This window comes from Variovorax sp. GW821-FHT09D07 (assembly GCF_059416345.1).
In genome coordinates this window covers 117,389-323,269 of record NZ_JBWKOY010000007.1, presented here as the reverse complement: position 1 = coordinate 323,269, position 205,881 = coordinate 117,389, and the positions used below count along the sequence as shown (strand labels likewise).

General features: G+C 69.1%; 193 protein-coding genes (1 of these 193 running past the window's edge). 106 read left to right on the top strand and 87 right to left on the bottom strand.

Annotated elements, in window-relative coordinates; all coding sequences use genetic code 11:
- Positions 1 to 109 precede the first annotated feature (109 nt).
- The 4 genes from glgX to AC07OX_RS24285 all read left to right on the top strand — a co-directional run bounded on the left by glgX (position 110) and on the right by AC07OX_RS24285 (position 7,628).
- Entirely contained in the window at positions 110 to 2,188 is a 2,079-nt protein-coding gene (glgX, locus tag AC07OX_RS24300) for a glycogen debranching protein GlgX (protein ID WP_495262140.1), read from the top strand.
- Positions 2,189 to 2,279: 91 nt separating this feature from the next.
- Complete coding sequence (gene glgC / locus AC07OX_RS24295) at positions 2,280 to 3,617, top strand: glucose-1-phosphate adenylyltransferase (RefSeq protein WP_390347118.1); 1,338 nt, start codon at positions 2,280 to 2,282, stop codon at positions 3,615 to 3,617.
- 14 nt (positions 3,618 to 3,631) lie between these two features.
- Positions 3,632 to 5,101: a glycogen synthase GlgA gene (gene glgA / locus AC07OX_RS24290; RefSeq protein WP_495262139.1), complete on the top strand. Its 1,470-nt coding sequence runs from the start codon at positions 3,632 to 3,634 to the stop codon at positions 5,099 to 5,101.
- A gap of 43 nt (positions 5,102 to 5,144) precedes the next feature.
- Positions 5,145 to 7,628, top strand: coding sequence for a glycogen/starch/alpha-glucan phosphorylase (locus tag AC07OX_RS24285; protein ID WP_495262138.1), 2,484 nt, complete (start codon positions 5,145 to 5,147; stop codon positions 7,626 to 7,628).
- A gap of 24 nt (positions 7,629 to 7,652) precedes the next feature.
- Here the strand turns inward: AC07OX_RS24285 and AC07OX_RS24280 are convergent, their stop codons facing one another.
- The 4 genes from AC07OX_RS24280 to AC07OX_RS24265 all read right to left on the bottom strand — a co-directional run bounded on the left by AC07OX_RS24280 (position 7,653) and on the right by AC07OX_RS24265 (position 10,398).
- On the bottom strand, positions 7,653 to 8,123 hold the full coding sequence (locus AC07OX_RS24280; RefSeq protein ID WP_062481048.1) for an ExbD/TolR family protein: 471 nt from the start codon (positions 8,121 to 8,123) through the stop codon (positions 7,653 to 7,655).
- A 15-nt stretch (positions 8,124 to 8,138) separates the two neighbouring features.
- Entirely contained in the window at positions 8,139 to 8,834 is a 696-nt protein-coding gene (locus AC07OX_RS24275) for a MotA/TolQ/ExbB proton channel family protein (RefSeq protein ID WP_354345458.1), read from the bottom strand.
- Between the two features lie 27 nt (positions 8,835 to 8,861).
- Complete coding sequence (gene dapB, locus AC07OX_RS24270) at positions 8,862 to 9,662, bottom strand: 4-hydroxy-tetrahydrodipicolinate reductase (protein WP_095747406.1); 801 nt, start codon at positions 9,660 to 9,662, stop codon at positions 8,862 to 8,864.
- A gap of 175 nt (positions 9,663 to 9,837) precedes the next feature.
- A complete protein-coding gene (locus AC07OX_RS24265) occupies positions 9,838 to 10,398 on the bottom strand; it encodes an outer membrane protein assembly factor BamE (protein WP_062481043.1) in 561 nt (186 codons plus the stop codon).
- 85 nt (positions 10,399 to 10,483) lie between these two features.
- Here AC07OX_RS24265 and fur point away from each other — a divergent pair, with 85 nt between their 5' ends.
- Entirely contained in the window at positions 10,484 to 10,903 is a 420-nt protein-coding gene (gene fur, locus AC07OX_RS24260; protein WP_062481042.1) for a ferric iron uptake transcriptional regulator, read from the top strand.
- A 59-nt stretch (positions 10,904 to 10,962) separates the two neighbouring features.
- Here the strand turns inward: fur and hprK are convergent, their stop codons facing one another.
- From hprK to AC07OX_RS24240, 4 genes are all read right to left on the bottom strand, one after another.
- Positions 10,963 to 11,922, bottom strand: coding sequence for an HPr(Ser) kinase/phosphatase (hprK, locus tag AC07OX_RS24255; protein ID WP_062481041.1), 960 nt, complete (start codon positions 11,920 to 11,922; stop codon positions 10,963 to 10,965).
- A 101-nt stretch (positions 11,923 to 12,023) separates the two neighbouring features.
- Positions 12,024 to 12,491 (bottom strand): PTS sugar transporter subunit IIA, encoded by a 468-nt coding sequence (locus AC07OX_RS24250; RefSeq protein WP_042581318.1) that lies wholly within the window; start codon positions 12,489 to 12,491, stop codon positions 12,024 to 12,026.
- A gap of 192 nt (positions 12,492 to 12,683) precedes the next feature.
- The gene (gene hpf, locus AC07OX_RS24245) at positions 12,684 to 13,013 is read right to left on the bottom strand and encodes a ribosome hibernation-promoting factor, HPF/YfiA family (protein WP_013538898.1); all 330 of its coding nucleotides are present in this window, start codon (positions 13,011 to 13,013) and stop codon (positions 12,684 to 12,686) included.
- A gap of 320 nt (positions 13,014 to 13,333) precedes the next feature.
- On the bottom strand, positions 13,334 to 15,451 hold the full coding sequence (locus tag AC07OX_RS24240) for an ATP-dependent helicase (RefSeq protein WP_495262137.1): 2,118 nt from the start codon (positions 15,449 to 15,451) through the stop codon (positions 13,334 to 13,336).
- 225 nt (positions 15,452 to 15,676) lie between these two features.
- On the opposite strand from AC07OX_RS24240, the gene corA reads away from it, so the two are divergent.
- Together corA and AC07OX_RS24230 are read left to right on the top strand one after the other, a co-directional pair.
- Positions 15,677 to 16,663, top strand: a complete 987-nt coding sequence (gene corA, locus AC07OX_RS24235; protein ID WP_056584267.1) for a magnesium/cobalt transporter CorA — start codon at positions 15,677 to 15,679, stop codon at positions 16,661 to 16,663.
- Positions 16,664 to 16,719: 56 nt separating this feature from the next.
- Positions 16,720 to 17,472, top strand: a complete 753-nt coding sequence (locus AC07OX_RS24230; protein ID WP_062481040.1) for a YoaK family protein — start codon at positions 16,720 to 16,722, stop codon at positions 17,470 to 17,472.
- Between the two features lie 9 nt (positions 17,473 to 17,481).
- On the opposite strand, the gene AC07OX_RS24225 is transcribed toward AC07OX_RS24230, so the two are convergent.
- The 11 genes from AC07OX_RS24225 to AC07OX_RS24175 all read right to left on the bottom strand — a co-directional run bounded on the left by AC07OX_RS24225 (position 17,482) and on the right by AC07OX_RS24175 (position 29,124).
- Positions 17,482 to 18,255: a 5'-methylthioadenosine/adenosylhomocysteine nucleosidase gene (locus AC07OX_RS24225; RefSeq protein WP_495262136.1), complete on the bottom strand. Its 774-nt coding sequence runs from the start codon at positions 18,253 to 18,255 to the stop codon at positions 17,482 to 17,484.
- Positions 18,256 to 18,258: 3 nt separating this feature from the next.
- The gene (locus AC07OX_RS24220) at positions 18,259 to 19,890 is read right to left on the bottom strand and encodes an ABC transporter substrate-binding protein (protein WP_070063394.1); all 1,632 of its coding nucleotides are present in this window, start codon (positions 19,888 to 19,890) and stop codon (positions 18,259 to 18,261) included.
- A 47-nt stretch (positions 19,891 to 19,937) separates the two neighbouring features.
- Positions 19,938 to 20,960: a peptide ABC transporter ATP-binding protein gene (locus tag AC07OX_RS24215; protein WP_495262135.1), complete on the bottom strand. Its 1,023-nt coding sequence runs from the start codon at positions 20,958 to 20,960 to the stop codon at positions 19,938 to 19,940.
- Positions 20,957 to 21,982: an ABC transporter ATP-binding protein gene (locus AC07OX_RS24210; protein WP_495262134.1), complete on the bottom strand. Its 1,026-nt coding sequence runs from the start codon at positions 21,980 to 21,982 to the stop codon at positions 20,957 to 20,959. Before AC07OX_RS24210 ends, AC07OX_RS24215 begins: the two co-directional genes overlap by 4 nt.
- Positions 21,983 to 21,999: 17 nt before the next feature.
- A complete protein-coding gene (locus tag AC07OX_RS24205) occupies positions 22,000 to 22,908 on the bottom strand; it encodes an ABC transporter permease subunit (protein ID WP_095949747.1) in 909 nt (302 codons plus the stop codon).
- 4 nt (positions 22,909 to 22,912) lie between these two features.
- On the bottom strand, positions 22,913 to 23,917 hold the full coding sequence (locus tag AC07OX_RS24200; protein ID WP_095743299.1) for an ABC transporter permease subunit: 1,005 nt from the start codon (positions 23,915 to 23,917) through the stop codon (positions 22,913 to 22,915).
- A gap of 54 nt (positions 23,918 to 23,971) precedes the next feature.
- A complete protein-coding gene (locus AC07OX_RS24195) occupies positions 23,972 to 25,651 on the bottom strand; it encodes a long-chain-fatty-acid--CoA ligase (protein WP_070063399.1) in 1,680 nt (559 codons plus the stop codon).
- Positions 25,652 to 25,751: 100 nt separating this feature from the next.
- Entirely contained in the window at positions 25,752 to 27,251 is a 1,500-nt protein-coding gene (locus AC07OX_RS24190) for an NAD(P)(+) transhydrogenase (Re/Si-specific) subunit beta (RefSeq protein ID WP_095949748.1), read from the bottom strand.
- The gene (locus AC07OX_RS24185) at positions 27,248 to 27,577 is read right to left on the bottom strand and encodes an NAD(P) transhydrogenase subunit alpha part 2 (RefSeq protein WP_062481510.1); all 330 of its coding nucleotides are present in this window, start codon (positions 27,575 to 27,577) and stop codon (positions 27,248 to 27,250) included. The genes AC07OX_RS24190 and AC07OX_RS24185 overlap by 4 nt, the downstream gene beginning before the upstream one ends.
- Positions 27,578 to 27,614: 37 nt before the next feature.
- On the bottom strand, positions 27,615 to 27,977 hold the full coding sequence (gene panD, locus AC07OX_RS24180; RefSeq protein ID WP_062481508.1) for an aspartate 1-decarboxylase: 363 nt from the start codon (positions 27,975 to 27,977) through the stop codon (positions 27,615 to 27,617).
- A 16-nt stretch (positions 27,978 to 27,993) separates the two neighbouring features.
- Positions 27,994 to 29,124 (bottom strand): Re/Si-specific NAD(P)(+) transhydrogenase subunit alpha, encoded by a 1,131-nt coding sequence (locus AC07OX_RS24175; protein WP_495262133.1) that lies wholly within the window; start codon positions 29,122 to 29,124, stop codon positions 27,994 to 27,996.
- A gap of 402 nt (positions 29,125 to 29,526) precedes the next feature.
- On the opposite strand from AC07OX_RS24175, the gene AC07OX_RS24170 reads away from it, so the two are divergent.
- From AC07OX_RS24170 to AC07OX_RS24160, 3 genes are all read left to right on the top strand, one after another.
- Positions 29,527 to 30,249 (top strand): response regulator transcription factor, encoded by a 723-nt coding sequence (locus tag AC07OX_RS24170; protein ID WP_495262132.1) that lies wholly within the window; start codon positions 29,527 to 29,529, stop codon positions 30,247 to 30,249.
- A gap of 83 nt (positions 30,250 to 30,332) precedes the next feature.
- Positions 30,333 to 30,761: a DUF4019 domain-containing protein gene (locus AC07OX_RS24165; protein ID WP_095949750.1), complete on the top strand. Its 429-nt coding sequence runs from the start codon at positions 30,333 to 30,335 to the stop codon at positions 30,759 to 30,761.
- Positions 30,762 to 30,789: 28 nt separating this feature from the next.
- On the top strand, positions 30,790 to 31,263 hold the full coding sequence (locus AC07OX_RS24160; protein WP_095743294.1) for an NUDIX hydrolase: 474 nt from the start codon (positions 30,790 to 30,792) through the stop codon (positions 31,261 to 31,263).
- A 7-nt stretch (positions 31,264 to 31,270) separates the two neighbouring features.
- On the opposite strand, the gene mnmA is transcribed toward AC07OX_RS24160, so the two are convergent.
- Positions 31,271 to 32,371, bottom strand: coding sequence for a tRNA 2-thiouridine(34) synthase MnmA (gene mnmA, locus AC07OX_RS24155; RefSeq protein ID WP_492744374.1), 1,101 nt, complete (start codon positions 32,369 to 32,371; stop codon positions 31,271 to 31,273).
- Positions 32,372 to 32,515: 144 nt separating this feature from the next.
- Between mnmA and AC07OX_RS24150 the strand changes: the two genes are divergently transcribed.
- Positions 32,516 to 34,234 (top strand): long-chain-fatty-acid--CoA ligase, encoded by a 1,719-nt coding sequence (locus AC07OX_RS24150; RefSeq protein WP_495262131.1) that lies wholly within the window; start codon positions 32,516 to 32,518, stop codon positions 34,232 to 34,234.
- Positions 34,235 to 34,237: 3 nt separating this feature from the next.
- On the opposite strand, the gene AC07OX_RS24145 is transcribed toward AC07OX_RS24150, so the two are convergent.
- The 16 genes from AC07OX_RS24145 to ssb all read right to left on the bottom strand — a co-directional run bounded on the left by AC07OX_RS24145 (position 34,238) and on the right by ssb (position 50,106).
- On the bottom strand, positions 34,238 to 35,230 hold the full coding sequence (locus AC07OX_RS24145) for an LLM class flavin-dependent oxidoreductase (RefSeq protein ID WP_159273577.1): 993 nt from the start codon (positions 35,228 to 35,230) through the stop codon (positions 34,238 to 34,240).
- A 44-nt stretch (positions 35,231 to 35,274) separates the two neighbouring features.
- Complete coding sequence (locus AC07OX_RS24140) at positions 35,275 to 36,939, bottom strand: FxLYD domain-containing protein (protein ID WP_495262130.1); 1,665 nt, start codon at positions 36,937 to 36,939, stop codon at positions 35,275 to 35,277.
- Positions 36,940 to 36,957: 18 nt separating this feature from the next.
- The gene (locus AC07OX_RS24135; protein ID WP_495262129.1) at positions 36,958 to 37,563 is read right to left on the bottom strand and encodes a hypothetical protein; all 606 of its coding nucleotides are present in this window, start codon (positions 37,561 to 37,563) and stop codon (positions 36,958 to 36,960) included.
- 16 nt (positions 37,564 to 37,579) lie between these two features.
- Complete coding sequence (locus AC07OX_RS24130; RefSeq protein WP_495262128.1) at positions 37,580 to 39,376, bottom strand: VanW family protein; 1,797 nt, start codon at positions 39,374 to 39,376, stop codon at positions 37,580 to 37,582.
- The gene (locus AC07OX_RS24125) at positions 39,373 to 39,978 is read right to left on the bottom strand and encodes a DUF6891 domain-containing protein (protein WP_062480476.1); all 606 of its coding nucleotides are present in this window, start codon (positions 39,976 to 39,978) and stop codon (positions 39,373 to 39,375) included. The genes AC07OX_RS24130 and AC07OX_RS24125 overlap by 4 nt, the downstream gene beginning before the upstream one ends.
- Before the next feature lie 301 nt (positions 39,979 to 40,279).
- Positions 40,280 to 40,660, bottom strand: coding sequence for a hypothetical protein (locus tag AC07OX_RS24120; RefSeq protein WP_062480474.1), 381 nt, complete (start codon positions 40,658 to 40,660; stop codon positions 40,280 to 40,282).
- A gap of 247 nt (positions 40,661 to 40,907) precedes the next feature.
- Positions 40,908 to 42,392: a MocR-like pyridoxine biosynthesis transcription factor PdxR gene (gene pdxR, locus AC07OX_RS24115; RefSeq protein WP_070063410.1), complete on the bottom strand. Its 1,485-nt coding sequence runs from the start codon at positions 42,390 to 42,392 to the stop codon at positions 40,908 to 40,910.
- 71 nt (positions 42,393 to 42,463) lie between these two features.
- Positions 42,464 to 43,264, bottom strand: a complete 801-nt coding sequence (locus tag AC07OX_RS24110; RefSeq protein WP_206167823.1) for an inositol monophosphatase family protein — start codon at positions 43,262 to 43,264, stop codon at positions 42,464 to 42,466.
- A gap of 13 nt (positions 43,265 to 43,277) precedes the next feature.
- Positions 43,278 to 43,997, bottom strand: a complete 720-nt coding sequence (locus AC07OX_RS24105; RefSeq protein WP_062480468.1) for an ABC transporter permease — start codon at positions 43,995 to 43,997, stop codon at positions 43,278 to 43,280.
- 2 nt (positions 43,998 to 43,999) lie between these two features.
- On the bottom strand, positions 44,000 to 44,692 hold the full coding sequence (locus AC07OX_RS24100; RefSeq protein WP_062480466.1) for an ABC transporter permease: 693 nt from the start codon (positions 44,690 to 44,692) through the stop codon (positions 44,000 to 44,002).
- 44 nt (positions 44,693 to 44,736) lie between these two features.
- Positions 44,737 to 45,525 carry a transporter substrate-binding domain-containing protein gene (locus AC07OX_RS24095; protein ID WP_495262127.1) on the bottom strand — a complete coding sequence of 263 codons (789 nt, stop codon included), beginning with the start codon at positions 45,523 to 45,525 and terminating at the stop codon, positions 44,737 to 44,739.
- A gap of 33 nt (positions 45,526 to 45,558) precedes the next feature.
- Positions 45,559 to 46,347: an ABC transporter ATP-binding protein gene (locus AC07OX_RS24090; RefSeq protein ID WP_070063414.1), complete on the bottom strand. Its 789-nt coding sequence runs from the start codon at positions 46,345 to 46,347 to the stop codon at positions 45,559 to 45,561.
- Positions 46,348 to 46,380: 33 nt separating this feature from the next.
- Complete coding sequence (locus AC07OX_RS24085; RefSeq protein WP_495262126.1) at positions 46,381 to 47,160, bottom strand: SDR family oxidoreductase; 780 nt, start codon at positions 47,158 to 47,160, stop codon at positions 46,381 to 46,383.
- A 14-nt stretch (positions 47,161 to 47,174) separates the two neighbouring features.
- Complete coding sequence (locus tag AC07OX_RS24080) at positions 47,175 to 47,945, bottom strand: 2-keto-4-pentenoate hydratase (RefSeq protein WP_495262125.1); 771 nt, start codon at positions 47,943 to 47,945, stop codon at positions 47,175 to 47,177.
- A 7-nt stretch (positions 47,946 to 47,952) separates the two neighbouring features.
- Positions 47,953 to 49,152, bottom strand: coding sequence for a pyridoxal phosphate-dependent aminotransferase (locus AC07OX_RS24075; protein WP_495262124.1), 1,200 nt, complete (start codon positions 49,150 to 49,152; stop codon positions 47,953 to 47,955).
- A 396-nt stretch (positions 49,153 to 49,548) separates the two neighbouring features.
- On the bottom strand, positions 49,549 to 50,106 hold the full coding sequence (ssb, locus tag AC07OX_RS24070) for a single-stranded DNA-binding protein (RefSeq protein ID WP_062480453.1): 558 nt from the start codon (positions 50,104 to 50,106) through the stop codon (positions 49,549 to 49,551).
- A gap of 184 nt (positions 50,107 to 50,290) precedes the next feature.
- Between ssb and uvrA the strand changes: the two genes are divergently transcribed.
- Positions 50,291 to 53,374, top strand: a complete 3,084-nt coding sequence (gene uvrA / locus AC07OX_RS24065) for an excinuclease ABC subunit UvrA (RefSeq protein WP_495262123.1) — start codon at positions 50,291 to 50,293, stop codon at positions 53,372 to 53,374.
- Between the two features lie 46 nt (positions 53,375 to 53,420).
- Positions 53,421 to 54,311, top strand: coding sequence for a DMT family transporter (locus AC07OX_RS24060; RefSeq protein WP_492731580.1), 891 nt, complete (start codon positions 53,421 to 53,423; stop codon positions 54,309 to 54,311).
- Between the two features lie 2 nt (positions 54,312 to 54,313).
- Here AC07OX_RS24060 and AC07OX_RS24055 read toward each other — a convergent pair whose 3' ends face one another.
- From AC07OX_RS24055 to AC07OX_RS24045, 3 genes are read right to left on the bottom strand one after another with little or no spacing between them, the layout of a single operon-like run.
- Entirely contained in the window at positions 54,314 to 55,081 is a 768-nt protein-coding gene (locus AC07OX_RS24055) for a GntR family transcriptional regulator (protein ID WP_172438465.1), read from the bottom strand.
- Position 55,082: 1 nt separating this feature from the next.
- On the bottom strand, positions 55,083 to 56,852 hold the full coding sequence (locus AC07OX_RS24050; RefSeq protein ID WP_495262122.1) for a glycerol-3-phosphate dehydrogenase/oxidase: 1,770 nt from the start codon (positions 56,850 to 56,852) through the stop codon (positions 55,083 to 55,085).
- Positions 56,849 to 58,336, bottom strand: coding sequence for an FGGY family carbohydrate kinase (locus tag AC07OX_RS24045; protein WP_495262121.1), 1,488 nt, complete (start codon positions 58,334 to 58,336; stop codon positions 56,849 to 56,851). The genes AC07OX_RS24050 and AC07OX_RS24045 overlap by 4 nt, the downstream gene beginning before the upstream one ends.
- Before the next feature lie 180 nt (positions 58,337 to 58,516).
- On the opposite strand from AC07OX_RS24045, the gene AC07OX_RS24040 reads away from it, so the two are divergent.
- The 12 genes from AC07OX_RS24040 (at position 58,517) to AC07OX_RS23985 (ending at position 74,106) form a co-directional block, all read left to right on the top strand.
- Positions 58,517 to 59,563, top strand: coding sequence for a substrate-binding domain-containing protein (locus tag AC07OX_RS24040; RefSeq protein WP_056584185.1), 1,047 nt, complete (start codon positions 58,517 to 58,519; stop codon positions 59,561 to 59,563).
- Positions 59,560 to 61,092: a sugar ABC transporter ATP-binding protein gene (locus AC07OX_RS24035; protein WP_495262120.1), complete on the top strand. Its 1,533-nt coding sequence runs from the start codon at positions 59,560 to 59,562 to the stop codon at positions 61,090 to 61,092. Before AC07OX_RS24040 ends, AC07OX_RS24035 begins: the two co-directional genes overlap by 4 nt.
- Positions 61,089 to 62,129: an ABC transporter permease gene (locus AC07OX_RS24030; protein WP_070063424.1), complete on the top strand. Its 1,041-nt coding sequence runs from the start codon at positions 61,089 to 61,091 to the stop codon at positions 62,127 to 62,129. The genes AC07OX_RS24035 and AC07OX_RS24030 overlap by 4 nt, the downstream gene beginning before the upstream one ends.
- The gene (locus AC07OX_RS24025; protein ID WP_495262119.1) at positions 62,126 to 63,124 is read left to right on the top strand and encodes an aldo/keto reductase; all 999 of its coding nucleotides are present in this window, start codon (positions 62,126 to 62,128) and stop codon (positions 63,122 to 63,124) included. Before AC07OX_RS24030 ends, AC07OX_RS24025 begins: the two co-directional genes overlap by 4 nt.
- 50 nt (positions 63,125 to 63,174) lie before the next feature.
- Complete coding sequence (locus AC07OX_RS24020) at positions 63,175 to 64,026, top strand: class I fructose-bisphosphate aldolase (RefSeq protein ID WP_070063426.1); 852 nt, start codon at positions 63,175 to 63,177, stop codon at positions 64,024 to 64,026.
- A 211-nt stretch (positions 64,027 to 64,237) separates the two neighbouring features.
- Positions 64,238 to 68,959, top strand: coding sequence for an Ig-like domain-containing protein (locus AC07OX_RS24015; RefSeq protein WP_495262118.1), 4,722 nt, complete (start codon positions 64,238 to 64,240; stop codon positions 68,957 to 68,959).
- A gap of 147 nt (positions 68,960 to 69,106) precedes the next feature.
- Positions 69,107 to 69,346, top strand: a complete 240-nt coding sequence (gene atpE / locus AC07OX_RS24010; protein ID WP_062476044.1) for a F0F1 ATP synthase subunit C — start codon at positions 69,107 to 69,109, stop codon at positions 69,344 to 69,346.
- Positions 69,347 to 69,503: 157 nt separating this feature from the next.
- Positions 69,504 to 70,709: an ABC transporter substrate-binding protein gene (locus tag AC07OX_RS24005; protein ID WP_495262117.1), complete on the top strand. Its 1,206-nt coding sequence runs from the start codon at positions 69,504 to 69,506 to the stop codon at positions 70,707 to 70,709.
- Positions 70,710 to 70,725: 16 nt separating this feature from the next.
- Complete coding sequence (locus AC07OX_RS24000; protein ID WP_062476050.1) at positions 70,726 to 71,646, top strand: branched-chain amino acid ABC transporter permease; 921 nt, start codon at positions 70,726 to 70,728, stop codon at positions 71,644 to 71,646.
- Positions 71,643 to 72,629 carry a branched-chain amino acid ABC transporter permease gene (locus AC07OX_RS23995; RefSeq protein WP_495262116.1) on the top strand — a complete coding sequence of 329 codons (987 nt, stop codon included), beginning with the start codon at positions 71,643 to 71,645 and terminating at the stop codon, positions 72,627 to 72,629. The genes AC07OX_RS24000 and AC07OX_RS23995 overlap by 4 nt, the downstream gene beginning before the upstream one ends.
- Positions 72,626 to 73,381, top strand: coding sequence for an ABC transporter ATP-binding protein (locus tag AC07OX_RS23990; RefSeq protein ID WP_159273561.1), 756 nt, complete (start codon positions 72,626 to 72,628; stop codon positions 73,379 to 73,381). The genes AC07OX_RS23995 and AC07OX_RS23990 overlap by 4 nt, the downstream gene beginning before the upstream one ends.
- On the top strand, positions 73,378 to 74,106 hold the full coding sequence (locus AC07OX_RS23985) for an ABC transporter ATP-binding protein (RefSeq protein ID WP_070063431.1): 729 nt from the start codon (positions 73,378 to 73,380) through the stop codon (positions 74,104 to 74,106). The genes AC07OX_RS23990 and AC07OX_RS23985 overlap by 4 nt, the downstream gene beginning before the upstream one ends.
- Before the next feature lie 19 nt (positions 74,107 to 74,125).
- Here the strand turns inward: AC07OX_RS23985 and AC07OX_RS23980 are convergent, their stop codons facing one another.
- The 12 genes from AC07OX_RS23980 to gtdA form a co-directional block, all read right to left on the bottom strand.
- Positions 74,126 to 74,734 (bottom strand): methyltransferase, encoded by a 609-nt coding sequence (locus AC07OX_RS23980; RefSeq protein ID WP_495262115.1) that lies wholly within the window; start codon positions 74,732 to 74,734, stop codon positions 74,126 to 74,128.
- A 17-nt stretch (positions 74,735 to 74,751) separates the two neighbouring features.
- Positions 74,752 to 75,456, bottom strand: coding sequence for an SDR family oxidoreductase (locus tag AC07OX_RS23975; protein ID WP_495262114.1), 705 nt, complete (start codon positions 75,454 to 75,456; stop codon positions 74,752 to 74,754).
- Between the two features lie 33 nt (positions 75,457 to 75,489).
- Positions 75,490 to 76,128, bottom strand: coding sequence for an SMI1/KNR4 family protein (locus tag AC07OX_RS23970; protein ID WP_492733457.1), 639 nt, complete (start codon positions 76,126 to 76,128; stop codon positions 75,490 to 75,492).
- A gap of 3 nt (positions 76,129 to 76,131) precedes the next feature.
- On the bottom strand, positions 76,132 to 76,740 hold the full coding sequence (locus AC07OX_RS23965) for a glutathione S-transferase (RefSeq protein WP_307589813.1): 609 nt from the start codon (positions 76,738 to 76,740) through the stop codon (positions 76,132 to 76,134).
- Positions 76,741 to 76,787: 47 nt separating this feature from the next.
- The gene (locus tag AC07OX_RS23960) at positions 76,788 to 77,702 is read right to left on the bottom strand and encodes an acyl-CoA thioesterase (protein WP_062476073.1); all 915 of its coding nucleotides are present in this window, start codon (positions 77,700 to 77,702) and stop codon (positions 76,788 to 76,790) included.
- A 95-nt stretch (positions 77,703 to 77,797) separates the two neighbouring features.
- Complete coding sequence (locus tag AC07OX_RS23955) at positions 77,798 to 78,493, bottom strand: hypothetical protein (protein WP_255221127.1); 696 nt, start codon at positions 78,491 to 78,493, stop codon at positions 77,798 to 77,800.
- Positions 78,494 to 78,708: 215 nt separating this feature from the next.
- Positions 78,709 to 80,070 (bottom strand): FAD-dependent oxidoreductase, encoded by a 1,362-nt coding sequence (locus tag AC07OX_RS23950; protein WP_062476078.1) that lies wholly within the window; start codon positions 80,068 to 80,070, stop codon positions 78,709 to 78,711.
- The gene (locus tag AC07OX_RS23945) at positions 80,070 to 81,047 is read right to left on the bottom strand and encodes a Bug family tripartite tricarboxylate transporter substrate binding protein (protein ID WP_495262113.1); all 978 of its coding nucleotides are present in this window, start codon (positions 81,045 to 81,047) and stop codon (positions 80,070 to 80,072) included. Before AC07OX_RS23945 ends, AC07OX_RS23950 begins: the two co-directional genes overlap by 1 nt.
- 85 nt (positions 81,048 to 81,132) lie before the next feature.
- Entirely contained in the window at positions 81,133 to 82,113 is a 981-nt protein-coding gene (locus AC07OX_RS23940) for a Bug family tripartite tricarboxylate transporter substrate binding protein (RefSeq protein WP_495262112.1), read from the bottom strand.
- A 55-nt stretch (positions 82,114 to 82,168) separates the two neighbouring features.
- Entirely contained in the window at positions 82,169 to 83,383 is a 1,215-nt protein-coding gene (locus tag AC07OX_RS23935; protein ID WP_495262111.1) for a 3-hydroxybenzoate 6-monooxygenase, read from the bottom strand.
- A 16-nt stretch (positions 83,384 to 83,399) separates the two neighbouring features.
- Complete coding sequence (locus AC07OX_RS23930; RefSeq protein WP_495262110.1) at positions 83,400 to 84,104, bottom strand: fumarylacetoacetate hydrolase family protein; 705 nt, start codon at positions 84,102 to 84,104, stop codon at positions 83,400 to 83,402.
- 69 nt (positions 84,105 to 84,173) lie between these two features.
- On the bottom strand, positions 84,174 to 85,256 hold the full coding sequence (gtdA, locus tag AC07OX_RS23925) for a gentisate 1,2-dioxygenase (protein WP_495262109.1): 1,083 nt from the start codon (positions 85,254 to 85,256) through the stop codon (positions 84,174 to 84,176).
- 131 nt (positions 85,257 to 85,387) lie between these two features.
- Here gtdA and AC07OX_RS23920 point away from each other — a divergent pair, with 131 nt between their 5' ends.
- The 6 genes from AC07OX_RS23920 to AC07OX_RS23895 all read left to right on the top strand — a co-directional run bounded on the left by AC07OX_RS23920 (position 85,388) and on the right by AC07OX_RS23895 (position 89,413).
- Positions 85,388 to 86,284: a LysR family transcriptional regulator gene (locus AC07OX_RS23920; protein WP_062476092.1), complete on the top strand. Its 897-nt coding sequence runs from the start codon at positions 85,388 to 85,390 to the stop codon at positions 86,282 to 86,284.
- A gap of 85 nt (positions 86,285 to 86,369) precedes the next feature.
- Complete coding sequence (locus tag AC07OX_RS23915; RefSeq protein ID WP_062476095.1) at positions 86,370 to 86,819, top strand: acyl-CoA thioesterase; 450 nt, start codon at positions 86,370 to 86,372, stop codon at positions 86,817 to 86,819.
- Positions 86,820 to 86,907: 88 nt separating this feature from the next.
- Positions 86,908 to 87,384 carry a phasin family protein gene (locus AC07OX_RS23910; protein ID WP_159273549.1) on the top strand — a complete coding sequence of 159 codons (477 nt, stop codon included), beginning with the start codon at positions 86,908 to 86,910 and terminating at the stop codon, positions 87,382 to 87,384.
- 126 nt (positions 87,385 to 87,510) lie between these two features.
- Positions 87,511 to 88,218 carry a TetR/AcrR family transcriptional regulator gene (locus tag AC07OX_RS23905; RefSeq protein WP_495262108.1) on the top strand — a complete coding sequence of 236 codons (708 nt, stop codon included), beginning with the start codon at positions 87,511 to 87,513 and terminating at the stop codon, positions 88,216 to 88,218.
- Positions 88,219 to 88,225: 7 nt separating this feature from the next.
- Positions 88,226 to 89,074: a hypothetical protein gene (locus AC07OX_RS23900; RefSeq protein WP_495262107.1), complete on the top strand. Its 849-nt coding sequence runs from the start codon at positions 88,226 to 88,228 to the stop codon at positions 89,072 to 89,074.
- Between the two features lie 81 nt (positions 89,075 to 89,155).
- Positions 89,156 to 89,413: an acyl-CoA-binding protein gene (locus AC07OX_RS23895; RefSeq protein WP_495262106.1), complete on the top strand. Its 258-nt coding sequence runs from the start codon at positions 89,156 to 89,158 to the stop codon at positions 89,411 to 89,413.
- A 4-nt stretch (positions 89,414 to 89,417) separates the two neighbouring features.
- Here the strand turns inward: AC07OX_RS23895 and AC07OX_RS23890 are convergent, their stop codons facing one another.
- Entirely contained in the window at positions 89,418 to 90,656 is a 1,239-nt protein-coding gene (locus tag AC07OX_RS23890) for a CaiB/BaiF CoA transferase family protein (protein ID WP_495262105.1), read from the bottom strand.
- 307 nt (positions 90,657 to 90,963) lie between these two features.
- On the opposite strand from AC07OX_RS23890, the gene AC07OX_RS23885 reads away from it, so the two are divergent.
- The 7 genes from AC07OX_RS23885 to AC07OX_RS23855 all read left to right on the top strand — a co-directional run bounded on the left by AC07OX_RS23885 (position 90,964) and on the right by AC07OX_RS23855 (position 99,180).
- Positions 90,964 to 91,857 (top strand): helix-turn-helix domain-containing protein, encoded by an 894-nt coding sequence (locus AC07OX_RS23885; RefSeq protein ID WP_487848807.1) that lies wholly within the window; start codon positions 90,964 to 90,966, stop codon positions 91,855 to 91,857.
- Positions 91,858 to 91,978: 121 nt separating this feature from the next.
- Positions 91,979 to 92,899 (top strand): ABC transporter substrate-binding protein, encoded by a 921-nt coding sequence (locus AC07OX_RS23880; protein ID WP_062476114.1) that lies wholly within the window; start codon positions 91,979 to 91,981, stop codon positions 92,897 to 92,899.
- 48 nt (positions 92,900 to 92,947) lie between these two features.
- Positions 92,948 to 94,465: a sugar ABC transporter ATP-binding protein gene (locus AC07OX_RS23875; RefSeq protein WP_070063445.1), complete on the top strand. Its 1,518-nt coding sequence runs from the start codon at positions 92,948 to 92,950 to the stop codon at positions 94,463 to 94,465.
- Complete coding sequence (locus tag AC07OX_RS23870; RefSeq protein WP_495262104.1) at positions 94,462 to 95,442, top strand: ABC transporter permease; 981 nt, start codon at positions 94,462 to 94,464, stop codon at positions 95,440 to 95,442. Before AC07OX_RS23875 ends, AC07OX_RS23870 begins: the two co-directional genes overlap by 4 nt.
- A 43-nt stretch (positions 95,443 to 95,485) precedes the next feature.
- Positions 95,486 to 96,622 carry an alcohol dehydrogenase catalytic domain-containing protein gene (locus AC07OX_RS23865; protein ID WP_495262103.1) on the top strand — a complete coding sequence of 379 codons (1,137 nt, stop codon included), beginning with the start codon at positions 95,486 to 95,488 and terminating at the stop codon, positions 96,620 to 96,622.
- Positions 96,619 to 98,145 carry an FGGY-family carbohydrate kinase gene (locus AC07OX_RS23860; RefSeq protein ID WP_495262102.1) on the top strand — a complete coding sequence of 509 codons (1,527 nt, stop codon included), beginning with the start codon at positions 96,619 to 96,621 and terminating at the stop codon, positions 98,143 to 98,145. Before AC07OX_RS23865 ends, AC07OX_RS23860 begins: the two co-directional genes overlap by 4 nt.
- Positions 98,146 to 98,442: 297 nt before the next feature.
- On the top strand, positions 98,443 to 99,180 hold the full coding sequence (locus tag AC07OX_RS23855) for an SDR family oxidoreductase (RefSeq protein WP_495262101.1): 738 nt from the start codon (positions 98,443 to 98,445) through the stop codon (positions 99,178 to 99,180).
- Between the two features lie 18 nt (positions 99,181 to 99,198).
- Here AC07OX_RS23855 and AC07OX_RS23850 read toward each other — a convergent pair whose 3' ends face one another.
- The 3 genes from AC07OX_RS23850 to AC07OX_RS23840 are packed head-to-tail and all read right to left on the bottom strand — an operon-like array spanning position 99,199 to position 102,705.
- A complete protein-coding gene (locus tag AC07OX_RS23850) occupies positions 99,199 to 99,513 on the bottom strand; it encodes a polyhydroxyalkanoic acid system family protein (RefSeq protein WP_062476134.1) in 315 nt (104 codons plus the stop codon).
- Positions 99,506 to 100,645 (bottom strand): aminopeptidase, encoded by a 1,140-nt coding sequence (locus AC07OX_RS23845; RefSeq protein WP_495262100.1) that lies wholly within the window; start codon positions 100,643 to 100,645, stop codon positions 99,506 to 99,508. The genes AC07OX_RS23850 and AC07OX_RS23845 overlap by 8 nt, the downstream gene beginning before the upstream one ends.
- Entirely contained in the window at positions 100,645 to 102,705 is a 2,061-nt protein-coding gene (locus AC07OX_RS23840) for a molybdopterin-containing oxidoreductase family protein (RefSeq protein ID WP_495262099.1), read from the bottom strand. The genes AC07OX_RS23845 and AC07OX_RS23840 overlap by 1 nt, the downstream gene beginning before the upstream one ends.
- Before the next feature lie 58 nt (positions 102,706 to 102,763).
- Here AC07OX_RS23840 and AC07OX_RS23835 point away from each other — a divergent pair, with 58 nt between their 5' ends.
- Positions 102,764 to 103,897, top strand: coding sequence for an ABC transporter substrate-binding protein (locus tag AC07OX_RS23835; protein ID WP_495262142.1), 1,134 nt, complete (start codon positions 102,764 to 102,766; stop codon positions 103,895 to 103,897).
- 134 nt (positions 103,898 to 104,031) lie between these two features.
- Here the strand turns inward: AC07OX_RS23835 and AC07OX_RS23830 are convergent, their stop codons facing one another.
- From AC07OX_RS23830 to AC07OX_RS23820, 3 genes are read right to left on the bottom strand one after another with little or no spacing between them, the layout of a single operon-like run.
- Complete coding sequence (locus tag AC07OX_RS23830; RefSeq protein ID WP_495262098.1) at positions 104,032 to 105,126, bottom strand: M14 family metallopeptidase; 1,095 nt, start codon at positions 105,124 to 105,126, stop codon at positions 104,032 to 104,034.
- Positions 105,123 to 106,325, bottom strand: a complete 1,203-nt coding sequence (locus tag AC07OX_RS23825; RefSeq protein WP_495262097.1) for a M20 aminoacylase family protein — start codon at positions 106,323 to 106,325, stop codon at positions 105,123 to 105,125. The genes AC07OX_RS23830 and AC07OX_RS23825 overlap by 4 nt, the downstream gene beginning before the upstream one ends.
- Before the next feature lie 55 nt (positions 106,326 to 106,380).
- A complete protein-coding gene (locus AC07OX_RS23820; protein WP_492700242.1) occupies positions 106,381 to 107,574 on the bottom strand; it encodes a glycerophosphodiester phosphodiesterase in 1,194 nt (397 codons plus the stop codon).
- Between the two features lie 110 nt (positions 107,575 to 107,684).
- On the opposite strand from AC07OX_RS23820, the gene argE reads away from it, so the two are divergent.
- The 10 genes from argE (at position 107,685) to AC07OX_RS23770 (ending at position 120,576) form a co-directional block, all read left to right on the top strand.
- Positions 107,685 to 108,851, top strand: a complete 1,167-nt coding sequence (gene argE / locus AC07OX_RS23815; protein WP_095950723.1) for an acetylornithine deacetylase — start codon at positions 107,685 to 107,687, stop codon at positions 108,849 to 108,851.
- On the top strand, positions 108,844 to 110,103 hold the full coding sequence (locus AC07OX_RS23810; protein WP_495262096.1) for a DUF445 domain-containing protein: 1,260 nt from the start codon (positions 108,844 to 108,846) through the stop codon (positions 110,101 to 110,103). Before argE ends, AC07OX_RS23810 begins: the two co-directional genes overlap by 8 nt.
- 138 nt (positions 110,104 to 110,241) lie before the next feature.
- Entirely contained in the window at positions 110,242 to 111,909 is a 1,668-nt protein-coding gene (locus tag AC07OX_RS23805; RefSeq protein ID WP_495262095.1) for a Vgb family protein, read from the top strand.
- Positions 111,910 to 112,027: 118 nt separating this feature from the next.
- The gene (locus AC07OX_RS23800) at positions 112,028 to 112,804 is read left to right on the top strand and encodes an MHYT domain-containing protein (RefSeq protein ID WP_062472795.1); all 777 of its coding nucleotides are present in this window, start codon (positions 112,028 to 112,030) and stop codon (positions 112,802 to 112,804) included.
- A gap of 73 nt (positions 112,805 to 112,877) precedes the next feature.
- Positions 112,878 to 114,488 carry an acyl-CoA carboxylase subunit beta gene (locus AC07OX_RS23795; protein ID WP_495262094.1) on the top strand — a complete coding sequence of 537 codons (1,611 nt, stop codon included), beginning with the start codon at positions 112,878 to 112,880 and terminating at the stop codon, positions 114,486 to 114,488.
- Positions 114,485 to 116,434, top strand: a complete 1,950-nt coding sequence (locus tag AC07OX_RS23790; RefSeq protein ID WP_495262093.1) for an acetyl/propionyl/methylcrotonyl-CoA carboxylase subunit alpha — start codon at positions 114,485 to 114,487, stop codon at positions 116,432 to 116,434. Before AC07OX_RS23795 ends, AC07OX_RS23790 begins: the two co-directional genes overlap by 4 nt.
- Positions 116,435 to 116,465: 31 nt before the next feature.
- Positions 116,466 to 117,362, top strand: a complete 897-nt coding sequence (locus tag AC07OX_RS23785; protein WP_495262092.1) for an SDR family NAD(P)-dependent oxidoreductase — start codon at positions 116,466 to 116,468, stop codon at positions 117,360 to 117,362.
- Positions 117,363 to 117,386: 24 nt separating this feature from the next.
- On the top strand, positions 117,387 to 118,547 hold the full coding sequence (locus AC07OX_RS23780) for an acyl-CoA dehydrogenase family protein (protein WP_095950728.1): 1,161 nt from the start codon (positions 117,387 to 117,389) through the stop codon (positions 118,545 to 118,547).
- 5 nt (positions 118,548 to 118,552) lie between these two features.
- Complete coding sequence (locus tag AC07OX_RS23775) at positions 118,553 to 119,719, top strand: acyl-CoA dehydrogenase family protein (RefSeq protein ID WP_495262091.1); 1,167 nt, start codon at positions 118,553 to 118,555, stop codon at positions 119,717 to 119,719.
- A 95-nt stretch (positions 119,720 to 119,814) separates the two neighbouring features.
- Positions 119,815 to 120,576, top strand: a complete 762-nt coding sequence (locus tag AC07OX_RS23770) for a slipin family protein (RefSeq protein ID WP_495262090.1) — start codon at positions 119,815 to 119,817, stop codon at positions 120,574 to 120,576.
- Positions 120,577 to 120,653: 77 nt separating this feature from the next.
- Here AC07OX_RS23770 and AC07OX_RS23765 read toward each other — a convergent pair whose 3' ends face one another.
- The gene (locus AC07OX_RS23765) at positions 120,654 to 121,931 is read right to left on the bottom strand and encodes a DEAD/DEAH box helicase (protein ID WP_495262089.1); all 1,278 of its coding nucleotides are present in this window, start codon (positions 121,929 to 121,931) and stop codon (positions 120,654 to 120,656) included.
- 48 nt (positions 121,932 to 121,979) lie between these two features.
- Between AC07OX_RS23765 and AC07OX_RS23760 the strand changes: the two genes are divergently transcribed.
- The 5 genes from AC07OX_RS23760 (at position 121,980) to AC07OX_RS23740 (ending at position 125,507) form a co-directional block, all read left to right on the top strand.
- Positions 121,980 to 122,360, top strand: a complete 381-nt coding sequence (locus AC07OX_RS23760) for a translation initiation factor Sui1 (protein ID WP_062472780.1) — start codon at positions 121,980 to 121,982, stop codon at positions 122,358 to 122,360.
- A 7-nt stretch (positions 122,361 to 122,367) separates the two neighbouring features.
- A complete protein-coding gene (locus tag AC07OX_RS23755; protein WP_056584018.1) occupies positions 122,368 to 122,604 on the top strand; it encodes a DUF3820 family protein in 237 nt (78 codons plus the stop codon).
- A gap of 182 nt (positions 122,605 to 122,786) precedes the next feature.
- A complete protein-coding gene (gene rbp / locus AC07OX_RS23750) occupies positions 122,787 to 123,194 on the top strand; it encodes an RNA-binding regulator (protein WP_095950733.1) in 408 nt (135 codons plus the stop codon).
- A gap of 299 nt (positions 123,195 to 123,493) precedes the next feature.
- Complete coding sequence (locus AC07OX_RS23745; RefSeq protein WP_062472776.1) at positions 123,494 to 123,982, top strand: tripartite tricarboxylate transporter TctB family protein; 489 nt, start codon at positions 123,494 to 123,496, stop codon at positions 123,980 to 123,982.
- Between the two features lie 13 nt (positions 123,983 to 123,995).
- Positions 123,996 to 125,507 carry a tripartite tricarboxylate transporter permease gene (locus tag AC07OX_RS23740; protein ID WP_062472774.1) on the top strand — a complete coding sequence of 504 codons (1,512 nt, stop codon included), beginning with the start codon at positions 123,996 to 123,998 and terminating at the stop codon, positions 125,505 to 125,507.
- 48 nt (positions 125,508 to 125,555) lie between these two features.
- Here AC07OX_RS23740 and AC07OX_RS23735 read toward each other — a convergent pair whose 3' ends face one another.
- Positions 125,556 to 126,314 (bottom strand): sulfite exporter TauE/SafE family protein, encoded by a 759-nt coding sequence (locus AC07OX_RS23735; protein WP_487848825.1) that lies wholly within the window; start codon positions 126,312 to 126,314, stop codon positions 125,556 to 125,558.
- 419 nt (positions 126,315 to 126,733) lie between these two features.
- Here AC07OX_RS23735 and AC07OX_RS23730 point away from each other — a divergent pair, with 419 nt between their 5' ends.
- A complete protein-coding gene (locus AC07OX_RS23730; RefSeq protein ID WP_447740302.1) occupies positions 126,734 to 127,972 on the top strand; it encodes an ammonium transporter in 1,239 nt (412 codons plus the stop codon).
- Positions 127,973 to 127,990: 18 nt separating this feature from the next.
- Positions 127,991 to 128,293 carry a hypothetical protein gene (locus AC07OX_RS23725; protein WP_082818034.1) on the top strand — a complete coding sequence of 101 codons (303 nt, stop codon included), beginning with the start codon at positions 127,991 to 127,993 and terminating at the stop codon, positions 128,291 to 128,293.
- Between the two features lie 7 nt (positions 128,294 to 128,300).
- On the opposite strand, the gene AC07OX_RS23720 is transcribed toward AC07OX_RS23725, so the two are convergent.
- The 4 genes from AC07OX_RS23720 to amaB all read right to left on the bottom strand — a co-directional run bounded on the left by AC07OX_RS23720 (position 128,301) and on the right by amaB (position 133,762).
- Positions 128,301 to 129,974 (bottom strand): thiamine pyrophosphate-binding protein, encoded by a 1,674-nt coding sequence (locus tag AC07OX_RS23720; RefSeq protein WP_495262088.1) that lies wholly within the window; start codon positions 129,972 to 129,974, stop codon positions 128,301 to 128,303.
- 29 nt (positions 129,975 to 130,003) lie between these two features.
- Complete coding sequence (locus AC07OX_RS23715) at positions 130,004 to 131,221, bottom strand: pyridoxal phosphate-dependent aminotransferase (RefSeq protein ID WP_495262087.1); 1,218 nt, start codon at positions 131,219 to 131,221, stop codon at positions 130,004 to 130,006.
- Entirely contained in the window at positions 131,218 to 132,126 is a 909-nt protein-coding gene (locus AC07OX_RS23710) for an amino acid ABC transporter substrate-binding protein (protein ID WP_095743237.1), read from the bottom strand. The genes AC07OX_RS23715 and AC07OX_RS23710 overlap by 4 nt, the downstream gene beginning before the upstream one ends.
- Before the next feature lie 97 nt (positions 132,127 to 132,223).
- Positions 132,224 to 133,762 (bottom strand): L-piperidine-6-carboxylate dehydrogenase, encoded by a 1,539-nt coding sequence (gene amaB, locus AC07OX_RS23705; RefSeq protein ID WP_495262086.1) that lies wholly within the window; start codon positions 133,760 to 133,762, stop codon positions 132,224 to 132,226.
- Between the two features lie 181 nt (positions 133,763 to 133,943).
- On the opposite strand from amaB, the gene AC07OX_RS23700 reads away from it, so the two are divergent.
- Complete coding sequence (locus AC07OX_RS23700) at positions 133,944 to 134,219, top strand: GIY-YIG nuclease family protein (protein ID WP_062472759.1); 276 nt, start codon at positions 133,944 to 133,946, stop codon at positions 134,217 to 134,219.
- Between the two features lie 208 nt (positions 134,220 to 134,427).
- Here AC07OX_RS23700 and AC07OX_RS23695 read toward each other — a convergent pair whose 3' ends face one another.
- Both AC07OX_RS23695 and AC07OX_RS23690 read right to left on the bottom strand, forming a co-directional pair.
- Positions 134,428 to 136,062: a GMC family oxidoreductase gene (locus AC07OX_RS23695; protein WP_495262085.1), complete on the bottom strand. Its 1,635-nt coding sequence runs from the start codon at positions 136,060 to 136,062 to the stop codon at positions 134,428 to 134,430.
- Between the two features lie 71 nt (positions 136,063 to 136,133).
- Entirely contained in the window at positions 136,134 to 137,651 is a 1,518-nt protein-coding gene (locus AC07OX_RS23690; protein WP_070063472.1) for a CoA-acylating methylmalonate-semialdehyde dehydrogenase, read from the bottom strand.
- A gap of 86 nt (positions 137,652 to 137,737) precedes the next feature.
- Here AC07OX_RS23690 and AC07OX_RS23685 point away from each other — a divergent pair, with 86 nt between their 5' ends.
- The 7 genes from AC07OX_RS23685 to AC07OX_RS23655 all read left to right on the top strand — a co-directional run bounded on the left by AC07OX_RS23685 (position 137,738) and on the right by AC07OX_RS23655 (position 143,279).
- On the top strand, positions 137,738 to 138,655 hold the full coding sequence (locus tag AC07OX_RS23685; RefSeq protein WP_095949774.1) for a LysR family transcriptional regulator: 918 nt from the start codon (positions 137,738 to 137,740) through the stop codon (positions 138,653 to 138,655).
- Positions 138,656 to 138,788: 133 nt separating this feature from the next.
- Positions 138,789 to 139,961: an MlaE family ABC transporter permease gene (locus AC07OX_RS23680; protein WP_070063474.1), complete on the top strand. Its 1,173-nt coding sequence runs from the start codon at positions 138,789 to 138,791 to the stop codon at positions 139,959 to 139,961.
- Entirely contained in the window at positions 139,958 to 140,812 is an 855-nt protein-coding gene (locus AC07OX_RS23675) for an ABC transporter ATP-binding protein (RefSeq protein ID WP_495262084.1), read from the top strand. Before AC07OX_RS23680 ends, AC07OX_RS23675 begins: the two co-directional genes overlap by 4 nt.
- 8 nt (positions 140,813 to 140,820) lie before the next feature.
- Complete coding sequence (locus AC07OX_RS23670) at positions 140,821 to 141,777, top strand: MlaD family protein (protein WP_139703980.1); 957 nt, start codon at positions 140,821 to 140,823, stop codon at positions 141,775 to 141,777.
- 23 nt (positions 141,778 to 141,800) lie between these two features.
- On the top strand, positions 141,801 to 142,490 hold the full coding sequence (locus AC07OX_RS23665; protein WP_235926907.1) for an ABC-type transport auxiliary lipoprotein family protein: 690 nt from the start codon (positions 141,801 to 141,803) through the stop codon (positions 142,488 to 142,490).
- Positions 142,491 to 142,546: 56 nt separating this feature from the next.
- Entirely contained in the window at positions 142,547 to 142,768 is a 222-nt protein-coding gene (locus AC07OX_RS23660; RefSeq protein ID WP_062472741.1) for a hypothetical protein, read from the top strand.
- Positions 142,769 to 142,784: 16 nt separating this feature from the next.
- Positions 142,785 to 143,279 (top strand): GFA family protein, encoded by a 495-nt coding sequence (locus AC07OX_RS23655; protein ID WP_354345319.1) that lies wholly within the window; start codon positions 142,785 to 142,787, stop codon positions 143,277 to 143,279.
- A gap of 4 nt (positions 143,280 to 143,283) precedes the next feature.
- Here AC07OX_RS23655 and AC07OX_RS23650 read toward each other — a convergent pair whose 3' ends face one another.
- Positions 143,284 to 144,063, bottom strand: coding sequence for an SIR2 family NAD-dependent protein deacylase (locus AC07OX_RS23650; RefSeq protein ID WP_495262083.1), 780 nt, complete (start codon positions 144,061 to 144,063; stop codon positions 143,284 to 143,286).
- Positions 144,060 to 144,923: an IclR family transcriptional regulator gene (locus AC07OX_RS23645; protein ID WP_062472735.1), complete on the bottom strand. Its 864-nt coding sequence runs from the start codon at positions 144,921 to 144,923 to the stop codon at positions 144,060 to 144,062. The genes AC07OX_RS23650 and AC07OX_RS23645 overlap by 4 nt, the downstream gene beginning before the upstream one ends.
- A 149-nt stretch (positions 144,924 to 145,072) precedes the next feature.
- Between AC07OX_RS23645 and AC07OX_RS23640 the strand changes: the two genes are divergently transcribed.
- The 6 genes from AC07OX_RS23640 (at position 145,073) to fahA (ending at position 151,553) form a co-directional block, all read left to right on the top strand.
- Entirely contained in the window at positions 145,073 to 146,032 is a 960-nt protein-coding gene (locus AC07OX_RS23640; protein ID WP_062472733.1) for an MBL fold metallo-hydrolase, read from the top strand.
- A gap of 64 nt (positions 146,033 to 146,096) precedes the next feature.
- Positions 146,097 to 147,734 carry an FAD-dependent oxidoreductase gene (locus AC07OX_RS23635; protein WP_495262082.1) on the top strand — a complete coding sequence of 546 codons (1,638 nt, stop codon included), beginning with the start codon at positions 146,097 to 146,099 and terminating at the stop codon, positions 147,732 to 147,734.
- 5 nt (positions 147,735 to 147,739) lie between these two features.
- The gene (locus tag AC07OX_RS23630; RefSeq protein WP_062472729.1) at positions 147,740 to 147,934 is read left to right on the top strand and encodes a DUF2783 domain-containing protein; all 195 of its coding nucleotides are present in this window, start codon (positions 147,740 to 147,742) and stop codon (positions 147,932 to 147,934) included.
- A 45-nt stretch (positions 147,935 to 147,979) separates the two neighbouring features.
- Complete coding sequence (gene hmgA, locus AC07OX_RS23625; RefSeq protein WP_495262081.1) at positions 147,980 to 149,290, top strand: homogentisate 1,2-dioxygenase; 1,311 nt, start codon at positions 147,980 to 147,982, stop codon at positions 149,288 to 149,290.
- Entirely contained in the window at positions 149,287 to 150,261 is a 975-nt protein-coding gene (locus AC07OX_RS23620; protein WP_495262080.1) for a Bug family tripartite tricarboxylate transporter substrate binding protein, read from the top strand. The genes hmgA and AC07OX_RS23620 overlap by 4 nt, the downstream gene beginning before the upstream one ends.
- 26 nt (positions 150,262 to 150,287) lie before the next feature.
- On the top strand, positions 150,288 to 151,553 hold the full coding sequence (gene fahA, locus AC07OX_RS23615) for a fumarylacetoacetase (protein WP_495262079.1): 1,266 nt from the start codon (positions 150,288 to 150,290) through the stop codon (positions 151,551 to 151,553).
- A 39-nt stretch (positions 151,554 to 151,592) separates the two neighbouring features.
- On the opposite strand, the gene mrdA is transcribed toward fahA, so the two are convergent.
- The 4 genes from mrdA to AC07OX_RS23595 all read right to left on the bottom strand — a co-directional run bounded on the left by mrdA (position 151,593) and on the right by AC07OX_RS23595 (position 156,348).
- Complete coding sequence (mrdA, locus tag AC07OX_RS23610; protein ID WP_062472723.1) at positions 151,593 to 153,590, bottom strand: penicillin-binding protein 2; 1,998 nt, start codon at positions 153,588 to 153,590, stop codon at positions 151,593 to 151,595.
- 147 nt (positions 153,591 to 153,737) lie between these two features.
- Complete coding sequence (gene mreD / locus AC07OX_RS23605; protein ID WP_062472721.1) at positions 153,738 to 154,259, bottom strand: rod shape-determining protein MreD; 522 nt, start codon at positions 154,257 to 154,259, stop codon at positions 153,738 to 153,740.
- Positions 154,256 to 155,218 carry a rod shape-determining protein MreC gene (mreC, locus tag AC07OX_RS23600; RefSeq protein WP_062472719.1) on the bottom strand — a complete coding sequence of 321 codons (963 nt, stop codon included), beginning with the start codon at positions 155,216 to 155,218 and terminating at the stop codon, positions 154,256 to 154,258. The genes mreD and mreC overlap by 4 nt, the downstream gene beginning before the upstream one ends.
- An 86-nt stretch (positions 155,219 to 155,304) precedes the next feature.
- Positions 155,305 to 156,348, bottom strand: a complete 1,044-nt coding sequence (locus tag AC07OX_RS23595) for a rod shape-determining protein (protein WP_056583929.1) — start codon at positions 156,346 to 156,348, stop codon at positions 155,305 to 155,307.
- 216 nt (positions 156,349 to 156,564) lie between these two features.
- Between AC07OX_RS23595 and gatC the strand changes: the two genes are divergently transcribed.
- From gatC to gatB, 3 genes are read left to right on the top strand one after another with little or no spacing between them, the layout of a single operon-like run.
- On the top strand, positions 156,565 to 156,864 hold the full coding sequence (gatC, locus tag AC07OX_RS23590; RefSeq protein WP_056583926.1) for an Asp-tRNA(Asn)/Glu-tRNA(Gln) amidotransferase subunit GatC: 300 nt from the start codon (positions 156,565 to 156,567) through the stop codon (positions 156,862 to 156,864).
- Entirely contained in the window at positions 156,864 to 158,354 is a 1,491-nt protein-coding gene (gene gatA, locus AC07OX_RS23585) for an Asp-tRNA(Asn)/Glu-tRNA(Gln) amidotransferase subunit GatA (RefSeq protein WP_495262078.1), read from the top strand. The genes gatC and gatA overlap by 1 nt, the downstream gene beginning before the upstream one ends.
- Position 158,355: 1 nt before the next feature.
- Complete coding sequence (gene gatB / locus AC07OX_RS23580) at positions 158,356 to 159,885, top strand: Asp-tRNA(Asn)/Glu-tRNA(Gln) amidotransferase subunit GatB (protein ID WP_495262077.1); 1,530 nt, start codon at positions 158,356 to 158,358, stop codon at positions 159,883 to 159,885.
- A 46-nt stretch (positions 159,886 to 159,931) separates the two neighbouring features.
- Here the strand turns inward: gatB and AC07OX_RS23575 are convergent, their stop codons facing one another.
- Both AC07OX_RS23575 and pyrE read right to left on the bottom strand, forming a co-directional pair.
- Positions 159,932 to 160,624, bottom strand: coding sequence for a DUF4124 domain-containing protein (locus AC07OX_RS23575; RefSeq protein WP_495262076.1), 693 nt, complete (start codon positions 160,622 to 160,624; stop codon positions 159,932 to 159,934).
- A gap of 12 nt (positions 160,625 to 160,636) precedes the next feature.
- Positions 160,637 to 161,317, bottom strand: coding sequence for an orotate phosphoribosyltransferase (gene pyrE / locus AC07OX_RS23570; protein WP_056583914.1), 681 nt, complete (start codon positions 161,315 to 161,317; stop codon positions 160,637 to 160,639).
- Positions 161,318 to 161,329: 12 nt separating this feature from the next.
- Between pyrE and AC07OX_RS23565 the strand changes: the two genes are divergently transcribed.
- From AC07OX_RS23565 to AC07OX_RS23550, 4 genes are read left to right on the top strand one after another with little or no spacing between them, the layout of a single operon-like run.
- Positions 161,330 to 162,133: an exodeoxyribonuclease III gene (locus AC07OX_RS23565; RefSeq protein ID WP_062472711.1), complete on the top strand. Its 804-nt coding sequence runs from the start codon at positions 161,330 to 161,332 to the stop codon at positions 162,131 to 162,133.
- 15 nt (positions 162,134 to 162,148) lie between these two features.
- Positions 162,149 to 163,519 (top strand): hypothetical protein, encoded by a 1,371-nt coding sequence (locus tag AC07OX_RS23560; protein ID WP_495262075.1) that lies wholly within the window; start codon positions 162,149 to 162,151, stop codon positions 163,517 to 163,519.
- The gene (locus AC07OX_RS23555) at positions 163,516 to 164,325 is read left to right on the top strand and encodes a DUF1266 domain-containing protein (protein WP_495262074.1); all 810 of its coding nucleotides are present in this window, start codon (positions 163,516 to 163,518) and stop codon (positions 164,323 to 164,325) included. Before AC07OX_RS23560 ends, AC07OX_RS23555 begins: the two co-directional genes overlap by 4 nt.
- Positions 164,326 to 164,341: 16 nt before the next feature.
- Positions 164,342 to 166,345 (top strand): DUF4034 domain-containing protein, encoded by a 2,004-nt coding sequence (locus tag AC07OX_RS23550; protein WP_495262073.1) that lies wholly within the window; start codon positions 164,342 to 164,344, stop codon positions 166,343 to 166,345.
- 3 nt (positions 166,346 to 166,348) lie between these two features.
- Here AC07OX_RS23550 and AC07OX_RS23545 read toward each other — a convergent pair whose 3' ends face one another.
- A complete protein-coding gene (locus AC07OX_RS23545; RefSeq protein WP_495262072.1) occupies positions 166,349 to 167,248 on the bottom strand; it encodes a LysR family transcriptional regulator in 900 nt (299 codons plus the stop codon).
- A gap of 72 nt (positions 167,249 to 167,320) precedes the next feature.
- Here AC07OX_RS23545 and AC07OX_RS23540 point away from each other — a divergent pair, with 72 nt between their 5' ends.
- Both AC07OX_RS23540 and AC07OX_RS23535 read left to right on the top strand, forming a co-directional pair.
- On the top strand, positions 167,321 to 168,571 hold the full coding sequence (locus AC07OX_RS23540) for a flavin-dependent oxidoreductase (RefSeq protein WP_495262071.1): 1,251 nt from the start codon (positions 167,321 to 167,323) through the stop codon (positions 168,569 to 168,571).
- A 41-nt stretch (positions 168,572 to 168,612) separates the two neighbouring features.
- A complete protein-coding gene (locus AC07OX_RS23535; RefSeq protein ID WP_495262070.1) occupies positions 168,613 to 169,575 on the top strand; it encodes a tripartite tricarboxylate transporter substrate binding protein in 963 nt (320 codons plus the stop codon).
- A gap of 17 nt (positions 169,576 to 169,592) precedes the next feature.
- On the opposite strand, the gene AC07OX_RS23530 is transcribed toward AC07OX_RS23535, so the two are convergent.
- Positions 169,593 to 170,447 carry a M48 family metallopeptidase gene (locus AC07OX_RS23530; RefSeq protein WP_369645052.1) on the bottom strand — a complete coding sequence of 285 codons (855 nt, stop codon included), beginning with the start codon at positions 170,445 to 170,447 and terminating at the stop codon, positions 169,593 to 169,595.
- A 61-nt stretch (positions 170,448 to 170,508) separates the two neighbouring features.
- On the opposite strand from AC07OX_RS23530, the gene AC07OX_RS23525 reads away from it, so the two are divergent.
- The 6 genes from AC07OX_RS23525 (at position 170,509) to AC07OX_RS23500 (ending at position 177,506) form a co-directional block, all read left to right on the top strand.
- A complete protein-coding gene (locus tag AC07OX_RS23525) occupies positions 170,509 to 171,903 on the top strand; it encodes an AmpG family muropeptide MFS transporter (protein WP_070063493.1) in 1,395 nt (464 codons plus the stop codon).
- Positions 171,904 to 172,058: 155 nt separating this feature from the next.
- Complete coding sequence (locus AC07OX_RS23520; RefSeq protein WP_495262069.1) at positions 172,059 to 173,261, top strand: beta-ketoacyl-[acyl-carrier-protein] synthase family protein; 1,203 nt, start codon at positions 172,059 to 172,061, stop codon at positions 173,259 to 173,261.
- A complete protein-coding gene (locus AC07OX_RS23515; protein ID WP_495262068.1) occupies positions 173,258 to 174,070 on the top strand; it encodes a beta-ketoacyl synthase chain length factor in 813 nt (270 codons plus the stop codon). Before AC07OX_RS23520 ends, AC07OX_RS23515 begins: the two co-directional genes overlap by 4 nt.
- A 193-nt stretch (positions 174,071 to 174,263) precedes the next feature.
- Positions 174,264 to 174,986, top strand: a complete 723-nt coding sequence (locus tag AC07OX_RS23510) for a response regulator (protein WP_062476797.1) — start codon at positions 174,264 to 174,266, stop codon at positions 174,984 to 174,986.
- A gap of 16 nt (positions 174,987 to 175,002) precedes the next feature.
- Entirely contained in the window at positions 175,003 to 176,211 is a 1,209-nt protein-coding gene (locus tag AC07OX_RS23505; RefSeq protein WP_062476799.1) for an ATP-binding protein, read from the top strand.
- Positions 176,212 to 176,276: 65 nt separating this feature from the next.
- The gene (locus AC07OX_RS23500; RefSeq protein WP_495262067.1) at positions 176,277 to 177,506 is read left to right on the top strand and encodes an O-antigen ligase family protein; all 1,230 of its coding nucleotides are present in this window, start codon (positions 176,277 to 176,279) and stop codon (positions 177,504 to 177,506) included.
- Positions 177,507 to 177,557: 51 nt separating this feature from the next.
- On the opposite strand, the gene AC07OX_RS23495 is transcribed toward AC07OX_RS23500, so the two are convergent.
- Positions 177,558 to 177,767, bottom strand: a complete 210-nt coding sequence (locus AC07OX_RS23495; RefSeq protein ID WP_007836801.1) for a zinc-finger domain-containing protein — start codon at positions 177,765 to 177,767, stop codon at positions 177,558 to 177,560.
- A gap of 8 nt (positions 177,768 to 177,775) precedes the next feature.
- The gene (locus AC07OX_RS23490) at positions 177,776 to 178,729 is read right to left on the bottom strand and encodes a branched-chain amino acid transaminase (protein WP_095949799.1); all 954 of its coding nucleotides are present in this window, start codon (positions 178,727 to 178,729) and stop codon (positions 177,776 to 177,778) included.
- Positions 178,730 to 178,867: 138 nt separating this feature from the next.
- On the opposite strand from AC07OX_RS23490, the gene AC07OX_RS23485 reads away from it, so the two are divergent.
- Positions 178,868 to 179,860: a recombination-associated protein RdgC gene (locus tag AC07OX_RS23485; protein ID WP_495262066.1), complete on the top strand. Its 993-nt coding sequence runs from the start codon at positions 178,868 to 178,870 to the stop codon at positions 179,858 to 179,860.
- Between the two features lie 33 nt (positions 179,861 to 179,893).
- Here the strand turns inward: AC07OX_RS23485 and AC07OX_RS23480 are convergent, their stop codons facing one another.
- Together AC07OX_RS23480 and AC07OX_RS23475 are read right to left on the bottom strand one after the other, a co-directional pair.
- On the bottom strand, positions 179,894 to 180,322 hold the full coding sequence (locus AC07OX_RS23480; protein ID WP_095743211.1) for a glycerate kinase: 429 nt from the start codon (positions 180,320 to 180,322) through the stop codon (positions 179,894 to 179,896).
- Entirely contained in the window at positions 180,310 to 180,699 is a 390-nt protein-coding gene (locus AC07OX_RS23475) for a VOC family protein (RefSeq protein WP_167394955.1), read from the bottom strand. The genes AC07OX_RS23480 and AC07OX_RS23475 overlap by 13 nt, the downstream gene beginning before the upstream one ends.
- Positions 180,700 to 180,871: 172 nt before the next feature.
- Between AC07OX_RS23475 and AC07OX_RS23470 the strand changes: the two genes are divergently transcribed.
- Positions 180,872 to 181,327 carry a hypothetical protein gene (locus AC07OX_RS23470; RefSeq protein ID WP_062476817.1) on the top strand — a complete coding sequence of 152 codons (456 nt, stop codon included), beginning with the start codon at positions 180,872 to 180,874 and terminating at the stop codon, positions 181,325 to 181,327.
- A 101-nt stretch (positions 181,328 to 181,428) separates the two neighbouring features.
- On the opposite strand, the gene AC07OX_RS23465 is transcribed toward AC07OX_RS23470, so the two are convergent.
- The 3 genes from AC07OX_RS23465 to AC07OX_RS23455 are packed head-to-tail and all read right to left on the bottom strand — an operon-like array spanning position 181,429 to position 185,308.
- A complete protein-coding gene (locus tag AC07OX_RS23465; protein ID WP_354345277.1) occupies positions 181,429 to 182,946 on the bottom strand; it encodes a BCCT family transporter in 1,518 nt (505 codons plus the stop codon).
- 47 nt (positions 182,947 to 182,993) lie between these two features.
- Positions 182,994 to 184,385, bottom strand: coding sequence for a DNA repair protein RadA (radA, locus tag AC07OX_RS23460; RefSeq protein WP_495262065.1), 1,392 nt, complete (start codon positions 184,383 to 184,385; stop codon positions 182,994 to 182,996).
- Between the two features lie 23 nt (positions 184,386 to 184,408).
- Complete coding sequence (locus AC07OX_RS23455) at positions 184,409 to 185,308, bottom strand: LysR family transcriptional regulator (RefSeq protein WP_235944202.1); 900 nt, start codon at positions 185,306 to 185,308, stop codon at positions 184,409 to 184,411.
- Positions 185,309 to 185,409: 101 nt separating this feature from the next.
- On the opposite strand from AC07OX_RS23455, the gene AC07OX_RS23450 reads away from it, so the two are divergent.
- The 18 genes from AC07OX_RS23450 to AC07OX_RS23365 all read left to right on the top strand — a co-directional run bounded on the left by AC07OX_RS23450 (position 185,410) and on the right by AC07OX_RS23365 (position 201,883).
- The gene (locus AC07OX_RS23450) at positions 185,410 to 187,110 is read left to right on the top strand and encodes an FAD-dependent oxidoreductase (protein WP_495262064.1); all 1,701 of its coding nucleotides are present in this window, start codon (positions 185,410 to 185,412) and stop codon (positions 187,108 to 187,110) included.
- Positions 187,107 to 188,111 (top strand): tripartite tricarboxylate transporter substrate binding protein, encoded by a 1,005-nt coding sequence (locus AC07OX_RS23445; protein ID WP_495262063.1) that lies wholly within the window; start codon positions 187,107 to 187,109, stop codon positions 188,109 to 188,111. The genes AC07OX_RS23450 and AC07OX_RS23445 overlap by 4 nt, the downstream gene beginning before the upstream one ends.
- An 87-nt stretch (positions 188,112 to 188,198) precedes the next feature.
- A complete protein-coding gene (gene hpaR, locus AC07OX_RS23440) occupies positions 188,199 to 188,636 on the top strand; it encodes a homoprotocatechuate degradation operon regulator HpaR (protein WP_056583837.1) in 438 nt (145 codons plus the stop codon).
- Positions 188,633 to 189,268, top strand: coding sequence for a fumarylacetoacetate hydrolase family protein (locus tag AC07OX_RS23435; protein ID WP_159273493.1), 636 nt, complete (start codon positions 188,633 to 188,635; stop codon positions 189,266 to 189,268). The genes hpaR and AC07OX_RS23435 overlap by 4 nt, the downstream gene beginning before the upstream one ends.
- Positions 189,265 to 190,035, top strand: coding sequence for a fumarylacetoacetate hydrolase family protein (locus AC07OX_RS23430; protein WP_495262062.1), 771 nt, complete (start codon positions 189,265 to 189,267; stop codon positions 190,033 to 190,035). The genes AC07OX_RS23435 and AC07OX_RS23430 overlap by 4 nt, the downstream gene beginning before the upstream one ends.
- Before the next feature lie 46 nt (positions 190,036 to 190,081).
- Positions 190,082 to 191,083, top strand: a complete 1,002-nt coding sequence (locus AC07OX_RS23425; protein WP_070063509.1) for a Bug family tripartite tricarboxylate transporter substrate binding protein — start codon at positions 190,082 to 190,084, stop codon at positions 191,081 to 191,083.
- Positions 191,084 to 191,120: 37 nt separating this feature from the next.
- Positions 191,121 to 192,587: a 5-carboxymethyl-2-hydroxymuconate semialdehyde dehydrogenase gene (hpaE, locus tag AC07OX_RS23420; protein ID WP_495262061.1), complete on the top strand. Its 1,467-nt coding sequence runs from the start codon at positions 191,121 to 191,123 to the stop codon at positions 192,585 to 192,587.
- The gene (locus tag AC07OX_RS23415) at positions 192,584 to 193,558 is read left to right on the top strand and encodes a Bug family tripartite tricarboxylate transporter substrate binding protein (RefSeq protein ID WP_495262060.1); all 975 of its coding nucleotides are present in this window, start codon (positions 192,584 to 192,586) and stop codon (positions 193,556 to 193,558) included. The genes hpaE and AC07OX_RS23415 overlap by 4 nt, the downstream gene beginning before the upstream one ends.
- Positions 193,559 to 193,560: 2 nt before the next feature.
- Positions 193,561 to 193,896 (top strand): aromatic ring-opening dioxygenase subunit LigA, encoded by a 336-nt coding sequence (locus AC07OX_RS23410; RefSeq protein WP_159273489.1) that lies wholly within the window; start codon positions 193,561 to 193,563, stop codon positions 193,894 to 193,896.
- Positions 193,893 to 194,720, top strand: coding sequence for a DODA-type extradiol aromatic ring-opening family dioxygenase (locus tag AC07OX_RS23405; RefSeq protein ID WP_062476853.1), 828 nt, complete (start codon positions 193,893 to 193,895; stop codon positions 194,718 to 194,720). Before AC07OX_RS23410 ends, AC07OX_RS23405 begins: the two co-directional genes overlap by 4 nt.
- A gap of 13 nt (positions 194,721 to 194,733) precedes the next feature.
- On the top strand, positions 194,734 to 195,141 hold the full coding sequence (locus AC07OX_RS23400; RefSeq protein WP_495262059.1) for a 5-carboxymethyl-2-hydroxymuconate Delta-isomerase: 408 nt from the start codon (positions 194,734 to 194,736) through the stop codon (positions 195,139 to 195,141).
- A gap of 17 nt (positions 195,142 to 195,158) precedes the next feature.
- Positions 195,159 to 195,962 carry a 2-oxo-hept-4-ene-1,7-dioate hydratase gene (gene hpaH, locus AC07OX_RS23395; protein WP_062476860.1) on the top strand — a complete coding sequence of 268 codons (804 nt, stop codon included), beginning with the start codon at positions 195,159 to 195,161 and terminating at the stop codon, positions 195,960 to 195,962.
- An 11-nt stretch (positions 195,963 to 195,973) separates the two neighbouring features.
- Complete coding sequence (gene hpaI, locus AC07OX_RS23390; RefSeq protein WP_492682411.1) at positions 195,974 to 196,795, top strand: 4-hydroxy-2-oxoheptanedioate aldolase; 822 nt, start codon at positions 195,974 to 195,976, stop codon at positions 196,793 to 196,795.
- 21 nt (positions 196,796 to 196,816) lie between these two features.
- On the top strand, positions 196,817 to 197,284 hold the full coding sequence (locus tag AC07OX_RS23385) for a nuclear transport factor 2 family protein (RefSeq protein ID WP_159273486.1): 468 nt from the start codon (positions 196,817 to 196,819) through the stop codon (positions 197,282 to 197,284).
- Between the two features lie 37 nt (positions 197,285 to 197,321).
- On the top strand, positions 197,322 to 199,055 hold the full coding sequence (gene ilvD, locus AC07OX_RS23380; RefSeq protein WP_495262058.1) for a dihydroxy-acid dehydratase: 1,734 nt from the start codon (positions 197,322 to 197,324) through the stop codon (positions 199,053 to 199,055).
- Positions 199,056 to 199,092: 37 nt separating this feature from the next.
- Positions 199,093 to 200,085, top strand: a complete 993-nt coding sequence (locus AC07OX_RS23375) for a Bug family tripartite tricarboxylate transporter substrate binding protein (protein WP_390347331.1) — start codon at positions 199,093 to 199,095, stop codon at positions 200,083 to 200,085.
- Between the two features lie 18 nt (positions 200,086 to 200,103).
- On the top strand, positions 200,104 to 200,892 hold the full coding sequence (locus tag AC07OX_RS23370; RefSeq protein ID WP_307696513.1) for a class II aldolase/adducin family protein: 789 nt from the start codon (positions 200,104 to 200,106) through the stop codon (positions 200,890 to 200,892).
- 13 nt (positions 200,893 to 200,905) lie between these two features.
- On the top strand, positions 200,906 to 201,883 hold the full coding sequence (locus AC07OX_RS23365; protein WP_495262057.1) for a 2-dehydropantoate 2-reductase: 978 nt from the start codon (positions 200,906 to 200,908) through the stop codon (positions 201,881 to 201,883).
- A gap of 15 nt (positions 201,884 to 201,898) precedes the next feature.
- Here AC07OX_RS23365 and AC07OX_RS23360 read toward each other — a convergent pair whose 3' ends face one another.
- The 3 genes from AC07OX_RS23360 to AC07OX_RS23350 form a co-directional block, all read right to left on the bottom strand.
- Positions 201,899 to 202,693 carry a hypothetical protein gene (locus tag AC07OX_RS23360; protein ID WP_495262056.1) on the bottom strand — a complete coding sequence of 265 codons (795 nt, stop codon included), beginning with the start codon at positions 202,691 to 202,693 and terminating at the stop codon, positions 201,899 to 201,901.
- A gap of 328 nt (positions 202,694 to 203,021) precedes the next feature.
- On the bottom strand, positions 203,022 to 203,735 hold the full coding sequence (locus tag AC07OX_RS23355; protein ID WP_095949820.1) for a YebC/PmpR family DNA-binding transcriptional regulator: 714 nt from the start codon (positions 203,733 to 203,735) through the stop codon (positions 203,022 to 203,024).
- A 96-nt stretch (positions 203,736 to 203,831) separates the two neighbouring features.
- Positions 203,832 to 204,788 (bottom strand): DMT family transporter, encoded by a 957-nt coding sequence (locus AC07OX_RS23350; RefSeq protein ID WP_495262055.1) that lies wholly within the window; start codon positions 204,786 to 204,788, stop codon positions 203,832 to 203,834.
- 141 nt (positions 204,789 to 204,929) lie between these two features.
- On the opposite strand from AC07OX_RS23350, the gene AC07OX_RS23345 reads away from it, so the two are divergent.
- Positions 204,930 to 205,811 carry a LysR family transcriptional regulator gene (locus AC07OX_RS23345; protein ID WP_495262141.1) on the top strand — a complete coding sequence of 294 codons (882 nt, stop codon included), beginning with the start codon at positions 204,930 to 204,932 and terminating at the stop codon, positions 205,809 to 205,811.
- On the opposite strand, the gene AC07OX_RS23340 is transcribed toward AC07OX_RS23345, so the two are convergent.
- On the bottom strand, positions 205,789 to 205,881 hold the end of the coding sequence (locus tag AC07OX_RS23340; protein ID WP_495262054.1) for a hypothetical protein. It continues 642 nt past the right edge of the window; the window shows 93 of its 735 coding nt (coding positions 643-735); its start codon lies beyond the right edge, outside the window — the gene reads right to left on this strand; its stop codon occupies positions 205,789 to 205,791. The genes AC07OX_RS23345 and AC07OX_RS23340 overlap by 23 nt on opposite strands.

The following is a 205,881-nucleotide window of genomic DNA, read 5'->3' as shown; positions in this document are numbered from 1 at the left end:
AGTGGGGTCGCCTTTCTTTGCTTACTTTCTTTGGCGAAGCAAAGAAAGTGAGTCGCCCGCCGGGGCGAGTCCCGGCCTCGGAAAACAACCCCACGGGGAGGCCCACAACATGCTGAGCCCAGGCCACCCCCACCCCCTAGGCGCAACACTCACGCAGCAAGGCGTCAACTTCGCCCTCACAGCGCCATCAGCCAGCAAAGTAGAACTCTGCCTCTTCGACAGCACAGGCAAGAGCGAACAACAGCGCCTTCCACTCCCAGAATGCACCGACGGCATCTGGCACGGCCTGCTTCCCAACGCAAGAGCCGGCCTGATCTACGGCTACCGAGTCCACGGCCCGTGGGCACCCCATGAGGGGAAGCGCTTCAACCCCGCCAAGCTCCTCCTCGACCCTTACGCCCGAGAAATCCTCGGCCACTACAACGGCAGCGACCTCTTCCTGGGCCACGCCCCCACAGACCCGACCCAACGCGACCACAGAGACAACGCCCCCATCGCCCTCAAGGCCCGCGTCACAGCCCCCAGCAACGCACCCAAAACAGCCGGCCAGGCCCGCATCCCCCCCACAGACCGCGTCCTGTACGAACTCCACATCCGCAGCCTCACCCACCAGCACCCAGGCGTTCCCGAACCGCTAAGAGGCACCTACGCAGGCCTCGCAGAACCCGCCGTCCTCGACCACCTGCAACGCCTGGGCATCACCACCCTCAGCCTCATGCCCGTGCAGCACCGCGCCGACGAACAGCGCCTGCTCGCCAAGGGCCTGACCAACCACTGGGGCTACAACACCGTCGGCTGGTTCGCCCCCGAAGCGAGCTTCTGGAGCGGCCGCCCCGGCACCACGCCCGCCAGCGAGTTCCGCGCCATGGCCGATGCGGTGCATGCGCGCGGCATGGAGCTGGTGATCGACGTGGTCTACAACCACAGCGCCGAAAGCGACGAACTCGGCCCCACGCTCTCGCTGCGCGGCATCGACAACGCCCTGTACTACCACCTGCGCCCCGACGACCGCGCCCTGTACGAGAACTGGGCCGGCACGGGCAATTGCCTGAACCTCGGCGAGCCGCGCGTGCTGCAACTCGTGATGGACAGCCTGCGCTTCTGGGCCTGCGAGATGGGCGTCGACGGCTTCCGCTTCGACCTAGCCCCCGTGCTCGGCCGCGACGCGCAGCGCGGCTTCGATGCGCGCGCGCCCTTCTTCGCGGCCATCGCGCAAGACCCGGTGCTGTCGCGCACGCTGCGCATCGCCGAGCCCTGGGACCTCGGCCCCGGCGGCTACCGGCTCGGCGAGTTCCCGCCCGGCTGGCTCGAATGGAACGACCGCTTCCGCGACACGCAACGCGGCTTCTGGCTGCGCCAGGGGCGCGAGGGCGCCGCCGACCTGGGCGACTTCGCGCACCGCTTCACGGCCTCCAGCGCAAGCTTCGCGCACGACGGCCGCGCACCGACTGCGAGCGTCAACTTCATCACCGCGCACGACGGCTTCACGCTGCGCGACCTCGTGAGCTACGAACAGCGCCACAACCTCGCCAACGGCGAAGACAACCGCGACGGCCATGCGCACAACCTGAGCACCAACTGCGGCGTCGAAGGCCCGAGCGACGACCCCGCCGTGCGTGCGATGCGTGCGCGGCTGCAACGCACGCTGCTCGCCACGCTGCTGCTGTCCCAGGGCACACCGATGCTGCTGGCCGGCGACGAGCTCGGCCACAGCCAGGGCGGCAACAACAACGCCTACTGCCAGGACAACGAGACCACCTGGCTCGGCTGGATCGGGCTGTCCGACCCGGCCAGCGACCGCGCGCGCCTGGCGGCCTTCGTCGCGCAGCTCACCGCCCTGCGGCGCGAGGCGCCGGCGCTGCGCAGCGCGCGCTGGTGGCCGGCCGAACCGCCGGCCGACGGCGCACCGCCGGGCCTGCGCTGGCTGCGCCCCGACGGCCAGCCGATGGCGCCAGCCGACTGGCACGCGGGCACGGCCCTTGCGATCCTGTTCGGGCATGCCGAGGACGCCTGGCTGGTGCTGGTGAATGCAGGCCCGGGCCCCGTCACCTTCACGCTGCCGAATGGAGACTGGCGCTGCTGCCTGGCGACCGATGCCGAAGACCCCGACGCCTTGCGCGCCGCGCCCCGCCCGCTGGGCCGCGCGGTGGAGGTGCCGGTTTCGAGCCTCTGGCTTGCAAGAACGTAGGAGCCAAGCCCACGGCACAGTGCCAGACTCGGTGCGGACACTCTGACGACGACGACGAATTCAACAAGCGAACGAACGAACGGAGACACAGATGGACAAGCTCAACACCCAGGGAACCCAGGCCCCGCAGCCCCCCCTGCAGGCCCATCAACTGGTCCGCCGCACCATCGCGCTGGTGCTGGCCGGCGGCCGGGGCTCCCGCCTCAAGCAGCTCACCGACCGGCGCGCCAAGCCGGCCGTGTACTTCGGCGGCAAGTTCCGCATCATCGATTTCGCGCTGTCCAACTGCCTGAACTCCGGCATCCGGCGCATGGCGGTGGTCACGCAGTACAAGTCGCACTCGCTCATGCGCCACCTGCAGCGCGGCTGGAGCTTCCTGCGCGCCGAGCTCAACGAGATGGTCGACGTGCTGCCCGCGCAGCAGCGCATGGGCGACGAGCACTGGTACCGCGGCACGGCCGACGCGGTGTTCCAGAACCTGGACATCATCCAGACCCGCTCCACGCCGCACGACTACGTGGTGGTGCTGGCCGGCGACCACATCTACAAGATGGACTACTCCATCATGCTCAAGGACCACGCCGAGCGCGGCCTGGGCTGCACGGTCGGCTGCATCGAGGTGCCGCGCCACGAGGCCACGGCCTTCGGCGTGATGGCGGTGGACGACGGCCGCCAGATCACCAGCTTCCTCGAGAAGCCCGCCGACCCGCCCGCCATGCCCGGCCACCCCGACCTGGCGCTGGCCAGCATGGGCATCTACATCTTCGACTCGGCCTACCTGTACCGGCTGCTCGAGGAAGACAACGCCAACCCCGACTCGAGCCACGACTTCGGCAAGGACATCATCCCGCGCGCCGTGGCCGAGGGCCGCGCGCTGGCGCATCCGTTCAGCATGTCCTGCGTCACGCGCGCCTCGCGCGGACCCGACGCCAAGGCCTACTGGCGCGACGTGGGCACGATTGATGCATTCTGGGCAGCCAACCTCGACCTGGCCTCGATCACCCCGGAGCTCGACATCTATGACACGGACTGGCCCATCTGGACCTACCAGCGGCAGCTGCCGCCGGCCAAGTTCGTGCTCGACCGCGAGGGCAAGCATGGCATGACGGTCAACACCATCGTCTCGGGCGGCTGCATCGTCTCGGGCTCGAAGATCAGCAGCGCGGTGCTGTTCTCGGGCGTGCGCATCCACTCCTTCTGCGAGATCAACGAAGCCGTGCTGCTGCCCGACGTGGAAGTGGGCCGCGGCTGCCGGCTCAACCGCGTGGTGATCGACCGCGCCTGCGTGATCCCCGACGACACGGTGATCGGCGAAGACGCCGAGGCCGACGCCGCGCGCTTCGAGCGCACGGAAACGGGCGTGGTGCTGGTCACACGCGAAATGCTCAAGCGGCTCGCGCCGGACCCCGCGCCCGCGGCCGCCGCCTGATCGACCGCACCACCATGCGCATCCTCCAGGTCAGCGCCGAGCTGTTTCCCCTCCTGAAGACCGGCGGCCTGGCGGACATCGCCGGCGCCCTGCCCCTGGCACTCATGGCCGCGGGGCAGGAGGCGCGCGCACTGCTGCCGGGCTTTCCCGCCATCGTGGCCGGCGTGCGCGACCTGGCGCCTGTGGCCGAATTCACCGCGCCCTGGGGCGAGCGCTTCGGCCTGCGCGCGGGGCACGTCGCCATCGCCGGCGCGCCGCCGATTCCTACCTACGTGATCGACGCGCCCGCGCTGTACGACCGGCCCGGCAACCCCTACGAAGACACCACGCGCCAGCCCTACGGCGACAACCACCGGCGCTTCGCGCTGCTGGGCTGGGCGGCGGCGCAGCTCGCGCAGGGGCTCGACCCCGGCTGGCGGCCCGACATCGTGCACGCGCACGACTGGCACGCGGCGCTCGCGCCCGCCTACCTGGCCTTCGCGCGGCGCGCGGGCGGCCCGCGCACGGGCAGCGTGTTCACGGTGCACAACCTGGCCTACCAGGGCGTGTTCGCGCCCTGGCACTTCGCCGAACTTGGCCTGCCGGCGCCGGCCTTCCACATGAACGGGCTGGAGTACCACGGCCAGATCTCCTTCATGAAGGGCGGCCTCTACTTTGCCGACCAGCTCACCACCGTGAGCCCGACCTACGCCCTCGAGATCCAGACGCCCGAGCAGGGCTGCGGCCTGGACGGCCTGCTGCGCCAGCGCGCCGGCGTGCTCAGCGGCATCCTCAACGCGGTCGACGACCAGGTCTGGAACCCGTCCACCGACGCCGCGCTGGTGCAGGGTTACCAAACGCCCGAGGGCCGCCACATGGCCGGCAAGGCGCGTTGCAAGTCGGTGCTGCAGCGCCAGCTGGGACTGGCCGAGCGCCCCGACGCGCCGCTGTTCATCGTGGTGAGCCGGCTCACCGAACAGAAGGGCCTGCACCTCGTGCTCGGCGGCCTCGACACGCTGCTGACGCAGGGCGGCCAGCTCGCGCTGCTGGGCAGCGGCGAAGGCTGGCTCGAAGAGGCCTTCCGCCAGCGCGCGGCGGCGGCGCCCGCCTCGGTGAGCGTCACCATCGGCTACGACGAGACGCTGGCGCACCAGCTCTTCGGCGCGGGCGACGTGACGATCGTGCCCTCGCTGTTCGAGCCCTGCGGCCTCACGCAGATGTACGGCCTGAAGTACGGCAGCCTGCCGCTGGTGCGCCGCGTGGGCGGGCTGGCCGACACCGTCGTCGACTGCACGCTGGAAGACATGGCCAGCGGCGCCGCCACCGGTTTCGTGTTCGACCGCTTCGAGGACGCCGACTACGACCGCGCCCTGCGCCGCGCCTTCGCGCTGTACGAGCGCGCCCCCGACTGGCGCCGCGTGCGCGGCAACGCCATGCGGCGCCCGGCCGACTGGGGCACGGCGGCCGCGCAGTACATCGATGTGTACCAACGGGCGCTGGCCTGAAACCCCCGCCCCACACCCCACCACCCACTCCGGGAACGCCTCCATGACGATCAAGGACTTCGCCTACGACCACCCCGACCGCGACGTTGCCGCCTTCAAGCGCGCGGTGGCCAACAAGCTGATCTACGCCGTCGGCAAGGACCCCGTGGCCGCCAGCCCCGACGACTGGCTGCACGCCACTGCGCTGGCCGTGCGCGACCAGCTCGTCGAGCGCTGGATGACGACCACGCGCGCCAACTACGCGCAGGACCTCAAGCGCGTGTACTACCTCTCGATGGAGTTCCTCATCGGGCGCACCTTCACCAACGCGCTCCTCGCCGTCGACCTGTACGGCACCGTGCGCGAGGCGCTGGCCGACTTCGGCGTCGACATGGCGGCGCTGGCCGAGCGCGAGCCCGATGCGGCGCTCGGCAACGGTGGCCTGGGCCGGCTCGCGGCCTGCTTTCTCGATTCGATGGCCACGCTCGGCGTGCCCGGCATGGGCTACGGCATCCGCTACGAGTACGGCATGTTCCGCCAGCGCATCGTCGACGGCCAGCAGGTCGAAACGCCCGACTACTGGCTCACGCGCGGCAATCCGTGGGAGTTCCAGCGGCCCGAGGTGAACTACCGCGTGCGCTTCGGCGGCCACGTGCAAAAACGCGAAGGCAAGAACGCGCCCTACGGCGCGGCCGACTGGGTCGACACGCACGACGTGCTGGCCGTGGCCTACGACACCATCATTCCCGGCTACGGCACGCAGGCCACCAACACCTTGCGGCTGTGGTCGGCGCGCGCCACCGAGGAGATCGACCTGTCGGCCTTCAACCGCGGCAACTACATGGCGGCGGTGGAGAGCAAGAACCACTCCGAGAACGTCTCGCGCGTGCTCTATCCCGACGACTCCACGCCCTCGGGCCGCGAGCTGCGGCTGCACCAGGAGTACTTCTTCTGCAGCGCCAGCGTGCAAGACCTGCTGCGCCGCTACCTGCGCAACCACACGAGCTTCGACCAGCTGTCCGAAAAAGTCAGCATCCACCTGAACGACACGCACCCGGTGCTGGCCGTGCCCGAGCTCATGCGCCTGCTGCTCGACGAGCACGGCCTGGCGTGGGACGTGGCCTGGGGCCACACGCAGAAGGTGTTCAGCTACACCAACCACACGCTGATGCACGAGGCCCTGGAAACCTGGCCGGTCGAGATGCTGGGGCGCATCCTGCCGCGCCACCTGCAGATCCTGTACGACATCAACGCGAAGTTCCTGGCCGCCGTGACGCAGACGCACGGCCAGGACGTCGAGCTGGTGCGCCGCCTCTCGCTGATCGACGAGACCGGCGAGCGCCGCGTGCGCATGGCCTACGTGGCGGTGCTCGCGAGCCATTCGGTGAACGGCGTGTCGGGGCTGCACTCGGAGCTGATGAAGCAGTCGATCTTTGCCGACTTCGCGAAGATCTTTCCCGAGCGCTTCAACAACAAGACCAACGGCGTCACGCCGCGCCGCTGGCTCGCCCAGGCCAACCCGCCGCTGGCCGCGCTGCTCGACCAGCGCATCGGCAAGGGCTGGCGGCGCGACCTGTCGCAGCTCGAAGCGCTGCGCCCGATGGTCGCGCAGCCCGCCTTCGTGCGCGCCTTTCGCCATGCCAAGCGCGAGAACAAGCTGCGGCTGGCCAACTGGGTCGGCGAGCACCTGAAGCTCGACCTGGACACCGACGCGATGTTCGACGTGCAGGTCAAGCGCATCCACGAGTACAAGCGGCAGTTGCTCAACGTGCTGCACGTGATCGCGCGCTACCACCGCATCCTCGATGCGCAGGCCAGCGGCGCGCCGGTCGACATCGTGCCGCGCGTGGTCGTGTTCGCGGGCAAGGCGGCCTCAGCCTATGCGATGGCCAAGCAGGTGATCCGGCTCATCAACGACGTGGCGGCCACCGTGAACGCCGACGCGCGCGTGGGCAAGCTGCTGAAGGTGGTGTTCCTGCCGAACTACAGCGTGAGCCTGGCCGAGATCATCATGCCGGCGGCCGACCTGTCGGAGCAGATTTCCACCGCGGGCACGGAAGCTTCAGGCACCGGCAACATGAAGTTCGCGCTCAACGGCGCGCTCACCATCGGCACGCTCGATGGCGCCAATGTCGAGATGCGCGAGAACGTCGGTCCCGAGAACATCTTCATCTTCGGCCACACCACGCCCGAGGTGGCCGACATCCGCGCCCGCGGCTACCAGCCACGCGAGATCTACGAAGAGAACGCCGAACTCAAGCGCGTGCTCGACGCGGTCCGCGACGGCGCGTTCTCGCCGGGCGAGCCGGCGCGCTACCAGGGCATCTACGACGCGCTCGTGAACTGGGGCGACCACTACCTGCTGCTGGCCGACTACGCGAGCTATGTCGCGAAGCAGGCCGAGGTCGATGCGCTGTACCGCGACGCGGAGGCGTGGACGCGCATGGCGACCCTCAACGTGGCGGGGATGGGGGCGTTCTCGTCGGACCGGACGATCGCCGAATACGCCCACGAGATCTGGCACACGAAGCCAGTGATGCTCGGCTGAGGCGGGCGGGCCGGGCCCGCAAGCTCAGCGCGTTTTGGCGGGGGCCGCCTCGGCCTCGGTGACAAAGCCGATGCGGCTCAGCCCGGCCTTGTTCGCGATGCCCATGAGCGCCACCACCTTGCCGTAGGGCACGGTCTGGTCGGCGCGCAATTGCACCTCGGTGTCCTTGCTGTCGGCGGCGGCCTTTTCGAGCTGGGCGGTCAGCTCTTCATCGGTCACCGGCTTGTCGTTCAGGAAGACCTTGCCCGACGCATCGACCGACAGGCTCACGAACTTCGGCGTGTCGTTGGGCTGGCCCGCGTCGGTCTGCGGCAGGTCGAGTTTGATCGAGCTGGCCATCAGCGGCGCGGTGATGATGAAGATCACCAGCAGCACCAGCATCACGTCGACCAGCGGCGTGACGTTGATGTCGGACAGCGGCCGCTGCCCGCCCGCGCCCATGGCCCGCCCGCCGCCTGCGGCGCTGCTGCCCAGTGAGGTGCGTCCAAAGGCCATGGCGTGCGCTGCGCCTTAAACAGGCATCGGCCGCGCGGGCGGCGGTGCGGCGGGTGCCGGCGCTTCGCCGAAGCTGCCGAGCAGGTCGTGCGCGAAGCCTTCGAGCTCGGCCTCGACGCGGCCCACCACACGGCCGAACACGTTGTAGGCCAGCACGGCCGGAATGGCGACGGCGAGGCCGAAGGCCGTCATGACGAGCGCCTCGCCGACCGGCCCGGCCACCTTGTCGATGGTGAAGCCGCCGGCCTGGCCCGCGATGCCCGCGAGCGCGCCGTAGATGCCCCAGACGGTGCCGAGCAGGCCGACGAAGGGCGCGGTGGCACCCACGGTGGCCAGCAGGATCTGCCCGGCCTGCAGGCGCCGCAGCGCGCCGTGCAGCGCGCCACGCAGCACGCGCGTGAGGCGCTGGTTGCGGTCGACCGTGGCGCCGAGCGTGCCGCCGGGCGCTTCGGTGGCGGCCTGGCGCAATGCGGCCACGGCGGGACGCACGAGTTCGGCGCGGTCGAAGGCTTGCAGCTTCTGCTCGGCCTCGACCAGGGTGGCCGACTGCCAGAACGCCGCGATGCTGCGCAGCACGTCGCGCGTGCCGCCGCGCAGCAGCCAGGCTTTCCAGAGGATCACGACCCAGCTGGCGATCGACATCGCGAGCAGCAGCGCGGCCACCGAACGGCTGACGCCGTCACCGTGGGTCAGCAGTTCGAGCACGCTCATTCGCGTCCTTGGTTGTGGTGCGCGTGCTTAGCGCAGGCCCAGCACGTCGAACATGTCGAACAGGCCGCTGCGCTGGCCGCTCAGGAAGCGCACCGCACGCAGCGCGCCTTGCGCGTAGGTCACGCGGCTGGACGACTTGTGGGAGATCTCGATGCGCTCGCCGATGCCCGCGAACAGCACGGTGTGGTCGCCCACGATGTCGCCGCCGCGGATGGTGGCGAAGCCGATGGTCGACGGGTCGCGCTCGCCCGTGATGCCTTCGCGGCCGTACACGGCGCAGTCCTTGAGGTCGCGGCCCAGCGCATCGGCGATCACCTCGCCCATCTTGAGCGCGGTGCCCGAGGGCGCGTCGACCTTGAAGCGGTGGTGGGCCTCGACGATCTCGATGTCGTAGCCGGTGGCCATCGCACGGGCGGCCATGTCGAGCAGCTTGAGCGTGACGTTGACGCCCACGCTCATGTTGGGCGCCATCATGATGGCGATGTCTTTGGCGATCTCGGCGATCTCGGCCTTCTGCGCATCGCTGAAGCCGGTGGTGCCGATCACGGCCTGCACGCCCAGCTCGCGGCACACGGCCAGGTGCGCCATCGTGCCTTCGGGTCGGGTGAAGTCGATCATCACCTGCGCGTCCTGCAGGCCGGTGCGCAGGTCGGCCACGATGGGCACGCCGCTGGTGAAGCCCAGGAAGGCCGCGGCATCGGCGCCGAGGGCGGCGCTGCCGGCGATGTCGAGCGCGCCGGCCAGGCGGCAGTCGGGCGCGTTGCGCACGGCTTCGATGAGCATGTGGCCCATGCGGCCCGAGGCGCCGGCGATCGCCACCCGGCGCAGCGCGGGAGCGGAGGAAGAAGAAGCGGAGGTGGGGGTGGTGGTCGGTTCAGTCACGGGGATTCGGTCGTTGAAAAGTCCCTACGGGAGCCATGGACACCGACAAAAGCAACCCCACCGGTCCGGCGGGCACCGCCCGCAGGAGGGGTGGCCGCCGCCGGAGCCCTGCCGCGCACGCTCAGCGCGCGGCTTCGAGCGGGGGGTAGGCGGCCGGCAGCGCGGGCATGGGGGCTGCCGGGGTGCCGGTGGTGTCGGCTTTCTTGTCGGCCTTGGGCGCGAATTTCTTGAGCTCTTCTTCGGTGGCCTCGAGCTGCGGCACCTTGCCGCTCTTGCGGCGGGTGTCGAGCGTGGCGACGAACTCTTCTTCGCTGGGCATTTCATCGCCCTCGAAGCGGTCCATGAGTTCGCCGTTGAAGAACACGGTCAGGCGGCGCTCCTGCGGATCGACGCCCTGGCGGCGGATCGTGAAGACGTAGTCCCAGCGGTTGGCGTGGAAGACGTCGTTCAGCAGCGAGGTGCCGAGGATCTCGCGCACCTGCTGGCGCGACATGCCGGGCTTGAGTGCCGCGACCTGTTCCTTCGACACGAAATTGCCCTGCACCACTTCGACTTTGTAGGGGGTGACGGCAGACAGCGCGCCACGCGTGCGTTCGCTGAAACCGCTGCAGGCACCGAGGGCGAGCGTCGCCGCAATGGCAGCAACCAGCAACCAGGGCCGGCGTTGGAGGATGGCAGGCATGGGAGAAGAGGGGGTAGCGATATGATCGAACATTGTAGCGGCCGAGCCTGAAGGCCCGGCCTCAGCCCAGGGCGCAGGAACCATCATGGCCAACATCGACGAACTCAAGAACACCGGCCTCAAGGCCACCTTGCCGCGACTGAAGATCCTCGAGATCTTCCAGACCGGCAGCCAGCGGCACATGACGGCGGAAGACGTCTTCCGCGTGCTGCTCAACGAACACTCCGACATCGGCCTGGCCACCGTGTACCGCGTGCTCACGCAGTTCGAGCAGGCCGGCATCCTCGAACGCAGCCACTTCGAAAGCGGCAAGGCGGTCTACGAACTGAACGAAGGCACGCACCACGACCACCTGGTCTGCACCTCGTGCGGCAAGGTCGAGGAGTTCTACGACGCCGAGATCGAACGGCGCCAGCAGATGATCGCCAAGGACAAGGGCTGGGTCCTGCAGGACCACGCCATGTCGCTGTACGGCCTGTGCGGCGACTGCGTCAAGAAGCGCTGACGCTGAAGACCTGCTGAAGCAGAAAGCGGCCCTTCACTTTGAAGGGCTTTTTTCTTTGCTCAGTCCGGATCGCGCCCGCTTTCCATCGCCTTGTGGTGGCGCGCCACGAAGTCGGCATAGGTGTCGATGCCGCGCAGCTGCAGGATCGAATTGCGCACTGCCGCTTCCACCAGCACGGCGATGTTGCGTCCGGCCACCACCTGGATGATGACCTTGCGCACCGGGATGCCCAGCACGTCCTGCGTGAGCGGCGCCGAGGGCATGCGCTCGTAGTCGCGCTCGAAGCTGTCGCGCCGCACAAGATGCACGATGAGCTTCAGGCGCATCTTCCGGCGCACGGCCGTCTCGCCGAAGATCGCGCGGATGTCCAGGAGGCCGATGCCGCGCACCTCCAGCAGGTTCAGCAGCAGGTCGGGGCAGCGCCCCTCGATGGTGTTCTGGTTGATGCGGTACAGGTCGACCGCGTCGTCGGCCACGAGGCCGTTGCCGCGCGAGATCAGCTCCAGGCCCAGCTCGCTCTTTCCGAGGCCCGACTCGCCCGTGATCATCACGCCCATGCCCAGGATGTCCATGAACACGCCGTGCATCGAGGTGCGCTCGGCGAAGTGCTTGGACAGGTAGGCGCGCAGCAGGTCGATCACGAAGGCCGACGACTCGCGCGTGGCAAACAGCGGCAGCTGGGCGCGTTCGCAGATCGACAGCAGCTCGTCGGGCGCGGCCTGGCCGTCGGCCAGCACCAGCATCGGCGGCTCCAGCGTGACGATGCGCCCGATGCGGCGCACGCAGTCTTCCTTGCTGCCGCGCGTGAGGTAGGCCACCTCGCGCGCGCCGAGGATCTGCACGCGGTACGGGTGGATGTAGTTCAGGTAGCCGACCAGGTCGGCGGCCGACTGTGCGCGGCTGATGACGTCGGGGTCGAACTGGCGCTCCGAGGCGCCCAGGCCCGCGAGCCATTCCCAGCGGAGCGACCCGCGGAACTCCTCGAACATGGCATCGGCGCTGATGACGGTCGGCTTCATGCGTGCGGCGGCCGGCGCGGGGCGCCGGCATTCTGGTCAGGATGGAGGGAGAGAAAAGCGTCGCCGCAGCTTATCAGCAGCGGCAGGCCCGGCACGGGCGCTCAGGCGACCTGGGTCGACTGCCAGCCGGCGATGAGGCCGTGCAGCGCGGCGGCGTCGGTGCTGGACTTGATCTGCTCGCGCAGGCCGGCGTCGCTCAGCAGCTCGGCAATTTCGGACAGGATTTCGAGGTGCTTCTGCGTGGCCGCTTCGGGCACCAGCAAGAAGATCAGCAGCGCCACGGGCTGCTCGTCGGGAGCGTCGAAGCCGATGGGGTTCGCCAGCTGGAACACCGCGGCCATCGGCGCCTTGAGGCCCTTGATGCGGCCATGCGGAATGGCGACGCCGTGGCCCAGACCGGTGGAGCCGAGGCGCTCGCGCGCAAACAGGCTGTCGGTGATGAGGGCACGGCCCAGACCGTGAAGGCTCTCGAACAGCAGGCCGGCTTCTTCGAAAGCACGTTTCTTGCTGGTGGCGTCAACGCTCACGAGCACTTGAGCGGGCGGCAGGATGGACGCGAGGCGATTCATGGTGGGGTCAGAGCGGGGGCGATTATGCACCTCCTCGGTAAAAACCCCCAGTCCCCCTAATTACTTTCGTCTACATGTGTTGCCGTGAGGCGTCGCTTCCTCTGGAGGCCCTTGCAAAGCCCCACCAATGTGGTCGGACAAACAAAAGGCCGCCCGAAGGCGGCCTGAGATGCGGGGCGCGGGGCCCGGCGTTTACATCACGCGCTTGGGCGCCACGTGATGGTGGTCCTGCAGGCGATCCTTGTGGCGGACCACCTGGCGGTCGAGCTTGTCGACCAGCTCATCAACCGCGGCGTACAGATCAGCGTGGCTCGATTCCGCGAACATGTCATTGCCCTTGACGTGAATGTTGCACTCCGCCCTTTGGCGGCGTTCCTTTTCCTTCTGCTTTTCCACCGTGAGGATCACCTTGACATCGACCACCTGGTCGAAATGTCGCGTGATCCGGTCCAGCTTGCTCGTGACGTAGGTGCGCAAGGCAGGTGTGACGTCGAGGTGATGACCGCTGATCGTCAAATTCATGAATGACCTCCTGAGAATTGACGGTTGGGGAAATGACCGCGCTCCGGGATGAAGCGTGGCCGGCGAAACAGGTGAGGTTGGGAGAGAGGGGAAAGAGGAAGGGAGATGAAGAAAGGGGGCGGTCGGATTCACTATGCCCAAGCTGTCACGGTATTGCAATACCGGGGCTTGCCCGAGTGACGGACCGGTGTATTGCATGCCCTAATCCGCTATTGATTCCATAGCTGCCCCTGTGCAGTGGCATGCCGTTGCGGCACATTGGAAGCAAGTGTTTCCATGTGCAGCGCGCAGTGACCCTCACGCCCGAAGGGCCGGCCCGTTCAGCGCCATGCGGCGCGCATGCGGTTGCGCAGGTCGATCACCGCGGCCGGCGGCGGCACCGCGGGTGGCAGCACCGGCGGCGGCGGCCAGGTCTGCAACTCGAAGCCCGCCAGGTCGGACTCGGTGATGAAGCGGGTGCGGTTGGCGTACAGGTGCCGGTCGCCACGCGCCGCCTGCTGCGTGATGTGGAAGCGCTGCGGCATCACCAGGTGCAGGTGATCGCGGGCCCGCGTCATCGCCACGTAGAGCAGGCGCCGTTCTTCTTCCAGCTCGTGCGCGCCCTGCGCCACGTCGGCCGGCATGCAGCCGTCGACCACGTTGATGACGTGCACCGAGTTCCACTCCTGGCCCTTGGCCGAATGGATGGTCGACAGGATCAGGTAGTCCTCGTCGAGCGAGGGCGGGCCGGGCCGGTCGCTGGTGGCTTCGGGCGGGTCGAGCGTGAGCTCGGTGAGAAAGCGCTCGCGCGAGCCATAGCCGGCCGCCAGCCGCGCCAGCTGCTCGACGTCGGCGCGTCGCACGCCCGAGGTGTCTTCGTACAGCCGCTCCAGATGCGGCTGGTACCACTGCATCGCCACCTCGACGTCGGCCGGCCACTGCAGCGACGGCGCGCGCAAGGCGGCATAGGCCTGAGCGAAGTCGGCCCACTGTTCGCGCGCGGCCGACGGCGGCACGAAGTCGCGCACGGCCGCGGCCGGGTCGGCCGCCTGGTCCATCGCGTCGAGCAGGCGCGTGCCGGTGGCCGGGCCCACGCCGGGAATGAGCTGCGTGACCCGGAAACCCGCCATGCGCCCGCGCGGGTTCTGCGCGAAACGCAGCACGGCGAGCAGGTCCTTCACGTGCGAGGCCTCGAGGAACTTGAGCCCGCCGAACTTCACGAACGGGATGTTGCGCCGTGCCAGCTCCAATTCGAGCGCCGCGCTGTGCGACGAGGTGCGAAACAGCACCGCCTGCGACTTCAGCGCCAGCCCGCCCTCGCGGTGCGCCAGGATCTTGTCGGCCACCCAGCGCGCCTGCCCGGCCTCGTCGGGCACGAGCACCAGCACCGGCTTGCCGGCCGAGGGCTTGTCGGTCCACAGCGTCTTGGCGTGCCGCTCGGCGGCCTGCGCGATGACGCGGTTCGACACGTCGAGGATCGGCTGCGTCGAGCGGTAGTTGCGCTCCAGCGTGACGATGCGCGCCTGTTGGCTGAATTGCGAAGGAAAGTCGAGGATGTTGCGCACCGTCGCGCCGCGGAACGAATAGATCGACTGCGCGTCGTCGCCCACCACCGTCACGCCGCGCCCGTCGGGCTTCATCGCGCGCAGGATCTCGGCCTGCAGCAGGTTGGTGTCCTGGTACTCGTCGACCAGCACGTGGTCGAAGCGTGCGCCGACGTGCGCGGCCAGCGCGGGCTCGGCGACCATCTCGGCCCAGTAGAGCAAGAGGTCGTCGTAGTCGAGCACGTTCTGCTGCTGCTTGGCCTCGACGTAGGCGCCGAAGAGCGTCTTGAGCTGCGCCTCCCACTCGGCGCACCAGGGAAAGCTGTCTTTCAGCACAACGGCCAGCGGCGCGCGCGTGTTCACGCAGCGCGAGTAGATCGACAGGCAGGTGCCCTTGCGCGGGAAGCGGTTGACCGTGGAGGACAGGCCCAGCTCATGCCGCACCAGCCCCATGAGGTCTTCGGCGTCGCCGCGGTCGTGGATGGTGAAGTTCTCGTCCAGTCCGATCTGCGCCGCGTATTCGCGCAGCAGCCGCGCGCCGATGCCGTGGAAGGTGCCGGCCCAGGGCAGCGCGGGCGGGCGCTCCGACTTCAGGCCCAGCACGCGCGCCAGCACCTGGCCCGCGCGGCGCTCCATTTCCTGCGCGGCGCGGCGCGAGAAGGTGAGCAACAGCAGGCGCTGCGGATCGACCCCGTCCGCGATCAGGTGCGCCACGCGGTGCGCCAGCGTGCTGGTCTTGCCCGAGCCGGCGCCGGCGATCACGAGCAGCGGCCGGTGGTCGGCGCCGACCGCCGCGCCCACGCCATGCTCGACCGCCGCGCGCTGGTCGTCGTTGAGCGCGGCGAGCGCCGCGGCCAGGCGCTCGGCTTGCGTCTTCGGCGGGGTGGAAAGAACGGGGGACGCAGGGGTCTGCATGGGCACGACTTTACTGTATGTCCGTCCAGTTCGCGTGCCTTGTCGCCCTGTGGCCGGTGACATAATCGCGCCTCGCTGCAACCGGAGACTCCCCTTGGAAACCGCCCCGTCTCGGCAGCTTTCAACTCCCTGGCGACGCTGCGCGTGATGTACTGACGCCGGGTCCGCGGGAATTGAAAGCGCCCCGCCCTCGCCCATCGTTCAGTCACCCCCGGGAGTGAGCCCATGCTCAACATCTTTACGCTCGCCAACGGCCGCCTCGTCCAGGAAGAGATCGAGTCGCTCGAAGAGCTCTCCAAGTTCCAGCCGATCTGGGTCGACCTCGAGTCGCCCACGCTCGAGGAAAAGCGCTGGATCAAGCAGTACTACGGCCTCTCGATTCCCGAAGACGCGATGGACGAGGACATCGAGGAATCGGCCCGCTTCTACGAGGAAGACAACGGCGAACTGCACATCCGCTCCGACTTCTTGATCGACGACGACGAAGACCCGCGCACGGTGCGCGTCGCCTTCATCCTCAACCAGCACAACACCGACCTGCGCAGCCGCGGCGTGCTGTTCTCGATCCACGACGAAGACGTGCCCGTGTTCCGCCTGCTGCGCATGCGCGCACGCCGCGCGCCGGGGCTGATCGAAGACGCCAAGGAAGTGATGCTCAAGCTCTTCGACGCCGACGCCGAATACTCGGCCGACACGCTGGAGAACATCTACGACGAACTCGAGGTGGCGGGCAAGAAGGTGCTGTCGGGCAACGTCAGCGACGAGCTGGCCGGCGAGGTGCTCGGCGCCATCGCGCGGCAGGAAGACTTGAACGGCCGCATCCGCCGCAACGTGATGGACACGCGCCGCGCCGTGAGCTTCATGATGCGCAGCAAGATGCTCAACGCCGAGCAGTTCGAAGAGGCGCGGCAGATCCTGCGCGACATCGAATCGCTGGACAACCACACGGCCTTCCTCTTCGACAAGATCAACTTCCTGATGGATGCGACCGTCGGTTTCATCAACATCAACCAGAACAAGACCATCAAGATCTTCTCGGTGGCCAGCGTCGCGCTGCTGCCGCCCACGCTGATCGCGAGCATCTACGGCATGAACTTCAAGTTCATGCCCGAGCTCGACTGGGCCATGGGCTACCCCTACGCCATCGCGCTGATGGCGGCGAGCGCGCTGGTGCCGATGTGGTACTTCCGCCGGCGCGGCTGGCTCAAGTAGCTCTTCACACTGGGTGCTAGAGTGGCTGTCGGCAGGCAGCTGACCTGGAGAGCCCCGTGCGCAGACTTCGTTTTCTCACCAACCGCCACCGCGCGCCGTCGACGAACACCGCGCTCGGACTGCTGCTGGCCTTCAACGCCGGCGCCATCAATGCGGGCGGCTTCCTCGTGCTGCACATGTACACCTCGCACATGACCGGCTTCGCCTCGCAGCTGGCGGACGGCATGGTGCTGGGCAACCTCACGCTGCTGCTGAATGCGCTGGGCGCGATCCTGGCGTTCGTGAGCGGCGCCGCGGTCTGCGCGGTGCTGGTGAACTGGGCGCGGCAGCACCGGCTGCATGGCGTGTATGCGCTGCCGCTGCTGCTGGAGGCCGCGCTGATGTTCCCGTTCGGGCTCGCCGGCGCCATCACGCTGACCTGGGCCACGCCGTTCGCGGTGCCGCTCACGGTGCTGCTGCTGTCGTTCATCATGGGCCTGCAGAACGCCGTGGCGTCGAAGACCTCGGGCGGCAGCACGCGCACCACCCACATGACCGGCAACATCACCGACGTGGGGATCGAGCTGGGCAAGATGCTCTACTGGAACCGGCGCGCGCCGTCCACGCCACTGCCGGTGCGCCACGACCGCAGCAGGCTGCGCCGCTGCGGCGGGCTGGTCGCGATGTTCGTGCTCGGCGGCGCCGTGGGTGCGCTGGGCTTCAAGCACGTGGGCTTCATCTGTGTCGTGCCGCTGGCCGCGCTGCTGCTGGCGCTGTCGATCCCGCCGCTGCTGCGCGACCTGCCGCAGTTGCGCCGGCTCGCGCCGTAGGCGGGTTCTTCAGGCCGCGTCGCGCGGCAGGGCGGCGAGCCAGGCGTCGACGAGCGCGAGGCTGTAGCGGCTCGCCACCTCGGCCACGAAGCGCGTGAAGTCACCGTGCGCGGCATCGTCGGCGCGGTCCGAGATGGTCCGCAGTGCCGCGAAGGGCACGCCGTAGTCGTGGCAGGCCTGCGCCATCGCCGCGCCTTCCATCTCGACGGCGAGCGCATCGGGCAGCGAGCGTTGCAGGGCCCCACACTCCGCGGTGGTCGACACGAAGCGGTCGCCGCTGATCAGCAGGCCCCGATGCACCTTCGGTGAACGCAGATGGAACTCATCGACCGCCTTCTGCCCCACCAGGCCCACCGGATCGCGCAGCGTGCCTTCGGCCACCGCCGCCAGCGCATCGCCGATGGCCGCATCGGCCGCGAAGCGCGAACGCCCCATCAGCGGCACCTCGTACTTCGGAAAGATCGGCGAGGCGTCCATGTCGTGCTGCAGCAGCTCGGTCGCCACGACCACGTCGCCGACGTTCACGCCCGGCGCCAGCCCGCCCGCCACGCCCGTGAACACGATCGCCCGCACGCCGAAGCGCTCGAGCAGCACCGTGGCCGTGACCGCCGCCGCGACCTTGCCGATGCGCGACAGCACCGCGACCACGGGCTGGCCCTGCAGGTGGCCGACCCAGAAGTCGCGGCCGGCCACGTGCACGCGCTGCTCGTCGGGCATGCGCGCGAGGAGCGCACTGAGCTCCTCGTGCATGGCCGCGACGATGGCGATGGGCGCAGCGGCCATGGCTTACTTGATATCCACGCCGTAGAAGGTGTGGCGGCCGAACGGACTCAATTTGAAGTCGACCACTTCCTTGCGCACCGGCTTCAGCTGCACCGCGTGCGCGATGGTGAACCACGGCGCCTGCTCCTTGAAGATGACCTGCGCCTTCTTGTAGAGCGCGTCGCGCTCCGACTGCTTGGTCGCGCTCTTGGCCTTCACCACGAGGTCTTCGTAGGGCTGGTAGCAGAACTTCGAGATGTTGCTGCCGCTGGCCGACTTGGCCGAGGCGCAGCCCAGCAGGGTGTACATGAAGTTGTCCGGATCGCCGTTGTCGCCAGTCCAGCCCAGCATGCCCATCTGGTGTTCGCCGGCCTGCAGGCGCTTGCGGTACTCGCCCCACTCGAAGCTCTTGATCTCGGCCTTGACGTTGATCTTGGCCAGGTCGGCCTGCATCAGCTCGGCGATGCGCTTGGCGTTCGGGTTGTACGGGCGCTGCACCGGCATGGCCCACAGGTCGGTGCTGAAGCCGTCGGGGAAGCCGGCCTGCGCCAGCAGTTTCTTGGCGGCCTCGGGGTCGTACGGGTCGTCCTTGACGGCATCGTTGTAGGACCACAGCGTGGGCGGGATCGGGTTCTTCGCGGCCACGCCGGTCGTGAGGTACACGCCGTCGATGATGGCCTTCTTGTTGATCGCCATGTTGATGGCCTTGCGCACGCGCACGTCGTCGAAGGGCTTCTTCGTCGTGTTGTACGAGAGGTAGCCGACGTTCAGGCCCGGCTGCTCCAGCACCTGCACGTTCGGGTCCTTGCGGATCGCGTCGAGGTCGGCCGGGTTCGGGTAGGGCATGACGTGGCACTCGCCCTTTTGCAGCTTGGCCCAGCGCACAGAGGCATCGGGCGTGATTGCGAACACGAGGTCGTCGATCTTGGCCTTGCCGCCCCAGTACTGCGGGAAGGCCTTGAAGCGGATGATCGCGTCCTTCTGGTACTGCACGAGGTAGAACGGGCCGGTGCCGACCGGGTCCTGGTCGACCTTCTCGGGCGTGCCGGCCTTCAGCATCGCGATCGCGTACTCCTTCGACTGGATGCCCGCGTACTGCATCGCCAGGTTCGCGAGGAACGGCGCCTCGGCCTGGTTGAGCGTGATCTTCACCGTGTGGTCGTCGATGCGGTCCACCGACTTCAGCAGCTTGGGCATGCCCATGTCGTTGAAGTAGGAGTGGTTCTGGCTCGTGACCTTGAAGAAGGGGTCGCTCTCCTTCCACTGGCGCTCGAGCATGAAGATGAAGTCGTCGGCGTTGAAGTCGCGCGTGGGCTTGAAGCTCTTGCTCGTGGTGTGCCACTTCACGCCCTTGCGCAGGTGGAAGGTGTACACGGTGCCGTCGGCCGAGATGTCCCATTTTTCAGCCAGGCCCGGCATGACCTTGGTGCCGCCGCGCTCGAACTCGACGATGGTGTTGTAGACCTGCGTGGTCACGTCGAAGGACGTGCCGGTGGTGTTCATGCCCGGATAGAAGTTTTCCGGGCTTCCTTCGGAGCAGTACACCAACGTCTTGGCTGACACGGCGCCGCAGGCCAGGGTAAGGGCCGTGAGCGCTGCCGGTGCCAGGAGCGCCAGCTTTTGTGAGCGGCGCGAAACGGAGGACTGGGTCTTCATGGGGACTCCTCGAGACAGGGTTGAAAAAATCGCCACTCCACTCTTCTTCAGGACGCGGCGAGCACGGGACCATCGGCGCGCACGGCAGGCGCGCCATCGAGAAACTGCTCGGCGTAGTGGCAGGCCACCAGCCGCTCGTCGAGCGCGCGCAGCACGGGACGCTCTTCGCGGCAGCGCGGCTGCACATGCGGGCAGCGCGTGCTGAAGACGCAGCCCGAGGGCGGGTCTAGCGGCGACGGCAGCTCGCCCTTGAGCACGATGCGCTGGCTGCTCAGGCCCGGCGTCGAGGCCAGCAGCGCCTGCGTGTAGGGATGCAGCGGCCGCGCGAAGATGCGCGACTTGGGGCCCTGCTCCACCGCATGGCCCAGGTACATCACGAGCACGTCGTGCGCGATGTGGCGCACCACGCCCAGGTCGTGCGAGATGAAGAGGTAGGCCAGGCCCAGCTCGGCCTGCAGGTCGGCCAACAGGTTCAGCACCTGCGCCTGGATCGACACGTCGAGCGCCGACACCGGCTCGTCGGCCACCAGCAGGCGCGGCGACAGCATGAGCGCGCGCGCGATGGCGATGCGCTGGCGCTGGCCGCCCGAGAACATGTGCGGGTAGCGGTTGGCGTACTCGGGGCGCAGGCCGACGCGGGCCAGCATCTCTCGTGCTTTTTCGGAACGCTCCGGCTTGCTCAACGAGGTGTTGATGGCCAGCGGGTCTTCGAGCACCGCCGAAATTTTCTTGCGCGGGTTGAGCGAGCCATATGGGTTCTGGAACACCAGCTGCACCGCCTGACGCAGCTCGCGCTTGCGCTCATGCGGCGGGCTCACGGCATCGGCACCGATCAGCGTCAGCTGCCCGGCGGTGGGTTTCTCGATCAGCGCGACCATGCGCGCGAGCGTCGACTTGCCGCAGCCCGATTCGCCCACCACCGCGAGCGTGCGCCCGCGTTCGAGGCGAAACGAGATATCGCCCACGGCGCGCAGCTGCGCCGGCGCGCGGAACAATCCGCGCCGCACGGCGTAGGTGCGCTGCAGGTTGCGCGCCTCGGCGACGATCTCCGGTGGCGATGCGTCGCTCATGGCAGCACCTCCGCGATGGCCGCGCGCGGCGGGTCGTGCGCGATGGCTTCGGCGCGACCCGGCTCGCCGAGCGGAAAGTGGCAGCGCACCTCGGCGCCCTGCCACGAACGCAGCGCCGGTCGCACCTGGCAGGCGCGCTCGGTCACGTAGCCGCAGCGCGGCGCAAACAGGCAGCCCGCGGGCCGGTCGTGCACGCCGGGCACCACGCCGCTGATGGTGGCGAGCCGGCCCTCGGGCGCGGCACGCTCGGGCAGCGCCGCGAGCAGCGCCTCGGTGTAGGGATGCTGCGGCGATGCGAACAGGCGGTCGACGCGCTGGTGCTCCATCACCTGCCCCGCGTACATCACGGCGATGCGCTGCGCCATCTCGCTGACCACACCCATGTTGTGCGTGATGAGCACCAGCGCCATGCCGCGCTCCTTCTGCAGGTCGCGCAGCAGGTCGAGGATCTGCGCCTGGATGGTCACGTCGAGCGCGGTGGTCGGCTCGTCGGCGATCAACAGGCGCGGGTTGCAGGCGATGGCCATGGCGATCATCACGCGCTGGTTCATGCCACCCGAGAGCTGGTGCGGGTAGCTGCCCAGGCGTGACGAGGCGGCGGGAATGCCGACCTGCTCGAGCAGTTCGATCGCGCGCTTCTTCGCTTCGCGCTTGTCGAGCTTCAGGTGCAGGCGCAGCGTTTCCATCAGCTGGAAGCCGATGGTGAAGCAGGGGTTGAGGCTGGTGGTCGGCTCCTGGAAGATCATCGCGACCTCCTTGCCGACCAGCGTGCGGCGCGCCTTGTCGGAGATGCCGAGCAAGTCCTTGCCCGCAAAGCGCATGTGGTCCGCGCGCACGCGGCCCGGAAAGCCGACGAGGCCCATGAGCGCCATCATCGTGACGCTCTTGCCCGAGCCCGACTCGCCGACGATGCCGAGCACCTCGCCCTCTTCGAGCGTGAGGCTCACGCCGTCGACGGCGTGCAGCACGCCGCCCTGCGTGGGGAACTCGACGTGCAGGTCCTTGATGTCCAGCAAAGGCATCTGTGCTCTCCTTTGCGTCAGCGCTTGAGCTTCGGGTCGAGCGCATCGCGCAGCCCGTCGCCCAGCAGGTTGAAGGCCAGCACGGCCGCAAGGATGGCGAGGCCCGGGAAGGTCACGACCCACCACGCGCGCAGCACGAACTCGCGCGCATCGGCCAGCATCGTGCCCCACTCGGGCGACGGTGGCTGTGCGCCCAGGCCGATGAAGCCGAGCGCCGCCGCGTCGAGGATGGCGGTCGAGACGCCCAGCGAGGCCTGCACGATCAGTGGCGCCGAACAGTTGGGCAGCACCTCGCGGAACATCAGGCGCAGCGTGCTGGCGCCGCTCACGCGCGCCGCGGTCACGTAGTCGCGCGAGACCTCGGCGATGACCGTGGCGCGCGTGATGCGCACGTAGTGCGGCAGCACCACGATGGCCACCGCGAGCATGGCGTTGACGAGCCCCGGCCCGAGGATCGCGACGATCACGATGGCCATCAGCAGGCTGGGCATCGTGAGGATGATGTCCATCATCCGCATGATCGCGATCTCCAGCGCGCCGCGGAAGAAGCCGGCGACGAGCCCGAGCACCACGCCCACCACCACCGACAGCGCCACCACCGCGACGCCGATCGACAGCGACAGCCGCGCGCCGTGCATGAGCCGCGACAGGATGTCGCGCCCGATGGCGTCCGTGCCCAGCAGGTAGGTCCACGAGCCGCCCTCCTGCCAGGCCGGCGGCTTGAGGAACGCGGCGGCGTTGGTTTCGTTCGGTGCATGCGGCGCGATCCACGGTGCGAACAACGCCACCAGCAGCAGCACCACGATGGTGACGAGGCCGATGACCGCGCCCCGGTTCGCCGAGAAGGCGGTCCAGAACTCGCGCCAGGGACCCGGAGGCGCCGAGGCCTGCGAGCCGGGGGGAACTGCGTGGGTGTTGCTCGTCATCGACTCAGTGCCTGATCCGCGGGTTGATGACGCCGTAGGCGATGTCCACCAGCAGGTTGAGCAGCATCACGATGCCGCCCAGCAGCAGCATGCCGCCCTGCAGCACGGGGTAGTCGCGCCGGCCGATGGCCTCGATGAGCCACTTGCCGACGCCAGGCCAGGAGAAGATGGTCTCGGTGAGGATCGCGCCGGTGAAGAGCACGCCGATCTGCAGGCCGATCACCGTGACGACCGGGATCAGCGCGTTGCGCAGCGCATGCAGGCCCACCACGCGAAAGCGCGACAGGCCCTTGGCGCGCGCGGTGCGGATGTAGTCCTCGCCCAGCACCTCGAGCATGGCCGAGCGCGTCATGCGCGCAATGACGGCCAGCGGCACGGTGCCCAGCACGATGGCCGGAAGAATGAGGTGGTGCAGCGCCGACCAGAAGGCCTCGGTCTCGCCGGCGCGCAGCGCGTCGATCAGCAGGAAGCCGGTCTGCGGCTCGACGAAGTACTGCACCGAGATGCGGCCCGACACCGGCGTCCAGCCCAGCTGCACCGAGAAGAACAGGATGAGCAGCAGGCCCCACCAGAAGATCGGCATCGAGTAGCCGGTGAGCGACGTGGCCATCACGCCGTGGTCGAAGATGGAGTTGCGCCGCACCGCCGCGAGGATGCCGGCCGGCAGCCCGAGCAGCAGCGCGAAGAGAATCGCGCACACACCGAGCTCGACGGTGGCCGGAAAGAGCGCGAGGAACTCGCTCATCACGGTGTCTTGCGTGATGAGCGACTTGCCCAGGTCGCCCTGCAGCACGCGGCCGATGTAGATGCCGTATTGCACGAGCAGGGGCTTGTCCAGGCCCATGGCGGTGCGCAGCTCGGCGTGGCGCGCGGGGTCGATGCCGCGCTCGCCGGCCATCGTCTCGATGGGGTCACCCGGCACCAGCCGGATGAGAAAGAAGGCCAGCAGCGTCATGCCGATGAAGGTCGGCACGAGCAAGCCTAGGCGGACATAGATGAATCTGAGCATCGACCCGCGAATATGCAAGATCGATGCCCCGGCCCCACCCGGGCGGAACCCTTACTACTTCTTGCTATCCCGCAGTTCGCGCCGCAGGATCTTGCCCACCGGGGTCTTGGGCATGTCGGTGCGGAACTCGATCACGCGCGGCTGCTTGTAGCCCGTGAGGTTGGCGCGGCAGTACTCGCGCACCTGCGCTTCGGTGAGCGACTCGTCCTTCTTGACGATGACGAGCTTCACGGCCTCGCCGGTCTTGTCGTCGGGCACGCCGACCGCGGCGCATTCGAGCACGCCGGGCAGCATCGCCACCACGTCCTCGATCTCGTTCGGGTACACGTTGAAGCCCGACACCAGGATCATGTCCTTCTTGCGGTCGACCACCTTGAAGTAGCCGCGCTCGTCGACCACGCCGATGTCGCCGCTCTTGAAGTAGCCGTCGGGCGTCATGACCTTGGCGGTCTCGTCGGGGCGCTGCCAGTAGCCGGCCATGACCTGCGGGCCCTTGATGGCAATCTCGCCGCGCTCGCCGGTGGGCACTTCGTTGCCGTCGTCGTCGAGCAGCTTGAGCCAGGTGCTCGGCAGCGGCAGGCCGATGGTGCCGGTGTAGGCGGTGCTGTTGGTCGGGTTGCAGGTGGTCGAGGGCGAGGTTTCCGAGAGGCCGTAGCCTTCGCAGATGGGGCAGCCGGTTTTCTCGAGCCAGAGCTTGGCCACCGCGGCCTGCACCGCCATGCCGCCGCCGACCGAGACCTTCAGGTTCTTCCAGTTGACGGTGTTGAAGTCGGGGTGGTTCGCCAGCCCGTTGAACAGCGTGTTGACGGCCGGGAAGCTGTGGATGGTGTGCTTGGACAGTTCCTTGAGCACGCCGGGAATGTCGCGCGGGTTCGGGATCAGGATCAGCTTGCCGCCCGTGCGCATGCTCAGCATCATGCCGACCGTGAACGCGAAGATGTGATACAGCGGCAGCGCGCACACGCTGGTGGGCTGCTCGTTGGCCGGCACCTTGGCCATTACGGGCTCGTTCCAGGCCTCGGACTGCAGCACGTTGGCGATCACGTTGCGATGCAGCAGCACCGCGCCCTTGGACACGCCGGTGGTGCCGCCGGTGTACTGCAGCACGGCCACGTCGTCGGGGCCGGTGGCCACGGGCTTGAGCGAACCACCCGCGCCCTTGTCGAGCGCGTCGTTGAAGCGCACGGCGCCCGGCAGGCTGAAGTGCGGCACCAGCTTCTTGACGTTGCGCACCACGTAGTTGACCAGCGCGCCCTTCAGGAAGCCGAGCCGGTCGCCCATGGAGGCCAGCACGATGTGCTTGATCGGCGTGCTCGCGATGCACTGCTGCAGCGTGGTGCCGAAGTTCTCCATGATGACGATCGCCTTGGCGCCCGAGTCCTTGAGCTGGTGCTCGAGTTCGCGCGGCGTGTACAGCGGGTTCACGTTCACCAGGATCAGGCCGGCGCGCAGGATGGCCGCCACCGCGATCGGGTACTGCGGGCAGTTGGGCATCATCGCGGCGACGCGGTCGCCCTTCACGAGGCCCAGGCCCTGCAGGTAGGCCGCGAAGGCCTTGCTGAGCTTGTCGGTCTCGCCGTAGCTCACGTCCTTGCCCATGAAGCTGTAGGCCGTGCGGTCGGCGTACTTGGTGAAGCTCTCCTCCATGAGCGCCACCAGCGACGGGTAGTGCGACGCGTCGATGTCGGCGGGCACGCCTTGCGGGTAGCTGCTGAGCCAGGGGCGTTCGGTCATGGATGTGTCTCCTCGGAGTCGGATGAGTTTTTAAAAACGAAAACGGCGCACGTGAGGCGCCGCGACGATCAGGCCCGCATCGCGGGCACGGACCTTCGGCCTATTCGATGGCCTTGCCCATATCTTCCACTACTTTTTTCGCATCGCCAAAGACCATCATGGTCTTGTCCATGTAGAAGAGCTCGTTGTCCAGGCCCGCGTAGCCGGCGGCCATGGAGCGCTTGTTCACGATGACGGTCTTGGCCTTGTAGGCTTCCAGGATCGGCATGCCGTAGATCGGCGTGCCCTTGGTGAGCGCGGCCGGGTTCACCACGTCGTTGGCGCCCAGGATGATCGCCACGTCGGCCTGCGCGAACTCGCCGTTGATGTCCTCCATCTCGAACACCTGGTCGTAGGGCACCTCGGCCTCGGCCAGCAGCACGTTCATGTGGCCCGGCATGCGGCCGGCCACGGGGTGGATGGCGTACTTCACCTTGACGCCCTTGTGCGTGAGCTTCTCGGCCAGTTCGTTCACGGCGTGCTGGGCGCGCGCCACGGCCAGGCCGTAGCCCGGCACGATGATCACCGTCTCGGCGTTGGACAGCATGTAGGCCGCATCGTCCGCGCTGCCGCTCTTCACGGGGCGCTGTTCCTTGGCGCCGTCGGTGGCGGTGGTTGCCTCGCCGCCGAAGCCGCCCAGGATCACGTTGAAGAACGAGCGGTTCATGGCCTTGCACATGATGTAGCTCAGGATCGCACCCGAAGAGCCCACCAGCGAACCGGCCACGATCAGCATCGCGTTGTTCAGGCTGAAGCCGATGCCGGCCGCCGCCCAGCCCGAGTAGCTGTTGAGCATCGACACCACCACCGGCATGTCGGCGCCGCCGATCGGGATGATGATGAGCACGCCCATCACGAAGGCCAGCGCCAGCATCGCGAAGAACGCCGGCCAGCTCTCGGTGGCCACGAACACCAGACCCAGGGCGATGGTCGCCAGGCCCAGCACCAGGTTCAGCATGTGCTGGCCCGAGAACTGCACCGGCGCGCCCTGGAACAGGCGGAACTTGTACTTGCCCGAGAGCTTGCCGAAGGCGATGACCGAGCCGCTGAAGGTGATGGCGCCGATGGCCGCCCCCAGGAACAGCTCGAGCCGGTTGCCATAAGGAATGGCATGGCGCACGAAGCCCTCGAAGAGGACCGCGCCGTCGGGCGTGCGCGCACCGACGACAGCCGCCACGGGCGCGGCCGTGATGCCGAAGGCCCAGGGCTCGGCCACCGCGGCCACGCCGATGAACACCGCGGCCAGGCCGATCATGCTGTGCATGAAGGCGACCAGCTCGGGCATCTTGGTCATCTCGACCTTGTTGGCCATGAAGGCGCCCAGGCCGCCACCGACCACGACGGCGGCCAGCACCCAGGCGATGCCGGTGGTGAAGTCGACGTTGAGGGCGCGCGCCTGCCCGTGGACCAGCGCGATGGTGGTCAGCACGGCGATCGCCATGCCGGTCATGCCGAAGATGTTGCCGCGGATCGAGGTGGTGGGATGGGACAGGCCCTTCAAGGCCTGGATGAAGCAGACGCTGGCAACGAGGTACAGCAGCGTGACGAGGTTCATGCTCACTTGGCGGCTCCCTCTGCAGCCTTGGGGGCGGCCTTCTTGTCTTTCTTCTTGAACATCTCGAGCATCCGGCGCGTGACCAGGAAGCCGCCGAAGACGTTCACCGCGGCCAGCGCCACGGCGAGCACGCCCATGGTCTTGCCCAGCGGCGTGGTGGTGAGCGCGGCGGCCAGCATGGCGCCCACGATCACGATGGCCGAGATGGCGTTGGTCACGGCCATGAGCGGCGTGTGCAGCGCGGGCGTGACGGTCCAGACCACGTGGTAGCCGACGTAGATGGCCAGCACGAAGATGGTCAGGTTGATGACGGTGTGCGAAACGATTTCCATGGTGTTGTGTTCTCCTCGTTCGGTCTTTCGTGCCCTGTCAGAGCTTCTTGACTTCGTTGATGCGGTTGGCATCGCCAAGCAGCACCACCTTGGGCTTGTAGTCGGCGGCTTCGGCCTCGGTCATGGGGGCGTAGGTGCAGATGATGAGCAGGTCGCCCACATGCGCCTTGCGCGCCGCCGCGCCGTTGAGCGAGATGGCGCCCGATCCGCGCGCCGCCTTGATGATGTAGGTCGAGAAGCGCTCGCCGTTGTTGACGTTGTACAGCTCGATCTTTTCGTACTCGCGCATGTCGGCCGCGTCGAGCAGGTCTTCGTCGATGCCGCACGAGCCTTCGTAGTGCAGGTCGGCTTCGGTCACGGTGGCGCGATGCAGCTTCGCGCGGAGCATGGTGCGGTTCATGGAAGGCAGCCTGCTCTTACTTGCGCGTGACCTGGCCGTCTTGCGTGACCCGGCAGGCGGCGACGATGTCGTCCTCGAGGTCGATCTTGAGCGCGCCTTCCTTCGTGACGACGAGCTTGAGGAAGTCGAGCACGTTGCGCGCATACAGCGCCGACGCGTCGGCCGCCACCAGCGCCGCGAGGTTGGTTTCGCCGACGATGGTCACGCCGTGCTTGACCACGGTCTTGTCGGCCTCCGACAGCGGGCAGTTGCCGCCGATGCCGTCGGCGCCCTTGCCGGCCGCGATGTCGACGATCACCGAGCCCGGCTTCATCGACTTGACCATGTCCTCGGTGACGAGGGTGGGCGCGGCGCGACCCGGGATGAGCGCGGTGCTGATGACCACGTCGGCCAGCGCGACGCGCTTGGCGACCTCGGCCTGCTGGCGCGTGAGCCAGCTGGCGGGCATCGGGCGGGCGTAGCCGCCGACGCCTTCGGCCGCGTCTTTCTCTTCCTGCGTCTCGTAAGGCACGTCGATGAACTTGCCGCCCAGCGACTCGATCTGTTCCTTGACGCTCGGACGCACGTCCGAGGCCTCGATGACGGCGCCCAGGCGCTTGGCCGTGGCAATGGCCTGCAGGCCGGCCACGCCGACGCCCAGGATGACGACGCGCGCGGCCTTCACGGTGCCGGCGGCGGTCATCAACATGGGGAAGAAGCGCTGGTACTTGTCGGCCGCGATCATCACGGCCTTGTAGCCGGCGATGTTGGCCTGCGAGCTGAGCACGTCCATGCTCTGGGCGCGCGTGGTGCGCGGCGCGGCTTCGAGCGCGAAGCCCGTGACGCCCGCGGCGGCCAGGCGCTGCAGGCCGGCCGCGTCGAAAGGATTGAGCATGCCGATGACGACCGCGCCGGCCTTCAGCTGCGCCGCTTCGGCGTCGCTGGGCGTGCGCACCTTGAGCACCATGTCGGCGGAGAGCGCCCCGGCCGCATCGGTGATCTCGGCGCCTGCCGCCTGGTACGCCGCGTCGGTGACGCTGGCTGCAATGCCGGCACCGGCCTGCACACGCACGGTATGCCCGGAGGCCACCAGTTTCTTCACCGTTTCGGGTGTAACGGCCACTCGGGTTTCGCCAGCCGCTGTCTCGGCAGGCACGCCTATCAACATAGAGTTCTCCTCAGGGGGAAGGGGCAGCACGGATTGCGGGCAGAGCTTACAGCAAGATTACAAGCGCACCTGTCGCCAGAATGCCGCGTTCTTTTTGCTGCTCAACGCCCGCAGGCACTGCACATGTAGCTATTTAATTGATAGCAAATTGGCGGCCGGCACGACCCCGGGGGAAACACGGGTGACCGCCGCAGAAGCGCTTGTGGCGCCTTCGCTCGCTCTGGTTCTAGATTGCAATCAACTAACACCAATTGGATTCAATTGGCAATTGAACCACATACATAAAATCAATTTGCGTGAATTAATAGCAATTCACAGCAATGATTTCAGACGCAGATAGATACACTTCGATTCATATTGCGGACACATAGAGGTCCACACAGGGCGGAACAAGGGAATGGAATGCGCATTGCAGTACTCGACACCGAGCCGGACCAACTCCGGTTGATCAACCAATCCATGGCGAGCCTCGGTCACGAGTGCCACACGTACGCCGCCGGCAAGGCGCTGCTGCACGCCATGCGCCGCGAAACCTTCGACCTGCTGGTCCTCGACTGGCGCCTGCCGGACATGAACGGCCCGGACGTCGTCAAGACGATCCGGCAGGACTACAAGAGCCGCATGCCGATCCTGTTCGTGACCGAGCACCACGACGACAGCGACATGGTCGAAGGCCTCAATGTCGGCGCCGACGACTTCATGGCCAAGCCGCTGCGCCCGATCGAGTTCGAAGCCCGCATCAACGCGCTGCTGCGCCGCGCCTACCCCTCGCGCAACGAGCCCGAAATGGTGTTCGGCCCGTACCACTTCTTTCCGCCCTCGCGCACCATCCGGGTCCACGGCGAGCTGGTCGAGCTGAAGAACCGCGAGTACGAACTCGCGCTCTTCCTGTTCCAGAACCTGGGGCGCCTGCTCTCGCGCGAGCACCTGCACGAGGCGGTCTGGGGGCTGGGGGTCGAGGCGCTGTCGCGCTCGCTCGACACCCACGTGTCGCGCCTGCGCACCAAGCTCGAGTTGCGCCCGTCGAACGGCTTCCTGCTGCTGGCGGTGTACGGACTGGGCTACCGGCTGGAAACCATCGAGGCCGATACACGGCCCGCCGCTGCAGCTTCCAACGCGCGCTGAGCACTTGCCCCGGCAGGCCGGGCGGGGAACCCCTCCTCCCCGTCGGCCTCCAACTTGTTCCGTCCGAACAAGTGCCCTTCCCCATGCCCCGGCTCCTCCTGGCCGCACTGCTCCTGCTGTGCAGCGGCCTGTTCCCCGCCCTCGCTGAAGACGTCGAGGCCAGCGACATGGTGCGCGGCGGACTGCAGGCGATCCAGATGATCGACCGGAACGAGGCCGGCGAGCTGTGGGACGGCGCCACGCCCGCCACCCGCAAGCGCATCACCCGCACCGACTTCGCCAGCAAGGTGGCCAGGAGCCGCGCCCCGCTCGGCGGGCCGCAGCAGCGCACCTGGGTGGCCGTGCACCGGCAGGTCGTGACCGACCCGGACGCCGATGCGGCCGGCCAGTACGTCAGCGTCGAGTACGAGACCCGCTTCGGCAACACCCCCGAGCGCACGCTGCGCGAACGGGTGAGCTTCCGGCTCGACGCCGACCGCATCTGGCGCTTCAGCGGCTATGTCGTGCGATAGCCGAGATGCCGATAGACTCGCGCCCACGATGCCCACACGCTGGAAACCCAATGTCACCGTGGCCGCGGTGATCGAGCAAGACGGCCGCTTCCTGCTTGTCGAAGAGCAGACCGACGACGGCCTGAAGCTCAACAACCCGGCCGGCCACCTCGACCCCGGCGAGTCGCCCGAGGACGGCTGCATCCGCGAGACGCTCGAGGAAACGGCCCACGCCTTCACGCCGACCGCGCTGCTGGGCGTGTACATGGCGCGCTCGGCCGAGCAGCCCGACGTGACCTACATGCGCTTTGCCTTCACCGGCGAACTGGGCGCGCGCGAGGAAGGCCGTGCGCTCGACGAAGGCATCGTGCGCACGCTGTGGATGAGCGTGGACGAGATCCGCGCCAGCGTGGCCCGCCACCGCAGCCCGCTGCTGCTGCGCTGCATCGAGGACTACCTCGCCGGCAAGCGCCACCCGCTCGCGCTGATCCACACCGAAGACAGCGTGCGGCAGCCCCGCTGAGGCCTGTTCAGACGATGACGCCGCCCCCGAGGCAGCGTTCGCCGTCGTACAGCACGGCCGACTGCCCCGGCGTGACCGCCCATTGCGGCGCTCCGAAGCGCAGGCTGAACGCGCCGTTGGCGCCCTCGGCCATCTCGCAGGCCGCATCGGCCTGCCGGTAGCGCGCCTTCGAACCGTAGGCGCCCGCGGTGGGCGCCTCGCCGGCGACCCAGCTCGCGTCGTCCGCCTTCAGTTCGGACGACAGCAGCCACGGATGGTCGTGGCCCTGCACCACCCACAGCGTGTTCTTCTCGACGTCCTTGCGCGCGACGAACCAGGGCGAATGGTCGCCCGCGCCGCGCTGGGCGCCCTTTTCCTTCACGCCGCCGATGCCCAGCCCCTGGCGCTGGCCCAGCGTGTAGAAGCTCAGGCCCTGGTGCTCGCCGAGCTTGCGGCCACGATCGTCCTTGATCGGGCCCGGCTCCTTGGAGATGTAGCGATTCAGGAAGTCGCGGAACGGCCGCTCGCCGATGAAGCAGATGCCGGTCGAGTCCTTCTTCTTCGCGTTGGGCAGGCCGATTTCTTCCGCGATGCGGCGCACCTCGGTCTTGTGCAGCTCGCCGACCGGGAACAGCGTCTTGGACAGCTGCGCCTGGTTCAGGCGGTGCAGGAAGTAGCTCTGGTCCTTCGAGTTGTCGAGCCCCTTGAGCAGCTCGTGCCGGCCCGTGGCCTCGTTCAGGCGCACGCGGGCGTAGTGGCCGGTGGCGATCTTCTCGGCGCCCAGCCGCATGGCGTGGTCGAGAAAGGCCTTGAACTTGATCTCGGCGTTGCACAGCACGTCGGGGTTCGGCGTGCGGCCGGCCTTGTACTCGCGCAGGAACTCGGCGAACACGCGGTCCTTGTAGTCGGCGGCGAAGTTGACGTGCTCGATCTCGATGCCCAGCACGTCGGCCACGCTGGCGGCGTCGATGAAGTCGATGTTCGACGAGCAGTACTCGCTGTCGTCGTCGTCTTCCCAGTTCTTCATGAAGATGCCGACCACCTCGTGCCCCTGCTGCTTGAGCAGGTGCGCGGTGACCGCGGAGTCCACCCCGCCGCTCAGCCCGACCACGATCCGTTGTTTTGCCATAAGCCCGCCATTGTCCCAGCCCGGCGACAGGGGCATCCGGCGTGTGGGAAATCGGGAAAACCCGTGTCGCCGGCTTGTCAGCCGCCACTCCACGATGCGAAAGGCCGGCGCTACAGTGCCCCGAAACACAGCGGAGACACACGCATGGCGACCCCTTCCCTCTCTGGCGACCCCACCCCCTGGACGCGCAACTACCCGTCCGGCATGCGCTGGGACGCCGACCTGCCCGTCAAGCCGGTGCAGCAGATGCTCGACGAAGCGGTCGCGCGCTGGCCCGACCACTCGGCCGTGGAGTTCATGGGCCAGTCGCTCAGCTACCGCCAGCTTGGTGACGCGGTCGACCGCGCCGCCAAGGGCCTGCAGGACCTGGGCGTGAAGCCGGGCGTGCACGTCGGCCTGTACCTGCCGAACACGCCGCACTACCCGATCGCCTTCTTCGCCGTGCTCAAGGCCGGCGGCACGGTGGTGAACTACTCGCCGCTGGACGCCGAGCGCGTGCTGGCCCACAAGATCGAGGACAGCCGCACCGACATCCTCGTCACGCTCGACCTCGTGAACCTGTACCCGCTGATGGCGCGCCTGCTCGACAGCTCGCGCCTGAAGACGCTGGTGGTCGGCAGCCTTGGTGACTACGGCGCGGCGGGCGACAAGGTGCAGGCCCAGCTGCAGGGTGCCGGCCAGATCGCACCGGTGCCCACCGACGCACGCCACGTGCGCTTCACCGACCTGCTCAAGAGCGAAGGCACGCACCAGACCTACCCGCTGGGCGACCTGGCCGAAGAGATCGTCGTGCTGCAATACACCGGCGGCACCACCGGCCTGCCCAAGGGCGCGATGCTCACGCACGCCAACCTCACGTCGGCCTCGGCGCAGTACTACGAATCGACACGCGGCGAGCCGCCCATCCTCGATGAGGGCAAGGAGCGCTTCCTGGTCGTGCTGCCGCTGTTCCACATCTTCGCGCTGAGCGCCGCGATGTTGCTGGGCGTGCGCCTGGGCGCGGCGCTGGTGCTGCACACGCGCTTCGATGTCGATGCCGTGATGAACGAGCTCGCGGCCAGCAAGATCAGCGTGTTCCCCGGCGTGCCGACCATGTACACCGCCATCCTTGCGCACCCCAAGGCCAAGGAGATGGACCTGCGCTCGCTGAAGTTCTGCGGCTCCGGCGGCGCGCCGCTGCCGGTGGAGGTGGAACAGCGCTTCTTCGAACTCACCGGCTGCCACCTCAACGAAGGCTGGGGCATGACCGAGACCTCGCCCGTGGGCACCTTCACGCCCGCGCGCGGCGTGCGCAAGGCCGGCTCGTGCGGCATGCCGCTGCCGCGCGTGCGCATCAAGCTCGTGAGCCTGGACGACCCGACGAAGGACGTGACCGCGTTCGGCGAGCCCGGCGAGCTGTGCGTGCAAGGCCCGAACGTCATGAAGGGCTACTGGAACAACCCGAAGGCCACCGCCGAGTCGATGACGGCCGACGGCTACTTCCGCAGCGGCGACGTCGCGAAGATGGACGCCGACGGCTACCTGTACATCGTCGACCGCACCAAGGACATGCTGCTGTGCGGCGGCTACAACGTGTACCCGCGCGTGCTCGAAGAGGCGGTGTACGAACACCCGTCGGTGGCCGAGGTCTGCGTGATCGGCGTGCCCGACGAGTACCGCGGCCAGTCGCCGAAAGCCTTCGTGAAACTGAAGGACGGCGCGGACGAACTCACGCTCGACGCGCTCAAAAGCTTCCTGAAGAACCGCCTGGGCAAGCACGAGATGATCGGCGCACTCGAGATCCGCGCCGAGCTGCCCAAGACCGCCGTAGGCAAGCTCTCGAAGAAAGACCTCGTGGACGAGGAAGCCCGCAAACGGGCCTAGGCTTTACGGCTTCTTCTGACCGAAGGCCTCGGCGAGCAGCTCGTACGAGCGCAGCCGGGCGGCGTGGTCGAACACCTGCGAGGTGATCATGAGTTCGTCGGCGCCGGTGCGCGCCACGAACGCTTCCACGCCCTGCTTCACGGTCTCGACCGAACCCACCGCGGAGCACGACAGCACCGAGTCGAGCAGCGCGTTCTCGGCCGGGCCGACCTTCTGGCGGTAGTTCTCCACCGGCGGCGGCAGGCGCCCCGGACGCCCGCTGCGCAGGTTCACGAAGGCCTGCTGCCACGAGGTGGCGCGGAACTCGGCCTCGGCGTCGGTGTCGGCCGCGAACACGTTGAAGCCCAGCATCACGTAGGGCTTGCTCAGCTGCGCCGAGGGCTTGAAGGTCTCGCGGTAGATCTGGATGGCCTGCATGATCTGCTGCGGCGCGAAGTGCGAGGCAAAGGCATACGGCAGGCCCAGGTGCGCCGCCAGCTGCGCGCCGAAGGTGCTCGAGCCCAGGATCCACACCGGCACCTCGAGCCCCGCGCCGGGCACGGCGCGCACGGCCTGCTGCGGGTTCTTCGACATGAAGTCCATGAGCTCCATCACGTCCTGCGGGAACTGGTCGGCGTCCGACTCCAGGTTGCGCCGCAGGGCGCGCGCGGTGCGCTGGTCGGAGCCGGGCGCGCGGCCCAGGCCCAGGTCGATGCGCCCCGGGTACAGCGACTCCAGCGTGCCGAACTGCTCGGCGATCACCAGCGGCGAGTGGTTGGGCAGCATCACGCCGCCGGCGCCGATGCGGATGGTGGAAGTGCCCGCGCCCACGTGCGACAGCAGCACGGCCGTGGCCGCGCTCGCGATGCCCGGCATGCCGTGGTGCTCGGCCAGCCAGTAGCGCGTGTAGCCCAGCTTCTCGCCGTGCTGCGCCAGCGACAGCGAGTTGCGGAACGACTGCGCGGCATCGCTGCCTTCGGTGATCGGGGAAAGGTCGAGGATCGAAAGCGGAATCATGGCGCGATCATGGCGCGAACCGCCCGATGCCGTCACGCGCGGGGCTATTCGGTTTGGTATAGCGTCGCGACGCTCGCGAAATCGCGCCCATGCTGCGTCACGTGGACCTGGAAGGGCACGCTCTCGCCCGGCGCGATGGCCGGCAGGTTCTCGATCAGCTTGAAGCCGGTCAGCTGGTCGTTGCGGTCGCGCAGGCTGACCCACAGGCGCACCTTGGCCGCGATGGCCGTGCCGGGGTTCTTCACCGTGCCCGTGACCTCCACGCTCTTGTAGGTGAAGCGCTGACTGAAGTTGAGCAGCACGCTGCCGGTGCCGGCCTGGGTGCCCGTCACCTGCACCTCCAGCGGCTTGCGCGGGCCGGGCAATGCGGCGCGGCGCATCGGCTTCCACTCGACGCGGGTCTGCGTGATGCGGTCCACGGCCTTGGGCTCCAGCAGGATCGGAAAGCGCTCGCCCGGGTACAGGGAGGCCAGCGCATCGAGGCGCGTGGTGCCGTCGGCCGTGCTGCCACCGAAGCGCGAGATCACGGCGCCCGGCGCGATGGCGATGGCGTCGGTGCTGCGGTTCACCAGCTCGGTCATGAACAGCGGCCGCTGGATCGTGCTGCGCCCCGCCACCAGCGGCAGCAGTTCGAGCTGCCGCGGGTCGAAGCGCTCGCTGTCGTCGGCCAGCAGGTCTTCGGTGCCCAGGCGCAGGTCGGGGTGGAAGGCCTCCGGCGCGCCGGTCGTGCGGATCACGCGGTCGGCACTCAGCACCGTGGTGCGCGCGCCCGAGGGCGTGACGGTGCGGTAGCCGATGCGGTAGTCCCACGCCGCGATGGCGGCGCCGCGGCCGAAGCGGCTGAGGTCGACATCGATCGCCGTGCGTGCGCCGGGCGCCAGCTCGGACCCCGGCGCATGGCCGCGCCCGACGCCGATCACCTGGCCCGCGTCGTCGTACAGCGTGACCAGCGCCTCGATGCTGCCGAACGCCGGCGCACCCACGGCGCCCGCATGCACGAGGCGCCCGACCAGACGCACGCGCTCGCCCTGCTGCACCAGCCGCACGCGCGAGAACGCCAGGCGCGGCCCCTCGGCGGCGCTGCGCGGTTCGGACAGCTTCTCGACCGTCACGTCCTGCCGCGTGACGTTCTGGCCCGAGGGCAGGTCGACCAGCACAGGCGCGGACTCGCCGGGCATCAGCACATCGATCGGCAGGGATTCGTTGCGCTCGTTCAGCCGCGTGTCGCCGTCGTGGAACACCACCTTCAGGCCGGGCCGCTCGAGCGGCCGGCCGGTCTCGTTGCGCGCCAGCACCAACAGCTTCGGCCGCTCGCCGACCAGCACCTGGCGCGGCTCGGAGAGCTTCAGGCCGTCGGTCGCGATGGTGCGCTCGACGATCGCGCGCGCCACCGAAGGCGTATCGCTGCGCTTGCCGGAGCCGAACAGCAGCATCGCGACCTGGACGGCCACCGCCACGCCGAGAAAGCCGATCACGACGAAGCCGACCGTGCGCAGCATCTGCTTCTGGCGCAGCGCCTGTTCGGCGGCGATCTGCTGGCCGGCGTGGTGCTTGACCTGCTGCAGCACGCGCTCGAGGCGGTCGGACACGTCGTCTTCCACCAGCGACATCGAGCCGCAGTGCGCGCAGGTGTATTCGTTCAGGCCGGTGCGGCGCAGCGCGCTGCTGCCGCACTCGCCGCATTTGAGGGTCTGCAGGTCGATGCTCATGTCTTTTCTTTTTGTCCCTTACCAGCCGAACACGTCGACGATGCCTTCGGCCGCCGCCGCACTGCCCAGCAGCGGCACGAGGCGCTCGACCAGGCGCGCGCGATGCACCGGATCGACCTCGCAGTCGTCCTCGTCGGTGAAGATGGCGTCGCCCGCTTCGTCCCACACCTGGCCGATGGTGCCCAGGCAGGCGGCCATCTCGAAGATGTCGGCGAAGAGCGGTTCGTCTTCCTCCCAGGCGCCCGTGCCGTGCATCGCGAACTGGATCGCGCCGCTGCGCAGATCGAAGATGAACGGATCGGCGCCCTGGTCGGCCACCACGAGCCAATGCTCGGGCCAGTCGGCGATGCGCTCGCCGGTGATGCCGTGCCAGCGGTAGCCCGCCTGCAGCTGCCACAGGCGTGAGAGCGCGGGAATGCTGAAGGGGTTGCCGGTGGTCGGCACCGTGAGGCCCGCGTAGCCCACACGCTCGTTGACCCACTCGCCGAGCGGGCCGACCTGTTCGTAGAAGCTGGCGAGGGCCGCGGGCAAGGCCAGCTCGCCATGCCAGTGCTCGGCGGCGGATTGCGGCGCCAGCGCGCCATGGGAAGCCAGGGCCGCGCGGGCCTGTTCGATCGATGCCACGGGGGTTGTTCTCCGTTCAGGTCAGGCGGGCGGCCTGTTGCAATGCGGTGCGCAGTGCGTCGATGTCGCCGGGTGCGACCTCGTGCACGCCCGGCACGCCGGCCAGGCCACAGGCCGTCGATGCCACCACGGGCACGCCGGTCGCCACGGCGCGCAGCAATGCGCGCGGGGCGTGCTCGACATGCGCGGGCAGCACGACGACGCTGGCACCGGCCAGTCCGTCGCCTTGCCAGTTCATGTGTTGAATTTGTTCGATGCCCTGCCAGAGCCGCGCATCGTCCGAGGGCGCGCCCAGCACGCGCAGGCGGCACGGCCAGCCTTGCAGCGCGGCAGCAAGTTCACGCGCGCCCTTGCGCGCCAGTGCGCTGGCGGCGAACACGACGAGCGGCGGTGCATGGCGCTCGCTGTGCGTCGTCTTCACCTGCGGCAGCGCCCAGTCGATCCGCTGCAGCGTGGCCTGCTGCGCGTACTGCGTCATGGCCCGCGCCACGGCGGTATGCGGCGTGACGACGACCGCCGCGCGCGCGAGCGCCAGGGCCTCGTCGCGCACCAGCGATGCATCGGCGCGGAAGTCGCGCAAGGTGGCGTCGCCGGGCCAGCGCTGCGAGGCGGCATCGAGCTTCTTTTCAATGTCGGCCATCGGCAGTGCGCTGGCCAGCACGGTGATGCGGCGCCCGTCGAGCACGCCGAGGCGCTGCAGGTGCGGCAGCAGCGACTGCTCGACCACCAGGTGCGTGTGCGCAGGCACCAGCCGCGCGGCGAAGGCCTGCGCGAGCCAGCGTTGGCCGTCGATCAGGCTGGCCTGGCGCCGGCCCGCCTGCCGCGCCCAGAGCCGCTGCCACACGGCACGGCGCAGGCTCGCGGCCCAGGCGGTGGTCACCGCTGCGTTCGCCGCAGGCTCGCGATGCCAGCCGGCAGCAGGCACGCGCCAGAACGCGAGCCGCAGCGGCACGGGCTGCATGCGCTGCGCCTGCGGGTGCGCCTCGCGCAGGTGGCGCGCGAACTCCGGCGTCCAGCCATCGACGAGCACGGCGGTGCGCCCTTCGGCGCCGACATCGACCGGCGGACGGTGGCGAAAGCACGCCGTCTGGTCGCAGCTCAGGCAGCCGCGCGCCAGCGGCAGCGCGGTGGGCGCGTCGTCGTTCGTGCGCCGCAGCGTGACGGGCTCGGCCGGCACCGCCCGCGGCGTGCGCGCGCGGATGCGCACCACGAGCTCCGTATCGGTCAGCGCCACTTCGAGCCGCCAGGCGTGCCGGGCGCGCAGCTTGACGTCGACGTAGTTCCAGAACACCGTCGCATCGACGGCGTCGCCGTCCGGCGTGTCGACCTGTTCGATGCGCGCCGTGTGGCCGTGGCGCTCGACCAGTTCAAGCCCCGCGCGCACGGCCACCGTGGCCAGTGCGTTCGACAACTGGCACAGCCCGCCGGCCAGCGTCGGCACCACGCAACCGCCGCGCACCTCGCGCCCGACCACGAAGCCGCGCCCGGCGCCCGGTCGCCCCAGCTGGCGCCAGAAGCTCAGCACCTCGCCGGCCGGCACCTCGATGGCGTCGAAGGCCGGCCGCGCCACGCGCAGGTTGTGCACCTTGCCGGCGACCAGCGGGAATTCGTCGGCCCTGCCGTCGGACCACAAGGGAGTTCGGTGCTGCGCGAGCACCGGCGCGTCGGCCAGAGTGTGCGCGCCGCTGGGCCAGCGCCGGGCCGAGGGCCGCAGGGTTTCGCGCAGGGCGTGGGCCGTGGCGAGCAGCCGCGAGCGCAGCCAGAAGTCGATCGCGTCGATGCGGCGCGGCGGCTGCCAGGCCTGCGCACTCACGCGGCGGGGCCTCGCTTGCGCCATTGGCCGAGGTCGGCTTCGATGCGCTCGTTGATGTTGCCGCTCCATTGCGCGCCGAAGCCGGCGTCGCGCAGCAGCTCGACGATGCGGCGGCCGACCACGACGGTGTTGGCTTCGCGCTGCGCGATCTCGGGGATCATGCCGCCGCTGAAGGCGAGGTACAGGCGCCCGGAGCGCACGGCGCCGTCCAGGTCCTGTGCGTGATAGAAGCAGCAGCCGCGGATGCCGGACTCGAGCCGGCCCGCCGCACGCCACTGCTCGCGCACGTCGTCGTGCCCGTCGGACAGCGTGTTGCCCGCGCGATGCAAGGCAATGATCTTTTCGCTGCGCAGCTGCGCGAACACGGCCTCGAGCCGGTCGTACTCGGTCTGCGCGGGCCACTGCGCCTCGGCGGCGCGCTTGGCGGCGCAGGCGCGCGTGGTTTCGGCCTTGATCCAGGCGCGGTCCTCGGGCGTGAGCTCATCCGGATCGAGGTACTCGTCGGTGATCATCCAGCCGATGTCGGCATCGGCATGGAAGCCGCTCCACACCAGGTCGTGGATGCGTCCGCGCGTGTCTTCGGGGTCGAGAGTGAGGGCCATGCGTAGTGGGTCGTCGCTTGGTTGGCGACGGATCGTGCTTTCATTTTTCGCGGTCGGAACGACGCTCGATTCTCGCGTGTCCGCACCACGGCAATGCGTTAATGCGAAAGCATGCGCTCTGGCGGCCATCCCTCCCGCGCCCAAATCATGAGGGATGCGCAAGGCCAAGGCAATGTGACTTTCGGCCAAGAATTCACGGTCATGGCCCATGAAAAAAGCCGGCCCTGCGTTGGCAGGGCCGGCTTTTCATGAAGACCTGGAACCTTCGCCGATCCCGTCGGCGAAGCATTCGGGCTGTTGCTTACAGCGGCAGTGCGTCGCCGTGGGCGGCAGCGCGGGCTGCGGCACGAACCGCAGCGCGGTCGACGGTGCTGGCGACGATCGGGGCCACGCCCGACGAAGCGCCTTCGGCGTACGGGTCGGCGCTGTGTGCGGCGGCGACAGCGTCGGCACGCACGGCGGCGCGGCTGGCGGTCGACACGATCACTTGCGCGGGGCCTGCGTTGGCGCCGGTGGCGTAGGGGTTGGCGCTGTGCGCGGCCACGACGGCTTGGGCGGCGACGTCGGCGCGGCTGGCGGCCGAGGTCAGTTGATGCACGCCTTCATAGCTTTCGGCATGGGCGGCGCCGGCAACGGCCATCAGGGCAACAGCAACGGCGGAGAGGATCTTCGAGGCGGTCATTTGGATTTCTTCCTTCTTCAATTCAGTTCAAGTTCTTGCTTCGGATGTCGAACCGGTCTTGGGTGGGTCACCGCCCCTCTGTTCTTTTTCGGAGGGCGGCCACCTCGCTCGGGGCCCTGTTCACCCAGATCAGCTTTGAGGGCTGGTCCGTGAGATGAATTGTGCGCCTCGATCTAGGTAAAAACCCGTAGCAAAACGAACCGCGGTGTTCACGGATTCGAAACAATTGAAGGGCAGTGGGCGCGCCTCAGGCATTCGCGACCGCACTGCCGAAGAGCGCCAACGCCGGGGCGATCCGCTCGGCGGGCGTGTTCCCAAACCCGAAGACGAAGCCGGTGCGGACCTGCTCGCTCAGGCAGTAGGCGGAGATCGCGGGCACGTCGATGCGGTGCGCCAGCAGCGCCTGGGAAACCGCCGCATCGTCGATCGGCGTGCGCGAGATGGCCGACAGATGCAGCCCCGAGCCGGTGGTCGACAGCTCGAAATCGCGCCCCACCAGCGTCCTGAAGCAGTGCTCCATGAGCTGCGCGCGTTCGCGATAGCGCACGCCCATGCGCCGGATGTGGGCCGCCAGCTGCCCGCTCGCCATGAAGTCGGCCACCACGCCCTGGGTCGGCATGGAGGCCTTGAACGAGAAGATCTGCGTGGCGCAGGCGAAAGCGTCCGCCAGGTCGGGCGGGACCACCAGGTAGGCCAGGTTGAGCGCGGGCGAGATGGAACGGTTGAAGTTCCCGATGTAGATGACCCGCCCCCCGTGGTCCAGCGCCGCCAGCGGAGGCAGCGGCCTGCCGCGGAAATGGAAGGCGTTGTTGAAGTCGTACTCGATCACCCAGGCGTTGCGCTCGTGCGCCCACTGCAGGAGCGAGAGGCGCCGCTCCAGCGGCATCGTGCTGCCGAAGGGGAACTGGTTGGTGGGCGACGCCACGATCAGCCGCGCGTCGGGCGCATGGCTGTCGAACCGGCTGCTGTCCAGGCCCTGCAGGTCGATGGGCACGGGCACCAGGTCCGCGCCGAAGCCCATCAAGGCGGCAAGCCGGGTGATGTAGCCGGGGTCTTCCACGATGATGCGATCGCCGTGGTCGGTCAGCACCTGGCCTGCCAGCACGAAGCCCTGCGTCGTGCCGTCGACCACGAGCACCTGGTCCGGCAGGCAGGAAATGCCGTGTGCCTCGCCCACATAGTCCGCGATCTGCTGGCGCAGTTCGGGCAGCCCCATCGGCGAGCCGTAGCCCAGCTCCGCGGCCGGCGCCGAGCGCCAGTACTGCGACGAGACCTTGGCGAACTGCTCGAACGGCAACTGGTCGAGCGCGGGCACGGTCGGGCTGAGGTCGAACGTGGCATTGCGCTCGGGCGGCAGCGCCAGCTCGGACATCGCCTGCGCACGCCGCGAGATGTGCCGGGGCGCCGGCGCGGCGACAGGCGCATTCGACGGCGCCCCGGCCGGCGCGCTGCGCTCCTCGGGCAGCACGGCGGCAATGTAGGTGCCCGCCCCGACGCGGCCGCTGACATAGCCCTCGGCCAGCAGCCGTTCGTAGACCAGGACCACGGTGTTGCGCGACACGCCGAGTTCCGCGGCCAGCTGGCGGGTGGGCGGCAGCCGCGAGTTCTTGGAGATCCGGCCCTGCACGATGGCTTGGCGGATCTGCTCGAACACCTGCACGTGCAGCGGATCGGAGCCGCTGCGGTCCAGCGAGAGCGAACTCCAGGTCGGGTAGTTGAAGTGCCGCGGCATACGAGATCTCCATGCCGCCCATGCCGGACAGGGCTGCGGCGGCCTTCGAATATACGGCCCGGTCGCCCGCGCTAGGCGCCCGCAAGCATGCGCAGCACCTCCTCGTGGCGGCGGGGGTTGCCCGACGCGACCAGCCGGTTGCCGGAGTAGATCGTGAGCGGACGCCCCTCCCAATCGGTGATGACGCCGCCGGCGCCCTCGATCACCGGCACCAGCGCGCAATAGTCGACCTCGCGGTGGCGACCGCAGTCGATGCCGATGTCGATCGTTCCGTTGGCGATGCAGCCGTACGCATAGCAGCTCGATCCGTACACGCACCATTTGGCGGCGCTGCGCAGCGTCTCGAACGCCTCGCGCTCGCGCGGCCCGAAGGGCTCCGGGTTGCTGCACGACACCAGCGCGTCGGCCAGCGACGGGCACTCGCGGCTGCGGATGCGCTGGCCATTGAAGGTGGACGGCTGGCCCTGCGCCCCGGCCCATCGGTCGTTGGTGATGGGGTGGTCGATCACACCGATGATCGGCGTGCCGTGGCGCGCCAGCGAAATCAGCGTCCCGTAGATGGGAATGCCCGTGATGAAGGCCTTGGTGCCGTCGATCGGGTCGAGCACCCAGACGTACTCGGCATCGAGGTCCTGGCCCTCGAACTCCTCGCCGAGGATGCCATGCGAGGGATAGCGGTGGCGGATCAGCGTGCGCAGCGTCTGCTCGACATGCTTGTCCACGACGGTGACGGGGCTGTCGTCCTCCTTGGACTCGAAGCCCCTGCGGCTGTACAGGTTCTCGCGCAGGATGGCGCCGCTGGCGTCGGCCAGCCCATGGGCGAAGGCGAGGAATTCGGCCATCGCCGACTCGGGAACGGAAGAAGTGGACACGCGGTCTCCTGGATCAAGTGGGCATGGGCCCGGTGCCGTGCTGCGCCGGCAAGTGGCGAAGATGGCGAGACATGCGGTGCTCCAGCCGCCGCACCAGGTGGTTGGCGGCGAACGCGAAGGCAAGGTAGATCAACCCGGCCGCAATGAAGATCTCGTAGGGGGCGAAGGTGCGCGCCACCAGGGTGTTGGCCACGCCCGTCAGCTCCGAGAGCGTGATGGCGCTGGCCAGCGAGGTGCGCTTGATCGTCTTGATCACCTCGTTGCCGTAGGCCGGCAGCGCCAGCAGCATCGCCCGTGGAAGGATGACGTGGCGGTACAGCGCACCGAACGACAGTCCGAAGGCCTGCCCGGCCTCGACCTCCCCGTGCGGCACCGCCTGGATCGCCCCGCGGAAGATGTGCACGGCGTAGGCCGTCGTGTTCAGCACGAAGGTGATGACGGCGCACCAGTACGGCTTGCGCAGGTAGGGCCAGGCCCAGCTGTCGCGCACCGCATCGATCTGGGCAATGCCGTAGTACACGATGAAGATCTGCACCAGCAGCGGCGTTCCCCGGAAGACCTGCGAGAAGACCTCGACGGGCCAGCGCAGCCACCAGGCCTTCTGGACGCGCACGATGGCCAGCGGCACCGCCAGCAGCGTCGCGAGCACCATCGTGATCGCGAAGAGTTCCAGCGTGAGCAGCGCGCCCTGCCAGAGCACCGGAAGGCTCTCGACAATGAGTTCGACATCCATGGTCAGGCCGTCCTTTCTCCACGGGCACCGCGGCGCTCGAGCTGATGCAGCACGAGCGAACTCAGCACGGTCAGCGTGAGGTAGATGGCGCCGGCACTGAGGTAGAAGAACAGGGCGCGGCGCGTGTCGCTGGTGGCCAGTTCGGAGGCCTTCATCAGCTCGCTCAGCCCCACGATGGAGATCAGCGAGGTGTCCTTGAGCGTCGATATCCAGATGTTGCCCAGGCCCGGCAGCGCCAGCCGCAGCATCTGCGGGCACTGGATCACGAAGAAGATCTGCAGGGTGCCCATGCCCACGGCCATGCCGGCCTCCACCTGCCCGCGGGGAATGGCCGTGAGCGCGCCGCGGAACACCTCCGAGGCGTAGCCGCCGAAGATCAGTGCCAGTGCAAACACACCCGCCGGATAGGGCGGGATCTCGACCATGCCCGCGTCGGGCCTGACCAGCGCGAGCAGCCGGCTCAAGACCACCGTGCTGCCGAAGTACACCATCAGGATCAGCAGCAGTTGCGGGATGCCCCGTATCGCCGTGATGTAGGCCTCGGCCAGCCAGCGCACCGCCTTGAAGCGGGACAGGCAGGCCGCCGCGCCCAGCAACCCCAGCGCGATGCCGAACACCGACGACACCAGCGCCACCTCCACGGTCGTCCAGGCGCCCTGCGCGATGGTCGGCCCCCAGCCGTTGAACATGTCCATGGTGTCGTCAGAAATCGGTGAGCGGATTCGGCGGTGCGACGGCGTCAGTGCCAGACCGCGGGCAGCACACTGAAGCTCCAGTACTTCTGGTTGATCGCCTTGAAGGTCCCGTCGGCAAACATGCCCTTGAGCGCCGCGTTGATCTCGTCGCGCAGCGCCGTGCTCCCCTTGGGCAAGCCGACGGCCACGCCTTCGCCCAGGTACTTGGGCGCCTCGATCTCGGGGCTGACGAACTCGTAGTTGCGCCCTTCCGGCTTCTCCAGGAAGTCGGTGCGAACCTTCATGGGACTCACGAGCATGAGGTCGATGCGGCCGGCCACGAGGTCCAGCAGCATGTTCTCGGCCGAGTCGTAGCGCGTGATCTCGACGCCGGAGAACTCGCCCGCAAGGTAGCTGTCGTTGGTGGTGGCCCGCTGCACGCCCACCACCTTGCCCTTGAGCGCGCCCGCGTTGGGCGTGTTGTCGGGCTTCATCGGGAGCAGCCCCCCGTTCTTGCGGCCCACGAAGCGCGCCGTGGAGGCCCGGTAGGGAACGGAGAAGTCGATGCTCTTCTTGCGCGTCTCGGTGATCGACAGGCTCGACGTGACGACGTCGATCTTCCTGGAAAGCAGCGCGGGAATCAGCCCGTCGAACCCCAGGCAGACGAACTGCACGTTGGCGTTCATCCGCCGCCCGATCTCGCGGGCGATGTCGATCTCGAAGCCCTTCAGCTCGCCCGACGCATCACGGTAGTTGAAGGGCGGATAGGTGCACTGCACCCCGGCCTTGATCTCGCGGCCCATGGCGGCGACGGAGCACGCGGCCAGCAGGCCTGCGAACAACCATTTCTTCATTTCGTCTCCAGTTCTTGGTTCGTGATGTCGTGGCTACAGAACGCTGTCGAGGAACTTGCGGCAACGCTCGCTGCGCGGGTTGCCGAACACGTCGGCCGGGGCCCCGCGTTCCTCGATCTTTCCCTTGTGCAGGAAGGCGACCTCGGTCGAGACCTCGCGTGCGAACGCCATCTCGTGGGTGACCATCACCATGGTGCGCCCCTCCTCGGCCAGCAGGCGGATCACCTTCAGCACCTCGCCCACGAGCTCGGGGTCGAGCGCGGACGTGGGCTCGTCGAACAGCAGCAGCTTGGGCTCCATGGCCAGCGCGCGGGCGATGGCGCAGCGCTGCTGCTGGCCGCCCGAGATGTGGGCCGGGTAGTGCCGCAGCCGGTCGCCGAGCCCGACCTTCGCCAGCAGCGCCTCGGCCCGTTCCGTCGCTTCGCGGCGCGACAGCCCCAGCACCTTCATGGGCGGCATGGCCACGTTCTCCAGCACGGTCATGTGGCTCCACAGGTTGAAGTTCTGGAACACCATGCCGATGCCCGCGCGCAACCGGTTCACCTGGCTCTTGCTGGCAGGGCTCGCCTGCCCTGCCGACGACCGGCGCATGCGGATCTCCTCGCCATCGATGGCGACGGTGCCGGCGTCGGGCACCTCGAGCAGGTTGAGGCAGCGCAGGAAGGTGCTCTTGCCCGAGCCGCTGGCACCGATCAGCGTGACCACGTCGTGCTCGTGCGCGCACAGGTCGATGCCGCGCAGCACGTCCAGCGCGCCGAAGCGTTTCTCGATGCCGGTGGCAGACACGATCTGCCTGCCCTGTTGTCGTTGGGGGTCGCTCAAGTGAGTTCCTTTTGAACGGTGCTGGCGCTTCGCCTAGAAGGTCCCGGGATAGGCCCCGCCATCGAGCAGCAGATTCTGTGCGTTGATGTAGCCGGCATGGGCACTGCACAAGAAGGCGCAGGCGCGGCCGAACTCCATCGGATCGCCGAAGCGCGCGGCCGGGCTGCGGCCCTGCCATTCGGTCTGCTCGGCCTCGAACGAGCGCCCCGACCCGGCCGCGGCAGCCTCCACCGTGGCGCGCAGGCGGTCGGTGGCGAACGAGCCGGGCAGCAGGTTGTTGATGGTGACGTTGCGATGCGCCGTGCGCCGCGCCAGGCCCGCCACGAAGCCGGTGAGCCCGCTGCGCGCCCCGTTGGACAGGCCCAGGATGTCGATGGGCGCCTTCACCGAGGACGAGGTGATGTTGACGATGCGGCCGAAGCCGCGCGCCATCATGCCGTCCACCGTCGCCTTGATCAGCTCGATGGGCGTCAGCATGTTGGCGTTGAGCGCCACCATCCAGTCGTCGCACGTCCATTGGCGGAAGTCGCCCGGCTTGGGGCCTGCAGCATTGGTCACCAGGATGTCCGGCGCGGGGCAGGCCTCGAGGACGAGCGCCCGCCCCTGCACCGTGGTGACGTCGGCGGCCACCGTGCGCACGTGCACGCCGGTGGCCTCGCGAATGTCATTGGCGGTGGCCTCGAGCGCCTGTGCGCCGCGCGCCACGATGGTGAGCGATGCGCCGTCTTCCGCCAGCGCGAACGCGCATGCCCGGCCCAGCCCCTTGCTCGCGGCGCACACCAGCGCCGTCTTGCCCTTGATACCCAGATCCATGGCGACCCCTTGCCTCAGATGAAGTTCGCGGCGACCGTGCCGAAGCGGTCGAACGAGGAATGCACCCGCATGCCCTGCGAGACGCGGTACTGCCGTGTGAAGGACCCGGACATCACCTGCATCCCCGCCTCCAGCGCCAGGCCGAATTCGGCCAGCTTGTTCGCCAGCCACAGCACCGAGAGCAGCCCGCCGCCCTGCATGACCGCCGAGCCGGAGGCCGTCTCGCTGACCGCGCCGTCGACCTGCACCGTCACGTTGGCGCCGGCCAGGTCGCGGTTGTCGGCCGTCAGCGGCACGGCCGCCCCCGTCACATAGGCCTTCTGCTGCGCGTTGTCCGCCATGGCCAGCGCCAGGTTGCCGGCGAACGGACCGCGGACCTCCACGATCTCCAGGGCCGGCGCCGCATGCGTCACGGCGGCAGCGACCTCCTCCAGGCTCACGCCGGGTCCGCGCAGCGTCTTGCCGATGGTCAGGCACAGCTCGTTCTCGAAGCCCGGCGCGATCAGTTCGGAAAAACGATAGGCCTGGCCGCTCGCATGCCGGCCGCTTTCCAGCAGGTAGCCGAAGCAGGGCTCGTGCACCTGCTGCTGCACGCGCATGGCCTCGGCGGTGAGGCCGACCTTCCAGCCCGTCTGCCGCTCGCCCCTGGCCAGGCGCTTGTGCAACAGGGCCAGCTGCACTTCGTAGCCCTGCTGCAGAGAGAACTTCCCGGCCCATTCCGACGGCATGTGGCGTCCGTCTTCCATGGCTTGCCAAAGGGCGCCCGCAATGTCTTGGGTGTTCATCGCATCCTCATCGTGTGGTTGGGTGGTGTTCCAGGTAGGCGGCCAGGCGGCGAACGCCGTCGTCCAGGCGCGCCGTGCCGCTCGCGTAGCACCAGCGCAGGTAGCCTTCGCCCTCGGGGCCGAAGGCCACGCCGGGCGCCAGCCCCAGCCCGGCCTCGGCCACGAGCTGCTTGCAGAACGCGAGGCTGTCCGTCACGCCTTCGACACGGAAGAAGGTGTACATCGCGCCCCGCGCGGGTGCGGCGAGCTCGACCCCTGGCACGCTCCCCAGGCGCGCCGCCAGGTGGTCTCTGCCCTGGCGCAGCCGCTCGACGGTGCGGGCAATGGCATCTTCCCCGCGCGCCAGGGCGACCACCCCCGCCGCCTGCACGAAAGGCGGCGCGCAGGTGCTGCTGTACTCGATCAGCTTGCCGATGTCGCCCAGCATCGCCGGCGGCACCACGATCCAGCCCAGGCGCCATCCGGTCATGCGCCAGGCCTTGGAAAAGGAGTTGCAGCTGATGACCCGGTCCTCGGGCGTCGCGATGTCCAGGAAGGACGGCGCGCACGGCGCATCGAAGCTGATGCGCTGGTAGACATCGTCGCTGACGATCCAGATGCCCAGGCGCCGGCAGTGCGCGAGGATGGCTTCCTGCGCCTCGCGCGAAAGGGTCCAGCCCGTCGGGTTGTTGGGCGCGTTCAGCAGCAGCGCGCGGGTGCCCGGCCGAAGCGCTTCCAGAAGGCGCTGCTCGTCGAGCACCCACCCCGCCGCGGTGAACTGCAATGCGACGGTCTCCACGTGCGCGCCCAGCACCTTGGGCATCTCGACCAGGTTGGGCCACAACGGCGTCACGGCCACGACGCGGTCGCCGGGGTTCAGCAGCGCCTGCAGGGCCAGCATCAGCGCATGCGTGCCCGAACTCGTCACCGCCACCCGTTCAACGCCGATCGGGCCATGCCAGCGCGACAGGTACCGGGCGATCTCCTCGCGCAACGCGGGCTCGCCCAGCGTCTGGACGTAGAAGGTGCGCCTGTTCTCGAGGGCTGCGATCGCAGCGCCGCAGATCTCGTCCGGCGTCTCCTCGTCGGGCTCGCCGAACCAGAAAGGCAGGATGTCCTTGCGGTCCATGCCCGCATTGGCGACCTCGCGGATCTTCGAGGACCGCAGGGCCTGGACTTCGGCGCGTGCGACGGTCGATGGCGGGCAGTGGGAGGCGGCGCTCTGCATGTCGTGCTTGTCTCGGTGTTCTATGGCCTGCATGCTCCGACGCCGCACGGTGCGGGACAAGGACCAATTCCGCGCGCCGGGACGGACCAATCGCGGCGAACCGGCCGACGGCGATGCGCTGCTGAACGGCGCTATTCAGCAGAACGGCCGGAGCCAATGGGTTGATTGCCGCCGGGAATTGCCCCTCTGAACACAGTCATTGCCGTCGAAAAGGGGCTCCCGTCAAACGCTTCCCCTGCGCTCAACGGCCAGACGAACAAAGAGGCTGCATTTCCTTGGCAAGACAGCACTTTCCCGGGCACGACCGCCCATGGAGAGAATTCGAAATAAAAAGGGCAAAAAAAAGGCCTGCCTTCGAAAAGGCAGGCCTTCATTGAAAAGCTCAAGGAGCCGGTTTCAGAACGGAATGTCGTCGTCCATGTCGTCGAAGCCCGACGACGACTTGGCCGGCGCCTGGCGCGGCGCCGGTGCCGGGGCACGCGGTGCGGCTGCGGGAGCACGCGGGGCGTAACCGCCACCGCCGCCACCACCGCCACCTTGCGAGTAACCACCGCCGCCGCCCCCGCCTTGCGAGTAGCCGCCGTCGTCTTCCGGACCGCCCGACGGGCCGCCCTGGCCCTGGCGGCTGCCCAGCATTTGCATCTGGTCGGCGCGGATTTCGGTGGTGTATTTTTCGATGCCGTCCTTGTCGGTCCACTTGCGCGTGCGCAGCGAACCCTCGACGTACACCTGCGAGCCCTTGCGCAGGTACTGGCCGGCGATTTCGGCCAGGCGGCCGTTGAACACGATGCGGTGCCATTCGGTGGCCTCGCGCATCTCACCGCTTTGCTTGTCTTTCCAGCGATCGGTGGTGGCCACGGTGACGTTTGCGACCTGATCGCCGCTCGGGAATGTCCGCATTTCGGGGTCGCGCCCCAGGTTGCCGACGACGATGACTTTATTGACCGATGCCATATGCACTGCCCCTGATAAGTAGATGAAGGAGGAGGTTGAGAGGAACCCTCCATTCTGCCTGAGCCGAAATCGGCCCGGCGCCGGCCAGCCTGGGCGGTGGCGTCCGCCGCCGTCCATCCCCTGGTCATGACAGGCGGAGCCAGCCCCTCTATCATGTCCGGTTGCCCTCGGACGACCGCACCCCTTGAATTCACCCACCACTGAAGACACCCCGGAGCGTGACGCCTACCTTGGCGCCCTGCTCGCCCAGCAGCGCATCAGCATCCGCGGCGCGCGCACCCACAACCTGAAGAACGTCGATCTCGACATCCCGCGCAACAAGCTGGTGGTGATCACCGGCCTGTCGGGCTCGGGCAAGTCGAGCCTGGCGTTCGACACGCTGTATGCCGAGGGGCAGCGGCGCTACGTGGAAAGCCTCTCGGCCTATGCGCGGCAGTTCCTGCAGCTCATGGACAAGCCCGATGTCGACGTGATCGAGGGCCTGTCGCCCGCCATCAGCATCGAGCAGAAGGCCACCAGCCACAACCCGCGCTCCACCGTGGGCACGGTGACCGAGATCCACGACTACCTGCGCCTCTTGTACGCCCGCGCCGGCACGCCCTTCTGCCCCGACCACCACCTGCCGCTGCAGGCGCAGACGGTGTCGCAGATGGTCGACGCGGTGCTGGCCCTGCCCGACGAGCCCCGGCTGATGATCCTGGCGCCCGTGGCGCGCGAGAAAAAGGGCGAGTTCCTCGAGCTCTTCACCGAGATGCAGGCGGCCGGCTACGTGCGCTTTCGCGTCGACGGGCAGACCTACGAATACAACGACCTGCCCAAGCTCAAGAAGACCGAGAAGCACGACATCGACGTGGTCATCGACCGCCTGCGCGCGCGCCCCGACATGCAGCAGCGCCTGGCCGAGAGCTTCGAGGCCGCGCTGCGCCTGGCGGAGGGCCGCGCCATTGCGCTGGAGCTGGGTGCAAAGCCGGAAGGCAGCGCCGATGGCGCTGCGGGGGCGCCCGACAAGGAGCACCTGTTCAACGCCAAGTTCGCCTGCCCGATCTGCCACTACTCGCTGTCGGAGCTCGAACCGCGCCTGTTCTCGTTCAATTCGCCCGTGGGCGCCTGCCCCAGCTGCGACGGCCTGGGCCACCGCGAGGTGTTCGACCCGGTGCGCGTGGTGGCGTTTCCGTCGCTGTCGATCGCCAGCGGCGCCATCAAGGGCTGGGACCGCCGCAACGGCTACTACTTCAGCATGGTCGAGAGCGTGGCCAAGCACTACAAGTTCGACGTCGACGCGCCCTTCGAGTCGCTGCCGGCCTCGGTGCAGCAGACGCTGCTGCACGGCTCGGGCGGCGAAGAGATCAAGTTCAACTACACCATGGAGTCGGGCAACTTCGCGGGCAAGAAGCTCACGAAGAAGCACCCCTTCGAGGGAATCATCCCGAACATGACGCGGCGCTACCGCGAGACCGATTCGGTGATGGTGCGCGAAGACCTCGCGCGCTTTCGCAACCAGCAGCCCTGCCCCGACTGCGGCGGCTCGCGGCTGCGGCGCGAGGCGCGCAACGTGTTCCTGGTGGACGATGCCGGGCACGTGGGCGCGAACGGCGGCGAGCCGCCGCGCATGGCCATTTTTGAACTCAGCCACCTGACGCTGCGCGACGCCTACGCCTGGTTCAGCACGCTCAAGCTGCGCGGCGCCAAGGCCGACATCGCCGACAAGGTGGTGCGCGAGATCGGCTTGCGCCTCAAGTTCCTGAACGACGTGGGCCTCAACTACCTGAGCCTGGACCGCAGCGCCGAGACGCTCTCGGGCGGCGAGGCGCAGCGCATCCGCCTGGCCTCGCAGATCGGCTCGGGCCTCACGGGCGTGATGTACGTGCTCGACGAGCCCAGCATCGGCCTGCACCAGCGCGACAACGACCGCCTCATCGGCACGCTCAAACACCTGCGCGACATCGGCAACAGCGTGATCGTGGTCGAGCACGACGAGGACATGATCCACGCCGCCGACCACGTGATCGACATGGGCCCCGGCGCCGGCGTGCACGGCGGGCGCGTGATGGCGCAGGGCACCTACGCCCAGGTGTCGGCCAACCCCGAGTCGCTCACCGGCCAGTACCTCTCGGGCGTGAAGAAGATCGAGGTGCCCAAGCACCGCACCGCCTGGCTGCCGGCCGTGAAGAAGCCGGCCTTCAACGAAGGCAAGAAGCCCTCGCGCTTTCCGCAGAGCCCCGCGGCCGAACGCCGCGCGGCGCGCGAGGCGGCGCACCTGGCCTCGCAGACCGACCTGCAAGAAATTCGCGTCGTCGGCGCCACCGGCAACAACCTGAAGAACGTGAGCGTCGCCTTCCCCGTGGGCCTGCTGACCTGCGTGACCGGCGTCTCGGGCTCGGGCAAGTCGACGCTGGTGAACGACACGCTCTACACCGCCGTCGCGCGCACGCTGTACCGCGCGCACGAAGAGCCGGCCGCGCACGAGTCGGTGGAAGGCATCGAGTACTTCGACAAGGTCATCAACGTCGACCAGTCGCCCATCGGCCGCACGCCGCGCAGCAACCCGGCCACCTACACGGGCCTGTTCACGCCCATCCGCGAACTGATGGCCGAGACCAACACCGCGCGCGAGCGCGGCTACGGCCCGGGCCGCTTCAGCTTCAACGTGGCCGGTGGCCGCTGCGAGGCCTGCCAGGGCGACGGCGTGGTGAAGGTCGAGATGCACTTCCTGCCCGACGTCTACGTGCCCTGCGAGGTCTGCCACGGCCAGCGCTACAACCGCGAGACGCTCGAGGTCCAGTACAAGGGCAAGAACATCGCGCAGATCCTCGAGATGACGGTCGAGGTGGCGCACGAGTTCCTGAAGGCCGTGCCGACCATCGAGCGCAAGCTGCGCACGCTGCTCGACGTGGGCCTCAGCTACATCAAGCTCGGCCAGTCGGCCACCACGCTCTCGGGCGGCGAGGCGCAGCGCGTGAAGCTCGCGCTTGAACTCAGCAAACGCGACACGGGCCGCACGCTCTACATCCTCGACGAACCGACCACCGGCCTGCACTTCGCAGACATCGAACTGCTGCTGAAGGTGCTGCACCAGCTGCGCGACGCGGGCAACACCATCGTCGTGATCGAGCACAACCTGGACGTCATCAAGACCGCCGACTGGCTCATCGACATGGGCCCCGAGGGCGGTGCCGGCGGCGGCACGGTGGTGGGCGAAGGCACGCCGGAAGACATCGCGGCGAACGAGGCGAGTCACACGGGCCGCTACCTCAAGCGCCTGCTGTAGCCGCACCGCCAGCACGAATGCACGGGCCGCGCCACAATCGCGGCCCATGCCTTCCTTCACGCCGCGCCAGTTCGTTCTGCTCGTGCTCCTCACCCTCGCGTGGGGCTTCAACTGGCCGGTGATGAAGCTCGGCGTGGCCGATTACCCGCCGCTGGCCTTCCGCGCGATTTCGATCTGGCTGGGCGTGCCCGTGCTGGCGATCGCGCTGGTGGTGATGAAGGTGCCGTTCCGCGTGCCGCGCAGCGCCTGGCCCGAGCTGGTGTGGCTGGGCGCGACCAACATGTTCGTCTGGCACGCCTGCATCATCCTGGCGGTGAAGGCGCTCTCGGGCGGGCGCGCCGCGATCCTGGGCTACACGATGCCGGTGTTCTCCGCCGTCATCGGCGCGCTGCTGTTCTCGGCCGTGCTCACGCGCCGCGCCTGGACCGGCGTGGGCGCCTGCGCCATCGGCGTCGGGCTGCTGCTGTGGCACGAGCTCACCGACTTCGCGGGCCGCCCCGGCTACGTGGCACTGGCGCTGGTGGCCGCCGCCACCTGGGCGCTGGGCACGCAGTTGCTGCGCCACACGCGCATCGGGCTGCCCACGCTCACGCTCTCGTTCTGGATGACGGCCATGACGGCCGTGGTGATGACGGTGCTCTCATTGCTGTTCGAGCGCGACCAATGGCGCTCGCCGGGCGCCGTGACCTGGGGATCGATCGCCTACAACGCGGTGCTGATCTTCGGCTTCGCGCACGCGGCCTGGTTCTACCTGGCGCGTGGCCTGCCGCCGGTGGCCTCGACCCTGAGCGTGATGTTCATCCCCGTGCTCGGCGTGTTCAGCGGCGCCGTGTGGCTCGGCGAGGTCGTGCACTGGCAGGACTGGGTGGCGGTGGCGCTGATGATGGTCGCCATCGCCTCGGTGCTCTTGCCTTCGCGCAGCAGCGCGAAGGCCTGAGCTCAGGTCGTCGTCTGCACGTGCAGGCGGCTGGTCTTGCAGCGGTGCAGCGCGCGGTAGTGCTCCAGCGGCCGGCCGTTGGCGCCGTAGGCGATCGATTCGATGCGCAGCAGCGGCTCGGGCTGCGGCAGGTCGAGCAGGCGGCAGGTTTCCGCGTCGGGCAGCACGGCATCGATCCAGCGTTCGGCGCGCACCAGCCGCACGCCGTACTGGCGGCGCAGCACGTCGTACAGCGAGCGGTCGTCCAGCCGCGTGCGGTGCAGGCCCGGCGCCAGGTCGGCCGGCACCGCCGTCTCGACCAGGAGGCGCAGTTCGCCGTCGACGCTGCGCAGGCGCTTGAGGCCGACCACCTGCGCGTCTTCGGTGAGGCCGAGCGCGGCGGCTTCCTGCGCGGTGGCGGCGCGCAGTTCCTGCACGAGGATCTGCGTGCGCACCGAGCGGCCCTTGCGTTCCATCTCGTCGGAAAAGCCCAGCACGGTGGAGACGAAATCTTCGTCGCGCTCGCGCGCCGACACGAAGGCGCCACGGCCCTTGATCTTGTAGATGAGGTTGTTGCGCACCAGGTCGGCCAGCGCCTCGCGCACCACGATGCGCGAGATGCCGAACTGCTCGCCCAGCTCAGCCTCGGACGGCAGCTTGGCGCCGATGGGCAGCACGCCCTGCAGGATCTGCAGCCGGATGGCGTCGCGGAACTGCGCCCACAGCGGCGATTCGGAGTTGCGGTCGAGCGAGGTCGTCGACACGGTGTCGGGGGCGGTGGAAAGGGTCACGTTAGGTCGGGCCGAGGACGGGGCTGGCCATCAATGATGCATCGAAAGCGGAAGGCGCCGGCTCATTGGCCGCCACCGGCTGCAGGCGCACGCCGTGCCGCTCGCGCAGTGCGGCGGCGCAGGCGCTGAGTTCCTGGTGCGCGCGGGCCGCGTCCCAGCCGAGGGCTTCGGCGGCCACGGCGGCGATCTCGGCGAGCGCGTCGTCGGTGACCAGCCCGCGGATGGCCAGCAGCGTGCGGCGGATCACGAGGTCGTCCAGGTGCACGACGCCGGTCTCCATGCACAGGTACGAGAGCTCGGCCGCCGAGTACTCGGGCGCGTGGCGCAGCGGCGTGTCGCCCGAGGCCGCGAGGCGCTGCGCCAGCGGCAGCGCCTTCGAGCCGTAGCGGCGCAGCAGGCCCAGCGCGCGCGCGCGGCCCAGGCCCGAGCCGGCCGTCATCTTGTCGATGAAGCGTTCGGTGGCGGCCGCGTCGGCCGGCAGCTCGGCGCCGCCGCCGATGGGCAGCGACTCGGTCGAGGCGGTGCGCGAGCGGCCCAGGTGGCGCAGCACGTGGTCGGTGGCCTCTTCGGCCAGGGCGCGGAAGGTGGTCCACTTGCCGCCCACGAGGCCGACGATGGGCACGTCGCGCGTGGCGCTCGGCGGGTCGACCACCACCGAGTGGTCGCGCGAGATCTGGCCCGGCTTGTCGGCGTCGGAGCGCGCCAGCGGGCGCACGCCGACGTAGGTGTAGATCACGTGGTTGCGGTCGAAGGCCATGTTGGGGAACACCTCGCGCAACACGTCGATCAGGTAGTCGATCTCGGCCGGCTCGGTGACGATCTGGTCGGGGTCTTCCACCGGGATGTCGGTGGAGCCCACCAGCACGCGGTCGAGGAAGGGGTAGACGATGCACACGCGCCCGTCCACCGCCTCGAAGTAGGCCATGCGGCCTTCGAGCGCATCGCGCAGCGCCGGGTGGTCGAGCACGAGGTGCGAGCCCTTGGTGCCCATCACGCGCGGGCCGGCGCCGCCGAGCACGGCCGCGCTGCGGTCGAGCCAGGCGCCGGTGGCGTTCACCACGGTGTCGGCCGTGACACGCACCAGCGCGCCGGTGATCTCGTCGCGCAGCGTGAGGATGTTGCCCGCGCAGCCCGTCACGCGGCAGTAGTTGGCGGCGGCCGAGCGCGGCTGGTCGCGGCAGGCGTCGCCGATGAGCTCGAGGATCAGCCACTCGGGATGGCTGATCCAGGCGTCGAAGAAGGTGGCGGTCCAGCGGATGGCGGCGCGGAACAGGCGGCGGTCGTTGGTGGGCACGCGGCTGATGCGGTGGCCCGGCATCACGCGCTGGCGGCGGCCCAGCAGGTCGTACAGGCGCAGGCCCGCGGCCACGGCCAACAGGCCGCGCGTGCGCTGCGGCGGCGTGCGGCCGAAGAACTTGAGCGCGCTGCTCATCAGCCCGCCGAAGAAGCTCGACAGCGGCACCACGGTCTTCAGCGGCTGCACCAGGTGCGGCGCGTTGCGCAGCAGCAGGTTGCGCTCGCGCGTGGCCTCGGCCACCAGCGAGAAGCTCCCGTTTTCCAGGTAGCGCAGGCCGCCGTGGATCATGCGCGAGGGCGCGCTGCTGGCGCCGGCGCCGAAGTCGCCCTTGTCGACGATGAGGCAATCGACGCGCTGCAGCGACAGGTCGCGGAACACACCCACGCCGTTGATGCCGGCGCCGACGATCACCGTCGAGAAGTGGCGGCCCTCCAGCGAAGCCGGACGGACAAAAGGCAGTTGCCACGCGCTCATGACGCACCGCCCGACAGATGGTTGAAGACAGGAGACATGCGATCGATCAGTTCGTTGAATTCGGCGTTGAAATCGGCATGGGCCCGCGCGTCGCGCGCGTCGGGTTCGATGAGTTCGCAGGGCGCGCGCAGCGGGCTGGCAGGCCCCGCGTCGTCGAGGTCCTGCGACATCGCGGCATAGAGGGCGGCGCCGCGCGCGCCGGTTTCGTCGTCGGCGCAGCGCTCGACCGGATGGCCCAGCAGCGCCGCGAGCAGGCGCACCAGGCGCGCGTCGCTGGCACCGCCGCCCAGCACGCTGGAGGCCGACACCGGCAGGCCCTGCGACGCGAGGCGCGCGGTGTGGCGCGCATGCAGCGCGGCCACGGCATCGACCACGGCGCGCGCCATGTCGGCGGGCGTGTGGTGGCTCTTGAGCCCGACGAAGCCGGCCGTGATGCCACCCCCGCCGTTGATGAAGGGCAGAAAGCGCAGCCCGTTCGCGCCCAGCGGCACGCCCATGGCCAGGTCGACCACGGCGCGCGCATCGGGCAGCCCGAGCGCGCCGGCCAGCCACGCGATGTTGGCCATCGACGAGGGGCTGTTCTCCATGTACAGGCGCTCGCGCGTGCGGCCGAAGTTGACGAGCGCCGCGACCTCGGGCTGCGGCTCGATCACCGGGCCGATGACGGCGTTGACGCACCACGTGCCCAGCACCGACACGGCGCGGCCGCGGTCTTCGGCGCCGATGGCGGTCATCGAGGCGAGCAGGTCGATGGCGCCCATCGCCACCGGAATGCCCGCCGGCAGGCCGCACAGCGCCGCCTCGGTGGCGCGCAGCCGGCCCATCGTCTGGCCGCTGGGCACGAGCGGACCGAAGGCGCGCGGCCCGAGGCCGTCGATGCCCGCGACCTCGAAGGCCAGGGGCGACCAGTCGCCGGTGGCCAGCGAGAGCAGGCCGGCGGTGCTGGCATCGCTCGCGTCGGTGGCGATCTCGCCGGTCAGCAGAAAGCCGAGGTAGTCCTTGGCGAACAGCAGGCGGTGCAGTTCGCCGCGCCGCACGGCGTCGGCGCCGAGCAACTCGGCCGCGATCACCGTGGGCTGGCCGGGCCAGGGGCGGCAGCCCACATCGGCGAACAGCCGGTCGCCGTGGCGTGCCGAGAGGGCGAGTGCGCGCGCATCGGCGCGCTGGTCGGTGGAGGCGACGGCGCGGCCGCCGACGAGTTCGTTGTGTGCATCGAGCGCGTACAGGCCCGCCCCGTGGCCGGTGCAGCCGATGGCGCACACGTCCGCCGCGCACGGGCCGAGTTGGCGCGCCACGTCGCCGAGCACGTGGGTCAGCCCCGCGCGGATCGCCGCCGCGCCCACCTCGCACCCGCCGCCGGGCAGCCGCGCATGCCGCAGGGGCAGGCGCGACACGGCCAGGCTGCGCCCACTCCCCGCGTCCAGGGCCAGCGCCTTCAGGCTGCTCGAGCCCATGTCGATGCCGATCAGTATTTTGGTCTTCATGTCATAACAGCTTCGACGGAAAAAAAGGCTGTCACCAGTAGCGTTTCCCCTAGTTATCGGGAGAAACGGCCCGCCATTACATTCTATCCTGTCATAACAACTGTCGTGACACCACGGTCCACAGGTCTGCCACGCAATGGCAGGCCGAAAGCTCTGCCAGTCAACGTGAGGAGACAAAGAATGAGGCGTAATTTCCTGAAGTCCGCAGCCGCCGCCGGTATCGGCTTGGCCGGTGCGAGCGCGTTCGCGCAACAGCAAGCCGCAGCCCCCGCGGCGGGTGCCGGCCTGCGCGGCAATGCCAGCGACGTCTACGTGATGAACGTGATGGTCTCGGGCGTCGAGTACTGGTTCCCGGTCTACGAAATGATGAAGCAGCTCGGCCGCACGCTGGGCGTTCGCACCCGCTACACCGGCACGCCGGAGTACGACGTGAACAAGCAGCTCGCATCGTTCGAACAGGAACTGGCGCGCAAGCCCGCCGGCATCCTGCTGCACCCGATGAACCCCGACCCGTTCATCGAACCCATCAACCGCGCCGCCGCGATGGGCATCCCGGTCGTGACCTTCGCGGCCGATTCGCCCAACTCCAAGCGCACCTCGTTCATCACCTCCGACAACGACCGCGAAGGCAACCAGGCCGCCGACGCCATCGCCGCATCGCTGAACGGCAAGGGCGAGTACGCCGTGCTCGAGAACCCCGGCCAGGACAACCACGACCGCCGCATCGCCGCCTTCGTCAACCGCATGAAGGCCAAGCACCCCGGCATGAAGCTGGTCGGCCGCGCCGCCAGCAACCAGGACCCGAACAAGGCCTACCAGGCCGTGCTGAGCCTGGCGCAGGCCAACCCGAACCTGGGCGCGCTGTTCATGCCCGAGGCCAACTCGGCGCTCGGCGCGGCGCAGGCCAAGGTCGAGACCAAGAAGAACATCAAGGTGATGTGCTGCGACGTCAACGCCAAGATCCTGGACATGATCAAGTCGGGCGACGTGTTCGGTGCCATCAACCCGAACCAGGGCATGCAGGGCTACATGGGCATGATGATGCTGTTCCTGGCCAAGAACCCCGGCCTCATCGACCCGATGAACGACGCCAAGCGCAACGGCACGAACCCGATGTCGGTGCCCTTCCTGGACAACGGCCTGGCCGTGGTGAGCAAGGCCAACGCCGACGACTTCTACTGGGACAAGTACCTTGCCCGCCGTGGCACCAAGGGAATCGGCGAGTGAGCACCCCTGCCGCATTGCTTGAACTGCGCGGCATCGCGAAGCGCTTCGGCGCTTCGCGCGCGCTCTCGGGCGTGGACTTCTCGCTGCAGGCCGGCGAGATCCACGCCCTGTGCGGCGAGAACGGCGCGGGGAAGTCGACGCTGATGAACATCATCGACGGCATCCACCAGCCCGACGAAGGCGAGATCGTGCTGTGCGGCCAGAAGGTCGTCATCGACGGCCCCGCCCACGCCATGCGCCTGGGCATCGGCCTGGTGCACCAGGAAATCGCCCTGTGCGCCGACGCCACCGTGGCCGAGAACATCTTCATGCCGGAAATCAACGCCGGCAAACAGGCGTGGATGAACTTCTCCGCCTTGAACACGCGCGCCGCGACAGTGCTGGCACGCCTGGGCCAGGACATCGACCCGGCCGCGCTGGTGCGCGACCTGAGCATTTCGAGCCAGCAGCTGGTGGAGATCGCCAAGGCGCTCACGCTCGATTGCAAGGTGCTCATCCTCGACGAGCCCACCGCCGCCCTCACCGACAACGAATCGGCCGCACTCTTCCGGGTGCTGCACGACCTCAAGGCGCAGGGCATCGGCATCATCTACATCAGCCATCGCATGGCCGAGATCTTCACGCACTGCGACCGCGCCACCGTGCTGCGCGACGGGCGCAACGTGCACAGCGGCCCGCTCGAAGGCATGACGCCCGACGAGCTGGTGCGCCGCATGGTCGGGCGCGACCTGGGCAACTACTACCCGCCCAAGCAATCCGCCGCCGCCGATGCCAACGCTGGCCCCGTGCTGGAAGTCGATGGCATCGCCGACGACGAGCGCGTGCACGGCATCTCCTTCACGCTGCAGCGTGGCGAGATCCTCGGCATCGCCGGCCTCATGGGCGCCGGGCGCAGCGAGCTGGCCGAGACCGTGTGCGGCCTGCGCCCCGCGCGACGCGGCGCGGTGCGCCTGAACGGCAAGACGCTGTCGATCCGCAAGTACAGCGACGCGCTGCGCGAAGGCATCGCCTACTTGAGCGAAGACCGCAAGGCGGCCGGCGTGTTCCTCGACCTGCCGATTGCCCAGAACATCTCGTCGATGGCGCTGCGCCGCGTGAGCTCGGCCCTGGGCCTGCTGCAGCGTGCCACCGAGCACCGGCTCGCGGTGCAGCTGGGCGCCAAGCTCAACCTGAAGTCGGACGGCGTGGCGATCGAGGTGTCGAGCCTGTCGGGCGGCAACCAGCAGAAGGTGGCGATCGCCAAGCTGCTGGCCACGCAACCCGCGGTGCTGCTGATGGACGAGCCCACGCGCGGCGTGGACGTGGGCGCGAAATCCGAGATCCACCACATCCTGCGCGACCTGGCCGACCAGGGCGTGGGCGTGGTGGTGATCTCTTCCGAACTGCCCGAGATCATCGGCCTGTGCGACCGCGCACTGGTGATCCGCGAAGGGCGATTGGCGGGCGAACTGGCCCATGACGAGATGACGGAGGAAGCCCTGCTGCGGCTGGCCTCCGGACTTTGCGAACCCGAAGAGGCAATGGCATGAACTTTCCGACCAGAATCGACGCAGGCGCCGCGGCCACGGCCACGGCCGGCTCCCTGCAACCCCGCCGAACAGGAGACCCCGTGAAGCAGGCCAACAAGCTCACGAGCATGCGCGAGGCCGGGCTGGTGCTGATCATCGTGGCGCTGTGCGTCGCGATGAGCTTCGCATCGCCCTACTTCCTCACCTGGGACAACGTGCGCGCGATGCTGCTGTCCTTCTCCATCGAAGGCATCGTGGTGGTGGGCATGACCATCCTGCTCATCGTCGGCGGCATCGACCTGTCGGTGGGCTCGGTGGTGTGCTTCGCGATGGTGGTGACCGGCAAACTCTTTCTCATGGGCATGGACCCGTGGCTCGCGAGCCTGGTGGCCATCGGCGCCAGCGGCCTCATCGGCGCCATGATCGGCGGCTGCGTCACGCGCATCGGGCTGAACCACTTCATCGCCTCGCTGGCCTTCATGGTGATCGTGCGCGGCCTGTGCCTGGCGCTCACGCAGGGCACGCCGCAGTCGCTGTTCTCGCTGCCGGCCGAGTTCAAGTTCATCGGCCAGGGCACGCTGTTCGGCGTGCCGGCCGTGATCCTGATCTTCCTGGCCATCGTGATCGTGAGCGACTTCGTGCTGCGCCGCTCCACCCTGCTGCGCCGCGTGTTCTACACCGGCAGCAACGAGAAGGCCGCGCTGTACGCCGGCATCCGCGTGGGCCGCGTGAAGTTCTGGGTCACGGTGCTGTGCTCCGCCTCGGCGGGCCTGGCCGGCGTGATCTACACCGCGCGCTTCGGCGCCGCCACGCCGACCTTCGGCATGGGCATGGAACTCAACGTGATTGCCGCGGCCGTGATCGGCGGCGCCAGCCTCAAGGGCGGCTCGGGCACCGTGCTCGGCGCCGTGCTCGGCCTGGCGCTGCTGTCGGTGGTGACCAGCTCGCTGATCCTGCTCGACGTGTCGCCTTACTGGCAGGACGTGATCAAGGGCCTGATCCTGCTCGCGGCCGTGACCATCGACCACATCCTGAACACGAGAAAGACCAAGCGATGAGCAACGCAACGCAGATGAAGAAGACCACCCTCGGCCCCTCGGGCATCGAATGCTCGGCCATCGGCCTGGGCACCTGGGCCATGGGCGGATGGATGTGGGGCGGCGGCGACAACGCAGCCGCCGTGATCGCCATCCAGGCCTCGCTCGATGCGGGCGTGACCCTGATCGACACCGCGCCCGCCTACGGCCTGGGCCGCTCCGAGAGCATCGTCGGCACCGCTCTGAAGGGCCGCCGCCACGAGGCCGTGATCGCCACCAAGTGCGGCCTGGTGTGGCACACGCAGCAGGGCACGCACTTCTTCGAGGAAGACGGCCACCCGGTGTACCGCTACCTCGGGCGCGATTCGATCTTCCACGAATGCGAAGAGAGCCTGAAGCGCTTGCAGACCGACTACATCGACCTGTACATCACGCACTGGCAGGACCACACGACGCCCGTGGCCGAGACCATGGACGCGCTGCTGGCGCTCAAGAGGCAGGGAAAGATCCGCGCCATCGGCGTGAGCAACGCAACGCCCGAGATCCTGTCGGAGTACCTGAAGCACGGCCCGGTCGATGCGGCGCAGGAGCTCTACAGCCTCATCGACCGCGGCATCGAGACCACGCTCGCGCCGCTGTGCGCCGAGCACAACGTGGCGGTGCTGGGCTACTCGTCGCTGGCGCTGGGCCTGCTGGCCGGGCCCATCGACCCCGCGCGCGAGTTCAAGGGCGACGACCAGCGCGCCACCAACCCGCGCTTCAGCGAAGCCAACCGCGCGAAGCTCAAGGCCTTCTTCGACACGCTGGAGCCGCTGCGCACGCACCTGGGCTGCTCCTTCGGCCAGATGATGATCGCCTGGACCGTGGCCCGCGGCACCGTCTCGGTGGCGCTGTGCGGCGCGCGCGTGCGCCAGCAAGCCATTGAAAACGCCGGCGCCGGTGCGGTCGTGCTCGACGGCGAAGCCCTGCAGCTCATCGACGCTGCGGCCAAGCGCCACCTGGACGCGCTCGCCTGAGCGCGCGCATTTCTTCCCTTCCTTTTTCCTCAACACGGAGTTCTTCCTTCATGTCGAAAGACAAGACCGCGCGGCTCAACCGCCTGCTGCACAACGGCCGCTGCCTGGACATCGCCCTGGACCACGGCGTGTGCAACGAACCCACCTTCCTGGACGGCCTGGAAGACATGCCCGGCGTGATCGACAAGCTCGTGGCTGCGAAGCCCGACGCGATCCAGCTGAACTACGGGCAGTCCGACCTGCTGCAGGACCGGCCCGGGCGCGACCGCCCCGCGCTGGTGATGCGCCTGGACATGGGCAACCCCTACAACGCCGTGCACCACCGCGTGATGTGGGCCGTGCTGCAGAACCAGGACGACCCGGTGCTGCCCGCCGTGCAGCGGGACGCGGCCTGCGTGGTCGTCAACCTGTTCATGCTGCCCGACGAGCCCGACCTGTTTCGCCAGTGCGTGCAGAACATCGCCCGCGTGCGCGCCGACTGCGACCGCTACGGCATGCCGCTCATGATCGAGCCGCTGGTGATGCAGGCGCCCACCGCCACCAGCCGCTACATGGTCGATGGCGACGCCGAAAAGATCGTCACGCTCACGCGCCTGGCGCGCGAGATGGGCGCCGACATCGTCAAGGCCGACCCGACCACCGACGCCACCGACTTCCACCGCGTGGTGCAGGCCGCGCGCTGCCCCGTGCTCGTGCGCGGCGGCGGGCGCGAAGACCTGCAGCAGGTGTTCGCGCGTTCGCGCGTGCTCCTGGACCAGGGCGCCGTCGGCATGGTGTACGGCCGCAACGTCTACCAGCACGCCAACCCCTCGGCGGTGGTGAGCGCACTGATGGCCATGATCCACGACGGTGCCAGCGCCGAAGCGGCCTGGAACCTCTATGAATCGGGCGGCGTGAAGTAAGAACGCCCAGGCGCCGGTGCCTTCCACGCGGAAGGCGCCGGCGCCAACCAGCGGGAGAGCAAGACAGAAGAAGAAGTGGACGGCGGACAACGCATGCGTTGCCCGCCGGGGGCGCGCCTGCGCGTGCGCTTTCCCAGCAAGCGACCGAGTGACTCGAGAGAACCAAGGACAAGAGGGTTCCCTGCGAACTTCAAACAACCTGGAGGCGACGATGAAGATCCGGTATTTCCTGATGGCGTTCCTGGTGCCGTGCGTCACATTGCTGACGCATGCGGCAATCACCGGGGTCAGTCCGATGACGACCCTCAACAAGATGGCCACGGCGGCTGCCGCTATCGTGGCCGACCCGCTCCCGCTGCAGGGGCCGGGCCTGGGCAACCTCACCTACACCTCGGCGGAACTGTTCAAGCCGGTGTCGATGATCACCAGCGCCGCGCACCCGCTCGACCCGGCGCACAGCGATGCCTACGAGGCGCGCGACGTGCCCGCCACGTACCCGGGCCGCAAGGATTACGGCATGAACGCCGGCATCATGGTCAACGGCTACTTCCTCACCTCCTTCGCGCCGGACAGCGGCCTCGGCCCCGGCGGCTTCCTGCTGTACGACGTGTCGAACCCGCGCCAGATCAGGCTCGTCAAGAAGATCTACGAGCCCGACGACGCCACAGGCGGCCGCACCAAGGAATTCCGCGAGACGCACTCCTTCGGCACCGCGAAGATCGGCGGCAAGACCTACGTCGTGCTGCCCAGCATCAACGGCGTCGAGTTCTGGGACTTCACCGACATCAACGACATCAAGCAGGTGAAGAAGCTGGCGCTGCCCGGCGTCAACTCGGGCGACTACGAGAACGTGTCCTGGCAGCTGTGGTGGCAGGCGCCCTACCTGTACGTGGCCTCGGCCGGCCGGGGCATGTTCATCGTCGACGCGACGGACCCCGCGAACGCGGTGGTCGCCAACCGCGGCGCCGGCAAGCCCAACCCGGTGCCCACCGGCGAACTCGGCGGTTTCCGCCTTGGCCCGATCTTCACGATGGGCAACCACATGGTGCTGACCGCAATGGAAAGCAACGGCGGTTTCGCGAGCCTGGACATCTCCGACCCGCTCAACCCCAAGGTGCTCGATTCCATCGCCGGCGCCACGCCGTTCTATTACGCGACCTGCTTCGACGGCAAGAGCGTGCACGCCTCCGCGCGCGGCAGCGGCGCCAAGATGTACAGCTACGACCTGAGCGACCGCTCGCGCTTCGTGGCCGAGGACAACCGGCTCGTCATCGACGAGCAGCTGTACTGCGCCACGCAGGACAACTACGTCATCCAGGGCGCGCAGACCCGCATCCACAAGGTGGACGTGAGCAACCCGCTCAACCACGTGGAAGTGGGCCGCGGCAGCATCCTGCGCGAGGACGACCCGAACTTCTCGCATTCGGACAACGGCCAGGTCGCGATGTTCGGCAACCTCGTCTTCGTGGGCAACGACCACGGCTCGGGCAGCGGCTTCGTCGTGCACGCGGTGGACCCCGACACCACCAAGCCCGAAGTGAAGCAGGTCTCGCCCGCCAACGGTGCGAAGCAGCAGGCCCTCAGCTCGCGCATCGGCCTGGGCATGACCGACAACATCCTGCCGGAGAGCGTGAACAGCAACACCTTCATCGTGCGTCCGGTGGGCGGCAACACGCTGGCGGGCACCTACAGCGTGCAGCTGGGCATCGTCAACTTCCATCCCGCGCAGCCGCTGCTGCCGGGCACGAGCTATGAGGTGTTCCTGCCGGCCAACGGCGTGAAGGACTATGCGGGCAACGCCATCGGCGCCGACTACCGCTCCACCTTCAACACCGGCAACGCCAGCGACATCAACCTGATGCACCACTGGCCGCTGACGGGCAACCTGGGCGACCAGATCGGCGCCAACAACGGCACGCCCGCCACCGGCGACGCGTTCGAGAGCATCGGCCTGAACTTCGCGAACCGCACCGCCGGCGTGCCGCTGAAGAACGACACCGTGGCCAGCGCGCTGGGCGGCACCGCCACGCTGAGCTTCTACATGAAGACCACGCAGGCCGGCGGCGCCAACTCCTGGACCGCGCCCGGCATCTTCGGTCGCGACCAGTCGGGCGGCACCGACGACGTGTTCTGGGGCTGGCTGGACACCGGCGGGCGCATCAAGCTCTCGGTGGGCAACGACGGCGGCACCACCTCCACCGCGGCCGTGAACGACGGCAACTGGCACCACGTCGTGCTCACGCGCGACGCGGCCTCGGGCGCGCAGGCGGTGTACGTCGACGGCGTGAAGACCACGTCGACCGGCCCGACCGGCACCAAGGGCCTGTCGACCAAGTTCCAGGTCATGGGGCAGATCCAGGGCAACACCGCGCTCTTCAAGGGCACGCTGGCCGAGGTGCGCGTGTACGGCCGCGTGCTCGGCCAGGCCGAGGTGGACACGCTGCGCGGCCAGGCCATCATCGGCGACCCGGGCCTGGGCGGCGGACCCAAGCTGGTCAACGGCCAGCTGAGCTTCAACCCCGCGACGCTCGGCGCCAGCGGCGTGCAGTTCCGCTGGAACTTCGGCAACGGCACGCAGACGGCGTTCTCGAACCAGCCCAACACCAGCTACACCTACACCACCCCCGGCCACTACACGGTGACCCTGACGGTGAAGGACAGCAGCGGCCGCGAGACCTACTACACCTACAACGTGACCGTCATCGCGCCGGTCACCGCGACCGCGCCCACGCACACGACCAACATCGCGGGCGATGCGAGCCGGGTGTACTCGGTGAACCCCGACAGCGGCACGGTGGCCGCCATCGACGCGCAGACCCTCGCCAAGCTGTGGGAAGTGCGCGTCGGGGACGAGGCCAAGACGCTGGCCGTCGGCCCCGACGGCCGCATCTGGGTCGCGGTGCAGGGCGAGGACAAGCTGGTGGCGCTCAACGCCGCCGACGGCTCGCAGTCGGTGTCGATCCCGCTGGCCTACGGCAGCGGCCCCTACGGCGTGGCCTTCACGCCCAACGGCGCCAAGGGCCTGCTCACGCTGGAAAGCAAGTCGGTGCTCATGAGCTTCGACCCCAGCAACGGCGCCACCACCGGCGCGCTGGCGCTCGAGGGCGGCGTGCGCGGCATCGCCGTGAGCGCCGACTCGCAGGTGGCCTACGTCACGCGCTTCAAGTCGAAGATGACGGGCGGCCAGCTGCACAAGGTGAACCTGCAGTCGCTGACCGCGCTGCAGACCATCCCGCTGCCGGTGGACACCACGACCGTCGACACCGAGAGCCGCGCGCGCGGCGTGGCCAACTACCTGAGCCAGGTGGTGATCTCGCCCGACGGCTCGCGTGCCGTGCTGCCTTCGAAGAAGGACAACATCGTGCGCGGCCGCTTCCGCGACGGCAAGGACCTGCCGCACGACCAGACGGTGCGTTCCATCCTGTCGCAGGTGAACCTGCAAAGCGCCGCAGAGGTGTTCTCCGAGCAGATCGACTTCGACGACCGCGCCCCCGCGCGCGCCGCGCTGTACTCGCCCGCCGGCGATTACCTGTTCGTGGCGCAGATGGAAGGCAACCGCGTCGCCATCGTCGACAGTTACACCCGCGCGATTCGCGGCGAGATCAACGCCAGCAGCGCCCCGCATGGCCTGTACCTCGATGCGGCGCGCAAGCGGTTGTTCGTGAACAACTTCCTGGCGCGCTCGGTGTCGGTGCACGACGTGGCGAAGGTGCTGTCGGCCGAGACCAATGCGGCGATCTTCCTGCAGAACGTGGCCACCGTGGCGCAGGAGCCGATGGCGGCCGCGGCGCTGCGCGGCAAGCAGGTGTTCTACAACGCGGCCGACCGGCGCATGAGCAAGGACAACTACATCTCCTGCGCCAGCTGCCACGCGGACGGCGGCGACGACGGCATGGTGTGGGACTTCACCCAGCGCGGCGAGGGCCTGCGCCGCACCATCAGCCTGCAGGGCCGGCGCGGCACCAGCCACGGCAAGCTGCACTGGACGGCCAACTTCGACGAGGTGCAGGACTTCGAGAACGACATCCGCAACGAGTTCGGCGGCACCGGCTTCCTGAGCAACGCCGACTGGGCCGCCACGCAGGCCCCGCTGGGTGCGCCCAAGGCCGGCAAGAACGCGCAGCTGGACGACCTGGCCGTGTACCTGGGTTCGCTCAACAAGTACATGCGCAGCCCGGCCCGCGCCGCGGACGGCAGCCTGAGCGTGGACGCGGTGCGCGGACAGACCGTGTTCAACACGGCCCAGTGCGCCACCTGCCACACGGGCGCCACCTTCCGCGACGGCCTGCGACACGACGTGGGCACCATCCAGGCCTCGTCGGGCAAGGGCAGCAACCAGCCACTGGCGGGCGTGGGCTTCGACACGCCGACCCTGTCGGGCACCTGGAACACCACCGCGTTCTTCCACAACGGCCAGGCGGCCACGCTGCAGGACCTGCTCGCGGGCGGCCACGGCAATGCGTCCAGCCTGCCGGCGAACGACGTGGTGGCGCTGCGCGAGTACGTGCGCTCGCAGGACACCGCCCCGGCGGTGGTCACGCGGCTGCGCTCCGACCTCAACCCGACGATGTGCGTGAACATCAAGGGCGCCTCGACCACCAGCGGCGCGACGGCGGTGCAATGGCCGTGCGGCAACGCGGGCAACGAGAAGTTCACGATGACGCCCGTCACCGGCGGCTACGTGCAGTTCATCGCCGAACACAGCGGCCTGTGCCTGGCGCAGAACGGCACGGCGACCACGAACGCGGCCGTGGTGCAGGTGGCCTGCTCGTCGGGCAACACGGCGCAGTGGAGCCTGGTGGGCGGCACGGTGCGCAACCGCGCCTCGGGTTCGTGCCTGGACGTGCCGAACGGCTCGACCACGCAGGACACGGCGCTGATCACCTGGACCTGCAACGGCGGCAACAACCAGAACTGGACTCCGCTGCCGTAAGCACCTCGCTTCGCGCCTGAGCCCAGGCCGGCCGTTTCGACGGCCGGCTTTTTTTCGTCTGGCGCATGACCTCCCGCGTCATGGATTCGATGCACCCCTTCTGGAACAGTGGGTCCATCGATTCATCAACCACCAGGAGAAAAAACCATGACCGGCTTCAACATCCTTCCGCTCGCCGTCGCCCTGCTGATCGGCATTGCCGCACTGGGTTCGTGCATCGGCATCGCGCTGGTGGGCCAGAAGTTTCTCGAAGGGACGACGCGCCAGCCCGAGCTGGTCGACACGCTGCAGACCAAGTTCTTCCTGGTCGCGGGCGTGACCGACGGGGCCTTCATCATCGCAACGGGCATCGGCCTCTGGTTCGCGACGGCCAGCCCCTTCGGTTGACGTTTGCGTAACCTTTGGCGAGGGGTCGGCGTGGCGAAAGTCACGCGGTTCACTGGCACCATTCGTGCTAGTACCGTTGACACCGAATTGTTTACGGCTAAAGTATTTAACTATCAACAGTTCAGTTGTCTCAACCCTTCCCTAGCCGGAGAACCCGATGCGCCCCACGTTCCTGAAATCGCCCGCGCTGCCGCGCACCCTGATCTCGCTGCTGCTGTGCGGCGCCGCCCTCGGGGCCTCGGTGTCGGCCGTGGCCGCGCCGGTCAAGGTGGGTTTGGCCCTTGACATCTCGGGGCCTTTCGCGGCCCTGGGCGCCGAGGCGCGTGACGGCTTCGCGCTCGGCATCAAGCAGCTGAACGGCAAGCTCGGCGGGCAGGACGTGGAGTTCGTGCAGGCCGACATGGCCGGCAGCCCCGACCAGGCCAAGCAGCTGGTCGACCGCATGATCCAGCGCGACAAGATCGACATCTTCAGCGGTCCCATCGGCTCCAACGTGGCGCTGGCCGTGGGCCCGACGCTGTTCAACGCCAAGGTGCCCTACCTGTCGGCCAACGCCGGCCCGAGCCAGTTCGCCGGCGCGCAGTGCAGCCCCTACTTCTTCGGCACCGCCTACCAGAACGACCAGTTCCACGAGGCCGCCGGCAAGTTCGCGCAAGACCGCGCGTTCAAGAAGATCGTGCTCATCGCCCCCAACTACCCGGCCGGCAAGGATGCCCTGGGCGGCTTCAAGCGCCAGTTCAAGGGCCAGGTGGCCGACGAGCTGTACACCAAGCTGGGCCAGATCGACTACGCCGCCGAACTCGCGCAGCTGCGCGCGGCCAAGCCCGATTCGATCTACTTCTTCCTGCCCGGCGCGATGGGCATCAACTTCATCAAGCAGTTCGTGGGCGCGGGCCTGTCCAAGGACATCACGCTCGTCACCAGCGGCTTCTCGGCCGACGAGGACGTGATCGGCGCCGTGGGCGAGCCGATGCTCGGCCTGTTCAACACCTCGCACTGGGCGCACGACCTGGACAACGCCGCCAACAAGGCCTTCGTGGCCGCCTTCCGCAAGGAATACAACGGCCGCTACCCGTCGGTGTACGCCGCACAGGCCTATGACGCGATCCTCGCGATGGACGCCGCCGTGAAGCAGGCCGGCGGCAACGCGCAGAACCGCGACGCCGTGGTCGCTGCCCTGAAGAAGGCCAACTACGCCTCGACGCGCGGCACCTTCAAGTACGCGAACAACCACTTCCCCATCGAGAACTTCTACCTGCGCGTGATCGGCAAGGACGCGCAAGGCAAGGTGACGAACAAGCTGATCAACACCGTGCTGACAAGCTACGGCGACAGCTACGCCAGCAAGTGCGCAATGAAGTGATGCGGCTCGTCTTTCCATGAGCGGCATCCTCGTCCTCGAGCAATTGCTCAACGGCATCGGCTACGGCCTGATGCTCTTTCTTCTGGCGGCGGGCCTCACGCTGGTGTTCGGCATCATGGACGTGCTGAACCTGGCGCACGGCTCGCTGTTCATGGCCGGCGCCTACGTGGCGGCCGAGGCGCACACGCGCACCGGCTCGTTCGCCGCCGCCATCGTGGTCGCGGTGCTCGTCACCGTGGTGGTGGCGCTGCTCATCGAGGTGCTGCTGATGCGCCGCCTCTACAAGCGCGACCACCTGGCGCAGGTGCTCGCCACCTTCGGCGTGATCCTGGTGGCCGACGACATCGTCAAGATGATCTGGGGCCCCTCGCCCGTGATGGCCCCCACGCCGGCCGCGCTCTCGGGCCCGGTCGAGCTGATGGACGGCCTGCCCTATCCCTCGTACCGCCTCGTGGTGCTCGCGGGCGGCCTGCTGATGGCGCTGGCGCTGTACGTGCTGGTGAACCACACGCGCATCGGCATGCGGGTGCGCGCGGGTGCGTCCGACCGGCCGATGGCCGAGCTCATGGGCGTGCGCGTGGGCCGCATCTTCAACGGCGTGTTCCTGCTCGGCGCGGCGCTGGCCGCACTGGCCGGCGCGCTCATGGGCCCGATCGTCGCGGTGCAGGTGGGCATGGGCGAAGCCATCCTGATTCCGGCGCTGGTGGTGCTGGTGATCGGCGGCATCGGCTCGGTGCGCGGCGCCTTCGTGGCCGCGCTGCTGGTCGGCGTGGTCGACACCATCGGCCGCGCCTTCGTGCCGATGCTGCTGCGCGCCACGCTGCCGCCCGCCACGGCGGCCGACCTGGGACCGCTGTTCGCCGAAGTGGCGATGTACGCGCTCATGGTCGTCGTCCTGATCTTCCGGCCCTCGGGCCTTTTCTCCGCCCGCGCATGAAACCCTCGTCACGCACCTTCGGCCTCGGGCTGCTCCTCGTGGCGCTCGCGGCCTTTCCGCTGGTCGCGCCGCTGTTCGGGCTCGACTTCTACATCGGCTTCGTGCGGCGCGTGCTCGTCGTCGCGCTGGCCGCCGCGAGCCTGAACTTCATCCTCGGCTTCGGCGGCATGGTGGCGCTCGGGCATGCGGGCTTCATCGGCATGGGCGCCTACACGGTGGTGGCGCTCAGCGACGCCGGCGTGATGTCGGCCTGGCTCCTGTGGCCGCTGGCCGCGCTGGTGGCCGGCGTGGTCGCCGCGCTGATCGGCACGGTGGCACTGCGCACGCGCGGCGTGTACTTCATCATGACCACGCTGGCTTTTGCGCAGATGCTGTACTTCGTCGTCGTGTCGCTGCGCAAGTACGGCGGCGACGACGGCTACACGCTGATGTCGCGCCCCACGCTGCTGCCGGGCCTGGACCTGGGCAACGAATCGACCTTCTACTGGGTGGTGCTCGTGGTGGTGGCGCTCGCGCTGTGGTGGCTGCACCGCGCCACGCAGGCGCGCTTCGGCCATGCGCTGATGGGCATCCGCGACAACGAGACGCGCATGCGCGCGCTGGGCTACCCGGTGTTCCGACTGCAGCTCGTCGCCTTTGCCATCGCGGGCGCGATCGCCGGGCTGGCCGGCGCGCTGCTGGCCGGCGGCAACGGCTTCGTGAGCCCGGCCACGATGCACTGGACGCAGTCGGCCACGCTGGTGGTGATGGTCGTCATCGGCGGCCTGGGCCGCAGCTGGGGCGGGCCGGTGGGCGCCGTGGTCTGGCTGGTGCTCGAGGAAGCGCTCAAGCAGCACACCGAGCACTGGCACATGCCGCTGGGCCTGCTGCTGATTGCCGTCGCCCTCTGGGCTCCGCGCGGCCTCGCCGCACTGTCGACAAAACGCCGCACGGTCGCAGCAGCGGCTTCCGCTGCAACGGCCGCAGGGAGCGCCAAGCCATGAGCCTTTTCAGAATCGAAGGGTTGGTCAAGCGCTTCGGCGGCCTGCTGGCGACCGACCATGTGAGCCTCACGGTGGAGCGCGGCGAGGTGCATGCGCTCATCGGTCCCAACGGCGCGGGCAAGACCACGCTGGTGAACCTCATCACCGGCCTGCTGGAGGCCGACGCGGGCCGGCTGATGCTCGACGGACAGGACATCACGGCCTACAAGGACCACCAGCGCGTGGCCGCCGGCATGTCGCGCTGCTTCCAGGTGACGCGCGTGTTCGCCAAGGAAACGGTGCACGACAACCTGATGCTCGCGGCGCAGGCCCATGCGGGCAGCAGCCTGCGCTTCCTGGCGCCGCGCGCCAACGAACGCGACCTCGTCGACCGCGCCCACGCGCTGGCCGACCGCGTGGGCCTGGGCAGCGAGCGTCACCGCATCGCAGGCACGCTGCCGCACGGCGCGCAGCGCGCGCTCGACGTGGCGCTGGCACTGGCCGCCGAGCCCAAGCTGCTGCTGCTCGACGAGCCGATGGCCGGCATGGGCCCCGACGAGTCGGCGCGCATGGTCGATCTCATCGAATCGCTGCGCGCCTCGATGGCCATCCTGCTCATCGAGCACGACATGGACGCCGTGTTCCGCCTTGCCAACCGGCTCACGGTGCTGGTGCAGGGCAAGGTGCTGATGAGCGGCACGGCCGACGAAGTGCGGGGCCACCCCGATGTGCAAGCCGTGTACCTCGGCACCGAAGCGGAAGGACACGCATGAGCACGACGACCACGAAATCCACCCTGCTCGAGGCCACCGCCATCGAAGCCGGCTACGGCGCCAGCCAGGTGCTGTTCGGCATCGACGTGCGCGTCGGTGCAGGCGAAGTGATGGCGCTGCTGGGCCGCAACGGCATGGGCAAGAGCACGCTGCTGAAGGTGCTGACCGGCACGATCGCGCCGATGCGCGGCGGCGTGCAGTTCTGCGGCGCGGCCATCGGCGGCCACCGGCCCGACGCCATCGCGCGGCGCGGCATGGCCATCGTGCCCGAGGGGCGCCATGTGTTCCCCAACCTCAGCGTGGACGAGCACCTGCGCGCCTTCGCGCGGCCCCGCCCCGGCAGCGCGCCGCGCTGGACCGTGGAGGCGCTCTACAAGCTCTTTCCGCGCCTGTCGGAGCGCAAGGCCAACGCGGGCAACCAGCTCTCGGGCGGCGAGCAGCAGATGCTGGCCATTGCGCGCGCGCTGTCGACGCACCCGCGCCTGCTGATCCTCGACGAAGCCACCGAAGGCCTGGCGCCGGTGATCCGCGAGGAGATCTGGCACTGCATCGCCACGCTCAAGTCCGAAGGCGAGGCGATCCTGGTGGTCGACAAGTACGTGCAGCGCCTGCTGCCGCTGGCCGACCGCCACGTGATCCTCGAGCGCGGACGCGTGGTGTGGCAGGGCGACTCGGCCGCGCTCGACGCCGACCGGTCGCTGTGGACGCGCTACCTGGGCGTGTGAGTCTTCGCTCGTTCGTCCGCTAGCGCGGACGGCACGCCAGGAAGTTGGCCCACGTCACGTCGTCGCGGCCGATCCACTGACTGCCCCATTGCAGGTCAAGGCCCGCCGTCGCCAGCGCGTCGGCGAACGCGTCTTTCGACCAGTACACGGTCTGGTAGTCGCCGAGGGTCTCGCCTTCGCCGATGCGCATGGCCGCGAGAAAAACCCCGCCGGGCGCGAGCGCGTCGAACACCTTGCGCAGCACCGGCGCGATCTGCGCGCGATCGACATGGATCAGCACGCACATCGCAAGGACTGCGTCGTACGGCCCGCCCAGCGCATCCGTGACGACGTTGAGCAGCTCGCCCTTCTTGCCGCGCTCGGCCTGCAGGTCGAGAAACGCCTGGACCGCATCGGTGCGCCTCACGACCCCGCCCAGGGATTCGACGAGATCGGCGTCCTGCCCCGACCCGGAACCGATCTCGAGCACGCTGCCACCGGCGGGCACGCGCTGCATCATGCGGCGCACGGCGGCCTCGATCTCGGGCGGCCGGTGGCCTGCCACGATCGCGTTGTAGTCGCGCGCGGACGCTTCGTAGGACGCAAGGGTGCGGTCCATGTGCTGGCGCACCGGGGCGGGGACGGTCATGGGCGCCGTGGCCGGGTTCAGACCGAGCGCGTGATGCCGCCGTCCACGCGCAGGTTCTGCCCCGTGATGTAGCCCGCGCCCTCGGAGGCCAGGAAGCCGATGGTGGCGGCGATCTCGGCGCTGCGGCCGTAGCGGCCCATGGGGATGCGTTCGCGGAACACTTCTTTCTCGGGCAGACTGTCGATGAAGCCGGGCAGGACGTTGTTCATGCGCACGTTGTGCTTGGCGTACTGGTCGGCGAAGAGCTTGGTGAAGGCCGCGAGGCCGGCGCGGAACACGCCCGAGGTCGGGAACACCGGGTCGGGCTCGAAGGCGGCGAAGGTCGAGATGTTGATGATCGCGCCGCCGCCCTGCTTCACCATGTGCGGTGCCACGAGGCGCGCGGGACGCACGGCGCTCAGGAAGTAGACGTCCATGCCGCGGTGCCAGTCGTCGTCGCTGATCTCCAGGATCGGCGCGCGCGGGCCGTGGCCGGCGCTGTTCACGAGCACGTCGATGCGGCCCCATTCGGCCATGACCTTGTCCACGAGGCGCTGGATGTCCTCGTTCGATTGGTTGGAGCCGGTGACGCCGATGCCGCCGAGTTCCTGCGCCAGCGCCTCGCCCTTGCCCGACGAGGACAGGATGGCGACGCGAAAGCCGTCGTCCGCGAGCTTGCGCGCCGCAGCGGCGCCCATGCCGCTGCCGCCGGCGGTGACGATGGCTACTTTCTGATCTGACATGGTGGGTTCCTCCTTCGGATGAAACCCCGTAGCCTACCCCTCGATGTCCCAGCGCGCTTTCACGGGGAAAGGCGCGCTGTCCTGCAGGGTGAAGCGCTTCAGGTCTTCCTCGAACTCGGCCTGCGGCATCAGCGAGGGCACCTGCTCGGGTCTGGCGCGCGGGCCCGTCTTGAAAGGCCGCGACACCAGCGGCTGCCGGCTCAGCGCCTGCAGGTAGGCGGCGGTTTCCGTGTCGTCCATGAAAGCCGTGACGGTGGCCACGTCGGCCGCGATGCGCTCGGCCATCTCGGGCTCGGACAGGTCCCAGTCGCCGAGGTAGCTCAGGTCGACGAAGGCTTCCAGGAATTTCGCGCAGACGAAATCGGCGAACGAGCCGTGGCCGACGCTGCTTTCCTCGTCGTCGTGCCACACGAAGGCCACGCCCACGGCGCCGCCGTCCAGCGGCACGAGGCAGTAGGCGTCGCCCGCGCCCGATTGCGCAAAGGGCAGGAAGCGGCGGCCGTCCTGCCACTTGGCGTCGAGCCACTCATCGAGGTCGTTGGCCGCCTGCTCGGCGTCCAGCCACTCGAAGTCGGGGAAGCCGACCAGATCGGGCGGCCCGCTGGCGAGGAGCTGTTGCAGCAGCGGGGGAATTTCGATGCCGGTGCGGCGCGAGAGATCGTCGAACGTCATCGCTCAGGCCGTCGGCAACGTGGCCTGCATCGACGGCCGGTGGTTGAACACGGCGAACCACTTCGCGCTGTTCGGCGCCTGGGCGCGCCAGTCCACCGAGGGAAAGCGGAAGTCCATGTAGCCCAGCGCGCAGCCGAAGGCGATGGTGCCGATGTCGACGCGATCGCCGAACGACGGCGCCGCCGCTTCCAGCCATTCGAGGCCGGTGCGCACCTTGTCGAGCTGGCCGTCGGTCCAGTCGCTCCAGCGCAGCGCCTCGGGGCGCAGCATGGTCTCGTAGCGCGCGAGCAGCGCGGCGCCGGTCATGCCGTCGGCCAATGACAGCTCGGTCAGGCGCGCCCAACGCGCGGGCCCGCTGGCCGGGAACAGGCCGCCGGCATGCATGGTGTCGAGGTACTCGCAGATCACGCGGCTGTCGAACAGCGCCTGGCCGTCGTCGGTGAGGAAGGTCGGCACCTGGCCCAGCGGGTTGGTCGGCAGGATGCGGGCGTCGCGCTTCACCGGGCCGGCCGCGCTGGGCAGCTTCTCGATGCGGTCGGCCACGCCCAGCTCGTGGGCCACGACCATGCACTTGCGCACGAAGGGAGACGCGGGAGAGAAGAAGATCTTCATGGCCGGAGCGATCGAGTGAGGGAGTGTTGAAAAAAGAGGCAGGCCGTTCAGCCCGTGATCGGCGTGCGCGGCGATCCCGGCTTGCGGATGCGCAGCATGCCCTCTTGCGCCGCCGAAGCCACGAGGCGGCCGTCACGCGTGTAGAGGCTGCCGCGGCACAGGCCGCGCGCGCCGCCCGCGCTGGGCGAGTCGACCACATAGAGCAGCCAGTCGTCGAAACGGAAATCGCGGTGGAACCACATCGCGTGGTCCAGGCTGGCGGGGCGCACCTGGCCGCTCATGAAGCTCAGGCCGTGCGGCAGCATCGCGGCGCGCAGCAAGCCGTGGTCGGAGGCGTAGGCCAGCAGCGCGCGGTGCACCGTCAGGTCGTCGGGCAACGGCGCGATGGCGCGCATCCAGATGGCGCTCTGGTTCTCGGTGGGGCGCACCTCGGGCCGCAGCAGGTCTTCGGGGTCGACGCGCCGGTACTCGATGCCGTGCGGCTGGATGGCCTTGGAGCGCCAGGGTTCGGGCAGGCGGTCGCCGAGCGCGATGCGCTGGTCGAGTTCGCTGGTCAGGCCCTCGGGGCCTTCGACGGCGGGCATGGGGAACTGGTGCTCGACGCCCTCGTCCACGGTCTGGAACGAGGCCGACATCTCGAAAATGATGCGGTCCTGCTGGCGCGCGACCACATGGCGCGTGGTGAAGCTGCGGCCGTCGCGCACGCGGTCGACGCTGTACTCGATGGGCGCGTGCTCGCCGGGCAGCAGGAAGTAGGCGTGCATCGAATGCACCGGGCGCTCGGCGCCCACCGTGAGGCTGGCGGCCATGAGCGACTGGCCGAGCACCTGGCCGCCGAAGACGGCGGGCGTGCCGATGTCCTCGCTCTGGGCCAGGAAGCGGTCGCCGCCCAGCGGTTCGAGCTGCATGAGGGCGACGAGGTCGGCAACGAGGCGGGCGGCAAGGACGGGTTCGGGGGTCATCGGGGGAAGGGATTCGGCGCAGAAAAGCAATCCACGACGATAGCAAAGGCCGGGCCCGCGCGCTGTCGCGGCCCGGTCAGCGGCGCCCGGCGGGCCTACTTGAAGAAGCAGATGTCCAGCATCAGGCGCAGGCTGCAGCCGTGGTCGGTGCCGCCGTCCACCATGCGCACCGGCACGCCGCCCAGCAGCATCGCGCCGTCGGCGCCGTACGCCAGCGGCGAACGCGCGGCCTGGCTGAAGGGGCCGCTGAGCGTTTCCTGCTCGACGTACTTCAGGTACTGGCGGCGCGAGAAATCGACCGTGTCGGCCGACTTCAGCGCCACCGCCGCGTAGCGCTTGCCGTAGACCGTGCCGAAGTAGCGCAGCACCGGCCCAGTGCGGTCGCCGTACTTCACCTCGGCCTTCGCGAAGCCGGTCTGGACGAGGAAGTTGCGGTCTTCGGGCGTCAGGTCGGCGTCGAAGGCCATCAGCACGTACTGGCCTTCGAAGCTCTGGTTGCGCGCCACCTTCAGTTCGCCGATGAGCGCGGGCGTGACCTTGGTGCGGCCGTCCCAGCGCAGCAGCGCGGCCACGGACGGGTCGCCGTCGAACACGTAGTGGTACTTGTCGCCGGCGATGGCGACCTTGCGGCCGTCCTTGGCCGCCACGAAGCTCAGCACGCGGTCCTTGCCGTGGACGGGGTCGCCCTCGGGGGTGCTGGCGCAGCCCACCTGCAGCAGGCCGAAGGCGGCGCAGGCCAGCGCCAGGAAGAATCGACGCGCGGGGGTCGACAGCGAAGAAGAAAGAGGCACGGTGTGTCCGGGGTTCGAGTTCATCCAGCCCCGGACTCTAGCGCCGCGCCGCGCTCAGAAGGTGTGAATGAATCCGGCGTGGCCGAGCAGCCTGCCCAGGCGCGCCCCCTCAAGGCGCAAAGCGCAGCCATAGCCGGGCTATGGCGAGCATTTGCAACGCAGAAGGGGCGTGTCTGGGCGGGATGAGCGGGCATGGCGGATTCGTTCACACCTTCTCAACGGTCCAGGTCGACGCCGTCGGCCAGCAGCTTTTTCTGCAGCGCCGCCACGTCGATCGCCGCGAAGCGCCCGCTGCCCAGCGACGCCGCCGCGGTGCCCGCCGCCTGCCCCATCACGAAGCAGCCGCCGCTGGCGCGCGCGGCCGACTGGCCTTCGTGCGTCATCGAGGCGCAGCGCCCGGCCACCAGCAGGTTGTCGAGCGTCTGCGGCACCAGCATGCGCCACGGCAGGTGGTTGTAGGCGTTGGCTTCGTCGCGCGGGAAGGCCCACTCGATGCGGCCGTCGGCGTGCATTTCCATCGGCCAGGCGTTCAGGCCGATGGTGTCGTCGAAGGTGGCCGAGCCGAGGATGTCTTCGCGCCCGAGCGCATACAGGCCCTGGATGCGCCGCGTCTCGCGGATGCCGACCTGCGGCGCGATCTCCACGATGGCCGACGGCGCGAAGCCCGGCACCTCGGCCTGCAGGAACTTGAAGTACGCGGCGATCTGGCGCCGGCCTTCGAGCTCGCCGTCGCTGAGCTCGCGCGCATCGACGCCGTTCATCGCGCGGCCTTCGGCGTTGCGGATCTGCGTGACGTTGGCGCGCCATTCGCGCGGGTCCTTGTTGGGCCGCAGGATCGCGCCCTCGCGCGGAAAGCTGTACTTGCCCGGATGCTGCTGCTCGGCGCGCGCCATGAAGCCGTTGATGGCCGAGAACTCGCCCACCGCTTCCAGCGCGGCCGGCGCGTCGACCTGGCCGATGCGGAACATGGTGGTCGGGAACAGCCCGCTGCCATGGCCGTCGCCCACTTCGAAGGGCACGCCCGCGAAGGCCGCCACGTCGGCGTCGCCGCTGGCGTCGATGAAGGCATTGGCGCGGATCGCCTGGCGGCCCGATTTCGTTTCGACCACCAGCGCGGCAATGCGCGCGCCGTCGTGCAGCACCGCAGCGGCATACGCGTGGAACAGCATCTGCACGCCGGCCGCTTCGAGCAGCTGGTCGGCCGCCAGCTTGTAGGCCGAGGTGTCGTACGAGCGCACGCAGATGCGCCCGCCCATGCCGTTCTGCGGCGCGTTCATGCCGTTGAAGCCGGCGATGCGATCGATGAGGTCGTCGACCACGCCGCGCACCAGCTGCGTCATCTCGCCGCGGCGCTTGCCGTACAGGCCCGCGAAGTTGGTCACGCCGCCCGCGGTGCCCATGCCGCCGAGAAAACCGTAGCGCTCCACCAGCAGCGTGCGCGCACCGTGGCGCGCGGCGCTCACGGCGGCGGCAATGCCGGCGGGACCGCCGCCGACCACGACCACGTCGAAGTCGCCGAACACCGGCAGTGCGCGTGCCGGTTCGGTCAGGGTGTGTTGTTGCTGCGTCGTCGCCATCACTGGAGCTTGATGCCGCGGGTCGAAATGATCTTGCTCATGATCGCCGCCTCTTCCTTCACGCGCGTGCGCATGCCGTCCGGCGAGGTGCCCACGGCCTGCCAGCCTTGCTCGAAGAGCTTGCGGCGCACGTCGGGGTCTTTCATGACGATCTCGATCTCGCGGCTGATGCGTGCCTGCGCGGGCTTCGACAGGCTGGCCGGGCCGAGCAGCGCCACCCACACCTCGAGGCTGAAGTCTTTCACGCCGGCGTCGGCCAGCGGGGCGATCTCGGGCACCAGCGCGCTGCGTCCGCCCGTGAGGCCCACGGCCTTGAGCTTGCCGGCGCGGATCTGCGGCATGGCCACGCCCGGCGGGATCAGGCCCATCTGCACCTGGTCGCCCAGCATGCCGGTGACGACCTGCGGGTTGCCCTGGTAAGGCACGTGCTCGGGCTTGAAGCCGTTCACGCGGCTCTTGAGCAGTTCCATGCCCAGGTGGCCGACCGAGCCCACGCCCACCGAGCCGTAGTTCCACTTGTCGCCGGCCTGGCGCGCGGCGTCGAAGAAGGCGGTGCCCGAGGGCAGGCTGTTCTGCGCCACGAGCACCAGCGGCGCGGTGGCGATCAGCGACAGGTAGGTGAAGTCCTTCGCCGGGTCGTACGGCAGCTTGGGGTACAGCATCTTCGACGACGTGAGGTTGCCGTTGATGACGATGCCCAGCGTGTGGTCGTCGGTGGCCTTGGCCACCTGGTCGGCCGCGATGTTGCCCGAGGCGCCGGCCTTGTTGTCCACCACGACCGGCTGGCCCAGCGCGCGGGACAGCGGCTCGGCAATGGTGCGCGCCGCGATGTCGGGCGTGGAGCCGCCCGGGAAACCCACCAGCAGGCGGATCGGCTTGGTCGGCCACGCGGGGGTGTCGGCGCTGGCGGACAGCGGCAGCGCCGCGGTGGCGGCCAGGCCGCAGGCGATCAGGAGGGATCTCTTGGTGGCTTGCATGGGAAAAGACGGTTAAAAGGTAAACAAAAATGCAAAGAGAGCCAGCTTAACTGGCGCGCCGAGCCCTGGGCAAGGCGCACCCTCGTCAGTCGAGGCTGATGTTGCCCCGGCGCACCAGCTCCCCGTACACCTTCGACTTGGCCTCGGCGTTGCGCTCGATCTCCTCGGGCGACCAGGCCAGCGGCTCGAAGGCGAAGGTGTCGAAGCGCGCGCGGATGTCAGGGTCGGCAATCACCTTGGCCACGTCGGCATTGATCCTGGCCTTGACGGCGGCCGACACGCCCTTGGGTGCCAGCAGCGACACGAAGGAATTGACCTCCAGCGAAGCCGGGCCGCCGGCCTCGGCCATGGTGGGCACGTCGGGCATCTGCGGGATGCGCTTGGGCGCAGCCACGGCGATGTAGCGCAGCTTGCCGGCCTTGTAGATGCCCTGGCTCGACGGGATGCTCGCGAAGGCCCACGGCACCTCGCCGGTGCCCACGTTGGAATACAGCTGCGACACCTCGCGGTACGGCGCGTGCCGCATGCGGATGCCCGTGAGCGCTTCGAGCTGCTGCGCGCCCAGGTGGCCCGGGCTGCCGACGCCCCACGAGCCGTAGACGATGCCTTCGGGGTTGGCCTTGGCGGCGGCGATCAGGTCGCCCATGGTCTTCCACTTCGACTCGGTGGCCACGGCCACGAAGAAGGGCGTGCGGAACAGCGAGGCGACCGGGTCGAAGTGCTGCAAGGTCACGAAGTTGCGCGACTTGTACAGGTGCGGCAGCGCGGCGATGTGCTCGCTGTCGAGTTGCAGCAGCGTGTAGCCGTCGGGCGCGGCGCGGCGCGCCTGGTCGATGGCGATGAAGCCGCCGCCGCCGGGCCGGTTGTCGACCACCACGCGCTGGTTCCACAGGCGCGAGAGCTTGTCGGACACGAGCCGCAGCACCGCGTCGGGGCCGCTGCCGGCCGCGAACGGGGTGATCAGCGTCACCGGCTTGCTCGGGTAGTCGCTGCCCTGCGCCCAGGCGCCGGAGGCGGCAGTCAGGGCCAGGACGGCGGTCGTCAGCAATGCGCGCGGAAAGTTCATGGGGTGTCTCCTGGGCCTTCGGCCTCGTGGGTGGGGGTATCGCAGAAAAACCGTGTCAGCGCGGCGCGGGCGCATCGCCCAGGCAGTGCTCAGGTCGCCAGGCGTAGAGCCATTCGACCGCATCGTAGAAGCGTTCGGGCGTGCGCCCGGTCCACAGGCTGTTGCGCACGAGGCGCTCCACGCCCTGGGCGTGGTACAGGCGCCCCATCTCGCGCACCGACAGCACGACGCGCGCGCAGCGTGCGATGCGGGCCTGTTCGTAGCGCTGGAAGGCGGCGGTCATGTCGAAGTCGCAGGCCTTCACGGCCTCGCCGAGCGTCACGGCGTCTTCGAGCGCCATGCAGGCGCCCTGCGCGAGGTACTGCATCATGGGATGCGCCGCGTCGCCCAGCAGCGTGGCCGGGCCGTCGCTCCAGCGCTCGACGGGGTCGCGGTCGGCGGTGCTCCAGCGGCGCCACGAGGTCGGGCGGTCGAGCAGCTGGCGCGGGCGGGCGTCCACGCCCTCGAAGTACGACAGCACCTCTTCTTTGCTGCCGTCGGTGACGCCCCACTCTTCTGCTTCACGGCTGTGGAAGGTGACGACCAGGTTGTACTGCTCGCCATGGCGCAGCGGGTAGTGCACGAGGTGACAGTTCGGGCCGGCCCAGACCACGGGCGCGTTCCATTGCAGGTCGGCGGGCATGTCGACTGCGGGCACCACGGCGCGGTAGACCACGTGGCCCGACACGCGCGGCGCGTCGCCGATGAGCTTGGCGCGCACCACCGACTTCACGCCGTCGCAGCCGACGATGGCGTCGGCCTGGAAACGGCGGCCGTCGCGCGTGACGGCCGTGACGCCGTGCGCGCCGATGTCGATCGCCTCGACCTGTGCCGAAGTGTGGAAGCGGATCAGCGGATGCTGCTTCACGGCCTCATGGATCGCACCGTGCAGGTCGGCGCGGTGGCTCACGGCGTACGGATTGCCGAAGCGCGCGCGGAAGGCCTCGCCGACGGGCACCGAGGCCACTTCGCTGCAATCGACCGCGTCCATCATCACGAGCCGGTCGGTGAACACCGAGCTGCGGCGCACGGCCTCGCCCACGCCCAGCGCGTCGAGCGCCGCGAAGGCGTTGGGGCCGAGCTGCAGGCCGGCGCCGATCTCGCCGATGACGGCGCTCTGTTCGAGCAGGTCGATGGCCACGCCCAGGCGCGCGAGCGCGAGCGCGGCGGCCATGCCGCCGATGCCGCCGCCGACGAGCAGCACGGAGGGAGGATGCTTCGAGAGGGTCATGCGCGGGCCGGAACGCTCAGTCGATGCGAACGGTGAGCGAGGGCAGGCGCTCGATGCTGACCTTGATCGTCTGGCCCGGCTTCACCGCGCCCACGCCTTCGGGCGTGCCCGTGAAGATCAGGTCGCCAGGCTGCAGCGCGAACAGCGTCGAGAGGTTGGCGATGACTTCGTTGACCGACCAGATCAGGTGCGTGATGTCGCTGTTCTGGCGCACCTGGCCGTCGACCTCGAGCGTGATGGCGCCGGCGTTGATCTCGCCCACGTCGGCCAGCGTGCGCAGCGGCGCGATGGGGGCCGAGAAGTCGAAGGCCTTGCCGATCTCCCACGGGCGACCGGCTTCGCGCATCTTCATCTGCAGGTCGCGGCGCGTCATGTCCAGGCCCACGGCGTAGCTGTGGATGTGGCTGGCGGCCTGGTCGACCGGGATGTCCTTGCCGCCCTTGCCGATGGCGACCACCAGCTCGGCTTCGTAGTGGTAGTTGCTCGTGAGCGACGGGTACGGAATGGCACCGGTGGCGCCTTCGGCCACGGGCACGACCGAAGCGTCGTCATTCGGCTTGCAGAAGAAGAACGGCGGTTCGCGGTCGGGGTCGAAGCCCATCTCGCGCGCATGCGCCGCGTAGTTGCGGCCCACGCAGTAGACGCGGCGCACGGGGAACTGCTGGTCGGAGCCGACGATGGGCAGGCCGACGATGGAAGGGGGTGTGAAGACGAAGGACATGGAAGCTCCTGCCGCGTGGGACGGCACATCAGACAAACAAGAAGAGGAGGAAAGAAGGTCGCCGCGCTTTCAGGCGTCTTCGAGAAAGGCTTCGCGCAGGATGCCCATGGCCTGCTGCACGGGGCGGTCGGAAAAACTGAAGAGCACGGTGTCTTCGGCCGGCGAGGACAGGCGCAGCGGCGCCCACGAGGGCACGACGAAGGTGTCGCGCGGGCCGAAGTCGAAGCGCTGGCCGGCGATTTCGGCCGTGCCGTGGCCTTCGACCACGCTGTAGACGGTGCCGTCGGTGGCGCGGTGCGCCTGGCCCGCGAAGCCCTTGGGCAGCAGCTGCAGCTGGGTCGCGATGGTCGGCATCGGCGAGCCGCCCGTCAGCGGGTTGATGTAGCGCAGCTTGTGGCCGAGCCAGGCGTCGGGCGCTTCCTGCTTCTGCAATTGCGCCAGCGCCTCGCGGCTGCGCAGGTAGGGGTAGTTGAAGATCGGCGAGGTGGCCGAGGTGTGGTCGTGCCGCACCGGCACCATGTTGTGGCCGAAGCGCGCCAGGCTGTGGCCTTCGGGGCGCGCCACGTGCTGCACCTTGGCGTCGTCGTTCTCGGCGAAGCCGGCGTCGAAGAAGCGCAGCATCGGAATGTCGAGGCCGTCGAGCCACACCACCGGCTCGGTCACGCCTTCGATGCCTTCGTTGCCGTGGTCGTGCCAGGCCCACGAGGGCGTGATGATGAAGTCGCCGGGGTGCATCGTCGTGCGCTCGCCGCCCACGGTGGTGTAGGCGCCCTTGCCGTCCACGATGAAGCGCAGCGCCGACTGCACATGGCGGTGCGACGGTGCCACCTCGCCCGGCATGATGAGCTGCAGGCCGGCGTAGATCGACTGCGTGATCGACGCATTGCCGGGCAGCGCCGGGTTCTCGAGCACCAGCACGCGGCGCACGGCCTCTTCGGCGGTGATGAGGTCGGCCGACTCCATGAGCAGCGGGCGGATCTCGTCGTAGCGCCACAGCGCGGGCACGCACGGGCTCGCGGGCTCGCGCGGCACCAGCACGTGCAACGACTCCCACAGCGGCGAGAGGTTCAGCGGGCGGATGCGGGCGTAGTAGTCGCAGCGCTCGGCGGCGTTGGCCGGTGCGCTGGCGGCATGGGAAGAAGCGGGGTTCATGGGGTCGGTGTCTCCGTTGGCGGCATTGTTGACCCGCACCACTATTTCCTCAAGACCGCATGCCAATACACGGAATTCGAAATTTCGATAATGGTGTCTTTCGCCTTCAGGGCTCCGTCCCGCCCCACCCCATGTCCAAGCTCGATCTCGAATGGCTCGCCGTGTTCGACGAGGTCTACAAGACCGGCAACGTCACCAAGGCGGCCGAGCGCCTGGGCATGGCGCAGGCGGCGGCCAGCACGGCGCTGAACAAGCTGCGCGCGCACTTCGACGACCGCCTGTTCACCCGCACCGCGCAGGGCATGCAGCCCACGCCGCACGCCGAGCGCATCTACCCGAACCTGCGCGAGGCGCTGGCGCAGCTCGCGCAGGCCCAGGGCAACCGCAGCAGCTTCGAGCCGGCGCGCGCGCAGCGGCGCTTTCGCATCTGCATGACCGACATCAGCGAGGTGGTGCTGCTGCCCGGCCTGCTCGACCACCTGCGCCATGCGGCGCCGGGCGTGCACATCGAGACCGAGATCATCTCCACCCACAGCGGCCGCCGGCTGCAGGACGGCGACGTCGACCTGGCCGTGGGCTTCATGCCGCAGCTGGACGCGGGCTTCTACCAGCAGGTGCTGTTCATGCAGAACTTCGTCTGCCTGGCGGCGCAGAACCATCCGCGCATCGGTGCCAAGCTCACGCGCAAGCGCTTCGAGGAAGAGGCGCACGCGGTGGTGTCCAGCTCGGGCACGGGGCACGCCATCGTCGACACCACCATCGCGCGCCTGGGCCTCAAGCGCAACGTGGTGGTGCGGCTGTCGAGCTTCCTGAGCGTGGCGCGCATCGTGGCCCACACCGAGCTGATCGTGGTGGTGCCGCGCATCCTGGGCAACGTGCTGGCCACGCAGGAGCCGGTGAAGGTGCTGGCGCCGCCCTTCACGCTGCCGGCCTACGCCGTCAAGCAGCACTGGCACGAGCGCTTTCATGCCGACCCGGGCAACGCCTGGCTGCGCCGCACGCTGGCGCAGCTGTTCAGCGGCAGCTGAACGGCGCCGGGCAGACGCCAAAGGGCGCCCGGGCGCTCGCATAATCGCGGCTCCCCACCCACAGCCCACAGAAAAAAGGCGCCCCATGTCTTCCATCACCCTCCGATTCCTGGCCGAACCCAGCACCGTCAACTTCGGCGGCAAGGTCCACGGCGGCACGGTCATGAAGTGGATCGACGAGGCCGGCTACGCCTGCGCCACCAGCTGGGCCAAGCGCTACTGCGTCACCGCCTTCATCGGCAGCATCCGCTTTCACCGGCCGATCATGATCGGCGACCTGGTCGAGGTCGAGGCCCGCCTGGCCTACACCGGCAAGACCAGCATGAACATCTCGGTCGAGGTGCGCAGCGGCGACATGAAGGGCGGCGTGATGGAAAAGACCACCGAATGCCTGATCGTGTTCGTCTCGGTCGACTCGCACGGCCGGCCGCTGCCGGTGGAAGCCTTCGTGCCCGGCACGCCCGGCGAAATGGCGCTGGCCGAGCGCGCCAAGGCGCACCTGGACGCCAGCCGCGCCGCCGGCGGCACGCCCTGATCACGGGCGCGGGGATAGGCGGCGCGCCCTAACCACGGCGCGCCCGGGCGGCTAGAGTCGTGCGATTGCATCCCAAGGAACACATCGCATGGCCACCTCCCGAGACGACGACAGCAACGACAAGACCGACCGCATCAAGGACTCGGCCCAGCAGATCTGGCTGGCCGGCCTCGGCGCCTTCGCCAAGATGCAGCAGGAAGGCAGCAAGGCCTTCGAGGCGCTGGTCAAGGACGGCGCCGGCATGCAGAAGAAGACCCAGCAGGCCGCCGAGGAAACCCTGGCCCAGGCGCAGCAGCGCATGGCCGGCTTCGCCAGCGAATTCGGCACCAAGGCCGCGGGCCAGTGGGGCAAGCTCGAGAACATCTTCGAAGACCGCGTGGCGCGCGCGCTCGAAAAACTCGGCGTGCCCTCGGCCGCCGACGTGGCTGCGCTGCAGGCGCGCGTCGAGGCGCTCGAGGCCCAGCTCAAGCAGCGCGATGCCAAGACCTCGCCCGTGCGCGCCTCGCGCAAGGCCGCGCCGGCCCCCGCTGCCAAGAAGACCCTGCGCCGCACCAAGGCCGGCTGACATCGTTCTGTAATTGCGGCACTGCACAAAAATTCAGCGCCGCAAAACATGTCCCGCACCGTTCATGGTGCAGCGCACATGCGCTAGAGTGCCCCCAAGACCAAGAGAAACCACGGGGGCACCGACATGGCAAAGAAGGCGCCACGCCGCACTGCGCAACGCATCCTCGAAGCCGCATTGGATTTGTTCAACCGCTTCGGGGAACCGAACGTGTCGACCACGCTGGTGGCCGGCGAGTTGAATATCAGCCCCGGCAATCTCTACTACCACTACCCCGCCAAGGAAGAGCTGATCAACAAGCTCTACGAAGGCTACGAAGCCGAGCTCAACGAGCTGCTGCACGCCAGCGAAGGCGTGCATGACGTGGAGGACGCCTGGTTCTTCATGCACAGCCTGTTCGAGCTGATCTGGCGCTACCGCTTCCTGTACCGCGACCTCAACGACCTGCTGAGCAAGAACCGGCACCTGGAGACCCAGTTCCAGCTCGTGCTCAAGAACAAGGCGCGCGCCATCCGCCAGCTGATCGCCGGCCTGAGCCGCGCCGGCCACCTGGACATCGACGCGCACGAGGTCGACACGCTGGCCCAGAGCATGGTCGTCGTGCTGACCTACTGGCTCAGCTACGAGTACGTGCGCAACCCGCGCCAGGCGCTGGAGCCCGCGCACGCGCAGGGCGCGCTGATGCGCGGCGGCCACCACACGCTGCACCTGCTCGCGCCCTACCTCGCACGCGACCAGCGCCGCCACCTGCTGGCGCTGAGCAATGCCTACAACGGCGAAAGCGCCGCCAGCCACCCCAGCCCCGTGCCACCGACGGTCGATATGGCGGCCTAGAACATCCATGCCCCACTCCGATTTCAAACCGCTCTCGCTGCTGTCCGCCGGCCCTGCCGCGGCCACGGCCACCGCCGGCACCGAACCCTGGACGCCCCTTCCCTACCCCGATGTGCCCCGCTACGACGCGCGCAGCCTGCTCGCCCACTGGCAGCGCCTGCACGCCGGCCACGCGCTGCCGCCGCCTTCAGCCGACGCGCCGCTGGCCGAAGGCTGGGCGCTGTACCACAGCGGCGAGTTCGAACGCGCTGCCGCCCTCGGCCTGCGCCACGGCCCCGACGGCCTGGCGCTCGCCAACCAGGCGACCGCCATCTACGCCAACTACCTGGAGCCGCGCGAGGCCGTGCGGCTCGCCATGTTCCGCCAGGTGATCGAGCGCGCCGGCGCACAGGTCGCGGCCGAGCCGGACAACTGCCAGGCGCTGTACTGGCAGGCCTACGCGCTGGGCCGCTACAGCCAGGGCATCAGCGTGGCCCGCGCCCTGGCGCAGGGCCTGGGCACCAAGCTCAAGGGCGCGCTGGAGCACGTGATCGAACTGCAGCCGGAACACGGCGACGCGCACCTCGCGCTGGCCGCCTTCCACGCCGAGGTCATCGACAAGGTCGGCGCGCTGGTCGGGCGCATGACCTACGGCGTGCGCGCCGAAACCTCGATCGAGCTGTTCGAGCGCGGGCTGACGCTGCACCCGCAGTCGGCGGCCGGGATGATGGAGTACGCGCGTGCGCTGCTGATGCTGCACGGCGAGTCGCGCCTCGGCGAGGCGAACGGGCTGTACGAGAAGGCGGCGGCGCTGACGCCGGCGGATGCGCGGGAGCGGTTGGATGTGGAGTTGGCGCGCGCCGGCCTGACGGACTGAAGGGCCCGGATGCTCACGATTGGTACCACTTGGTACCAATCCATTTAAGATGCGCGGTTTCTGACCTTCTTCCCGACCGCCATGTCCGACCTCAACGCCCAATTCGAAGCCGCCCAGGCCAACTCCAAGCTGCTGGCCGAGCGCCCCAACAACCCGACGCTGCTGAAGATCTACGCCCTGTTCAAGCAGGCGACCGAAGGCGACAACACCGCCAAGAAGCCCAGCTTCAGCGACATCGTCGCGCGCGCCAAGTGGGACGCGTGGACCGCCCAGAAGGGCGCCACGGCCGACGAGGCCAAGCAGAAGTACATCGACCTGATCGAATCCCTCCGAGGCTGACCGATCAGCCGACGATCCCGCGTTCCTGCAGCGCGGCGATCTGCCCGGCGCTCAATCCGATCTCCTCCAGCACCGCCTGCGTGTCCGCCCCCAGCGCCGGCGCATTGCGCCGGTGGCCGGCCGGCGTGAGCGACAGCTTGGGCACGAAGCCCGGCACCGCGAGCGCGCTGCCGTCGGGCATCTTCACCTCTTGCAGCATGCCGCGCGCGGCGTAGTGCGGGTCGGCCGCGATGTCGGCGATGGTGTAGATGCGCCCAGCCGGCACGTGCGCCGCATCGAGCGCGGCCAGCACCTCGGTCACCGTGCGCTGCGCGGCCCAGTCGCCGATGGCGGCGTCGAGCATCCCGACCTGCGTCACGCGCCCGGTGTTGCCGGCCAGCGCCGGGTCGGCCGCGAGGTCCGGCCGGCCGATGCAGGCCATGAGCCGCTTGAAGATGCTGTCGCCGTTGCCCGCGACGATGGCGTAGCCGCCATCCGCGCAGCGGTAGGCGTTGGTGGGCGCAATGCCCGGCAGCGCGCTGCCGGCGGCCTCGCGCACTGCGCCGAATTCGGCGTACTCGGGCAGCAGGCTTTCCATGCAGTTGAAGACCGCCTCGTACAGCGCGACGTCGACCACCTGGCCCCGGCCCTTGGGGAATTCGGCGCTCACGGTGGCGTGGCGGTGCTGCATGGCCATCAGCACGCCGATCACGCCGTGCAGCGAGGCCAGCGTGTCGCCGATCGACACGCCCACGCGCACCGGCACGCGGCCCGGTTCGCCCGTGAGGTGACGCAGCCCGCCCATGGCCTCGGCCACCACGCCGAAGCCGGGCCGGTCGCGGTAGGGGCCGGTCTGGCCGTAGCCGCTGATGCGCAGCATCACGAGCGCGGGGTTGGCGGCCAGCAGCTCGTCGGGCCCCAGGCCCCAGCCTTCCATCGCGCCGGGGCGAAAGTTCTCGACCAGCACGTCGGCCTCGGCCGCGAGCTGGCGCACGATGGCCTGCGCCTCGGGCTGGCGCAGGTCCAGCGCCAGCGAGCGCTTGTTGCGCGACTGCACCTGCCACCAGACGGAGGTGCCGTCCTTCAGCAGCCGCCAGGTGCGCAGCGGATCGCCCGCGCCGGGCGGCTCGATCTTGACCACGTCGGCGCCGAAGTCGGCCAGCGTGCGCGCCGCGAAGGGGCCGGCGATCAGTTGCCCGAGTTCGACGACCTTGAGGCCGGCCAGCGGACCCGCGGCCGGAAGGGAAAGAGAGCTTTGCGTCATGGTTTGGGAGTGTGCCGTGCCGCCCCGCACACCGGGTCGGGCCGGGAAAACACCTATGAAATCTTGACACGGCACGACGTGCCTCTTTTGCACTGCAGCAATTGCACTCCCGCACGCGCCACGCCCCGAGGAGAAAGGGGTTTGCTGCAGTGCAGCGAGTCGCCTCACCCCTCGCTACCGGGCAGGGCCGAGACTCAAAAAAGTATCAGTTACGAACACCAACGCTGGTTGTTGGCGTCCGGAGCGATTCGTACAGTCCGCCTCACCCCCAACCCGGGGCCACACCACAGAGGAAAGACCGCCGGCCATGCAACCCGATCTGGAAATCGTCGAAGTCCAAGGTGACGAATCGTTCACCGCCTGGGCGCACGGCTATCCGTATCGCACGGTGCGCTGGCACTTCCACCCCGAGTACGAGATCCAGCTGATCGTCGAGACCCAGGGCGTGTACTTCGTGGGCGACCACGTCGGCCACTTCGAGCCGGGCAACCTCGTGTTCATGGGCCCCGACCTGCCGCACAACTGGATCAGCGACGTGCCCGCCGGCCAGAGCGTCGAGCGCCGCGGCATCGTGATCCAGTTCCCGGCCGCGCTGGTGCGCAACATGGCGGCCACCTTCCCCGAGTTCCGCCGCATCGAGCCGCTGCTGGCCGAGTCGGCCTCCGGCCTGCTCTTCTCGGCCGCCACCGCCGCTGCGGCCAAGCCGATCATGGAAGGGCTGCTCGAGGCGCGCGGGCTGCGCCGCGTGGTGCTGCTGCTGTCGCTGTTCGAACTGCTGGTGGCCAGCGACGACCGCCAGCGGCTGGCCAGCCCCGCGTTCACGCCCGACCCCAAGGCCTTCATGTCGCACGCGATCAACAACGTGCTGGCCCACATCGCCGCCAACCTGGGCGACGAGCTGCGCGAGCCGATGCTGGCCGAGCTGGTGGGCCAGAGCCCGAGCGCGTTCTCGCGGTCGTTCCGCAAGCACACGGGGCAGTCGTTCGTGCGCTACGTGAACCGGCTGCGCATCGGCCGCGCCTGCGAACTGCTCGCCAACAGCGACAAGCCCGTGCTCGACGTCTGCATGGACGTGGGCTTCAACAACGTGTCGAACTTCAACCGGCAGTTCCTGCTGCACAAGCGCATGCCGCCGACCAAGTTCCGCCATTTCCATCGCATGCAGCTCGCTGCATCGCGCGCCGCCAACAGCCCGCCGTAGCGCGCCGCCCCCGTGTTCCCCGCGTCCTTCCTGGCGCGGCGCCTTGCGCGCCGCGCGGGGCGACCCTTTGCCCGCGTTTTTTTGCAGACCGTCACACAACCAACCTCAAGGAGACAACCCAATGAAGAGCCTTCTCAAAGCCACCGCCCTCGTCGCCGCCCTCGCCTGCGGCACCACCGCCGCACTGGCACAGGCGCCCAAGCAGCCGCTGCGCATCGGCATGACCTTCCAGGAACTGAACAACCCCTACTTCGTGACGATGAAGCAGGCCCTGGAAGAAGCCGCCGCCAGCATCGGCGCCACCGTGGTCACCACCGATGCGCGCCACGACGTGGCCAAGCAGATCGGCGACGTGGAAGACATGATCCAGAAGAAGATCGACATCCTGCTGCTGAACCCGACCGACTCGGCCGGCGTGCAGTCCGCGGTGCGCTCGGCCAAGAAGGCCGGCGTGATCGTGGTGGCGGTCGACGCCAACGCGCAGGGCCCGGTCGATTCGTTCGTGGGCTCCAAGAACCTCGACGCCGGCCGCCTGGCCTGCGAGTACCTCGCGAAGAACATCGGCGAGAAGGGCGACGTGGCCATCCTCGACGGCATCCCGGTCGTGCCGATCCTGGAGCGCGTGAAGGGCTGCCGCGAAGCGCTGGCCAAGTACCCCGGCATCAAGGTCGTGAGCACGCAGAACGGCAAGCAGGAGCGCGCCACCGCGCTCACCGTGACCGAGAACATCCTGCAGGCCAACAAGAACCTCAAGGGCGTGTTCAGCGTGAACGACGGCGGCTCGATGGGCGCCCTCGCCGCCATCGAAGCCAGCGGCAAGGACGTGAAGCTCACCAGCGTGGACGGCGCGCCCGAAGCCATCAAGGCGATGCAGAAGGCGGGCTCGAAGTTCATCGCGACCACCGCGCAGTACCCGCGCGACCAGATCCGCCTGGCCATCGGCATCGCACTGGCGAAGAAGTGGGGCGCCAACGTGCCCGCGGCCGTGCCGGTCGACGTGAAGCTCATCGACGCCGAAGGCGCCAAGACCTTCAGCTGGTAAGCCCCACAGGCACCGCCCGTGACCGTCACGTACGAACCACCCCGGGAGATGCTGCGGCTGGAAGGCGTGTCCAAGCGCTTCCCGGGCGTGAAGGCCCTGTCGAACATCGACCTCTCGGTGCGCCAGGGCGAGGTGCACGCGCTGCTCGGCGAGAACGGCGCGGGCAAGTCGACGCTGATGAAGATCCTCGGCGGCATCCACCAGGCCGACGAGGGCCGCATCGTCATCGACGGCACCGAGTGCCACTTCGCCGGCTACGGCGACGCCATCGCGGCGGGCATCGGCATCATCTTCCAGGAGTTCAGCCTGGTGCCGTACTTGAACGCGGTGGAGAACATCTTCCTGGGCCGCTACCGCACGAACCGCTTCGGCCTCATGGACCAGGCGGCGATGCAGCGCGAGGCCCGCGCGGTGTTCGACGAACTGGGCGTGCAGATCGACCTCGGCGTGCCGATCTGCCAGCTCTCGGTGGCCCAGCAGCAGTTCGTCGAGATCGGCAAGGCGCTGTCGCTGAAGGCACGGCTGCTGGTGCTCGACGAACCCACCGCCACGCTCACGCCCAACGAGGCCGAGCACCTGTTCAAGGTGATGCGCGCGCTGCGTGCCAAGGGCGTGGCGATGATCTTCATCTCGCACCACCTCGATGAAATCTTCGAGGTCTGCGACCGCATCAGCGTGCTGCGCGACGGCGCCAACGCCGGGCACGCCGACGTGGCCGCCACGACCGTGGACGCGCTGGTCGAGATGATGGTGGGCCGGCGCATCGAACAGAGCTTTCCGCCCAAGCCGCAGCCCGCACCGAACGGCCGCAAGGTGCTCGAGGTGCCCGAGATCCAGCTCGTGAAGGACGGCCCGGTCAATCGCTTCGACCTGCACGCGGGCGAGATCCTCGGCTTCGCGGGGCTGGTGGGGTCGGGCCGCACCGAACTCGCGCTGGGCATGATGGGCGCCGACCGCGCGCACCGCAAGACGGTGCTGCGCAACGGCCAGCGCGTGCGCCTGGACGACCCGACGCAGGCGCTCGCGCACGGCATCGGCCTGCTGCCCGAAAGCCGCAAGGTCGAAGGGCTGATCACCGACTTCACGATCCGCTTCAACATCTCGTTGAACAACCTCGGGCGGCACCGCCGCGCGGGCGTGGTCGACACGGCCTCTGAAAAGCGCACAGCCGGCGAACTCTCGCGCCGCGTGGGCGTGAAGGCACCGGGCATCGACACCCGCGTGGCCACGCTGTCGGGCGGCAACCAGCAGAAGGTGGTGATCGCGCGCTGGCTCGGCCACGACTGCGACGTGCTGATCTTCGACGAGCCCACGCGCGGCATCGACGTGGGCGCCAAGGCCGAGATCTACCAGCTGATGCGCGAACTCACGCGCCAGGGCAAGTCGATCCTGATGATCTCCAGCGAGCTGCCCGAGATCGTCGGCCTGTGCGACCGCGTCGCGGTGTTCTCGGGCGGCGCCATCGTGGCCACGCTCACGGGCGACGCGATCAACGCGGGCGAAATCATGCGCCACGCGACATCGTCTTCTCCCTCCCTTCCCTCTTCCTCCGGGAGCCCCTCATGACCGCCACCACCACCCATCCCACGCCGCCCGTGCCCGCGGGCGGGTTCTTCACGCAGCTGCGCCGCTCGACGGCCTTCCTGCCGCTGGTCGGCCTGGTCGCGATCTCGGTCTTCATGATCGTGGCGACCGACAACTTTCTCTCGGTGAGCAACCTGCAGAACATCGCGCTGCAGTCGTCCATCAACGCGATCATCGCGGTGGGCATGACGGCCGCGATCCTCACGGGCGGCATCGACCTCTCGGTGGGCGCGGTGGTGGCGCTGTCGGGCACGCTGGCCTCGGGGCTGATGGTGCACTTCGGCCTGCCGCCCGTGCTCGCCGTGCCGCTCGGGCTCGGCGTGGGTGCGGTGATCGGCCTGTTCAACGGCTACTGCGTGGCCTACCTGCGCATGCCGCCGATCATCGTGACGCTGGCCACCATGGGCATCGCGCGCGGCATCGCCCTGATCTACACCGGCGGCTACCCGATCGACGGGCTGCCCGAGTCGTTCGCCTTCCTCGGCAGCGGCACGCTCGCGGGCCTGAAGGTGCCGATCCTCATCATGCTGGCGACCTACCTCGTGGCCTACGTGCTGCTCAACATGGCGCCCTTCGGCCGCTATGTGTACGCCATCGGCGGCAACGAGGAAGCCACGCGGCTGTCGGGCGTGCGCGTGTCGCGCTACAAGCTGCTGGTGTATGTGCTCAGCGGCCTCACGGCCGCCATCGCAGGCATCGTGCAGGCCGCGCGCGTCACCAGCGGCCAGCCCGGCGTGGGCGTGGGCTTCGAGCTCGACGCCATCGCGGCGGTGGTGATGGGCGGCACGTCCATCGCCGGTGGCCGCGGCGCCATCGTGGGCACGCTGGTCGGCGCGCTGCTGCTGGCCGTGCTCAACAACGGTCTCAACATGATCGGCGTGTCGCCGTACCTGCAACTGATCATCAAGGGCGGCATCGTCTTGCTCGCCATCTTCATCAGCCGTGAGGCCCGTCGCTGATCTCTTCCCCACTTCTCCGTACCTCCCTCGACTCAAGGAATCCATGTCGTATCAAAAGCTCCAACCCGGCGCCACGGGCGCCATCGGCGAACTCGCCGCCATGCAGGCCGTCGTGTGCCACGGCCCGAAGGACTACCGGCTCGAAACCGTCGCGATGCCCACCATCGGCCCGAACGAACTGCTCATTTCCATCGCGGCCTGCGGCATCTGCGCCTCCGACTGCAAGTGCCACTCGGGCGCGAAGATGTTCTGGGGCGGCGACGGCCAGCCCTCGTGGGTCAAGGCGCCGGTCATTCCCGGCCATGAGTTCTTCGGCTATGTCGAGGCGCTGGGCGAAGGCGCGGCGGAGCACTTCGGCGTGGAGAAAGGCGACCGCGTGATCGCCGAGCAGATCGTGCCCTGCGGCAAGTGCCGTTTCTGCACCTCGGGCAAATACTGGATGTGCGAGGTGCACCACATCTTCGGCTTCCAGCGCGTCGTGGCCGATGGCGGCATGGCCGACTACATGCGCCTGCCGCCGACCTCGCGCGTGCACAAGATCCCCGACGGCATCTCACTGGAAGACGCGGCCATCATCGAGCCGCTGGCCTGTGCGATCCACACCGTGAACCGCGGCGAGCTCCAGCTCGACGACGTGGTGGTGATCGCCGGCGCCGGCCCGCTGGGACTGATGATGACGCAGGTGGCAGCACTCAAGACACCGAAGAAGCTCATCGTGATCGACCTCGTTCCCGAGCGCCTGGCACTCGCGAAGCAGTACGGCGCCGACGTGGTCATCAACCCGAAGACCGAGAACGCCGATGCCATCGTCAAGGGCCTCACCGAAGGCTACGGCTGCGACGTGTACATCGAGACCACCGGCGCGCCCATCGGCGTGACGCAGGGCCTGGACATGATCCGCAAGCTCGGCCGCTTCGTGGAGTTCAGCGTGTTCGGCTCGGAGACGAGCGCGGACTGGTCGATCATCGGCGACCGCAAGGAGCTCGACGTGCGCGGCGCGCACCTGGGCCCGTATTGCTACCCGGTCGCCATCGACCTGCTGGCGCGCGGGCTCGTCACCTCGAAGGGCATCGTGACGCACGACTTTCCGCTGACCGAATGGGAGCACGCCTTCGCGCTGGCCAACTCGCTCGACTCGATCAAGGTGCTGCTGAAGCCGCAGCCCCGCGCCGGGTCATGAAGTACGTCATCGGCGTCGACATTGGCACGCAGAGCACCAAGTGCCTGCTGGTCGGCATCGACGGCAAGGTGCACGCGCAGGCGAGCGTGGCCTACCAGCCCGAGACGCCGAAGCCGCTGTGGGCGCAGCAGGACTGCGAGGTCTGGTTCGACGCCGTGCGCGAGAGCGTGCGTGCCTGCGTGGCGCAAAGCGGCGTCGCGGCCACCGACATCGCCGCGCTGTGCGTGAGCAGCCTCTACGGCGGCGCGGGCATCCCGGTCGACGAGGCCATGCGCCCGCTGCACCCCTGCCTCATCTGGATGGACCGCCGCGCCACCGCCGAAGTCGATGCAGTGAACGCAACGGTCGACGTGGCGCGGCTGCAGGCCATCACGGGCAACGGCGTCGACAGCTACTACGGCTTCACCAAGATGCTGTGGCTGCGCGAGCACCGGCCCGAGGTGTGGGCGAAGACGCACCACTTCCTGCCGCCCAACAGCTACATCAACTGGCGGCTGACGGGCCAGCTCGCGGTCGACCACAGCTCGGCCGGCAACATCGGCGGCGTGTACGACGCGGCGCGGCGGCGCTGGTCGGCGCAGGCGCTCGACATGCTCGGCATTCCGGCGCGCATGATGCCGCCGCGGCTCGTCGAATCGAGCGAGGTGGTGGGCCACCTGAGCGCCGAGTGGGCCACGCAGCTGGGCCTGCGCGAAGGCATGCCGCTGATGGCCGGCGGCGTCGATGCGGCGGTGGCCACCTTCTGTGCGGGCGTCACCGGCAGCGGCGACCATGTCGCGATGATCGGCACCAGCATGTGCTGGGGCTTCGTGAGCCCGACGGTGGACGCGCGCCACCAGCTCATCACCATGCCGCACGTGTACCGCGGCGCGGACCGCAGCTACGTGTTCGGCGGCGCAATCACGGCCGGCGCAGCCGTCACCTGGTTTCGCGAAACCTTCTGCCAGGCCGAAGTGGCAGAGGCCGCGCGCACCGGCGAAGACGCGCACGCCCTCATCGAACGCCGCGCGGTCGACGTGCCGCCCGGCGCCGACGGCCTCGTCTTCCTGCCCTACCTGATGGGCGAGCGCAGCCCGATCTGGGACGCGCAGGCCAAGGGCGCCTTCCTCGGCCTCTCGCTCGCGCACAGCCGCGCCCACCTGTACCGCGCCGTGCTCGAAGGCGTGAGCTTCGCGCTGCAGCACAACATCGAAGCCGGCCGGCGCAGCGGCCAGCCGCTGGACGACCGCCTGATCGTGGTCGGCGGCGCCGCGCATTCCGACCTGTGGATGCAGATCGTGGCCGACGTCACGGGCTACCGCGTGTTCACGATCGAGGAAGAGGTCGAAGCCGCCCTCGGCGCGGCGATGCTCGCGGCGCTCGGTGCCGGGCTGGTCGACGCGGCCACCGCCGAACGCGGCTGGGTCACGCTGGTAGAGCGCGCGCGGCCCGAGCCGGCGGCGCAGGCGGTCTACCGGGAGCGCTTCGAGATCTACACCTCGCTGTACCCGGCGTTGCGTGATGCGATGCATCGGTTGGGATGACGCACGCACTGTCCAGGGCGACGCTCCCGCCGACGCGGTACCTTGCTCCGCGAATGTCCCCCGGGGCTTCGCCCCTCCTCCTTGATTTCGCTGCGCAAGGCACCGCATCGACGTGAGCGTTGGGCAGTGCGGTTGTTGATCGACTGCACAACGACCGCGCTCAGTGTGCACAGGACACTGGGTGCTTCCCGCAGCGAAATCAAGGAGGAGGCCGCAGGCCGGGGGACATTCGCGGAGGGAAGTACCCGGTGGCCTGTGCACGCGCCCTGAACCACCACCTTTGATGAGCAGAACACCATGACACCCACCTTCGACTTCTCAGGCAAGCGCGCCCTCGTGACCGGCGCCAGCAGCGGCATCGGCCGCGCAGTCGCCGCACAGCTCGCCCGCTCAGGCGCACAAGTCACCGCCGTAGGCCGCAACGCCGACGCGCTGGAAGCACTGCAGACCGAGTCCGGCTGCACGCCCTTGGCCCTGGACGTGGCCGACGTCGGCGCACTGGAAAAAGCGCTCGCACCATTGCCCGCCTTCGATTTGGTTGTGAACTGCGCCGGCACCACACGCATCGAGCGCGCCATCGACCTGCAGGCCGGGAGCTTCGACGCCGTGATGGCCGTCAACGCACGCGCCGCCGCACTCGTGGCCGCGCGCTGCGGCCGGGCCATGATCGCGGCCGGCGTGCGCGGCAGCATCGTCAACGTGTCGAGCCAGGCCTCGCTGGTCGCGCTCGACGCGCACCTTTGCTACAGCGCCTCGAAGGCGGCGATGGACGCCGTCACGCGCGCGCTGTGCCTCGAGTTCGGGCCGCACGGCATCCGCGTGAACAGCGTGAACCCGACCGTCACGCTCACGCCGATGGCCGAGCAGGCGTGGTCCGATCCGGCCAAGAGCGCGGCGGCGCTCAAGAACATTCCGTTGGGACGTTTCGCGCAGGTCAATGAAGTGGTCGCGCCAATCTTGTTCCTGCTGTCCGACGGCGCGGCGATGGTCAGCGGCGTGGCGCTGCCGGTCGATGGCGGTTACACCATCGCCTGAAGAAGAAAATTCCCCGCCTCAGGCGAAGCGGGTGCCGCCCTGCGGTGCGTCGAGCAGTGCGTCGAGGTTGCGCGAGATCTTCTGCTCGATCTGGTCGCTGAAGCTGCTGAACAGGAAACCCAGCGTCGCCTCGAGCCGGAAGGTATCGGCCGTGACCTCCACCGTGCCGTCGATGCCCGCGCGGCTGAACTGGGCCCGGTCGCAGTCGGTGCCCTCGGTGTAGGTGCATTCCAGACCGTAGTCCTGCTCGACCTGATGCACCCATTGGCGCGCGACTTCGCGGGCGCCGGCAATGCCCAGCGTGTGGTTGCGTTCGATTTGGATGTCAGGCACCGTGGTCTCCGTTGTCGTCGTGTGTGCGGCCTTGGCGCGCGTGGGTGTGCAGGATACCCGTGGCGGCCTGCAACGCATTGCGGCGCTCTTCCGTCGTGGGCAGCGCGGCAATGCGCCGCACCGCAGTGTAAAAGCGCGGCCAGTCGCGGCCCTCGCGCTCGAACAGCGCTTCGAAGCCCGGCACCAGGTCGTCGTAGGCGCCCTGCGCACCGAAGGCCGCGTTGTTGGCGCGCGCCACCCAGCCGTCATACGCGTTCTGGCGCGGACCGGTCCACGCCGCCTTCAGCGCGGTGTAGCGCTCGCGAAAGTCGGCCATGGCGGCCTGCTTCTGCGCTTCGACCTTTGTCCAGTCCTTCGCCTTGGCTTCGGGCGACTCGTACACCTGCGTGAGCGTGCGGCGCGTGTTGAGCGCCAGCGCACGGAAGTCCTGCCGCTGTGCATTGAACTGCGCGTACTCGGCGCGCGCCGCCTCGCCGGCCTCGCGCTGCAGCCACATCGCGCCGCCGATGCGCTCCACGGCCGTGGCGTACGACTCGTTGAACACCGTGTCGCCCGGCACATAGAGCACCTGGTGCGCCAGCTCGTGGAACACGAGGCGCGCCAGCTCGCCCTCGGGGTAGCCGATGAAGGTGGACAGCAGCGGATCGCCGCCGGCCCAGTTCATCCAGCCCAGCGTGGAGTAGGCCGGCACGGGGTACACGGCCACTTCGAGGCCGTTTGTCTTCTGCGCCTCGGCCTCGGTTTTCGCGGCGGCCTCGTCGTAGTAGCCGCGATAACCCACGCAGCCCGCGACCGGAAAGCACCAGCTCTTCAGCGTGAGCGAGTACGGCGGCGCGGCCACCACGTTCCACACGGCGGCGGGGCGGTGCAGGTCGGCATACGAGGTGTAGCTCGCGTTGTCGGGCAGGCCGAGTTCGCTCGACGCGAAACGGCGGATGCGCTGCGCGAGTTCGAGCTTGGCCTTGAGCGGCGCGCCCACGGCCGGGTCGGCCAGCCATTCGGGCACGGGCTTGGCCGCGCGCAGGATGTCGAGGTGGCCGTTGGCCGATTGCCAGTAGTAGCCGAGGTCGGCGCAGCCCGTCAGGAAAAGCGCGCCGGCCAATGCCAGCGCGGGCGCGCGCAGCCGTCGCATCACGCCTTTTCGACCTGCACCAGGCAGTCGTAGAAGGTCGGGCCGCGGCCGATGTCGGTCAGGCGCTGGCTGGTCAGCTCGTTGACGTTGGTGCCGTCCATGCCGAGCTTGCGCCACCAGATGCCCATGCCGTGCACCACGCCCTGGCGCGCGCGGCGCGACACCTCGGCGCGGCAGCGGTGCTCGCCGCGCTGGTTGAACACGCGCACCGTGGCGCCGTCCTCGATGCCGCGCGCGGCGGCGTCGTCGGCGTGGATCTCAAGCAGCGGCTCGACCTCGATCGCGCGCAGGCTGGTCACGTTGACGAAGGTCGAATTGAGGAAGTTGCGCGCCGGCGGCGAGATCATCGCCAGCGGGAACTCGGTCGAGCTGCCGACCGGCTCCCAGTTGGGCACGTGGTCGGGCAGGCCGTCCATGCCCATGGCCTGCAGGCGCTCGCTGAAGAACTCGCAGCGGCCCGAGGGCGTGGGGAACGTGCCTTCGGCGAACGGCGCCTCGGCCAGCTTCAGGCTGGTGAAGCCTTGGGCGCGCAGTTGCTCGAAATCGATCGCCTTCTCGGCGAAGGCGGTGCGGCACAGCGACTCGTCGCTCTCCGAAAAGCAGGGCTCGTCGAAGCCGAGGCGGCGCGCCAGTTCGCGGAACACCCAGGCGTTGCTGCGGGCCTCGCCGCGCGGCGCGACGGCCGGGCGGTTCAGCAGCACGTCGGTGTGGCCGTAGCTGCAGTGGATGTCCCAGTGCTCGAGCTGCGTGGTGGCGGGCAGCAGGTAGTCGGCGTAGTCGGCGGTGTCGGTGCGGAACTGCTCGAGCACCACGGTGAACAGGTCTTCGCGCGCAAAGCCCGCCACCACCTTGGCCGACTCGGGCGCCACCGCCACCGGGTTGCTGTTGTAGACCACGACGGCCTTCACGGGCTTGGCGGTGTCGAGCAGCGCATCGCCGATGGTGCTCATGTTGATGGTGCGCGGCTTGCGCCCGGCCAGCAGGTCGGGGCGCTGCAGCGCGGCGCGGTCGACCGGGTAGTGGCCCGAACTGCTGAGCAGCAGGCCGCCCGCGCGGTCGCGCCAGGCGCCGACCAGCGCCGGCAGGCAGGCGATGGCGCGCGCCGCGTTGCCGCCGCCGCGCACGCGCTGCATGCCGTAGTTCAGGCGGATCGCGGCGGGCTTCGTCGTGCCGTAGGCCTGGGCCAGCGCCACGATCTGTGCCTCGGGAATGCCGCAGACCTCGGCCGCGCGCGACGGCGGCCATTGCAGCGCGCGCTCGCGCAGCTGCTCCCAGCCCAGCGTGTGGTTCGCGATGTAGTCGTGGTCGAGCCAGTCGTGCACGATGAGTTCGTGCATGAGCGCCAGCGCCAGCGCGGCGTCGGTGCCGGGCAGCAGTGCGATGTGCTCGTCGCACTTGTCGGCGGTTTCGGTCTTGCGCGGGTCGATGCACACCAGCCGTGCGCCGGCGCGCTTGGCGGCCTGGGCGTGGCGCCAGAAGTGCAGGTTGCTGGCGATGGAGTTGCTGCCCCAGATGAGGATGAGCTTGGCCTCGGCGAAGAACTCGATGCGCATGCCGACCTTGGCGCCCAGCGTGTAGACCATGGCCTCGCCGCCCGCCATCGAGCAGATGGTGCGGTCCAACAGCGAGGCGCCCAGCTTGTGGAAGAAGCGCCGGTCCATCGATTCGCCCTGTACGAGGCCCATGGTGCCCGCATAGCTGTAGGGGAGAATTGCTTCCGGTTCCGACTGCAATTCCCGAAGATGCGCGGCGATATCGTCCAATGCCGTCTCCCATGAGACGGGCTCGAAGCGGCCGCTGCCCTTGGGACCGACGCGTTTCAGGGGCTGCACGAGCCGCTCGGCATGGTCATTGCGTTCGATGTACCGCGACACCTTGGTGCACAGCACGCCGCCGGTGTGCGAGTGGGCGGGGTTGCCTTGCAGCTTCACCGCCACGCCGTCCTTGACGGTGGTGACGAGCGCGCAGGTGTCGGGGCAATCGTGCGGGCAGGCGCCCAGCACCGTAGAGGGTGCGGAGGCGTCGGGCGTGTCGAGGAGGGAATCCGTTGCGTGGGCCATCGGACAAGTCTAATTTGAGTATCAACACACAGGGCAGAGGGAGGATTTCACCATGACGATGCAATTGAATCGCAGGCATTTTTCGATCGCCACGGCGGCCGCCGCCACGCTGGGCAGCTTCGGCATCGCCCGGGCGCAGGGCGACACGCCGCTGGTGCTGGGCCAATCGGCGCCGTTCACCGGGCCGGCCGCGCAGCTGGGCATCCAGTTCCACCAGGGCGCCAAGCTGTTCCTGGACCAGTACAACGCCCAGCCGGGCCAGCGCGACGTGGTCATCAAGAACCTGGACGACGGCTACGAGCCCGACCGCTGCGCGGCCAACACGCAGAAGCTGATCGGCGAGGACGTGTTCGCGCTGTTCGGCTACATCGGCACGCCGACCAGCTTGGCCGCGCTGCCGCTGGCGGTGAAGGACAAGGTGCCGTTCATCGCGCCGTTCACGGGCGCGATGTCGCTGCGCGAGCCTTTTCACCGCAACGTGTTCCATCTGCGCGCTTCGTACAACGACGAGACGGCATTGATGGTGAAACAGCTCACCCACCTGGGCATGAAGAAGATCGCGGTCTTCTACCAGAACGACGCCTACGGCAAGGCCGGCCTGGACGGCGTGACGCTGGCGCTGGCCCAGCAGGAACTCAAGCCGGTGGCGCTGGCCACGGTGGAGCGCAACTCGGCCGACGTGGCCGCGGCGGTGAAGACGATCATGGCGAGCCAGCCGGCGGCGGTGGTGCAGGTCGGTGCCTACAAGGCCTGCGCGGCGTTCATCCGCGAGATGCGCAAGGCGGGCTACGGCGGCGTGTTCTTCAACCTCTCGTTCGTGGGCACGCAAGCGCTGGCGGACGAGCTGGGCAAGGAGGCGGCGGGCGTGATGGTCACGCAGGTGGTGCCCTCGCCCTACAACCAGGCGAATGCGCTGGCCCGCGAGTTCACCGAAGCGGTGCGCAAGGCGGGCGGCGGCGCGAGCGCCAATTTCTCGAGCATGGAAGGCTACCTGGCCGCCAAGGTGCTGACCGAGGGCCTGCGCCGCGCACCGGGCGGCAAGGGCACGCGCGACGGGCTGATCGCGGGGCTGGAAAGCATCGAGCGGCAGCAGTTCGGCGGCTTCGAGGTGTCGTTCTCTTCGAAGAGCCATGTGGCTTCGAAGTTTGTCGAGCTGTCGATGCTGACTGCTGACGGGCGGGTGCGGACGTAGTTTTTGTCCGGTGGGCGTGCCCAGGCCACCGGGTACTTCCCTCCGCGAATGTCCCCCGGCCTGCGGCCTCCTCCTTGATTTCGCTGCGGGAAGCACCCAGTGCCCTAGGCACGGGATGCAGCGCTGGGAAGCGGTCAGGCGGAGAGGCCGTCCACCGCCTGGAACATCGCCTGCCGCGCCTGGCTCACGATCTGGCCGCGCCAGGCGTCGGAGTCCGTGTAGAACGCCTCCACCATGCGCGCGCGGATGCCATCGGCCAGATCGGCCGGCGCGTCCGGGTGCTTGTGCAGCCAGTGGTCGGCGCGCAGGGCGCCGGTCACTTCGAGCATCGGCAGCGTGCCGTATTCGAGCGCGATGCCGGTGTACTCGGCCTGCGGGCACTCTTCGTACACGGCGTCCCACATCAGGCCGCGCAGCAGCGCCGAGGTCGAGGAGCCGTCGTAGATCGAGGTGACGGGCGCCGCCGGCGTGCCCCACCAGGCGTTGGCGCGGGCATAGGCGACCTTGTCGTCGCGGCAGGCAAAGATGCGTTCGCCCAGGCCGTTGGGGCCGAGGCCCGTGTGCAGGTCGATCCAGGCCAGGCGCTTCGCGTGGCCTGCATGGCGACGCAGCACGCTGCGGATGGTCTTGTTGCTCCAGGTCGGCGCCTTGCCGCCGAAGAACAGGCCGTCGTCGAACTGGTACTGGCCGCTCGTCACCGCCGCCTGGTAGGCCGTGGCGCCGTGCTTCTCGATCCACTTCTCGATCGCGGCCTGGTTGTCCGGCGTCGGCGGCCAGGTGTCGGGCAGCAGCAGCGGATGCAGCCTGGCGTAGGGCTCGTTCACCGGCACGGGCTTCGAGAAGTCGAGGAAGTTGCGGTTCAGGTCGACGTTCTCGTGCGTCACGCGGCGGCCGTACGAAAAGCCGTGCGGGTTCAGCGCATGCACGTACAGCACCGCCACGCCCTGCGCCTTGGCCTTCTCGCGCCATTCGGCGTCGTGCAGCGCGAACACCTGCACGCCGCTGCCGCAGTGGCCTTCGACGCCGTGGCAGGCGCTGGTGACGACGAGCAGCCGCTCGGCGTTGGCGTCGCCGTCGAGCGCCACGTCCATCGACAGCTCTTCGCCGTCGCGGCCCTTGAGCGGGTGCGCGTGCGGCTCGACCGTGAGGCCGGCGCTGACGCAGCCCTGCAGGAACTTCTGGCGCGCTTGGGCGTAGCGCGGCGAAAAGGCCTCGCCGATGCCGATCATGGGGCAGTGCCGCCAGGCTGGAGGAACTGCTCGGCGATCTGCACCCAGCAGGTGGCGCCCAGCGGGATGAGGTCGTCGTTGAAGTCGTAGCTCGCGTTGTGCAGCGTGCACGGGCCTTCGCCGTGGTGCACGTCGCGGTGCGCGCCGTCGCCGTTGCCGATGAAGGCGTAGGCGCCGGGCTTGGCCTGCAGCATGAAGGCGAAGTCTTCCGAGGTCATGGCGGCCTCCTGCTTGAGCACGTTCTCGGGGCCGACGATCCCGCCCATCACGCGGCGCGCGAAGTCGGCCTCGGCCTCGGTGTTGATGGTCGGCGGGTAGTAGCGCTCGAAGCGGAACTCGCAGGTGGCGTCGTGCGCGGCGCAGATGTGCTCGCTGATCTGCTTCATCTTGGCCTCGATCATGTCGAGCACCTCGAGCGAGAAGGTGCGCACGGTGCCCGACAGCTCGCAGTTGTCGGGGATCACGTTGTTGGTCTCGCCGGCGTGGATGGTGGTGACCGATATCACCGCCGAATCGGTCGGCTTCATCTTGCGCGTGAGGATGGTCTGGAAGGCCTGCACGATCTCGCAGGCGATCGGCACCGGGTCGATGCCGGTCTGCGGCAGCGCGGCGTGGCCGCCCTTGCCGACTACGTTCACATGGAACTTGTTGCCCGAGGCCATCACCGGGCCGGGGCTCACGGCGAACTGGCCGGCCTTCATGCCGGGCCAGTTGTGCATGCCGAAGACGGCGTCCATGGGGAACTGCTCGAACAGGCCTTCCTTGATCATCTCGCGCGCGCCGCCGCCGCCCTCTTCGGCCGGCTGGAAGATCAGGTAGACGGTGCCGTCGAAGTTGCGGTGCTTGGCCAGGTGCTGGGCCGCCGCGAGCAGCATCGCCGTGTGGCCGTCGTGGCCGCAGGCGTGCATCTTGCCGTGGTGCTGGCTGGCGTGGGCGAAGGTGTTGAGCTCGGTGACGGGCAGCGCGTCCATGTCGGCGCGCAGGCCGACGGCGCGGTTGCTGGTGCCGTTCTTGACGATGCCGACCACGCCGGTGGTGCCCAGGCCACGGTGGATGGGAATGCCCCATTCGGTGAGCTTGCCTGCCACCACGTCGGCGGTGCGGACTTCTTCGAAACAGAGTTCAGGGTGGGCATGAAGGTCACGCCGGACGGCCGCGATGCCGGCCGCCTGCGTGACGAGCGAGTCGATGAGTTTCATAAGACACAGTCTAGGCTTTGCGGAATGCGCCGCAAAGACCGTGCCGGGCAAACCCTCAGCGGCCGATGCTCTTCAGGTACTCGGCGCGCGCGGCCAGCGCGGTGTCGGTGAAGTCGGTGAACACGCCATCGACGCCGAGCTTGTAATAGACCGCGTATTCGTTCTTGCCGTCCTTGTTGTAGTCGGACGCGAGCCGGCGCGACTCGTTACGGAACGTGAAGGGGTGCACGAACAGGCCCGCCTTGTGGGCGTCGGCGATCAGCGTGGTGGGGGCCGTCGAGGTGGCGTCGGCGTCGTTGATCTTGCCGTCCTTGTTGACGTCCACCACCTTGCCGTCGGCGCCCACGGTGCCCTTGACGCTCACGATGTAGCGCTTCCAGGGGCCGATGCCGTCGGCGTAGGTCTTGATCTCGGCCAGCCCGGCGGGCGTGACCATGACGTCGAAGTTGCGCTTGTCGCCGGCCTTGGTCCACTCGTAGGGGCGGTCGACCGGCACGGCGTAGGTCATGGCGCCGGTCTTCATGTCGATGCCGTCGCCGTCGATCAGCTGGATGAGCCGGGTGTTCAGGCCCTTGCTCTTCATGTACTTGAGGCTGCCGGGCTCGAACGACTGCACGTAGATGGGCGCGGTCTTGCTGTTCCAGCCGGCGGCGTTGATGGCGGCGATGACCTTGTCTTCCATGGGCATGCCCAGGTCGCGGAAGTAGGTCGGGTTCTTGGTTTCCGGGTAGATCGCGATGGTGCGGCCGGTTTCCTTCGTCTTGGCCTTGGCGAAATCGATGATCTCCTGGAAGGTCACGACCTTGAACTTGCCGTTGAATTCCTGCGGGCGCTCCGCGTCGGTCGAAATGCCGCCCAGGGTCTTGATCTCGGCCAGCGTGAAGTCGTTGCTGAACCAGCCGGTCTGGGTCTCGCCGTCGACCTGAATGGTCTTCTTGCGCGAGGCAAAACGCGCGTGCTTGGCCACGTCGGTGCTGATCGCCAGGTTGGGGTCGTGGCGGGCGATGAGCACGCCGTCCTTGGTGGAGACCAGGTCCATCTCGATGACGTCGGCGCCCAGTTCGATGGCGCGCGCGTACGACTCCAGCGTCTGTTCCGGCAGGTAGCCCGAGGCGCCGCGGTGGGCGATGACCAGCGGCGGGTTGCCGTCCAGCGTGAGCAGCTTGTTCGCCGCCGGGCCGGTGGTGCCACAGGCGGCCAGGCTCAGGGCGGCCACGGCGGTCAGGGTGATCTGCAGGGACATGCGCATGTTGTCTTCTCCATCCAAACAAAGAAAAAAGAGGAGGCAGGCTACCCGCTGCGCGTGACAACGCCGATACCCATCTGCGCGGGCGTTCAACTTCCCGGACAATCTGTTGCATGCAGCACACGCTTTCTCCCCAGAGCCTCTTGATGGCGCAAACCTTGGTTCGCATGAACACGGTGAGCGCAAACAGCAACCTCGAGCTGATCGACTTCGCCCAGGCGCACCTCGCCGCCCTCGGCGTGAAGAGCCGCATCACCTACAACGCCGAGCGCACCAAGGCGAACCTGTTCGCCACGCTGGGCGAGGGCAAGCCGGCCGGCGTGATCCTCTCGGGCCATACCGACACGGTGCCCTGGGACGGCCAGGCCTGGAGCGTCGACCCGCTGTCGGCCGTGGTGCAGAACGAGCGCCTGTACGGCCGCGGCTCGGCCGACATGAAGAGCTACATCGCGATCGCGCTGGCCAATGCCCAGCGCTTCCTCGAGGGCGACGCGCCCTTCGCCGTGCACTTCGCCTTCACCTACGAAGAAGAGATCGGCTGCTTCGGCGTGCGCGAACTCATCGCCGACATGCGCGACGCCGGCATCAAGCCGCTGGCCTGCATCGTGGGCGAGCCCACCAGCATGGTGCCGGCCATCGCCCACAAGGGCGTGTACCGCTACAAGTGCTGCGTGCGCGGCAAGGAGGCGCACTCGTCGCTCACGCCGAAGTCGGTCAACGCCATCGAGATGGCCGCGCGCGTGATCGGCAAGGTGCGCGACATGGCCGAGGATTTCGAACGCAGCGAGCCGCGCTACGACGGCTTCGACGTGCCCTTCAGCACCGCCAGCGTGGGCCAGTTCCACGGCGGCATCGCCGACAACGTGGTGCCGCGCGACGCCGAGTTCCGCTACGAATTCCGCGACCTGCCCACGGCCGACGCCAAGCGCATGCAGTCCGACGTACTGGCCTACGCCGCGAGCATCGAGCCCGCCATGAAGAAGGTGGCGCCCGACGCGGGCTTCAAGTTCGAAACGATCTGCGAGATCCCGAGCTTCCTGGGCGCGGCCGGCGATCCGGTCACGCTGCTCGCGCAGCGCCTGGCCAGCGAAGACCGCACCACGCTGGTGGCCTTCGGCACCGAAGCGGGCCTGTTCAAGAACGCCGGCATCCCCACCGTGGTGTGCGGCCCCGGCAGCATCGAGCAGGCGCACCAGCCCGACGAGTTCGTGAGTCTTGAGCAGCTCGCGCGCTGCGAGCTGTTCATGGAGCGCCTCGCGACCTCGCACACCATTGGCTGAAGACCACGGCAGCGGCGCACTGCAGCGCATGAAACGCGTCGCGCTCGGCCTGCTGTGCGCGGCGGCGGCGCTGTATGCGCTGGCCAGCGCGCTGCACGGCCAGCATCCGGCCTGGGGCTACGTGGCGGCTTTTGCCGAGGCCGCGATGGTCGGCGCCATTGCCGACTGGTTCGCGGTGGTGGCGCTGTTTCGCCACCCGCTGGGCCTGCCGATCCCGCACACGGCGATCATCCCGAGCAACAAGGACCGCATCGGCGCCAAGCTCGCGGGCTTCATCTGCGACAACTTCCTGAGCACCGCCCAGGTGCTGGCCAAGCTGCGCCAGTTCGATGCGGCGGGGCGCATCGCCGAGTGGCTGGCCCGGCCCGCCAGCGGCGAGCGGCTCGGCGAATGGGGCGTGGCCGCCACGCGCTACGGTCTGGCCGCCTTCGACGACGAACGGGTGCGCGACTTCATGGGCCGCGCCGCCGCGGCCGGCCTGGCCAAGATCGACCTCTCGCGCCTCACCGGCCAGGCGCTCGATGCGCTCACGGCCGGCGGGCGCCACCAGGCGCTGCTCGACGACGTGCTGCAGCAGGTGGCCGAGCTGCTCGACGGCGACGAGGTGCAGGCGCACATCACCGAGGCCATCGCGCGCGAGATCAAGACGCTGCGCTACGTGGGCCTGGACCAGGTGGCGGCCAAGCTCGCCACGCGCAAGATCGTGGCCGCCATCGCGCGCACGCTGGCCGAGCTGGCGGCCGAGCCCGAGCACCCGATGCGCCGGCGCTTCGACCATTTCGTGGACGACTTCGTGGTGCGCCTGAAGCTCGACCCCGAGTTCCAGCAGCGCGGCGAGCAGATCCGCGCCGAGCTCATTGCGCACCCCGCGCTGGGCGACTACCTGCACGGCCTGTGGGGCGAGCTGCTGGGCTGGCTGCACGACGACCTCGGGCGCCCCGACTCGACCATCCGCCAGCGCATCGCCACCATGGCCGGCGCGCTGGGCCAGCGGCTGCAGAACGACGCGGCGATCCGCGCCTGGATCAACGAGCAGCTCGAGGCCGCCGCGCCGGCGGCCATCGAGCGCTACCGCGAGGACATCCGCCGCTACATCGAGGAGCGCGTGGGCGAGTGGAACGCGCACGAGATGACCGACGAGCTCGAGCGCCACATCGGGCGCGACCTGCAGTTCATCCGCATCAACGGCACGCTGGTGGGCGGGCTGGTGGGGCTGCTGATCCATACGGCGACGCAGCTGCTGCGCGGCTGAAAAATCACCGGGTGCTGCGGGTTATCCGCAGCGGACGAAAGTCCGCGTCTTGTCCCGCGAGCGACTGCGCGGCCTCCTCCGGCTCCTAGACTGCGGGCGCACTGCCGCATCCACCAAGCCAACCCAGAGGAGATCGCCATGCCCCGTCGCACGATCCGCGCTGCCGCGCTGACCGCCGCCCTCGCCCTGCTCGCCGCCTGCAGCTCGCTGTCGCCACCGCCCAAACGCCCCGCCGCGTGGGCGGCGCCCGAGGTGCTCGTGGCCCCGTCGTCCTTCGCGGGCGTGCACGGCCTGGCCATCGATGCGAAGGGCCGGCTGCTGGCGGGCTCCGTGCTCGGCAACACGCTGTGGGAGGTCGACCGCCAGACCGGCGCCGCCAAGGTGCTGATCGACGCGCCCGAAGGCCAGGCCGACGACATCGCGGTCGGCCCGAAGGGTGAGCTGGCCTGGACCAACTACCTCATGGGCATGCTGCGCTACCGCGAGAACGACAGCGCGCCACTGCGCGTGCTCGCCAAGGACCTGCCCGGCCTGAACTCGCTCGACTTCGATCGCAAGAACGGCAAGCTCTACGCCTCGCAGGTGTTCCTGGGCGACGCGCTGTGGGAGATCGACCGCGAGGGCAAGCAGCCGCCCCGGCTCATCAAGAAGGACATGGGCGGCTTCAACGGCTTCGAGGTCGGGCCCGACGGCCTGCTCTACGGCCCGCTGTGGTTCAAGGGCCAGGTCGTGAAGATCGACCCGGCGAACGGCGCCCTGACGGTGATCGCCGACGGCTTCAAGATCCCCGCCGCCGCCAACCTCGACGGCAAGGGCAACCTCTGGGTGGTCGATGCGCGCAGCGGCGAGCTGGTGAAGGTCGATCTTGCGAGCGGCAAGAAGACCGTCGCCAAGCAGCTGCGCCCGTCGCTCGACAACCTGGCCATCGCCAAGGACACGCCCGACGGGACGATCTACATCTCGAACATGGCCAACAACGAGGTGCAGGCCTTCAACCCCGCCACCGGCGAGCTGCGCACGCTCACCAGCGGCAAGGTGGCGGTGCCCGCGGGCCTGAAGATCGACGGCAACGACCTGTGGGTGGCCGACGTCTTCGGCTTCCGGCAGGTCGACGTGCGCACCGGCGAGGTGCGCGACGTGTTCCGCATGCAGCGCGACCCCGAGCTCGACTACCCCTTCGCGGTCGGCCTGTCGCCCAAGCTGTTCGCGCTGACCTCGTGGTTCACGGGCTCGGTGCAGCTGGTCGACCGCCAGACGCTGAAGACGGTCGAGACGATCCACGGCCTGAAGGCGCCGTTCGACGCGCTGCCCATGCCCGACGGCAGCGTGATCTACGCCGAACTCGCCACCGGCAGCATCACGCGCGCCAGCGGGCCGAAGTTTGCAGAGAAGTCAGTGCTGGCCAGCGGCCTGAACGGCCCGGTGCAACTGGTGGTCGGCCAGGACGGCGCGCTCTACGTGACCGAGGCGGCCGGCAAGCTGCTGCGCATTCCGCTGGACGCCAGCGCGCCGCTGCGCACCGTGGCCGACGGGCTGGCGCTGCCCGAGGGCCTGGCCCAGACGCCGTGGGGTAGCTTCATCGTGGCCGAGAGCGAGGCGCGCCGGCTGGTCGAGATCGACCCGGCCACCGGCACCCGTCGCACCGTCGCCGAGAACCTGCCCATCGGGCTGGCGGCCGGGCCCGGCCTGCCCCCGCCGTACGTGGTGACGGGCGTGGCCGTGGGGCGCGACGGCACGGTCTACGTGGCGGCCGACAGGAACAATTCGATCTATCGAATTCGGCCTGTCATTCAGGGTAACAATTAGTACAAGTTTCTGTTTACTTTTATAAACACATATTACAAACTGGTCGGGACGCGTCGCAGCGTTCCGATCGCATAGGGCAGTCGGGGTCTGCGAAGCGCTCTTTCCGAAGGGACATCGCATGACTCCACTCGTCGTAGGCCAAGTGCTATCGCCCGAATACTCCCTGGGGCTGGTCGCGCTTTCGTTCGTCATTTCCTTCTTCGGCTCGCTGGTGGCCCTGATCTGTGCCGGGCGCATGGTCGGTGCCGACGGCAAACCCAACCTGGCCATCGTGGCCTGCGCCGCGGTGGCGCTGGGGGGCATCGGCATCTGGTCGATGCACTTCATCGGCATGCTGGCCTACCGGCTGCCCTTCGGCATCGCGTACAACATGCCGCTGACCATCGTGTCGCTGGTGGCGGCCATCCTGATCTCGGGCATTGCGCTGTACCTGGCGGGCGGGCGCGCCAAGTTCAGCCGCTCGGGCTGGCTGGCGGGCAGCCTGCTGGCGGGCCTGGGCGTGTGCGTGATGCACTACATGGGCATGTTCGCGATGAACATGCGGGCCACGATGAGCTTCGACTTCAGCATGGTCGCGCTGTCGGTGGTCATCGCCATCACGGCCGCCGCCGCGGCGCTGTGGCTGGCCTTCAACCTGCGCAAGCTGAGCCACCAGGTGGCCGCCGCCGCCGTGATGGGCGTGGCGGTGTGCACCATGCACTACGTGGGCATGAGCGCGGCCAGCATGATCTGCACGGCGGCCGCCCCGGTCGACGCGCTCTCGCTGGGCGGCAGCTACATGGGCCTCACGGTGTTCGGCACGGCCGGCGCGGTGCTGATCTTCATCTACTGGGTGGTCACGGGCAGCAGCCTGGACGCCGCCCCCGCCGCACAACGGCGCGTGCGCCCCAGCTAGTTGGCGCAAGCGGGCCGGGGGCCCGCCTCCTAAAGTCTGTGCGAAACGACACGCGCGCACCGCACAGACCCCCATGCCCTTCCTCGAATCCCGGCTGCACACCGCCGGAGACAGCTACCAGGCCAACCGCGCCAGCATGCTCTCGCTGCTGGACCAGGTCCGGTCCCACGAAGCCCGCGCCGTGGCCGCCTCCAGCGCCTCGGCCGAGCGCTTCGCCAAGCGCGGCCAGCTGCTGCCGCGCGAACGCCTCGCGCTGCTGCTGGACACCGGCGCGCCCTTCCTGCCGCTGGCCACGCTGGCGGGCCTGGGCCAGGACAACCCCGACCTCGCCAAGAGCGTGCCCGGCGGCGGCCTGATCGCCGGCATCGGGCGCGTGGCGGGTGTGCGCTGCATGATCAGCGCCTCCGACTCCGGCATCGACGCCGGCGCGCTGCAGCCCATGGGGCTGGACAAGCAGCTGCGCCTGCACGAGATCGCGCTGGAGAACAAGCTGCCCTTCATCCAGCTGGTGGAAAGCGCGGGCGCCAACCTCATGCAGTACCGCGTGCAGGACTTCGTGCGCGGCGGCAACATCTTCCGCAACCTCGCGCGGCTCTCGGCCGCGGGGCTGCCGGTGGTGACCGTGACGCACGGCTCCTCGACCGCAGGCGGCGCGTACCAGACGGGCCTGTCGGACTACATCGTGATGGTGCGCGACCGCACTCGGGCCTTCCTGGCCGGGCCGCCGCTCCTGAAGGCCGCCACCGGCGAGATCGCCACCGAGGAAGAACTGGGCGGCGCCGTCATGCACACCCACATCTCGGGCCTGGGCGACTACCTGGCCGAGGACGACCGCGACGCACTGCGCATCGCGCGCGCCATCCTCGGCGGCATCGACTGGGCGCGCGACGAGGTGCCGCGCACCTTCGCACCGCCGCGCCACGACGCCGAGGAGCTGATGGGCCTCATGCCCGCCGACGGCCGCCGGCCGGTGGACATGCGCGAGGTCATCGCGCGCATCGCCGACGGCTCGGAGTTCCTGGCCTTCAGCGAGCACTACGGCAGCGCCACGGTCTGCGGCCACATCCGCCTCGAAGGGCATGCGGTGGGCATCATCACCAACAACGGCCCCATCGATTCCGACGGCGCCACCAAGGCCACGCACTTCATCCAGGCCTGCTGCCAGTCGCGCACGCCCATCGTCTACCTGCAGAACATCACGGGCTACATGGTGGGCCGCGCGCACGAGGAGGCCGGCATCATCAAGCACGGCGCCAAGATGATCCAGGCCGTGACCAGCGCCAACGTGCCGCAGATCACGCTGCACTGCGGCGCCTCGTACGGCGCGGGCAACTACGGCATGTGCGGTCGCGGCTTTGCGCCGCGCTTCTGCTTCAGCTGGCCCAACGCACGCACCGCCGTGATGGGCGGCGAGCAGGCCGCGCAGACCATGGCCATCGTCATGGAGGCCGGCATGGCGCGCAAGGGTGCCGTCGACCGCGAGAAGATCGACGCGATGCAACGCCAGATCGTCGAGCGCTTCGAGCGCCAGATGAGCGTCTTCACCACCAGCGCGCTGCTGCTGGACGACGGCGTGATCGACCCGCGCGACACGCGCGCCGTGCTGGCCGAGGCGCTGTCGATCTGCCGCGACGCCGAGGCGCGTGCGCCGCAACCCATGCAGTTTTCGGTGGCACGGCCATGAGCACCTTTCACAAGATCCTGATCGCCAACCGCGGCGAAATTGCCGTGCGCGTGATGCGCACCGCGCGCGCCATGGGCTACCGCACGGTCGCGGTGTACTCGCGCGCCGATGCAGACGCCGAGCACGTGCGCCAGGCCGACGAGGCCGTGTGCATCGGCGAGCCGCTGCCCGCGCAGAGCTACCTGAACATCGACGCGATCGTTGCCGCGGCCCGCGCCAGCGGCGCCGACGCGGTGCACCCGGGCTACGGCTTCCTCGCCGAGAACGCCGCGTTCGCGCAGGCCTGCCGCGACGCGGGGCTGGTCTTCATCGGGCCATCGCCCGAGGCCATCGTCGCGATGGGCGACAAGGCCGGCGCCAAGCGGCTCATGCAGGCGGCCGGCGTGCCGTGCATTCCCGGCTACCAGGGCGACGATCAAAGCACCGCCACGCTGGCCGCCGAGGCCGAACGCATCGGCTGGCCCGTGATGATCAAGGCCACGGCCGGCGGCGGTGGGCGCGGCATGCGGCTCGTGGCCTCGGCCGGCGCCTTCGCCGAGCAACTGCAGAGCGCGCAGTCCGAGGCGCTGCATGCCTTCGGCGACGCCACCGTGATCCTGGAGCGCGCCATCGTCGCGCCGCGCCACATCGAGATCCAGGTGTTTGCCGACCGCCACGGCCACGCGATCCACCTCGGCGAGCGCGACTGCTCGGTGCAGCGGCGCCACCAGAAGGTGATCGAGGAAGCGCCCTCGCCGGCCGTCGATGCCGCGCTGCGCGCACGCATGGGCGCCACCGCCGTGGCCGCCGCCAAGGCCATCGCCTACGAAGGCGCGGGCACGCTGGAGTTTTTGCTCGACGCGCAGGGCCAGTACTGGTTCATGGAAATGAACACGCGGCTGCAGGTCGAGCACCCCGTGACCGAAGCGGTGACGGGCCTGGACCTCGTCGAACTGCAGCTGCGCGTGGCGGCCGGCGAGCCGCTGCCGCTGACGCAGGACGACGTGCGCATCACCGGCCATGCGATCGAAGTGCGGCTGTGCGCCGAAGACCCGCAGCAGGGATTCCTCCCGCAAAGCGGCACGCTCACGGCGTGGCGCCCATCGCCCGCGCTGCGCACCGAACACGCATTGCGCGACGGCGCCGAGGTGCCGCCCTTCTACGACTCGATGATCGCCAAGCTCATTGCGTCGGGCCGCACGCGCGACGAGGCCCGCCAGCGGCTGCTGGCCGGCCTGCGCGACACGGTGGCGCTCGGCCTGCCGACCAACCAGCCGCTGCTGCAGCGCGCGCTCGCGCACCCGGTGTTCGCAAGCGGCGGTGCGACCACCGCCTTCATCGGCGACCACCTCGACGCGCTGCTGGCCGCCAACACCGCGAGCGACACGCGCGCCGCCCTGCTCGCAGCCCTGCTGCTGCAGACCGGCGCGCGCGGCTGGCCCTCGCCGCTGGCGCACACGCTGCCCAACGCCTTGCGCTTTTCGCTCGACGGCGCCGTGCACACGGCGCGCGTGACGCCGCGCGGCGCCGCGCACTTCGAGGTCGTGGTGGACGACACCGAGCCGGCCACGCTCGCGCTGCTGGCGCTGTCGGACGACGGCCTGCTGCGCTTCGCCTGCGACGGCGTGGCCGCGCAGGCGCAGGTCGTGCGGTGCGCCGAACGCGTCGACTTCCATTTCGACGGCCGCGCCCACCGCCTCGACGACCTCACCCACGTGGCCGTGGCGCGTGCCGACGCGGGCGGCGGCGACGGCCTGTTGCGCGCGTCGATGAACGGCCGCGTGGTCGCGCTGCTCGCTGCCGAGGGCGACACCGTCTCGGCAGGCCAGCCGCTGGTCACGCTCGAGGCCATGAAGATGGAACACGTGCACTGCGCACCGCGCGCGGGCCGCGTCGCGGCGCTGCATGTGGCCGTGGGCACGCAGGTGGCCGCGCGCCACATCGTTGCCGAGATCGCCGAGGCCTGAAGGCCCCTCCCCTTTGTCGAGAACCTGTCGAATGAACGCATCCCACTATCGCTCCGTCTTCGCGCCCGGCCTGTTCGCCGGGCAATGCATCGTCGTCACCGGCGGCGGCTCGGGCATCGGCCGCTGCACCGCGCACGAGCTGGCCTCGCTCGGCGCCCACGTGGTGCTGGTCGGCCGCAAGCCCGAGAAGCTCGACGCGGTGCGCGCCGAGATCGAAGCAGCCGGCGGCAACGCCAGCACGCAGGCCTTCGACATCCGCCAGGAAGAGGCCGTGCGCGAGGCCGTGAAGGCCATCGTCGCGGCGCACGGGCGCATCGACGGGCTGGTGAACAACGCGGGCGGCCAGTACATCACGCCGCTGGCCGCCATCTCGGCCAAGGGCTGGGAGGCGGTGATCCACACCAACCTCACGGGCGGCTTCCTGGTGGCGCGCGAGTGCTACCTGCAGAGCATGCAGGCCCACGGCGGCGCCATCGTCAACATCGTGGCCGACATCTGGGGGTCGATGCCGAACATGGGCCACAGCGGCGCCGCGCGCGCCGGCATGGTGAGCTTCACCGAGACCGCCGCCGCCGAATGGGCCGTGAGCGGCGTGCGCGTGAACGCCGTGGCGCCGGGCTACATCGCCTCCAGCGGCATGGACCACTACCCGCCCGAGGCCGGCGACATGCTGCGCGCCATGCGCAAGACCGTGCCGGCCGGCCGCTTCGGCAACGAGGCCGAGACCTCCGCCGCCATCGCCTTCCTGCTGGGCCCGGCCGCCGCGTTCATCAGCGGCACCGTGCTGCGCGTGGACGGCGCACGCCCGCAGGCGCGCATGGGCTGGCCCATGGCGCTGCCCGACGCGCAAGCGCAGCAGCGCCCCGCGGTGCGGCCCTACGACGGCTTTCACCTCGCGCAGACACCGCGCGTGTTCCAGGACAAGTAACGAGCGAACGAACGGAGACCCGCCATGCAGTACACCCATGAACACCTCGAGATGCAGAACACCCTGCGCCGGTTCATCGACGAGGAGATCAACCCCCACGTCGACGAATGGGAAGAGGCCGAGATCTTTCCCGCGCACGAGGTCTTCAAGAAGCTCGGCAACCTCGGCCTGCTGGGCCTGAACAAGCCCGAGGCCTTCGGCGGCGCCGGGCTCGACTACTCGTTTGCGATGGCCTTCGCCGAGGGGCTGGGCCACATCAGCTGCGGCGGCGTGCCGATGGCCATCGGCGTGCAGACCGACATGTGCACGCCCGCGCTCGCGCGCTTCGGCAGCGACGAACTGCGCCGCGAGTTCCTGGTGCCCGCCATCGCCGGCGACACGGTCGGCTGCATCGGCGTGAGCGAACCCGGCGCGGGCAGCGACGTGGCGGGCCTGAAGACCTATGCGAAGAAGGACGGCGACGACTACCTCATCACCGGCCAGAAGATGTGGATCACCAACAGCCTGCAGGCCGACTGGATGTGCATGCTGGTCAACACCAGCGAGGGCCCGGTGCACCGCAACAAGTCGCTCGTGATGGTGCCGATGAACCTGCCCGGCATCGAGAAGGCCAAGAAGATCCGCAAGATCGGCATGGACTCGAGCGACACCGGCCTCATCTACTTCGACAACGTGCGCGTGCCGCAGCGCTACCGCATCGGTGAGGAGGGCCAGGGCTTCGTCTACCAGATGCAGCAGTTCCAGGAAGAGCGCCTGTGGTGCGCGGCCAGTTCGCTCGCGCCGATGGACGACTGCATCACGCAGACCATCGAATGGGCGCAGCAGCGCCAGATGTTCGGCGCCACGCTGGCCGACCAGCAGTGGGTGCAGTTCAAGCTGGCCGAGCTCAAGACCGAGGTGGAGGCGCTGCGCGCCCTCACCTACCGCGCCTGCGACCTGCATGTGAAGGGCGAGGACGTGCTTGAGCTCGCGTCGATGGCCAAGCTCAAGACCGGCCGCCTCACGCGCCAGGTGGCCGACACCTGCCTGCAGTTCTGGGGCGGCATGGGCTTCACGCTGGAGAACCGCGTGGCGCGCCTGTACCGCGACGGCCGCCTGGGCTCGATCGGCGGCGGCGCCGACGAGGTGATGCTCGGCATCCTCGCCAAGACCATGGGCATCGCCAAGCGCCCGCCGCGCGGCTGAGCGACATGGACGCGGAACTGCAGGCCGACCGTGCGGCGCTCGCCGACACGGTGCGCCGCTTCGCCCAGGCCGAGATCGCACCGAACGTGCAGGCCTGGGACGAGGCCGGCGAATTCCCGCGCGCGCTGTACGCCCGCGCGGCCGAGCTGGGCCTGCTGGGCCTGGGCTACCCCGAAGCACTCGACGGCACGCCGGCCTCCTATTCGCTGAAGCTACCCGCGTGGGTCGCGCTCGCGCGCCACGGCCAGAGCGGCGGCGTGCTCGCGAGCCTGTTCTCGCACAACATCGGCCTGCCGCCCGTGGTGCTGCATGCCAGCGACGCGGTGCGCCGCGAGGTCGTGCCGGCCGTGCTGCGCGGCGAAAAGATTGCCGCGCTCGCGATCACCGAACCCGGCGGCGGCTCCGACGTGGCCGCGGTGCGCACGACGGCCAAGCGCGACGGCGATCACTACGTGCTCAACGGCGAGAAGACCTTCATCACCTCGGGCATGCGCGCCGACTGGATCACCGTGGCCGTGCGCACCGGCGAAGGCCGCGGCGCGGGCGGGCTCTCGATGCTGCTGGTGCCGGGCGACGCGCCCGGCCTCTCGCGCACGCGGCTCGCGAAGATGGGCTGGCTGTGCTCCGACACCGCCACGCTGCACTTCGACAACGTGCGCGTGCCCGCGCGCTACCTGCTGGGCGACGAAGGCGGCGGGTTCCGCATGGTCATGGGCAACTTCAACGGCGAGCGCGTCGGGCTCGCGGCCGGCGCGCTGGGCTTCGCGCAGGCCTGCCTGGACGAAGCGCTGGCCTGGTCGCGCGAGCGCAAGACCTTCGGCGCCGCGCTCATCGAGCACCAGGCCGTGCGCCACAAGCTGGTCGACATGCAGATGCGCATCGCCTCGACCGAGGCCTGGCTCGAGGCCGTGTCCGCCGAGGGCGACGCCCACGAGGCGGCGGGCCGCATCAACGCGCCCGAGTGGGTGGCGCAGGTCTGCCTGCTCAAGAACCACGCCACGCAGACCATGCAGTTCTGCGCCGACCAGGCGGTGCAGATCCTTGGTGGCATGGGCTTCATGCGCGGCACCGTGAGCGAGCGCGTCTACCGCGAGGTCAAGGTGATGATGATCGGCGGTGGCGCCGAAGAGATCATGAAGGAGCTGGCGGCGCGCCAGCTCGGGTGGCTGTAGCGGCGGAACCGCCCTTTATTCCGGCCCGGCCGGAACGCCGCTGCGCAGCGGGTGTCCAACCGTTCAGCACCTTTGCTGAGTCGCGGGAGATCACCATGCTCTCTTTCACTTATGGCATCGGCGCCGTCGCCCTGGTCCTGCTGGCGGCGCTGCTCTTTTCGGCGGTATGGATCTTCCGGGAGTACGAGCGCGGCATCGTGTTCACCCTGGGGCGCTTCTCGAAGGTGGCAGGGCCGGGACTGGTGTTCGTGATCCCGGCCATCCAGCAGGTGGTGCGCGTCGACCTGCGCACCGTGGTGCTCGAAGTGCCGACGCAGGATGTGATCTCGCGCGACAACGTGTCGGTGAAGGTCAGCGCGGTCGTCTACTTCCGCATCGTCGATGCGGCCAAGGCCATCATCGAGGTCAAGGACTTCTTCAACGCCACCAGCCAGCTGGCCCAGACCACGCTGCGCTCGGTGCTCGGCAAGCACCAGCTGGACGACATGCTGGCCGAGCGCGAGAAGCTCAACCTGGATGTGCGCGAATCGCTGGACGTGCAGACGGCGTCGTGGGGCATCAAGGTGTCGAACGTCGAGATCAAGCAGATCGACCTCACCGAATCCATGATCCGCGCCATCGCACGGCAGGCCGAGGCGGAACGCGAACGCCGCGCCAAGGTGATCCATGCCGAAGGCGAACTGCAGGCGTCCGAGAAGCTGTTCCAGGCCGCGCGCGTGCTGGCGCAGGAGCCGCAGGCGATCCAGCTGCGCTACCTGGAAACGCTCACGGTGATCGGCGCGGACAAGAACACGACCATCGTGTTTCCGCTGCCGGTGGACCTGATGGCGAACTTGCTCGGCAAGCAGCACGCGTAGCGCGCAACGCACGAAAGCGGAAAACCGTTCGAAGCACCCGCCGGCCTCCTTGCATGCCGGCGGAAGCCTGACGCGCGTCAGTCCGCGTCTTCCCCACCGCCCGCCTGTGCGGCCAGCGCCGCGGCGGCGCGCAGCTTGTCCTTCTTGCTCGGCCGCGCGCCCTTGATGCCGCCGTTGCCCGAGGTATCGACCACCACCGGCGCCGCCTCGGTCGGCTCGAAGCCCGCGATGCGCTCGCGCGGCACGCGCTGGCCCTGGCGCTTCTCGATCAGGCGGAAGTGCGCCTCGGTGGCCGGGCTCACGAAGCTGATCGCCAGCCCGCTCGCGCCCGCGCGGCCGGTGCGGCCGATGCGGTGGATGTAGTCGGTGGGCGAACGCGGCAGGTCGTAGTTGATGACCACGGGCAGCTGCGCGATGTCCAGGCCGCGCGCCGCCAGGTCGGTGGCGATCACCACGTCCCAGCGGCTCTGCTTGAACTGCGCCAGGATGTCGCGGCGCGTGCCCTGCGCGATGTCGCCGTGGAAGGGCACGGCGTAGATGCCGTTGCGGTACAGCTTCTCGGCCACGGTCTGTGCGGCGTGCTGCGTGGCGACGAACACCAGCACGCGGTCCCAGGTGCCTTCGTTGTCCTTCAGCAGCTGGCGCAGCAGCTGGGTGCGGCGGGCGGCGTCGACCTCGATGGCGCGCTGCACGATGTCGGGCCGGGTGCCGGGCTCGCCCTGCACCTCGACCAGGGCCGGGTCGTGCAGCATGTCGTCGGCCAGCGCCTGGATGGCGATCGGGAAGGTGGCCGAGAAGAGCAGGTTCTGGCGCCGCGCCGGCAGCAGCGCCAGGATGCGCTGCAGCTCCTCGGCAAAGCCCAGGTCGAACAGGCGGTCGGCCTCGTCGAGCACGAGCGTCGACACGGCGTCGAGCACGAGCGCGTTGTGTTCGACCAGGTCGAGCAGCCGGCCGGGCGTGGCGACCACGATGTCGGCGCCGCCGCGCAGCCGCATCATCTGCGGGTTGATCGAGACGCCGCCGACCGCGACGACGATCTTCAGGCGCTCGGGCAGGTGCCGCGCGAAGTCTTCCAGCGTCTCGCCGACCTGGGCCGCGAGTTCGCGCGTGGGCACGAGCACCAGCGCGCGCAGCCGGCGCGACGCCGACGCGGCGGGCTCGGCGGCCAGGCGCTGCAGCAGCGGCAGGGAAAATGCGGCCGTCTTGCCGGAGCCGGTCTGTGCCGAGCCCCGCAGGTCGCGGCCCTGCAAAATGGCAGGGATGGCCGCCGCCTGGATGGCGGTCGGCGCGGCAAAGCCGCTCGCGGCGGCCGCTTGCGCGAGCGCGGGGGTCAGGCCCAGGGTATCGAATGGCATGGAACGGGCACCGGGAAAAAGAGAGAGATCGAAAGAAAGACGGATCGAATGGGAACGATGAAGAACAGCCGCACCGGCAGCACGCTGGTGTACTCCACCGAGGCGGGCGGGCGCATGTGCCCCGACTGCGGCGCCCCGATGGCGCAATGCCGCTGCAAGGAGCTCGCGAAGGCCCGCACGGCGGCCACGGACGGCATTGTCCGCGTATCGCACGAGACCAAGGGCCGAAAGGGCAAGGGCGTGACCGTGGTCAAGGGCCTGCCGCTCGACGCGGCGGCGCTGGCGGCCGTGGGCAAGCAGCTGAAAGCGGCCTGCGGCACGGGCGGCACGGTGAAGGATGGCACCGTGGAGATCCAGGGCGATCACCGCGAGGTCGTCATCGCCGCCCTCGTGAAGCAGGGCCACACGGTCAAGCGCGCAGGCGGCTGAAGCGCGCATGAACCCCGAAGACCTGCAGCGCCTGGTGACGCTCGAGATGCCTTTTGGCAAGCACAAGGGCACGCTGATTGCCGATTTGCCCGGAAATTACCTGACTTGGTTTGCGCGCGAGGGTTTTCCCGCGGGAGAAATTGGCCGACTGCTCGCTTTGATGCATGAAATAGACCACAACGGCCTGTCCGACCTGCTCAAACCGTTGCGAAACCGCCCGTCGGGTCGGAATGTTTCTCGATAACACAAGATTTCCCCCCTTTTTTCGGAAATCGGGCCGGATAATCCGGCTCACGTGTCTGCGAGCCTTGGCTCCCGTGCACGTAATTTGGTGATCGGTCAGTTTCGCGCCACAGCGCATTAGTTTGTTGTGATTCTGGGACTCCATCGCTTTGTGTTTTTTTGGTTTGAATTAGGAGTCCCTCCATGGGCAAGAAACTTTACGTGGGCAACCTCGCCTACTCCGTGCGTGACAACGACCTGGAACAGGCTTTCGGCGAGTTCGGCTCGATCGTCAGCGCCAAGGTCATGATGGAACGTGACACCGGCCGTTCGAAGGGCTTCGGCTTCGTCGAAATGGGCACGGACGCTGAAGCACTCGCAGCTGTCGAAGGCATGAACGGCGCATCGCTGCAGGGCCGCGCCCTGACGGTGAACGAAGCCCGTCCGATGGAAGCACGTCCCCCCCGCACCGGCGGTGGTGGCGGCTACGGCGGTGGTGGCGGCGGCGGCTACGGTGGTGGCGGCGGCGGCGGTTACGGCGGCGGCGGTGGCGGCCGTAGCGGTGGCGGCGGTGGTTACGGCGGCGGCGGCGGTGGCCGCGGCGGCTACTAAGCCCTCCCCCACACACTCATGAGCGCCTCGGCGCTCTGAATGAATGAAAAGCTCCTTCGGGAGCTTTTTTCGTTTCCGGCCCCCACACGATCCCTGCCCCTTCGTGGAACACCGCGGAACCGGCTTTGCCGGGCCGCTGGTGTTGCCCCCGGAGGGGGTTGGCGCAGCGACACGAAGTGCGCGAAGCCTGGGGGAAAGCCCGTACTTTCCCTGTAAGCATTTGTCCGTACCGTCGCGGTCAGCCGACGGTCAGCCGCTGGCGACGACCCTCGTCCCTTCGAAAACAGAGGGTCGAGACAATGAAAATCAAGAGACAGGCGGACTTCTTCTCAGGAGTCATGTTCGCCGCCGTCGGTGGCGCGTTCGCCATCGGCGCCACCACCTACACCATCGGCGACGGCGCCCGCATGGGGCCGGGGTACTTCCCGCTGATGCTGGGCATCCTGCTGGCGCTGCTGGGCGCGCTGATCATGTTCCAGGCCATGGTGGTCGAGAGCGCCGACGGCGACAAGATCGGCAAATGGGCCTGGAAGCCGCTGGCCTTCGTGCTCGGCGCCAACCTGGCCTTCGGCGTGCTGCTGGGTGGCCTGCCCAGCGTCGGGCTGCCGGCGATGGGCATGATCATCGCGATCTACGCGCTGACCATCATCTCGAGCATGGCCGGCGAGCACTTCAAGCTGCGCGACGTGCTGGTGCTGGCGACCATCCTGGCAGCCGGCAGCTATGTGGCCTTCATCTGGGCGCTCAAGCTGCAGATCCAGGTCTGGCCCACGTTCATTTCGGGTTGAGGAGCACACCGCCATGGAACTGTTCCACAACCTGGCGACCGGCTTCGGCGTCGCCTTCACCTTCACCAACCTGCTGTACTGCCTGGTCGGCTGCATCCTGGGCACGCTGATCGGCGTGCTGCCAGGCATCGGCCCGGTCGCGACGATCGCGATGCTGCTGCCCGCCACCTACGCGCTGCCGCCCGTGTCGGCGCTGATCATGCTGGCCGGCATCTACTACGGCGCCCAGTACGGCGGCTCGACCACGGCCATCCTGGTGAACCTGCCCGGGGAGTCGTCCTCGGTGGTCACCTGCATCGACGGCTACCAGATGGCAAGGCAGGGCCGCGCAGGCCCTGCGCTGGCCGCGGCGGGCCTGGGCTCGTTCTTCGCGGGCTGCGTCGGCACGCTGATCCTGGCCGCCTTCGCGCCCCCGCTGACCGAGCTGGCCTTCAAGTTCGGCCCCGCCGAGTACTTCTCGCTGATGGTGCTGGGCCTGATCGGCGCGGTGGTGCTGGCCTCGGGCTCGCTGCTCAAGGCGGTGGCGATGATCGTGCTGGGCCTGCTGCTGGGCATCGTGGGCACCGACGTGAACTCGGGCGTGGCGCGCTTCAGCTTCGACATTCCCGAGCTCACCGACGGCATCGGCTTCGTGGTGATCGCCATGGGCGTGTTCGGCTACGGCGAAATCATCGGCAACCTCTCGCAGCCCGACGACGAGCGCGAGGTGTTCACGCACAAGGTCAAGGGCCTGTGGCCCACCAAGGACGACTTCAAGCGCATGACGCCCGCGGTACTGCGCGGCACCGCGCTCGGCTCCGCGCTGGGCATCCTGCCAGGTGGCGGAGCGCTGCTGGCGGCCTTCGCGGCCTACGCGCTGGAGAAGAAGATCAAGATGCGCCCGGGCGAAGTGCCCTTCGGCAAGGGCAACATCCGCGGCGTGGCCTCGCCCGAGTCGGCCAACAACGCCGGCGCGCAGACCTCCTTCATTCCGCTCTTGACGCTGGGCATTCCGCCCAACGCCGTGATGGCGCTGATGGTGGGCGCGATGACGATCCACAACATCCAGCCGGGCCCGCAGGTGATGACCAGCAACCCCGAGCTCTTCTGGGGCCTGATCGCCTCGATGTGGATCGGCAACGCGATGCTGATCATCCTGAACCTGCCGCTGATCGGCATGTGGATCAAGCTCCTGACGGTGCCCTACAAGTTCCTGTTCCCGGCGATCGTGCTGTTCTGCGCGATCGGCGTGTACTCGACCAACAACAACACCTTCGACGTGTGGATGGTGGCGATCTTCGGCTTCATCGGCTACCTGTTCCTCAAGCTGCGCACCGAGCCGGCCCCGCTGCTGCTGGGCTTCATCCTCGGGCCGATGATGGAAGAGAACCTGCGGCGCGCGCTGCTGCTGTCGCGCGGTGCGTGGAGCGTGTTCGTCACGCGGCCGCTGTCGGCGGGGCTGCTGATCGCTGCGGCGCTGCTGCTGGCCATCGTGCTGCTGCCGGCGATCAAGGCAAAGCGCGAAGAGGCGTTTGTCGAGGACTGACCTCGGTGCCCTCAAAGAAAAGCCCCTGGCCGGACGCCAGGGGCTCTTTTATTTCAGGAACGCGTCGTAGGCGGTTTTCAGGATCAGCGCACTCACCACCACGATGAACACGATCCGCACGAAGCCCGCCCCGTGCTTCAGCGCCACGCGCGTGCCGACCAGGCTGCCGGCCACGTTGGCCACCGCCATCACCAGCCCGTAGTGCCACCAGACGTGGCCCTTGGCGGCCAGCAGGATCAGCGCGGCGGCGTTGGTCAGGGTGTTGATGACCTTGGCCGAGGCCGAGGCGTTGAGGAAGTCGTAGCCCATCCAGCGCACGAACAGGAACACCAGGAAGCTGCCCGTGCCCGGGCCGAAGAAGCCGTCGTAGAAACCGATGGTCAGACCGATGGTGCTGGCCGCCAGCGTCTCGGCGCGGCCGCTGAAGCGCGGCGCGTGCAGCCGGCCCATGTCCTTGCGCGCCAGCGTGTAGATCAGCACGCCCAGCAGGATGACCGGCAGCGCCCGGCGCAGGAAGTCCCCCGGGAAGACCGTGACGGTCCACGCGCCGAGCATCGAGCCGCCGAAGCCCAGCAGCGCGGCCGGCCACATGGCGCTCCAGCGCATCTGCACCCGCTGGCTGAACTGGGCCGCCGAGGCCGCCGTGCCCCAGATGGACGCGCTCTTGTTGGTGCCCAGCAGCGTGGCGGGCGGCGCGCCCGGAAACACCGCAAAGAGGGCCGGCACCAGGATCAACCCGCCGCCGCCCACGATCGCATCGATAAAACCCGCGAGCAGTGAGGCGCCCGTGACCACCAGCATTTCCATGCGGGCGATTGTCTCACCGGAATCGCTATCGAAACGATAGCTGTGGTGGCCGGTAGCGGCTGGCCAGGAGGCTTGTTTGGCTTGGAGGAAAGGGCCTGCATTCGCGCTGCGAACAGGCAAAAAAAAGCGCCGACCAGCGGCGCTTTTCAAATATCAGACAGGCATCTCGTACGGAGCCTTTGAAGAATGTTCTTGTTGATCGATCGGAAGCTTGTCTCCTCGGACCCTCGGCAGTACGAGCAGGGCCCGTCGCGAGTGCGCAGATTGTGCAAGCGCGCACCCGCCCGGTGCATTAGGAATTACCCGCTTCGTGTTACTTCGACCCTCCGGTTGGGAAACCAAAGTGTTTCAGTCAGTTAACAAGATGGCATGACTCGTGCACACAGGCCTCTTGTCCACCACTCCAAGAAGAAACGGTCATGGCCCTGCTGGCACCCCAAGCCTCCCTGAACGCGGCCGACACCGCCTGGATGATGACCTCGACCGCGCTGGTGCTGCTGATGACGCTGCCCGGCATCGCGCTCTTCTATGCCGGCATGGTGCGGCGCAAGAACGTGCTGGCCACCATGGCCGGGGTGGTGGCGATCGCCGCCGTGGTCTCTCTGACCTGGTTCGCGCTCGGCTACTCGCTGGCCTTCACGCCCGGCTGGCCCTGGCTGGGCAAGCTCTCGCGCATCGGTTTTTCGGGCTTCGAGTACCTGAAGGAGGCCGGCCAGGTGGCCGTGAGCCACGTGGCGCCGAACGTGCCGGAATCGGTCTACGCGATGTTCCAGCTGAGCTTCGCGATCATCACCACCGCGCTGGTGCTCGGCGCTTTTGTCGAGCGCATGCGCTTCTCGGCGCTGCTGTGGTTCGCGCTGCTGTGGAGCGTGCTCGTGTACGCGCCAGTCGCGCACTGGGTGTGGGAGCCGGGCGGCTGGCTCGCGCAGATGGGCGCGCTCGACTTCGCGGGCGGCTCGGTGGTGCACGTCAACGCGGGCATCGCGGGGCTGGTGTGCGCCTATGCGCTCGGGCCGCGCCGGGGCTACGGGCGCGAGGCCTTCGAGCCCTACAGCCTGGCGCTCACCATGACGGGCGCGGGCCTGCTGTGGGTGGGCTGGTTCGGCTTCAATGCGGGCTCGGCGGTGGCGGCCGACGGGCGCGCCGGCCTGGCCATGCTGGTGACGCACATCGCGGCGGCGGCTGGCGCCATGAGCTGGATGATCGGCGAATGGATCGTGCGCCGCAGCCCCTCGCTCTTGGGCCTGTGCTCCGGCCTCGTGGCCGGGCTGGTGGCGATCACGCCGGCGGCCGGCTTCGTCACGCCGCTGTCGGCGCTGGCCATCGGCGCCATCGCCGGGCTGGCCTGCTACTGGGGCGCCACGGGCCTGAAGCACCTGCTCGGTGCGGACGACTCGCTCGACGTGTTCGGCGTGCACGGCATCGGCGGCATCGTGGGCGCGCTGCTCACGGGCGTGTTCGCCGACCCGCGCATCTCGGGCGCGGCGGGCAATGTGCTGACGCAGGCGATCGCGGTCGCCAGCGTGGCGATCTACAGCGCGGCGGGCACGGCCATCGTGTTGTTCCTGGTGCATGTGCTGGTCGGATTGCGCGTCGACCCCGAGAGCGAACTGGTGGGCCTCGATCTTGCTCAGCATCGTGAACACCTGGGAGCCTGACCACCCGAGGGAGACGCCATGCCATCCATGTCCGAAAGCGAACGCATCGCGCTTGCAGCACGCCTTCACGTGGCACTGCGGCGAAAGCACGGGCGCGTGACCGACACCGAATGGATGGCCACCAATGCCGAGTACGCCGCCGAGATCGTGCGCATGACGCGCCAGCACGCCGCCGAGACCAAGGACGACGAACTCGACCAGCTCGCCACGCGGCTCGAGCAGGCCATGGAACCGCTGGCCCGCGCCGCGCGGCTGGCGGCGCGCCAGCCCGACGGCCTGCCGCCCACGCCGCCGCCGCGCTATGTCGGCGGGCTGCGCTGACGACGCCTCAGTTCGCGGCCAGCGCGGCCTTGCGGATCGACTGCAGCGTGCTCGCGGGCGTGATCGCCTCCGGGTCCAGCAGGCAATGCAGGATCGCCGGCTTGCCGCTGGCACGGGCACGCGCGAGTGCCGGGCCGAATTCTTCCGTCGTGGTCACGCGCTCGCCGTGGCCGCCGAACACCTCGGCATAGCCGCGGAAGTCGGGGTTCTTCAGCTGCGTGGCGCTGATGCGGCCGGGATAGTGCTTTTCCTGGTGCATGCGGATCGTGCCGTACATGCCGTTGTCCAGCAGCACCACGAGGATCGGCAGGCCGTACTGCACGGCGGTCGCGAACTCCTGGCCGTGCATCATGAAATCGCCGTCGCCCGCGAACACGACCACCTCGCGTTCGGGCCACAGCCGCTTGGCGCCGACGCCGGCGGGCAGGCCGTAGCCCATCGAGCCGCTGGTCGGCGCGAGCTGGCTCGCGAACGCGCGGAACGGCCAGAAGCGATGCACCCAGGTCGCGAAGTTGCCCGCGCCGTTGCAGAAGATGGTGTCGGCCGGCAGCACCTCGCGCAGGTGCTGCATGACCTCGCCCATCTGCAGCGGACCGGGGATGCGGATCGCGGCCGGGTCGCTCCAGCGCAGGAAGTCTTCGCGCGCGGTCTTCGTCTCGGCCTGCCACACGGGCGGCGACGCCGGACGCAGCGTGGACACCGCTTCGGCGAACGCCTGCGGCGTGGCGTGGATGCCCTGTGTCGGGCGATAGAGCTTGCCGAGCTCGTCGGCATCGGCGTGCACGTGCACCAGCGCCTGCTTCGGCTGCGGGATCGCGAACAGCTCATAGCCTTGCGACGGCACTTCCGACAGGCGCCCGCCCACCAGCAGCACGAGGTCCGCATCGCGGATGCGCGCCAGCATGCGCGGGTTCGCGCCGAGCCCCAGGTCGCCCGCATAGCAGGGATGCTCGGCGGACATCAGCATCTGGCGGCGGAACGAGCAGTACACGGGCAGCGCATACGCCTCGGCGAACTTGGCGAACTGCTGCGTCGCGGCTTCCGACCAGCGGCTGCCGCCCAGGATGACGACCGGCCGCTGCGCCTGCGACAGGCGCTGCTGCAGCTCGGCGATCTGCGTTGCGCCCGGATAGGTTTCGGTGACGGCATACGGCAGCGCATCGGCCACCACGGCGGCTTCGGTGAGCATGTCTTCCGGCAGCGCGATCACCACCGGACCGGGCCGGCCCGAGGTCGCGACATGGAAGGCGCGCGACACCAGCTCGGGCATGCGCGCCGGGTCGTCGATCTGCACGACCCACTTGGCCATCGTGCCGAAGACCGCGCCGTAGTCCAGTTCCTGGAAGGCTTCGCGGCCCATCGCATCGCGCGCGACCTGGCCGACGAACAGCAGCAGCGGCGTCGAATCCTGGTGCGCGATGTGCACGCCCGCCGCCGCGTTGGTGGCGCCGGGGCCGCGCGTGACGAAGCAGATGCCGGGCTGGCCCGTGAGCTTACCCTGCGCCTCGGCCATCATCGTTGCGCCGCCCTCCTGCCGGCACACCGTCACGTCGATCGATGCGTCGTGCAGCGCGTCGAGCACGGCCAGGAAGCTTTCGCCGGGCACGCAGAAAAGCTGCCGGACGCCGTGGGTGATGAGCTGGTCGACCAGGATCTGGCCGCCGGTGCGGGAGGAAGTCATGAGGGTTCCAGTGGAATGAAGAGGAGAGGTCAGGAGAGCGCGGCGCAGGCGGCGGCGATGCGCGCGCACGCCTCTTCGAGCTGCGCCATCGACGTCGCATACGAGATGCGGAAATACGGCGCGAGCCCGAACACGCTGCCCGGCACCACCGCCACCTCGAATTCCTGCAGCAGGTAGCGGCAGAAGTCGCTGTCGGTCTGCAGCAGCGCGCCGGCGGCGGTGCGCTTGCCGAGCACGCCGGCGCAGCTTGCGAAGGTGTAGAAGGCGCCCTCGGGCACGCGGCAGTGCAGGCCCGGCGTGCGGTTGAGCGCGGCCACGACGAAGTCGCGGCGCTGTTGAAAGGATGCGCAGCGCTCGGCCACGATGCCCTGCGGTCCGGTGAGTGCTTCGATCGCCGCAGCCTGGCTCACCGACGACGGGCACGAGGTCGACTGGCTCTGCACCACGGCCATCGCCGCGATCAACGCGCGCGGTCCGGCGCCGTAGCCGACGCGCCAGCCGGTCATCGCATAGGCCTTCGACACGCCGTTCACCGTGAGCGTGCGTTCGCGCAAGCGCGGCTCCACGGCCACCGGCGTTGCGAACGCGAGGCCGTCGTAGAGGATGTGCTCGTAGATGTCGTCCGCCAGCACCCAGACGTGGGGATGGTCGAGCAGCACGTCGGTGATCGGTTTCAGCTGCGCCGCGCTGTAGGCCGCGCCGCTCGGGTTCGACGGCGAGTTCAGAAACAGCCAGCGCGTGCGCGGCGTGATGGCCGCCTGCAGCTGCGCCGCGGTCAGCCGAAAGCCGTTCTCCTCCCCGCACGCCACCGACACCGGCACGCCGCCGCAGATCTGCACGATGTCGGCGTACGAGGTCCAGTACGGCGCGGGCAGGATCACTTCGTCGCCCGGATTCAGGCTCGCCATCAGTGCATTGAAGATCACCTGCTTGGCGCCCGCGCTCACGCTGATCTCGTCGAGCGCGAAGTCCAGCGCGTTGTCGCGCTTGAACTTCAGCTGCACCGCCGCCTTCATCGCCGGGCTGCCGTCGAGCACCGTGTAGCGCGTGTCGCCGCGCGCAATGGCCTGAGAGGCCGCATGCCGGATGTTCTCGGGCGTGTCGAAGTCGGGCTCGCCCGCGCCCAGCACGATCACCGGGCGGCCGGCGCGCTTGAGCGCCTGCGCGTGATCGGTGATGCGCAGGATCTCCGAGACCTGGATGGCGCGCACGCGTTGCGCCGGCGAGAACACGGCGGCGTCCGTCACTTGGCGTAGGCTTCCAGCGGCTTGTCGTTGGGCTCGAGCAGCAGCTGCTTGAGCGCGGGGCTCATCGGCAGGTTGAGGCTGGTGTTCTTCGGCGGGATCGCGGCCACGAACCACTTGGTGTAGATCTTCTCGAGCTCGCCGCTCTTCATGAGCTTGCGCAGCGAATCGTCCACCGCGGCCTTGAAGGCCGGGTCGTCCTTGCGGAACAGCAGCGCGATCGGCTCCGAGCCCAGCGCCTCGCCGGTGATGCGGTAGGCCGTGGGGTTCTTCGAATTCGCGATGATGCCGGCGAGCAGGTTGTCGTCGAGCACGAAGGCATCGGCGCGGCCCGATTCCATGAGCAGGAAGCTTTCCAGGTGGTCCTTGCCGAGCATGGTGTTGTACGAGACGTTCTGTGCACGCTCGCGCTTGCGAAGCAACTGCACGGCGGTGGTGCCGGTCGAGGCCGACACGTTGCGGCCCGCGAGCTGGTCGAGCGTGGTGATGCCCGAGTCGACCTTGGTCGCCATGCGCACTTCGCTCACGTACGTGGTGAGCGCGAAGGCCACCTGCTGCTGGCGCGCGGTGTTGTTGGTGGTGGGGCCGCAGCCGATGTCCAGCGTGCCGTTCTGCACGAGCGGGATGGTGTTCTGCGCGGTCACGGCCATGTACTCGAGCTTGGCGTTGGGCGTGATGTCCTTGAGCACGCGCTCGCAGAGCTCGACGTGGTAGCCCACGTACTTCTCGCCCGCGCCCAGCATGTAGGCCATGGGCGGCGAGGCTTCACGCACGCCGAGCACGACCTTGCCGCTCGCCTTGATCTTGTCGAGCGTGCCGCCCGTGGGCGCCTGCTGCGCGGTGGCGGTGGTGCCGAAAGCGAGCGCAAGCAGCGCGGCGGTGGCGAGGGTCTTCAGTTGCATCTTCATCTTCTCTGTCTCCTGGTAGTTCTAGGGGGATATGCGCGACCGCTGCCCTGCCGCTGCAGCGAAGTGCTGCGCGGCGAGAACAACAGGCCGGGGTGGGTCAGTCGCCGATGTCGAAGGTCACGCCTTGAGCCAAGGGCAATGCCGTCGAGTAGTTGATGGTGTTGGTCGCGCGGCGCATGTAGGCCTTCCAGCTGTCCGAGCCCGCTTCGCGCCCGCCGCCGGTTTCCTTCTCGCCACCGAAGGCGCCGCCGATCTCGGCACCGCTCGGGCCGATGTTGACGTTGGCGATGCCGCAGTCCGAACCCGCGCTGGACATGAAGCGCTCGGCCTCGCGCACGTTGAGCGTGAAGATCGACGACGACAGGCCCGCGCCCACCGCGTTGTGCCATTCGATGGCTTCGTCGAGCGAGCTGTAGCGCACCACATAGAGAATGGGCGCGAAGGTCTCGCGCAGCACGGGGCCGGCGTGCGACTTCAGCTCCACCAGCGCGGGGCGCACATAGAACGCGTCCTGCGTGCCGATGCCCTCGACGCGCTGGCCGCCGTGCACCGTGGCGCCGGTCTCGCGGCTTTCGCTCAAGGCCTTCTGCATGCCGTCGAAAGCGGCGCGGTCGATCAGCGGACCGACCAGCGTGCCGGCCTCGCGCGGGTCGCCCACCTGCACGTTGCCGTAGACCTTCACGAGCTTGGGCACGAGCTGGTCGTACACGCTCTCGTGCACGAACAGGCGCCGCAGCGTGGTGCAGCGCTGGCCGGCCGTGCCCATGGCCGCGAAGGCGATGCCGCGCAGCGTGAGATCGAGGTCAGCCGAGGGCGTGACGATGGCGGCGTTGTTGCCGCCGAGTTCGAGGATCGCGCGGGCGAAGCGCGCCGCCAGTTTCGGACCGACCTGCCGGCCCATCGCCGTGGAGCCGGTGGCCGAGAGGATCGGCACGCGGGGGTCGTCGACCAGCACCTCGCCGATGTCGCGCGGGCCCAGCAGCAGGCCGAGCAGACCTTCGGGCGCGTCGCCGAAACGCTCGATGGCGCGCTGCGCGATGGCGTGCACGGCCAGCGCGGTCAGCGGCGTCTTCTCTGAAGGCTTCCACACCACCGGGTCGCCGCACACCAGCGCGAGCGCCGCGTTCCACGACCACACGGCCACCGGAAAGTTGAAGGCCGAGATCACGCCGCACACGCCCAGCGGGTGCCAGGTTTCCATCATCCGGTGCTCGGCGCGCTCGGTGGCCAGCGTGAGGCCGTAGAGCTGGCGCGAAAGGCCGACCGCGAAGTCGCAGATGTCGATCATTTCCTGCACCTCGCCCGCGCCTTCGGACGGGATCTTGCCGGCCTCCAGCGTGACGAGGCGGCCCAGGTCGCGCTTGGCGGCGCGCAGCTCTTCGCCGAGCAGGCGCACCAGCTCGCCGCGACGCGGCGCCGGCACCAGGCGCCAGGCCTTGAAGGCCTCGTGCGCGCGGCCGATGGCGCCGGTGGCTTCCACCGCCGTGGTCTGCGGCACCTGCGCGATCACCTCGCCGCTGACCGGCGAGCGCACCGTGAGCTCGCCGCGGGTGTGGGCGGTGCGGGGCACGCCCAGGCGATGCAGCAGTTGTTCGACCTCGGCGGGAAGGGACACGGGGGTCTGGGCTTCTGGCATGGACGCTCCAGGGAGAAAGAAGGACAGAAGAAGAAATGCGACAGCAGGAACGGGCCAATATGTGCGAAACCCGCGCCCTTGCCTAGCGAAAAATTGGAAGGACTTGGTGCGTTTTGCGAATGAACTTCGTGGTGACACCTTCGTTCGACGCACGATAAGCGCCTGCCCGCACAATGCGCGCGTGCCCCGAAAACCGCCCGATCCCTCGCCGCCCCCACCCTATTGGCTCTACCTGCTGGAATGCGAAGGCGGCGTGTACTACGCGGGCATCGCGCTCGACGTGGAGCAGCGCTTCTTCCAGCATGTCTTCGGGCTGGGCGCCAAGTTCACGCGCGCGCGTCCGCCGCAGCGCGTGCTGGCGGCACGCCAGTACCCCGACAAGGGCGCCGCGCTGCGGGCGGAGATCGCGCTCAAGGCGCTGCCGCGGGCACGCAAGCTGGCGTTCTTCGACAGTTAGCCACCCGCCGCAGGCGACCTGCGCAGCATCACCGGCAGGCACAGCAGATAGAGCACGGCGCCGGCCAGCCCTGCGCCGTGGGCTGGAGGAGCAGGCGGCACCGCCCGATGCGATGTTCGAGGTCGGCGTGGACCTCAAGCTCGAAGGCGCGAAGGCGCGCCTGGCGGCTGACACCCAGCGCGGCGCCAAGCCGCGCCGCTGAGCCGCCTCATCGGTTGCGGTTGTCTTCCAGGATCCAGCCCGCCGCCTTCTCCGCCATCATCAGCGTCGGGCTGTTGGTGTTGCCGCTCGTGATGGTGGGCATCGCGCCCGCATCGACCACGCGCAGGCCGCGCACGCCGCGCACGCGCAGGCGCGCATCGAGCACCGCCATCGGGTCGCCGTCGGCGCCCATCTTCGTGGTGCCGACCGGGTGGAAGATGGTGGTGGCGATGTCGCCGGCCAGCCGCGCGAGGTCGTCGTCGGTCTGGTACTGCACGCCGGGCTTCCACTCCTGCGGCTTGTACTTCGCGAGCGCGGGCTGCTGCGCGATGCGGCGCGTCACGCGCAGCGAATCGGCTGCGACCTTGCGGTCTTCCTCGGTGCTCAGGTAGTTGGGGGCGATGGCGGGCGCGTCTTCGAAACGCGCGCTCTTGATGCGCACCGAGCCCCGGCTCGTCGGGTTCAGGTTGCACACGCTCGCGGTGAAAGCCGGAAAGCTGTGCAGCGGCTCGCCGAAGGCATCGAGCGACAGCGGCTGCACGTGGTACTGGATGTTGGGCCACGCGCGGTCGGGCGAGCTGCGCGTGAAGGCGCCGAGCTGCGACGGCGCCATGCTCATCGGGCCGCTGCGCTTGAGCAGGTATTCGAGGCCGATCTTCGCCTTGCCGACCAACGACGAGGCCAGCACGTTGAGCGTGGGCGCGCCTTCGATCTTGTAGACCGCGCGGATCTGCAGGTGGTCCTGCAGGTTGGCGCCGACACCGGGCGCGTCGAGCGCCACGTCGATGCCGTGCTGGCGCAGCAGCTCGGCCGGGCCGACGCCCGACAGCTGCAGGATCTGCGGCGAGCCGATGGCGCCCGCGCTCAGGATCACTTCGCACTCGGCGTGCGCGGTGGTCATCTCGGTGCCGTCCCACACCTGCGCGCCGGTGCAGCGTTTGGTGCCGTCGGGCAGCGTCTCGAACAGCAGGCGCGACACCTGCGCGCCGGTCCACAGTTCGAAGTTGGGGCGGCCGTAGCAGGTGGGCCGCAGGAAGGCCTTGGCGGTGTTCCAGCGCCAGCCGTTCTTCTGATTGACCTGGAAGTAGCCCACGCCTTCGTTGCTGCCGCGGTTGAAGTCGGCGGTGTGCGGCACGCCGGCCTGCACGGCCGCATCGGCAAAGGCGTCGAGGATGTCCCAGCGCAGCCGCTGTTTCTCGACGCGCCATTCGCCGCCCGCGCCGTGCATCTCGTCGGCGCCGAGGTAGAAGTCTTCGTGCTTGCGAAAGGCCGGCAACACGTTCTCCCAGCGCCAGCCCTCGTCGCCCGTGAGCTCAGCCCAGTGCTCGTAGTCGCGCGACTGGCCGCGCATGTAGATCATGCCGTTGATGCTGGAGCAGCCGCCCAGTGTCTTGCCGCGCGGATAGCGCAGCGTGCGGCCGTTGAGGCCCGCGTCGGGCTCGGTGTTGTAGAGCCAGTCGGTGCGCGGGTTGCCGATGCAGTACAGGTAGCCCACCGGAATGTGGATCCAGTGGTAGTCGTCCTTGCGGCCGGCCTCGATGAGCAGCACACGCTTGGTCTTGTCGGCGCTCAGGCGGTTGGCGATGAGCGAGCCGGCGGTGCCGGCGCCGATGATGATGTAGTCGAAGGTGGTGTCGCTCATGGCGGCTGGCTTTTTGTCTCTCGTTGTTCTTCGGATGCGAAGCGCCGCGCGTGCGGCGCCCCCTTTTACCTTTACTTCGCTGTCGGCATCACGAACTCTGCGCCCTTGCCGATGCTCTCGGGCCAGCGCTGCATGATCGACTTCTGCTTCGTATAGAAGCGCACGCCCTCTTCGCCATACGCGTGCATGTCGCCGAACAGGCTCTTCTTCCAGCCGCCGAAGCCGTGCCAGGCCATCGGCACCGGGATCGGCACGTTGATGCCGACCATGCCGACCTGGATGCGGCGGCCGAACTCGCGCGCCACGTTGCCGTCGCGCGTGAAGCAGCTCACGCCGTTGCCGAACTCGTGCGCGTTGATGAGGTCGACGGCTTCCTTGAAGGTCGCGACGCGCACACAGCCCAGCACGGGGCCGAAGATCTCTTCCTTGTAGATGCGCATCTCGGGCGTGACGTGGTCGAACAGCGTGCCGCCCATCCAGAAGCCGTCGCCGCAACCTTCGCCCGCCTTGTTGCCGTCGAAGCTGCGGCCGTCGACCAGCAGCTTCGCGCCTTCCTTCTCGCCCTGCGCGATGTAGCCGGTGATGCGCTCGTGCGCGGCGCGCGTGACGATCGGGCCCATCTCGGCCGCGAGGTTCTCGCCATCGAGCACCTTCAGCGTCTTGGTGCGCTCGATGAGCTTGGGCAGCAGCCGGTCGGCCACGTCGCCCACCAGCACTGCGACGCTGATCGCCATGCAGCGCTCGCCGGCCGAGCCGTAGCCGGCGCCGATGAGGGCGTCCACGGCCTGGTCGATGTCGGCGTCGGGCATGACGACCATGTGGTTCTTCGCACCGCCCAGCGCCTGCACGCGCTTGCCGTGGCGCGCGCCGGTCTCGTAGATGTAGTTGGCGATGGGGGTGGAGCCGACGAAGCTGATCGCCTTGACGTCGGGGTGCTCCAGCAGCGCGTCGACCGCGGCCTTGTCGCCCTGCACCACGTTGAACACGCCGTCGGGCAGGCCGGCCTTCTTGAGCAGCTCGGCCATCAGCAGCGACGGGCTCGGGTCGGTCGGGCTGGGCTTGAGCACGAAGGTGTTGCCCGCGGCGATGGCCACCGGGAACATCCACATCGGCACCATCACCGGGAAGTTGAAGGGCGTGATGCCCGCGACCACGCCCAGCGGCTGGCGCAGCGTCCAGTTGTCGATGCCGGTGCTCACCTGGTCGGTGAAGTCGCCCTTGAGCAGCTGCGGAATGCCGCAGGCGAACTCGACGATGTCGATGCCGCGGCTCACCTCGCCCTGCGCGTCGGTGAAGACCTTGCCGTGCTCGGCGGTGATGAGGTGGGCGAGCTCGTCCTTGTGCTGGTTGAGCAGCTCGAGGAATTTGAACATGACGCGCGCCCGGCGGATCGGCGGCGTGTCGGCCCAGGCCGGGAACGCGGCCTGCGCGGCGGCCACGGCGGCCCCCACCTGGGCGGCGTCGGCCAGGCCGACCTTGCCGGTGACGGCACCGGTGGCGGGGTTGGTCACGTCCTGCGTGCGGCCGGAGGTGTTGGCGGCGGGGGCGCCGGCGATGTGGTGATCGATATTTCGGGTGCTGATGGACATGTGCGGGTCTCCTGAAGGCAATTTGGCCCAATCCACGAATAGAAAGCCAATGAATTCGCGTCGATGGCGCTATAAATCAGTCTTATATGACTACGTCATCGATGGACCTCCAGATTCTGCGCGCCTTCATCCTGGCGGCGCGCGAGGGCAACGTCTCGCGCGCCGCCGAAAAGCTGCACCTGACGCAGCCTGCGGTGAGCCTGCAGCTCAAGCGTTTCGCGGAAGAAACCGGGCTGGTGCTGTTCACCCGCACGCCGCACGGGCTGGCGCTCACGGCCGACGGCGCGGCCATGCTGCCGCAGGCCGAGCGCGTGCTGGCAGCCGTGGGCGACCTGCAGCAGGCCGCGCGCAACCTGCAGGTCACGGTGCGCGGGGCGCTGCGCATCGGCACCATCCTCGACCCCGAGTTCACGCGGCTCGGTGTGTTCCTGCGCGAGCTGGTCGAGGCCGCGCCGCAGATCGAGACCGAGCTGCGCCACGGCATGAGCGGCAGCGTGCTGGCGCAGGTGCTGCGCGGCGAGCTCGACGTGGGCTTTCACCTCGACCCGGGCAATCCGGACGACGCACCCGACGCCGCCGCCCCGGCGCCGCTGGCGGTGCGCACCCTCACCCGCTTCAGCTACCGCGTGGTCGCGCCGGCCGGCTGGGGCCCGCAGGTGCTGGGGCGCGACTGGAAGGCGCTGGCCGCCCTGCCCTGGCTGGCCACGCCGCCCGAGTCGGCGCACCACCGTTTGCTGGAACGTGTGTTCGGCCCGCTCGGCCTGGCACCCCGGCGCGTGGCGCTGGTCGACCAGGAGGCCTCGATGCTCGACCTGCTGAAGTCGGGCGTCGGCCTGAGCCTGGTGCGCGACTCGATCGCCATCCGCGAAAGCCAGGCGCACGGCCTCGTGCTGGCCGACCGCGTGCGGCTGGATTGCGCGCTGCGTTTCGTCTCGCTGGCCGCGCGGCGCGACGAGCCCGTGATCGCCAGCGCCTGGGATGCGCTGGCCCGGGCCTGGAGCTGAAGATTGGCTGAAAAAAACGGCGTCTGGCCCTACGCAAACGAAGGGCCAGACGCACACAAGCCCCGGATGCACGCGGTTACGATGCGCGCTCTCGCTTGGACCTTTGTTTACGTTTTGTCCCGCACCTTTGCCCATGTCGCCCACCCCGTCGCCCGCTGACGCCCCCGCCACCGACGACGCCTTCGCGCCGCCGCGCGCGCAGACGCAGGACGTGGACGGCCGCACCTGGGCCGTGGCCAGCGGTTGCTGGACCACGCTGGCGATGTCGACGCGCCCGGCCTGGGAGGCGCTGGCCAAAGACCTCGCGGCGCTGCCGCCCGCGGACGACCGGGCCTGGGACCTGCGCCCCATCGGCCAGCTCGACCACATCGGCGCCCAGCTGCTGTGGGAGCACTGGCGCCAGGCCTGGCCGGCCACGATCGAGCTGTCGCCGCAGCACCAGGCGGTGCTCGACCAGGTGGCGAAGTTCACGGTGGCCACGCCCGACGAGCCGCCCAAGTCGCTGAGCGACCGGCTGCACGCACTGGCCCACCACGGCCCGCGCGCGATGGTCGTGCTGCGCGACTTCGTCGGCCTCATCGGCCAGCTCGCGCTCGACCTGTGCACGCTGGCGCGCGCGCCGCACCGCGCGCCGTGGCGCGACTTCTCGGGCCACCTCTATCAGTTCGGCGCCACGGCGCTGCACATCACGGCGCTGGTCGGCCTCTTGATCGGCGTGGTGCTGGCGTACCTGATCTCCCAGCAGCTGCGCAACTACGGCGCCGAGGCCTTCGTGGTGAACATCCTCGGGCTGTCGCTGATCCGCGAGCTCGGGCCGGTGCTGGCCGCCGTGCTGATCGCGGGCCGCTCGGGTTCGGCGATCACGGCGCAGATCGGCGTGATGCGCGTCACCGAAGAACTCGACGCGATGCGCGTCATGGGCATCCCGCACGGCTTCCGTCTCGTGATGCCGCGCGTGCTGGCACTGGCCATCGCGATGCCGCTGATCAGCCTGTGGACCTCGATGGCGGCGCTGGCCGGCGGCATGCTCGCGGCCGACGCGGCGCTGGGCATTTCGCCGTCGTATTTCCTGTCGGCATTGCCGCGCGCGGTGCCCATCTCCAACCTCTGGCTGGCGCTGGCCAAGTCGGCGGTGTTCGGCGTGCTGATCGCGCTGATCGGCTGCTACTTCGGCATGAAGGTCAAGCCCAACACCGAGAGCCTGGGGCGCGGCACCACGTCGTCGGTCGTGACCTCGATCACCGCGGTGATCCTGGTCGACGCGCTCTTCGCAGTGCTCTTCAAGGGCATAGGATTCCGCGGATGAACGCCGCCGTGACGTCCCCCTCGAGCACCGTGGTCGACATCCGCAAGCTCTGGACCGTGTTCAAGAGCCCCGATGGCGAACAGGTGGTGCACCGCGACCTCGACCTGCACCTCGACCGCGGCGAGGTGCTGTCGCTGGTCGGCGGCTCGGGCACCGGCAAGACGGTGCTGCTGCGGCAGATCCTCGGGCTGCAGAAGCCCACGAAGGGCGCGGTCGAGGTGCTGGGCCGGGCGCCGGGCGAACTCAGCGCGGCGGGCGCGGCCAACGTGGGCATGCTGTTCCAGCACGGGGCGCTGTTCTCGGCCTTCAGCGTGCTGGAGAACATCGCCTTTCCGCTGCGCGAACTCAAGCTGCTGCCCGACGAGCTGATCCGCAACGCCGCGCTCGTGAAGCTGCAGATGGTGGGGCTGGAGCCGCAGCATGCGAACAAGAGCCCGTCGGACCTGTCGGGCGGCATGATCAAGCGCGTGGCGCTCGCGCGCGCGCTCATCATGGACCCGCCGCTGCTGCTGCTGGACGAGCCCACGGCCGGCCTCGACCCCGAAGCCTCCGACAGTTTCTGCGACCTGCTGCGCGGCCTGCACCGCGAGCTGGGCCTGACGGTCGTGATGGTCACGCACGACCTGGACACCCTGTTCGACCTGAGCACCCGCATCGCGGTGCTGGCCGACCAGAAGGTGATCGTGAGCGGCACGGCGCGCGAAGTCATCGCCTACCCGCATCCCTTCATCCACGAATACTTTCTCGGCGGGCGCGGCCAGCGCGCCCTGGAGGCGCTGCACGACAAGCCCGCCGCCGGCACACAACCACCCGCGCCGCAGCCCGAGGCCGCGCGCGCTGACGAAAGGTAGGTCCCCTCATGGAAAACAAGGCCCATGCCCTCGCCGCCGGCGCCTTCGTGCTCGGCCTGATCGCCGCGCTCGTCGCGCTGGTGGTCTGGTTCACGCGCGACAACACCGTGCGCAACGTGTACGAACTCTCCACCCGCGACGCCGTGAGCGGCCTGCAGCCGCAGGCCCAGGTGCGCTACCGCGGCATCTCGGTCGGCAAGGTGACCTCGATCGACTTCGACCCCAAGACCAAAGGCAACGTGCGCGTGCGCATCACGGTCGACGAGCGCGTGCCGCTCACCACCTCCAGCTTCGCCACGCTGAGCTACCAGGGCGTGACCGGCCTGGCCTTCATCGCGCTGGACGATGAGGGCGAATCGACCGTCGCGCTCAAGCCCGACAACAACAACCCGCCGCGCATTCCGCTCAAGCCCTCGATGCTCGCGAAGCTGCAGGACCGCGGCGAGGAAATCATCGACCAGGTGGAAGAAGTGACCAAGCGCGCCAACGCGCTGCTGGCCGACGCCAACCAGAAGCGCGTGGCCGACGCGCTGGAGAACATCGCGGCCGCCTCGGCCAGCGCCAACACGCTGCTCAAGCAGCTCGACAACACCGTCAAGACCGGCCTGAACCCGACGCTCGCCGCCATGCCCGAGACGCTGTCGACGGTGAAGAAGGCGGCCGGCGACGTCTCGCGCGTGGCCAACAACTTCAACTCCACCGTGGGCCGACTCAACGCACCCGACGGCCCGGTCGAGCGCCTGAGCGAGGGCACCAAGGCGCTGGCGCAGGCGGTCGATTCGTTCAACGCCGCCACCCTGCCGCGCGTGAACCGCGTGGCCGACGACACCGCGCACGCGGTGCGCCGCCTGGGCCGCGCGGCCGACAGCATCAACGACAACCCGCAATCGCTGCTGTTCGGCAACGGCGGCGCGGCCGCGGGCCCGGGCGAGCCCGGCTTCGTTGCGCCCGCCGCACGCCACTGACCGGGAGCAGACCAACCATGCGCATGAAGAACACCCTCCCCGCCCTCGCCAGCCTCGGCTGCGTGCTGCTGGTCGCCGGCTGCGGCATGCTGCCCGACAAGCCGGCGCGCGCCACGCTGTACGACTTCGGCCCCGGTCTTTCGGCCGCCGCACCTGCCGCCGCTGCCGCGCCGGCCACCGCGCTGCCGGCGCTGTCCCTCGCGGAGTTCGACAGCAACACGCGCCTGGACGGCACGCAGATCCTGTACCGCCTGGGCTACGCCGACGCCAACGAGCTGCGCCCCTACGGCCAGTCGCGCTGGAGCCTGCCGCCCGCGCAGCTGCTGCGCCAGCGGCTGCGCGACACGCTGGCCGAGCGCCGCACCGTGCTCGGCCCCGAAGAGAGCGCGACGCTCGCGCGCACCGAGGGCATCGTGCCCGACACGCTGCGCATCTCGCTCGACGAGTTCAGCCACTACTTCGACGCGCCCGCCAGCAGCACGGGCCTGGTGCGCCTGCGCGCCACGCTGGTCCGCACCGCCACCGGCGGCGACCGCGTGATGGGCCAGCGCACCTTCACCGTGCGCCGCCCCGCCGCCAGCGCCGACGCGCCCGGCGGCGTGAAGGCGCTCATCGCGGCGAGCGACGCGGCCATGGCCGAGGTCGTGCAGTGGGTCGACCAGCTGCAACAGCAGGAGCCGCCGCAGCCGCGCACGGCGGCGCCGCGGCGCTGAACCGTCGGCGACCTGCTTTTCTCTTCTTTCCAACCAACCCTGAGGAGACCCGTCCCATGAACGCAACGCGCATCGTCGGCATCCTGCTGGTCGTGGCCGGCATCGCCGGGCTCGGCCTGGGCGGCTTCAGCTTCACCAAGGAAACGCACCAGGCCAAGCTGGGCCCGCTGGAGTTCTCGGTGAAGGAAAAACAGACCGTCAACATCCCGGCCTGGGCCGGCGTGGCAGCGATCGTGGTGGGCGGCGCGCTGGTGCTGCTGGGTGGCAAGAAGGGCTGAGCGCCCGACCACCACCATGGCCGACGCCTTCGTGCCGCTGGAAGGCGGCTGCACCTGCCGGCAGGTGCGCTACCGCCTGAACGCCCCGCCGCTGTTCGTGCACTGCTGCCACTGCCGCTGGTGCCAGCGCGAGACGGGCTCGTCCTTCGCGCTCAACGCGCTCATCGAACCCGAGCATGTGCAGGTGCTGCAGGGCGCGGTCGATCTGGTGCTCACGCCCTCGGCCAGCGGACGCGGCCAGACCTACGCGCGCTGCCCGGCCTGCCATGTCGCGCTGTGGAGCCACTACGCAGGCGCCGGCGACGCCGTGAGCTTCATCCGCGTGGGCACGCTCGACACGCCCGACCGGCTGCCGCCGGACCTGCACATCTTCACGATGTCCAAGCAGCCGTGGGTGGTGCTGCCGCCCGGCGCAGCGGCGGTGCACGAGTACTACGACCGCAAGGACTACTGGCCCGCCGAGAGCCTCGCGCGCTGGCGCGTGCTGCGCGAGAAGATGCGGGCCGGCTAGCGCTTCAGTCGCCGACCATGCCGGCGACCAACTTCGGCAACAGGTCTTCCGACGCCCCCCGCAACACCACCGCCGCCGCATCGTCCAGGTGCGGCAGCGGCTCGATGTTGAGCGTGACCAGCCGCGCACCGCGCGCCATCGCCAGCTTGGGCAGTTCGGCCGCCGGGTAGACGATGGTGGTGCTGCCGACCACCAGGAACAGGTCGGACTCCTGCGCGGCCACCTGCGCGTCGAGCAGCACGCCGGCGTTCAGCATCTCGCCGAACATGACCACATCGGGCCGCGCGTGCGAGCCGCAGCGCAGGCAGCGGTGAAAGGGCCACGGGCCGCTGCGGTTGCCGCAGTGGTCGCAGCGCCAGCGGCGCAGCGAGCCGTGCAGCTCCAGCACATCCTGCCCGCCGGCCTTGCCGAGCAGGCCGTCGACGTTCTGCGTGATGAGCCGGGTCGCAGGGCGCAGCCGCTGCAGTTGCGCGAGCGCGAGGTGGCCGGGGTTGGGCGACGCAGTCTCGATCAGCGACAGGCGCTGGGCCCAGAACTTCGTGAAGCCGCCCGGGTCGCGCGCGAGGTCGTCGGCATGCGAGAACTTGAGCGCGCTCTGGCTCATCCACAGGCCGTCGGCGTCGCGGTAGGTCGGGATGCCCGAGGCCTTGGACAAGCCCGCGCCCGAGAAGACCACGATGCGCCGCGCGCCGCGCAGCAGCGCGACGGTGCGGTCGATGCGCAGCGCGAGGTCGTCGGAGGAAGAAGAAGACGTGGAAGACAAGGCGGAAGAAAACAGGGTCATCGATCGGAAACGGAGGGAACCACGGCGCCGGTGGCGCTCGCGCCCAGGCGCTGCGACACCGTGCCCGCGCAGGCCTTGAGTGCGCGCGCGATCTCGCCGTCCCAGGCGGTGTGGAAGATGCCGGCCGGGCCGATGGCGGTCACGGCCAGCACGATGGCGCCCGTGTGGTCGAACACGGGCGCGGCCATGGCGCTCACGCCCTCGATCACCTCGCCGTCGGAGCGGCTGATGCCGTGGTCGCGCACTTCCTGGCACTGGCGTTCGAAGTCGCTCCACGAGGGCAGCGGCTGCACCGGCGGCATGCCGGCCGGCGGCGCGGGCTCGGCGGCGCCCTTGCGCTGCTTCTGGCGCTGGCGCTCGTCCTCGAGCTGCGCGCGCACCACCGCCGGGTCGAGGTAGGCGGCGAAGACGCGGCCCGAGGCCGTGTTGGTGAGCGAGAACACGGTGCCGTGGCGCATGTTCACGTGCACCGGCGAGGGCGACTCGGCCGTGCGCACGATGGTCGCGCCGCGCGCGCCCCACACGGCCAGCGCCACGGTGTGGCCGATCTGCTGCGCGAGCTGGCCGATCAGCGGCGTGGCGATGTGCACCGGGTCGGCCTGCTGCAGGCTGATCAGCCCCAGTTGCAAGGCCAGCGGGCCGAGCAGATAGTGGCCGCTGGCGCGGTCCTGCTCGATGAGGCCCAGCCGGCCGAAGCTCACCATGTACGGGTGGGCCTTGGCGGCCGTCATGTCCGCTTCGCGGGCAAGGTCTTTGAGCGCCATCGGGCGGCCGTGGTGCACCAGCGCGCGCAGCAGCTGCCCGCCGACTTCGATGCTCTGGATGCCGCGCTGGGCGCGGTCGGTGTCAGTCGCTGCCATGGCCGCCTTGCCGTCTGGTTGTTCGTTCATGAAGAAGGCATTAGACATGAACTGATCTCGGGCTTACACTCCGCGCATTCGTTATCTGCAAACTCGTTCGCCTTAAACGAATAAGGCGAATCCCAAAACCACCCCACCGGAGACACACGATGAGCCAAGCCAAGAAATTCGCCAGCCAGGCCGACCTGGAAGAAAAGAAGATCACCTTCAGCCAGATCTCGGAGCACGCCTGGGCCTACACGGCCGAGGGCGACCCCAACACCGGGATCATCATTGGCGACGACTGCGTGCTGGTGGCCGACACCCAGGCCACGCCCGCGATGGCCGCCGACGTGGTGCGCCGCATCCGCGAAGTGACCGACAAGCCCATCAAGTACGTGGTGCTCACCCACTACCACGCGGTGCGCGTGCTGGGCGCGGCGGGCTACGGCGCCGAACACATCCTGGCCAGCCAGGACACGCGCGACCTGATCGTGGAGCGCGGCGAGGAAGACAAGGCCAGCGAAATCGGCCGCTTCCCGCGCCTGTTCCAGAACGTGGAGACGGTGCCCCCGGGCCTGACCTGGCCCACCATGACCTTCACCGGCAAGATGACGCTGTGGCTGGGCAAGCTCGAAGTGCAGCTGCTGCAGCTGGGCCGCGGCCACACCAAGGGCGACACGGTCGTCTGGCTGCCCCAGGAGCGCGCGCTGCTGTCGGGCGACCTGGTCGAGTTCGGCGCCACGCCGTACGCCGGCGACGCCTACTTCCAGGACTGGCCGCAGACGCTGGACAACATCGCCGCCCTGAAGCCCCTGGCCCTGGTGCCGGGCCGCGGCGCCGCGCTGACCACGCCCGAAGCCGTGGCCGAGGGCCTGAACGGCACGCGGGCCTTCATCTCCGACGTGTACGCCAGCGTGCAGGAAGGCGTGAAGGCCGGCCGCGACCTGAACGCGGTCTACAAGGAAACCTACGCGAAGCTGCAGCCCAAGTACCAGCAGTGGGTCATCTTCGACCACTGCATGCCCTTCGACGTGAGCCGCGCCTACGACGAGGCCTCGGGCCACGCCGACCCGCGCGTGTGGACGGCCCAGCGCGACATCGACATGTGGAAGGCCCTGGAAGGCTGATCACGCCGCGACCTTCCCCCGCGCGGGGAAGGCGACGGGAACGACAAGGACACGGAGACACCACGTGATCGACTATCAAAGCCTGCGCTTCGACTACACCCGCCACGCCGACCAGGACGCCGCCGCGCCCGCCCGCCACCCCGTGGTGGTCGTGGGTGCCGGCCCGGTGGGCCTCACGCTCGCCATCGACCTCGCCCTGCGCCAGATTCCCGTGGTGCTGCTCGACAACGACAACAGCCTGTCCAGCGGGTCGCGCGCGATCTGCTTCGCCAAGCGCACGCTCGAGGTGTTCGACCGCCTCGGCTGCGGCGACCGCATGGTGGACAAGGGCGTGTCGTGGAACGTCGGCAAGGTGTTCTTCCATGACGAGCAGGTCTACCGCTTCGACCTGCTGCCCGAGCCCGGCCACGAGCGCCCGGCCTTCATCAACCTGCAGCAGTACTACGTCGAGGGCTACCTCGTCGAACGCGCCGCGGCGCTGCCGCTGATCGACCTGCGCTGGAACAACAAGGTGACGGGCATCGAGCAAGGCGAGGATGGCGCAGTGCTCACGGTCGAAACGCCCGAGGGCGAGTACCGCCTGCAGGCCGGCTACGTGGCCGCCTGCGACGGCTCGCGCTCCAACCTGCGCCAGATGCTGGGGCAGGAGGCCAAGGGCCGCGTGTTCCGCGACCGCTTCCTGATCGCCGACATCACGATGGACGCGCAGCTGCCCACCGAGCGCCGCTTCTGGTTCGACCCCTCGTTCCACCCCGGCCAGAGCGTGCTGCTGCACAAGCAGGCCGACGGCATGTGGCGCGTCGACTTCCAGCTCGGCTGGGACGCCGACCCGGTGGAAGAGCGCAAGCCCGAGCGCATCACGCCGCGCGTGCGCGCGCTGCTGGACAGCATCGGCTTCGAAGGCGTGCAGTTCCAGATCGGCTGGGCCAGCGTCTACACCTTCGCCTGCCAGCGCATGGAGCGCTTCCGCCACGGCCGCGTGCTGTTCGCGGGCGACTCGGCGCACGGCGTGTCGCCCTTCGGTGCGCGCGGCGCCAACTCGGGCGTGCAGGACGCCGACAACCTCGCCTGGAAACTCGCGGCCGTGCTGGCCGGCGACGCGCCCGATGCGCTGCTCGACAGCTACGCCAGCGAGCGCGAATACGCGGCCGACGAGAACATCCGCAATTCGACGCGCGCCACCGACTTCATCACGCCCAAGAGCGAGGTGAGCCGCCTCTTCCGCGACGCGGTGCTCGAGCTGACCAAGCGCCACGCCTTCGCGCGCTCGCTGGTCAACAGCGGGCGGCTGTCGGTGGCCACGGTGCTGCGCGACTCGCCGCTCAACACGCCCGATGCCGACACCTTCGCCGGCGCGATGGTGCCCGGCGCCGTCGCGGCCGACGCGCCCGTGCGGCGCGCCGACGGCAGCACCGGCTGGCTGCTGCGCGAATGCCATGTGGCGCGCTTCACCGCGCTGGTGTTCGGCACCGGCGACGCCGCCGAGCGCAGCCTGCAGGCGTTGAAGAGCAGCGACCTCGCGCTGCATGTGGTGCGCGTGGAAGGCACCGGCGCCGACACCGAACTCGCCACGCAGCGCTACGACGCGCAGCCCGGCACCGTCTACCTGCTGCGGCCCGACCAGCACGTGTGCGCGCGCTGGCGCCACCCCACGGCAGCGAACCTGCGCACGGCCCTCGACCACGCACTGGCAAAGGCATGACTCCGATGCAACCGCAACTGATCACCACGCCGAACCTCGAAGCGCCCGACGATTTCTACGAGGCGCTCATCGAGGCCCACCAGGGGCTTTCCACCGAGGAAAGCCACGCCTTCAACGCACGGCTCGTGCTCGTGCTGGCCAACCACGTCGGCTCGCTGGCCGTGCTGCGCGAAGCCTTCGACGCGGCGCGCGCCGGCTGAGCCCCGCACACTTCCACCTCATCGCGATTTTCGAAAGAGAAGCCCATGACCCAAGCAACACTCGCCTCCGAACGGCGCTACCAGAGCGGCTTCGGCAATGAATACGCCTCCGAGGCCGTGCCCGGTGCGCTGCCGCAAGGCCGCAACAACCCGCAGCGCGGCCCCTTCGACCTGTACACCGAGCTGCTCTCGGGCACCGCCTTCACGGCACCACGCCACGAGAACCGCCGCACCTGGCTGTACCGCCGCCAACCCTCGGTGGTGTCGGGCCGCTACCAGCCCTACGCGCAGGCGCACTGGACCACCGGCGCCGACCGCGAGATCGCGCTGCCGCCGGAGCCGATGCGCTGGGGCCCGTTGCCGTTGGACGGCGCGGCCGACGTCGACTTCATCGACGGCATGCACACGCTGGCCGCCAACGGCGATGCCGAATCGCAGGTCGGCATCGGCTCGCTGATGTACCTGGCGGGGCGCTCGATGGAGAAGCGCGCCTTCGTCAACGCCGACGGCGAAATGCTGATCGTGCCGCAGCAGGGCCGCCTCGTGATCACGACCGAGCTCGGCGTGCTCGACGTCAAGCCCGGCGAGATCGCGGTGCTGCCGCGCGGCATGGTCTTCAAGGTCGCGCTGCCCGACGGCCTCTCTCGCGGCTATGTCTGCGAGAACTACGGCGCGCATTTCCGCCTGCCCGAGCTGGGCCCGATCGGCTCCAACGGCCTGGCCAACGCACGCGACTTCCAGGCGCCCGTGGCGGCCTTCGAGGAAGACGGCGGCGCCTACGAGCTCGTCAAGAAATTCGGCGGCCGCTTCTGGAAGGCGCCGACCAAGCAGTCGCCCTTCAACGTGGTCGCCTGGCACGGCAACCTCGCGCCGGTGAAGTACGACACGGCGCACTTCATGGTCATCGGCTCGATCAGCTTCGACCATCCCGATCCCTCGATCTTCACCGTGCTGACCTCGCCGAGCGACACCCCCGGCACGGCCAACTGCGACTTCGTGATCTTCCCGCCGCGCTGGATGGTGATGGAAAACACCTTCCGCCCGCCCTGGTTCCACCGCAACCTCATGAGCGAGTTCATGGGCCTGGTGCTCGGCGAGTACGACGCCAAGCCGGGCGGCTTCAAGCCCGGCGGCGCGAGCCTGCACAACTGCATGGTGCCGCACGGGCCCGACGAGGAAGCCTTCGACAAGGCCACGCACGCCGACCTCAAGCCGCACAAGCTGGACAACACGCTGGCCTTCATGTTCGAGAGCCGCTACCGTTTCATCCCGACGAACTTCGCGCTGCAAAGCCCGGCGCTCGACACCGACTACACCGACTGCTGGGCAGGGTTGAAGGACCAATTCAAGGCATGACGCACGCTCTCACCCTCACCCGCCGCGCCGCGGCCCTCGCGCTGCTGGCCGCGCCCCTGCTGGCGCACGCGGCCGACTTTCCGGCCAAGCCCATCAAGTTCATCGTGCCCTACACGGCCGGCGGCACCACCGACCTCGTGGCGCGCACCGTGGGCCAGAAGGTGTCGGAGAAGCTGGGCCAGCCCGTGCTCATCGACAACCGCGGCGGCGCGGGCGGCAACATCGGCATGGACGCCGTGGCCAAGGCCGCGCCCGACGGCTACACGATCGGCTTCGGCGCCATCTCGACCAACGCGCTGAACCCGCACATCTACAAGTCGATGGCCTTCGACCCGCGCAAGGACTTCACGGCCATCAGCCTGCTGGGCATGTCGACCATCGTGCTCGAAGTGCCCGCAAGTTCGGCCATCAAGACCGTGCCCGAGCTCATCGCCGCCGCGAAGAAGAACCCCGGCCTGCCTTACGCCACCGCGGGCGCCGGCACCTCGATGAACCTGGCCGGCGTGATGTTCGCGCAGATGACCGGCACCGAGCTCACGCACGTGGCCTACAAGGGCAGCGGCCCGGCCATCACCGACATGCTGGGCAACACCATCGGCGTGATGTTCGACAACCTGCCGGCGTCGCTGCCGCACATCCAGGCCGGCAAGCTGCGCGCGCTGGCGGTGGCGGGCTCCACGCGCTCGCCCTCGCTGCCCGACGTGCCGACGATGGCCGAAGCGGGCCTCAAGGGCTATGCGCTGGAGCCGTGGTTCGGCGTGTATGGCCCGGCAAAGCTGCCGGCGCCGATCGTGAAGGCGCTGAACGAAGCCTTCGTCGAAGCGCTCGCCATGCCCGACGTGAAGGCCAAGCTGCAGCAGGCCGGCTTCTCGCCGCGCGGCTCGAGCGCGCAGGAGCTCACCACGCTCACCGACACCGAATACAAGCGCCTGGGCGACGTCGCCAAAAAAGCGGGCATGACCGCAGACTGATCCGATTCAAGAACCGAAAGACCTCCATGACCGCACTCAACGCCACCCACGACCCGAAGCTGCGCAGCTGGGTCGCCGCCGCCAACGTGGCCGGCACCGACTTCCCGATCCAGAACCTGCCCTTCGGCCGCTTCCGCGCCGCCGGCAGCAGCGAGGCCTTCCGCATCGGCGTGGCCATCGGCGACCAGATCCTCGACCTGCGCGCCACCGGCCTCATCGACACCGACGACATGAACGTGCTGATGAACGCCTCGGTGAAAGACCGCCAGGCCCTGCGCGCCGCGATCTCCGCGGGCCTCGCCGAAGGCAGTGGCCAGCAGGCCGCATGGTCGAAGGCCCTGCTGGCGCAGGCCCAGGCCGAGATGACCGTGCCCTGCCGCATCGGCGACTACACCGACTTCTACACGGGCATCCACCACGCCACCACCATCGGCAAGCTGTTCCGTCCCGACCAGCCGCTGATGCCCAACTACAAGTGGGTGCCCATCGGTTATCACGGCCGCGCCTCGTCGATCGGCGTGAGCGGTCAGACCTTCAAGCGCCCGCAGGGCCAGACCAAGGCGCCCGACGCCGTGGCGCCGAGCTTCGGCCCCTCGAAGCGGCTCGACTACGAACTGGAGCTGGGCTTCCTCGTGGGCCGCGGCAATGCGCTGGGCGAACCCATCGCCATCGGCGATGCCGAAGACCACCTGTTCGGCGTGACCCTGCTCAACGACTGGTCGGCGCGCGACCTGCAGGCCTGGGAATACCAGCCGCTGGGCCCGTTCCTGGCCAAGAACTTCGCCAGCACGCTGTCGCCCTGGATCGTGACGACCGAAGCGCTGGCGCCGTTCCGCGCGAAGTTCGAGCGTCCCGCCGAAGACCCGCAACCGCTGCCCTACCTCGATGCGCCCTCGAACCGCGCCAGCGGCGCGCTCGACATCACGCTCGAAGTGCTGTTGCAGACCGCGAAGATGCGCGCCGACGGCGTGGCGCCCGTGCGCCTCACGCTGGGCAACACCACCGAGGCCGCCTACTGGACCGCCGCGCAGCTCATCACGCACCACACGGTGAACGGCTGCAACCTGCAGCCCGGCGACCTGCTGGGCTCGGGCACGCTGTCGGGCCCGCAGCCCGACCAGGCCGGCTCGCTGATGGAACTCACGCTGGGCGGCAAGCAGCCGGTCACGCTGCCGAACGGCGAGAAGCGCACCTTCCTGGAAGATGGCGACACGCTGGTGATGCGCGGCTGGTGCGAGCGCGAAGGCGCGGTGCGCATCGGCCTGGGTGAAGTCGCCGGGACGGTGGTCTGACCCTGGCTTAAGAGACGGTGCGCCCCGGGGGGGCGCCTGTCAGGGCGTCGGCGCCGCCGACGATGCCGCGCCCGCCGGTGCCGGCACCGCGGCCGCCGCGGGCCAGGCCACCTCGCTGGCCACGCGCGGCTTGCCCATCGGCGCGCCCGCGCGGCCGATGCGCACGGCGGCCATGTCGGCCTCGCTCGGGTACTGGTCCATGAGCCAGTAGTCGAACACGCGGCGCGCGAGAGGCGCCGCAGCGCCCGCGCCCCAGCCGGCGTTCTCGACGATGACGGCGAGCGCGATCTTCGGGTTGTTGGCCGGTGCGTAGGCCATGAACAGCGCGTGGTCGCGCTGGTGTTCTTCGAGCGCGCGCGCGTTGTACTTGGTGTTCTTGGCCTGCGTCACGGCCTGCGCCGTGCCGGTCTTGCCGGCCGCCTGGTAGCCCGCGCCCGCGAACACGCCGCGCGCGGTGCCGCTGGTGACCACGCTGGTCAGGCCCTCGCGGATCACCGCCACGTTGGCCGCCGTGTAGCCCAGGTTCTCGGCCGGCGGCTGCGGCAGCGGCACGACCTGCCCGCTGACCGTGTTGCGCATCGCCAGCGCCAGGTGCGGCCGGTGCTTCATGCCGCCGTCGGCCACGATGGCCGTGGCCTGCGCCAGCTGCAGCATGGTGAAGGCGTTGTAGCCCTGGCCGATGCCCAGCGAGATGGTCTCGCCCGCGTACCACTTCTTCTGCTCGGGCCGCTTGTAGGCGTTGCGCTTCCATTCGGTGCTGGGCAGCACGCCGCGCACCTCGCCGCCCAGGTCGATGCCGGTGATCTGGCCGAAGCCCATCGGCTTCATGAAGTCGTGGATCAGGTCCACGCCCATCTCGTTGGCCAGCGAGTAGTAGTAGATGTTGCTCGACACCTGGATCGAGCGGCGCATGTCGACGCCGCCCAGGTAGCCCTCGGGGCTGCCGAAGCGGTGGCCGCCGAAGTTGAAGTAGCCGGGGTCGTTCACCACCACGCTGGCGGCACGCTTGCCGGTCTGCAGCGCCGCCAGCGCCATGAAGGGCTTGTAGGTGGAGCCCGGCGGGTAGGTGCCGCGCAGCGCGCGGTTGAGCAGCGGCTTGTCGATCGATTCGGTGAGCGCCTGCCAGCTCTCGGTGTCGATGCCCTCGACGAAGAGGTTGGGGTCGAAGGTGGGCTTGCTCACGAAGGCCAGCACCTCGCCGGTCTTGGGGTCGATGGCCACGAGCGCGCCGCGCCGGTCGCCATACATGTCTTCCACCAGCTTCTGCAGCTTGATGTCCAGCGACAGCATGACGGTGTTGCCCGGCGTGGCCGGGTGGCTGGCGAGCCGGCGCACGGCGCGCCCGCCGGCCGAGGTTTCCATCTGCTCGACGCCGGTCTGGCCGTGCAGCATCTTCTCGTAGCTCTGCTCGATGCCCAGCTTGCCGATGTAGTCGGTGCCTTTGTAGTTGGCCTGGTCTTCCTCGTCCCAGTCTTCCATCGCAGTCTTTTCGCGCTGGTTGATGCGGCCGATGTAGCCCAGCACGTGCGAGGCCAGCTCGCCCTGCGGGTAGTTGCGGAACAGGCGCGCCTTGATCTCCACGCCCGGGAAGCGGTAGCGCTGCGCCGCGAAGCGCGCCACTTCCTCGTCGCTCAGGCGGGTGCGGATCGGAATGGAGTCGAAGCTGCGCGAGTCTTCGCGCAGGCGCTTGAAGCGGCGGCGGTCGCGCGGCGACACCTCGAGCACGCTGGTCAGGCTGTTGATGGTCTCCTCGACGTCACCGACCTTGGAGGGCGTGATCTCCAGCGTGTAGGCCGAGTAGTTGGAGGCCAGCACGATGCCGTTGCGGTCGAGGATGAGCCCCCGGTTCGGCACCACCGGCACCACGGCCGTGCGGTTGCTCTCGGCCTGCTCGGCCAGGTCGGCATGGCGCACGACCTGCAGGTAGACCAGCCGCGAGCCCAGCAGGCTGAAGGCGAACAGCACCGCCAGGCCGATGACGATCACGCGGCGCTTGAAGCGCGCCAGGTCGGCGGCAACGTTGCGGATTTCGGTCATGGCGTCAGGAAGCTTAGGCGTGCGCAGGTGCGATGGCAAATGCGACGGGCGGCCGCCGCCGGGCCGCCCCAAGGCGGGCCGCGCCTCCCCCTCGGGGGGTGGAGTTACACGCAGCGAAGCGAAGTGAAAAGCCGGGGGGCACCATGACTAGAGGGGGCGGTTCTCGTCGGGTTCGGGCGTGCGACGCTGGGGCGCCAGCAGCAGCGCGGTGGCCAGCGGCCACAGCGCCGCCTCGAGGGCCGGCGAGACCAGCACGCCCCAGCCCGGGAACACGCCGCCGCCGATCATGCGCGTGATCACCTCGATGAACTGCGACAACGCAAACAGCGGCAGCACCTGCAGCGCCTGCGAGAGCACCGGGTACCACAGCAGGCGCCGGTGGATCATGATCGCGAAGAAGCCCAGCGTGGTGTAGGACAGCGCATGCTGGCCCAGCATCGACGACTGGTGCACGTCCATGAGCAGGCCGAACATGAAGGCCGCGCCGATGCCCACGCGCGCGGGCTGGTGCACGCCCCAGAACACGATCACCAGCGCCAGCAGGTCGGGCATCCAGGCGGCGCGGCCGATGGGGATCATGTTGACCAGCAGCGCCACGAGCAGGCTGGTCCACATGAAGACGGGGCTGACGGGCAGCAAGAGCTGCTGCTGGCCGGGGCGCTTGATCATCGCGTGGCTCCCGACGGTTTCTTCTCGTTCTTGCCGGCGCCCGGCTTGCCTTCGGGGCGCTTGCGCTGGGTGGACGCGGCCTCGACGTGCGGCGGCGCCACCGGGGCGCCGGACGGTTCGAGCACCAGCACGTAGCGCGCCGCGGTCACGCGGGCCAGCGGCACGCAGTAGATGCGCGCGAAGGCCGAGTCGGCGCGGCGCTCGATGCGTTCGATCTTCGCCACCGGCAGGCCGGCCGGGTAGATGCCGTCGACGCCGCTGGTGGACAGCAGGTCGCCCTCCTGCAGGTCGGCGTTGGCGGCCATGAAGCGCAGCTCCATGCCGCCGCCGTGCGCCGAGGCGTCGCCGAAGGCCACGCTGCGCACGCCGGTGCGGGTGTTCTGCACGGGAATGGCCAGGTCGCGGTCGATCACCAGCGTGACCTCGCTCGTGAAGGGCAGCACCTGCGTCACCTGACCCAGCACGCCGCGCGCGTCGATCACCGGCGAGCCGGCGGCCACGCCTTGGGCGAGGCCCTGGTCGATGACGATCTTGCGCGTGTAGGGGTCGGCCGCGTCGTACAGCACCTCGGCCGGGCGGCCCGGCGTGGTGGTGGTCTGGCGCAGCTCGAGCAGCTCGCGCAGGCGGGCGTTGTCCTGTGCCAGCGTGTCGGCGCGGCTGGCGGTCTCGGCCTGCAGCATCAGGGCCTTGCGGGCCTCGTCTTCGTTGCGCTGCGCGGTCTGCAGCTCTTCGAAGTAGCGGCTGCCGCCCATCACCAGCATGACCGGCTTGAGCGCCGCCATCTGCACCGGATAGAGCACCGCGCCGATGGCCGAGCGGATCGGCTTCACGAGGTGAAAGCGTGCGTCGGCGACCATGAGGAAGAGCGAGAGCGCGCCGAAGAAGATCAGCTTGCTGAGTGCCGATTGCCCCTGGTTGAACAGGGGTGGCGCTGTGCGATCGAGCGTGCCCAGAGGCATGTAGTCAGACCCGGCGGTGGTGCGGCATCAAATAACAAAAAGCCGGCCTGCGCAAGCAGAGGCCGGCCGATGATGGCTTTCGCCTTTTACTCGCTCGTGAAGATGCTGCCCAGACGGTCCATGCGCTCCAGGGCGATGCCGCAGCCGCGCACCACGCAGGTCAGCGGGTCTTCGGCCACGAGCACCGGCAGGCCGGTTTCCTCGGCGAGCAGGCGGTCGAGGTCGCGCAGCAGCGCGCCGCCGCCGGTGAGCATCATGCCGCGCTCGGCGATGTCGGCGCCCAGTTCGGGAGGCGTCTGTTCCAGCGCGTTCTTCACGGCCGAGACGATGTTGTTCAGGGGGTCGGTCAGGGCTTCCAGCACTTCGTTGCTGCTGATGGTGAAGCTGCGCGGCACGCCTTCGGAGAGGTTGCGGCCCTTGACTTCCATTTCCTTGACTTCGGAGCCCGGGAAGGCCGAGCCGATGTTCTTCTTGATGACTTCGGCCGTCGGTTCGCCGATCAGCATGCCGTAGTTGCGGCGGATGTAGTTGATGATGGCTTCGTCGAAGCGGTCACCGCCCACACGGACCGAACCCTTGTAGACCATGCCGCCCAGCGAGATCACGCCCACTTCGGTGGTGCCGCCGCCGATGTCCACCACCATCGAGCCCGAGGCTTCGCTGACGGGCAGGCCGGCGCCGATGGCCGCGGCCATGGGTTCTTCGATGAGGTAGACGGCGGTGGCGCCGGCGGCTTCGGCCGCGTCCTTGATGGCGCGGCGCTCGACCTGGGTCGAGCCGCAGGGCACGCAGATGATGATGCGCGGGCTCGGCGTGAGCAGCGTGCGCGGGTGCACCATCTTGATGAACTGCTTGATCATCTGCTCGGTGATCACGAAGTCGGCAATGACGCCGTCCTTCATCGGGCGAATGGCCTCGATGTTGCCGGGCACCTTGCCCAGCATGGCCTTGGCTTCGCGGCCGACGGCCTGGATCACCTTCTTGCCATGGGGGCCGCCTTCGTGGCGGATCGCGACCACGGAGGGCTCGTCCAGCACGATGCCCTTGTTGCGGGCGAAGATCAGGGTGTTGGCGGTGCCGAGGTCGATCGCCAGGTCGGTGGAGAAGTACCGACGGAAAGCTCCAAACATGTGCGGAATCCTCTGAGCACGGCCTGCGCATCGGCAGGTCGTCGCTCTATTTTTGGGTCGTTTGACGGGGTGAATTGATCGTTTTTGGCGCAAAAGCCGGCGCGTTCGCGGGGGTTGCGGCAAAGGCGGGATAATAACCGAATCCCCTCTGAATCCCGTGTCGGCACCCTCTTCGGCGTGCGATTGCCTCCGGTTTTTTCGACCCGTCAGCCATCTATGTCTCTTTCCGCTTCCGATATTGCACGCATCGCCTCCCTGGCGCGGCTGCAGCTTGCCCCAGATGAAAGCGAGCGCATGCTCACTCAAATCAACGGCTTCTTCGATCTGGTCGAACGCATGCGCGCGGTCGACACCACCGGCGTCGAGCCGCTGGCGCACCCCGTGGCCGCGCTCGAAGACGTGACGCTGCGCCTGCGCGACGACGTCGTGAGCGAGCCGAACAACCGCGAAGCCAACCAGAAGAGCGCCCCGGCCGTCGAAGCCGGCCTGTTCCTCGTGCCCAAGGTGATCGAATGATGAGCGGCGAGCAACTGCACCAGATGGGCGTGGTCGCCCTGGCCAAGGCCCTGGCCGAGCGCAAGGTTTCGGCCGTCGAGGCCTCGCAGGCGTTTCTCGGCCGCATGAAGGCCCACGAATCGCTCGGCACCTTTGTCGACGTCAACGAAGAAGTCACGCTGGCCCAGGCCCGCGCGGCCGACGCGCTCATCGCCAAGGGCAACGCGCCCGCGCTGGCCGGCGTTCCGATCGCGCACAAGGACATCTTCGTCACCACCGATTTCGCCACCACCGCCGGCTCGAAGATGCTCGCGGGCTACCGCTCGCCCTTCGACGCGACCGTGGTGCGCCGCCTGGCCGAAGCCGGCGCGGTCACGTTGGGCAAGCTCAGCTGCGACGAGTTCGCGATGGGCTCGGCCAACGAGAACGTCGCCGTGCCCGCCGTGGGCCACGACCAGGCCGTGCCGGTGCGCAACCCCTGGAACCTGGAACGCATTCCGGGCGGCTCGTCGGGCGCCAGCGCGGCGGCCGTCGCGGCACGCCTGGCCCCTGCGGCCACCGGCACCGACACCGGCGGCTCGATCCGCCAGCCCGCTTCGTTCTGCGGCATCACCGGCATCAAGCCGACCTACGGGCGCGCCTCGCGCTACGGCATGGTAGCCTTCGCCTCCAGCCTCGACCAGGCCGGCCCGATGGCCCGCTCGGCCGAAGACTGCGCGCTGCTGCTGTCGGCCTTCTGCGGCCCCGACCTCGACCGCGATTCGACCTCGCTCGACAAGCCCGCCGAAGACTTCGGCTGCTCGCTGAACGACTCGCTCGAAGGCCTGCGCATCGGCGTGCCCAAGGAGTTCTTCGGCGACGGCGTGGCGCCCGGCGTGCGCGCCGCCATCGACGCGGCGCTCGCGCAGTACGAGAAGCTCGGCGCCAAGCGCGTCGAGGTCTCGCTGCCGCGCACCGAGCTGTCGATTCCCGTGTACTACATCCTGGCCGCGGCCGAAGCCTCGAGCAACCTGAGCCGCTTCGACGGCGTCAAGTTCGGCCACCGCGCCAAGCAGTACAAGGACCTGGCCGAGATGTACGAACGCACGCGCGCCGAAGGCTTCGGCGACGAGGTGAAGCGCCGCATCATGATCGGCACCTACGTGCTCTCGCACGGCTACTACGACGCCTACTACCTGCAAGCGCAGAAAGTGCGCCGCATGATCGCGGACGACTTCCAGCAGGCGCTGACGCAGTGCGACGTGATCGCCGGCCCCGCCGCACCGACCACCGCCTGGAAGATCGGCGAACACGGCGACGACCCCGTGGCCGACTACCTCGCCGACATCTTCACGCTGCCCGCATCGCTCGCAGGCCTTCCGGGCATGAGCGTGCCCGCGGGCTTCGATGGCGGCATGCCCGTGGGCCTGCAGCTGATCGGCAACTACTTCGGCGAAGCGAAGCTGCTCAACGCAGCGCACCGCTTCCAGCAAGCCACCGACTGGCACACGCGCACGCCGGAGGGCTTCTGACATGAGCGAGACCGTGAACACATTCGAAGCACAACAACAAGGCCGTCCGACCGGCCCGCTGGTGCGCGGCTATGAAGTCATCATCGGCTTCGAGACGCACGCCCAACTGTCGACCGCGAGCAAGATCTTCAGCCGCGCCTCCACGGCCTTCGGCGCCGAGCCCAACACGCAGGCCTGCGCGGTCGACTTGGCACTGCCCGGCACGCTGCCCGTGATGAACAAGGGCGCGGTCGAACGCGCCATCAAGCTGGGCCTGGCGCTGGGCTCGCACATCGCGCCGCGCAGCGTGTTCGCGCGCAAGAACTACTTCTACCCCGACCTGCCCAAGGGCTACCAGATCAGCCAGTTCGAGATCCCGGTGGTGCAAGGCGGCGCGGTGTCGTTCTTCCTCGGCGAAGAAAAGAAGACCGTGCGCCTGGTGCGCGCCCACCTCGAGGAAGACGCGGGCAAGTCGCTGCACGAAGACTTCATCGGCCAGAGCGGCATCGACCTGAACCGCGCCGGCACGCCGCTGCTCGAGATCGTGACCGAGCCCGACATGCGCTCCACCGCCGAGGCCGTGGCCTATGCGAAGGAGCTGCACAAGATCGTCACGTGGATCGGCATCTGCGACGGCAACATGCAGGAAGGCAGCTTCCGCTGCGACGCCAACGTGTCGGTTCGCAAGCCCGGCGACAAGCTCGGCACGCGCCGCGAGATCAAGAACCTGAACAGCTTCAAGTTCATGCAGCAGGCGATCGACTACGAGATCAACTCGCAGATCGACGAGCTCGAAGAAGGCCGCGCCATCGAACAGGCCACCGTGCTGTTCGACCCCGCCACCGGCGAGACGCGCACCATGCGCACCAAGGAAGACGCGGCCGACTACCGCTACTTCCCCGACCCGGACCTGCCGCCCCTCGTGGTGGCTGCCGAGTGGATCGAGCGCGTGCGCGCCACCATGCCCGAGCTGCCGCGCGCCACGGCCGAGCGCTATGTGCGTGACCACGGCCTGTCGGAATACGACGCCGCGCAACTCACGCAGAGCACGGCACTCGCACGCTACTTCGATGATGCCGTGGCAGCTGGCGCCACGCCGAAACTCGCGAGCAACTGGATCACCGGCGAAATGGCGCGCCGCCTGAACGCCAATGGGGCAAGTGTCAGTGATTCACCGGTTCAAGCGGTTGCGCTCGCTGGTCTTATCAGGCACATCTCTTCTGGTGCCATAAGCAATAGCGCGGCGCGCCAAGTCTTTGATGCACTTTGGAATCGCGAGTTGAACCCTACCTTGGTCGGGGGAAGCTTTGAGCAGATGGATGCGATGTTTACGGCGTACTTCGAGGCCAAAGGTCTGACGCAAATGAACGACGCCGGCGCGCTCGACAAGATCCTCGACGAGGTGATTGCCAAGAACGCGAAGAACGTCGAGGAATACCGCGGTGGCAAGGAAAAGGCGCTCAACGGCCTCGTGGGCCAGGTCATGAAGGCCAGCGGGGGCAAGGCCAACCCTGCGCAGGTCACCGAGCTGCTGAAAGCCAAGCTGGGCTGATCGCGAACGAGCCCCGGGGCCTTGCGCCAGGCCCCGGCGGGTTCGTTCAGCGCGGGTTGCCGCCGTTCTGCGGCGACCAGAGCGTCTTCAGGCGCCCGCGCTCTTCGTCGAAGCGCGCATTCACACGCTTCTTCTCGTCTTCCTGCTCCGTGATGAAGCGGTTCTGCACGGCCACGCTCTGCGTGTTGTCCTCGATGCGGCGGCGCACGGCGCCGGGCGCCTTGCTCGTGTCCTGCTTGTAGAACTCGAGCTCCTCGTCGATCTTCTTGCGGTCGTCGGCAAGCTCGACGAGGCGCTTCTTCGCGGCCTGGATCACGGCATCGATCTGCGACAGGGCCTCGACGCGCTCGCGGTCGTGCGTGGTGGCGTTGGGGTAGCGCACCAGCAGCGCGCGCTCGCGGCGGCGCTCGTCGATGAGCCGTGCGGCCTGGATGGCGGCTTCGCGCGCGCGGTCCTCGCGCTCCTGCTGCTCGCGCGCCGTGTAGGTCGGCTCCAGCTTGCGGCGCACCGTGCCGCTCGGGCCCAGTTCGCGCTGCTCGCGGTCGCTGCACTCGGCGATCGGCCGGTCGGCCGTGAGCGTGCGCCCGCGCGCATCGACGCAGGTGTAGATGCCGACACCGGGCCCGTCCGTCCTGGCGGGCTGGGCCAGCGCCGTTGCGCACGACGACAGGGCCGCCAGGCCCAGCCACAGCGACGCCACGGCGGCAGCGGAAGAGGGTTCGCGCGCGGGGCGTCGCATCGGCGCTGCGTCTCAGGCGCCGTAGCGCGTGCGGTAGGCCAGCACGCGCTCGCGGTGCGCGCCGAGGTCGGCGGCGGCGTTGCCCGAGAGGTAGCTCAGCAGGTCGTCCAGCGTGGCGATGGGCACCACCGCGAGGCCGAGCTGGTTGCGCACGTACTGCACGGCGCTGTGGTCCACATCGACGCCGTTCTCGGTGGCTTTTTCCTGCCGGTCCAGGGCGATGGCCACGGCATGCGGCGTGGCGCCCGCGGCCTGGATCGCGGCGATCGATTCGCGCACCGCGGTGCCGGCCGACATCACGTCGTCGACGATGAGCACGCGGCCCTTCAGCGGCGCACCCACCAGATTGCCGCCTTCGCCGTGCGCCTTGGCTTCCTTGCGGTTGTAGGCGAAGGGGTAGTTGCGCCCGCGCCGGGCCAGCTCGGCGGCCACGGTGGCGCCCAGCGGGATGCCCTTGTAGGCGGGGCCGAAGATCATGTCGAACTCGAGGCCGCTTTCGACCAGGCGGTCTGCATAGAATCCGGCGAGCCGCGCGATCTTGGCGCCGTCGTCGAAGAGGCCCGAATTGAAGAAATACGGGCTCATGCGACCGGCCTTGGTCTTGAATTCGCCGAAGCGAAGCACGCCGGCGTCGAGCGCGAACTGGACGAAGTCCTGTGCCACCGCGCTGCTTGTCTGACCGTCTACAGCCATTGGAAATTCCTTGTGTTCAAACTGACCAGTCTCAATCTCAATGGCCTGCGCTCGGCGGCCACCAAGGGCGTCGCCGACTGGGTGGCCGAACTCGCGCCGGATTGTATTTGCATGCAGGAGATCCGCGTCCAGGCCAGCGATGTCGAAGGCCGCTTCGAGCAGATGGCCGGCCTGCAGGGCCACTTCCACTTTGCCGAGAAAAAAGGCTACGCGGGCACCGCCATCTACACGAAGCATGCGCCCAGCGCCGTGGTGGTGGGCTGGGGTGATCCCGAATTCGACGCCGAAGGCCGTTACCTCGAGCTGCGCTTCGACACGCCCAAGCGCAAGTTCTCGGTGATCAGCTGCTACTTCCCGAGCGGCAGCTCGGGCGAGGAGCGCCAGGCCGCCAAGTTCCGCTTCCTGAAGGGATTCTTCCCGCACCTGCTGGCGCTGAAGAAGGAGCGCGAGTTCATCCTGTGCGGCGACATCAACATCGCGCACCAGGAGATCGACCTGAAGAACTGGCGCGGCAACCAGAAGAACAGCGGCTTCCTGCCCGAGGAGCGCGCCTGGATGACGCGCCTGCTCGACGCCGGCACCGAAGGCGCTGGCCTGGTGGATGTGTACCGCCGCCTCAAGCCCGACACCACGGGCGACGCCTACACCTGGTGGAGCAACCGCGGCCAGGCCTACGCGAACAACGTGGGGTGGCGGCTGGACTACCACCTGGCCACGCCGGCGATGGGCGCGCTGGCGCGCACCGAGGCGATCTACAAGACGGTCAAGTTCAGCGACCACGCGCCGATCACGGTGGAGTACGACTTCACGCTGTAAGTCGCCCGCCCGTCGATGCCGATCCCGACTCCGTCTCCGTCCACGAACCCGTCCTCGCCGCCCACGGCCGCGGCGACGGCGGTGTACCTGCCGCGCGACGTGGTGAACGCGCCCGAAGTCAAGGCCGCGATCGCGCGCCGCAGCGCCGAGCGCGGCGACGACGCCGACATGGCGGCCTGGCTGCTGAACCACTTCTTCCGCTGGGCCATCGGCAGTTTCGGCAACGTGCTGCCGGTGCAGTCGCCCGCCGACTACCTGGCCGCGGCCGGGCCCGACAAGCCGCTGCCCGAGTGGCTGGCCAGGCAGCTGCAGCTGCAGCCGCGTGCGCCTGCCGCGGTGAACGCGGCGTCCGCACAGGACAAGGAAAAGTCCAAGGGCAACAAGGGCAACACGGCCGAATCGCCCGCCGCCGAAGCCGCCCCGAAGACTTTCTACTACCTCGACCCCGAGCACCTGCTGCTGGTCGACCGCGAACGCATGCTGGTCGAGTTTTTGCGCTCGCGGCGCGGCACGCGGCTCGAACAGAAACTGCAGCGCATCACCTGCTTCATGGCCATGGCCCTGTGGGAGCAGGAGCACCAGCGCATGCAGGCCAAGCGCAACAAGGGCTGGGTGCCCAGCAGCGGCCTGGCGCTGAAGGAAGTGCTGCGCACGCCCAACGGCGTGATCTTCGAGTTCATCGGCAGCCATGCGGCCTTGCGCGAGGAAATGGCCTACGAGTCGTTCCACATGCAGCACTGCCTGGGCCAGTTCGCCAACATCAAGAAGCTGAACGGCGGCTACGGCGAGCAGTACGCGAGCGCCGCGCAGAGCGGCCGGCTGCGCCTGTTCACGCTGCGCAGCGCGGGCAACCTGCCGCACGTGACCATCAGCCTCGACGTGCATCCCGACGGGCTGCGGGTCGACCAGATCAAGGGCAAGCAGAACCGCCACCCGATCCGCAAGTACGCGGACGACGTGCTGCAGTTCCTGCGCACGCTGCCGCCGCGCGGCGAGCGCCACAGCGACTGCGAGGGCATGGGCCTGGTGTTCGAGCCCGAGGCCTCGGACGCCGCCCGGGGCGAATGGAAGTTCGTGACCGACGTGCAAAGCCCCGATTTCCTGCTCAGCGTGATGAGCGGCAACTTCCACCTGATCGAGCACTTCGAGCAGCCGCCGCCGGCCCTGCAATGGCTGCTGCTGCGCATCGCGCCGCACGAGCTGGCGCGGCTGCGGCAGATGGACGTGGCGGTGGCCGCCGCCGCCCGGCTGACGCTGCCCCCGAACCGGTTGCCGCCGTCGCTGCAGGCGGCCCCCACGCAGGCGCCCGCCGCGATGCTGGAGATCGAAGGCATCTCGCTGAGCGCCGCCGTGTGCGCGCCGCCGCTGGGGGCCGCATTGCCATGACGCAGGCCATCGTCATCGTTGTGTTCCTGGGCCTGCTGTACCTCGGGGTGCGCATCGCGTGGTTCATCGTGCGCACGGCATTCCGCATCGTCGTGCGCGGCTCGGGCACGGCGATCGGCCACATGGAAAAGGCCAACGCCGACCTCGCGGTGCGCGCCGCGCAGGCCCGGGCCGACGCCGGCAAGGTGGTGCCCAACCGCCGCCGCTGGGCGCTGGCGCTCGGCGACATCCTGCTGCTGCGCAACGGCCTGCGCTGCGACAGCGACACGCTGGCGCTCGACGTGCCCGCCGAGCAGCGCCAGCGGCTGGCCAAGCAGGTGCTGCGCGAAATGAACATGGCCGCCGACCTGCCCGAGCGCGACATCGCCACGCAGATGCAGGCCGCACTCGTCGGCTGGGTCGGCGGGCTCGGCCGCACCCACGCCAACTTCTACGAACAGCTCGCGGCCGAAGGCCAGGTGCGCGACGCGCTGGCCTTCGACTGCGCGCGCACCGCCTTCCTGGTGCGTTGCATCGCGCTGCTGGGCTGGGTGCCCGAGTCGCAGGCCTGGCTGGTGCTGTTCCTCAACGCGCAGCGCGCGCAAGACAGCTTCGAGAGCTGGGAAGACTTCGGCCACGCCTATGCGCGGGCGCGGCTGCACTGGCTGCGCATCAGCAGCCAGGATGGCCCGGCCTCGTCGCGCGCCACGCTGGAAGTGCAGGAGCACCTGCAGAACACCCAGGGCAACTGGCTCACGCTGCCCTGGAAGCGCTACCGCATCTTCGATCCCCAACCCGTCACTCTCGCCCCCGCCGCGTCGGCCTGACGCGCGAGCCCCGCCCATGACCACCCACACGCCCTCTGCCGCAGCGACCGTGATTCCCCCCGCGCCCGCGCGCTGGAAGCTCTGCGACATCGACGCCCTGCTGCGCGCCGGCGACTACGCCGCACTCGACCAGCGGCTCGACGACGCGCTGGCCGCCAGCTTTCAAGACCGCGACGAGGAAGAGCGCTACTACGGCGCCTTGCCCGACGACCTCGCCGGCTGCACCGCCGACGGCGCCGAAGGCCTGGCCCGCCTGGCCGCGTGGCAGGCCGCCAACCCGCAGTCGGCCCACGCCTGGCTCTGCGAAGCGCACTACTGGTACCACTGGGCCTACGAATACCGCGGTTCGGGCTGGGCCAGCACGGTCACCGCGCTGGGCTGGGAATGCGCCCATGCCTGCGCCACGCGCTGCGCCGTGGCCGCGCTGCGCGCCCTCACGCTCGCGCCCACGATGTGGACCGCCTGCGCCCTGCTGCTGCAGAGCACCTCGGCCTTCAACGAGCCCGACTGGCTCACCGAGCTGGTGCGCAGCGGCCGCTGGCCCGACAAGCCGCTGCAGCACGACTTTTCGCTGGACGACGACGAGGCCACCCGCGACGAGTTGCTGGCGCAGCTCGCGCGCTCCGGCCTGGCGCACGACGAGCGCGTCGCCTGCCCCGAGGCCGTGCCCACCGCCCTGCCCTCGCCCGTGCAGGGCCGCAAGGTGATCAGCGGCACGTCCTACTGGATCCACGCCACGCTGCACGTGCACCCGCGGCTGTTCTTCTTCATGCGCCAGTGCGTCTGGTTCCAGCAGCCGCGCTGGGGCGGCAGCCACGAGCGCGTGCGCGCCTTCATCGCCTCGCCCGCCTGCGCCCACCTGAGCGAGGTCGAGAAAGACCGGCTGCGCCACGAGATCTGGCGCGACGACTACCAGGGAAACAGCGTCGACAAAGACGAAGACCCGGCCGAAGCGCAGCAGCGCATGGCCGCCACGCGCCAGCGCGCCCAGGAGGCGCTCTACCCCTACCACCGCTGGGAAACCCTGCGCTGGCTGGCCGTGAGCCACTACATGCTCGACCAGCACGCCGAAGCGCTGGCCTGCCTGCGCGAGGCCGAGAGCCACCATCCCATCGACGACGACTACGCGATGAACATGGCGGTGCACGTCGCCCTGGAGCAGGACCCCGGCGGCCACTGGCTGGGCCAGGCCATCTGCAACAGCGCCAACGCCTACGAATGCAACACCGCGCTGATCCTGCACGGCTACTGCAGCCTGAAAGGCGCCTTCGGCTTCGTGCCCAACACGGCGACCGGCAACGCCTGGCTGGCGGCCGCGCGCGAACGCAACGCCGGCACTGAGAACTGGGACGACCTGGCCCGCGCGCTGTGGCGCGTGCCGCGCAACCAGGAAGCCTTCGAGATCCTGGAGATGGGGCTGGCCGCCGGCGACACCTCGTGCCTGCTCACGCTCGGCATCTTCCACGCGGGCGGCGAGCACGGCACCAAGGACCGGCAGCAGGCGATGCACTGCTACGGCCAGGCGGCACAGGCCGGCAACAGCGTCGCAGCCTACAAGCTGGGCTACCTCTGCCACGACATGGCCTGGGAAGACGCCACGCCCGCGGCGCAACGCCCCGCGCTGCAGGCGCAGGCGGTCGAGGCCATGCTGAAGGCCCGCGAGCTGGGCCACGACGACGCCACCGAGGGCGCGCTGATGTTCATCAGCGACCTGTCCGACATCCCCGTGCGCCACCGCCACCTGGACTTCGTGCGCGAGCACGCCACCAATGGCGACGCCATCGCCATGGCCACGCTGTCGACCCTGCTGGCCGACGCCAGCGACAAGGTGCTCTACAACTACCGCGAGAGCGTGCGCTGGATCATGGGCGCGCAGGCCGTGGCGCCCGAGGACGAGTTCGTGGTGAACGTCACCAAGAACACCCACCAGGACGGCTTCCTGTCGTCCACGCTCTACAAGCTCACGCGCCGGCAGATCAAGGCGCACGAGATCCCGGGCGGCGACAACGCGATGGTCTGAGAGCTACCGAGAAAGCGCCGGCAAGGCCTTCGCCAGCGTCTCGCTGAAGGCGCGCATCGCCTCGGTCTCGTGCGTGCCGCGCTTGGTCAGGCGAAAGAAGTCCATGCCCACGCGCGGCTTCAGCAGCACGTCGGTCTTCACGCGGTGACGGCGGCAGGCCGCCAGCGCGAAGGTGGGCATCACGGCGGTGCCGAAGCCGGCCTCGACCATCGAGATCAGCGTGCCGAAGAAGTTGAAGGCGGGCCGCTGCGCGTCGGCCAGTCCGATCTCGCCGAGCTGGCGCTCGATCACCTTCTGGATCGGGTTGCCGGGCGGCAGGCCGATCAGCGTGGCGCCGCGCAGCGCGGACCAGGGCGCGGTGCCGACCGGTTCGCCGTCGGCCACGGCCTGCGTGACGCGCATCAGCTCGAAGCGCCCCACGGGCGTGCGGTCGAGCCCCGCCGCGGCCTTGAAGAAGAAGCCCAGGCCGAGGTCGGCCTCGCCCGCGGCCACCATCGCCTCCACATCGCGCAGGTCGGCGTCGAAGAGGCGCAGCACGACCTGCGGATGCGCGGCGCGAAAGCTCGCGAACACCCAGGGCAGCAGGTGCGAGGACACCAGCGGCGTGGCCGCGATGCGCAGCGTCTGGCGCGCCGCGTCGCCCTCGGCGCCGAGCTGCGCAGCCACGTCATCGAGGTCGGTGACGAGCCGCTCCACCACCGGCAGCAGCCGGCGCCCGGCCGGCGTGAGGCTCACCATGCGCGTGGTGCGGTCGAACAGGCGGCAGCCGAGCTGCTTCTCCATCTCGCGGATCAGGATGCTCAGGCCGGCCTGGGTGATGTGCGCCTGCTCCGCCGCGCGGGTGAAGTTGCCGATGCGCGCCACCTGCAGGAAGGCGCGCATCTGGCGCGTGGTCAGGTTCATAAGGATTCATGATAAATCCATATCACATCTAAATTTCCCATATGCCTCGTTTGCGGTCCCAATACGGACCCCATGAGCACCGCACCTAACGAAGTCATCATCCTCGGCGCCGGCATCGGCGGCCTGACCCTCGCCCTGAGCCTGCACCAGGCCGGCATCGCCTGCCGCGTGTACGAGGCCGTGCCCGAGCTGCGCCCGCTCGGCGTGGGCATCAACCTGCTGCCGCATGCGGTGCGCGAGCTCTCCGAGCTGGGCCTGCTCGACGCGCTCGACGCCGTGGGCGTGCGCACGCAGGAGGCGGTCTTCTTCACCGAGCACGGCCAGCTCGTGTTTCGCGAGCCCGCCGGCCAGCATGCGGGCTACGACTGGCCGCAGTACTCGATCCACCGCGGCGACCTGCAGACCGTGCTGCTGAACGAAACGCGCAAGCGCCTGGGCCCCGACAGCGTGCAGTGCGGCCACCGCTGCACCGGCGTCGAGCAGGACGCCGACGGCGTGACGGTGCACTTTGCCGACGGCCGCGCGCCGGTGCGCGGCGCGGTCGCGGTGGGCTGCGACGGCATCCACTCGGCGCTGCGCAAGCAGCTGTATCCGGACGAGGGTGCGCCGCGCTATTCGGGCATCAACATGTGGCGCGGCACCGCGGCCTGGAAGCCCTTTCTCTCGGGCGGCAGCATGGTGCGCGCGGGCTGGCTCACCGTCGGCAAGATGGTGATCTACCCGATCCGCAACGACATCGACGACCAGGGCCGCCAGCTCGTGAATTGGGTCGCCGAGATCCACGCGCCCCAGCCCGCGATGCGCGACTGGAGCCGCGCCGGGCGCCTCGAGGACTTCCTGCCCGCCTTCGCCGACTGGCACTTCGACTGGCTCGACGTGCCCGCGCTGATCCTGGCCTCCGACACCATCCTGGAGTACCCGATGGTCGACCAGGACCCGCTGCCGCGCTGGAGCCACGGCCGCCTCACGCTGCTGGGCGACGCCGCGCACCCGATGGTGCCGCGTGGCTCCAACGGCGCGGGCCAGGCGATCATCGACGCGCGTTTTCTCGCAGGCGCGATGAAGCGCGAAGGCGTGGGCATCGCGGCGCTCGACACCTACGACCGCGTGCGCGTGAAGGCCACCACCGACGTGGTGCTGACCAACCGCAGCAACCCGCCCGACACCATCCTGCGCGAGGTGTTCGAGCGTTCGGGCGGCCAGCGCGTCGAGAACCTCGACGCGATCGTCACGCAGCAGGAGCTGCAGGCGATCTCCGACCACTACAAGCGCGTGGCCGGCTACGACCCGGCGGCGCTGAAGGCGCGCGCGTCGTACCTCTGAGCGCCGGCCAATTCACAGATCAAGACGGAGACAAGACCCCCATGAGATTTCTGCGCAAGACCTTCGCCACCCTGCTGGTTGCGGCCAGCGCCGCCGCGGCCCACGCCTGGCCCGACCAGCCGGTGACGCTGGTGGTGCCCTACACGCCCGGCACCGGCATCGACCTGATCGCACGCCAGCTCTCGGCCCGCCTGCCCGCCGTGCTCGGCCAGCCGGTGATCGTGGAAAACCTGGCCGGCGCCAGCGGCAACATCGGCAGCGAGAAGGTGGCACGCGCCAAGCCCGACGGCTACACACTGCTGGTGCAGGTCAACACGCTGGTGATGAACAAGGGCCTGTACAAGTCGCTCGCCTACGACCCGGTGGCCGACTTCACACCGGTGTCGCAGACCTCGTGGGGCACGCTGCTGCTGGTGACCAACCCGTCCACCCAGAAGGCGGGCTCGCTCGCGCAGCTGGTGGCCACCGCCAAGGCCAACCCCGGCAAGCTGACCTACGCCACGCCGGGTGTCGGCACGCCGCACCACCTGTCGATGGCACTCCTGATGCAGGGCACCGGCACCGACCTGCTGCACGTGCCCTACAAGGGCACGGCCGGCGCCGTCACCGACCTGCTCGGCGGGCGCATCGACGCGATGTTCCTGCCGGTGCACGTGGCGCTGCAGCACATCCAGGCCGGCAAGCTCAAGGCGCTCGCCACCGGCAGCGGCCATCGCCTCCCGCAGCTGCCCGACGTGCCCACCCTGGCCGAAGCCGGCGTGACCGCCGACAACGTCGACATGTGGTACGGCGTGCTCGCGCCCAAGGGCACGCCCGCCAACGTGGTGGCGCGGCTGAACACGGAGATCGCCGCGGTGCTGAAGTCGCCCGAGGTGGCGAAGTCCTTCGAGTCGCAGGGCATGGTGCCCGCCAGCTCGACGCCGGCGGCGTTCGGCGCGCTGATCCAGAAGGATGCGCAGCGCTGGGCGACGGTGGTGAAGAAGGGGAACATCACCGCCGACTGAGCGCAGCGAGAAGCCCGCTACTTGCGCGCAGCCGCCCGGTACAGGTTCTCGACCTTCGGCACGTTCGCCTCGAGCTTGGCGATGCGGTCCGGCCCGCTCGGGTGGGTCGACAAAAAGCTCAGGCCGCCCTGGTTCTTGGAGGCGGTGGCCATCTTCTTCCACAGCGACACCGAGGCCTGCGGGTCGTAGCCCGCGCGCGCGGCGAGCTCCAGGCCCACGAGGTCGGCGTCGGTCTCGTCGCTGCGGCTGAACTTCAGGGTGATGAGCTGCGTGCCGGCGCGCGCCGCGAGGTCGCCGACCTGGCCGAGCCCCAGCAGCTGCGCGCCGATGGACAGCGCCGCGCCGGTGCCGACGCTCTTGGCCATGCGCGCACGGGCGTGTTCGCGCAGCGCGTGCGCCATTTCATGGCCCATGACCATCGCGACCTCGTCGTCGCTCAGCTTGAGCTGCTCGAGGATGCCGGTGAAGAAGGCGATCTTGCCGCCGGGCATGCAGAAGGCGTTGATCTGCTTGCTGCCGATGAGGTTCACCTCCCACTTCCACTCGCGGGCGCGGGTGTTCCACGGCAGGGCGAAGGGAATGAGCCGCTGCGCGATGGTGCGCAGGCGCTGCAGCTGCGCGTTGCCGTCACCGGCCAGTGCGCCCTTGGCGCGCGCCTGTTCGAGCAGTTGGCCGTACTGCTGCACGCCGGCCGCCTCGATCTGGTCGGCGGGCACGAGGTTGCGCGCCACCGAGGCGTTGCCGACATTGACCTGCGCCAGTGCCGGCGCGCTCAGCGCCGCACCGGCGGCGGCCAGCAGGAAGGCCCGGCGCGGGTTCCATGCCGAGGCTTCGGAGAGGGCGGAAAGGGGGCGTTCGCATCGTGTGCACATAGGTGCCCGGATGATAGGAACAAATGGAGACGAGCGGGCGCACCGATGTCCTCCATAGCTCATGGACAATCCCCCACTCATGTCCGCACCGCCCGCCGAACCCACCCAAGCCCCCGCGAGCGCCGCGCTGCCCTGGCGCGACGCGCTCAAGGTCTACCTCGAACCCGCCACCCTGCGCATGCTCGCGCTGGGCTTCTCGGCCGGCCTGCCGCTGCTGCTGGTGCTGGGCACGCTGAGTTTCCGGCTGCGCGAGGCGGGCATCGACCGCACCACCATCGGCTACCTGAGCTGGGTCGGGTTGGCCTATGGCTTCAAGTGGGTCTGGGCGCCGCTGGTCGACCGGCTGCCGCTGCCGCCGCTGACCACGCTGCTCGGACGCCGGCGCGGCTGGCTGCTGCTGGCGCAGGGCATGGTGATCGTCGGGCTCGTCGGCATGGCGATGAACGACCCGCGCCTGGGGCTGCAGCCGCTGATCTGGTGCGCGCTGCTGGTGGCGTTCGGCTCGGCCACGCAGGACATCGCGCTGGACGCCTTCCGCATCGAATCGGCCGAGACGCGCAAGCAGGCCGCGCTGGCCGCCGCCTATCAAACGGGCTACCGGCTCGCGATGATCTGGGCCGGCGCCGGCGTGCTGTGGGTCGCGGCCTGGGCCGAGGTGGCGCCCGCCGTGGCCGTCACCGGCGCGGCGGCCTACCAGAACGGCGCCTGGAAGACGGCCTACCTCGTCATGGCGGCCTCGATGGCGGTGGGCGTGCTCACGGTGCTGCTGTCGCCCGAGCCGGTGCGGCGCGTGCTGCCGAAGGCGAAGAACGCGGGTGAATGGCTGCGAAGCGTGCTGATCGAGCCTTTTGCCGACTTCATCCGCCGCTACAAGTGGCAGGCGGCGCTGATCCTGGCGCTGATCGCCATCTACCGCATCAGCGACGTGGTGATGGGCATCATGGCCAACCCCTTCTATGTGGACATGGGCTTCACCAAGGACCAGGTGGCCACGGTCAGCAAGATCTACGGCGTGATCATGACGTTGGTGGGCGCCTTCGTGGGCGGCGTGCTGTCGATGCGCCTGGGCGTGATGCGGGTGCTGATGCTGGGCGCCGTGCTGAGCGCCGCGAGCAACCTGCTGTTCGCCTGGCTGGCCACGCGCGGGCACGACCTGACGGCGCTGATCGCCGTGGTCTCGGCCGACAACCTGGCCGGCGGCATCGCCTCGGCGGCCTTCATCGCCTACCTGTCGAGCCTGACCAACATCAGCTACTCGGCCACGCAGTACGCGCTGTTCAGCTCGCTGATGCTGCTGCTGCCGAAGTTCATCGCCGGCTATTCGGGCGCGTTTGTCGACGCCTACGGCTACAGCACCTTCTTCACCGCCACCGCGCTGCTGGGCGTGCCGGTGCTGCTGCTGGTGGCGCTGGCCTCGCGCATGGCGGCCCGCACAGGCGACGGCGAGCGTCAATAGGGCCTGCGCCGGAGCTGTCATCTATAGGAAACAGCCGACGCAACCTGATACGCAACGCTGGTAGGCTGCGACATTCATTGCGTGAAAATTGCGCTTTCCCGCTTTTTCTTCTGTCGCCGACGCCCTTTCGCCTGTCGCCTGCCCCCACATTCATCGTGCCGTCCCGAATTTCTCCCCTTCAAATCAGTGCCTACACGGCCACCTCGGCCGTTGGCGTCGGCAAGGAAGCGCACGCCGACGCACTCGCGCACTCCCGCAGCGGCCTGCGCGCCAACGACTTCGGCGAGGCGCCGCTGCCGACCTGGATCGGTCGCGTCGACGGCCTGGAAGACGTCCGCCTGCCCGAATCGGCCGCGTTCTGGGACTGCCGCAACAACCGGCTGGCCTGGCTGGGCCTGCAGGCCGACGGCTTCCTCGAGGCCGTAGCCGCCGCGCGCCAGAAGTACGGTGCCACGCGCATCGCGCTGGTGCTCGGCACCTCCACGGCCAGCATCGGCGAGACCGAGCTGGCCTACACGCAGCTCGACGCCGACGGCAACTTTCCGCCGGACCAGCGCCGCGCGGCCGTCCACACGCCGCATTCGCTGGCCATGTTCGTGCAGCAGGTGCTGGGCATCGACGGCCCGAGCGAGACGATTTCCACCGCCTGCTCGTCCAGCGCCAAGGTGTTCGCCTCGGCCGAGCGCCTGATCCGCCTGGGCCTGGCCGACGCGGCCGTGGTCGGCGGCGCCGACACGCTGTGCGGCAGCGTGCTGTTCGGTTTCAACTCGCTGGAGCTGGTCTCCACCGAGCCCTGCCGCCCCTTCGACGCCGACCGCAAGGGCATCAGCCTGGGCGAGGCCGCGGGCTTCGCGCTGGTCGAGCGCGTGCAGGCGGGCGAGAGCGCCACGCAGCTGCTGGGCTACGGCGAAGCCAGCGACGCACACCACATGTCGACGCCGCACCCCGAGGGCCTGGGCGCCGAGCGCGCACTCGACGACGCGCTGGCCCGCGCCGGCCTGTCGGCCGACGCCATCGACTACATCAACATGCACGGCACGGCGAGCCAGAAGAACGACGAGGTCGAGGGCGCGCTGGTGGCGCGCCGCTTCCCGGCGCGCACGCACGCCAGCTCGACCAAGGGCTTCATGGGCCACACGCTGGGCGCCGCGGGCATCGTCGAGGCCGTCGTCTGCCTGCTGGCGATCGAGCGCGGCCTGATGCCGGGCACGGTCAACACGCGCACGCTGGACGAAGGCTTCGGCCCCCAGATCAAGCTCGAACCCGCCACGGGCGAGGTGCGCTACGCGCTGTCCAACTCCTTCGGCTTCGGCGGCAACAACTGCGCGCTGGTCTTCGGCAAGGCGGTGACGGCATGAGCACCCCCACGCTCTACATCGAAGGCCCCGCCTTCTGGACCCCCACGCTGCCCGGCTGGGAGGCCGCGCGCGCGGCCTTCCGCGGCGAAAGCGCGCTGGCCGATCCGCCCGCCAAGCGGCCCTCGCCGCAGGTGCTGGCCCCGGCCGAGCGCCGCCGCGCGCCCGACACCGTGGCGCTGGCGCTCGAAGTGGCCGCCGCGGCCATCGCAGGTGCCGACCGGCCCGCGGCCGACGTGCCCTGCGTGTTCACGTCGGCGCACGGCGACCTGTCGATCAACGACTACATGTGCAGCACGCTCGCGGGCGACCCGAAGATGCTGTCGCCCACCAAGTTCCACAACTCGGTGCACAACGCGGCCGTGGGCTACTGGACCATCGGCACCGGTTGCATGGCGGCCAGCAACGCCGTCTCGGCCTATGGCCACAGCTTTGCCGCCGGCCTGCTCGAAGCGGCCGTGCAGTGCGCGGCCGACCAGACGCCGGTGCTGCTGGTGGGCTACGACGCCCCCACGGTCGGCGCGCTGGCCTCGGTGACCGACAGCCGCGGCCTGCTGGCCGTGGCGCTGGTGATCGCGCCCGAGCGCACGGCCCGCACGGTGGCCAGCCTCGACTGGTCGCTGGTCGGCGACGGTACGGCGACCGCGCCGCGCTCGGCCGCCGCCGCCACGCTGAAGGACATCAACCCGATGGCCGACGCCCTGCCCCTGTTCGAGGCGCTGGCCCAGGCCCCGGGCAGCGCCGACGCGCCCATCGACCTGCCGCTGTCGGCCGCGCTGGCCCTGCGGCTGCGCCTGCAGGCCGCGGGCTGACCGGCCTGCGCCGGGGGGCGGCGGTGCGTGTTGACACACGCAACCGCGCCCCGGTACGTCATCATTGCCGCATGGCGCCCACGCAACCTGGGCGAGGCGCTATGTTTTTCGCAGCGATCCAGGTTGACAGGGCGATGCTGCGTTTACCCAACTTTACGGAGCGTTCAAGCCCGCTTGCTCCCGGTGAACGACCATGAAGCGCATGAGCACCCCCCAACTCCTGATGATCGAAGACGACGCCCGCCTGGCGCAGATGGTGGGCGAGTACCTGACGCAGTCGGGTTTCGCCTTCAACCACGCCGGCGACGGCGCCACCGGCCTGGAGCAGCTGCAGCAGCACGCGCCCGACCTGGTGATCCTCGACCTGATGCTGCCCGACACCGACGGGCTCGAGGTCTGCCGCCGCATTCGCGCCCTGCCCGGCCCGCTGGCCAAGGTGTCGGTGCTGATGCTCACGGCCAAGGGCGACCCGATGGACCGCATCATCGGCCTGGAGATCGGCGCCGACGACTACCTGCCCAAGCCCTTCGAGCCGCGCGAGCTGCTGGCGCGCATCCGCGCCGTGCTGCGCCGTCGCAGCGAGAACGCCACCGAGGCCGAAGCCTCCACGGTGATGCGCTTCGGCACGCTCGAGATCGACCGCAACGCGCGCACCGTGTCGGTGGCCGGCGCGCTGGCCGACCTCACCTCCTACCAGTTCGACCTGCTGGTGGCGATGGCCGAGCGCGCGGGCCGCGTGCTCACGCGCGACCAGATCATGGAAGCCGTGCGCGGCCGCGAGCTCGAAGCCTTCGACCGCTCGATCGACGTGCACATGGGCCGCATCCGCGCGGCCATCGAGGTCGACGCGAAGAACCCCAAGCGCATCCTGACGGTGCGCGGCGTGGGCTACGTCTTCGCCAAGCAACAGGACTGACCAGGACCGCCCCGCGATGCTGCGCAGCCTCTACCGCCGCCACCTCTACGTCCGCATCTGGCTCGCGGTGGTCGGCGGCGTGGTCATCCTCACGCTGATGGCCAACTGGATCGTGCGCGTGGCCGCCGAGGCCGAGCGCGAACGCCTGGCGCCGGTGCCGCGCGAAGTGGTCGTGCTCGACAGCCAGGACCGCACCATCGGCACCGGCAAGGCCATGCGCGTGCCCGGCCAGGGCCTGGAGTTCGACGTGCAGCTGAGCGACGGCCGCGACATGACGCTGCGCGTGGCGCCGCGCGAGCGCCCCACCGGCACTGGCGGCTTCGCGCCCTGGCGCACCCCGTTCGGGCTGGGTTGGATGATTGCGCTCGTGGGCGTGGCGGTGGCGCTGGGCGTCTACCCGATCGTGCGGCGCATCACCCAGCGGCTCGAGACCCTGCAGCGCGGCGTGCAGCGCTGGGGCGAGGGCGACCTCTCGGCGCGCGTGATAGAGGAAGGACAAGACGAAGTGGCCGATCTCTCCAAGCGATTCAATGCCTCCGCCGAACGCATCGAGCAGCTCGTGCGTTCCCACAAGTCGCTGCTGGCGAACGCCTCGCACGAGCTGCGCTCGCCGCTCACCCGCATCCGCATGGGCCTGGAGCTCATGGGCGACCAGCCCAGCCCGGCGGCGCGCGAGGAAATCTCGCGCAACATCGGCGAGCTCGACCAGCTCATCGACGAGATCCTCTTGGCCAGCCGGCTCGACGCCAGCGAGGCCGACATGGGCACCATCGAAGCCGTCGACCTGACCGGTCTGGCCGCCGAAGAGTGCGCGCAGGTGAACGCCGAACTCGACCTGGCCGAAGGCACCGACAACGCCACGCTCACCGTGCCGGGCGTGTCGCGCCTGCTGCGCCGCGCGATCCGCAACCTGCTCGAGAACGCCCGCCGCTACGGCGCCGGCGAGATCAGCGTCGAACTCGGCAGCGCCGGCGGCTACGCCACGGTGCGCGTCAACGACCGCGGGCCGGGCGTGCCGGCGACCTTGCGCGAACGCATCTTCGAGCCCTTCTACCGCCTGCCGGGCGCCAGCGAGCGCAATGGCGGCGTCGGCCTGGGGCTGGCGCTGGTGAAGTCGATCGCCGAGCGCCACGGCGGATCGGTGCGCTGCGAAGACCGGCCGGGTGGCGGCGCGAGCTTCGTGATCTGCCTGCCGGCCAAAGCCATCGCCGCCGCAGCGCACTGAGCGCCAGCGGGCGCACAGGGGCAAGTCAGGTTCGGCCGAGGGGCCGCACCTAAAATCCCGGCCCTATGCAGAGATCGCACATCGTTCGGCCCGCGGCCATGTTCTGGGGGCTGGTGGTGTTCATGCCGGTCGGCGTCACCTACCTGTCGGCCATCGTGCTGCTGCTTGCCCTGCTGGTGGGCGGCGGCTTGCGCGAGCGCTATGCGCGGCTGCGCGCCAACCCGCTGTGGTGGCCGGTGGTCGCCTACGTGGCGTGGACCTTGATCGTGCTGGCCGTGCGGCCGCACTACCCCGAGACCCCCTCCAACCTGTTCCACGGGCTGCGCATCGCCTTCACCTTCCTGATGGCGATGGCGCTCACGCGCGAGGAGGCGCTGTGGGCGCTGCGCGGCTTCCTCTTGATCGCGGCGCTCAACATCGTGCTCATCGTGCTGCACTACAGCCTGGGCTTTCCGGTGCCGGGCGCGCTGCGCGGCGTGGTGATGGAAGTGGGCAACAAGTCGATCAGCAACGCGCTGCTGTTCAGCATCGTCGCGGCCAGCGCCGCGGTCTACGGGCTGTCGCAGATCACGGGGCACCGGCCCCTGCGCGCACTGGCGGCCTTCGCGCTCGTGCTCGGGCTGGGCGCCGTGGTCGCGCTGCCGCTCACGTCGCGCACCTCGGTGCTCGCGCTGCTGCTGGTGATTCCGGTGGTCTGCCTGCATCAGTGGAAGAACCACCTGAAGGCGCTGTCGGCGGCGCTGATCCTGGGCGCGGTGGTGATCGGCGCAAGCCTGTACCAGCTGCCGCAGCTGCAGCAGAAGGTCGAGACCGGCATCGAGGAACTCGAGAAAGCGCAGACCGGCGCCGTGTTCCACGGCAGCTGGATCATCCGCTACTACATGTACCGAGACACCGGCGCCATGATCGCCGACCAGCCCGTCGCGGGCTGGGGCATCGGCGGCTGGACCGACCAGTGGCACAAGCGCGGCCCGGCGCTGTTCGCCGACTCCAACATGCCGCACAACGACTTCCTCTGGGTGGGCGCGCAAAGCGGCATCCCCGGCATCCTGAGCCTGCTGGCGATCATGCTGGTCGCCGTCTGGCAGGCCTGGCGCCGGCCCGACATCGCCGGCCGCTACGCGCTGGCCGCGACACTCATCGCACTCATCGCGTCGAGCGTGAACTCGGCCATGCGCGACGCGCAGATCGGGCTGGCGGTGCTGTGGATCGCGATGGTCTACCTGCGGCTGGCGCAGGAATCGCAGGACCCCGATCCGTGGCGCGGCCTGTGGCCGAGGGCCCGGCCAAGCTGAAACGAAAAAACCGGCCGCGAGGGCCGGTTTTTTTTCTTTCCGCCTGGCCGCTCAGTGGCGGCTGGACACGGTCTCGCCCGCCTTCAGGCGGTACACCGTGCCGCAGTACGGGCACTTGGCTTCGCCGGTGCGCGCCACGTCGAGGTAGACCTTCGGGTGGCTGTTCCAGAGCTTCATGTCGGCCTTGGGGCTGGGGCAGAACACGCCGCCCTGGTGGTTGAGCTCCTTCGCGAGGAGTTCGACGACTGCATTGGTGGACATGTTGTTCCTCAGACCTTCGTGAGCCAGTGGGCGTACTTGGGGTTCTTGCCGTTCACGATGTCGAAGAAGGCCGACTGGATCTTCTCGGTGACCGGGCCGCGCGCGCCGCCGTCGCCACGGTTGCCGATCTCGATGCGGTCGAGTTCGCGGATGGGCGTCACTTCGGCGGCCGTGCCGGTGAAGAAGGCCTCGTCGGCCACGTACACCTCGTCGCGCGTGATGCGCTTTTGCACGAGCTCGATCCCCAGGTCCTTGCAGATGTGCAGGATCGTGTTGCGCGTGATGCCGTTCAGGGCGCCGGCCGACAGGTCGGGCGTGTAGACCACGCCGCCCTTGACCACGAACACGTTCTCGCCCGCGCCTTCGGACACGAAGCCGCTCGCGTCGAGCAGCAGCGCCTCGTCGTAGCCGTCGTCCAGCGCTTCCATGTTGGCGAGGATCGAGTTGGTGTAGTTGCTCACCGTCTTGGCCTGCGTCATCGTGATGTTGACGTGGTGGCGGGTGTAGCTGGAGGTCTTCACGCGGATGCCGCGGCGCATGCCTTCTTCGCCGAGGTAGGCGCCCCACGACCAGGCCGCGACCATGGCGTGAATCTTGTTGCCCTTGGGGCTCACGCCCAGCTTCTCGGAGCCGATCCAGATCAGGGGGCGCAGGTAGCAGCTTTCGAGCTTGTTCTCGCGCACGACCTGCTTCTGGGCTTCGTTCAGCTGTTCCTGCGAGAACGGGATCTTCATGCGCAGGATCTTGGCGCTGTTGAACAGGCGCTCGGTGTGCTCGGCCAGGCGGAAGATGGCGGTGGCGCCGTCGGCCGTCTTGTAGGCGCGCACGCCCTCGAAGGCGCCGCACCCGTAGTGCAGCGTATGGCTCAGCACGTGGATCTTGGCGTCGCGCCAGTCCACGAGTTCGCCGTCCATCCAGATCTTGCCGTCACGGTCGTCCAGCGAGGGGGGGATCGAGCTCATTTCCTGATTCCTTTGGGAGCGGTGTGGGGGGGGGGGCGACCCACTGGGAAGTCGCAAAAGCTTTCGATTTTACGGCCGAGCCCGGAACCGGGTGCCCGACAATGGCCGGTTGTGCCAACCAGTGGAAAAAGGGTTCCCGTGTCCGTATTCAAGAACGTCATCGTCTATCGCATCGAACCTGCCTGGTCCCAATCACTGACCGAGGCAGAAGAAGGGCTCAGCAAGCAACGCTTCGTGCCTTGCGGCCCCTCGCAGGAAAAGTCCGCCGGCTGGGTCGAGCCGCGCGGCGAGGCCAACGGCCCGCTGGTGGAGTCCATCGACGGCCAGTGGCTGGTCGAGTACATGATCGAGAGCAAGCAGGTCCCCGGCTCCGTGGTGCGCCGCAAGCTCGACGAGCGCTGCGCCCACATCGAGACCACCACCGGCCGCAAGCCCGGCAAGAAGGAAAAGAAGGAGCTCAAGGAAGACATCACCCTGGAGCTGCTGCCCATGGCCTTCACGCGCAGCGCGCGCGTCACGGTGTGGATCGACAAGGCGGAGAACCGCCTCGTGATCAACTGCGGCAATGCCGCGCGCGCCGACGAAGTGGTCACCAGCCTCGTGAAGTCGCTCGACGGCTTTGCCGTGGCGCTGATCAACACGCAGATCGAGCCGGCCGCCGCCATGGCCAACTGGCTGTTGACGCAGGAGCCGCCGGCCGGCTTCAGCATCGACCGCGAGTGCGAGCTCAAGGCCTCGGACGACTCCAAGGCCGTGGTGCGCTACGCCAAGCACGCGCTGGACATCGACGAGGTCAAGCGGCACATCACCGACGGCAAGCGCCCGACGCGCCTGGCGCTCACCTGGGACGACCGCGTGTCCTTCGAGCTCACGCACGGCCTGCTGATCCGCAAGATCACCTTCCTCGAAGGCACGGGCGACGGCGCGGCGGGTGGCAAGAAGGAAGACAACTTCGACGCCGACGTGGCCATTGCCACCGGCGAACTCGGCCAGCTGGTGCCGGCGCTGCTCGACGCGCTGGGCGGCGAGGCGGCGTTCTCGGCGGCACCGCCGGATGAAGCGCCGAAGGCTGCGGCCACCGCACCTGCGGCTCAGGCCGACACGCCCGAAGAAGAAGACGCGCCGTTCTGAGGTTCTGAATCAGGCAAAGCGCCCGCGCCGCCTTCAGGCCGCGGGCGTTTCTTCGTCGGCCGACGCCTCGGGCCGCGTGAGCGTCCAGCTCTGCAGCTTGCCGCCGTTGAACACGGCATCGACGTAGGAACCGCCGGCGTCGGTCCAGCGGTACAGCTCGGGCTGCTCGTTCTCGGGCGAGCGCTGCTCGCCGAGCGCGCGCGTCATCGCGATGACGTGCATCAGCGTCACGCCGGGCTTGAGCTTGGCATTCAGCATCACCGAGCTCGCCACCGTGCCGATGGGCCGGTCGGCGGCCCGCTTGAGCACCTGCATCGTGCGGTTGAAGTGCATCAGCAGGAACATCACGATCGCACCGCCGGCGAACGCCACGCCGCCCCATCCGTATTGGTGCCAAGACAGGCCGAGGAGAACGACGGCCCCCACGGGCACCAGCAATTTCTGGAAATTCATGGGGCGCATTGTCGCCGCCCGGTGGAAGGCCCCCGCAAGCCGATGCAGTTGCCCCAGGGGTCGCGCACCTGTGCCATGTGCTCGTCGCCCTCGAGCCGCAGCGGGCCGCGGTACAGCGGCGCGCCGCAGGCCTCGAGGTGGGCCAGCGCCGCATCGAAGTCGGCGACGTTCCAGTACACGACCGAGCCCGAGGCACCGGCGCCGACCTTCGCGTCGGCCGGCACGAGCTCCAGCAGCACGCCGTGGACCGACAGGCACTCGAAGGCCGGCGAGCCGATCGACATCGGCACCGCATCGGGGAAGGCGTCGGCGTACCAGCGCAGCGCCGCGTTCACATCGGTGACGTGGACCATGACGGCGGCAATGGGTGGTGCGGTGGATTTCATTCGGTGCCTGCGAGAAACGGCCCGCGATTGTGCGGCCCCGACCCCGTCGCAGTAGCCGCCGTGGCTACCGCCGGGCGCAGAAAGCGGTACTCCCGGCGAAAGGCACGCGGTGCCGGGGCGGGTGCGGGCACATTTCGCCGCACGGGCATCTGCCCGGGCCACCGAGAAACGCATGAACATCCCGCGTTCCGTCACCTTCGTTCGACTCACCCTTGCCGCCGCACTCGCGGGCACCGTCCTCAGCGGTTGCTACGTGGTGCCGCTCGGACAACCCGCTCCCGTCGCGCCGTCGCAGCAAAGCTACGCCGTGGCACCGGGGCCGGTGTCGCAGACCTTCAGCGCGCGGCTGTATCCGTCGAACGCCGAAGCCGCGCGCTACGGCGCCGTCGGGGGCACGGTGACCAACGACATGAACGGCCGCGGCCACTTCAGCGCGCAGATCGGTGCCGAACAGTTTCAGGGAGAGGCGACCCGCGTGGCCGGCTCGCGCACCGCCGGGGTGGCGAACGCCACCGGCAGTCGCGGCGGCAACCTGAGTTGCCAGTACACGATGAACTCCGCCACCTTGGGCAGCGGCCAGTGCGTGCTCAACAACGGGCCGGCGTTCACGATGCACATCGGAAGCTAAGCAAAGAACACAGAAGGCCAGGGAGGCCAGGGAGGCCAGGGAAGGTAGGGAGGGTAGGCCCGGCGCGTGTCCACCGCGCGCCGGGCGTTTTTTTGTCCGTCCTACCAGTTCACGAGCTGCCGCATCTTGCGTCGCAGCTCGCGTTCGCGTTTCTGCTCGGCGTTCCAGTCGTCGCGGATGGCCAGCGTGACCGACAGCGCCATCAGCAGGATCACGAACGCAAACGGCAGCGCGAACACGATGGTCGCCGTCTGGATCGCCTTGATGCCGCCCGCGAACAGCAGGCTCAGCGCAATCGCCGCCACCAGCACGCCCCAGGTGATCTTCACGCGGGCCGGCGGATTCGGGTTGCCCTTCGTGCTCATGATGCCCAGCACCAGCGTCGCGGAATCGCCCGAGGTCACGAAGAACACGAACACCAGCAGCGTGGCCACGATCGACAGCAGCCCGCCCATGGGCATCGCCTTGAACATCACGAACATGGTGGTCGACACGTCGGCCTTCACCGACTCGACCAGCGGCACGCCCTGGAAGATCTCGAAGTTGAGCGCCGCGCCGCCGAACACCGAGAACCACGCGAAGCCCACCAGCGTGGGCGCGATCACCGTGCCCAGGATGAACTGGCGGATCGTGCGGCCGCGCGACACGCGCGCAATGAACAGGCCCACGAACGGCGACCACGCCAGCCACCAGGCCCAGTAGAAGAGCGTCCAGTCGGCCACCCACGAGCTGTTGCGGAACGGGTTCATGCGCAGGCTCATGCGCACGAACTCGGCGAGGTACGAACCCAGCGTGTTGGTGAAGGTCTCGACGATGGCGATGGTCGGCCCCACCACCAGCACCGTGAGCGCCAGCAGCGCGGCCAGCACCAGGTTGCCCATCGACAGCCACTTCACGCCGCGCTCGACGCCGGTGACCGCCGAGGTGATGAACAGCACCGTCGTCACCACGATGATCACCGCCTGCGTCCAGCGGCCGATGTCCGTGCCGAAGGCCGCGTGCAGCCCGCTGTTGATCTGCGTCGCGCCCATGCCCAGCGAGGCCGCGACGCCGAAGGCCGTGGCCACCACGGCCAGCACGTTGAAGGCCGGCGACAGCCGCTGCACGAAGCGCCACGGCAGCGCCTCGGTGGCCGAGCTGACCAGCGGCAGCGCCTTGCGGCGGAAGCTGAAGAAGGCGATCGACAGGCCGACGATGCCGTAGATCGCCCAGGGGTGCAGCCCCCAGTGGAAGAAGGCGTAGCGCATGGCCACGCCGGCTGCATCGGGCGTGCCGGGGATCACACCGGGCGGCGGGTTCGCGTAGTGCGAGATCGGCTCGGCCACGCCCCAGAACACCAGGCCGATGCCCATGCCGGCCGCGAACAGCATCGCGAACCAGGCGCCGATGGAGAACTCGGGCTCGTCGTCCTCGTCGCCCAGCTTCAGGTCGCCGAAACGGCTGAACGCCAGGAAGAAGGCCAGCACCACCAGCCCGAGCACCACCCACAGGTAGAACCAGCCGAAGTTGCGCGTGATGTCGGCGAGCGCGGTGCTGAACACGCGGTCGAGCGACGCAGGAGACACCAGCCCCCACAGCACGACCACGGCGATCAGCCCGGCGGAGACGATGAGTTGCATGGGGGGACCCTCCGTAAAAATGAATGATGCGCCTGCAGCGCCGCGCGTCAGTCCAGACGCCGCACCACGTCCATCGCTTCTTCGATGCGGTCGACCGGGTGGATGGTCAGGCCTTCGATCTCCTTCGTGCCCTTGCGCGGCGCGTTCGCTTTCGGCACCACGGCCACGCTGAAGCCCAGCTTGGCGGCTTCGCGCAGGCGCTCCTGGCCGCGCGGCGCGGGCCGCACCTCGCCGGCCAGGCCGACTTCGCCGAACGCGATGAAGCCCTTGGGCAGCGGCTTGCCGCGCAGGCTGGAGGTGATGGCCAGCATCACGGCCAGGTCGGCCGCGGGCTCGCTGATGCGCACGCCGCCCACCGCGTTGACGAACACGTCCTGGTCCATGCAGGCCACGCCCGCGTGGCGGTGCAGCACGGCCAGCAGCATCGCGAGGCGGTCGCGGTCCAGGCCCACCGACAGCCGGCGCGGGCTCGGCCCGCCGTTGTCGACCAGCGCCTGGATTTCCACCAGCATCGGTCGCGTGCCTTCGAGCGTGACCAGCACCACGCTGCCGGGCACCGGCTCGGCGTGCTGGTTCAAGAAGATCGCGCTCGGGTTGGTCACGCCCTTCAGGCCGCGTTCGGTCATGGCGAACACGCCGATCTCGTTCACCGCGCCGAAGCGGTTCTTGATGGCGCGCACGAGGCGAAAGCTCGAGTGCGTGTCGCCTTCGAAATACAGCACCGTGTCGACCATGTGCTCGAGCACGCGCGGGCCGGCCAGCGCACCTTCTTTCGTGACGTGGCCCACCAGCACCACGGCCGTGCCGCTGGTCTTGGCAAAGCGCGTGAGGTGCGCCGCGCATTCGCGCACCTGCGCCACCGAGCCGGGCGCGGAGGTGAGCTGGTCGGAGTACACCGTCTGGATGGAGTCGATCACCGCGATGGCCGGGCGCGTGGCGTCGAGCGTGGCGATGATTTTTTCGAGCTGGATCTCGGCCAGCACCTGCACCTGCGAATGGTCGAGCCCGAGCCGCTTGGAGCGCAGCGCCACCTGCGAGCCGCTTTCTTCGCCTGTGACGTACAGCGCGTTCTGCCCCGCGCGCTGCAGTGCGTCGACCGCCTGCAGCAGCAGCGTCGACTTGCCGATGCCCGGGTCGCCGCCGATCAGCGTGACGCCACCCGACACGATGCCGCCGCCGAGCACGCGGTCGAGCTCGTCGATGCCGGTAGGCGTGCGCGCGATATCGGTCGCTTCGATTTCCGACAGCGTGGCGAGTTCAGACGCGCCCGCGAGCGACGCGAACTGCGTGCCGAAGCGGTTGTTGGCCGGTCCGTTGGCCGCGCCGGCGACCTGTTCGATGAGTGTGTTCCATGCACCGCAGCTGGGGCATTTGCCGAGCCACTTGGGGCTGGTGCCGCCGCATTCGCTGCAGACGAAAGTTGTTTTGTCCTTGGCCATGCAGCGAGTTTAGGGGGCGCGGTTCAGGCGATGGCAAATTCGCGCACCAGCAGGTCCGCGAACGCCGCCGCGGCCGGCGAGAGCGATCGGCCCTGCCGCGTCACGACCGCGATGTTGCGTGCCACCGTCGGGCGCATGAGCCGCCGCGCGACCAGCCGCGTGTGGTCGGCATGCGCGAGGATCGACGCCGGCAGCAGCGCCGGGCCGAGCCCGCTGGCCGCCATCGCGAGCGCCGTGGTCAACAGCGTCACCTCGTAGGCGATGTCCAGCCGCACGCCGGCGGTTGCGGCGGCAATGTCGATGCTGCTGCGCACGCCGTACCCGGGCTTGACCGTGATCAGCGGATGGCCCGCGAGCTGCCGCCAGGTGATGCGGTCGGTGCCGGGCAGGCGCAGGTCGCGGTCGGCAATCACCGCGAGGTGGTCGTGCACGAACACGCGCTGGTCCAGCCCCGGCGTGCGCGCCTGCAGCGTGCCCACGCCGAAGTCGACCTGCTCGCCGAGCACCTTCTCCACGAACTGCCCGGGCGCGCAGTCTTCGATGGCGACCTTCACGTCGGGATGCAGGTCGAGGTAGCGGCGCAGGGCCTTGGGCATCAGCGTCTGCGCGATGGTGGACGTGGCCGCGATGCGCACGCGCCCGCGCCGGCCCGCCGCCAGCTCGGCCATGCCGGTGCCCAGTGCATCGAGTTCGGCCAGCACGCGCTCGGCATAGGCGATGGCCTCGTTCGCGGCCTCGGTGCGTTGCAGCGAACGCGTGGTGCGGTCGAACAGGCGCACGCCGAGCCGCGCTTCGAGTTCACGCAGCAGCACGCTGACGGCCGGTTGCGTCAGCGACAGCGCAGCCGCCGCACTCGACAGCTGGCCGCTGTGGTACACGGCCGCGAACGCACGCAGCTGCCTCACAGAAGGCACACCGCGCATTGATAGTGGTTTTTTATGAATGGCCATGAAAGTTTCACTTTTTCCGCGAGCCGGTTCGGCACTGTAATGGCGCCTCACAAGAATCTGGAGACAAGCAACCCATGACCGAGCAACTGCAAGCCCAGGTGCTGATCGTCGGCGCCGGCCCCGTGGGGCTGACGCTGGCCATCGACCTGGCGCAACGCGGCATCGACGTGCTGATGACCGAGATCCGCCATCGCGGCGAACCACCCAACGTGAAGTGCAACCACGTGGCGGCGCGTTCGATGGAGGTGTTCCGCCGCCTGGGCGTGGCACAGGCGCTGCGCGACGCGGGCCTGCCGGCCGACTACCCCAACGACGTGGCCTACCGCACGGCTGTGACGGGCATGGAGCTGTCGCGCATTCCGATCCCCGCGCGCCGCGAGCGCTACACCGCCACCGGCGGCCCCGACACCTGGTGGCCCACGGCGGAGCCGCCGCACCGCATCAACCAGATCTTTCTCGAGCCGGTGCTGTTCGCGCATGCCGAGGCCACGCCCGGCCTGCGCATCCGCAACCGCACGCGCATCGACGACTTCGAACAGGACGACGAGGGCGTGTGGGCCACGGGCGTGGACCTGGACGACGGCCGCGCGGTGCGCATCCGCTGCCAGTACCTCGTCGGCTGCGACGGCAGCCGCTCGACGGTGCGCAAGAAGATCGGCGCCAGCCTGCACGGCACCGACGTGGTGGGCCGCGTGCAGTCGACCTACTTTCGCGCGCCCGCGCTGCTGGGCCTGCTGAAGCATCCGCCGGCCTGGGCCACCTTCGCGCTGAACCCGCGCCGCTGCGGCAACGTGTACGCCATCGACGGGCGCGAGACCTGGCTGCTGCACAACTACCTGCTGCCCGAGGAGACCGACTTCGACTCGATCGACCGCGACTGGGCGATCCGCCAGATCCTGGGCGTGGGCGAGGACTTCGACTACGAGGTGATCTCCAACGAAGACTGGGTCGGCCGCCGGCTCGTGGCCGACCGCTTCCGCGACCGCCGCGTGTTCATCTGCGGCGACGCGGCGCACCTGTGGATTCCGATGGCGGGCTACGGCATGAACGCCGGCATCGCCGATGCGATGAACCTCTCGTGGCTGCTCGCGGGCCGGCTGCACGGCTGGCTGGCCGAGGGCGCGCTCGCGGCGCACGAGGCCGAGCGCCAGCCGATCACCGAGCAGGTGTCGCGGTTCGCGATGAACCACGCGCTGGCGCTCCAGCGCCAGCGCGAAGGCGTGCCCGAGGACATCGAGGCGCCCGGGCCCGAGGGCGACGCGCTGCGCGCCGCACGCGGCCAGGCGCTGTACGACCTGAACGTGCAGCAGTACTGCTGCGGTGGCCTCAACTTCGGCTACTTCTACGAGGGCTCGCCGCTCATCGCCTACGACGGCGAGGCCGCGCCCGCCTACACGATGTACGAGTTCACGCCCTCGACCGTGCCGGGCTGCCGCACGCCGCACCTGTGGCTGGACGACGGGCGCTCGCTGTACGACGCGATGGCGATGCCCGGCGAGGGCTACACGCTGCTGCGCTTGGACCCCGCGATCGATGTCGCGCCGCTCGAAGCCGCCGCCGCGGCGCGCGGCCTGCCGCTGCGCACGCTGGACATCCGCGCCTCGGCCGCCACCGCCGTGTACGACCGGCCACTCGTCATCTCGCGCCCCGACCAGCACGTGGCCTGGCGCGGGCATGCCGTGCCGGCCGACGCGCTCGCGCTGGTCGACCTGCTGCGCGGCGCCGCCGTGGTGGCCGCACCGACATCCGAACAAGAAAGAGAGACAAGCCAATGAACCGTCGCCATGCCTTGCGCCATCTGGGCGCGCTGTCCGCCGCCGCCTGCGCCGCAGGTCCCGCCCTCGTGCGGGCACAAGGCGACAAGCCCATCACCCTCGTCGTGCCCTACGCGCCCGGCGGCACGACCGACATGCTCGGCCGGCTCATTGCGCAGCAACTGGGCTCCGCGCTGGGCCGCACCGTGATCGTCGACAACCGGCCGGGCGCCGGCACCGCCATCGGTGCCTCGCAGGTGGCACGCGCCGCGCCCGACGGCACGACGCTGCTGGTCGCGACCAGCACCACGCTCGCCATCAACCCCTGGCTCTACAAGAAGCTCTCGTACGACCCCGCGAAAGACTTCGCACCGGTCGGCCTCATCGGCGCGGTGCCGCTGATGGTGGTGGTGCATCCGTCGGTGCCGGCGAACACGCTGGCCGAGCTGGTGGCGCTCGCGAAGTCGCGGCCCGACGCGCTGAGCTACGGCTCCGCCGGCAACGGCAGCCCGCAGCACCTGGGCGCGGAGATGTTCAAGGTCGCGACCGCGGCGAACATGGTGCACGTGCCCTACAAGGGCAGCGCGCTCGCGCTGACCGACCTGCTCGGCGGCCAGCTGCAGCTCATGTTCACCGACATCGCACCGGCCCTGCAGCACGTGCGCAGCGGCAAGCTGCGCGCGCTGGCCGTGACCTCGCGCAAGCGCCAGCCGACCTTCCCCGCCGTGCCGACCGTGGCCGAGTCGGGCGTGGCGGGCACCGCCGATTTCGAGGCGGTGGCGTGGCAGAGCGTGGTCGCGCCCGCGGGCACGCCCAAGGCCTTCATCGACCGCTGCAGCCAGGAGATCGCCCGCCTCGTCGCGCAGCCCGCGCTGCGCCAGAAGCTCGAGAACGAAGGCTTCGAGCCGGCCGCGCCCGGCGCACACGGCGCAGGTGCGCCGGAGCAATTGGCCGCCTACATCCGCAGCGAAACCGAACGCTGGGGCCGGGTGATCCGCGCTTCCGGCACGACGATCGACTGAGCGCCAACAAGCCCGCAAGGGTTATCCCGCAGGCGTGTTTTTTCGGCATTCATTTAACATGTTAAATAATTCTGAGAGGCACAGCTTTTGAGCACCACCTTCACGCACCGCAATTTGCCGCGCCTGCTGCTGCAGGCCCGCGAAGCCGTGATGGCCCACACGCGGCCCAGCCTGCGCGAGCACGCGCTGTCCGACCAGCAATGGCGCGTGCTGCGCGTGCTCGGCGAGCACGGCGCGGTCGACACCGGCCGCGTCGCGCGCGAGGCCTTCATCCTCGGCCCCAGCCTCACGGGCGTGCTGGCGCGCATGGAGCGCGACAACCTCATCACCCGCGCCCGCGACCCGGCCGACCAGCGCCGCACCGTGGTCGAGGCCACGCCGCACGGCATGAAGCTCGTGAAGCGCCTGGGCACCAGCATCGAGGCGCACTACGACTGGATGGAACAGTCGCTGGGCAAGGCCAAGCTGACGCAGCTCTACGGCCTGCTGGACGAACTGATCGCGCTGGAGCAACCCGAACCATGACCACCTCCTCCTTTCTCCCCACCGGCACCGTGTACGGCACGCTGCTGAACTTCCGCGCCGAGGCCGCGGCGCTCGCGCCGCAGATGACCGAGGCGCCCTACAAGGCACCGCCGAAGGCGCCCGTGCTCTACGTGAAGACGGCCAACACCTGGAGCCCGCACGGCAGCACCGTCACCGTGCCCGCCGCGGTGTCCGACGTGGAAGTCGGCGCCAGCATCGGCATGGTGATCGGCGCCGAGGGCGACATCGAAGGCTTCGTGCTGCTGAACGACCTGTCGATTCCGCATGCGAGCTTCTTTCGCCCGCCGGTGAAGTTCAAGTGCGTCGACGGCTTCCTGGGCATCGGCCCGGCGCTGCGCGATGCGCAGGAGGTGGCCGACCCGGCGCAGTTCCGCGTCGAGGTGCGCATCAACGGCGAACTGAAGCAGTCGATCGACTTCTCGCAGCTCGTGCGCCCCGCGCCCCAGCTGCTGGCCGACGTGGGCGAGTTCATGACGCTGGCGCACGGCGACGTGCTGATGCTCGGTTGCGACCTGGGCCGCCCGCTGGCCCGCGCAGGCGACCGCATCGACATCTCCGCGCCGGGGTTCGAGACCCTGAGCAACACGCTGGTGAAGGAAGCAACGGCATGAAGCAAGCACGCGTCATCTTCGAAGGCCGCGAGCACACCGGCACCGCGCACGAATTCAACGGCCAGGCCGACGCGGCCGTGCGGCTCCAAGATGGCCGCGTCGTGCCGCAGGAGCAGCTCGTGTGGCTGCCGCCGCTCGCGCCCACGGCGCGCCCGCGCACCATCCTCGCGCTCGGCCTCAACTACGCCGACCACGCCAAAGAGCTGGAGTTCAAGGCGCCCGAGGAACCGCTGGTGTTCGTCAAGGGCCAGAGCACGCTCATCGGCCACCGCCAGCTCACGCACCGCCCGGCCGACGTGAAGTTCATGCACTACGAGTGCGAGCTCGTCATCGTGGTCGGCAAGACCGCGAAGCACGTGAAGCGCGACGACGCGTACGACTTCATCGGCGGCTACACGGTGGCCAACGACTACGCGATCCGCGACTACCTCGAGAACTGGTACCGCCCCAACCTGCGCGTGAAGAACCGCGACACCTGCACGCCGCTGGGCCCGTGGTTCGTCGATGCGGCCGACGTGGCTGACCCGATGGCGCTCGCGCTGCGCACCACGGTGAACGGCACCGTCACGCAGCAGGGCAACACGCGCGACATGATCTTCGACGCGCCCTTCCTCATCGAGTACTTCAGCCGCTTCATGACGCTGTCGCCGGGCGACCTGATCCTCACCGGCACGCCCGACGGCGTGGTCGATTGCCAGCCGGGCGATGTGGTCGTGACCGAGATCGACGGCATCGGCGCCCTGGTCAACACCATCGCCGCACGCTGACGGACTGACTGCACCACCCCTTTCAAAAAAACGGAGACACACCGCCATGACGACCGCCAGAACCCGGACCTTCCGCCTTGCTGCCGCCTTCGTGGCGGCCAGCGCCGCCACGCTGCTGCTCGCACCCGCGGCAACGGCACAGACCGCCTCGGCCTACCCGACCAAGCCCGTGCGCTGGGTCGTGGGCTACCCGGCCGGCGGCGGCACCGACTACCTCGCGCGCACGGCCGGCGCGCAGCTCTCGCAGCAGCTCGCACAGCCCGTCACGGTGGACAACCGCCCCGGCGCGGGCGCGATCATCGCGTCGGAAAACGTGGCGCGTTCGCCGGGCGACGGCTACACCGTGTTCTCGGCCGACAACGGCGTGCTGGTCTACAACCCCGCGCTCTACAAGAAGCTGCCCTACGACGCCGAAAAAGACTTCGCACTGCTCGGCATGATGGGCCGCTCGCCGCTGATCATCACGGCCGCGCCGGGCGCGGGCTTCAGCGACGCCAAGGCGCTCATCGCGGCGCTCAAGGCCTCGCCGGGCAAGTACAGCATCGCCACGCCGGGCACCGGCAGCCCGCACCACCTGGCCTACGAACTGTTCCAGCGCGAGGCCGGCGTGTCGCTGCTGCACATTCCCTACAAGGGCGGCGCGCCCGCGCTGCAGGACCTCATGGGCAACCAGGTGCCGCTGATGATGCTCGACCTGCCCAGCGGCATCAGCGCCGTGAAGGCCGGCAAGGTGATCCCGCTGCTGGCCATGTCGTCCGAGCGCGTGCCGCAGCTGCCCCAGCTGCCGACGGCCAAGGAGCTCGGCTACGCCGTCGAGGCCTACACCTGGCAGGGGCTGGTGGCACCGGCCGCCACGCCGAAAGACATCCAGGCGCGCCTGGGCGCCGACCTGCTCAAAAGCATGAACGACACCGGCGTGAAGCAGAAGCTCTACGACGCCGGCTGGGAAGCCCGCCCCACGGACGCCGCCGAGATGGCCCGCTTCGTGGACACCGAACGCAAGAAGTGGCACGCGCTGATCAAGGCGCGCGACATCAAGCTCGACTGACGACACACCGCCGCAAGGCCGCAACACCTTCACGCCCATGCAACAGATCCATCACCTCATCGACGGCAAGCCGGTCCAAGGCGCCGACTACTTCGAAACCGTCAACCCCGCCACGCAGGACGTGCTGGCCGAAGTCGCCTCGGGCGGCGAGGCCGAAGTGAACGCCGCCGTGGCCGCCGCCAAGGCCGCCTTCCCCAAGTGGGCCGGCCTGCCCGCGCCCGAGCGCGCCAAGCTCATCCGCAAGCTCGGCGACCTGATCGCCAAGCACGTGCCCGAGATCGCGCAGACCGAGACCAACGACTGCGGCCAGGTGATCGCGCAGACCGGCAAGCAGCTCATCCCGCGCGCGGCCGATAACTTCTACTACTTCGCCGAGATGTGCACGCGCGTGGACGGCCACACCTACCCCACGCCCACGCACCTGAACTACACGCTGTTCCATCCGGTGGGCGTGTGCGCGCTCATCAGCCCGTGGAACGTGCCCTTCATGACCGCCACCTGGAAGGTCGCGCCCTGCCTGGCCTTCGGCAACACGGCGGTGCTGAAGATGAGCGAGCTGTCGCCGCTCACGGCCGCGCGCCTGGGCGAGCTGGCGCTCGAAGCGGGCATTCCCGCCGGCGTGCTGAACCTCGTGCACGGCTACGGCAAGGAAGCCGGCGAGCCGCTGGTGGCGCACCCCGACGTGCGCGCGATTTCGTTCACCGGCTCCACCGCCACGGGCAACCGCATCGTGAAGAGCGCGGGCCTGAAGAAGTTCAGCATGGAGCTCGGTGGCAAGAGCCCCTTCGTGATCTTCGAAGACGCCGACCTCGACCGCGCGCTCGACGCGGCCGTGTTCATGATCTTCAGCAACAACGGCGAGCGCTGCACGGCCGGCTCGCGCATCCTGGTGCAGCAGTCGATCTACGCCGACTTCGCCGCGAAGTTCGCGGAGCGCGCCAAACGCATCGTCGTGGGCGACCCACTCGACGAGAAGACCATCGTCGGCCCGATGATTTCCCAAGCCCACCTGGCCAAGGTGCGCAGCTACATCGAGCTGGGCCCGAAGGAAGGCGCGACGCTGCTGTGCGGCGGCCTCGAGGCGCCCGCCAACCTGCCCGACCGCGTGAAGAAGGGCAACTACGTGATGCCCACCGTGTTCGCCGACGTCGACAACCGCATGAAGATCGCGCAGGACGAGATCTTCGGCCCGGTCGCCTGCCTGATCCCGTTCAAGGACGAGGCGCACGCCATCGAACTGGCCAACGACATCGCCTACGGCCTGAGCAGCTACGTGTGGACCGAGAACATCGGCAAGGCGCACCGCGTGGCCGCTGCGGTCGAAGCCGGCATGTGCTTCGTCAACAGCCAGAACGTGCGTGACCTGCGCCAGCCCTTCGGCGGCACCAAGGCCTCGGGCACGGGCCGCGAAGGCGGCACCTGGAGCTACGAAGTGTTCTGCGAGCCGAAGAACATCGCGGTGTCGATGGGCTCGCATCACATTCCGCACTGGGGCGTGGCGTGAACACGCAACGCCGCACGCTGCTGCAGGGCGCCGCCGCATTCGCGGCCCTGCCCTCGCTGGCGCGCGCGCAAGCTGCATGGCCGAACAAACCCGTGCGCATCGTCGTGCCCTTCACGCCCGGCGGCACCACCGACTTCGTCGCGCGGCTCGTCGGCCTCGAACTCGGCAAGGCGCTGGGCCAGCCGGTGATCGTCGAGAACAAGCCCGGCGCCGGCACGGTGATCGGCGTCGATGCGATCGCCAAGTCGGCGCCCGACGGCCACAGCTTCGTGTGCGTGGCCAACAGCTTCACGGCCAACCAGACGCTGGTGCGCAAGCTGCCCTACGACACGCTGAAAGACCTGCGCCCGGTCGCGCTCATGGGCATGTCGGAGCACGTGCTCGCCACGCACCCGGGCAGCGGCCTGAAGACGCTGGCCGACCTGCGCAATCAGGCCAAGGCCAAGCCCGGCACGCTGAGCTTCGCCTCCTTCGGCAACGGCACCTCGGCCCACCTGTCGGGCGAGATGCTCAAGCTGCAGATGGGCCTGGACATCGTGCACGTGCCCTACAAGGGCCAGGGCCCGGCGCTGGCCGACCTGCTCGGCGGCCAGGTGACCGTCATGTTCGGCAACTGGCCCGAGTTCCGCGGCCATGTGCAGGCCGGCAAGCTGGTGGCGCTGGGCATGGCGACCGCGCAGCGCTCGCAGTACGCGCCCGCGATACCCACACTGGCCGAACAGGGCGTGGCCATCGAGTCCAATTCGTGGAACGGCCTGCTGGCCCCGGCCGGCACGCCCGACGCCATCGTGCAACGCGTGAACGCCGAAGTGAACCGCGCGCTCGCCTCGCCGGCCGTGACCGAGGCGTTCCACAAGGGCGGCATCGCGTCGCTGTCGGGCACGCCCGAGCGCTTTGCCGAGTTCATCCGCAGCGAGATCGCGAAGTACGGCGACGTGATCCGCAAGGCCAACATCCAGATCGAGGGCTGACCATGAGCCTCTATGCGATGCAGAAATTTTTGTTCGCGCTGAACCGCGACGCGGACGTGCAGCGCCGCTTCGGCGAAGGCGGCGACACGCGCGCCACGCTGCTGGCGGGCTACGACCTGAACGACGAAGAGCGCGAGGCGATCGGCAGCGGCGACATCGGCAAGCTCTACGTGCTCGGGTGCAACGGCCAGCTGCTGATGCACTTCGCGCCCCTGCTCGGCGTGGCATGGGCGGACTACCTGGAAGCGATGCGCGAAGGCGTGCGCAAGTACGGGCCCGTGCGCGCCGGCATCTACGCAATGACAACAGGCACCGACGAGAAAGTGGCAGGCGTATGAGTCTCGTATTCGCAGGCGTGTGCAGCCACGCCCCCGGCATCACCGGCCGCGCGCACCTCGCCGACCCGGCGGTGAAGGACGAGTTCCACGCGCAGTTCCATCGCTTCGGCGAGGCGATGCGCGCCACGAAGCCCGACGCGGTGATCGTCATCGCGGCCGAGCACTTCGCGAACTTCTTCATGAACAACATGCCGGCCTATGCGATCGGCATGGCCGACAGCTACGAGGGCCCGATCGAAGACCCGAAGTGGCTGGGCATCGAGAAGCACACCATCCCCGGCGACGCCGCGCTGTCGCAGCGCCTGATCCGCGAGGTGATGCAGACCGTGGACGTGGCCTACGCGGAAGAATGGAAGTTCGACCACGGCATCATGGTGCCGCTGAACTTCCTCACGCCGAACTTCGACACCAAGGTCATTCCCGTGAACATCAACTGCCAGGGCCCGCCGCTCACGCCGCTGCACCGCGCGTGGGCCTTCGGCGAGGCCTTGCGCCGCGCCTGCGACAAGGTGCCCGAGCGCATCGCGCTGGTGGGCACGGGCGGCATCTCGCACTGGCCGGCCACGCCCGACTCGGGCAAGGTCAATGCCGAGTGGGACGCCGAGTTCATGCGCCGCTGGTGCGCCAACGACCGCGAGGCGCTGCTCTCGCAGGCCGACTACGGCGACGAGGCCACCTACCGCGAAGCGGGCCAGGGCGGCTTCGAGATCCGCACCTTCCTGAGCGTGGCCGCGGCCGCGCGCGGCAAGGGCGAGATCTTCCACATGAAGGCCATCCCGATCTTCGCGGTGACCTGCACGGCCGCGACGATGTCGGTGGTTTGAACGGAGCACGACCATGCCGCACCTGGTGATCCTGTACACGCCCAACATCGAGGCCGAGACCGACCTGTCGGCGCTGTGCCGCACGCTGGCCGACACCATGCTCGAACAGCGCGACGAGGCCGGCAAGCCGGTGTTCCCCACCGGCGGCACGCGCGTGCTGGCCTACCCCGCCGCGCACTACGCGGTGGCCGACGGCCAGGCCGACTACGCCTTCGTGTACCTGAACCTGCGCATGGCCTCGGGCCGTTCCGAGGCGGTGAAGAAGAAAGCCGGCGACGAGCTGCTGGCCGCCGTGCGCGCGCATTTCGAACCCGTCTTCACGCAGCGCCACATCGGCATCACGCTGCAGATCGACGAAGCGCCGGGGCAGGTGTACGACGGCAAGCACAGCAACCTGCATCCCCTGTTCAACAAATCATAAAAAAGAAGCGAGCCCCCATGCTCTCCACCGCCACCATCGCCCAACTGGCCGCCGAACTGCACGAGAGCGAGAAGTCGCGCGTCCAGGTCGAGCATTTCTCCAAGCGCTTCCCCGAGATGACCATCGAGGACGGCTACGCCATCTCGCGCGAATGGGTGAAGCACAAGATCGCCGAAGGCCGCATCGTGAAGGGCCACAAGATCGGCCTCACGTCGCGCGCCATGCAGCAGGCCAGCCAGATCACCGAGCCCGACTACGGCACGCTGCTGGACGACATGTTCTTCGAGCAGGGCGGCGACATTCCGTTCACGCGCTTCATCGCGCCGCGCATCGAGGTCGAGCTGGCCTTCGTGCTCGGCAAGAAGCTGCAGGGGCCGAACGTGACCATCTTCGACGTGTTGGCCGCCACCGACTACGTGGTGCCCGCCATCGAGATCATCGACGCGCGCATCGAGCAGTTCGACCGCCACACCAAGGCCATGCGCAAGGTGTTCGACACCATCGCCGACAACGCGGCCAATGCGGGCATCGTGCTCGGCGGCCGGCCGGTGAAGCCCGACGCGGTCGACCTGCGCTGGGTGAGCGCGCTGCTCTACAAGAACGGCGTGATCGAGGAATCGGGCGTGGCCGCGGCCGTGCTCAACCACCCGGCCACCGGCGTGGCCTGGCTCGCGAACAAGCTCGCGCCGTGGGACGAATGCCTCGAAGCCGGCGAGATCGTGCTGGGCGGTTCGTTCACGCGCCCCACCAACGCCGTGCCGGGCGACACCTTCCACGCGGACTACGGCCCGCTCGGCTCCATCGCCTTCCGTTTTGTCTGACGAGTTTTTTCATGCACACCCCACTCAACACCTTCAAGCAGGCCCTGCAAGCCGGCCAACCCCAGATCGGCCTGTGGGTCGGCCTGGGCGACGGCTACGTGGCCGAGCTGCTGGCCGGCACCGGCTACGACTGGCTGCTGGTCGACGGCGAGCACGCGCCCAACGACGTGCGCTCGGTGCTCGCGCAGCTGCAGGGCATCTCCAGCGCGTGGTCGGCGCAGCCCGACGCGCAGCGCTCGCACCCCGTCGTGCGCATTCCGGTCGGCGACACCACGCTGATCAAGCAGTACCTGGACATCGGCGCGCAGACGCTGCTGGTGCCGATGGTCGACACCGCCGAGCAGGCCGCGCAACTGGTGCAGGGCATGCGCTACCCGCCCGAAGGCATCCGCGGCATGGGCAGCGCATTGGCGCGTGCCTCGCGCTGGCAGGCGTACCCCAACTACCTGCACGAAGCCAACGCGCAGACCTGCCTGCTGGTGCAGGCCGAGACGGTCGAAGCGATGAAGAACCTCGACGCCATCGCGGCCACGCCGGGCGTGGACGGCGTGTTCATCGGCCCGGCCGACCTGTCGGCCTCGATGGGTTTCGTGGGCCAGCCCAACCACCCCGAGGTGCAGGCCGCGATCGCCGACGCCATCGCGCGCATCCGCAAGGCCGGCAAGGCGGCCGGCATCCTGTCGACCACCGAGGAGCAGGCGCGCAAGTGGCTCGCGGCCGGTGCGCTGTTCGTGGCCGTGGGCGTCGACACGATCCTGCTCGCGGCTGCCGCCAAGCAACTGCTGGCGAAGTACAAGGCCGCGCCGGGCGCCACCGCGCCCAACGGCTACTGATCCACCGTCAAGGAAATTTCGATGCGACGCACCACCCTCGCGGCTTTCGCCGCAGCTGCCGCCCTGCTTCTAGGCGCCTGCGCCCAGACGGGCCCGGCCTCGACCGCGCAGGCCCGGCAGGAAGCCAACCGCCAGACCGTGCTCGCCTTCTACGAGAAGGGCCTGAACCAGAAGGACGCCGACGCAGCACTGCAGTACGTGGGCAACCGCTACGTGCAGCACAACCCGACGGCGGCCGACGGGCCCGAGGGCTTTCGCAAGTTCATCGCCTTCCTGCGCGAGAAGTTTCCGAACTCGAAGAGCGAGATCAAGCGCAGCTTCGTCGACGGCGACTACGTGATCCTGCATGTGAACGCGGTGCGCGAGCCGGGCACGCGCGGCAGCGCCATCGTCGACATCTTCAAGCTCGAGAACGGCAAGATCGTCGAGCACTGGGACGTGGTGCAACCCGTGCCCGAGACCGCCGCGAACAAGAACGGCATGTTCTGACGCCCCGCCCTTCCACGAGCCAGCCTTCGCCAGCCGCATGACCACGCCCACCGACCCCACGAAACGCTTCCGCTCCGCGACCATCCGCGAGGGCACGATCCGCGCGACCACGCGCAGCTTCCTGCACGCGCTGGGCCAGGACGACGAGGACATCGCGCGCCCGCACGTCGGCGTGTTCCACACGGGCGGCGAGATGAGTCCGTGCAACCTCAACCTGCGCGAGCAGGCGCAGCACGCCAAGACCGGCATCTACGCGGGCGGCGGCACGCCGCACGAATGCCCCGTGGTTTCGGTGAGCGACGGCCTGACGATGGCGCACTCGGGCATGCGCTTCTCGCTGATCTCGCGCGAGCTCATCGCCGACAGCGTGGAGGCCTCGACGCGCGGCCACCAGTGGGACGGCATCTTCGCCATCGGTGCCTGCGACAAGAACCTGCCGGGGCTGATGATGGGCATGGTCCGCTGCAACGTGCCCAGCGTGTTCGTGCATGGCGGCTCGGCGCTGCCGGGCCAGATGCCCGGGCCCGATGGCCGCGACCTGAACGTGGTCGACACCTACGAGACCATCGGCAAGGTGCTGGCTGGCACCGCCACGCACGACGAGCTCGACGCCATGAGCCGCGCCTGCCTGCCCACGGCCGGCGCCTGCGCGGGGCAGTTCACGGCCAACACCATGGGCATGGTGTCGGAGGCGCTGGGCCTGGCGCCCATCGGCTCGAGCATGGTGCCCGCAGTGTTCAGCGAACGCGCGCCGCTGATGCGCCGCGCCGCGAAGCAACTCATGAAGGCGGTGATGGGCGACGGCCCGCTGCCGCGCGACGTCGTGACGCGCAAGGCGCTCGAAAACGCCTGCGCCGTGGTCTCGGCCACGGGCGGCTCGACCAACGCGGCGTTGCACCTGCCGGCGATCGCGCACGAGGCCGGCATCAAGTTCCACCTGGACGACGTGGCCGAGATCTTCGCGCGCACGCCGCTCATTGCCGACCTGCGCCCCGGCGGCCAGTACCTGGCGCGCGACGTGTACTACATCGGCGGCGCGGGCGTGATCCTGCGCGCGCTGCTGGAGCAGGGCTTCCTGCACGGCGACGCCCTCACCTTCACCGGCCGCACGCTGGCCGAGGAAGTGGCCGACGCCGCCGCGCCCGACGGCCGCGTGGTGCGCGAAGCGGGCAACCCGATCACGCGCGACGGCGGGCTGGCCGTGCTCAAGGGCAACCTGTGCCCCGACGGCGCGCTGCTCAAGACGGCGGGCCTGAAGACGCTGGTGCACCGCGGCCCGGCGCGCGTCTTCAATTCGGAAGAAGAAGCGCAGGCGGCGGTGCAGAACCGCCGCTACGAAGCGGGCGACGTGATCGTCATCCGCAACGAAGGCCCCAAGGGCAGCCCCGGCATGCGCGAGATGCTGGGCATCACCGCGCTGCTGTACGGCCAGGGCATGGGCGACAAGGTGGCGCTGCTCACCGACGGGCGTTTTTCGGGCGCCACGCGCGGCCTGTGCATCGGCTACGCGGGGCCCGAGGCGGCCGACGGCGGGCCGATCGCGGTGCTGCGCGACGGCGACATGGTGGCCATCGATGCGCGCGCCGCGGCGCGCAGCATTTCGGTCGAACTGAGCGCCGAAGAAATCGCGTCGCGGCTGGCCGGACGTGAGGTAAACGCGGGGGCGGCGCACGGTGGTTTGTTGGAAAAATACGCGCTCACCGTGCGCCCTGCCCACCAGGGCGCCGTGACCCACTCGGGCGCGGTCACCTGGCTGCGCGACGAGTCGTGATCCTGTTCCCTCCTCACCATCCCGAAAAGAGACAGACATGACCTTCACCCGCCGCCACATGCTGCAGTCCACCGGCGCTTCGGCGCTGCTCGCCAGCCTCGGCCAGCAGGCCTTTGCGCAGGCTGCCGCGCTCGAGAACGCCACCATCGTCACCGGCTTCGCGGCCGGCGGCACCTCGGACACCACCTGCCGGCGCATCGCGCTGAAGCTGAGCCCCGACTACGCCAAGACCGCCGTGGTCGAGAACCGCACCGGCGCGGGCGGCCAGATCGCCGTGAGCTACGTGAAGGGCCGCCCGGCCGACGGCACCACCATCCTGCAGACGCCCACGTCGATCCTCACGATCTACCCGCACATCTACAAGAAGCTGCCCTACGACCCGATGGTCGACCTCACGCCCGTGAGCCTGGCCTGCATCTTCGACTTCGGCTTCGCGGTGGGCCCGGCCGTGCCGGCCACCATCAAGACGGTGCCCGAGTTCCTCACCTGGGCCAAGGCCAACCCGGCCGGCGCCAACTACGGCTCGCCGGCCGCGGGCTCCACGCCGCACTTCATCGGTGCGCTGCTGGGCAAGCAGGGCGGCGTCGAGCTCAAGCACGCGGCCTACCGCGGCACGCAGCCGGCCATGCTCGACCTGCTGGGCGGCAACATCTCGGCGGTGTCGGGCCCCATCGGCGACATCACGCAGCACCTGCAATCGGGCAAGGTGCGCATCCTGGGCGTGTCGGGTGCCAAGCGCAGCCGCTTCGCGCCCGATGTGCCGACCTTCGGCGAGCAGGGCATCAAGAACATGGCGCACAGCGAATGGTTCGCCTTCTTCCTGCCGGCCAAGGCCTCGCCCGAGCTGGTGACGAAGCTCAACACGGCGATGAAGAACGCGCTCGCACAGAAGGACGTGATCGACGGCCTCGGCACCTTCGGCCTGGAAGCCATGTCTTCCACGCCGGCCGAGCTGGCCGATCTGTTGAAGAAGGACACCGCCAAGTGGGCGCCGATCGTGAAAGAGGTCGGCTTCACGGCTGAAGGTTGATCACATGAAGGAACTGCCATGAACACACTCGCCACCGCGCCGTCGGCGCTGGTCCATCCCTCGATCCATCCCGACGAGCGCGCCGCGCGCGAGGAGCTCGCGGCCTGCTACCGCGTGTTCGCGATGCTGGGCTGGACCGAGATGATCTACAACCACATCACGGTGCGGCTGCCCGACAGCGTGACGGGTGGCGAGAAGCAGTTCCTCATCAACCCCTTCGGCCTGCACTACAGCGAGGTGACGGCCAGCAACCTGGTGAAGATCGACCTGCAGGGCAAGGTGCTCGACGGCTCGACCTACCCGGTGAACCCGGCCGGCTTCGTGGTGCATGCGGCCATCCACGACGGCCTGCCCGGCGCGCACTGCGTGATGCACACGCACACCACGGCCGGCGTGGCCGTGGCCTGCCTGCAGGGCGGCCTGCAGCAGACCAATTTCTATACCGCCCAGCTGCACGGCATGGTGGCGTACCACGACTTCGAGGGCATCACGATCCATGCCGACGAGGGCCCGCGCCTGCTCAAGAGCATCGGCGAGCGCAACGCGGTGATCCTGCGCAACCACGGCCTGCTGGCCTGGGGCCAGACGCTGCCGCAGACCTTCGCGATCCTGTGGACGCTGCAGCGCGCCTGCGAGATCCAGATGGCGACCTTCTCGATGGGCGCCGCGATTCCGGTGAGCGAAGAGATCGCGCAGCGCTGCACGCGCGACGCGCTGCAGTTCAGCCCCGCGCACGGTGCCGGGCAGGACGTGTTCAATGCGCTGGTGCGGCAGGTGGACCGCATCGACCCGAGCTACCGCAACTGAGGCGCCTGTTCCCATGAAGATTTGCATCTACGGCGCCGGCGCGATCGGCGGATGGATCGGCGTCGGCCTCGCACAGGCAGGCCAGCGTCTCAACGTGGTGGCGCGCGGCGCCACGCTCGATGCGCTCCAGCGCGACGGCCTCTCGCTGATGCGCGGCGACGTGCGCACGCGCGTGCCGGTGAACGCGGTGGCCGACCCCGAGGCACTGGGTGTTCAAGACCTGGTGGTGATCGCCGTGAAGGCGCCCGCGCTGGCCGGTGTGGCCGAACGCATCGGGCCGCTGATCGGCCCCGACACGATCGTGCTGGTGGCCATGAACGGCGTGCCGTGGTGGTTCCTCGAAGGCGGCTTCGGCGGCGAGATCACGGGGCACCGCCTCGCGGCCGTCGACCCCGAAGGCGCCATTGCGAAGGCCATTCCCTCGCGCAACGTGATCGGCTGCGTGGTGCACGCCAGCTGCTCGCTCGACGGGCCGGGCGTGGTGCGGCACCACTTCGGCAACGGGCTGATCGTGGGCGAGCCTTCGGGCGAGGCGACGCCGCGCGTGCAGAAGCTGGTCGAACTGCTCAAGAGCACGGGCATCGACACCACGCTGTCGCCGCAGATCCAGAAGGACGTGTGGTTCAAGCTGTGGGGCAACATGACGGTGAACCCGATCAGCGCGCTCACCGGTGCCACCACCGACCTGATCATGGGCGACGACTATGTGCGCGGGTTCATCTCGGCCGTGATGCTCGAGGCCAAGGAGATCGGCCGGCGCATCGGCATCGAGATCACGCAGAGCCCCGAAGACCGGCACGCGGTGACGATGAAGCTCGGCGCGTTCAAGACCTCGATGCTGCAGGACGTGGAGGCGGGCCGTTCGGTGGAGCTCGATGCGCTCGTCACCGTGGTGCGCGAGCTGGGCGAGCTGACGGGCGTGGCCACGCCGTTCACCGATGCGCTGCTGGGGCTGGCGCGGCTGCGCACGCGGCAGCTCGGGTTGTACTGAGCGAACTGCCGCTGATTACCAGCGGTTTTCAGGCGCGGCGCCGATGGCCTCGACGCAACGGGCCACGATCTTCACGCGTTCCTCGCGCAGCCGCTGCCAGCCGTCGGCCTGCCACTGGGTCCAGGCCAGCGGCTCCGATTCGTAGCTGCAGCCGATCGGCGGGCGCATGAAGCCCGCGCGCCCCAGCGAGGCGCCGAACTTGAGCCGGAACAGTTCGTCCGAGCCCATCAGGTTTTCGTAGACGAGGTGCCACGACCCCGGGACCAGCGGCGAGTCGGCCTCCTTCGGCGTCTGGCGCGCGGCCTCGATCTCTTCGGGCGTGGAGCCGTCGGTCAGCGCGGTGGCGAGCGCGGTCTCGGTGCGGCGGCGGTAGATGTCGGTGGCGATCTTGCTCAGGGCCTCCTGCAGGTCGCTCATGGCCGGGTTGACGCTCACCGGGTCGTCGCGCAACGCTTCGAGCGTGGTGCCGCCGAGGCCGTCCTTCGAGAAACCCTGCACGGCCGCGCCGGTGCCGAGCACGGCGAACGCGACGTTCAGCGCGACCTGGCCGGCCACGCGGCCCACCGTGTCTTCGCGGCGCACCACGCGCAGGTGATCGGCGCCGCTCTGCTGGGGCATGCGCAGGTAGCGGACGCGGGTTTGGGATGGGGTTGCGGCAGGGGTGGCTTCGGCGGGTGCCGAGGCTGCGGCCATGGGCGGTGCAGCCGCTTCGGTCTGGGCTTGCGCCGAGAAGCCGGCGATGGCCAGCGCCAGGCCGAGGGCATGCCGTGCGGCACGCGACGGCGTTCGTTTCTTCGTCGAATGGGTCATTGAACTGTTTTCCTCCGGCGCGGATTGTCTCCGGCGGGCGGCTCGGTTCTATCGACGATGTTCGGGGCGTGTGCACAGGCCACCGGGTACTTCCCTCCGCGAATGTCCCCCGGCCTACGGCCTCCTCCTTGATTTCGCTGCGGGAAGCACCCAGTGTCCTGCGCACGGGACGCGGCGGTGGTGTGCGGCCGATCAACGACTGCACTGCCCAACGCTCACGTCGATGGGGTGCCTTGCGCAGCGAAATTAAGGGGGAGCCCGAAGGGCGGAGGACATTCGCGGAGCAAGGCTCCCCGTCGGCGGGAGCGTCGCCCTGAATGTCAGGCGCTCAACCCGCCAACCCGACGTACACGTTCTGCACGTCGTCGTTCGCGTCGATGGCGGCAAGAAACGCCTCGACCTCTTCCAGGTCCGCAGCACTCAGGCTCGCCGGATCGACCGGGTTCTTGGGCCGGTAGCCCAGCTTGGCCGACAGCACGGTAAAGCCCTGGGCCGGCAGTGCGCGGCTCACGAGGTCGAGGTCGGCGGGCTCGGTCAGGAACAGGGTGGTGCCGTCTTCGGCACCTGGCTCGAAGTCCTGCGCGCCGGCTTCGATGGCGGCCACTTCGGCGTCGGCGTCCTTGCTGGCGGGCTCGGCTTCGATCATGCCGAGGTGGTCGAAGTCCCACGAGACGGAGCCGGAGGTGCCGAGCTGGCCCTTGCGGAACAGCACGCGCATTTCAGGTGCGGTGCGGTTCACGTTGTCGGTCAGGCACTCGACCATCACGGCCACGCGGTGCGGGGCGAAACCCTCGTACATGACGTGGTCGAAGTGCACCGCCTCGCCCGTGAGGCCGGCGCCCTTCTTGATGGCGCGGTCGAGCGTGTCCTTCGGCATCGAGACCTTGCGGGCCTGCTCGACGACCAGCCGCAGCCGCGCGTTCGAGGCCGGGTCGGCGCCGTTGCGCGCGGCGATCATGATTTCCTTGGCCAGCTTGCCGAACAACCGGCCCTTGGCATTCGCGGCCACGTCCTTGTGCTTGGCTTTCCATTGCGCGCCCATGTCTGCATTCCTTGGTGTTGTGGGGGGCGGCGAAACGCCGCAGCCCCCGAGGATGCCACGAGCCGGGGGCCGCGCCCAGCCGGCCCCCTTCCGCCGTCAGGGGCGCCCCGTCTGCCCTCCCTCCTCCGGCGCCAGGCTCACCCACAGGGCCGCGCCCACGATCAGCAGGCCGCCGGCCCAGCCCCAGGCGCCGATGCGCTCGCCCAGCCCGAGCGCCGCGATGGCCGCGCCGAACACCGGCTCGCTGCCCATGAGCAGCGACACCCGGCTCGGGCTGCTGCGCGAGGCCGCGTGGTTCTGCGCGAAAAAGGCGAACACGGTGCACAGCAGCACGAGATACGCCATGCCCCACCAGAAGCCGGCCGTGGCGGGCGGCAAGTGCCAGGCGCGCTCGCCCGACACGGCCAACAGCGACAGCGCCGCCGCGCCCAGCGCCATCACGCCGGACTGCACGGCCGTCAGCGTGAGCGCCGGCAGGGTGTGGCGGCCCGCCAGGCGGCGGGTGAGGCACACCATGACGGCGCGCAGGAAGGCGGCGGCGAGCATGAGGGCGTCGCCCCACCCCATCGACAGGTCGGCGAGCGTGGGCGCCGACAGCAGGGCCGCGCCCACGGCCGAGAGCCCCGCCGCCCAGAACACGCGCCGCGCGGGCCGCCGGCCCAGCAGCCACCACTCGACGAAGGGCGTGATCGCCACGCACAGGCTGATGAGGAAGGCGGCGTTGCTCGCCAGGGTCAGCGAGACGCCGAAGGTCTCGCACAGGAAGATGGCGAGCAGGTTGGCGCCCAGCAGGCCGCCCACGGCAAGCCCCTGGCGCCATTGCGGGTCACGCCACAGCGGCCGCAGCGCGGGCAGCAGCACGAGAAAGGTGAGGCCGAAGCGCAGCGCGACGAATTCGAGCACCGGCAGCTGCTGCGTCGCCTGCTTGGCCACCGCGTAGCTGCCGCCCCAGACCGCCGCCACGAGCAGCAGCATGAGTTCGGCGGGGCCGAAGCCGGCCGTCCACGACCCGCGCCCCGCCGGGACCGCACCTTGCAACGCCTTTGAATCCATACTGTCTGCCCGCGGCCCGGGGCGCCTGAAAGAAGAAGAGAAGGCGCATTGTTCCGGGCGGCACCAGGGCCGCACAGCCGTCGGCCGGAACAGGACTCTTGCGTGGTCGGAACGAATTCATTTCTCAAGGTGCTGCCCGAGATGGTCACCTTCGTGCGGGTCGCCGAACTGGGCAGCTTCTCGGCCGCGGCCGACCTGCTGGGCATCACGCCCTCGGCCGCGAGCCGGCAGGTGAAGCGGCTCGAACAGGAGATCGGTGTGCAGCTGCTGCAGCGCACCACGCGCCAGCTGCGGCTCACGGAGCCCGGCGCCGAGGCTTTTGCGCGCTGCCGCGAGCTGGTGGCGGCGGCGCAGGGCGCGATGGACATCGGCGCGCAGTTCGCGCGCACGCCCACCGGCCGGGTGCGCCTGAGCGCGCCGAAGGCCTTTGCGCGGCGCGTGCTGCATCCGCACCTGCTCGACTTCCTGCGCCAATACCCGGCGGTGGACGTGCAGCTGATCGTGGCCGACCGCGACATCGATCCGATCCGCGAAGGCGTCGACCTCGTGGTGCGGCTGACCACGGCGCCGCCCGAGGGGCTGGTGGCGCGGCGGCTGATGGCGGTCGAGCACATCCTGTGCGCCACGCCGGCCTACCTGGCGCGCCACGCCGCCATCGCGCACCCGCACGACCTGCGTGCGCACAGCTGCCTGTCGCTGGGCGAGCATGAGCGCGACAACCACTGGCGCTTCCGAAAAGACGGTGAAGACGAGGTCGAGGTGGTGGTGGACGGCCGCTACGTCTGCAACCACAGCGAGATGCGGCTCGACGGCGCGCTCGCGGACCTGGGCGTGGCCTGCGTGCCGGCCTTCACGGCGCGCGAGGCGCTGGACGAGGGCCGCGTGGTGCGCGTGCTGCCCGACTGGGCGCTGCAGGGCAGCTACCAGGGGCACGCGTGGCTGATGTACCCGCCCAGCCGCTACCTGCCGCCCAAGTGCCGGGTGCTGGTCGAGCACCTGCTCAGCGCGGTGCCTTCCCCGTGAGCACGCGCACGGCCTCGGGCAGCGAATGGACCTGCGGCATGAAGTGGTCGATGAGCGCGCCCAGCGCCAC

Excerpts from the sequence above, each read along its gene's own strand:
- glgX (WP_495262140.1), top strand. The coding sequence starts at position 110 with ATGCTGAGCCCAGGCCACCCCCACCCCCTAGGCGCAACACTCACGCAG.
- glgC (WP_390347118.1), top strand. The coding sequence starts at position 2,280 with ATGGACAAGCTCAACACCCAGGGAACCCAGGCCCCGCAGCCCCCCCTG.
- glgA (WP_495262139.1), top strand. The coding sequence starts at position 3,632 with ATGCGCATCCTCCAGGTCAGCGCCGAGCTGTTTCCCCTCCTGAAGACC.
- AC07OX_RS24285 (WP_495262138.1), top strand. The coding sequence starts at position 5,145 with ATGACGATCAAGGACTTCGCCTACGACCACCCCGACCGCGACGTTGCC.
- AC07OX_RS24280 (WP_062481048.1), bottom strand. The coding sequence starts at position 8,123 with ATGGCCTTTGGACGCACCTCACTGGGCAGCAGCGCCGCAGGCGGCGGG.
- AC07OX_RS24275 (WP_354345458.1), bottom strand. The coding sequence starts at position 8,834 with ATGAGCGTGCTCGAACTGCTGACCCACGGTGACGGCGTCAGCCGTTCG.
- AC07OX_RS24265 (WP_062481043.1), bottom strand. The coding sequence starts at position 10,398 with ATGCCTGCCATCCTCCAACGCCGGCCCTGGTTGCTGGTTGCTGCCATT.
- fur (WP_062481042.1), top strand. The coding sequence starts at position 10,484 with ATGGCCAACATCGACGAACTCAAGAACACCGGCCTCAAGGCCACCTTG.
- hprK (WP_062481041.1), bottom strand. The coding sequence starts at position 11,922 with ATGAAGCCGACCGTCATCAGCGCCGATGCCATGTTCGAGGAGTTCCGC.
- AC07OX_RS24250 (WP_042581318.1), bottom strand. The coding sequence starts at position 12,491 with ATGAATCGCCTCGCGTCCATCCTGCCGCCCGCTCAAGTGCTCGTGAGC.
- hpf (WP_013538898.1), bottom strand. The coding sequence starts at position 13,013 with ATGAATTTGACGATCAGCGGTCATCACCTCGACGTCACACCTGCCTTG.
- AC07OX_RS24240 (WP_495262137.1), bottom strand. The coding sequence starts at position 15,451 with ATGCAGACCCCTGCGTCCCCCGTTCTTTCCACCCCGCCGAAGACGCAA.
- corA (WP_056584267.1), top strand. The coding sequence starts at position 15,677 with ATGCTCAACATCTTTACGCTCGCCAACGGCCGCCTCGTCCAGGAAGAG.
- AC07OX_RS24225 (WP_495262136.1), bottom strand. The coding sequence starts at position 18,255 with ATGGCCGCTGCGCCCATCGCCATCGTCGCGGCCATGCACGAGGAGCTC.
- AC07OX_RS24220 (WP_070063394.1), bottom strand. The coding sequence starts at position 19,890 with ATGAAGACCCAGTCCTCCGTTTCGCGCCGCTCACAAAAGCTGGCGCTC.
- AC07OX_RS24215 (WP_495262135.1), bottom strand. The coding sequence starts at position 20,960 with ATGAGCGACGCATCGCCACCGGAGATCGTCGCCGAGGCGCGCAACCTG.
- AC07OX_RS24210 (WP_495262134.1), bottom strand. The coding sequence starts at position 21,982 with ATGCCTTTGCTGGACATCAAGGACCTGCACGTCGAGTTCCCCACGCAG.
- AC07OX_RS24205 (WP_095949747.1), bottom strand. The coding sequence starts at position 22,908 with ATGACGAGCAACACCCACGCAGTTCCCCCCGGCTCGCAGGCCTCGGCG.
- AC07OX_RS24200 (WP_095743299.1), bottom strand. The coding sequence starts at position 23,917 with ATGCTCAGATTCATCTATGTCCGCCTAGGCTTGCTCGTGCCGACCTTC.
- AC07OX_RS24195 (WP_070063399.1), bottom strand. The coding sequence starts at position 25,651 with ATGACCGAACGCCCCTGGCTCAGCAGCTACCCGCAAGGCGTGCCCGCC.
- AC07OX_RS24185 (WP_062481510.1), bottom strand. The coding sequence starts at position 27,577 with ATGGAAATCGTTTCGCACACCGTCATCAACCTGACCATCTTCGTGCTG.
- panD (WP_062481508.1), bottom strand. The coding sequence starts at position 27,977 with ATGAACCGCACCATGCTCCGCGCGAAGCTGCATCGCGCCACCGTGACC.
- AC07OX_RS24175 (WP_495262133.1), bottom strand. The coding sequence starts at position 29,124 with ATGTTGATAGGCGTGCCTGCCGAGACAGCGGCTGGCGAAACCCGAGTG.
- AC07OX_RS24170 (WP_495262132.1), top strand. The coding sequence starts at position 29,527 with ATGCGCATTGCAGTACTCGACACCGAGCCGGACCAACTCCGGTTGATC.
- AC07OX_RS24165 (WP_095949750.1), top strand. The coding sequence starts at position 30,333 with ATGCCCCGGCTCCTCCTGGCCGCACTGCTCCTGCTGTGCAGCGGCCTG.
- AC07OX_RS24160 (WP_095743294.1), top strand. The coding sequence starts at position 30,790 with ATGCCCACACGCTGGAAACCCAATGTCACCGTGGCCGCGGTGATCGAG.
- mnmA (WP_492744374.1), bottom strand. The coding sequence starts at position 32,371 with ATGGCAAAACAACGGATCGTGGTCGGGCTGAGCGGCGGGGTGGACTCC.
- AC07OX_RS24150 (WP_495262131.1), top strand. The coding sequence starts at position 32,516 with ATGGCGACCCCTTCCCTCTCTGGCGACCCCACCCCCTGGACGCGCAAC.
- AC07OX_RS24145 (WP_159273577.1), bottom strand. The coding sequence starts at position 35,230 with ATGATTCCGCTTTCGATCCTCGACCTTTCCCCGATCACCGAAGGCAGC.
- AC07OX_RS24140 (WP_495262130.1), bottom strand. The coding sequence starts at position 36,939 with ATGAGCATCGACCTGCAGACCCTCAAATGCGGCGAGTGCGGCAGCAGC.
- AC07OX_RS24125 (WP_062480476.1), bottom strand. The coding sequence starts at position 39,978 with ATGGCCCTCACTCTCGACCCCGAAGACACGCGCGGACGCATCCACGAC.
- AC07OX_RS24120 (WP_062480474.1), bottom strand. The coding sequence starts at position 40,660 with ATGACCGCCTCGAAGATCCTCTCCGCCGTTGCTGTTGCCCTGATGGCC.
- pdxR (WP_070063410.1), bottom strand. The coding sequence starts at position 42,392 with ATGCCGCGGCACTTCAACTACCCGACCTGGAGTTCGCTCTCGCTGGAC.
- AC07OX_RS24105 (WP_062480468.1), bottom strand. The coding sequence starts at position 43,997 with ATGGATGTCGAACTCATTGTCGAGAGCCTTCCGGTGCTCTGGCAGGGC.
- AC07OX_RS24100 (WP_062480466.1), bottom strand. The coding sequence starts at position 44,692 with ATGGACATGTTCAACGGCTGGGGGCCGACCATCGCGCAGGGCGCCTGG.
- AC07OX_RS24095 (WP_495262127.1), bottom strand. The coding sequence starts at position 45,525 with ATGAAGAAATGGTTGTTCGCAGGCCTGCTGGCCGCGTGCTCCGTCGCC.
- AC07OX_RS24085 (WP_495262126.1), bottom strand. The coding sequence starts at position 47,160 with ATGGATCTGGGTATCAAGGGCAAGACGGCGCTGGTGTGCGCCGCGAGC.
- AC07OX_RS24080 (WP_495262125.1), bottom strand. The coding sequence starts at position 47,945 with ATGAACACCCAAGACATTGCGGGCGCCCTTTGGCAAGCCATGGAAGAC.
- AC07OX_RS24075 (WP_495262124.1), bottom strand. The coding sequence starts at position 49,152 with ATGCAGAGCGCCGCCTCCCACTGCCCGCCATCGACCGTCGCACGCGCC.
- ssb (WP_062480453.1), bottom strand. The coding sequence starts at position 50,106 with ATGGCATCGGTCAATAAAGTCATCGTCGTCGGCAACCTGGGGCGCGAC.
- AC07OX_RS24060 (WP_492731580.1), top strand. The coding sequence starts at position 53,421 with ATGCCTTCCTTCACGCCGCGCCAGTTCGTTCTGCTCGTGCTCCTCACC.
- AC07OX_RS24050 (WP_495262122.1), bottom strand. The coding sequence starts at position 56,852 with ATGAGCGCGTGGCAACTGCCTTTTGTCCGTCCGGCTTCGCTGGAGGGC.
- AC07OX_RS24045 (WP_495262121.1), bottom strand. The coding sequence starts at position 58,336 with ATGAAGACCAAAATACTGATCGGCATCGACATGGGCTCGAGCAGCCTG.
- AC07OX_RS24040 (WP_056584185.1), top strand. The coding sequence starts at position 58,517 with ATGAGGCGTAATTTCCTGAAGTCCGCAGCCGCCGCCGGTATCGGCTTG.
- AC07OX_RS24030 (WP_070063424.1), top strand. The coding sequence starts at position 61,089 with ATGAACTTTCCGACCAGAATCGACGCAGGCGCCGCGGCCACGGCCACG.
- AC07OX_RS24025 (WP_495262119.1), top strand. The coding sequence starts at position 62,126 with ATGAGCAACGCAACGCAGATGAAGAAGACCACCCTCGGCCCCTCGGGC.
- AC07OX_RS24020 (WP_070063426.1), top strand. The coding sequence starts at position 63,175 with ATGTCGAAAGACAAGACCGCGCGGCTCAACCGCCTGCTGCACAACGGC.
- AC07OX_RS24015 (WP_495262118.1), top strand. The coding sequence starts at position 64,238 with ATGAAGATCCGGTATTTCCTGATGGCGTTCCTGGTGCCGTGCGTCACA.
- atpE (WP_062476044.1), top strand. The coding sequence starts at position 69,107 with ATGACCGGCTTCAACATCCTTCCGCTCGCCGTCGCCCTGCTGATCGGC.
- AC07OX_RS24005 (WP_495262117.1), top strand. The coding sequence starts at position 69,504 with ATGCGCCCCACGTTCCTGAAATCGCCCGCGCTGCCGCGCACCCTGATC.
- AC07OX_RS24000 (WP_062476050.1), top strand. The coding sequence starts at position 70,726 with ATGAGCGGCATCCTCGTCCTCGAGCAATTGCTCAACGGCATCGGCTAC.
- AC07OX_RS23995 (WP_495262116.1), top strand. The coding sequence starts at position 71,643 with ATGAAACCCTCGTCACGCACCTTCGGCCTCGGGCTGCTCCTCGTGGCG.
- AC07OX_RS23990 (WP_159273561.1), top strand. The coding sequence starts at position 72,626 with ATGAGCCTTTTCAGAATCGAAGGGTTGGTCAAGCGCTTCGGCGGCCTG.
- AC07OX_RS23985 (WP_070063431.1), top strand. The coding sequence starts at position 73,378 with ATGAGCACGACGACCACGAAATCCACCCTGCTCGAGGCCACCGCCATC.
- AC07OX_RS23980 (WP_495262115.1), bottom strand. The coding sequence starts at position 74,734 with ATGACCGTCCCCGCCCCGGTGCGCCAGCACATGGACCGCACCCTTGCG.
- AC07OX_RS23975 (WP_495262114.1), bottom strand. The coding sequence starts at position 75,456 with ATGTCAGATCAGAAAGTAGCCATCGTCACCGCCGGCGGCAGCGGCATG.
- AC07OX_RS23970 (WP_492733457.1), bottom strand. The coding sequence starts at position 76,128 with ATGACGTTCGACGATCTCTCGCGCCGCACCGGCATCGAAATTCCCCCG.
- AC07OX_RS23965 (WP_307589813.1), bottom strand. The coding sequence starts at position 76,740 with ATGAAGATCTTCTTCTCTCCCGCGTCTCCCTTCGTGCGCAAGTGCATG.
- AC07OX_RS23960 (WP_062476073.1), bottom strand. The coding sequence starts at position 77,702 with ATGACCCCCGAACCCGTCCTTGCCGCCCGCCTCGTTGCCGACCTCGTC.
- AC07OX_RS23950 (WP_062476078.1), bottom strand. The coding sequence starts at position 80,070 with ATGGCGACGACGCAGCAACAACACACCCTGACCGAACCGGCACGCGCA.
- AC07OX_RS23945 (WP_495262113.1), bottom strand. The coding sequence starts at position 81,047 with ATGCAAGCCACCAAGAGATCCCTCCTGATCGCCTGCGGCCTGGCCGCC.
- AC07OX_RS23940 (WP_495262112.1), bottom strand. The coding sequence starts at position 82,113 with ATGAACTTTCCGCGCGCATTGCTGACGACCGCCGTCCTGGCCCTGACT.
- AC07OX_RS23935 (WP_495262111.1), bottom strand. The coding sequence starts at position 83,383 with ATGACCCTCTCGAAGCATCCTCCCTCCGTGCTGCTCGTCGGCGGCGGC.
- AC07OX_RS23930 (WP_495262110.1), bottom strand. The coding sequence starts at position 84,104 with ATGTCCTTCGTCTTCACACCCCCTTCCATCGTCGGCCTGCCCATCGTC.
- gtdA (WP_495262109.1), bottom strand. The coding sequence starts at position 85,256 with ATGAACCCCGCTTCTTCCCATGCCGCCAGCGCACCGGCCAACGCCGCC.
- AC07OX_RS23920 (WP_062476092.1), top strand. The coding sequence starts at position 85,388 with ATGTCCAAGCTCGATCTCGAATGGCTCGCCGTGTTCGACGAGGTCTAC.
- AC07OX_RS23915 (WP_062476095.1), top strand. The coding sequence starts at position 86,370 with ATGTCTTCCATCACCCTCCGATTCCTGGCCGAACCCAGCACCGTCAAC.
- AC07OX_RS23910 (WP_159273549.1), top strand. The coding sequence starts at position 86,908 with ATGGCCACCTCCCGAGACGACGACAGCAACGACAAGACCGACCGCATC.
- AC07OX_RS23905 (WP_495262108.1), top strand. The coding sequence starts at position 87,511 with ATGGCAAAGAAGGCGCCACGCCGCACTGCGCAACGCATCCTCGAAGCC.
- AC07OX_RS23900 (WP_495262107.1), top strand. The coding sequence starts at position 88,226 with ATGCCCCACTCCGATTTCAAACCGCTCTCGCTGCTGTCCGCCGGCCCT.
- AC07OX_RS23895 (WP_495262106.1), top strand. The coding sequence starts at position 89,156 with ATGTCCGACCTCAACGCCCAATTCGAAGCCGCCCAGGCCAACTCCAAG.
- AC07OX_RS23890 (WP_495262105.1), bottom strand. The coding sequence starts at position 90,656 with ATGACGCAAAGCTCTCTTTCCCTTCCGGCCGCGGGTCCGCTGGCCGGC.
- AC07OX_RS23885 (WP_487848807.1), top strand. The coding sequence starts at position 90,964 with ATGCAACCCGATCTGGAAATCGTCGAAGTCCAAGGTGACGAATCGTTC.
- AC07OX_RS23880 (WP_062476114.1), top strand. The coding sequence starts at position 91,979 with ATGAAGAGCCTTCTCAAAGCCACCGCCCTCGTCGCCGCCCTCGCCTGC.
- AC07OX_RS23875 (WP_070063445.1), top strand. The coding sequence starts at position 92,948 with ATGCTGCGGCTGGAAGGCGTGTCCAAGCGCTTCCCGGGCGTGAAGGCC.
- AC07OX_RS23870 (WP_495262104.1), top strand. The coding sequence starts at position 94,462 with ATGACCGCCACCACCACCCATCCCACGCCGCCCGTGCCCGCGGGCGGG.
- AC07OX_RS23865 (WP_495262103.1), top strand. The coding sequence starts at position 95,486 with ATGTCGTATCAAAAGCTCCAACCCGGCGCCACGGGCGCCATCGGCGAA.
- AC07OX_RS23860 (WP_495262102.1), top strand. The coding sequence starts at position 96,619 with ATGAAGTACGTCATCGGCGTCGACATTGGCACGCAGAGCACCAAGTGC.
- AC07OX_RS23855 (WP_495262101.1), top strand. The coding sequence starts at position 98,443 with ATGACACCCACCTTCGACTTCTCAGGCAAGCGCGCCCTCGTGACCGGC.
- AC07OX_RS23845 (WP_495262100.1), bottom strand. The coding sequence starts at position 100,645 with ATGCGACGGCTGCGCGCGCCCGCGCTGGCATTGGCCGGCGCGCTTTTC.
- AC07OX_RS23840 (WP_495262099.1), bottom strand. The coding sequence starts at position 102,705 with ATGGCCCACGCAACGGATTCCCTCCTCGACACGCCCGACGCCTCCGCA.
- AC07OX_RS23835 (WP_495262142.1), top strand. The coding sequence starts at position 102,764 with ATGCAATTGAATCGCAGGCATTTTTCGATCGCCACGGCGGCCGCCGCC.
- AC07OX_RS23830 (WP_495262098.1), bottom strand. The coding sequence starts at position 105,126 with ATGATCGGCATCGGCGAGGCCTTTTCGCCGCGCTACGCCCAAGCGCGC.
- AC07OX_RS23825 (WP_495262097.1), bottom strand. The coding sequence starts at position 106,325 with ATGAAACTCATCGACTCGCTCGTCACGCAGGCGGCCGGCATCGCGGCC.
- AC07OX_RS23820 (WP_492700242.1), bottom strand. The coding sequence starts at position 107,574 with ATGCGCATGTCCCTGCAGATCACCCTGACCGCCGTGGCCGCCCTGAGC.
- argE (WP_095950723.1), top strand. The coding sequence starts at position 107,685 with ATGCAGCACACGCTTTCTCCCCAGAGCCTCTTGATGGCGCAAACCTTG.
- AC07OX_RS23805 (WP_495262095.1), top strand. The coding sequence starts at position 110,242 with ATGCCCCGTCGCACGATCCGCGCTGCCGCGCTGACCGCCGCCCTCGCC.
- AC07OX_RS23800 (WP_062472795.1), top strand. The coding sequence starts at position 112,028 with ATGACTCCACTCGTCGTAGGCCAAGTGCTATCGCCCGAATACTCCCTG.
- AC07OX_RS23795 (WP_495262094.1), top strand. The coding sequence starts at position 112,878 with ATGCCCTTCCTCGAATCCCGGCTGCACACCGCCGGAGACAGCTACCAG.
- AC07OX_RS23790 (WP_495262093.1), top strand. The coding sequence starts at position 114,485 with ATGAGCACCTTTCACAAGATCCTGATCGCCAACCGCGGCGAAATTGCC.
- AC07OX_RS23785 (WP_495262092.1), top strand. The coding sequence starts at position 116,466 with ATGAACGCATCCCACTATCGCTCCGTCTTCGCGCCCGGCCTGTTCGCC.
- AC07OX_RS23780 (WP_095950728.1), top strand. The coding sequence starts at position 117,387 with ATGCAGTACACCCATGAACACCTCGAGATGCAGAACACCCTGCGCCGG.
- AC07OX_RS23775 (WP_495262091.1), top strand. The coding sequence starts at position 118,553 with ATGGACGCGGAACTGCAGGCCGACCGTGCGGCGCTCGCCGACACGGTG.
- AC07OX_RS23770 (WP_495262090.1), top strand. The coding sequence starts at position 119,815 with ATGCTCTCTTTCACTTATGGCATCGGCGCCGTCGCCCTGGTCCTGCTG.
- AC07OX_RS23765 (WP_495262089.1), bottom strand. The coding sequence starts at position 121,931 with ATGCCATTCGATACCCTGGGCCTGACCCCCGCGCTCGCGCAAGCGGCC.
- AC07OX_RS23760 (WP_062472780.1), top strand. The coding sequence starts at position 121,980 with ATGGGAACGATGAAGAACAGCCGCACCGGCAGCACGCTGGTGTACTCC.
- AC07OX_RS23755 (WP_056584018.1), top strand. The coding sequence starts at position 122,368 with ATGAACCCCGAAGACCTGCAGCGCCTGGTGACGCTCGAGATGCCTTTT.
- rbp (WP_095950733.1), top strand. The coding sequence starts at position 122,787 with ATGGGCAAGAAACTTTACGTGGGCAACCTCGCCTACTCCGTGCGTGAC.
- AC07OX_RS23745 (WP_062472776.1), top strand. The coding sequence starts at position 123,494 with ATGAAAATCAAGAGACAGGCGGACTTCTTCTCAGGAGTCATGTTCGCC.
- AC07OX_RS23740 (WP_062472774.1), top strand. The coding sequence starts at position 123,996 with ATGGAACTGTTCCACAACCTGGCGACCGGCTTCGGCGTCGCCTTCACC.
- AC07OX_RS23735 (WP_487848825.1), bottom strand. The coding sequence starts at position 126,314 with ATGGAAATGCTGGTGGTCACGGGCGCCTCACTGCTCGCGGGTTTTATC.
- AC07OX_RS23730 (WP_447740302.1), top strand. The coding sequence starts at position 126,734 with ATGGCCCTGCTGGCACCCCAAGCCTCCCTGAACGCGGCCGACACCGCC.
- AC07OX_RS23725 (WP_082818034.1), top strand. The coding sequence starts at position 127,991 with ATGCCATCCATGTCCGAAAGCGAACGCATCGCGCTTGCAGCACGCCTT.
- AC07OX_RS23720 (WP_495262088.1), bottom strand. The coding sequence starts at position 129,974 with ATGACTTCCTCCCGCACCGGCGGCCAGATCCTGGTCGACCAGCTCATC.
- AC07OX_RS23710 (WP_095743237.1), bottom strand. The coding sequence starts at position 132,126 with ATGAAGATGCAACTGAAGACCCTCGCCACCGCCGCGCTGCTTGCGCTC.
- amaB (WP_495262086.1), bottom strand. The coding sequence starts at position 133,762 with ATGCCAGAAGCCCAGACCCCCGTGTCCCTTCCCGCCGAGGTCGAACAA.
- AC07OX_RS23695 (WP_495262085.1), bottom strand. The coding sequence starts at position 136,062 with ATGAGCGACACCACCTTCGACTACATCATCATCGGCGCCGGCACCGCC.
- AC07OX_RS23690 (WP_070063472.1), bottom strand. The coding sequence starts at position 137,651 with ATGTCCATCAGCACCCGAAATATCGATCACCACATCGCCGGCGCCCCC.
- AC07OX_RS23685 (WP_095949774.1), top strand. The coding sequence starts at position 137,738 with ATGACTACGTCATCGATGGACCTCCAGATTCTGCGCGCCTTCATCCTG.
- AC07OX_RS23680 (WP_070063474.1), top strand. The coding sequence starts at position 138,789 with ATGTCGCCCACCCCGTCGCCCGCTGACGCCCCCGCCACCGACGACGCC.
- AC07OX_RS23675 (WP_495262084.1), top strand. The coding sequence starts at position 139,958 with ATGAACGCCGCCGTGACGTCCCCCTCGAGCACCGTGGTCGACATCCGC.
- AC07OX_RS23670 (WP_139703980.1), top strand. The coding sequence starts at position 140,821 with ATGGAAAACAAGGCCCATGCCCTCGCCGCCGGCGCCTTCGTGCTCGGC.
- AC07OX_RS23665 (WP_235926907.1), top strand. The coding sequence starts at position 141,801 with ATGAAGAACACCCTCCCCGCCCTCGCCAGCCTCGGCTGCGTGCTGCTG.
- AC07OX_RS23660 (WP_062472741.1), top strand. The coding sequence starts at position 142,547 with ATGAACGCAACGCGCATCGTCGGCATCCTGCTGGTCGTGGCCGGCATC.
- AC07OX_RS23655 (WP_354345319.1), top strand. The coding sequence starts at position 142,785 with ATGGCCGACGCCTTCGTGCCGCTGGAAGGCGGCTGCACCTGCCGGCAG.
- AC07OX_RS23650 (WP_495262083.1), bottom strand. The coding sequence starts at position 144,063 with ATGACCCTGTTTTCTTCCGCCTTGTCTTCCACGTCTTCTTCTTCCTCC.
- AC07OX_RS23645 (WP_062472735.1), bottom strand. The coding sequence starts at position 144,923 with ATGGCAGCGACTGACACCGACCGCGCCCAGCGCGGCATCCAGAGCATC.
- AC07OX_RS23640 (WP_062472733.1), top strand. The coding sequence starts at position 145,073 with ATGAGCCAAGCCAAGAAATTCGCCAGCCAGGCCGACCTGGAAGAAAAG.
- AC07OX_RS23630 (WP_062472729.1), top strand. The coding sequence starts at position 147,740 with ATGCAACCGCAACTGATCACCACGCCGAACCTCGAAGCGCCCGACGAT.
- hmgA (WP_495262081.1), top strand. The coding sequence starts at position 147,980 with ATGACCCAAGCAACACTCGCCTCCGAACGGCGCTACCAGAGCGGCTTC.
- AC07OX_RS23620 (WP_495262080.1), top strand. The coding sequence starts at position 149,287 with ATGACGCACGCTCTCACCCTCACCCGCCGCGCCGCGGCCCTCGCGCTG.
- fahA (WP_495262079.1), top strand. The coding sequence starts at position 150,288 with ATGACCGCACTCAACGCCACCCACGACCCGAAGCTGCGCAGCTGGGTC.
- mrdA (WP_062472723.1), bottom strand. The coding sequence starts at position 153,590 with ATGACCGAAATCCGCAACGTTGCCGCCGACCTGGCGCGCTTCAAGCGC.
- mreD (WP_062472721.1), bottom strand. The coding sequence starts at position 154,259 with ATGATCAAGCGCCCCGGCCAGCAGCAGCTCTTGCTGCCCGTCAGCCCC.
- mreC (WP_062472719.1), bottom strand. The coding sequence starts at position 155,218 with ATGCCTCTGGGCACGCTCGATCGCACAGCGCCACCCCTGTTCAACCAG.
- AC07OX_RS23595 (WP_056583929.1), bottom strand. The coding sequence starts at position 156,348 with ATGTTTGGAGCTTTCCGTCGGTACTTCTCCACCGACCTGGCGATCGAC.
- gatC (WP_056583926.1), top strand. The coding sequence starts at position 156,565 with ATGTCTCTTTCCGCTTCCGATATTGCACGCATCGCCTCCCTGGCGCGG.
- gatA (WP_495262078.1), top strand. The coding sequence starts at position 156,864 with ATGAGCGGCGAGCAACTGCACCAGATGGGCGTGGTCGCCCTGGCCAAG.
- gatB (WP_495262077.1), top strand. The coding sequence starts at position 158,356 with ATGAGCGAGACCGTGAACACATTCGAAGCACAACAACAAGGCCGTCCG.
- AC07OX_RS23575 (WP_495262076.1), bottom strand. The coding sequence starts at position 160,624 with ATGCGACGCCCCGCGCGCGAACCCTCTTCCGCTGCCGCCGTGGCGTCG.
- pyrE (WP_056583914.1), bottom strand. The coding sequence starts at position 161,317 with ATGGCTGTAGACGGTCAGACAAGCAGCGCGGTGGCACAGGACTTCGTC.
- AC07OX_RS23560 (WP_495262075.1), top strand. The coding sequence starts at position 162,149 with ATGCCGATCCCGACTCCGTCTCCGTCCACGAACCCGTCCTCGCCGCCC.
- AC07OX_RS23555 (WP_495262074.1), top strand. The coding sequence starts at position 163,516 with ATGACGCAGGCCATCGTCATCGTTGTGTTCCTGGGCCTGCTGTACCTC.
- AC07OX_RS23550 (WP_495262073.1), top strand. The coding sequence starts at position 164,342 with ATGACCACCCACACGCCCTCTGCCGCAGCGACCGTGATTCCCCCCGCG.
- AC07OX_RS23545 (WP_495262072.1), bottom strand. The coding sequence starts at position 167,248 with ATGAACCTGACCACGCGCCAGATGCGCGCCTTCCTGCAGGTGGCGCGC.
- AC07OX_RS23540 (WP_495262071.1), top strand. The coding sequence starts at position 167,321 with ATGAGCACCGCACCTAACGAAGTCATCATCCTCGGCGCCGGCATCGGC.
- AC07OX_RS23535 (WP_495262070.1), top strand. The coding sequence starts at position 168,613 with ATGAGATTTCTGCGCAAGACCTTCGCCACCCTGCTGGTTGCGGCCAGC.
- AC07OX_RS23530 (WP_369645052.1), bottom strand. The coding sequence starts at position 170,447 with ATGTGCACACGATGCGAACGCCCCCTTTCCGCCCTCTCCGAAGCCTCG.
- AC07OX_RS23525 (WP_070063493.1), top strand. The coding sequence starts at position 170,509 with ATGGACAATCCCCCACTCATGTCCGCACCGCCCGCCGAACCCACCCAA.
- AC07OX_RS23515 (WP_495262068.1), top strand. The coding sequence starts at position 173,258 with ATGAGCACCCCCACGCTCTACATCGAAGGCCCCGCCTTCTGGACCCCC.
- AC07OX_RS23510 (WP_062476797.1), top strand. The coding sequence starts at position 174,264 with ATGAAGCGCATGAGCACCCCCCAACTCCTGATGATCGAAGACGACGCC.
- AC07OX_RS23505 (WP_062476799.1), top strand. The coding sequence starts at position 175,003 with ATGCTGCGCAGCCTCTACCGCCGCCACCTCTACGTCCGCATCTGGCTC.
- AC07OX_RS23500 (WP_495262067.1), top strand. The coding sequence starts at position 176,277 with ATGCAGAGATCGCACATCGTTCGGCCCGCGGCCATGTTCTGGGGGCTG.
- AC07OX_RS23495 (WP_007836801.1), bottom strand. The coding sequence starts at position 177,767 with ATGTCCACCAATGCAGTCGTCGAACTCCTCGCGAAGGAGCTCAACCAC.
- AC07OX_RS23490 (WP_095949799.1), bottom strand. The coding sequence starts at position 178,729 with ATGAGCTCGATCCCCCCCTCGCTGGACGACCGTGACGGCAAGATCTGG.
- AC07OX_RS23480 (WP_095743211.1), bottom strand. The coding sequence starts at position 180,322 with ATGCGCCCCATGAATTTCCAGAAATTGCTGGTGCCCGTGGGGGCCGTC.
- AC07OX_RS23475 (WP_167394955.1), bottom strand. The coding sequence starts at position 180,699 with ATGAAATCCACCGCACCACCCATTGCCGCCGTCATGGTCCACGTCACC.
- AC07OX_RS23470 (WP_062476817.1), top strand. The coding sequence starts at position 180,872 with ATGAACATCCCGCGTTCCGTCACCTTCGTTCGACTCACCCTTGCCGCC.
- AC07OX_RS23465 (WP_354345277.1), bottom strand. The coding sequence starts at position 182,946 with ATGCAACTCATCGTCTCCGCCGGGCTGATCGCCGTGGTCGTGCTGTGG.
- radA (WP_495262065.1), bottom strand. The coding sequence starts at position 184,385 with ATGGCCAAGGACAAAACAACTTTCGTCTGCAGCGAATGCGGCGGCACC.
- AC07OX_RS23455 (WP_235944202.1), bottom strand. The coding sequence starts at position 185,308 with ATGCGCGGTGTGCCTTCTGTGAGGCAGCTGCGTGCGTTCGCGGCCGTG.
- AC07OX_RS23450 (WP_495262064.1), top strand. The coding sequence starts at position 185,410 with ATGACCGAGCAACTGCAAGCCCAGGTGCTGATCGTCGGCGCCGGCCCC.
- AC07OX_RS23445 (WP_495262063.1), top strand. The coding sequence starts at position 187,107 with ATGAACCGTCGCCATGCCTTGCGCCATCTGGGCGCGCTGTCCGCCGCC.
- AC07OX_RS23435 (WP_159273493.1), top strand. The coding sequence starts at position 188,633 with ATGACCACCTCCTCCTTTCTCCCCACCGGCACCGTGTACGGCACGCTG.
- AC07OX_RS23430 (WP_495262062.1), top strand. The coding sequence starts at position 189,265 with ATGAAGCAAGCACGCGTCATCTTCGAAGGCCGCGAGCACACCGGCACC.
- AC07OX_RS23425 (WP_070063509.1), top strand. The coding sequence starts at position 190,082 with ATGACGACCGCCAGAACCCGGACCTTCCGCCTTGCTGCCGCCTTCGTG.
- hpaE (WP_495262061.1), top strand. The coding sequence starts at position 191,121 with ATGCAACAGATCCATCACCTCATCGACGGCAAGCCGGTCCAAGGCGCC.
- AC07OX_RS23410 (WP_159273489.1), top strand. The coding sequence starts at position 193,561 with ATGAGCCTCTATGCGATGCAGAAATTTTTGTTCGCGCTGAACCGCGAC.
- AC07OX_RS23405 (WP_062476853.1), top strand. The coding sequence starts at position 193,893 with ATGAGTCTCGTATTCGCAGGCGTGTGCAGCCACGCCCCCGGCATCACC.
- AC07OX_RS23400 (WP_495262059.1), top strand. The coding sequence starts at position 194,734 with ATGCCGCACCTGGTGATCCTGTACACGCCCAACATCGAGGCCGAGACC.
- hpaH (WP_062476860.1), top strand. The coding sequence starts at position 195,159 with ATGCTCTCCACCGCCACCATCGCCCAACTGGCCGCCGAACTGCACGAG.
- hpaI (WP_492682411.1), top strand. The coding sequence starts at position 195,974 with ATGCACACCCCACTCAACACCTTCAAGCAGGCCCTGCAAGCCGGCCAA.
- AC07OX_RS23385 (WP_159273486.1), top strand. The coding sequence starts at position 196,817 with ATGCGACGCACCACCCTCGCGGCTTTCGCCGCAGCTGCCGCCCTGCTT.
- ilvD (WP_495262058.1), top strand. The coding sequence starts at position 197,322 with ATGACCACGCCCACCGACCCCACGAAACGCTTCCGCTCCGCGACCATC.
- AC07OX_RS23375 (WP_390347331.1), top strand. The coding sequence starts at position 199,093 with ATGACCTTCACCCGCCGCCACATGCTGCAGTCCACCGGCGCTTCGGCG.
- AC07OX_RS23370 (WP_307696513.1), top strand. The coding sequence starts at position 200,104 with ATGAACACACTCGCCACCGCGCCGTCGGCGCTGGTCCATCCCTCGATC.
- AC07OX_RS23365 (WP_495262057.1), top strand. The coding sequence starts at position 200,906 with ATGAAGATTTGCATCTACGGCGCCGGCGCGATCGGCGGATGGATCGGC.
- AC07OX_RS23360 (WP_495262056.1), bottom strand. The coding sequence starts at position 202,693 with ATGACCCATTCGACGAAGAAACGAACGCCGTCGCGTGCCGCACGGCAT.
- AC07OX_RS23355 (WP_095949820.1), bottom strand. The coding sequence starts at position 203,735 with ATGGGCGCGCAATGGAAAGCCAAGCACAAGGACGTGGCCGCGAATGCC.
- AC07OX_RS23350 (WP_495262055.1), bottom strand. The coding sequence starts at position 204,788 with ATGGATTCAAAGGCGTTGCAAGGTGCGGTCCCGGCGGGGCGCGGGTCG.
- AC07OX_RS23345 (WP_495262141.1), top strand. The coding sequence starts at position 204,930 with ATGGTCACCTTCGTGCGGGTCGCCGAACTGGGCAGCTTCTCGGCCGCG.